The organism is Paenibacillus polymyxa, from assembly GCF_001719045.1.
Taxonomy (GTDB): Bacteria; Bacillota; Bacilli; order Paenibacillales; family Paenibacillaceae; genus Paenibacillus; species Paenibacillus polymyxa_B.
In genome coordinates, this window is sequence record NZ_CP015423.1 from 3,430,515 (window position 1) to 3,661,200 (window position 230,686).

206 protein-coding genes, 3 pseudogenes and 1 riboswitch (2 of these 210 only partly in view) are annotated in these 230,686 nt (G+C 45.8%); of the genes and pseudogenes, 142 read left to right on the plus strand and 67 right to left on the minus strand.

Translation table 11 applies throughout. The annotated features are described in order from the left end of the window. Together AOU00_RS15335 and AOU00_RS15340 are read right to left on the minus strand one after the other, a co-directional pair. Positions 1-401 carry the start of a response regulator transcription factor gene (locus AOU00_RS15335; protein ID WP_069290977.1) on the minus strand. The gene continues 1,234 nt to the left of window position 1, outside the view, so the window shows 401 of its 1,635 coding nt (coding positions 1-401); its start codon is at positions 399-401; the stop codon falls past the left edge of the window. A 7-nt stretch (positions 402-408) separates the two neighbouring features. Further along, on the minus strand, positions 409-2,223 hold the full coding sequence (locus tag AOU00_RS15340; RefSeq protein ID WP_069290978.1) for a sensor histidine kinase: 1,815 nt from the start codon (positions 2,221-2,223) through the stop codon (positions 409-411). A 208-nt stretch (positions 2,224-2,431) separates the two neighbouring features. Here AOU00_RS15340 and AOU00_RS15345 point away from each other — a divergent pair, with 208 nt between their 5' ends. The 3 genes from AOU00_RS15345 (at position 2,432) to AOU00_RS15355 (ending at position 5,532) form a co-directional block, all read left to right on the plus strand. Then, on the plus strand, positions 2,432-3,313 hold the full coding sequence (locus AOU00_RS15345) for a carbohydrate ABC transporter permease (protein WP_025721893.1): 882 nt from the start codon (positions 2,432-2,434) through the stop codon (positions 3,311-3,313). After that, entirely contained in the window at positions 3,314-4,150 is an 837-nt protein-coding gene (locus AOU00_RS15350; protein ID WP_025721894.1) for a carbohydrate ABC transporter permease, read from the plus strand. Between the two features lie 86 nt (positions 4,151-4,236). Then, positions 4,237-5,532 carry an ABC transporter substrate-binding protein gene (locus AOU00_RS15355; RefSeq protein WP_023986792.1) on the plus strand — a complete coding sequence of 432 codons (1,296 nt, stop codon included), beginning with the start codon at positions 4,237-4,239 and terminating at the stop codon, positions 5,530-5,532. A gap of 82 nt (positions 5,533-5,614) precedes the next feature. On the opposite strand, the gene AOU00_RS15360 is transcribed toward AOU00_RS15355, so the two are convergent. Next, entirely contained in the window at positions 5,615-6,154 is a 540-nt protein-coding gene (locus AOU00_RS15360) for a dihydrofolate reductase family protein (RefSeq protein WP_069290979.1), read from the minus strand. 107 nt (positions 6,155-6,261) lie between these two features. Here AOU00_RS15360 and AOU00_RS15365 point away from each other — a divergent pair, with 107 nt between their 5' ends. The 9 genes from AOU00_RS15365 (at position 6,262) to AOU00_RS15405 (ending at position 16,536) form a co-directional block, all read left to right on the plus strand. Then, on the plus strand, positions 6,262-7,194 hold the full coding sequence (locus AOU00_RS15365) for a helix-turn-helix transcriptional regulator (RefSeq protein ID WP_069290980.1): 933 nt from the start codon (positions 6,262-6,264) through the stop codon (positions 7,192-7,194). Between the two features lie 182 nt (positions 7,195-7,376). Then, entirely contained in the window at positions 7,377-10,502 is a 3,126-nt protein-coding gene (locus tag AOU00_RS15370) for a DEAD/DEAH box helicase (RefSeq protein ID WP_069290981.1), read from the plus strand. Between the two features lie 20 nt (positions 10,503-10,522). Then, positions 10,523-11,248 carry a phosphoribosylglycinamide synthetase gene (locus AOU00_RS15375; protein WP_069290982.1) on the plus strand — a complete coding sequence of 242 codons (726 nt, stop codon included), beginning with the start codon at positions 10,523-10,525 and terminating at the stop codon, positions 11,246-11,248. A 151-nt stretch (positions 11,249-11,399) separates the two neighbouring features. Next, the gene (locus AOU00_RS15380) at positions 11,400-12,305 is read left to right on the plus strand and encodes a M15 family metallopeptidase (protein WP_069290983.1); all 906 of its coding nucleotides are present in this window, start codon (positions 11,400-11,402) and stop codon (positions 12,303-12,305) included. Between the two features lie 354 nt (positions 12,306-12,659). Next, on the plus strand, positions 12,660-12,953 hold the full coding sequence (locus tag AOU00_RS15385; RefSeq protein WP_237166189.1) for a hypothetical protein: 294 nt from the start codon (positions 12,660-12,662) through the stop codon (positions 12,951-12,953). Beyond that, on the plus strand, positions 12,953-13,291 hold the full coding sequence (locus AOU00_RS15390; RefSeq protein ID WP_023986799.1) for a hypothetical protein: 339 nt from the start codon (positions 12,953-12,955) through the stop codon (positions 13,289-13,291). The genes AOU00_RS15385 and AOU00_RS15390 overlap by 1 nt, the downstream gene beginning before the upstream one ends. A 1-nt stretch (position 13,292) precedes the next feature. Continuing rightward, on the plus strand, positions 13,293-14,726 hold the full coding sequence (locus AOU00_RS15395; RefSeq protein ID WP_069290985.1) for a glutathionylspermidine synthase family protein: 1,434 nt from the start codon (positions 13,293-13,295) through the stop codon (positions 14,724-14,726). Between the two features lie 93 nt (positions 14,727-14,819). Then, positions 14,820-15,233 carry a DUF350 domain-containing protein gene (locus AOU00_RS15400; RefSeq protein WP_069290986.1) on the plus strand — a complete coding sequence of 138 codons (414 nt, stop codon included), beginning with the start codon at positions 14,820-14,822 and terminating at the stop codon, positions 15,231-15,233. Between the two features lie 226 nt (positions 15,234-15,459). Then, on the plus strand, positions 15,460-16,536 hold the full coding sequence (locus AOU00_RS15405; RefSeq protein ID WP_069290987.1) for a Gfo/Idh/MocA family protein: 1,077 nt from the start codon (positions 15,460-15,462) through the stop codon (positions 16,534-16,536). Positions 16,537-16,702: 166 nt separating this feature from the next. On the opposite strand, the gene AOU00_RS15410 is transcribed toward AOU00_RS15405, so the two are convergent. Both AOU00_RS15410 and AOU00_RS15415 read right to left on the minus strand, forming a co-directional pair. Beyond that, positions 16,703-17,203: an NAD(+) diphosphatase gene (locus AOU00_RS15410; RefSeq protein WP_069290988.1), complete on the minus strand. Its 501-nt coding sequence runs from the start codon at positions 17,201-17,203 to the stop codon at positions 16,703-16,705. Between the two features lie 135 nt (positions 17,204-17,338). Beyond that, on the minus strand, positions 17,339-18,808 hold the full coding sequence (locus AOU00_RS15415; protein ID WP_069290989.1) for an MFS transporter: 1,470 nt from the start codon (positions 18,806-18,808) through the stop codon (positions 17,339-17,341). Between the two features lie 164 nt (positions 18,809-18,972). On the opposite strand from AOU00_RS15415, the gene AOU00_RS15420 reads away from it, so the two are divergent. After that, complete coding sequence (locus AOU00_RS15420) at positions 18,973-19,395, plus strand: MarR family winged helix-turn-helix transcriptional regulator (RefSeq protein WP_069290990.1); 423 nt, start codon at positions 18,973-18,975, stop codon at positions 19,393-19,395. A 101-nt stretch (positions 19,396-19,496) separates the two neighbouring features. On the opposite strand, the gene AOU00_RS15425 is transcribed toward AOU00_RS15420, so the two are convergent. Beyond that, positions 19,497-20,075 (minus strand): TetR/AcrR family transcriptional regulator, encoded by a 579-nt coding sequence (locus AOU00_RS15425; RefSeq protein ID WP_061829987.1) that lies wholly within the window; start codon positions 20,073-20,075, stop codon positions 19,497-19,499. Between the two features lie 188 nt (positions 20,076-20,263). Between AOU00_RS15425 and AOU00_RS15430 the strand changes: the two genes are divergently transcribed. Next, entirely contained in the window at positions 20,264-21,487 is a 1,224-nt protein-coding gene (locus AOU00_RS15430; RefSeq protein WP_069290991.1) for an MFS transporter, read from the plus strand. 17 nt (positions 21,488-21,504) lie between these two features. Here the strand turns inward: AOU00_RS15430 and AOU00_RS25870 are convergent, their stop codons facing one another. After that, on the minus strand, positions 21,505-21,744 hold the full coding sequence (locus AOU00_RS25870; protein WP_237166391.1) for a DUF3995 domain-containing protein: 240 nt from the start codon (positions 21,742-21,744) through the stop codon (positions 21,505-21,507). A gap of 479 nt (positions 21,745-22,223) precedes the next feature. On the opposite strand from AOU00_RS25870, the gene thrS reads away from it, so the two are divergent. Further along, positions 22,224-24,137 carry a threonine--tRNA ligase gene (gene thrS, locus AOU00_RS15435; protein WP_013308583.1) on the plus strand — a complete coding sequence of 638 codons (1,914 nt, stop codon included), beginning with the start codon at positions 22,224-22,226 and terminating at the stop codon, positions 24,135-24,137. Positions 24,138-24,296: 159 nt separating this feature from the next. Here thrS and AOU00_RS15440 read toward each other — a convergent pair whose 3' ends face one another. Continuing rightward, the gene (locus AOU00_RS15440; RefSeq protein ID WP_061829985.1) at positions 24,297-25,097 is read right to left on the minus strand and encodes a GTP pyrophosphokinase; all 801 of its coding nucleotides are present in this window, start codon (positions 25,095-25,097) and stop codon (positions 24,297-24,299) included. Between the two features lie 276 nt (positions 25,098-25,373). On the opposite strand from AOU00_RS15440, the gene AOU00_RS15445 reads away from it, so the two are divergent. The 3 genes from AOU00_RS15445 to AOU00_RS15455 are packed head-to-tail and all read left to right on the plus strand — an operon-like array spanning position 25,374 to position 27,518. Further along, positions 25,374-25,835 (plus strand): S-ribosylhomocysteine lyase, encoded by a 462-nt coding sequence (locus AOU00_RS15445; protein ID WP_029515967.1) that lies wholly within the window; start codon positions 25,374-25,376, stop codon positions 25,833-25,835. 5 nt (positions 25,836-25,840) lie between these two features. Continuing rightward, positions 25,841-26,611 (plus strand): SDR family NAD(P)-dependent oxidoreductase, encoded by a 771-nt coding sequence (locus tag AOU00_RS15450; protein WP_069290992.1) that lies wholly within the window; start codon positions 25,841-25,843, stop codon positions 26,609-26,611. Between the two features lie 25 nt (positions 26,612-26,636). Next, a complete protein-coding gene (locus tag AOU00_RS15455) occupies positions 26,637-27,518 on the plus strand; it encodes a MetQ/NlpA family ABC transporter substrate-binding protein (RefSeq protein WP_069290993.1) in 882 nt (293 codons plus the stop codon). Between the two features lie 44 nt (positions 27,519-27,562). Here the strand turns inward: AOU00_RS15455 and AOU00_RS15460 are convergent, their stop codons facing one another. Then, positions 27,563-28,402, minus strand: coding sequence for an AraC family transcriptional regulator (locus AOU00_RS15460; protein WP_069290994.1), 840 nt, complete (start codon positions 28,400-28,402; stop codon positions 27,563-27,565). A gap of 238 nt (positions 28,403-28,640) precedes the next feature. On the opposite strand from AOU00_RS15460, the gene AOU00_RS15465 reads away from it, so the two are divergent. The 6 genes from AOU00_RS15465 to AOU00_RS15490 all read left to right on the plus strand — a co-directional run bounded on the left by AOU00_RS15465 (position 28,641) and on the right by AOU00_RS15490 (position 37,987). Further along, positions 28,641-30,824 (plus strand): alpha-galactosidase, encoded by a 2,184-nt coding sequence (locus tag AOU00_RS15465; RefSeq protein ID WP_069290995.1) that lies wholly within the window; start codon positions 28,641-28,643, stop codon positions 30,822-30,824. A 119-nt stretch (positions 30,825-30,943) separates the two neighbouring features. After that, positions 30,944-32,725, plus strand: a complete 1,782-nt coding sequence (locus AOU00_RS15470) for a cache domain-containing sensor histidine kinase (protein ID WP_069292055.1) — start codon at positions 30,944-30,946, stop codon at positions 32,723-32,725. Further along, positions 32,722-34,272, plus strand: coding sequence for a response regulator transcription factor (locus AOU00_RS15475; protein ID WP_069290996.1), 1,551 nt, complete (start codon positions 32,722-32,724; stop codon positions 34,270-34,272). Before AOU00_RS15470 ends, AOU00_RS15475 begins: the two co-directional genes overlap by 4 nt. An 87-nt stretch (positions 34,273-34,359) precedes the next feature. Then, positions 34,360-35,316: an ABC transporter permease gene (locus tag AOU00_RS15480; protein ID WP_069010822.1), complete on the plus strand. Its 957-nt coding sequence runs from the start codon at positions 34,360-34,362 to the stop codon at positions 35,314-35,316. 14 nt (positions 35,317-35,330) lie between these two features. Then, positions 35,331-36,269, plus strand: a complete 939-nt coding sequence (locus AOU00_RS15485) for a carbohydrate ABC transporter permease (protein WP_069290997.1) — start codon at positions 35,331-35,333, stop codon at positions 36,267-36,269. 38 nt (positions 36,270-36,307) lie between these two features. Beyond that, a complete protein-coding gene (locus tag AOU00_RS15490; RefSeq protein WP_061829977.1) occupies positions 36,308-37,987 on the plus strand; it encodes an ABC transporter substrate-binding protein in 1,680 nt (559 codons plus the stop codon). A gap of 317 nt (positions 37,988-38,304) precedes the next feature. Here AOU00_RS15490 and AOU00_RS15495 read toward each other — a convergent pair whose 3' ends face one another. Both AOU00_RS15495 and AOU00_RS15500 read right to left on the minus strand, forming a co-directional pair. Next, the gene (locus AOU00_RS15495; protein ID WP_069290998.1) at positions 38,305-40,275 is read right to left on the minus strand and encodes a glycosyl hydrolase; all 1,971 of its coding nucleotides are present in this window, start codon (positions 40,273-40,275) and stop codon (positions 38,305-38,307) included. Positions 40,276-40,601: 326 nt separating this feature from the next. Beyond that, positions 40,602-41,495 (minus strand): AraC family transcriptional regulator, encoded by an 894-nt coding sequence (locus AOU00_RS15500; RefSeq protein ID WP_069290999.1) that lies wholly within the window; start codon positions 41,493-41,495, stop codon positions 40,602-40,604. 157 nt (positions 41,496-41,652) lie between these two features. Here AOU00_RS15500 and AOU00_RS15505 point away from each other — a divergent pair, with 157 nt between their 5' ends. Both AOU00_RS15505 and csaA read left to right on the plus strand, forming a co-directional pair. After that, positions 41,653-42,558, plus strand: coding sequence for a DMT family transporter (locus tag AOU00_RS15505; protein ID WP_069291000.1), 906 nt, complete (start codon positions 41,653-41,655; stop codon positions 42,556-42,558). Between the two features lie 56 nt (positions 42,559-42,614). Next, complete coding sequence (gene csaA / locus AOU00_RS15510; protein ID WP_069291001.1) at positions 42,615-42,947, plus strand: chaperone CsaA; 333 nt, start codon at positions 42,615-42,617, stop codon at positions 42,945-42,947. Positions 42,948-43,218: 271 nt separating this feature from the next. Here the strand turns inward: csaA and AOU00_RS15515 are convergent, their stop codons facing one another. Then, positions 43,219-45,645 (minus strand): UvrD-helicase domain-containing protein, encoded by a 2,427-nt coding sequence (locus tag AOU00_RS15515; protein WP_069291002.1) that lies wholly within the window; start codon positions 45,643-45,645, stop codon positions 43,219-43,221. 312 nt (positions 45,646-45,957) lie between these two features. Here AOU00_RS15515 and AOU00_RS15520 point away from each other — a divergent pair, with 312 nt between their 5' ends. Then, the gene (locus AOU00_RS15520; protein ID WP_069291003.1) at positions 45,958-46,809 is read left to right on the plus strand and encodes a zinc ribbon domain-containing protein; all 852 of its coding nucleotides are present in this window, start codon (positions 45,958-45,960) and stop codon (positions 46,807-46,809) included. Positions 46,810-46,874: 65 nt separating this feature from the next. Beyond that, entirely contained in the window at positions 46,875-47,663 is a 789-nt protein-coding gene (locus tag AOU00_RS15525) for a TrmB family transcriptional regulator (protein WP_069292056.1), read from the plus strand. A 7-nt stretch (positions 47,664-47,670) separates the two neighbouring features. On the opposite strand, the gene AOU00_RS15530 is transcribed toward AOU00_RS15525, so the two are convergent. Further along, positions 47,671-48,303 carry an NUDIX hydrolase gene (locus tag AOU00_RS15530; RefSeq protein ID WP_069291004.1) on the minus strand — a complete coding sequence of 211 codons (633 nt, stop codon included), beginning with the start codon at positions 48,301-48,303 and terminating at the stop codon, positions 47,671-47,673. A gap of 172 nt (positions 48,304-48,475) precedes the next feature. On the opposite strand from AOU00_RS15530, the gene AOU00_RS15535 reads away from it, so the two are divergent. Together AOU00_RS15535 and AOU00_RS15540 are read left to right on the plus strand one after the other, a co-directional pair. Further along, positions 48,476-48,769, plus strand: coding sequence for a hypothetical protein (locus tag AOU00_RS15535; protein WP_069291005.1), 294 nt, complete (start codon positions 48,476-48,478; stop codon positions 48,767-48,769). A gap of 79 nt (positions 48,770-48,848) precedes the next feature. Next, positions 48,849-49,550 carry a histidine phosphatase family protein gene (locus AOU00_RS15540; RefSeq protein WP_069291006.1) on the plus strand — a complete coding sequence of 234 codons (702 nt, stop codon included), beginning with the start codon at positions 48,849-48,851 and terminating at the stop codon, positions 49,548-49,550. Between the two features lie 85 nt (positions 49,551-49,635). Here the strand turns inward: AOU00_RS15540 and mscL are convergent, their stop codons facing one another. After that, positions 49,636-50,130, minus strand: coding sequence for a large conductance mechanosensitive channel protein MscL (mscL, locus tag AOU00_RS15545; RefSeq protein WP_061831079.1), 495 nt, complete (start codon positions 50,128-50,130; stop codon positions 49,636-49,638). A gap of 151 nt (positions 50,131-50,281) precedes the next feature. On the opposite strand from mscL, the gene AOU00_RS15550 reads away from it, so the two are divergent. After that, complete coding sequence (locus AOU00_RS15550) at positions 50,282-50,725, plus strand: carboxymuconolactone decarboxylase family protein (RefSeq protein WP_069291007.1); 444 nt, start codon at positions 50,282-50,284, stop codon at positions 50,723-50,725. 18 nt (positions 50,726-50,743) lie between these two features. After that, positions 50,744-51,673: a sigma-70 family RNA polymerase sigma factor gene (locus AOU00_RS15555; RefSeq protein WP_061831081.1), complete on the plus strand. Its 930-nt coding sequence runs from the start codon at positions 50,744-50,746 to the stop codon at positions 51,671-51,673. 84 nt (positions 51,674-51,757) lie between these two features. On the opposite strand, the gene AOU00_RS15560 is transcribed toward AOU00_RS15555, so the two are convergent. The 6 genes and pseudogenes from AOU00_RS15560 to AOU00_RS15580 all read right to left on the minus strand — a co-directional run bounded on the left by AOU00_RS15560 (position 51,758) and on the right by AOU00_RS15580 (position 56,203). Beyond that, positions 51,758-52,096 (minus strand): DUF4870 domain-containing protein, encoded by a 339-nt coding sequence (locus AOU00_RS15560; protein WP_040102217.1) that lies wholly within the window; start codon positions 52,094-52,096, stop codon positions 51,758-51,760. A gap of 115 nt (positions 52,097-52,211) precedes the next feature. After that, a pseudogene (locus tag AOU00_RS27105) lies at positions 52,212-52,310 on the minus strand (YggS family pyridoxal phosphate enzyme); the annotation flags it as partial. 109 nt (positions 52,311-52,419) lie between these two features. Continuing rightward, on the minus strand, positions 52,420-53,103 hold the full coding sequence (locus AOU00_RS15565) for an MOSC domain-containing protein (RefSeq protein ID WP_069291008.1): 684 nt from the start codon (positions 53,101-53,103) through the stop codon (positions 52,420-52,422). A gap of 554 nt (positions 53,104-53,657) precedes the next feature. Then, complete coding sequence (locus tag AOU00_RS15570; RefSeq protein WP_061831084.1) at positions 53,658-53,939, minus strand: hypothetical protein; 282 nt, start codon at positions 53,937-53,939, stop codon at positions 53,658-53,660. 30 nt (positions 53,940-53,969) lie between these two features. Continuing rightward, complete coding sequence (locus AOU00_RS15575; RefSeq protein WP_061831085.1) at positions 53,970-55,121, minus strand: MGDG synthase family glycosyltransferase; 1,152 nt, start codon at positions 55,119-55,121, stop codon at positions 53,970-53,972. Positions 55,122-55,165: 44 nt separating this feature from the next. Continuing rightward, the gene (locus tag AOU00_RS15580; RefSeq protein WP_069291009.1) at positions 55,166-56,203 is read right to left on the minus strand and encodes a serine hydrolase domain-containing protein; all 1,038 of its coding nucleotides are present in this window, start codon (positions 56,201-56,203) and stop codon (positions 55,166-55,168) included. 364 nt (positions 56,204-56,567) lie between these two features. On the opposite strand from AOU00_RS15580, the gene AOU00_RS15585 reads away from it, so the two are divergent. Next, positions 56,568-56,756, plus strand: coding sequence for a hypothetical protein (locus tag AOU00_RS15585; RefSeq protein WP_007428354.1), 189 nt, complete (start codon positions 56,568-56,570; stop codon positions 56,754-56,756). A gap of 105 nt (positions 56,757-56,861) precedes the next feature. Then, positions 56,862-57,644 carry a type I methionyl aminopeptidase gene (gene map / locus AOU00_RS15590; RefSeq protein WP_081330718.1) on the plus strand — a complete coding sequence of 261 codons (783 nt, stop codon included), beginning with the start codon at positions 56,862-56,864 and terminating at the stop codon, positions 57,642-57,644. 65 nt (positions 57,645-57,709) lie between these two features. Here the strand turns inward: map and AOU00_RS27110 are convergent, their stop codons facing one another. Together AOU00_RS27110 and AOU00_RS27115 are read right to left on the minus strand one after the other, a co-directional pair. Next, positions 57,710-58,102, minus strand: coding sequence for a hypothetical protein (locus AOU00_RS27110; RefSeq protein ID WP_237166190.1), 393 nt, complete (start codon positions 58,100-58,102; stop codon positions 57,710-57,712). A 176-nt stretch (positions 58,103-58,278) separates the two neighbouring features. Continuing rightward, positions 58,279-58,929 carry a hypothetical protein gene (locus AOU00_RS27115; protein ID WP_231109477.1) on the minus strand — a complete coding sequence of 217 codons (651 nt, stop codon included), beginning with the start codon at positions 58,927-58,929 and terminating at the stop codon, positions 58,279-58,281. Between the two features lie 88 nt (positions 58,930-59,017). On the opposite strand from AOU00_RS27115, the gene AOU00_RS15600 reads away from it, so the two are divergent. Next, the gene (locus AOU00_RS15600) at positions 59,018-59,530 is read left to right on the plus strand and encodes a GNAT family N-acetyltransferase (RefSeq protein WP_069291010.1); all 513 of its coding nucleotides are present in this window, start codon (positions 59,018-59,020) and stop codon (positions 59,528-59,530) included. On the opposite strand, the gene AOU00_RS15605 is transcribed toward AOU00_RS15600, so the two are convergent. Both AOU00_RS15605 and AOU00_RS15610 read right to left on the minus strand, forming a co-directional pair. Next, positions 59,519-60,778: a DUF438 domain-containing protein gene (locus AOU00_RS15605; RefSeq protein WP_061831089.1), complete on the minus strand. Its 1,260-nt coding sequence runs from the start codon at positions 60,776-60,778 to the stop codon at positions 59,519-59,521. The genes AOU00_RS15600 and AOU00_RS15605 overlap by 12 nt on opposite strands. Positions 60,779-60,792: 14 nt before the next feature. After that, positions 60,793-61,020, minus strand: a complete 228-nt coding sequence (locus AOU00_RS15610; RefSeq protein ID WP_069291011.1) for a DUF1858 domain-containing protein — start codon at positions 61,018-61,020, stop codon at positions 60,793-60,795. Positions 61,021-61,255: 235 nt separating this feature from the next. Between AOU00_RS15610 and AOU00_RS15615 the strand changes: the two genes are divergently transcribed. From AOU00_RS15615 to AOU00_RS15675, 13 genes are all read left to right on the plus strand, one after another. Then, the gene (locus tag AOU00_RS15615; protein ID WP_069291012.1) at positions 61,256-61,975 is read left to right on the plus strand and encodes a hypothetical protein; all 720 of its coding nucleotides are present in this window, start codon (positions 61,256-61,258) and stop codon (positions 61,973-61,975) included. 41 nt (positions 61,976-62,016) lie between these two features. Then, positions 62,017-62,418, plus strand: a complete 402-nt coding sequence (locus AOU00_RS15620) for a GntR family transcriptional regulator (protein WP_013308618.1) — start codon at positions 62,017-62,019, stop codon at positions 62,416-62,418. Positions 62,419-62,459: 41 nt separating this feature from the next. Continuing rightward, a complete protein-coding gene (locus AOU00_RS15625) occupies positions 62,460-63,395 on the plus strand; it encodes an ABC transporter ATP-binding protein (RefSeq protein WP_069292058.1) in 936 nt (311 codons plus the stop codon). Between the two features lie 2 nt (positions 63,396-63,397). Then, the gene (locus AOU00_RS15630) at positions 63,398-64,300 is read left to right on the plus strand and encodes an ABC transporter ATP-binding protein (RefSeq protein WP_069291013.1); all 903 of its coding nucleotides are present in this window, start codon (positions 63,398-63,400) and stop codon (positions 64,298-64,300) included. Beyond that, complete coding sequence (locus tag AOU00_RS15635; RefSeq protein WP_061831093.1) at positions 64,293-65,612, plus strand: ABC transporter permease; 1,320 nt, start codon at positions 64,293-64,295, stop codon at positions 65,610-65,612. Before AOU00_RS15630 ends, AOU00_RS15635 begins: the two co-directional genes overlap by 8 nt. A 312-nt stretch (positions 65,613-65,924) precedes the next feature. Then, positions 65,925-67,073: a pentapeptide repeat-containing protein gene (locus AOU00_RS15640; RefSeq protein WP_069291014.1), complete on the plus strand. Its 1,149-nt coding sequence runs from the start codon at positions 65,925-65,927 to the stop codon at positions 67,071-67,073. Positions 67,074-67,079: 6 nt separating this feature from the next. Further along, positions 67,080-67,637, plus strand: a complete 558-nt coding sequence (locus AOU00_RS15645; protein ID WP_061831095.1) for a hypothetical protein — start codon at positions 67,080-67,082, stop codon at positions 67,635-67,637. Between the two features lie 20 nt (positions 67,638-67,657). Continuing rightward, the gene (locus AOU00_RS15650; RefSeq protein ID WP_069291015.1) at positions 67,658-68,317 is read left to right on the plus strand and encodes a hypothetical protein; all 660 of its coding nucleotides are present in this window, start codon (positions 67,658-67,660) and stop codon (positions 68,315-68,317) included. Beyond that, the gene (locus tag AOU00_RS15655) at positions 68,314-69,738 is read left to right on the plus strand and encodes a phage baseplate assembly protein V (RefSeq protein ID WP_061831097.1); all 1,425 of its coding nucleotides are present in this window, start codon (positions 68,314-68,316) and stop codon (positions 69,736-69,738) included. The genes AOU00_RS15650 and AOU00_RS15655 overlap by 4 nt, the downstream gene beginning before the upstream one ends. 27 nt (positions 69,739-69,765) lie before the next feature. After that, positions 69,766-70,200 (plus strand): DUF4280 domain-containing protein, encoded by a 435-nt coding sequence (locus AOU00_RS15660; protein WP_016818723.1) that lies wholly within the window; start codon positions 69,766-69,768, stop codon positions 70,198-70,200. Between the two features lie 11 nt (positions 70,201-70,211). Beyond that, on the plus strand, positions 70,212-73,295 hold the full coding sequence (locus AOU00_RS15665; RefSeq protein WP_061831098.1) for a phage baseplate assembly protein V: 3,084 nt from the start codon (positions 70,212-70,214) through the stop codon (positions 73,293-73,295). A 23-nt stretch (positions 73,296-73,318) separates the two neighbouring features. Further along, complete coding sequence (locus tag AOU00_RS15670; protein WP_146032465.1) at positions 73,319-73,774, plus strand: contact-dependent growth inhibition system immunity protein; 456 nt, start codon at positions 73,319-73,321, stop codon at positions 73,772-73,774. Positions 73,775-74,106: 332 nt separating this feature from the next. Further along, on the plus strand, positions 74,107-74,424 hold the full coding sequence (locus tag AOU00_RS15675) for a deaminase domain-containing protein (RefSeq protein WP_069291016.1): 318 nt from the start codon (positions 74,107-74,109) through the stop codon (positions 74,422-74,424). Between the two features lie 1,018 nt (positions 74,425-75,442). Here the strand turns inward: AOU00_RS15675 and AOU00_RS15685 are convergent. Further along, on the minus strand, positions 75,443-75,649 hold the full coding sequence (locus AOU00_RS15685; protein ID WP_061831102.1) for a helix-turn-helix domain-containing protein: 207 nt from the start codon (positions 75,647-75,649) through the stop codon (positions 75,443-75,445). A gap of 72 nt (positions 75,650-75,721) precedes the next feature. On the opposite strand from AOU00_RS15685, the gene AOU00_RS15690 reads away from it, so the two are divergent. The 3 genes from AOU00_RS15690 (at position 75,722) to AOU00_RS15700 (ending at position 77,764) form a co-directional block, all read left to right on the plus strand. Further along, positions 75,722-75,949, plus strand: a complete 228-nt coding sequence (locus AOU00_RS15690; RefSeq protein ID WP_061831103.1) for a hypothetical protein — start codon at positions 75,722-75,724, stop codon at positions 75,947-75,949. An 11-nt stretch (positions 75,950-75,960) separates the two neighbouring features. Continuing rightward, positions 75,961-76,566 carry a pentapeptide repeat-containing protein gene (locus AOU00_RS15695; RefSeq protein ID WP_061831104.1) on the plus strand — a complete coding sequence of 202 codons (606 nt, stop codon included), beginning with the start codon at positions 75,961-75,963 and terminating at the stop codon, positions 76,564-76,566. A gap of 793 nt (positions 76,567-77,359) precedes the next feature. Then, a complete protein-coding gene (locus AOU00_RS15700; protein WP_420488429.1) occupies positions 77,360-77,764 on the plus strand; it encodes a MarR family winged helix-turn-helix transcriptional regulator in 405 nt (134 codons plus the stop codon). A 265-nt stretch (positions 77,765-78,029) separates the two neighbouring features. Here AOU00_RS15700 and AOU00_RS15705 read toward each other — a convergent pair whose 3' ends face one another. Further along, positions 78,030-79,004 (minus strand): bile acid:sodium symporter family protein, encoded by a 975-nt coding sequence (locus AOU00_RS15705; RefSeq protein WP_069291017.1) that lies wholly within the window; start codon positions 79,002-79,004, stop codon positions 78,030-78,032. Positions 79,005-79,119: 115 nt separating this feature from the next. After that, positions 79,120-80,001 carry an AraC family transcriptional regulator gene (locus AOU00_RS15710; RefSeq protein WP_069291018.1) on the minus strand — a complete coding sequence of 294 codons (882 nt, stop codon included), beginning with the start codon at positions 79,999-80,001 and terminating at the stop codon, positions 79,120-79,122. Positions 80,002-80,137: 136 nt separating this feature from the next. On the opposite strand from AOU00_RS15710, the gene AOU00_RS15715 reads away from it, so the two are divergent. From AOU00_RS15715 to AOU00_RS15725, 3 genes are read left to right on the plus strand one after another with little or no spacing between them, the layout of a single operon-like run. Then, a complete protein-coding gene (locus tag AOU00_RS15715; RefSeq protein ID WP_069291019.1) occupies positions 80,138-83,494 on the plus strand; it encodes a DUF5107 domain-containing protein in 3,357 nt (1,118 codons plus the stop codon). After that, positions 83,487-84,773: a cellulase-like family protein gene (locus tag AOU00_RS15720; RefSeq protein WP_069291020.1), complete on the plus strand. Its 1,287-nt coding sequence runs from the start codon at positions 83,487-83,489 to the stop codon at positions 84,771-84,773. Before AOU00_RS15715 ends, AOU00_RS15720 begins: the two co-directional genes overlap by 8 nt. Before the next feature lie 21 nt (positions 84,774-84,794). Next, positions 84,795-87,152 (plus strand): beta-galactosidase, encoded by a 2,358-nt coding sequence (locus AOU00_RS15725; RefSeq protein WP_069291021.1) that lies wholly within the window; start codon positions 84,795-84,797, stop codon positions 87,150-87,152. 96 nt (positions 87,153-87,248) lie between these two features. Here AOU00_RS15725 and AOU00_RS15730 read toward each other — a convergent pair whose 3' ends face one another. Next, complete coding sequence (locus AOU00_RS15730) at positions 87,249-88,232, minus strand: glycoside hydrolase family 5 protein (RefSeq protein ID WP_069291022.1); 984 nt, start codon at positions 88,230-88,232, stop codon at positions 87,249-87,251. Positions 88,233-88,730: 498 nt separating this feature from the next. Here AOU00_RS15730 and AOU00_RS15735 point away from each other — a divergent pair, with 498 nt between their 5' ends. The 5 genes and pseudogenes from AOU00_RS15735 (at position 88,731) to AOU00_RS15755 (ending at position 94,680) form a co-directional block, all read left to right on the plus strand. After that, a complete protein-coding gene (locus AOU00_RS15735) occupies positions 88,731-89,297 on the plus strand; it encodes a 5' nucleotidase, NT5C type (RefSeq protein WP_069291023.1) in 567 nt (188 codons plus the stop codon). A gap of 121 nt (positions 89,298-89,418) precedes the next feature. Next, positions 89,419-90,213 carry a Nif3-like dinuclear metal center hexameric protein gene (locus AOU00_RS15740; protein ID WP_069291024.1) on the plus strand — a complete coding sequence of 265 codons (795 nt, stop codon included), beginning with the start codon at positions 89,419-89,421 and terminating at the stop codon, positions 90,211-90,213. Between the two features lie 79 nt (positions 90,214-90,292). Further along, entirely contained in the window at positions 90,293-92,647 is a 2,355-nt protein-coding gene (locus AOU00_RS15745; RefSeq protein ID WP_069291025.1) for a glycoside hydrolase family 2 TIM barrel-domain containing protein, read from the plus strand. A 253-nt stretch (positions 92,648-92,900) separates the two neighbouring features. Continuing rightward, a pseudogene (locus AOU00_RS15750) lies at positions 92,901-94,090 on the plus strand (MFS transporter). Between the two features lie 20 nt (positions 94,091-94,110). After that, positions 94,111-94,680: a sugar O-acetyltransferase gene (locus AOU00_RS15755; protein ID WP_069291026.1), complete on the plus strand. Its 570-nt coding sequence runs from the start codon at positions 94,111-94,113 to the stop codon at positions 94,678-94,680. 116 nt (positions 94,681-94,796) lie between these two features. On the opposite strand, the gene AOU00_RS15760 is transcribed toward AOU00_RS15755, so the two are convergent. Then, the gene (locus AOU00_RS15760; RefSeq protein ID WP_061831117.1) at positions 94,797-95,348 is read right to left on the minus strand and encodes a helix-turn-helix domain-containing protein; all 552 of its coding nucleotides are present in this window, start codon (positions 95,346-95,348) and stop codon (positions 94,797-94,799) included. 113 nt (positions 95,349-95,461) lie between these two features. Here AOU00_RS15760 and AOU00_RS15765 point away from each other — a divergent pair, with 113 nt between their 5' ends. The 7 genes from AOU00_RS15765 to AOU00_RS15795 all read left to right on the plus strand — a co-directional run bounded on the left by AOU00_RS15765 (position 95,462) and on the right by AOU00_RS15795 (position 105,350). Beyond that, complete coding sequence (locus AOU00_RS15765; protein WP_069291027.1) at positions 95,462-96,043, plus strand: LysE family transporter; 582 nt, start codon at positions 95,462-95,464, stop codon at positions 96,041-96,043. 272 nt (positions 96,044-96,315) lie between these two features. Continuing rightward, positions 96,316-98,055 carry an alpha,alpha-phosphotrehalase gene (gene treC, locus AOU00_RS15770; RefSeq protein ID WP_069291028.1) on the plus strand — a complete coding sequence of 580 codons (1,740 nt, stop codon included), beginning with the start codon at positions 96,316-96,318 and terminating at the stop codon, positions 98,053-98,055. 90 nt (positions 98,056-98,145) lie between these two features. After that, the gene (treP, locus tag AOU00_RS15775; RefSeq protein ID WP_069291029.1) at positions 98,146-100,104 is read left to right on the plus strand and encodes a PTS system trehalose-specific EIIBC component; all 1,959 of its coding nucleotides are present in this window, start codon (positions 98,146-98,148) and stop codon (positions 100,102-100,104) included. Positions 100,105-100,180: 76 nt separating this feature from the next. Further along, on the plus strand, positions 100,181-100,930 hold the full coding sequence (gene treR / locus AOU00_RS15780; protein WP_069291030.1) for a trehalose operon repressor: 750 nt from the start codon (positions 100,181-100,183) through the stop codon (positions 100,928-100,930). A gap of 210 nt (positions 100,931-101,140) precedes the next feature. Beyond that, positions 101,141-101,881 (plus strand): LytR/AlgR family response regulator transcription factor, encoded by a 741-nt coding sequence (locus AOU00_RS15785; RefSeq protein ID WP_069291031.1) that lies wholly within the window; start codon positions 101,141-101,143, stop codon positions 101,879-101,881. Between the two features lies 1 nt (position 101,882). Beyond that, a complete protein-coding gene (locus AOU00_RS15790; RefSeq protein ID WP_069291032.1) occupies positions 101,883-103,184 on the plus strand; it encodes an ATP-binding protein in 1,302 nt (433 codons plus the stop codon). 123 nt (positions 103,185-103,307) lie between these two features. Continuing rightward, positions 103,308-105,350: a serine hydrolase domain-containing protein gene (locus tag AOU00_RS15795; protein ID WP_069291033.1), complete on the plus strand. Its 2,043-nt coding sequence runs from the start codon at positions 103,308-103,310 to the stop codon at positions 105,348-105,350. Positions 105,351-105,463: 113 nt separating this feature from the next. Here AOU00_RS15795 and AOU00_RS15800 read toward each other — a convergent pair whose 3' ends face one another. From AOU00_RS15800 to AOU00_RS15810, 3 genes are read right to left on the minus strand one after another with little or no spacing between them, the layout of a single operon-like run. Then, positions 105,464-106,660: a Ger(x)C family spore germination protein gene (locus tag AOU00_RS15800; protein WP_069291034.1), complete on the minus strand. Its 1,197-nt coding sequence runs from the start codon at positions 106,658-106,660 to the stop codon at positions 105,464-105,466. Further along, a complete protein-coding gene (locus AOU00_RS15805) occupies positions 106,653-107,756 on the minus strand; it encodes a GerAB/ArcD/ProY family transporter (RefSeq protein ID WP_069292060.1) in 1,104 nt (367 codons plus the stop codon). Before AOU00_RS15805 ends, AOU00_RS15800 begins: the two co-directional genes overlap by 8 nt. 24 nt (positions 107,757-107,780) lie before the next feature. Further along, entirely contained in the window at positions 107,781-109,469 is a 1,689-nt protein-coding gene (locus AOU00_RS15810) for a spore germination protein (protein ID WP_069291035.1), read from the minus strand. A 344-nt stretch (positions 109,470-109,813) separates the two neighbouring features. Here AOU00_RS15810 and nirB point away from each other — a divergent pair, with 344 nt between their 5' ends. Beyond that, positions 109,814-112,243 (plus strand): nitrite reductase large subunit NirB, encoded by a 2,430-nt coding sequence (nirB, locus tag AOU00_RS15815; RefSeq protein ID WP_069291036.1) that lies wholly within the window; start codon positions 109,814-109,816, stop codon positions 112,241-112,243. A gap of 39 nt (positions 112,244-112,282) precedes the next feature. After that, positions 112,283-112,612: a nitrite reductase small subunit NirD gene (gene nirD / locus AOU00_RS15820; RefSeq protein ID WP_069291037.1), complete on the plus strand. Its 330-nt coding sequence runs from the start codon at positions 112,283-112,285 to the stop codon at positions 112,610-112,612. 72 nt (positions 112,613-112,684) lie between these two features. On the opposite strand, the gene AOU00_RS15825 is transcribed toward nirD, so the two are convergent. From AOU00_RS15825 to AOU00_RS15835, 3 genes are all read right to left on the minus strand, one after another. Beyond that, positions 112,685-114,142 carry an exosporium glycoprotein BclB-related protein gene (locus AOU00_RS15825; protein ID WP_069291038.1) on the minus strand — a complete coding sequence of 486 codons (1,458 nt, stop codon included), beginning with the start codon at positions 114,140-114,142 and terminating at the stop codon, positions 112,685-112,687. Positions 114,143-114,377: 235 nt separating this feature from the next. Continuing rightward, complete coding sequence (locus tag AOU00_RS15830) at positions 114,378-118,268, minus strand: immunoglobulin-like domain-containing protein (protein ID WP_069291039.1); 3,891 nt, start codon at positions 118,266-118,268, stop codon at positions 114,378-114,380. 45 nt (positions 118,269-118,313) lie between these two features. Then, entirely contained in the window at positions 118,314-118,655 is a 342-nt protein-coding gene (locus tag AOU00_RS15835) for a phage tail protein (RefSeq protein ID WP_061831253.1), read from the minus strand. Between the two features lie 238 nt (positions 118,656-118,893). On the opposite strand from AOU00_RS15835, the gene AOU00_RS15840 reads away from it, so the two are divergent. Genes AOU00_RS15840 through AOU00_RS15850 form a run of 3 tightly spaced genes read left to right on the plus strand, consistent with a single transcriptional unit; the run spans position 118,894 to position 122,907 of the window. After that, the gene (locus tag AOU00_RS15840; RefSeq protein WP_069291040.1) at positions 118,894-120,594 is read left to right on the plus strand and encodes a spore germination protein; all 1,701 of its coding nucleotides are present in this window, start codon (positions 118,894-118,896) and stop codon (positions 120,592-120,594) included. A 22-nt stretch (positions 120,595-120,616) separates the two neighbouring features. Then, entirely contained in the window at positions 120,617-121,711 is a 1,095-nt protein-coding gene (locus AOU00_RS15845) for a GerAB/ArcD/ProY family transporter (protein ID WP_069291041.1), read from the plus strand. Further along, positions 121,708-122,907, plus strand: coding sequence for a Ger(x)C family spore germination protein (locus AOU00_RS15850; protein WP_069291042.1), 1,200 nt, complete (start codon positions 121,708-121,710; stop codon positions 122,905-122,907). Before AOU00_RS15845 ends, AOU00_RS15850 begins: the two co-directional genes overlap by 4 nt. 64 nt (positions 122,908-122,971) lie before the next feature. Here the strand turns inward: AOU00_RS15850 and AOU00_RS15855 are convergent, their stop codons facing one another. Beyond that, positions 122,972-123,520, minus strand: a complete 549-nt coding sequence (locus AOU00_RS15855; RefSeq protein WP_069291043.1) for a PadR family transcriptional regulator — start codon at positions 123,518-123,520, stop codon at positions 122,972-122,974. Positions 123,521-123,687: 167 nt separating this feature from the next. Here AOU00_RS15855 and AOU00_RS15860 point away from each other — a divergent pair, with 167 nt between their 5' ends. Then, positions 123,688-124,179 carry a phenolic acid decarboxylase gene (locus AOU00_RS15860; protein WP_069291044.1) on the plus strand — a complete coding sequence of 164 codons (492 nt, stop codon included), beginning with the start codon at positions 123,688-123,690 and terminating at the stop codon, positions 124,177-124,179. 103 nt (positions 124,180-124,282) lie between these two features. Here AOU00_RS15860 and AOU00_RS15865 read toward each other — a convergent pair whose 3' ends face one another. The 3 genes from AOU00_RS15865 to AOU00_RS15875 form a co-directional block, all read right to left on the minus strand. After that, a complete protein-coding gene (locus tag AOU00_RS15865) occupies positions 124,283-124,729 on the minus strand; it encodes a hypothetical protein (protein WP_069291045.1) in 447 nt (148 codons plus the stop codon). Between the two features lie 271 nt (positions 124,730-125,000). Next, positions 125,001-125,390 carry a winged helix-turn-helix transcriptional regulator gene (locus AOU00_RS15870; RefSeq protein WP_069291046.1) on the minus strand — a complete coding sequence of 130 codons (390 nt, stop codon included), beginning with the start codon at positions 125,388-125,390 and terminating at the stop codon, positions 125,001-125,003. A gap of 161 nt (positions 125,391-125,551) precedes the next feature. Continuing rightward, positions 125,552-126,895, minus strand: coding sequence for a glycoside hydrolase family 30 protein (locus AOU00_RS15875; RefSeq protein ID WP_069291047.1), 1,344 nt, complete (start codon positions 126,893-126,895; stop codon positions 125,552-125,554). A gap of 211 nt (positions 126,896-127,106) precedes the next feature. Here AOU00_RS15875 and AOU00_RS15880 point away from each other — a divergent pair, with 211 nt between their 5' ends. From AOU00_RS15880 to AOU00_RS15910, 7 genes are all read left to right on the plus strand, one after another. Beyond that, a complete protein-coding gene (locus tag AOU00_RS15880) occupies positions 127,107-127,787 on the plus strand; it encodes a response regulator transcription factor (protein ID WP_061831262.1) in 681 nt (226 codons plus the stop codon). Further along, a complete protein-coding gene (locus AOU00_RS15885; protein ID WP_069291048.1) occupies positions 127,784-129,553 on the plus strand; it encodes a sensor histidine kinase in 1,770 nt (589 codons plus the stop codon). Before AOU00_RS15880 ends, AOU00_RS15885 begins: the two co-directional genes overlap by 4 nt. A 23-nt stretch (positions 129,554-129,576) precedes the next feature. Next, positions 129,577-130,086 carry a CDP-diacylglycerol--serine O-phosphatidyltransferase gene (pssA, locus tag AOU00_RS15890; RefSeq protein ID WP_025677988.1) on the plus strand — a complete coding sequence of 170 codons (510 nt, stop codon included), beginning with the start codon at positions 129,577-129,579 and terminating at the stop codon, positions 130,084-130,086. A 22-nt stretch (positions 130,087-130,108) separates the two neighbouring features. After that, positions 130,109-130,603, plus strand: coding sequence for a DedA family protein (locus tag AOU00_RS15895; protein WP_013308662.1), 495 nt, complete (start codon positions 130,109-130,111; stop codon positions 130,601-130,603). An 87-nt stretch (positions 130,604-130,690) separates the two neighbouring features. After that, entirely contained in the window at positions 130,691-131,107 is a 417-nt protein-coding gene (gene psiE, locus AOU00_RS15900) for a phosphate-starvation-inducible protein PsiE (RefSeq protein ID WP_081330719.1), read from the plus strand. A gap of 55 nt (positions 131,108-131,162) precedes the next feature. Next, positions 131,163-132,170: an AI-2E family transporter gene (locus AOU00_RS15905; RefSeq protein WP_069291049.1), complete on the plus strand. Its 1,008-nt coding sequence runs from the start codon at positions 131,163-131,165 to the stop codon at positions 132,168-132,170. A gap of 196 nt (positions 132,171-132,366) precedes the next feature. After that, positions 132,367-132,924 (plus strand): NADPH-dependent FMN reductase, encoded by a 558-nt coding sequence (locus AOU00_RS15910; protein ID WP_069291050.1) that lies wholly within the window; start codon positions 132,367-132,369, stop codon positions 132,922-132,924. Between the two features lie 101 nt (positions 132,925-133,025). Here the strand turns inward: AOU00_RS15910 and AOU00_RS15915 are convergent, their stop codons facing one another. Both AOU00_RS15915 and panB read right to left on the minus strand, forming a co-directional pair. Continuing rightward, positions 133,026-133,949 carry a ketopantoate reductase family protein gene (locus AOU00_RS15915; protein WP_069291051.1) on the minus strand — a complete coding sequence of 308 codons (924 nt, stop codon included), beginning with the start codon at positions 133,947-133,949 and terminating at the stop codon, positions 133,026-133,028. Continuing rightward, the gene (gene panB / locus AOU00_RS15920; RefSeq protein ID WP_069292062.1) at positions 133,949-134,821 is read right to left on the minus strand and encodes a 3-methyl-2-oxobutanoate hydroxymethyltransferase; all 873 of its coding nucleotides are present in this window, start codon (positions 134,819-134,821) and stop codon (positions 133,949-133,951) included. The genes AOU00_RS15915 and panB overlap by 1 nt, the downstream gene beginning before the upstream one ends. 464 nt (positions 134,822-135,285) lie before the next feature. Between panB and AOU00_RS15925 the strand changes: the two genes are divergently transcribed. The 3 genes from AOU00_RS15925 to AOU00_RS15935 all read left to right on the plus strand — a co-directional run bounded on the left by AOU00_RS15925 (position 135,286) and on the right by AOU00_RS15935 (position 137,430). Beyond that, complete coding sequence (locus tag AOU00_RS15925) at positions 135,286-135,657, plus strand: MmcQ/YjbR family DNA-binding protein (RefSeq protein ID WP_061831267.1); 372 nt, start codon at positions 135,286-135,288, stop codon at positions 135,655-135,657. A 141-nt stretch (positions 135,658-135,798) separates the two neighbouring features. Beyond that, positions 135,799-136,425 carry a nitroreductase family protein gene (locus AOU00_RS15930; protein ID WP_069291052.1) on the plus strand — a complete coding sequence of 209 codons (627 nt, stop codon included), beginning with the start codon at positions 135,799-135,801 and terminating at the stop codon, positions 136,423-136,425. A 54-nt stretch (positions 136,426-136,479) separates the two neighbouring features. Continuing rightward, the gene (locus AOU00_RS15935) at positions 136,480-137,430 is read left to right on the plus strand and encodes a ring-cleaving dioxygenase (RefSeq protein WP_069291053.1); all 951 of its coding nucleotides are present in this window, start codon (positions 136,480-136,482) and stop codon (positions 137,428-137,430) included. Positions 137,431-137,556: 126 nt separating this feature from the next. On the opposite strand, the gene AOU00_RS15940 is transcribed toward AOU00_RS15935, so the two are convergent. Beyond that, positions 137,557-140,916: a DEAD/DEAH box helicase gene (locus AOU00_RS15940; RefSeq protein ID WP_069291054.1), complete on the minus strand. Its 3,360-nt coding sequence runs from the start codon at positions 140,914-140,916 to the stop codon at positions 137,557-137,559. A 158-nt stretch (positions 140,917-141,074) separates the two neighbouring features. On the opposite strand from AOU00_RS15940, the gene AOU00_RS15945 reads away from it, so the two are divergent. Beyond that, the gene (locus tag AOU00_RS15945; protein WP_069291055.1) at positions 141,075-142,163 is read left to right on the plus strand and encodes a site-2 protease family protein; all 1,089 of its coding nucleotides are present in this window, start codon (positions 141,075-141,077) and stop codon (positions 142,161-142,163) included. A 152-nt stretch (positions 142,164-142,315) separates the two neighbouring features. On the opposite strand, the gene AOU00_RS15950 is transcribed toward AOU00_RS15945, so the two are convergent. Continuing rightward, positions 142,316-143,236, minus strand: coding sequence for an AraC family transcriptional regulator (locus tag AOU00_RS15950; protein WP_069291056.1), 921 nt, complete (start codon positions 143,234-143,236; stop codon positions 142,316-142,318). Positions 143,237-143,372: 136 nt separating this feature from the next. Between AOU00_RS15950 and AOU00_RS27485 the strand changes: the two genes are divergently transcribed. From AOU00_RS27485 to AOU00_RS15980, 7 genes are all read left to right on the plus strand, one after another. Further along, the gene (locus AOU00_RS27485; protein ID WP_257785385.1) at positions 143,373-143,543 is read left to right on the plus strand and encodes an MFS transporter; all 171 of its coding nucleotides are present in this window, start codon (positions 143,373-143,375) and stop codon (positions 143,541-143,543) included. A gap of 41 nt (positions 143,544-143,584) precedes the next feature. Next, complete coding sequence (locus AOU00_RS15955; protein WP_069291057.1) at positions 143,585-145,591, plus strand: beta-galactosidase; 2,007 nt, start codon at positions 143,585-143,587, stop codon at positions 145,589-145,591. Positions 145,592-145,724: 133 nt separating this feature from the next. Further along, the gene (locus AOU00_RS15960; RefSeq protein ID WP_069291058.1) at positions 145,725-147,524 is read left to right on the plus strand and encodes a sensor histidine kinase; all 1,800 of its coding nucleotides are present in this window, start codon (positions 145,725-145,727) and stop codon (positions 147,522-147,524) included. Continuing rightward, positions 147,521-148,588: a response regulator transcription factor gene (locus AOU00_RS15965; protein WP_069291059.1), complete on the plus strand. Its 1,068-nt coding sequence runs from the start codon at positions 147,521-147,523 to the stop codon at positions 148,586-148,588. Before AOU00_RS15960 ends, AOU00_RS15965 begins: the two co-directional genes overlap by 4 nt. 219 nt (positions 148,589-148,807) lie before the next feature. Continuing rightward, positions 148,808-150,088: an ABC transporter substrate-binding protein gene (locus tag AOU00_RS15970; RefSeq protein ID WP_069291060.1), complete on the plus strand. Its 1,281-nt coding sequence runs from the start codon at positions 148,808-148,810 to the stop codon at positions 150,086-150,088. A 37-nt stretch (positions 150,089-150,125) separates the two neighbouring features. Continuing rightward, complete coding sequence (locus AOU00_RS15975) at positions 150,126-151,010, plus strand: carbohydrate ABC transporter permease (RefSeq protein WP_061831276.1); 885 nt, start codon at positions 150,126-150,128, stop codon at positions 151,008-151,010. Further along, positions 151,007-151,834, plus strand: a complete 828-nt coding sequence (locus tag AOU00_RS15980) for a carbohydrate ABC transporter permease (RefSeq protein ID WP_061831277.1) — start codon at positions 151,007-151,009, stop codon at positions 151,832-151,834. The genes AOU00_RS15975 and AOU00_RS15980 overlap by 4 nt, the downstream gene beginning before the upstream one ends. A 471-nt stretch (positions 151,835-152,305) precedes the next feature. On the opposite strand, the gene AOU00_RS15985 is transcribed toward AOU00_RS15980, so the two are convergent. Beyond that, complete coding sequence (locus AOU00_RS15985) at positions 152,306-152,704, minus strand: hypothetical protein (RefSeq protein ID WP_061831278.1); 399 nt, start codon at positions 152,702-152,704, stop codon at positions 152,306-152,308. A gap of 173 nt (positions 152,705-152,877) precedes the next feature. Here AOU00_RS15985 and AOU00_RS15990 point away from each other — a divergent pair, with 173 nt between their 5' ends. Then, a complete protein-coding gene (locus tag AOU00_RS15990) occupies positions 152,878-153,924 on the plus strand; it encodes a hypothetical protein (RefSeq protein ID WP_061831279.1) in 1,047 nt (348 codons plus the stop codon). Positions 153,925-154,193: 269 nt separating this feature from the next. Here AOU00_RS15990 and AOU00_RS15995 read toward each other — a convergent pair whose 3' ends face one another. Then, on the minus strand, positions 154,194-157,493 hold the full coding sequence (locus tag AOU00_RS15995; RefSeq protein ID WP_061831280.1) for a DUF5695 domain-containing protein: 3,300 nt from the start codon (positions 157,491-157,493) through the stop codon (positions 154,194-154,196). A gap of 151 nt (positions 157,494-157,644) precedes the next feature. Between AOU00_RS15995 and AOU00_RS16000 the strand changes: the two genes are divergently transcribed. Next, complete coding sequence (locus AOU00_RS16000; protein ID WP_069291061.1) at positions 157,645-158,283, plus strand: pentapeptide repeat-containing protein; 639 nt, start codon at positions 157,645-157,647, stop codon at positions 158,281-158,283. A gap of 141 nt (positions 158,284-158,424) precedes the next feature. Here the strand turns inward: AOU00_RS16000 and AOU00_RS16005 are convergent, their stop codons facing one another. Together AOU00_RS16005 and AOU00_RS16010 are read right to left on the minus strand one after the other, a co-directional pair. Next, positions 158,425-158,853 (minus strand): DUF1259 domain-containing protein, encoded by a 429-nt coding sequence (locus AOU00_RS16005; protein ID WP_061831282.1) that lies wholly within the window; start codon positions 158,851-158,853, stop codon positions 158,425-158,427. Positions 158,854-158,975: 122 nt separating this feature from the next. Further along, positions 158,976-160,514, minus strand: coding sequence for a MocR-like pyridoxine biosynthesis transcription factor PdxR (locus AOU00_RS16010; RefSeq protein ID WP_069291062.1), 1,539 nt, complete (start codon positions 160,512-160,514; stop codon positions 158,976-158,978). A gap of 115 nt (positions 160,515-160,629) precedes the next feature. Between AOU00_RS16010 and AOU00_RS16015 the strand changes: the two genes are divergently transcribed. The 7 genes from AOU00_RS16015 (at position 160,630) to AOU00_RS16040 (ending at position 166,268) form a co-directional block, all read left to right on the plus strand. Then, on the plus strand, positions 160,630-161,241 hold the full coding sequence (locus tag AOU00_RS16015) for a pyridoxamine 5'-phosphate oxidase family protein (protein WP_061831284.1): 612 nt from the start codon (positions 160,630-160,632) through the stop codon (positions 161,239-161,241). 254 nt (positions 161,242-161,495) lie between these two features. Further along, on the plus strand, positions 161,496-162,080 hold the full coding sequence (locus AOU00_RS16020; protein ID WP_069291063.1) for a TetR/AcrR family transcriptional regulator: 585 nt from the start codon (positions 161,496-161,498) through the stop codon (positions 162,078-162,080). Positions 162,081-162,192: 112 nt separating this feature from the next. After that, positions 162,193-162,294, plus strand: coding sequence for a hypothetical protein (locus AOU00_RS26785; RefSeq protein WP_014599460.1), 102 nt, complete (start codon positions 162,193-162,195; stop codon positions 162,292-162,294). 350 nt (positions 162,295-162,644) lie between these two features. Beyond that, on the plus strand, positions 162,645-163,100 hold the full coding sequence (locus tag AOU00_RS16025) for a MerR family transcriptional regulator (protein WP_061831286.1): 456 nt from the start codon (positions 162,645-162,647) through the stop codon (positions 163,098-163,100). A gap of 40 nt (positions 163,101-163,140) precedes the next feature. Next, a complete protein-coding gene (locus tag AOU00_RS16030; protein ID WP_061831287.1) occupies positions 163,141-164,352 on the plus strand; it encodes an MFS transporter in 1,212 nt (403 codons plus the stop codon). Positions 164,353-164,379: 27 nt separating this feature from the next. Further along, on the plus strand, positions 164,380-164,808 hold the full coding sequence (locus AOU00_RS16035) for a universal stress protein (protein WP_061831288.1): 429 nt from the start codon (positions 164,380-164,382) through the stop codon (positions 164,806-164,808). Positions 164,809-164,849: 41 nt separating this feature from the next. Beyond that, the gene (locus AOU00_RS16040; protein WP_069291064.1) at positions 164,850-166,268 is read left to right on the plus strand and encodes an aldehyde dehydrogenase family protein; all 1,419 of its coding nucleotides are present in this window, start codon (positions 164,850-164,852) and stop codon (positions 166,266-166,268) included. 111 nt (positions 166,269-166,379) lie between these two features. On the opposite strand, the gene AOU00_RS16045 is transcribed toward AOU00_RS16040, so the two are convergent. From AOU00_RS16045 to AOU00_RS16060, 4 genes are all read right to left on the minus strand, one after another. Next, positions 166,380-167,174: an SDR family oxidoreductase gene (locus AOU00_RS16045; protein ID WP_061831290.1), complete on the minus strand. Its 795-nt coding sequence runs from the start codon at positions 167,172-167,174 to the stop codon at positions 166,380-166,382. Positions 167,175-167,258: 84 nt separating this feature from the next. Continuing rightward, positions 167,259-167,546, minus strand: coding sequence for a DUF1330 domain-containing protein (locus AOU00_RS16050; protein WP_061831291.1), 288 nt, complete (start codon positions 167,544-167,546; stop codon positions 167,259-167,261). Positions 167,547-167,579: 33 nt separating this feature from the next. After that, a complete protein-coding gene (locus tag AOU00_RS16055; protein WP_069291065.1) occupies positions 167,580-167,930 on the minus strand; it encodes a nuclear transport factor 2 family protein in 351 nt (116 codons plus the stop codon). A gap of 88 nt (positions 167,931-168,018) precedes the next feature. Further along, positions 168,019-168,930, minus strand: a complete 912-nt coding sequence (locus AOU00_RS16060; protein WP_069291066.1) for a helix-turn-helix transcriptional regulator — start codon at positions 168,928-168,930, stop codon at positions 168,019-168,021. A gap of 415 nt (positions 168,931-169,345) precedes the next feature. Here AOU00_RS16060 and AOU00_RS16065 point away from each other — a divergent pair. Next, a pseudogene (locus tag AOU00_RS16065) lies at positions 169,346-169,912 on the plus strand (NAD(P)H-dependent oxidoreductase). Positions 169,913-170,087: 175 nt separating this feature from the next. On the opposite strand, the gene AOU00_RS16070 reads toward AOU00_RS16065, so the two are convergent. The 3 genes from AOU00_RS16070 to AOU00_RS16080 form a co-directional block, all read right to left on the minus strand. Then, positions 170,088-170,696, minus strand: coding sequence for a hypothetical protein (locus AOU00_RS16070; protein ID WP_155765242.1), 609 nt, complete (start codon positions 170,694-170,696; stop codon positions 170,088-170,090). 111 nt (positions 170,697-170,807) lie between these two features. Beyond that, positions 170,808-171,329: a hypothetical protein gene (locus AOU00_RS16075; protein ID WP_237166193.1), complete on the minus strand. Its 522-nt coding sequence runs from the start codon at positions 171,327-171,329 to the stop codon at positions 170,808-170,810. 368 nt (positions 171,330-171,697) lie between these two features. Next, positions 171,698-172,162, minus strand: a complete 465-nt coding sequence (locus AOU00_RS16080; protein ID WP_069291068.1) for an AbrB/MazE/SpoVT family DNA-binding domain-containing protein — start codon at positions 172,160-172,162, stop codon at positions 171,698-171,700. Positions 172,163-172,402: 240 nt separating this feature from the next. Between AOU00_RS16080 and AOU00_RS16085 the strand changes: the two genes are divergently transcribed. The 3 genes from AOU00_RS16085 to AOU00_RS16095 all read left to right on the plus strand — a co-directional run bounded on the left by AOU00_RS16085 (position 172,403) and on the right by AOU00_RS16095 (position 174,092). Next, positions 172,403-172,648, plus strand: coding sequence for a hypothetical protein (locus AOU00_RS16085; protein ID WP_069291069.1), 246 nt, complete (start codon positions 172,403-172,405; stop codon positions 172,646-172,648). 44 nt (positions 172,649-172,692) lie between these two features. After that, a complete protein-coding gene (locus AOU00_RS16090) occupies positions 172,693-173,064 on the plus strand; it encodes a MerR family transcriptional regulator (protein ID WP_069291070.1) in 372 nt (123 codons plus the stop codon). Positions 173,065-173,327: 263 nt separating this feature from the next. After that, complete coding sequence (locus AOU00_RS16095; RefSeq protein WP_069291071.1) at positions 173,328-174,092, plus strand: MerR family transcriptional regulator; 765 nt, start codon at positions 173,328-173,330, stop codon at positions 174,090-174,092. A gap of 65 nt (positions 174,093-174,157) precedes the next feature. Here AOU00_RS16095 and AOU00_RS16100 read toward each other — a convergent pair whose 3' ends face one another. Then, positions 174,158-174,631, minus strand: a complete 474-nt coding sequence (locus AOU00_RS16100; RefSeq protein WP_069291072.1) for a hypothetical protein — start codon at positions 174,629-174,631, stop codon at positions 174,158-174,160. Positions 174,632-174,721: 90 nt separating this feature from the next. Further along, positions 174,722-175,201, minus strand: a complete 480-nt coding sequence (locus AOU00_RS16105; RefSeq protein ID WP_025719270.1) for a GAF domain-containing protein — start codon at positions 175,199-175,201, stop codon at positions 174,722-174,724. Positions 175,202-175,540: 339 nt separating this feature from the next. Here AOU00_RS16105 and AOU00_RS16110 point away from each other — a divergent pair, with 339 nt between their 5' ends. From AOU00_RS16110 to AOU00_RS16150, 8 genes are all read left to right on the plus strand, one after another. Next, positions 175,541-175,834, plus strand: a complete 294-nt coding sequence (locus tag AOU00_RS16110; protein WP_069291073.1) for a hypothetical protein — start codon at positions 175,541-175,543, stop codon at positions 175,832-175,834. Positions 175,835-176,000: 166 nt separating this feature from the next. Beyond that, positions 176,001-176,597, plus strand: a complete 597-nt coding sequence (locus AOU00_RS16115; RefSeq protein ID WP_069291074.1) for a GNAT family N-acetyltransferase — start codon at positions 176,001-176,003, stop codon at positions 176,595-176,597. Beyond that, positions 176,581-177,339, plus strand: a complete 759-nt coding sequence (locus AOU00_RS16120) for an energy-coupling factor transporter transmembrane component T family protein (protein WP_069291075.1) — start codon at positions 176,581-176,583, stop codon at positions 177,337-177,339. Before AOU00_RS16115 ends, AOU00_RS16120 begins: the two co-directional genes overlap by 17 nt. 157 nt (positions 177,340-177,496) lie before the next feature. Next, positions 177,497-178,084 (plus strand): ECF transporter S component, encoded by a 588-nt coding sequence (locus AOU00_RS16125; protein ID WP_069291076.1) that lies wholly within the window; start codon positions 177,497-177,499, stop codon positions 178,082-178,084. Between the two features lie 56 nt (positions 178,085-178,140). Further along, on the plus strand, positions 178,141-179,700 hold the full coding sequence (locus AOU00_RS16130; RefSeq protein ID WP_069291077.1) for an ABC transporter ATP-binding protein: 1,560 nt from the start codon (positions 178,141-178,143) through the stop codon (positions 179,698-179,700). 173 nt (positions 179,701-179,873) lie between these two features. Beyond that, positions 179,874-181,388, plus strand: coding sequence for an MDR family MFS transporter (locus AOU00_RS16135; RefSeq protein ID WP_069291078.1), 1,515 nt, complete (start codon positions 179,874-179,876; stop codon positions 181,386-181,388). Positions 181,389-181,995: 607 nt separating this feature from the next. Next, complete coding sequence (locus AOU00_RS16145) at positions 181,996-183,495, plus strand: glycoside hydrolase family 68 protein (protein ID WP_069291079.1); 1,500 nt, start codon at positions 181,996-181,998, stop codon at positions 183,493-183,495. Positions 183,496-183,601: 106 nt separating this feature from the next. After that, positions 183,602-185,194, plus strand: a complete 1,593-nt coding sequence (locus tag AOU00_RS16150; protein WP_069291080.1) for a glycoside hydrolase family 32 protein — start codon at positions 183,602-183,604, stop codon at positions 185,192-185,194. A gap of 176 nt (positions 185,195-185,370) precedes the next feature. Here the strand turns inward: AOU00_RS16150 and AOU00_RS16155 are convergent, their stop codons facing one another. Then, a complete protein-coding gene (locus tag AOU00_RS16155; protein WP_013369372.1) occupies positions 185,371-185,835 on the minus strand; it encodes a MarR family winged helix-turn-helix transcriptional regulator in 465 nt (154 codons plus the stop codon). A 290-nt stretch (positions 185,836-186,125) separates the two neighbouring features. On the opposite strand from AOU00_RS16155, the gene AOU00_RS16160 reads away from it, so the two are divergent. The 4 genes from AOU00_RS16160 to AOU00_RS16175 all read left to right on the plus strand — a co-directional run bounded on the left by AOU00_RS16160 (position 186,126) and on the right by AOU00_RS16175 (position 188,867). Next, the gene (locus AOU00_RS16160) at positions 186,126-186,560 is read left to right on the plus strand and encodes a hypothetical protein (protein WP_069291081.1); all 435 of its coding nucleotides are present in this window, start codon (positions 186,126-186,128) and stop codon (positions 186,558-186,560) included. Positions 186,561-186,777: 217 nt separating this feature from the next. Then, entirely contained in the window at positions 186,778-186,963 is a 186-nt protein-coding gene (locus AOU00_RS16165; protein WP_061831982.1) for a hypothetical protein, read from the plus strand. 17 nt (positions 186,964-186,980) lie between these two features. Then, entirely contained in the window at positions 186,981-187,280 is a 300-nt protein-coding gene (locus AOU00_RS16170; protein WP_061831981.1) for a spore coat protein, read from the plus strand. A 246-nt stretch (positions 187,281-187,526) separates the two neighbouring features. After that, positions 187,527-188,867 (plus strand): amino acid permease, encoded by a 1,341-nt coding sequence (locus tag AOU00_RS16175; RefSeq protein ID WP_069291083.1) that lies wholly within the window; start codon positions 187,527-187,529, stop codon positions 188,865-188,867. Positions 188,868-188,887: 20 nt separating this feature from the next. On the opposite strand, the gene AOU00_RS16180 is transcribed toward AOU00_RS16175, so the two are convergent. Then, positions 188,888-189,520 (minus strand): LysE family transporter, encoded by a 633-nt coding sequence (locus AOU00_RS16180; RefSeq protein ID WP_081112522.1) that lies wholly within the window; start codon positions 189,518-189,520, stop codon positions 188,888-188,890. Positions 189,521-189,840: 320 nt separating this feature from the next. On the opposite strand from AOU00_RS16180, the gene AOU00_RS16185 reads away from it, so the two are divergent. The 6 genes from AOU00_RS16185 (at position 189,841) to AOU00_RS16210 (ending at position 197,394) form a co-directional block, all read left to right on the plus strand. Beyond that, positions 189,841-190,809, plus strand: coding sequence for an SIS domain-containing protein (locus AOU00_RS16185; protein ID WP_069291084.1), 969 nt, complete (start codon positions 189,841-189,843; stop codon positions 190,807-190,809). 28 nt (positions 190,810-190,837) lie between these two features. Next, on the plus strand, positions 190,838-191,650 hold the full coding sequence (locus tag AOU00_RS16190; RefSeq protein ID WP_069291085.1) for a PfkB family carbohydrate kinase: 813 nt from the start codon (positions 190,838-190,840) through the stop codon (positions 191,648-191,650). Between the two features lie 96 nt (positions 191,651-191,746). Further along, positions 191,747-192,460, plus strand: coding sequence for a GntR family transcriptional regulator (locus AOU00_RS16195; RefSeq protein ID WP_069291086.1), 714 nt, complete (start codon positions 191,747-191,749; stop codon positions 192,458-192,460). Between the two features lie 135 nt (positions 192,461-192,595). Continuing rightward, entirely contained in the window at positions 192,596-194,179 is a 1,584-nt protein-coding gene (locus tag AOU00_RS16200) for an amidohydrolase (protein WP_069291087.1), read from the plus strand. A 2-nt stretch (positions 194,180-194,181) separates the two neighbouring features. Next, complete coding sequence (locus AOU00_RS16205) at positions 194,182-195,612, plus strand: YfcC family protein (RefSeq protein ID WP_061831975.1); 1,431 nt, start codon at positions 194,182-194,184, stop codon at positions 195,610-195,612. A 111-nt stretch (positions 195,613-195,723) separates the two neighbouring features. Next, positions 195,724-197,394: a ribonuclease J gene (locus AOU00_RS16210; RefSeq protein WP_069291088.1), complete on the plus strand. Its 1,671-nt coding sequence runs from the start codon at positions 195,724-195,726 to the stop codon at positions 197,392-197,394. A gap of 222 nt (positions 197,395-197,616) precedes the next feature. On the opposite strand, the gene AOU00_RS16215 is transcribed toward AOU00_RS16210, so the two are convergent. Further along, positions 197,617-198,882: a BaiN/RdsA family NAD(P)/FAD-dependent oxidoreductase gene (locus AOU00_RS16215; RefSeq protein ID WP_172828291.1), complete on the minus strand. Its 1,266-nt coding sequence runs from the start codon at positions 198,880-198,882 to the stop codon at positions 197,617-197,619. A gap of 291 nt (positions 198,883-199,173) precedes the next feature. On the opposite strand from AOU00_RS16215, the gene AOU00_RS16220 reads away from it, so the two are divergent. The 3 genes from AOU00_RS16220 to nadE all read left to right on the plus strand — a co-directional run bounded on the left by AOU00_RS16220 (position 199,174) and on the right by nadE (position 202,400). After that, positions 199,174-200,913, plus strand: coding sequence for a two-component system sensor histidine kinase NtrB (locus AOU00_RS16220; protein ID WP_069291090.1), 1,740 nt, complete (start codon positions 199,174-199,176; stop codon positions 200,911-200,913). A gap of 141 nt (positions 200,914-201,054) precedes the next feature. Next, complete coding sequence (locus AOU00_RS16225) at positions 201,055-201,489, plus strand: BrxA/BrxB family bacilliredoxin (protein ID WP_023986978.1); 435 nt, start codon at positions 201,055-201,057, stop codon at positions 201,487-201,489. A gap of 101 nt (positions 201,490-201,590) precedes the next feature. Further along, entirely contained in the window at positions 201,591-202,400 is an 810-nt protein-coding gene (nadE, locus tag AOU00_RS16230) for an ammonia-dependent NAD(+) synthetase (protein ID WP_025722646.1), read from the plus strand. A 91-nt stretch (positions 202,401-202,491) separates the two neighbouring features. Here the strand turns inward: nadE and AOU00_RS16235 are convergent, their stop codons facing one another. Next, complete coding sequence (locus AOU00_RS16235) at positions 202,492-203,319, minus strand: alpha/beta hydrolase family protein (protein WP_069291091.1); 828 nt, start codon at positions 203,317-203,319, stop codon at positions 202,492-202,494. Positions 203,320-203,503: 184 nt separating this feature from the next. On the opposite strand from AOU00_RS16235, the gene acpS reads away from it, so the two are divergent. Together acpS and mutY are read left to right on the plus strand one after the other, a co-directional pair. After that, positions 203,504-203,908: a holo-ACP synthase gene (gene acpS / locus AOU00_RS16240; RefSeq protein ID WP_069291092.1), complete on the plus strand. Its 405-nt coding sequence runs from the start codon at positions 203,504-203,506 to the stop codon at positions 203,906-203,908. A 4-nt stretch (positions 203,909-203,912) separates the two neighbouring features. After that, a complete protein-coding gene (mutY, locus tag AOU00_RS16245; protein ID WP_069291093.1) occupies positions 203,913-205,145 on the plus strand; it encodes an A/G-specific adenine glycosylase in 1,233 nt (410 codons plus the stop codon). 117 nt (positions 205,146-205,262) lie between these two features. Here the strand turns inward: mutY and AOU00_RS16250 are convergent, their stop codons facing one another. After that, positions 205,263-206,084, minus strand: a complete 822-nt coding sequence (locus AOU00_RS16250; protein ID WP_069291094.1) for an AraC family transcriptional regulator — start codon at positions 206,082-206,084, stop codon at positions 205,263-205,265. 174 nt (positions 206,085-206,258) lie between these two features. Here AOU00_RS16250 and AOU00_RS16255 point away from each other — a divergent pair, with 174 nt between their 5' ends. Both AOU00_RS16255 and AOU00_RS16260 read left to right on the plus strand, forming a co-directional pair. Then, a complete protein-coding gene (locus AOU00_RS16255; protein WP_069291095.1) occupies positions 206,259-208,451 on the plus strand; it encodes an alpha-galactosidase in 2,193 nt (730 codons plus the stop codon). A 24-nt stretch (positions 208,452-208,475) separates the two neighbouring features. Further along, on the plus strand, positions 208,476-209,909 hold the full coding sequence (locus AOU00_RS16260; protein ID WP_069291096.1) for a PTS transporter subunit EIIC: 1,434 nt from the start codon (positions 208,476-208,478) through the stop codon (positions 209,907-209,909). 194 nt (positions 209,910-210,103) lie between these two features. Here the strand turns inward: AOU00_RS16260 and AOU00_RS16265 are convergent, their stop codons facing one another. Together AOU00_RS16265 and AOU00_RS16270 are read right to left on the minus strand one after the other, a co-directional pair. Next, positions 210,104-210,595, minus strand: a complete 492-nt coding sequence (locus tag AOU00_RS16265; protein ID WP_069291097.1) for a DinB family protein — start codon at positions 210,593-210,595, stop codon at positions 210,104-210,106. Between the two features lie 134 nt (positions 210,596-210,729). Continuing rightward, positions 210,730-211,344: a superoxide dismutase gene (locus tag AOU00_RS16270; protein ID WP_023986992.1), complete on the minus strand. Its 615-nt coding sequence runs from the start codon at positions 211,342-211,344 to the stop codon at positions 210,730-210,732. 521 nt (positions 211,345-211,865) lie between these two features. On the opposite strand from AOU00_RS16270, the gene AOU00_RS16275 reads away from it, so the two are divergent. The 7 genes from AOU00_RS16275 to AOU00_RS16305 all read left to right on the plus strand — a co-directional run bounded on the left by AOU00_RS16275 (position 211,866) and on the right by AOU00_RS16305 (position 217,400). After that, positions 211,866-212,291 carry a GNAT family N-acetyltransferase gene (locus AOU00_RS16275; protein WP_069291098.1) on the plus strand — a complete coding sequence of 142 codons (426 nt, stop codon included), beginning with the start codon at positions 211,866-211,868 and terminating at the stop codon, positions 212,289-212,291. 131 nt (positions 212,292-212,422) lie between these two features. Continuing rightward, the gene (gene lepB, locus AOU00_RS16280) at positions 212,423-213,007 is read left to right on the plus strand and encodes a signal peptidase I (RefSeq protein ID WP_069291099.1); all 585 of its coding nucleotides are present in this window, start codon (positions 212,423-212,425) and stop codon (positions 213,005-213,007) included. 93 nt (positions 213,008-213,100) lie between these two features. Beyond that, complete coding sequence (gene rnhA / locus AOU00_RS16285; protein ID WP_023986996.1) at positions 213,101-213,538, plus strand: ribonuclease HI; 438 nt, start codon at positions 213,101-213,103, stop codon at positions 213,536-213,538. Positions 213,539-213,633: 95 nt separating this feature from the next. Next, the gene (gene queG / locus AOU00_RS16290; RefSeq protein ID WP_069291100.1) at positions 213,634-215,382 is read left to right on the plus strand and encodes a tRNA epoxyqueuosine(34) reductase QueG; all 1,749 of its coding nucleotides are present in this window, start codon (positions 213,634-213,636) and stop codon (positions 215,380-215,382) included. Positions 215,383-215,487: 105 nt separating this feature from the next. After that, a complete protein-coding gene (locus AOU00_RS16295; RefSeq protein ID WP_013308742.1) occupies positions 215,488-215,742 on the plus strand; it encodes a YneF family protein in 255 nt (84 codons plus the stop codon). A 54-nt stretch (positions 215,743-215,796) separates the two neighbouring features. Beyond that, positions 215,797-216,390, plus strand: coding sequence for a GTP cyclohydrolase I FolE (folE, locus tag AOU00_RS16300; RefSeq protein WP_013308743.1), 594 nt, complete (start codon positions 215,797-215,799; stop codon positions 216,388-216,390). Positions 216,391-216,554: 164 nt separating this feature from the next. Further along, complete coding sequence (locus AOU00_RS16305) at positions 216,555-217,400, plus strand: lipoate--protein ligase family protein (RefSeq protein WP_069291101.1); 846 nt, start codon at positions 216,555-216,557, stop codon at positions 217,398-217,400. A 20-nt stretch (positions 217,401-217,420) separates the two neighbouring features. On the opposite strand, the gene AOU00_RS16310 is transcribed toward AOU00_RS16305, so the two are convergent. Both AOU00_RS16310 and AOU00_RS16315 read right to left on the minus strand, forming a co-directional pair. Next, positions 217,421-218,800, minus strand: coding sequence for a Fe-Mn family superoxide dismutase (locus AOU00_RS16310; protein ID WP_061831533.1), 1,380 nt, complete (start codon positions 218,798-218,800; stop codon positions 217,421-217,423). Between the two features lie 258 nt (positions 218,801-219,058). After that, positions 219,059-220,096 carry an alpha/beta hydrolase gene (locus AOU00_RS16315; RefSeq protein ID WP_061831534.1) on the minus strand — a complete coding sequence of 346 codons (1,038 nt, stop codon included), beginning with the start codon at positions 220,094-220,096 and terminating at the stop codon, positions 219,059-219,061. 298 nt (positions 220,097-220,394) lie between these two features. Here AOU00_RS16315 and AOU00_RS16320 point away from each other — a divergent pair, with 298 nt between their 5' ends. Then, positions 220,395-221,138: an IclR family transcriptional regulator gene (locus AOU00_RS16320; RefSeq protein ID WP_061831535.1), complete on the plus strand. Its 744-nt coding sequence runs from the start codon at positions 220,395-220,397 to the stop codon at positions 221,136-221,138. A 155-nt stretch (positions 221,139-221,293) separates the two neighbouring features. Further along, positions 221,294-221,406: riboswitch (TPP riboswitch) on the plus strand. 186 nt (positions 221,407-221,592) lie between these two features. After that, complete coding sequence (gene thiC, locus AOU00_RS16325; protein ID WP_061831536.1) at positions 221,593-223,437, plus strand: phosphomethylpyrimidine synthase ThiC; 1,845 nt, start codon at positions 221,593-221,595, stop codon at positions 223,435-223,437. A 121-nt stretch (positions 223,438-223,558) separates the two neighbouring features. On the opposite strand, the gene AOU00_RS26630 is transcribed toward thiC, so the two are convergent. After that, a complete protein-coding gene (locus AOU00_RS26630) occupies positions 223,559-223,711 on the minus strand; it encodes a hypothetical protein (protein WP_010348453.1) in 153 nt (50 codons plus the stop codon). Positions 223,712-224,218: 507 nt separating this feature from the next. Between AOU00_RS26630 and AOU00_RS16330 the strand changes: the two genes are divergently transcribed. The 3 genes from AOU00_RS16330 (at position 224,219) to AOU00_RS16335 (ending at position 225,843) form a co-directional block, all read left to right on the plus strand. After that, complete coding sequence (locus AOU00_RS16330) at positions 224,219-225,055, plus strand: YitT family protein (RefSeq protein ID WP_023987004.1); 837 nt, start codon at positions 224,219-224,221, stop codon at positions 225,053-225,055. Positions 225,056-225,265: 210 nt separating this feature from the next. Continuing rightward, a complete protein-coding gene (locus tag AOU00_RS25875; protein ID WP_231109495.1) occupies positions 225,266-225,451 on the plus strand; it encodes an SdpI family protein in 186 nt (61 codons plus the stop codon). 44 nt (positions 225,452-225,495) lie between these two features. Then, positions 225,496-225,843 carry a DUF1648 domain-containing protein gene (locus AOU00_RS16335; protein WP_061831537.1) on the plus strand — a complete coding sequence of 116 codons (348 nt, stop codon included), beginning with the start codon at positions 225,496-225,498 and terminating at the stop codon, positions 225,841-225,843. Between the two features lie 73 nt (positions 225,844-225,916). Here the strand turns inward: AOU00_RS16335 and acnA are convergent, their stop codons facing one another. Continuing rightward, complete coding sequence (gene acnA / locus AOU00_RS16340) at positions 225,917-228,628, minus strand: aconitate hydratase AcnA (protein ID WP_061831538.1); 2,712 nt, start codon at positions 228,626-228,628, stop codon at positions 225,917-225,919. Positions 228,629-229,048: 420 nt separating this feature from the next. Between acnA and AOU00_RS16345 the strand changes: the two genes are divergently transcribed. Together AOU00_RS16345 and AOU00_RS16350 are read left to right on the plus strand one after the other, a co-directional pair. Next, positions 229,049-230,044, plus strand: coding sequence for an amidase domain-containing protein (locus AOU00_RS16345; RefSeq protein ID WP_061831539.1), 996 nt, complete (start codon positions 229,049-229,051; stop codon positions 230,042-230,044). 73 nt (positions 230,045-230,117) lie between these two features. Beyond that, a protein-coding gene (locus AOU00_RS16350) for a D-alanine--D-alanine ligase (RefSeq protein WP_061831540.1) crosses the window boundary here: on the plus strand, positions 230,118-230,686 show its 5' portion. Its footprint extends 520 nt past the window's final position; only the first 569 of its 1,089 coding nucleotides appear in the window; its start codon is at positions 230,118-230,120; the stop codon falls past the right edge of the window.

Genomic DNA, 230,686 nt, shown 5'->3' on the forward strand with positions numbered 1-230,686 from the left:
ATCGTCTGTCTGTTCCGGTCTTGCTCCGCTGTCCGCCAGGCTTGAGTGGCTTTATTTAAAGCCTCGTTAATCTCCACTGGATCTACGGGCTTAAGAATATAGTCCATGCCTCCCCGGCGGATGACCTGTCGAACCAAATCAAAATCATCATAACCACTGACCACCACAACTCGGGTTGCTGGGGAATTCACTTGAATCCACTCCATCAGTGCTACTCCATCCTTGCCGGGCATCCGCATATCCGTAAGTACAACGGGTGGGGAAAGGGCGGTAATGACCTCAATCGCCTGATCGCCCGACTCAGCTTCAAGTACCTCGCTCACACCGCACGCTTCCCAATGTACGAGCATCCGAATGGCATGGCGTACATGCTTCTCATCATCCACAATCAGGACTTTCATTGACAGATCACTCTCCCTTAATATGAATTTCTGCAGGGGCTTCAGTGCGAATTTCGAGTGTATAACGGACACCATGAGGCAGGATGTTGTCTACGCACAGGGTGTTGGAACCATCCTCCGAGTGAAGCTGAATACGCAATAGAACATTACGAAGGCCAATGGAATCCTGCTCGCTAGTGTCCGGCTCTTCGTAGGCTTTCAGCGGACGTTTTAACATATGCTGGAGCTGCTCCAATTCGGCCTGTGGAATGGAAGCTCCGTTGTTTTCCACGGTTATTTTCACAATGCCTTCCCGGATTCGGCTGCCTGTAATGCGAACTTCACCGGGCCCCAGCCGGGGATCGGCTCCGTGTTTAAAGTAGTTTTCCACCAACGGTTGGAGAATCATTTTAGGCACCCGATCATTCAGGACCTCATCTTCCCACTGGTAAGTGACCTCTAATTGCTCACCGAAGCGTTCCTTTTGTAAATCAAGATATTGTTTTACATGTTCGGCTTCTTCCTTGAGTGTAACGACCGTATGGTCCCGCATGTTATAGCGCAGCATTTTGGCAAGGGAAGAGAGCAGAGAATAAATCCGCGGCACCTCATGCTGTAGAGCCAGGGTTCCAATCGATTGTAGCGTATTATATAAAAAATGAGGATTAATCTGTGCTTGAAGCGCTTTCAACTGATGTGTCTTATTAGCCAGCTCCAGCTTGTATTCCCGCAAAATGAGGTTATTGATGGTATCCATCATCTGTCTGAAACGGCGCGAAAGTACTCCGATCTCATCGTTACTCATGGCCCGAATGTCTACATCCAGTTGACCGGACTGAATCTGGTTTATGTAGCGAGTCAGTCGCTTAATAGGTTCCGTGATTTTTATCGAAATCCATAACGTGGCCACAATGACAAGTAGCAACGCTGCGCCTGTAATGACCGCATTAATCTGAGTCAGGCGGGTAGCCCGTAAATACAGCGTACGATGTGGAATTTTCTTGACGAGCGTCCAGCCTGACAGGTTGGCATCCAGCTTGCCGTACACGTGCAGTGCCGTATCATCCTCAATCACTCCGTGCTCGCCTTCTTTAGAAATTCGATTGAGTAGGTCAGATTCCTTCCAGTGTGTTCCAATCGCTGTTTCTTTTCCGCTATATATGATTGTTCCGTTCCGATCGATCAAAAACAGCTCCTCTGTATCCGCATCATACAATTGACGGCAAATACTGCGCAGCGGCTCCAGATCAACATCTATAGCCAGTACCCCAAGCGTCTCTGAGGCAGGAATGTTCCGAATCGCCCGATGAAGTGTAAATACCTGCCGCTTTGTGCTGTGCTCCGCATAGGAAACCGCCGAAAAGCCGTACATATGCTTCATGTGCGAAGGCTGTATGAATAGTCCAGAAGGGCCGTAATGAATAGAACCAGTAAAGGGCTCCAGTCGGAATTCCCGTAGCGGGACTGTACTGGTAATCAACGTGGATTGCCCAGCCTCAAAAGAATGCAAATACACTTGGTCAATGCCTGACGAAGCATTCATCATCGTTTGCAGCGTGGTGTAAATTTCAGCGACGGCCCGGTAATCATCCGGAATTTTGGCCAGATTACGCAGAAAATGGGGGTCATTATAGACTCCGATGGACGCACGATTCAGTCCCTGTAAATAGTTATCCAGATTCGTAATTCCCTGAAAAATAAGCCGTTCATTTTCTTGTGTGGCCTGCTCCCGCAAGGATTGCTTGGTGAGAACGAAGGTCATAGTCATCGACAGCAGCAGCGGCAGAGTGACCGCAATGAGCAAAAACCAGATCAGGCGGGAACGAATACTGTGAAATTTCATGCAATGAGCTCCTTTCACAATTCAAGGCGAGCCAGAGGTCAATATTTTCCCCCCTAATGGTTCACGATCCTACGTGTTCTCCAGAGCGCTTATTCGACATAATGAACATGTGAATCGCATATCCGTACGGCCCAAGCATCATGCTGCTGAAAGAAAGCCGTAAGGGAGCGTTCCAGACACCAACAGACAACAAAAGGGGGGGATCGGATTGAATCGCGCCAAGTCGTCGCAATGGCTCCAGCAATGCATTTTTGTAGGGCCGTCGACGTTATTTTTCGTTATCATTATTGTAATCCCTTTTATGCTCGGAATGTACTATTCTTTTACAGAGTGGAATGGGGTAGCCAATGAGGCAAAGTGGGTCGGGCTGGATAATTTCAGTCACATTTTATGGAATGATGACAAATTTGGGACAGCGTTCTGGTTTACGGTCCGTTTTACGGTGGTAGGAGTGGTGGCTGCGAATATTTTTGGCTTTCTGCTGGCGTATTTTCTAACCAAACCGCTGAAAACAAAAAATGTACTCAGGACCATCTTTTTTATGCCTAATGTGATCGGAGGTCTGTTGCTGGGCTTTATCTGGCAGTTTATTTTCGTCAAGGGATTTGCAGCAATCGGAGAGAGCACGAACTTGTCCTTCTTCAACCTGTCCTGGTTGGGAGATGAGATCACGGCCTTCTGGGGCATTGTAATCGTGTTTATCTGGCAAACTGCCGGGTATTTGATGGTTATTTATATCTCTTCCCTGACCAATGTGCCCCGCGATATGCTGGAAGCAGCCGAAATTGACGGAGCAAGCCGGATGCAAATTTTGCGGTCGATTATACTTCCTTTGATCATGCCTGCCGTTACGGTATGTCTTTTCCTGGCGATATCATGGTCATTCAAAATGTTCGATCTCAATTTGTCACTGACCAAAGGCGGTCCCTTCGGGTCCACAGAGTCGGTTGCACTCAATATTTACAATGAAGCGTTTGTGAATAATCGTTATGGGCTGGGAACAGCTAAAGCACTCATTTTCTTTATCATTGTTGCTCTGGTTACGAGCCTTCAGGTACGACTGACGAAAAGTCGGGAGGTGGAAGCGTAAATGGAAACAAGCAAGCGCTACCGCTTTGGAACATGGGCGACCGAGATGGTGATGATCCTCGTCGCATTGTTATTCCTCGTCCCGTTTTACTTTTTATTCGTGAATTCGGTCAAAAGCTTTGGTGACCTGCTCACCGATTCTGCGGCCTGGCCACAAACCTTTGTATGGAGCAACTACGCTAGAGCGTGGAGCATCACGCGTTTTCCCGAAGCTTTATGGAATTCACTTGTAGTTACGGTAGTTAGTAATCTGCTGCTCGTACTGATCAGCTCAATGGCTGCTTACCGAATGGTCCGGCGTCCGACACGTTATAATCGAGTGTTGTTCAGCCTGTTCGTAGCTGCCATGGTTATTCCTTTTCAATCGGTGATGATTCCTTTGGTCAAGGTTGTAAGTACACTGGATTTAATGAACAGTATAAGTGGTCTGGTAATCTGTTATCTGGGATTCGGAGCCCCTATGTCAATCTTCCTCTTTCATGGATTCGTCAAAGGTGTGCCAGTCGAGGTGGAAGAAGCAGCTACGGTGGACGGCTGTACGCCTTACGGAGTGTTTTTCCGAATTGTGTATCCGTTGATGCTGCCGATGATGGTAACTGTTATTATTTTAAATACGCTCTGGATTTGGAATGATTATCTCCTGCCTTCTCTGGTACTGCAAAAGGCTGAACTGCGCACGATTCCGATTGCGACCTATGCCTTTTTTGGACAATACACGAAGCAGTGGGATTTGGCTTTGCCTGCTTTGGTGCTGGGCATCTTGCCAGTCATTGTATTCTTTCTGGCCATGCAAAAATATATTATACAAGGTATTATGGCTGGTTCGGTCAAAGGTTGAGTGTGGCGATGAGCTGAAAATGTACACGGTGTGCCACTCCGCAAACGGAGGACACTTTGAAATTTAGAATAGAAAGGAACATAAAAATGAAAACGCATACTTTTAAAAAGAAAGCTCAAGCACTGATCTTGCTTCTCGCGGCCTTTGCCCTGGTTTTGGCAGGTTGTAACAGCAGTGGCGGACAAAACGCAGGCAAAGAGGAAGTGAAGGAAAAAACAATTCACATTTTTCAGTTTAAGGTAGAGATTGCAGAAGCGCTGAATCGCATGAAAGCGGAATACGAAGCTTCTCATCCAGGGATCAAGCTCGATATTCAGACCGTGGGCGGGGGCAGTGACTATGGAGCGGCGTTAAAGGCGAAGTTCGCCTCCGGGGAGCAGCCGGATATTTTTAACGTAGGAGGTTACCGCGAGCTGGATACGTGGCTGGAATATTTGGAGGACCTGTCTGACCAGCCTTGGGTTGGCGATGTGGTCGATGTCGCCAAAGAACCGATGACCAAAGACGGCAAACTGTATGGCCAGCCGATGAATCTGGAGGGGTACGGCTTTATTTATAACAAGGATTTGTTCAAGAAGGCGGGGATTACGGAGACCCCTAAAACATTGTCCGAACTGGAGGGAGCTGCGCAAAAGCTCCAAGCCGCAGGGATAACTCCATTTTCTAATGGATATCAGGAGTTTTGGGTGCTGGGCAATCATTTGCTGAACGTGGCATTTGCCAATCAGCCGGACCCTTCGGCCTTCGTCAAAGGACTAAATGATGGAACAGCAAAGATTCCGGGCAACGCTGTATTCGCCGAGTGGGTTAAGCTGTTCGATCTGACAATGAAGTATGGCAATTCGAAGCCGCTCACGACCGATTACAACACGCAGGTAACGAACTTCGCTACTGGAAAGGCTGCCATGATGCAGCAAGGGAACTGGACTCAGGTCCAAATTGACGGAATTAATCCGAAGCTGAATCTGGGTATTTTACCTATGCCGATTGGTGAAGACGCAACAGCCGGAGATAAGCTGTTTGTCGGTGTCGCCAACAACTGGGTGGTTAATAAAAATTCGACTGTCAAACCCGAAGCAAAGGAGTTCTTAAACTGGATGGTGACATCCGAGCAGGGTAAAAAGTATATCACCAAGGAATTCAAGTTTATTCCAGCATTCAAGAGCATCGAAGGGGCAGAGGCTGATATGGGCCAACTGGGTGCGGAAGTGGTGAAATACAGTAAGGAAAACAAACTGTTGGGCTGGTTCTTTAGCCGCTATCCTGAAGGAGCACAGCAAGAATTCGGAAGTCAGATGCAAGCTTATGTGGCAGGTAAATCGGATGCCGGGAAGCTATTCGAGGATTTCCAGAGAACATGGGATAATTTGAAGACCAAATAAGGAACAAAAGCACGCGATAAAGCCTTCATATTTCAGGGAGATTGCATGATCCTGAAATATGAAGGCTTTTCTGTAAACAAAATTATAAATGGTAATGGAGCAGAGCTATATCCCCGCGGCGTTCTATTTCTTTGAGCTTAAATGTACTTGGTAGCGTTCCTTCTGGAAATAACGGTATTCCTTGTCCAAGCACCTTGGGAATGATCGCAATGATAGCCTTCTCCAGCAGTCCAGCTTGTAAGAAGGCCTGAACTAACTGGCCTCCACCGACTAGCCATACCGCACCTTCCGATTGTTCTTGTAGACGTGGAACCAGTTCAGTCAGAGCTTCGTCCGTAAATGTAATATGTGGCGCTTGCTGTTGTTCCGTTAATGCTCGTGTGAGCACATAGCATGGCTTGCCAGCATAAGGGAAATCATCTGAGAGCTTCAACACTTCCTCATACGTCAGCCTGCCCATCAGCACTGTACCTACGGTGTCGTAAAAGTCGGCATATCCATTGTCCCCGCCATCCCCTTTAACATCATACAGCCAGTCCACCGAACCGTCCGGCAAAGCTATATACCCGTCGAGACTCATGGCAATATACAGCACAACTGCGTTTGATTTCAAATCTTCCATAGTTCATTCACTCCTTTCTATTTCCTAATGTTACAATGTATTTATGACATAGTATGTCGTAGTTAAAACGGTCATTTAAAATTAATTTTTGATCCGAGGGGTACCTTATGAACGAACGAAGAATTGCTCTTATGAGGATACTGGATTCCCGAAAAAAATATACGGCGCGTGAGCTGGCTGAACGTTTTGGTGTCTCTGTCAGGACAATACAAAGAGATCTCGACTATTTGCAGCAGACCGGGTTACCCCTTTATACCGAAATGGGTCCTCATGGCGGGTATCGGGCACTCCCCAATCGGCTTCTTCCTCCCCTTCATCTTGCTCGCGACGAGGCTCTGGGTCTTTTCCTCATGCTGCAACTGTTGGAGAACATTCCAGATATCCCTTTTGGCTCGGTTCGTGGACATTTATCCGAGCACTATTATGCCGAGCTTCCACAGGATGTGCAGGACAGTATTGATCAATTAAAGGAGTACATTTCTTTTCGTATGCTACCCACTCACGCAGAATCACCCTACACCTCAATCATTTTGGAGGCTGCGTTGAATAAGCGCCGGGTGAACATGTTTTACCGCTCCGCTTCCGGTGAAAAGTGGACTGAAGTATATCCGATTGGACTGTATTTTGATCACGGATATTGGTACATGCCAGCGCATAGCAGAGACCGCATCATTCTGTACCGTTCAGATCGGGTGATTACAATAACGATGCTGGACGAAACCTTGGACAGCCTTCCCACACTTCAGGAATGGTTGGCTTCGGAGGATTCCCGTATAGGAATTCCGTCCAAAATAAAATTTACCGCATTGGGTGCCAGGCTGGCTGGATCAGATGCCCTCTTCCAAAATGTTTCCCATCAAGAAGGGCAGGATCAGGAATGGCAGGGATATATTCCGGTCGAAGAGTTTAGATATGTGTCCCGACTTTTGCTAAAATACGGGCCAGAGGCCGAGGTCATATATCCGAAAGAGCTGCGGATGAGGGTCAAGGAATTACTGCAAGACAGCCTGCATCCTTATCTGAAGGAGGATGACGAATAGGAGAGAGTATCCATAGCCATTTCCATGGCTTTTCGGACTCCCCCTTTTTATAGTTAATTACATGAATATTTAAGGTTATTAACTTATGACTTTCCATTTATTTTTGTGATAAAGTTTTGAAAAGAGCCCGTTTTCGTATATGATGAAGAGTAATAATTCAAAAGGCTGGACGGGAGACAGATATGAATCAACCGCTTTATGGAATATGGCTCGGAGATGTGTTTTTTTGCTTTTCTGGTGAGACGTCGGAACCACGTATCGATGCGTGGAGCAGTGTAATCCGCAGGCTGACGCTAAAGGGAGACCTTAGGCCGTTTCGGCAGGCTGCGTTGCGTCTTGCTGAGGTACGGATACCAAACACTGCTCGTGTGGAAACCGCGGGCAGAGGTGGCAAAAGACGTTCCATGTTGGGGCGTACATTGGAGGGTTTGGCGCTGGAACCGCGCGAGACGATGGCACTGCTGACCCGCATGGACGAGAAGGGCTGTGCGGCATCGGGCATTACGCTGGGCGAGGAAATGCAATATTGGCAAAAAGCCGCTTATTTTGCGCTAGAGCTGATGCAACGGGGCGAAATTGCGCCATCGCTTACAGAGGCGCGTCCATCGGGACCGCGTCGTCGTGGTCCGGAAGCGGCTGTCGGGGTGTGGATTCCTCGACTGTGTCAAGAGGAGGACATACGCCGCTTTCATGAGCTGGCTGCTGCGATGCCAGCTGTTTGTATGGCAGCTCCGGCCGTTTTTGCGGGTAAGGAGCCTGAAACACGCGAGGATGCAGCCGGAATCGTGCTGTACTCCTTCTTGTGTGCGGTCATCCATGCGGAAACGACCGCGGTGCTGGCAGCATCAGACCGTGAGCTGGGTCGATATCGCGCAGAGTATCGGCGCGGAGGATCGCCGCTGGCAGAGCTGTGGTGGAACAGTCTGCTGACAGGTTCCCGCCCGGTGGCGATTCAGGGAACGCCCGCGGAGATGGAGGAGCTGGTGCTTCAAGCGTCCTCTCTTGAGGGAAGCGCAATGCCTGTCACGGAACGAGAAGACAAGGAGCCGATAGAAGGGCAACTGCGGTTGTGCCTTCGTTTGGAGCCTTCCTTGGAAGAGAGTGTCAAGGATTGGCGCATTACCTTTTGGGCAGAAAGCGATGCTGAGCCGGGGTTGCGACTGCCTGCTCTGGCACTGTGGGCGCATCCTGAACGTGATCTGGTTCGAGGCGGAATTGTATATCGTCAAGTGCAGGCGCAACTGCTAATGAGGCTCGGACAGGCGGCTGAAGCAGCACCTATATTGCAAGAAGCGTTGAATCGTCCTTATCCCGAGGGGCTGACACTGGAGCCAGAGTTGTTCTTCCGTTTCCTGACGGAAGCCGTTCCTGCATTACAAAAGAACGGTATCACCGTGCAAATGCCTTCACGCTGGAGCCGGGAGGGCCGAAGACGTGCAGGCTTGCGGCTCAAAATGCGTTCGACAGAGCAGGGTGCCAAGCCAGATGGTGTGATTGCCGATACATCGTCTGTCGGCATTAACCGCATGATTTCGTTTGATGCCGAGGCTGTGCTGGGTGATACGATTTTGACGATGGAGGAACTGGAAAGCATCGTCGCGGCCAATTTGCCGTATGTACGTCTCGGAGGGGAATGGATCGAGGTCGATCCCAAGGAAATCCGTCAGGTGCTGCGCTTTATCAAGCGCGGGGAAAACGGTGAGATGAGCTTGTCCGAATGGATGCATCTGGCTGCTGAAAATGAAAGTGCAGGCGAGGCCTCATGGAAAGGCTTGTCCATCTTTGGCGCGGAATCCGCCGGATTGCTTGCGTCTTTGGCTGAGGGCGGCGTACTCCGTTCGGTAGAGCCGCGGCCTGTGCCGGAGACACTGCACGGCGCATTACGGCCCTATCAAGAGCGCGGCTTTCAATGGCTGGCTGCGATGCGTGGATTGGGCTTTGGCGTCTGTCTTGCGGACGACATGGGGCTTGGTAAAACGATTCAGGTCATCACCTGCCTGCTCGACGGTGGCATCGGCGCAGATGATCAACGTCCGGCGTTGATCGTCTGTCCGACGTCCTTGCTCGGCAACTGGCAGCGCGAGTTGAAGCGTTTTTCACCGGATTTGTCACTGTATATTCACCATGGCAACCAGCGACTCCATGGCGAGCTGTTTCAGGAAAGTGTACGTGAGTATGATATCGTCCTCACTACCTATCATTTGGCGGGCCGGGACGGCAGCGATTTATCTGCGGTATACTGGTCCTCCATCGTGTTGGATGAGGCGCAATATATAAAAAATGCACGAACAAAGCAAGCGCAAAGCGTCATGAAGCTGTCTGCTCCACACCGGATTGCCATGACAGGTACTCCGGTAGAAAATCGGCTGAGCGAGCTGTGGTCTATTTTTCAATTTCTGAATCCAGGTTACCTCGGTACGGCGTCTTCGTTCCGCCAGCGTTACAGTCTGGCGGGAGAAGAGCGGGGGTCCGCGTTGCGCGAGCTTCATCGGCTCGTCTCCCCGTTCATGCTGCGTCGACTCAAAAGCGACCCAGATATACGCAAGGATTTGCCAGAGAAGCTGGAGTTGAAATCCTACTGTGTACTGACACCAGAGCAGGCCGGATTGTATCGGGGCGTAGTGGATCAATTATTGGGAACACTGGATGGGCAGATCGGTATGGCTCGCAAAGGGCTTGTTCTGTCTTCACTGACCAAGTTGAAGCAGATTTGTGACCATCCGGGTCTGATCATTCCGGGCCGGGCTGATAGTGGTAAAACGGAAAACTCGGGCAAAATGGAGCGACTGCTGGAATTGGTGGAGACGATTCGCGAGAACGGCGAATCGGCGCTGATATTCACCCAATATGTGTCGATGGGAGAATTGCTGGTCTCTCGTTTGGCCAAAATCTTCGGGGAAGAGCCGTATTTTCTGCATGGAGGACTGGCGAAAACCAGACGAGATGAAATTGTTCACAACTTCCAGCAGGGAGAAGGCCCGAATATATTCGTACTTTCCCTGCGTGCAGGTGGCGTGGGTCTGAACCTGACACGTGCCAGCCATGTCATTCACTATGACCGCTGGTGGAATCCAGCAGTGGAAAATCAGGCGACGGACCGTGTATTCCGTATTGGTCAAAGCCGCAATGTACAAGTGCACAAGCTGATTTGCCAAGGTACACTGGAGGAGCGGATCGACGAGCTGATCGAGAGCAAAAAGGCACTTTCCGAGCAGGTTGTCGGCTCTGGTGAACATTGGCTCACCGAAATGTCTGATGATGAATTGCGTGGTCTGATTGCGTTGCAAAATGATGTATGGATTGAGTGAGCAGAGAAAGGATGAAGGCGATGACGAGGCCGCGAGTGAAGCTAAAAGTAACTGACGGTCAATGGATAGCGGAATTAGACAGAAATGGGTTGGAAGGCGAATCAACGGGGGTACCTTCCACACATGTTGTCCAATGGACTGGCCCAGCGCCTGTACTGAACCCCGAACAGCGAAAAGCATGGCTGGAGCAGCTAAAAGCAGATCCTTTGGACATCTACCGTTTTTTGCAAGGGGAAACCTGTCTATCGCTGGATGAGATCGTTCAGCTAGCAGCTGAGACAGCCACTTCTAGCACGGAGGATGGCGTGGGTGTAGTCGACGAGGTGAAGAAAGCTCTTCAAACCGGTCTGGAAAGCGAGCCGCAGACCTGTCTAGAACTGATCGGAATGACACGGGAAGAGCTGCTGGAGTACGTATTCAGTGCTTGGGCCGGGGAGTTATCCCATGTGCAGGGGACATCCCCTGCGCTTGAGTCTACCTCGCGGCCAGAGGGCGGACGCAGCGGATCGGCAGCGATTAGCGAATGGATTGCGGAGTCTGCCGCAGAAGGAGCATTGCATCGTCCCGGTGCGGGCTTTCATGCAATTGAGATTCGTCTGCCGCAGAAGCTTGCTCCTAAGAAGGAAGCGGATATTACAGATTTGCTGCCGGGTTTACCCCGTGCGGAAGAGGCATTGAAACTCATACGTGAACGGGTAGCCGAGCGGGCCCGAGCTGCAATCCCGCAAAAACGTCATACTCCGTAACAATTCGGGTATATACTTCCTTTTTCGAGTCTATTCGCCTTCATCGAACGGGATAATGGCTTCGAAGAGTGCCAAAAGTTCAGTTACAATGGGGAAACGGAAAAGTCACAGCAAGTCATGCATCAAATGCAATATTGGAGGAGATACCAGCATGAAACGACATATACAACAGACGCGAGCATCTAAGAGATGGACCAAAGCGCTCATTCCGGGGCTGATCCTGCCAGGGCTATTACTGGCAGCCTGCCAGCAGGGGGGATCAGGTGGACAGGAAAGCGAGCCGTTGAAGTCATCTACAGCGGTACAGGAGAATGTACAGCCTTCCGCCCAGCCGGATGCGGGCAATGGCAGCACTAGCGCTGGACAAGCCTCTGCGGGTACAGGAAGTGGACAGGCCGACCCTGTGATGGCGTTGCGAAGCCAGAGTGCGCTGCAAGCCACGGTTAAGGAAGAGGATGGAACTGCGATTGTCACCAATGCGACTTCTGATACAGTCGTTGTGAACAAAAAGCGCAGCTTGCCTGTAGGCTATGTCCCCGATGACCTGGTGGAGCCGCAAGTGCCTTTTTCCTTCGAGGGACCGCATGAAAAACGGCATTTGCGTAAGGAAGCGGCAGAGGCACTGGAGAAGCTGTTCGACGGTGCGGAAAAAGACGGTATTGAGCTGCGTGCGGTATCGGGATACCGTTCCTATAAGCGTCAGGTATCTATTTTCAACAACAATGTAAAGACAAAGGGGCAGGAATATGCCTCTAAAGTTAGCGCTGTACCGGGTACGAGTGAGCATCAGACAGGTTTGTCCATTGATGTATCCAGTCCAAGCGTGGGTAATGTGCTGGAGCAGTCCTTCGGAGCTTCCAAGGAAGGCGAATGGCTGGAAAAACATGCACCGGAGTACGGATTTATTATTCGTTATATGAAGGGTAAGGAAGATGTAACCGGCTATGTGTACGAGCCTTGGCATATCCGTTATGTGGGAATAGACATTGCGGAGGATGTAGCCAAGCAGGGGATGACGCTGGAGGAATATTTCGACGAGAACAATATCAAGCTGTAGCAGTGAAAACCAAGCCGTAATCCTAGAGATTGCGGCTTTTTGTCGTGTTTTTCTTCCAAATTGAACCTTTTCAAGGTAGAATCTCGTATAGTGAACGACGACATAAGCGCTTTGATTTGTTGCAAACCTCATGACAGAAGCGTATAGGAAGGGAAGGGAATCATCATTTATTATTCATTAACGTATTGCGAATGGTCGGAAGACACTCAAAAGGAACTGCGCAGCCTGACACGGGAATCCGTATCGGGAGATGAGCTGTTTCTACGCAAGCTTGTAGACGCTACGCGTCTCCATGACAAACTATGGTCGCATATATCGAATGAAAGTGAGGAACATACGGATCATTCCGTCTATGTGACTGAATTTACAGGGGAACGTGCAAAGCCTTACGGTGCGTCCATCACAGACCTCGTGCTTGCCAGTGAGGGAGGTTACACTTCCACATACAGTGCAATGTACTGGATATGGCATGACCCTGCATTCCGTAGTATGGATCAGCGGGAAGGTTCGGTATTTACTTTGGAGTTGGCCCAACGGCTATTAGATCACTATACAGTACTGGGTGGCAAAACATATGAATTTATATATTCGGTATTGGACCCTCAGCTGAAAAAGGTACATCTGTTTGTGAAGGAGGTCGATCTGTGATGGAGCATTCTTGGGAAAAGATGAAATCCAAGCCCGGCTCTCGTACACGGATGGCGGCCTTTGCTCTGATGTTGGCTGTCCCAGCTGCTCTGACGGGGTGCGGTGACGACGAGTATTATGACTGCGATGAGCTTCCTGTATCGGAACAAACAGCGTGTCGGGATTCAGGCAGCAGCGGGTATTACTATGGCGGATCGACTTATTATAGTGGAGGCTCCTCATACCATAGCAGTCGTTCATCTTCCAGCTCATACCGCAAAAGCTCATCCTCATCTTCCAGCTCACACAGCGGTTTTGGCAGCAGCGGCTCACGCAGCGGCTTTTTCTCTGGGGGTTAAGATGAGCATGCGTACGATTCGGCAATTGCCTTATGAACATGATGAGCTTTTTAAGGGTGAAATCAGCCGTATCATCCCGTATCACCGCATGTATGGCAAATCCTATTGCGTGCCAGCCTTAACGGTATATCGGGAAAGCGAGCTGGCAGAGCTTCAGGTTGCTTCTGAGGCGGTACATCGTATTTATCGCAAGGTTCAGCAATTCGTTCAGCGCTATATGCCGGATGAATACCTGGTGAAACGGTTGGGGATTCATCCGGGCTTGCTGCGTGCTGCACGTATGGAGGCCGAGCCGGATGGGATAACCCGCCAGGACTGGATTGTGGGGAAAGCGGGTATCAAGTGCATTGAGAATAACACCGATACCCCAACCGGGATTCCCGAGGTGGCTTATCTCGAAGGAAAGCTGCTGGAGGTGCTGAGTAGGGATGGAATGTCGGAGGATGACAATGCACTACATGGACCCTCAACTGGAATGGACGAGGCGATTCAGTCTGCCTTGACGGAGCTCATTCATTTTTATAGTCGCAAGGGATTAGGGACAAAGGTGTATTTTGCTTGCTATGACTGGCACATCGAGGATCAGACGAACACCAAATATATTATGCATTTATGTGAACAAGCCGGATTCGAAGTCGTTTATGCGCCTTTGGAAGAACTGGAGATTATCCCGAATGAAGGATTGTATCACCGGGGAGAGCAGATCCACATTCTCTATCGCCTGTATCCGCTGGAATATCTAATTGATGACCGGGAAGAGAATACGGGGCTTGAGGTGGGGCAGGCGCTAATGGATATGGTGGCAGACGGGAAAATAGGATTAATCAACCCGCCACAGCATATCATTACCCAGAGCAAAGGGTTCACCGCAACCGTGTGGTCACTGTATGAGCGCAATGAGCAAACACCAGAGTTCTGTGGCTTTCGTTTGTTTGACGATCGCGAGCTGGAGGTGATACGAACCTACCTGCTGCCTACGTATTTTGAGCCCTCGGTGTTTATGCAAAATAAAGAGCCTTATGTGGCTAAAGGTATATGGGGACGGGAGGGTAAAGGGACGCACTTGATTGAACATCCTCAATCCGAGGAGATGCTGAAAGGCGCCTTGGGAGAGGTTGAACCTGCGGAGATTGACAACCCTGATCTGCTTCACCAAGCTGACGCTCCACGAACGCCTGAGCAGGAGGAAGCCGCACATATTGCCGCTTATTACGAGGGACAGCCTAAGATTTATCAGCGGCTGTGGCCGATGCAGAGTGCAGAGGTACAGACCGACGAAGGATTATTTCATGGCTATGTGCTAACAGGTATATTCGTGATCGGGGGGCGTTTTGCGGGTGTCCTGCCGCGAATCGGTGAAAAGGTAACAGGTGATATGGCCTACTATTGCGCCGCCGCCGTTGCCACCGCACCTCCTAATCCGCACGTTATATAAGCTGAATTAAAAAATGTACAATATTCGAACGTATCTGTTCATTTACAAGTGAGGATTTGGCAAAATCCTGAAGTATCATAAGGAGGAAGAAAATTGGACTCTTATATCAGTTTGGGGAACGCATTGGGCAATGTAGGTGTCGGCCTGCTTATCCTATTTGCTATCTTAATCGTAGGTTATTTTGTGTTCAGTTTGCTGACACGTTATAACGATAATCAAGAAATCGCACGCGGCAATGAGGCGGCAGGCATCTATATGGGTGCAAAGCTGCTAGGTCTGTGTATCATCGTGGGGATGGTGTCGTACAGCAGTCATTCATGGCTCGAAATGCTGACATGGTCGGCCGTAGGCATTGTAGTACTGTGTTTGGTCTATGTGATTTTTGATCTGGTGACGCCGCGTACCAAGGTGTGCGAGGAAATTGCCAAAGGCAATGTGGCTCTGGCACAGCTGCTGCGCTCGATCATCGTCGGGGTGTCTTTTGTCGTAGGTACATTTTTGATGTAGTCGACATAGAGAAGGAATACAAGGATCTGCAATACCGGACAACGGAGCTGCAGATCCTTTTTTTGTGGAACATTGTATTCACTGCCCGGCATCAGAATGTTGAATTGAAGGTTGCAACGATCACTTCCTGTGGGGACTATTCTATAAAGCAACGGGTGATACTGCATAGCAAAAGGAATTTGCTACAGAGTTCAAACCAAATAGAAGAGAAGGGAATTCTAAACATATGAGTACCTCCACCTCCCCAACCAAACAAATTCGGATGGGTATCATTGGCCTGGGTCTTATCGCTGAATATCACATAAGATCACTGCACAGCATCTCGGGGGTATCTATTGTGGCCGTTAGTGATGTGAATCCCAATCGCCTTCAAGCCATCGGAGAACAATTGCAACTGCCTGCTTCCAAGCGGTACGCCCATTATGAAGCATTAATCCGTGACCCAGAGGTAGATGCGATTCTGTCGCTGACACCCAATGATGTGCATTTTGACATTATTCGTATTGCGCTGGAAGAACACAAAGCTGTACTGGCAGAAAAACCATTGACTCTCACATGGGAGGAAGCGGATCAGTTGAAAAAGCTATATACAGCGAATCCGGTGCCTTTGCTGGTTCACTATAAGCATCGTTACGGCGCGGCCTTCCAATATACCAAGCAACTGCTGGATGAGCAAAAGCTGGGCAAAATCTATAACATTCAATTTCGTTATCTGATGGATGCATTTGCGCCGTATCGTCAGCATCCGTATACATGGCGTCACAATTTGGCCAAGGCTGGTTCTGGAGTAGTGGGGGATACAGCCTCACATATCATTGATCTGGCCCGTTTTCTGGTGGGTGAATTTAAAAGTGTCGCAGCGCTGCTACATACCATTACACCCGAGCGGTTCGATCCGATCACGGGTCTGCCTGTAAAAGTGGATGTGGAAGATCTCGCTGCCTTTCATGGCATCGTAGGCGACAATACCGTGGGAACCTTTATCACTCATAAAAATGCCATCGGCATACGGCACGATATCGAAGTCGATATCTATGGAGAACTTGGTACGCTGCACGCCAGCCTCAATAACCCGGAAAGTATCCGCATTGTGCTGCGTGACCTGGAACACCCGGGTGCCGAATACGAGAGTTGGGCTGTCCCTGCAATCTATAATCACACGGCCTATGAAGATTTTGTTGAGCTGGCAAGGGGAAAGTCTGTGGATCGTGCTCCCTTATTCGAGGACGGCTACAAAAACCAGTGGGTACTTGAGAAAATACTGCAATCCTGGAAAGAGAATGGACGTTTAGTAGAAATGTAGGGATGTGAGGGGAGTCGCTGAAATTCCAGCACTGACAAAGAGTATAAACATGCTGTGACCCGCAAGAGGGTTCCTTGGAAAGAGCAGCCATCTTGCGGTTTAGCAATTCAATATATCTGTAAAGACATCTTTTTCATCATTTTCGTATCGCAACGCTTATATCACTTCAAATCAATCCTGCCTCAATCTTTTCAATAATGGTCAGCAAGAAGGATTCAGCTAAGCTGTTTTTCAAAATAGCTTGCTTGGCTTCCTCCAGTGTAAACCAACGTGCTTGATCTACCTCCGTACTAAGAACATCTAACTGATCGTCATTCACAATGGATACAAAATTCAGCATCAGTGTATTGCTTCGTTCAAAATACTCGCTGCGCATATATTGATACTCATCGACTTGTAATCCTACTTCTTCCTTAACTTCACGCACCAATGTCTGCTCGGCGGATTCCCCCTTGTTCACATAACCTGCCAATAAAATGAAGCCTTGAATATTGTACTGCTGTATGAGCAGCACCTTATCTCTCCGACTATTCAATACAGCGGTACTGATCGCAGTGCTGAATATCGGGAAACGAAAGACCTGGCATGTATGACAAAAGGGGATAGGGCCTTCGCCTTCACACTCCTTCACCATCAATTTTGTTCCGCATTCATAGCAATATTTCATGTAAGCTCCACCCTTGTATCCCATTTTTAAAATTGTAAATGTTGCTTTTAATGCCGTGTTTGTACTGCAATACTCATCATCTTAATTCTACGATCATTGTTCTGTCTACGGACGTTTTATTTCTTCTCTTGGTCTTTATCCCTTTTCTTGCTGCGTTCTTGCCCGTCTAGCCCCGATCAGCCGCCAGCCTGTTAACAATGCCGCCACAAGACAGATGGACGCGGACGTCATAAAGACTACATGCATGCCTGCCAGAAAAATTTCTGGATGACCCGGGACCAAGCCGGTGACCCGATAACCAGCCTCTTTACTCATAATATAAAAGAGGATCGATGTGGCCAAAGTGATCCCCACAACCATACCGACGTTGCGAACCAGCGAATTGACACTCCCGGCTGAGCCAAGCTGTGTGCGGGGTACCGTGGACATAATCAGCGAGTTGTTCGGTGATTGGAATAAACCACTGCCAATGCCCAGCATGGCAATCCACAGACCCACGAGCGGGATAGAGCTGCCTGCATGCAATTGGGCCAATCCAATTTGGGCAATAACCATAACGACCAGCCCGGCGAATGTAAGCAGTTCAGATCCGATTTTATCGGAAAGCGCACCGCTGAGAGGGGCCACAATAACCATCGAGATGGGAAGCAGCATCAGCAGGAACCCGGCATGAAAAGGCGACAAGTTCAGCATATTCTGCGCATAAAAGGGCGAAATGATGTTAAAGCAAAAGTTAGCGACGAACACCAGAAAAGCACACAAAATACTGAGCGAAAATAACGGATTTTTGAATAGCGCGAGCTGTAAGAGCGGCCCAGGACGACGAAGTTCCAACCTAATGAACATGGCAAAAGCAACTACAGCCACCACCAGCGAAGCAACGATACGTTTGTCGCCATACCCGACCTGCTGTCCCAGCAACAATCCGACGAACAAAGTGAGAATAAAAATAGCAAATACCAAGCTACCGGGAACGTCAATTTTATCTTTCACCTTGATCAAATCCTTCGGCAGAAGCTTCCAGCCAAGAAAGACAGCGACCAGCCCTACCGGTACATTGACCCAGAAAATGTACTGCCAGCCCAGCGACGAGACAATAATACCGCCCAAGCTTGGCCCGGCGATACTGCCCAGAGAAACGAAGGTTCCAATGAGGCCAAGTGCTTTGCCCCGTTCATTGGACGGGAAGATATCTGTCACGATCCCCTGGCTGTTCGCCATGGTCATGGACGCTCCAAATGCTTGAATAATACGGGAAATCAGCAGCATAGAAAGCGAAGAGCTAAGACCGCACATTAGGGAGCCAAGAATGAATACGATTGTGCCGATTTTGAATATTTTGATTTTACCGACGATATCTCCAAGCTTGCCAAAAAATAAGATAGCGGTACATATCGCCATTAAATAGGCGGTTGTCACCCATTCAATCTGTGCCACGGGTAAATGTAACGTGCGAGACAACACAGGAAGAGCGATATTGACGATGCTTCCATCCAACGTGGACATAAATGTAAACAGATTCAAAACAATTAAAATCAGCCAACGTTTCTTCTGGACTTCGATATTCTCTTGATAGGTTGTAGCCGTTGTAGCAGTTGAACTCATCATTACACCTCGTTATCGTTAACAATTTCTATTTAGTTGCACGCGCAACTAAATGAACGGTTCTAGTGTACAGCAAATTAGTTGCGTGCGCAACAATATTGTTGTAAACTTTGCTTTGGTCCCAACTGGGGATTTGTCATTTTCAAGCCAATGAGGTGTATTTGATGAGAAAAAAACCGATTGGAAAGCTAATTTCCCACTTGTACCGTCGAAATCAAAAAATACTGTCCAAAAAACTGGCCCCTTACGGAATCGGCAGTGGAGGACAACACAGCTTTTTAAAGCTCATTTTGCAGCGACCGGGCATTACACAAGAGCAGTTGACGAATGAACTTAAATTTGACAAGGCAACCACGGCACGCTCTGTGAAACAATTGGAGGAATCAGGCTATATTGAACGGAAAACGGACCCAAATGACCGCCGTTCCTATCTTGTATCTCCCACGGCCAAGGCGTTAGAGTTTGCCCCTGTCTTACAAGGAATATTGGACGAGCTCAATGTCAGCCTTGTCCATAAACTATCCGAAGAGGAAGAGGATCTTCTTATCGACTTACTGCAAAAGATTAGTATAGACCCTGACGAATAAACAAATAAACAAATAAGGAGTTAGCCAGAGGATCGTGGCAGGTAAAAGAAAAAGCAGCCCTCACAGAGGATACTCTGTGAGAACTGCTTGATACCACTTATTCAGTCCATGCCAATTCCTTTGAACGCATTCATGACTAATTGTCGCACATAGGAATCGTCTAATGGATAACCAGTTACCAGCAATCGATAAAAAACGGGCCCATAAATGAGATCGATACATAATTCAATATCGAGATTTTCCTTCAATTCTCCGCGCTCTATTCCGCGCTCAATAAGAAGCCTGGCCTCAAGTCGCCGAGGGTGGAAATATCGGGTCCGGTATGCCTCTGACAATCCTGAATCGAGTTGCCCTTCACCTATTAACTCCGTAATGATTTTACCCTCTCTGCTTATTAAGAACCGCACTAAATTCGTGGCATGAATGAGAATATCATCTAATACACAACCCGTGTCGGGCACGGGCAATCTTGCTATGGTGGCTGACAGGAAACCATCCATTACTACTGCAGCTTTGTTAGGCCACCATTTATAAATGGTGGCTTTGCTAACTTTTGCTCGCTCAGCAATTTTTTCTACCGTAACCGCCCCAAAGCCTTGCTCCAACAGTAGATCATAGGAAGCGTTAAGGATAGATTTTTGCGTCTCGACATTACGTGGACGTCCTCTTTTGCTCTGCACTGGAATGCTCACCTTCTTAACAGATATAAGTAAACGCGAAAAATAAACTATACGTTCAGTATATCAAATATCATGTGAAATAAAAAAGTTGATTTTGCCTATTTACAAAACGAAACGTTCAGTATATTATTTGATTATCGAATTAATGAACTATACGTTTAGTATTTAAATTAATGAGGAGGATTATTATGCAAAGAGAACAACAAGCCTTAAAAAGTAACCGTATCTCAAATTGGATGATGTTTTTGTTGGCAGCCGCATGCGGCCTTATTGTTGCCAACCTGTACTATGCTCAAACCCTTGTAGGACCTATTCACGTTGCTATGGGTCTTTCTTCTACAGCAGCGGGCTTCATTGTCACCTTAACTCAAATCGGTTATGTGGTGGGATTGTTATTTATCGTACCGCTCAGCGACATTATTGAAAATCGACGGCTTATGGTCATATCGCTAATCATCACAGTCTGTGCATTGGTTGTTGCCGCTTTTGCCACCAATGCCCCGTTGTTCCTGACTGCATCCTTATTCATTGGAATTGGATCTGTGGTAGCCCAAATACTGGTGCCGTACGCCACCTATTTAGCATCCGAAGAGCAGCGCGGCCGCGTTGTTGGGAATGTCATGAGCGGACTCTTGCTAGGCATTATGTTCGCACGGCCAGTAGCAAGCTTTATCACCAGCATCTGGGGATGGCAAGCCGTATTTATTTTGTCAGCCATTGTCTTGACGCTGTTGACGATTCTGCTCTCGCGAGCTCTTCCAGAGCGCAAGCCTGTGCCTACGGTATCTTACAGTAAATTAATTTTCTCGCTAGGCACTCTTTTAAAACAAACGCCTGCACTGCGCCGCCGTGCCCTGTATCAAGCCTGCCTATTTGGTGCATTCAGCCTATTTTGGACTGTTGTTCCTCTACGTTTGGCGGATGATTTCGGAATGTCTCAACAAGGGATTGCATTGTTTGCTTTAGTAGGCGTAGGCGGTGCAGTAGCTGCCCCGATTGCCGGGAGATTGGCTGATAAAGGCTGGAGCAAAGGTTTAACCGGGTTAGCTATGATCATTGCAGCCTTGTCTTTTTCGCTCATCTATCTTTTTCAAAGTCATTCGACGGTTGCGCTCGTACTTCTCTTTATTTCAGCGATTACACTGGATATGGCCGTATCGGGAAACCTTGTACTTGGACAGCGTGTGATTTACTCCTTGGGAAGTGAGGCGAGGGGGCGTCTGAACGGATTATTCATGTCTATTTTTTTCATAGGCGGAGCGATTGGATCATCATTAGGTGGTTGGTCGTATGCGTTAGGAGGTTGGAATTTTAGTTCTCTGATTGGAGTCGTCCTGCCTGTGCTGGCTTTGCTCTACTTTTTCACTGAGAAAGAAACGAGTGGAGACGTGCGAAAGAAACAAACCACCTGATAGAGGTCGGCTTTAAGCTATGCCGTACGCAAAAACATAATAATTAAAATGGCTGTTCCCAAGAGAAAACAAAGGGGCGAGTAGAGCACAGTGTCCCACTTTGCAAAAACAGTTCCTTTTTTTCTCTTGAAGAACCCTACCCATTTGAAATCTCCTATAGAACGTAAAATAAATACGCACGACAACAAGCCTACACCGTAGGAATGAAAGGTACTGAAAAACGGCTCAAAGAGCAAAGCCGTTCCTGTGCTTGGGATCGCTGCCTTTGCACCTTTTTGTCCGCCGAATACCCAATAGGAGGCATGAAATTACATAAACGCCCACTTGAAATACCTGCGAATTTGATCTATAATGCTGTAGAATATAGTGATATTCAAGGCATTGACCAAAGACATGATTTCCTTGAAGGGCCGTTCAGAGAGAAAAGACGAGGCTGAGAGCTTTTCCGGCAACCGCATGTGAAGTTACCCCTTTGTAGCCGTGACGTTGAACATGTAGCTGTGCAATCTGGCAGTAACATCAGTAAGCGCCTACCGCTTTATCCCCGTTAACGGATACCAATGGAGGGTCACGCATGTCGTGCATGAGCATGTTCCGATGAACATAAATGTACGCACAGGAGCGGGCCGAACTAGGGTGGAACCACGAGCTGAACGCACTCGTCCCTTGAGGGAGAGAGGCGTTTTTTTGCGTTCAATTTTGATATAGAACACAATTTGAAATGGAGGCTTTAATCGTGAGTATTCAAGTGAAATTGCCAGATGGAGCCGTACGCGAGTACGAGCAGGGCGTAACGATCGCCGACGTGGCGGGTTCGATCAGCTCCGGGCTGAAAAAGAACGCCGTAGCAGGTAAAGTGAACGGGAAGGCTGTAGATCTGAACACCGTTTTGGATCAGAACGTTGACCTTGAAATCATTACGCTGGACGGTGCAGACGGCCTGGAAATTTATCGTCACAGTACAGCGCATTTGCTCGCTCAGGCGCTCAAACGCATTTACGGTGAGAAAAACGTGAAACTGGGTATCGGTCCGGTCATCGACAGCGGCTTCTACTATGACATTGATATCGAAAACCCATTGTCCGTTGACGACTTGGCCAAGATCGAGAAGGAAATGACGAAGATCGCACAGGAAAATCTGCCGATTACACGTCGTGTAGTCAGCCGTGAGGAAGCCACTCGTATTTTTGGAGAGCTGGAAGATCCACTGAAGCTGGAACTGATTCGTGATTTGCCGGAAGAAGCGGAAATTACAATCTATGATCAAGGCGAATTTTTTGACCTGTGTCGTGGCCCGCATTTGCCATCAACTGGCCGCATCAAAGCTTTTAAACTGTTGAGTGTAGCGGGCGCATACTGGAGAGGCGATTCCAACAACAAGATGCTGCAACGTATCTACGGAACAGCATTCCCGAAAAAAGCACAACTGGATGAGCACCTGCATTTGCTGGAGGAAGCGAAAAAACGCGACCATCGCAAGCTGGGTAAAGAGCTGGAACTGTTCATGTTCTCCGAAGAAGCACCGGGCATGCCGTTCTACCTGCCTAAAGGTATGGTTGTCCGCACTGCATTGGAAGATTACTCCCGTGATATTCAACGTCTGCATGGCTATGAGGAAGTACGTACACCGCTGATGATGAACAATCGTCTGTGGGAACAATCGGGACACTACGAGCATTACAAGGAAAACATGTACTTCTCCGAAGTGGATGAAACTACATTTGCTCTGAAACCGATGAACTGCCCAGGGCATATGCTTGTGTTTAAAAATGAGCTTCACTCCTACCGCGATCTGCCAATTCGTATAGCCGAATTTGGACAAGTGCATCGCCATGAGCTGTCCGGCGCGTTGAACGGTATGATGCGTGTTCGTACATTCTGTCAGGATGATGCGCATATTTTCGTCACACCAGGTCAGATTGAACAAGAAATTACAGACGTAATTAAGCTGATTAACGAAATGTATAGTGTGTTTGGCTTTGACTTCACAGTGGAATTGTCCACACGTCCAGATGACTTTATGGGCGAGCCAGCACTGTGGGATCAAGCGGAACAAGCTCTGCAAAACGTGCTGGATCACCTGGGCATCAACTACCGTATTAATGCGGGAGATGGAGCATTTTACGGTCCGAAAATTGACTTCCACATTCTTGATGCGCTCAAACGCAGCTGGCAGTGCGGAACGATCCAATTGGACTTCCAAATGCCTGAAAAATTCGACCTCACTTATGTGGGCGAGGACAACCAGAAGCACCGTCCAGTCGTTATTCACCGTGCCATCTATGGTTCGATTGACCGCTTCATGGGCATCCTGACTGAGCATTTTACAGGTGCATTCCCATTGTGGTTGGCTCCTGTTCATGCGAAGCTGTTGCCAGTATCCGAGAACTATATCGAGACTGCTAATGAGATACAGGATGCGTTGCTGAAAGCAGGTCTACGCGTCGAAGTGGATACTCGCAATGAGAAGCTTGGTTATAAAATCCGCGAGGCGCAACTGGAGAAGGTTCCATATATGTTCGTTATCGGGGAAAATGAAAAAACAACCGGTACTGTAGCGGTTCGTAAACGCGGCGAAGGCGATCTGGGATCACTCAGTATTGCGGACATCGTAGAGAAAATCAGCACAGAGATTCGCGAGAAACAGTAATATTTGATCGAAAAAATGTGTAAAAGAGCCATCAAAACCATGATGAACGTGGTTTTGATGGCTCTTTTTTTGTACCCAATACATAAGAATCCAGCGTAAGACTGAACCATAGTTTTTGCAGCCTCAACTGAATTCTTAAATTATCTTGTACACAAATACTTAGCAGGTTTGTGGCCGTGAAGTGGCGTGATCTGCTGGGAGGGAGAGTGTCTTCAAGGACGTCTCTTCGGATTGTTTGGCCGGGGATTCTTCCGCATCCTGTTCCTCGCTAAGCGATAAAATTTCGCCGCGCAACTTCAGCATTTTCTGATCCAGCTCGTAGGTTGCACGTGCGGCTTCGGTCAATCCATTAACGACATGTTCAGGCACTTTCTTATCGAACTTATAGTACAAAATATGCTCCATACTGGCCCAGAAATCCATAGCCAATGTGCGCAATTGAATTTCAACCTTGATCCAGCGCGTGCCCTCAAACAGGATCAGCGGAATTTCCACAATGACATGTAGGCTCTGATAGCCGTTGGGCTTAGGATGGGCTATATAGTCCTTGACCTCCAGAATACGAATGTCTTCCCGTGTGTGAAGATGATCCATCAGACGATAAATATCTTTCACAAAAGCGCATACCACGCGCATTCCCGCGATATCATGAATTTCACGCAATATATTGTCCAAGGTGACTTCATGCCCTTTGCGCCGAACCTTTTCCACGATGCTGTGGGGCTCTTTGATCCGGGTTTTAATATGCTCAATCGGGCTAAAACCGTCTAACAGCTTCCATTCCGTCTGAATCAGCTTAATTTTATTCTTTAATTCCTCCAGAGCCAGCTGATAAAGGACGGGAATCTTTCTCCACTCCTCTAGTTGCTTGGCGTCGACACTGTTTTGATCCAGCTGTAGCTGAAATTCCTGCAAGGGTAATGGGACAGCATTCAGGTGCTTCCAATCCGGTTCATTCACAGAGCATTCTCCTAAATGAGGCTTATGATGTCCTCGATCTTTTTCGTAAAAATGCATTATCGTATACATTGTACACTATGTCAAAACCTACAGGCAAAGGAGAGACGATCAAAGAAAAAAGAAATACGACAAGAATTATAGTGGTAAAACCGAGTAATCCGATGTATAATTACAAAAATGCTGATTTAGAGCATTTAATTCTTTAAAAAAAATCACAAATGTAGAGTATCCATCATTAGATTAAAAATATAAATTACAGAAAAGAGGAAAAGAAAAATGGCAAAAGTAGAAAGTTTTCAATTAGATCACACGATTGTAAAGGCTCCTTATGTAAGAGCGGCGGGAGTAGAGCATGACGAAAAAGGAAGCACAGTACAAAAGTATGACTTGAGATTTTTGCAACCCAATGAAGATGCACTCCCTACAGCTGCTGTACATACGCTGGAGCACTTATTAGCAACGTACCTGAGAGATGAAATCAAAGGAATTATTGATATCTCTCCTATGGGATGCAGAACGGGGTTCTACTTGATTTTGTGGAATGAACACGAGCCTGAGGAAATTGCACTCGCTTTGGAAAAAACCTTGAAAAGAATTCTGGAAACGACAGAGGTTCCGGCTGTTACTGCTTTGGAATGCGGGAACTACAAGGACCACTCTCTTTTTTCCGCGCAGGAATATGTGAAGATTGTATTGGAAGCTGGTATTAGCCGCGATCCTTTCGAAAGAGTACTTTAAAATCTATGATTTCGATTGACCTATCTCATCGGACAGCGGTAGTGACAGGCGGCAAGTCAGGCATAGGCAAGGGAATTGTAGAGCTTTTCATTCAAAGCGGAGCTAAAGTGATTTCTGCTGATATTTCTTATGAAGGGCCGTATAGAGTGGTCAATCCACAGTTGGTTGAAACGCAATTGGACATATCGAAACCGGATGATATCGAAAGATGGTGCGATCTACTAATCAGCGAAACGGGAGCTCCTGATATATTGGTGAACTGCGCGGGTACTTCTACGATGGATTATGTCATTGATAGTGAGTTAGCTGATTGGGAGAAAGTATTTTCGATCAATTCAACTGGGCTGTATGTAGCGTCCAAACGTTTTGCCAAAGAAATGGTGGCCGCTCGTAAATCAGGACGAATTATTCAAATTGCTTCGCAGGCTGGAAAAAATGGATATCGGGCCATGGGCGGATATTGTGCATCCAAACATGCGGTTCTTGGCTTGACCAAGGTGATGGCCATTGAGCTTGCTCCGCATCAAATTTTGGTGAATGCGGTTTGTCCAGGTATCGTAGAAACGCCGATGAAACATCGTGAACGGATTGAAGGGGGCGTCATTCGCGGAATGACCGCTCAAGAAATATACGAAGAAGATTGCTCACAGGTACCTTTGGGGAGAACGGCCGAGGTGGAGGATGTCGCCAATGTGGTGCTGTTTCTGGCCAGTCCGCTCTCTGCATATATGACAGGACAAGCGATTAATGTTACAGGTGGAATGACGATGCACTAGCATACATGATCTGGGGGAAAACAACATGAAGAAATCGTTCGTTTTACTATTAGGGATTAGTTTATTATTGATTGCCGCAGGATGCGGTAATAAAAGTTCTGACAGCAATGGCTCCAGCGCCGCTTCCGGTTCGGAAACGCAAAAAGTAGTCATCGGCTCCATGGGCTCTGACGCCCAGATCTGGAAGCATATTGCCCAGTCCCAGGCCGCCAAGGATGCCAAGTTGGACATTGAAGTGAAAGAAATTAACGGCGGAATCGAAACGAACAATGCGACCAAAGAAGGCGAAGTAGACGTGAATGCATTCCAATCGTGGGCGTACCTGGTTAGCTATAACAAAGAGAGCAAAGCTGATTTGAAGGCTATAGCCACAACCTACCTGGAGCCCATGGGGATTTATTCGCAAAAATTCAAAAGCATCGATGAAGTGACCGACGGGGCTCTGGTAGCTTTGGCAGATAACCCAGCCAATACGGCAAGAGGTTTAAAGTTATTGGAAGCATCCGGTTTGATTAAGCTTAAGGCTGACTTTAATGATGCCTTGGGTACAGTCAATGATATTACTAGCAATCCTAAAAACCTGAAATTTGAACTAATTGATGACAAAACAGGACCACGAGTGATTCAAGATGTAGGCTTGGTGCTGATTGGGAATACAATTGCTTTAGAAGGGGGTCTGAATGTACTGAAAGATTCCTTATTCCATGAGGAGATCAGTCAGGCAACCAAAAATAATATTAACGTCCTGGTTACTTCATCTGATAAGGCGAATGACAAAGGGCTGCAAAAGTTAGCGGATCTCTATCATAACGAGGATACTCAAAAATACATTAAAGATGAATTTGGCGGCACCAAAGTAGAGGTTAAAGAGCCGGTTTCTTATTTGGAAGGACAAACTACAAAATAAACTTATGAGGTCAGCCAGTTTTTTGGGTTGACCTCTTTTGTTCGTTAGTAGTCGACTTGAGTTTGAGTATGGGTTTCGGTTCGATAATGTTTGGGGGAGAGTCCCTTTACCTTTTTGAAAATTTTCGAGAAGAGTAAAGGGTCGTTATAGCCGACTGAACGGGAAATATCACCGATCGAAAGTTCAGCGTTTCCCATCATTTCACATGCTCTATTGATCCTATAGCGAACCAAATAATCCTGAATACTTGTGTTCACTTGTTGTTTGAATAACGAACATAAATAGCTTCGATTGAGTCCGATAAAATTTGCAATGTGCTCAATGGTAATTTTCTGAGCATAATTCATTTCGATAAAATCCTTCACTTTTTCCACGTAAATTTCCGACCGGCTTTCCTTTTGTTCGGGAGGTGTTACCGGACCGAATTCTATAAGCTCCGATATCATTAAGCAAAGCAGACCGGTCAGTCTGGTTTCCCGAGCTTTATGGCATTCACTTGATTCGTTCATTCGCTGCAAATACTGATGAATCAAATGGTCTCCTTCAAAGTTGAGGATTGGACGCGTCATCGTTAGACCTGCTTGCTTGAGGAGTGTTTCTGCCAGTGCCCCGTCAAATCCAAACCAGCAATAAGACCAAGGATTCACTACATCGGCTTGATAATAAGTAATGACCTGGGGGCAGATTAGAAACCACTGTCCTTTCCGCAAGCGATAACTGAACCCACCGACCTCGAAGGTACCTTCTCCGTCCAAAATATAATGAAGCAGATAGTGATCTCTTATCGCAGGTCCAAAAAAGTGACTCGGTATGCATTCCTCTATGCCAAACTGAGTTAGATACAATTCAGAATGCTGTTTACTACGCGGCAAATATTCTATCACGCTAAATCTCCTTATGTAAATTATCAAGCATTATAACATAAATAGTGAGCACCATGCCATGTACTTCATATCTAAAATTAATATATGATTTCTGTAGAACCTACTGCTACATTGTTGAATCTTATCAAGCTTTACACCATATGAACATAGTTGATGGCTGTTACAAAATGCTTCTTCTGAGTGTCTTTTTGGTGTGGAACTCCGATGATTATTATCTAAGAGAGGGGTTATTTTCCCAATGGGTATCATTGTTCAAGAGCAAACAGGGCTGTTTCATTTGCAGTCGTCGGGCATGAGTTATATTATTCAGATTGTGGATGGATTTCCTGTGCATGTATACTGGGGAGACAGGTTGAAGCACCGCGAACCCATGGCTGACCTATTGCTTCACACTCCCGCGACGGCTGGATTGGATCGGCTACCGCAAGAATATCCGCAGTATGGGAGCGGGGACTTCCGTAACCCGGCGTACCAAGTAGAGCTTGAGGATGGAACTCGTATCACGGAGTTAAAGTATATTGGCTACCGGATCACTAAGGGAAAGCCATCATTAACCGGGCTTCCGGCCGTATATATCGAAAATGAAGACGAAGCGGATACGCTGGAACTGGAGTTACAAGATGACTTTTCAGGCCTTAAAGTTGTTCTTCTTTATACCGTCTTCGCGGATCGAAACGTAATCGCTCGTTCGGCTCGTTTGAGTAATGCGGGAGCCAAGAATCTTCGGCTTCTCCGTGCTCTAAGTGCCAGTGTCGATTTTTCAGGTAAAAGCGATTTAGAGTTCATGTATCTTTCGGGAGCATGGGCTCGGGAGGGGAATATTACCCGCAAACCGATTCTTCAAGGTGAAACCCGAATTGATAGTAAAAGGGGCATGAGCAGCCATCAACTCAACCCTTTTGCTGCATTGGTCACTCGGGGAACAACGGAAAGCTATGGTGAGGTATTCGGCTTTAGCCTCGTGTACAGCGGGGGCTTTGAGGCGGGAGCAGAAATAGATTCATTCGGCTCTACACGGTTTAGCATCGGCGTGAACTCCTTTGATTTTTCGTGGTTACTGAGCCCAGGTGAGAGTTTCCAAACGCCAGAAGCCGTTATGGTTTACTCCGGTCAAGGGCTGGGAGAAATGTCGCGTACATATCATCGCTTGTATCGGACTCGTCTTTGCCGAGGGAAATATCGGGATGAAGAACGCCCTATTCTGGTCAATAACTGGGAAGCTACCTATTTTGACTTCAATGCAGATAAGCTGGTATCGATAGCGAAGGAGGGGGCAGAGCTAGGCATCGAACTTTTTGTCTTAGATGACGGTTGGTTCGGAAAACGGGATTCCGACAATTCGTCTCTCGGCGATTGGTACGAGGATCGTCGGAAGCTGCCAGACGGACTCGCGGATGTCGCGAACCGTATCAATCGGCTGGGCCTTAAGTTCGGGCTCTGGTTTGAGCCAGAGATGATCTCTCCAGACAGCGAGTTGTACCGGGAGCATCCAGATTGGTGCCTTCACGTTCCAGGACGGCGACGCAGTGAAGCCAGATGGCAGTTGGTGCTGGACTATACTCGCAAGGAAGTACGCGATTACATCTACGATTCGCTGGCTGCCATTTTCTCCAGCGCCCCAGTTTCTTACGTGAAATGGGATATGAATCGCTGCCTGACGGAAATTGGTTCCGCAGCTCTGCCGCCGGAGCGCCAATCTGAGACTGCCCATCGCTATGTTCTTGGATTGTATGAGTTGCTGGAGCGTGTCACCACCGAATTTCCGCATATTCTTTTCGAGAGCTGTTCAAGTGGCGGAGGACGCTTTGATCCAGGCATGCTTTACTACATGCCTCAAGTCTGGACTAGTGATAATACCGATGCGGTGGAACGTCTGAAGATTCAATATGGAACTAGCCTTGTCTATCCTGTAAGCGCCATCGGAGCGCATGTGTCGGCAGTTCCGAACCATCAAGTTGGACGCATAACACCCCTTGATTTTCGAGGTGATGTCGCCATGTCCGGGAATTTTGGATATGAGCTTGATCTCACGAAATTCACCGATGAGGAAAAAGAGACGGTCAAACGCCAAATCGCAGTATACAAGCAGATACGTGGCTTAGTACAGAAAGGTGACTTGTATCGCTTAAAGAACCCGTTTGAAGCTAACGAATCGGCTTGGATGTTTGTTTCTGAAGACCAAGTGGATGCCATCGTCTACTATTTCCAAGTGATGGCTGTCCCGAACGCGCCTTGGCGAGCCCTGCGCCTTGACGGACTAAATCCAGAGCTCGAATATAAAGTTAAGTCAGGAAATAGCGGGCAAAAGTCTATCCATGGGGGGGATCGGCTTATGAAGTTGGGCCTCCCTCTTCTCTACAGACAGAAAGACTATGAAAGTGGATGGTTCAGGCTTCGGGCAATAAAGCCTGGTAAGGCTTAAGGATTAGTACAACAGTATAATTGCCGAAAGAGAGAAAACAATCGATGGAGTTATGCCCCTTTTTATATGAAAAGGGGCATTTTGCGCGCATCAGTGTACTGTTTGGGGAGGGGCAAGCCATGTTTTTTATACGAATGATGAATGACATGAAACTGAGAAAGAAGATGACGCTTACATTCATTTCGGTAGCTGTTCTTCCCTTACTGTTATGTGGCCTGTTTCTGACGGGGAAGCTTCGAGAGGCCGTCATTAAAGACGCCTTTATGCAAGTGTCCAACAATGTTGAGCGGGTCCGAAATCGTACAGAAGAATTGATCAAAGTGCCGCTGGACATCTCGTACCGGCTGACCAATGACAATCGGATGAAAATGGTAGCCAGCCAGAAGTATGACAGCTACATCGAAGTCATTCAGGCATACCGGGAGTATACAGGTATTCGTGACTACCTCCAGTTGTACAAAGAGATATCCGGCATCCGTGTCTATGTCTCTAATCCTGGAGCACTTAATAATTGGGAATTTATCCAACCGGATGATAGGATCACAACCGCAGATTGGTACAAGGAGGCCATCGCGCAGAAAGGATTGGCCGGCTGGAATTTAATTAAGGATGAGAGGGACGATGCCGATTATCTCAGCCTGATTCGATCATTTTCAGTGGATTCACCAGGACGAAAAGGGGTTCTGGTCATAAATGTTAACAAGCGCCAATTAAATTCAATCCTGAATCAGGAATCGTTCCCTACCTTGATCGTGGATAACCGGAATCAGATTGTCGCGTCCAATGAAGCAGAGTTGTTCGGGAAGAATCTTTCTGAAATTCATGCCGACGAAAATATACTTTTCCATCAGGAAGGAAGTTACAACATGCTCATCGATGGAAAAGCGTCGAAGGTGGTTATCGCCAATCTAACTCCACAGAATAGCTGGAATGGACTTCGCATTATTTCCATTTTTTCTGTTTCTGAGATTACCCGAGATGCTAATCAAGTGATATGGCTCGGCGGAATCGCGATCACAGCCAGCCTGATATTTGCAGCCTTGCTTATCTATGCTTCAGCTTCGCTATTATCCAGAAGGCTTCTTCGCTTGAGCAAGCATATGACCCAAGTAGGGGCGGGCTCATGGGAAACCTATCTCCATATCGATGGGAAAGATGAAGTGGGTCTATTATCGAGGGAATTTAACGCGCTCGTCAGCAGCGTAAACCATTTGGTCCAGGAGGTCCAAGAGACGAATCGCCAGAAAAGACTCGTGGAGCAAAGACAAAACGAGATCAAGTTCAAAATGCTGGCAAGCCAGATCAATCCGCATTTTCTCTTCAATTCTTTGGAGTCTATCAGAATGGAGGCCCACATTCGCGAACAGGACGATATCGCTAAAGCAGTCTGGCAGTTGAGCGCGTTGTTGCGCAGCAGTCTGGAGGCTGGTAACGACAAGATTCCAATGCGTAAAGAGCTTGAGCAAGTGTGCTGTTATCTTGATCTTCAAAAGTTTCGGTATGAAGACCGTTTGGAGTATCGCTTAACCGTTGATCCAAATTTGGAGGAAATGTTGGTTCCACCTCTGATTATCCAACCATTGGTGGAAAATTCTATTGTACACGGTCTGGATAATCAAGCAGAAGGAGCTGTCATTGAAGTGAAAGTTAAGGAAATCCCGGAGGGGGTTCGAGTTATGGTATGTGACAACGGTGCTGGTTTCACGGCCGATCGTCTCGCCCTAGTACAAGCAGAGCTTGCTGCATCCGTACATGAACAGGAGGTCCAGCGAATTGGACTACGAAACGTAAATGATCGTCTCGTCTTACTGTATGGGACCTCTAGTGCTTTACATATTCAGAGCGAGCCTAGGAAAGGCACTTGTATTCAGTTTTTCATACCTGGGGGTGAATCCAAATGATTAAGGTAGTCATCGTTGACGATGAGCCGAAGCTTCGTCAAGGGCTTCAAACGCTGATCCCATGGGAAAGCCTCGGATTTATCGTTACAGCTACGGCAGCCAATGGAAAGGAAGCACTGGGAGTCATCGAGGAAAAAGCTCCTGATGTCGTAATCGTAGATATCCGAATGCCGGTTATGGATGGCCTACAGTTGATTGAGCACTTGAGATCCAGCGGTCATCATTTGCACTTTATGATCCTCAGTGGATATGCCGACTTTGAGTATGCCAAACAAGCGATCAAATACGGGGTGTTCGGCTATCTCGTTAAACCGGTCGACATTGATGAAATGTCGTCCAGTTTAAAACGGATACGCGAGCGGATCGAAGAGGAGCGTCTTCAAGGGGAGTGGCGTAAGAGAGAGGTTATAAATCGGGATTTATACCTGCATAGCCTGCTCGTCCCTCAAGAGAGAACTGAAGATCCGGCCAAGTTGAGAAGTAAGGCAATAGAAGCGGATTTGTTGTGGAGCAACTACGAAGTCGTGGTCGTCTACCCGCGTGTTTCTGAAGTGGACCGTTCTGATGTCGCATACCAGCTTTCGAATGGATTGAAGGCAAAGATAGAGGGGCGGATGATGGGACTTGTCACAGTAATCCCCCCGTATACAGTCCTGTTGCTCAACGCGCCGCTGCGGGGAAGAGAACGGCGTGAAATTCTGCACAATGAGATTCGTAATGTTGCGGATAATGTCCGGTTCGCCGCTGCAACCGGAGGGATAGTATCTGCTCCTGAAGATATTTGTAAATCTTTTTTAAAGGCCCAGGAAGCGGTAAAACAATCCTTTTTCAGCGAGAAGAACCGACTGCTAGGTCCGTATCCTCTCTTTTCGCCTTCGCTGAATTCTCCCCGATTGTCTGCTGATAAAGCTGAGGAAACGATGGAGGAATTCATCTTCCGCCTGTATTACAGTCTGGAAGTAGGAAACCAAACCGCAATACTGCCATTATTGAACGAGGCGGCTGCATTTTTTCTCAAACAGGGGCAAGATGAGAAGTTGATCAAAGAGTCGTTCTTTTTTCTGTCCAATGCAATCATTCATAAGCTGACCGCGGGTTTCTGTATCGAGTTGAAAGAGACGGAGGAAGTTTCCCGTTTTTTAAATGGGATATACCAGCATGATCATCTATATGATCTTTTGGAAGAGACCCACCGTTTCCTGCTAACATTGGCGCAAGACTCTGAACACCGTGGAAAGGAGCTGGAATTCAAAAAAATGATCGACTTCATTCACAAGCATTATGCAGACAACTTAAGGCTGGAAGCGTTAGCCGGACTACTAAACTATAGTACTGCCTATTTAGGCCAGCTTTTCAAAAACAAGACGGGGGAGTACTTCAACACATATCTGGACCGAGTCCGCATCCAAAAAGCAAAGGAGCTGCTGGACCAGGGACTGAAAGTGTACGAAGTCGCTGAACGCGTGGGTTATACAAGCGTCAACTACTTTTACAGCAAATTTAAAAGGTACGAAGGACGTTCACCGTCGGAATATAAAAATCCATAATTTGTGGATGATTTTTTCCGAAATCCATTGTATGGGTTCTGACTCTCCTCTGTTTTATGATTGGTTTTAAGAGAGGGGATGAAAAAAATGAAAGCGGTAACAGCAAATTCGGAAAACGTATACAAAAAACCGAAGCGGAATGCTTGGAAGGTATTTAAAAGCCAGAGGTATCTTTATTATATGTCCATTCCGTTTGTAATCTGGGTCTTCATCTTTCAGTATTTGCCGCTATGGGGCTGGACAATGGCATTTCAGAAATACAGACCTGGTTTGAGTTTTTTTGAACAGAAGTGGGTGGGCTTGGAGCATTTTCGTACTTTGTTCCAAGATGATCATTTCTACCAAGTACTGCGGAACACGCTGGCTATGAGTCTTATGGGACTGGTCGCTGGTTTTATTGTACCCGTTGTCTTTGCTCTATTGCTCAACGAGGTCCGCATACAAGTGATAAAACGATTTGTTCAGACCGTATCTTATCTGCCGCACTTTGTTTCATGGGTGGTTGCTGCAGGCATTGTCACCAAAATGCTTTCAGCGGATGGCGGTGTCGTAAACGATATGCTCATGGGTCTAGGCATCATCGATCAGCCAGTCCAGTTTATGGCCCAAGGTAAATTATTTTGGTGGGTTGTAACTTTCGGAGACATCTGGAAGGAAACGGGGTGGAACGCCATTATTTATCTGGCTGCCATCGCCGGGATTGGTCCTGAATTATACGAGGCTGCGCGGGTGGACGGCGCTAGCCGATTACAGCAAATGTGGCATATCACGCTGCCGGGGATCCGGCCGACTATTATCATTCTCCTGATTATGTCTATTGGTCATCTGCTCGGTACAGGATTCGAGAAACAATTTCTGCTGGGCAATCACCTGGTCATTGATTACTCTGAAGTACTTGATTTGTATGCGCTTAATTATGGTCTGGCGATGGGACGTTACTCTTTCGGAACGGCCATTAATATTTTTAATTCGGTGATAAGCCTGATCCTATTGTTTGCGGCTAATGGAATCTTTAAGCGCTATACCAACGAGAGCATTATGTAAGGAGGAGAATGGACATGGAGGCTGTCAAAAGCACTACGCCGGTCGGCGGATTAAACAACAAGCTTCAGGCGAAATCACCACAAGACCGAATTCTGTGGATAGTTGTTTATGTTTTCATGATTGTGGTCACCGTTCTGACGATCTACCCGTTCTTAAATGTGCTAGCTATCTCTTTTAACGATTCGGTAGACACCATTAGAGGTGGGATCACCATCTGGCCAAGGCAATTCACGTTGAAGAATTACGACTTGATTTTCACCTATGAGGGGTTAATCACTGGATTTAAGATCTCCTTTCTGCGAACCGTCATTGGCACCGTAGCAGGCTTGGTCAGCGGCTCGATGCTTGCCTATACGCTTGCACGAAGTGATTTTCAAGCTAGAAGGTTCATCTCAATCTTTCTGGCCGTCACCATGTATGTTTCTGGAGGGTTGATTCCAGGTTTTATCCTGATGAAGGAATTGCATTTAATTGATACATTTGCCGTCTATATTTTACCAGGTCTTGTAAGTGCGTTTAATGTCTTCATTATTCGTTCCTTCATTGATGGTCTGCCTTATGCGTTACAGGAATCAGCCAAGCTGGATGGTGCCAACGATTTCACGATCTACTGGCGCGTTATTCTTCCTCTTTGCAAACCGGCATTAGCGACCGTAGCGCTTTTCTTGGCGGTAGGGCAATGGAACTCTTGGTTCGATACTTATCTGTTTAATGGGTCTAACGAATCGTTGACGACTCTGCAATATGAATTGATGAAAATTTTGCAAAGTACGACAACAAGCGCAACCAATTCCCAGGACGCTGCTAATATGGCCGAGCGTATGGCACAGGTTTCCCCGGAATCGGTCAAAATGGCAATCACCATCATTGTTACAGTGCCGATTCTTATCGTCTATCCTTTTCTACAAAAATATTTTGTTAAGGGTATGACGCTCGGAGCGGTAAAGAGCTAAACGAAGCAAACATTCATTATAATGGGAGGTTTCGCTCCATGAAGTCAAGAAAAAATAGAATGGTCGTGTCCTTCGTAATGTCACTGACTTTAGTCGCGACCCTTGCAGGGTGCAGCGGTAATAATCCGTCTGAGGCTACCAAGGCCGTAACAACAGGAGACATCACACTTACTTATTTTTCGGAAGACTCCAGCACAAATTGGAATAGCATGAAGGATCAAGTCGGTAAGGTCATCGCTGAAAAAACCGGAGTAACTCTAGATGCTGAATTCGCTGTCGGAGACCCGGTCCAAAAGATTTCGTTGATTGCAGCCACAGGAAACTATCCTGATTTAATCGCTGCTAAGGCGGATGTCGGCAAACTTGTCGATGCTGGTGCAATCATTGATCTGACGGATTTGATCGACAAGCACGCACCGAACATCAAAAAAATGCTGGGAGACAAGCTTGTTCGGACAAAGTACAGTTTGGACGACCCATCGATCTATGTGATTCCGACCTGGTCCGCTGTCGAGGAGAAAAAAATTAAACCCGACGTAGGGTTTAAACTCCAGCATCGTGTCGTCAAGGAAGCGGGATACCCGGACATTCGTACGGTACAGGATTTTGAAAAAGTCATTAAGGACTATATCACCAAGCATCCGACGGACGAAAATGGAAATAAAAATATCGGATTGTCCCTTAATGCCGACGATTGGCATATGTACCAGGTAACAAACTCAGGATTTCAAACGACCGGGGGACCAGACGACGGCGAATACTACATTGATCAAAAAACACACCAAGCGACTTATCATTTCCGCCGACCGGAAGAAAAGGAATATTTCCGCTGGTTGAATCACATGAACTCCATTGGATTGCTTGATCCGGAAAGCTTCGTGCAGAAGACCGATCAGTTTAAGGCGAAGGTGGCTTCAGGCCGCGTGCTTGGCCTTGCCGATCCAGAATGGGACTATGGCGACGGGCAAAATGCGCTAAAAGCGGAGGGCAAATTCGACCAAACATACGGTCATTATCCAGTCACCATGAGCAAGGAATATAAGGACACCAACTTTTGGCTTCCTGGCTTTGATGGGGGATATGGAATCTCGATCTCTAGCAAGTGCAAGGACCCGGTACGCGCTATCCAGTTCCTCGACTTTCTGGCATCGGAAGAGGGGCAAATCCTGAATAATTGGGGGATTGAAGGAAAGCATTACACGGTTAAAGACGGCAAACGGACGATTATTCCGGCTGTGCTGGAACGGATGAACAATGACAATGCAGCTTTCCAAAAAGAATCTGGAATCGGTCTATATTGGAACTTGTCGGTCCATTATGGTGATGGCATCAAGGACTCCACCGGCAACTACTTTACTCGTAGTTATCCGGAGATGCTGACAGCAACTTATAACAAGTCGGAGAAGGAAGTCCTAAAGGCCTATAAGATTGATCATTGGAAAGATCTATTCCCGAAGGAAGAAGAATTCCAACCGAGAGCATACGGAGCAGCCTACACGATGTCTCTCCCCAATGACGATCCGGCTGTTATTCTCGGAGCCAAGATGAAGGATATTACATGGAAACGAATTCCGGAAGCTGTCATGACCAAGCCGGAAAACTTCGATAAGGTTTGGGATGCCTATATGGCAGAGCTGGAGAAAGCCGGAGTACAAGAAATGGAACAATCCTTTACCAAACATATTCAAAACCGGATTAAGCTATGGTCCACCAATTAATTCGTTTTGCATAAAGAACGGGTCCGTTTCCACTTTCCAATTGGAGAGGAGACGGTCCTTTTTCATTAAGGTTTGCTATAGACTGCATTCATTCAAGTTACAAACCAACAGCGGCCGCCTCGGTTATTTTCTGAGGTGGCCGCTGTTCGTTAGGGGCAGGCTTCTGCGTTACTTCATGGTGCTGGGTGGGACGGTACAGTTATGGGCACGTTCAAAGTAATTACCAATTTGTCGACGTTGTTATCAGAATCCATCCACATACCCATCGTCCGAATATCTGCTACCTTCCGTGATATGGTGAGCCCCGTAAGAGCGCCTTACTCCGCTTCATTCTTGGAGGAAGTAAATAGGTCTTGAGGAAGCTCATCCCTCGTGATCACGTAATCGCTGTTGAACACTTTTATGAGATGATCCAGGGAGTTATATTGTCCGTTGCGGACGAAATCGCCCGTCCATGTGGTGAAAAAGAGCCAATGCGCTGAATATGCTTGAAGCAATTCGGGATCGCCAATTGGGCCGTTTTCGGACAGACCAACCAGCTTCTTGCCTTGCACGAGATTTACCAAGCTGTCGTACTTGCCGATACTTGGGTGATAATTAGCCGCCGGGTTGTAGATATCCACACTTACAATATCGACGACATCGTCCCCCGGATACCATTCGGGGCTCTCGGAGTTCCATACCCAGATCAGATTGTTCAGGTGATGGTAGTGTGTTAGACGGTCGTACATGATACGGTACAGCTGCTTGGCGGAGTCTGGCCCTTGGGCGCCCCACCAAAACCATCTGCCTTCCGCCTCGTGCAGTGGTCTCCACAGCACCGGAACGTGAGCGTCTTGGAGGCGTTTCAACTGAACGGCAATGGCATCAATGTCTCGCAGGATTAGCTGATATTCTTCCGACTCGGGATGATTAAGCGCATATTGAACGTCGAATGTAGTCGCCTCGGTGTAAAATCCACGCCACCATTCTTTGCCTGGAATGTCATGTAGACCCTTAGGGGCATTCCAGTGCCATACAAACGTGACAATTCCACCTTCTTTGGCCCATTGGATCGCCTTGTCCACCTCAGTTGAGGTGGCACCATGCTCGACGCGAGAGGGGGAGTAATCCATCATGTCCGTTGACAACATCGCAGGATACTTTCCAGTCTGGTCTTTAATCCACTGGGCATCCTCAAGAGTGTGCTGACCGGAAAGAATTTTGTCCCCGTAAACATCCACGAGATAACCCATGAGTGCCTTGGTTTCCGCAGTCGCATTCGGGTTTACCGGCTTTTTCTCAATCTGATGCAGTTTCGGGGGGAGCACTGCTGCCAGCTTGATGTAGTCGATATGATACTGGCCCAAGTCGACATTGAACTGTATTGTGTTGTTTCCCGAATTCAGCATGATTTTACCGCCGGATACCTCGGAATAGCTTGCTGTTGTCGGAAGGGATATTTCGCTTGTCTGACCGTTGACCACCATATGGGTCTTTTTGTAACTATTTGGATTGCTGTAACCGATTGCAATATTGTAAAAGCCACTTGAAGCTGCGTTATAGGCAAGGGTTAACGACCCTGTGCCTTTAAAGGCTGCGTAACCGGTACCAGAATAGCCCGTGCTGGCGGTTTCGGTGCTGACCTCACCCGTAATGACTCCGTCTTCGGCTTCAATTTTGCTGTTTGTAGCAGGCAAACTGGCGAATTCAACCTTCACGTATTCGATCCCGTAATATCCCCAGCCTCTTGAAAAAGTAACCTCGTTTGTACCGGCTTTCAACATGATTTTGCTTACCAACTTCTCGTTTACAACCGCACCTTCCGGAGGGGGAACCAGCGTTATGCTTTCAGCCATTGTACCATTGACCTCGAAGCTGGTATCCTTGGAGCCGGTGTTCGCCGGAATATAGTAACCGAGGCTCAGCTTATATAGACCTGCTGTCGGCACATTCACTTTAAACGTAGCCGTCCCGTCAGACTTGCCCGAATTTGGGTCATAATCATAAAAGAAGGATACATAGCCGTCGCCTTTATAAAGTGTATCGCCGGTATAGGGAGTATCCCGTTTTTCTACGCCGTAACCTTGAATAATTGCATCTTTGGAGCTGACAACTGTAGAAGGAGATTTGCCATTAGTGGATAAATCTTGACTTGCATCCATCGTCGTTTTGTCTTCAACATGGGTGACCAAGTTAGTTGATTCTGCTTTTGCTAAGCTTGGAATTAAATCGAGAGATACCAACAAAAAAGATAAGAGAACAAAACTAAGAATGCCGAAAAACCTTCTTTTCCATGGATCTGGCATATGACTCACTCCTTGAATTAGATGTTACCACCCTAATTGTCCTGCGGCGCAGATTGAAGAAACCGTTTTCAAAAATAAAAAAATTAAATAATAAACAACTGCTTTCATAATCCCATCTTCATTTGTATGCGTTTTCAATATTTTCTTTTAAGTTTTTTTAGTTCATCACCTCTCTTTAATTTCATCATAAATTAGAGGCGAGGCAGGAACCATACTATGAATTTCGGAAGAAATCATCCTTAAATTATGGATTTTTAACTCCGATGGTAAACAAACTTCATATCTTCTGAATTTGTCTGGGCGAAATTTGCTGAACGAATTCTTCCTTAATTGATGAATTCATTTCTAAATTTCCGGAATTCTTTAGGTGTTTTTTTATGATGTTTCTTAAAAGACTGAATGAAGTGATTTACATGATTGAACCCCACTCTGTGGGCTATTTCAGTTATTGTAGAATCTGTTGAAATTAATAACTCGCTGCTTTTCTTGATACGGTACTTAATTAAGTAGTCGTAAGGTGTCATATGAATAGTTCTCTTAAAACTACGAGTGCATTCCGAAATACTTAAATGTGCTATAGCAGCAATTTCTTGCAGTGTTATATTGTCTGAGTAGTTTTGATGGATAAAGCTGAGCATCAATTGAAGTCGCTCCTGTTGCAATTTCATGTATTTAGGTGCTTCCTCAGAAGACAGCGAAATATTAGATATTAAGACTAACCATAATTGTGCCGTTTTGATGGAAACCTCGTATTCCCAGCCCCACTTTTTTTTCATATCAAATTTCTGTTTCATATCCCAAAGCATTTGCAGTATTTGAATTTGCCATTCAACATCTCCTTTGATTACGAATGACAATAAGAGAGAGTTTGTATAAGGAAGTACATAATTTTTTTCCATCGCACTATCTGCATAAAAGGCCAACAGCTTCTCAGGGAAATTAAAACTGACATATTGACCGTTATGTGTAAGGTGTGTAGTAACGTGAAGAACACCTTTATTAATTAAAATGGCCTGACCTGTTTGTAATTCATGATCAATCCCGTTAACTTGTATCACTAGCTTTCCTTTGGTAACCAAAGTGATTTGTAGTTCCTCATGCCAATGTAAATCGTTGAATCCTCTACCTTCAGGATTACTTGCATGAATAGTATGGGTGTACATGATGTATGGAAATGAAACATCGGGATATAGAATGGTCTCATGCAATTGTTTTTCCATTTTAGCGAGGTCCTTTCTGATGACGATATTTCTATATAAATTAAAGATATAGTTACACAAATAAAATAAAAGTGGTGATATTATTATACCAGATCTTCGGCTTATCATTACAATCCTGTGCACAGGCGATTGGATAAGACATCTTGGAGGCGTACATGTGAAAATAAATCAATCGTCGTTACCGTTTCATCCGTATATCTTGCTTTTAATCAGCATATTGTCTGTTTCTATCTCATCCATCATGATAAAATCCTCCGATACTCCAACCTCTGTGGCTGGGATGTACAGATTGTATATGTCAGTACTCATAATGCTTCCTTTTGTACCTTGGAAAATGTTCCGTTCCTTAGAAATGAACAAAAAAGATTGGAGTACCGTTTTCATAGCGGGTCTTTTTCTCGGGTTATATTTCTTATTCTGGATGGAATCTTTAGTATATACCTCAGTTGCGAGCTCCATGGTCATTCTATCGTTACAGCCTTTATTTGTAATGATGGGTTCATACTTTATGTTCAGAGAACGAGCAAACATATTGACCCTTCTTTGTTTGATCGCCGCTCTTGTCGGTTCAATCATTATAGCTTGGGGAGACATTGGGATTTCGAGAGAGGCATTAATCGGAGATGGATTATCTTTAGTAGGAACAATTTTGGTTTCAGCATATATGTTGGCAGGACAGAAAGTAAGTCACAAAATAAATGCAAATGTATATAGTGTTATTGTTTTTTTTATTGGTGGCAGCGTCATGCTGGTCTACAATTTATTGAATCATTATGCCTTGATCAAATATGACTCGTCGGATTGGATGTATTTCTTGTTACTTGCAGTAATCCCAACTATTTTTGGACAATATATTTTTAATCTGTTGTTGAAATCAATGGGTGCAACTACGGTCTCAGTTGGTATTATTGGAGAGCCTGTTCTTGCCATAATTCTCGCCTACTTATTCTTGGGAGAAATAATCTCTGCATTTCAATTCATAGGTGGAATCATGACTTTATTCGGTATGGGGATGTATTTTTGGGCAAAATCTTTAAAGTATACTACAGTTGCAAAATATTAAATTTGAAACTGATTATCGCGAAATTGAAGAAAATAATCGATGAGGAGAATGTTTAGATGGCAACGATTGATGATTTTTTGAAACTAGATATTCGAGTTGGAACCATAATTAAAGCTGAATTTTTTGCAGAAGCAAAAGTACCTGCTATTAAACTTGAAATTGATTTTGGACAAGATATCGGAATAAAAGCTTCGAGTGCACAAATTACAAAAAGATATGTGGCTGAAGATATTATAGGGGAACAAATCATAGGTGTAGTCAACTTTCCACCTCGACGGATAGCAGGCTTTAAGTCAGAGGTATTGGTCCTTGGAGGAATACCCGAAAAGGGGGATGTGGTTCTATTGAAACCAGATACCAAACTACCTGACGGAACACCTATTGGGTGATGGAACGCTTGTTTAATCATTAAAATATATAACTTCACAACAGGCAAGGCATTGAACTAACGGGATACGATCGTTCGATAGCAAGTTAAAACAGATAGCGGCAGACGAGGATTTTATTTTCATATCCTAGTCTGCCGCCTTTTCTTTTATTGGTCTGTCTACAACTTAACTTTTTTGATTCATTAATAATCTGCAACAGGTAGGCTGGAAATCACGAGTGTCACCAGTCCAGTAAAAGAACAATTCTCCATACCAGCTATGCGCCTTCTGCCTATCTGGCTGGGATGCTGCGCGTTCCCTCCGTCATTGGGGAGGAGCAGAGCGGGCACACCGGCGGCGTGCCTGTGCTAGCCGCGCTTGTACAGCGTCCGCTTGTTGTGTCGCGACGCATCCACGCTTTGCAGGCACCGTCGGTGCATTTCCACACGGGCACGTTGATGCGTGGCTCCGCCGGAGACCCTGCCACCGACGAGGTCGTCCGTACCGTAGCGCTGCCTGATCCCGGCCTGCTGCTCACGCGGGTCGCTGTGCCAGACGCTGGCGATCCAGCACCAGCACGGTTGCTATACCCGGAAGCACCCTTCGGTTGGCCGAAGCTGCTGCGGCGTGTTTCCGGTTTGGAAGCCTCAGGGGTGACCCCATAGGCTTCCAGCAGGAAGCGTGACACGGCGGCAGGCTTGCCATGATTAGAGGCGGGAGAGGTGATGTACAACAACTCCTTCGCCCGGGTGACGGCCACGTAAGCGAGGCGGCGCTCTTCTTCAAGCGCTGCATCGTTATCCACAGCCGTAGTCGGGGCGGCGCCTGCCCGCCGATCCTCTGGAAGCTCGCTGTGCAGGGCCGAACTGTGGGGCAGGATGCCTTCGCTGGCCCCGATCCAATAGACACAAGGGAATTCCAGCCCCTTGGCGCGGTGAATCGTCATGAGCCGAACAGCATCGCTGTCTTCTTCTCTGCGCAGCGATTCCATTTGGCGGTGACGCTCGGAAAGCTCGTCCGCAAAGCTGACGAACGCCTCCACGGTGTCAAACCGCTTGGCTGCCGTTTCGAGCTCCTCCAGACTTTCTTGCATCGTTTCCTTATAATGAGTCCACGCGCCCGTATCTCCACTTTCCAAATATTTGTCATAAAAGACGCGCCGCATTTCTTGAATGGCATAGGCAGGTTTCATTGTAGTGAGACTGCGAATCAGACGAATACGCTCTTTCACCTGCTCACGCTGAAAATCACGTAGTCGATCCCAGCGGCTGAGATGAATCAGCGGGTATTTTTTAGCCTGCTGTTTCTCCTCGCGCATAATCCATTCCATCCCCGCCTCACGGGATACGTACAGCGGCCCGAGGGTGCTCGGAATGGATTCCATACGCCGGGGATTTAGCGACAAGCGCAGGTGATCCATTAAGGGACGAATCAGGGACTGATCATAAAATACAGCCCCTGCTCCGTACTGAATAAATGGGACATCCCGCATAATTAATTGCTCAAAAATAGAGCGGCTTCCGCTGGCTGTCCGGTGCAAAATAGCGATATCCCGGTAGCGCAGCCGACCTTCCTCTACCTGTCCGAGTAGATGGGTAACAATATGCCCCGCCTCTTCCTCGGGTCCGGATGGGGTGGCAAACTGCGGCGGCAAGCCTTCACGCCCGGCAGCCGAAAGACGTTTGGAGCGTCGATGGACATTTTTGGCGACAATGTTAGAGCCCAGCCCCAAAATCCGCGCATCGCTGCGATAATTAATATCCAGGGTAATGACCTTTGCATCCTTATAAACCTTGTCAAACTCCAGAATGGATTCCTGGCGTGCCCCATTAAAGGTATAGATCGTCTGATCATCATCTCCGACGACCATCAGATTGCGATGTCGGGCAGCCAATCGCTGCACCATCTCATATTGCAAGGCATTCGTATCCTGAAATTCATCGACCATGATATGTGAAAAACGTCGCTGAAGCGGCTGAAGCACATCCGGGTCACGCAGCAGTGCGGAGGCACGCAGCAGAATATCGTCAAAGTCCATTTTATTGCGTTCCTGTTTCCACGCTTCATAGGCGAGCATGGCACGCTTGGCATCCGATTCCTCGCGCCCGCTTTCCGGCAGCTCGTCCGCGCTGCGGCCTTCCGCTTTCCAGGCGGAGAGGGCAGACAGCAGGCTTTCCGGCTGGAAAGCCTCGCTGAGCCCAAGCTGACGCAGCATCATTTTCATGACGGTATGCTGGGCCTGCGTTTCACCGAACACTTCATCTTGCACGCCGCGATGACGCAGCATCGCCAAAGCGAATGAGTGAAACGTGCGGGCCTGAACTGCACGTGCAGCGGCAGGGCGCACACCGGGTAATCCCGCGATGCGCAGTTTCATTTCGGCAGCTGCCTTGCTGGTGAAGGTCACCAGCAGAATGGACGATGCAGGGACATCCCGCATCGCCATGAGGTAGCCTGCGCGGGCAGCCAGCACTGTGGTTTTGCCGCAGCCCGCCCCTGCAAGGGTCAGAAGGGGGCCTTTGCCGTGGCGGACGGCCTGGATCTGCGGGCGGTTCAGGTGAATGCCGGCGTTCTCTAAAGCACGAAAATAGGCCGAGTCTTGGTCGGTGTCAGGCACCAGCGTCATACTGGTATCCATGGAAGCACGACGTGCCTGAGGGCTCGACGTTGAGTAAGGAACCCCGATGGGTCGGGGGTAAAAAGAAGGATTCGGGTCCATAATCCTGAAACCCCTTTCGTTCTTAAAATCTTCCATTTTCACAAATGGGGGTAGTTTTTGGTATGATAGAGTTCTAGTCAGCTTTAGCTGACGATAAGAACAAGGCGATGGACTAAAAATAATGCTGAAATTCATGCGGATCTTGCCGGAGCGACAGAACGTTAATACGTTGACGCTAATGCCTATAGCCTTTAAACAGGCGATATGACCGCATTCCATTATACAGGAGTTCGAGGTTTGCCAACAGAAAAAAACTTTGGGATATACGGGACGGTACAGTGAAATCCGGCTGGATATGGGGAGGAAATAACGATGAAGCTGATTCAACGTATAAAGGAAGGCGCTAATCGCGCAACAGAAAAGGCGCAGCATGCTGTCGAGATTAGTAAGATCAATTCACAAATTACAACGATTCAGCAGGAAATGGATGTTCATTTCTTGCGAATGGGTCAGATCTTTTACGAAGGTTACCGCGCATCCGACATGTCGGTGGCAGAAACCGAGATGACACAGCTATCCACCGCATGTGATGAGCTTCAGGATGAAATTGACGAGCTACGCAGTAGAATTGCAGAATTAAAAAATGCTCATTTATGCACCTGTGGAGCAGTTGTGCCACTGGATGCCAACTTTTGCCCCAAATGCGGACGCAAGCTGAATGAAGGGCAGGCTGCCTCCAAGCAGGTGGCTGCTGTGCGTGAAGAGGTGCCAACGAACGCCTATTCTTTTGATCTGCGCAAGCCAGAGGAAGCGAAGGAGTCCGCTCCTGTTTACACGGAGTATGCAGAACATGAAGTAGTGGATCGGCATGGACTGGAGCAGGATGAACCATATGAAACGCACGAACCAGCGGAATTAGACCGCAATTACACAGTGGCTGATTTTACACCAGAAGAAAAAGCGGCATTCGACGAAGAGTGGGAGCGCCGCCGTCAGGAAGAGCTGGAGAAAGAACACCGTCGCCTTGAAGAGCTGGCACGCGAGCGGGAGCGTCAGGAGGAGCTGGACGAGCGGATTCGATATTGGAAGGCCAACAACTCCGGGGCCGAGAAGCCAGCAATGCCGTCTGCACAAGTACGTGAAAATGTAAAATGCCAAATCTGTACTGCAGAACTACCCAAAGGGTCCAAGTGGTGCCCGCGCTGCGGAGCTGAACAGATTTGACGCAGCCGAACAGGCTGCTGCAGGACACAGACATAACGCCGGGCAGCATAGGGGGAACAGAATATATGGAGCGTTTGCTGCATCATCTGCGGAATCTGGGTTTTACAGAAATGGAAGCCAAGGTTATGGTCGAGCTTTCGAGGCAAAATGCGGCTTCCGGCTATGAAGTGGCTAAGCGTCTGGGCGCATCGCGCTCCAACGTGTACGCGGCTTTACAGCGTTTGGCCGGGCAGGGATACCTCAGAACCAGTGCTGGAGAGCCTGTTCGTTACAGCATGCTGCCACCGGGTGAATTGACCCGGATGATCGAAGGACAAATGCAAGAGTCCCTGCGTGCGGTGGAGAAGGAAATGCCACGAACAGAACCAACCAAGCCGACCTTTTATAATGCGGAAGGCGATCGGAAGGTGCTGGAAAGTCTGACACGTGAATTGGAACGGGCAGAGCATGAGATTGTGTTGGATTTGTGGCGCGAGGAAGCCGAACTGCTGCGGACAGAGTTGGAGAAAGCCGAGAGTCGAGGTGTGCGTCTGCTCTGGTCCTGCGATAACGGAGAAAGCATGATGGGACCGTGGTTATCACTTAGGTCTGGTACAGACGGACAGGAACCAGCAGGGCGCAAGTTTTCTTTTGTTATTGATCGGCGTTGGTGCATGCTGGGTATGCGGGGAGAGAATTGCCCGACACAGGCGCTTATTACCGAGCATCCGGTAATGACAGGCCTGCTGCTTAATCATTTTGCTCAGGATCTTATTCTGTATGAGCTGGAGCATGATATGGGCAGAGAGCTGTCGACCCGGTATGGCTGGCGGTATGAAGGCATTATCGGCAAATATATGTCAGCTGGAGAATAGCTAAAGATTACTGGCTAGGAAGTTCCATCAGTGCCCGGCATATAGATGTAATATAGCCCGCCTTATGAGGCACGAATTGATCCGATGTAATCAGGCGGCGGGTTTTTTCTGGGTTCGGCCCTGACGTAATGCCTTGGGCTTCGATAAAGGGAATATGGCCTTCAAAAAGGGCCAGTGCTTGGTTAAGATCTGCTTCGTACAGTCCGGCTACTTCTTCTTGCTGGAGGTGATAAGCTTCCAATGGCTGGTTCGATAGCAGTCCAAACACCGAGCTAACCTCCCGGTCCCAAAAAGAGGTACCCTGTGCGGTACCTTTGCTTTCATACCGAACGGTCATCAGCGGTGTTAATGAGGCAAAGGGCACATGAATACCCAGTTCTTCCTCCAGCTCACGAGCCGCCTGAGACATATCTTCGCCTGCCGTCAAGTGACCGGCTGCTGTAATATCGTAGCATCCGGGGAAGGTGTCCTTCGTATCCTGACGCTGTTGGAACAGTAAGCGACGGCCTATCGAAGTGTCTCGTGCTAGCCAGCAGTGAAAGGTATGGTGCCAGTATCCCTTGGCATGTGCGTCTTGTCGGGAAGCTGTGCCAAGGGGGTTGTCTTCATCATCGTAGATATCCAGAAGCTCGCTAGTCATCGTGGTTCCTCCTATAGTAAGCAGAAATCAAAGGTCTACTTTACAGTATAACGTGTTTTCCTTCCTGACGATATGAAGGCGGATGTGGAATGTGGAGTGGCATTTGGGGTATGCTGGGAACATGAGGATTTGCAACATCACACAGATTTACGATTGAAAGGAGCGATTTTACATGGAATGTATAGTACATTTTCGAGTCATGCATCCGGAGGAACCCAAGGAACTTCGCGGGTTAATTATGTTGGAAAGTGGGGGCAAGCCGGGGATTGATCAAATCACGGATATGTTCAAAAATATGGGCTATGATGTCCGCCCAGACAATCCGGAGGAATTGATTTTTAAACCAGTCGATGTCAGAGCCAATTATACATATATCCGGGTTATTGAGCTGGATACGGGTGAGGAAGTCTACCAGGAAGACAGGGATTTGCGCGCGATTTTGGAAAATTTGCTGAATAAACATTAAACGTTAAAGATCAGGAGAACTAATCGATGGAATGAGATAAAGCGATCCTGTCGCCATTCATAGGAACGGAGAACCAATGATGAGATTGTATATTATCCGACACGCAGACCCCGATTACCCCAACAACACCATCACGCCGGAGGGGCATTTGGAAGCCCAGGCACTGGCCAAACGGCTTTCCAGTCACGGGCTGGATCGAATTTATGCCTCTCCTTTGGGGCGGGCTTTGGATACGATGCGCTACACTGCCGAGTCTTTGGGTATGACTCATGAAGTGGAACACTGGACGCAGGAGCTGGCCCTAAAGCTGGAGGAAACCCCATACGGCCGTCTTTCCCATTGGGATTTGCCTGGTGAAGTGATCCGTTCCGAGTTGCCCCTGCCGACTCATGACTCTTGGCAGGAGATTTCCTATTATCAGGGAACGCAGAGTCCCGAAATCTTCGAACAGCTGAAGCTTCATTCTGATGAATTCCTGAAACGGCAAGGCTTTGAGCGGGTGGAGGGCAGGTACCGGATTCTGAAGCACACCGAAGATCAGGTGGCCGTATTTTGTCATGGCGGCTTCGGGCTGACCTGGCTTGCTCATCTGTTGGAGCTGCCATTGGCTTTGGTCTGGTCCGGTTTTTGGATGCCGCCTAGCTCCGTAACCACGATCTTGTTTGATGAGCGCTCCCAGGAATGGGCAGTTCCCCGTTGCATCGGCTTCGGTGATGTTTCCCATCTGTACGCTGAGGGCTTGCCCGTCAGACCCCGTGGCATTATCACCAATTTCAACTAATCAGATATTCTACACCATAACAAAACGGCTTAAGACGGTATACCGTCTTAAGCCGTTTGTTATAGTCATATAGGTGTGGGTTGAGTCAGCGTGCTTCGACGTACCCTTCCAGCTTGGAGGTGCAATGTGCGCAACGGGTAGCGGCTACAGGAATTTCGGATAGGCAATGTGGACATTCCTTAATCGTTTTTTCCTGAGGAGGTTTTTCTTCCTCTTTGCGTTTCAGCATGTTAATTCCCTTGACCAGCATGAACACACAGAAGGCCACGATCAGGAAGTCCAGCAGGACGTTAATGAACTGCCCATAGGCGAGGACCGCAATCCCTGTTTCTTTGGCCTGTGCCAAAGTCATGCGTGTACCGTCAGCATTTACAGGATCGGCATTTTGTAAAGCTACATACAAGTCTGGAAAATTCATGCCGCCCAGAAGTTTACCAATCGGAGGCATGATAATATCGTTTACCACAGAAGTGACAATCTTGCCAAACGCTCCACCGATGATAACACCGACCGCGAGGTCAATCACGTTACCCCGTACAGCGAATTCTTTAAATTCTTTTATAATACCTTTTCCGCTCATGTGAGTGCTCACCTTCTTTGCATAAAATCATTTATCTATAATACATGCTATGTCAATTGAGGGCAATTCCAAATTGATGTATTGCATTTTGTCACAAAATCACATGTTCATTTGTCTTCTATATGTAAACCAATAATGGAGGCGATGTATCGTGAGTTTAAGATTCAATCACAGAGCAGTGAGTCCTAGCACGTTCAGGGCAATGATGGAGATGGAAAAATATATTTCCGGTCGTTTTACAGACAAAGTATTGTACGAACTATTGAAAATTAGAGTATCCCAAATCAATGGATGTTCCTATTGTCTGGATATGCATGCGAAGGATTTGCTCAAGCTGGGGGATTATGCTGACCACATTTTGCAGCTAGCCTTATGGCGGGAGGTTCCTTTGTTCACGGAAAAAGAACGTGTTATGCTTGAATTAGCTGAAGCGGTAACCCGTATCTCTGAACAAGGGGTACCTACGGATTTGTACAATCGAGTCAGAGAACATTTTACAGAGGAAGAATACGTAGATTTGATAACCGCGGTTAACGTGATTAACAGTTGGAACCGGATTGCAATTGCAACGGGGATGTATCCGGGCATTCTTTAATGAACAGGGGGCTATGCTTTGTCTGGCAAAGAACATAGAATTGAACAACAATCGGTGGATGTAAATCTGGAGGAGCTGTATCAGAAATATCGCAAATATTCTTTTGCCATTGCATATCGCATGCTTGGAACGGTTACAGATGCCGAGGATGTAGTTCAAGACTGCTTTGTCGAGCTGAAGAATAAGCCCCTGGATGATTTACACAATCCCAAAGCCTATGTAGCCAAAATGACGATGAATCGGTGTCTAAATCTGTTGAACTCTGCACGCAAGCAAAGAGAGACATATGTAGGACAGTGGCTGCCGGAGCCGTTGGGTGAAAGTGCAGATCTTCCTGCGGATTGGTTAGAGCGTAAAGACATGATATCTTACGCTTTTCTGGTTTTGCTGGAGCAGCTAAAGCCGATAGAGCGGGCTGTTTTTGTGCTGAGGGAAGCTTTTCAATATGATTACAAAGATATTGCGGAATTGCTTGGGAAGACTGAGAGCAACTGTCGTCAGTTGTTCAGTCGCTCCCGTCGTATTCTATCTTCGGGAGAATCTGCTCTTGAGGCTCAGTCCAGTCGCAATGTGAATAACTCTTCCCGAATAAAACTACTAGAACGTTTTACAACCGCCTTTCTTGCCTACGATGTGACTGCTATGCTGGAACTACTGGCTGAACAACCTGTATTCGTGTCAGATGGCGGAGGTAATGTGCATACGGTGATGAGACCGATGGTTGTACGCAAAGGTGTTCTCGCCCTGTTGACCTCTCGTCGGGTATTAACTGTTTTACGAGAAAGAGATGTGGTCCACACCGTCATTAATGGTGAGGTTCAGCTGGCATTTTTGAAAGACGGTGAAGTGAGAGAAACCTTATGCCTCATACTGACACCGGACGGGGAGCATATTCAGAATTTTTATTTAATGGTTAATCCAGATAAGCTGGGACACATCCATATATGACAGAAGAAGCTAGCGTAAAAAAATGAACTGCCCAAACGTAAAAAACCTTGATTCCTTGCTTAGGATCAAGGTTTTTTGCTGTTTTCATAACTGCCGGGCTTGATGAAGAGCCAGATCGCCTATCCAGGGAAGCTTGAGCCACTTTCCTTGTCCCGCACGAATTAACAAGATAATCCACAAGGCAAGGCTTGCCAGCGTTAGCAGGGAAGCGAGGAAAGGACCGAGTAGCGGAATGAATCCGACCAGCACATGTCCGATCATAAGGGCTACAAAAAGAAGTATGGATTGCAGTGCGTGAAATAATACGAATCGGCTTTTCTTTTCCAGCATGACAAAGGCCAGCGCGCCAATAAAGGCGAACAAATAGCACAGGACAGCTGCTATATTTTCATCCAATCCTGTGGAAGACTTATAGACTGACATGTCAGGCATATCCTCCTTTATAAAAGATTCAAGCTAAGTCTCCGTACTATACAAGCTATGAGGGCAGGATTGAAGGATATGCCCGATCTCGGTAAAAAAATTGGCTCTACACAAAGGATAAGCGGTCAAGCGAATGGATATACTCGAATTTGGCGATAACCTTTTTTACCTTATTGGTTTGCAAATGACCGATAAAGTGCCACCTTCCGTGGTTGAAAGGTCTCCCATTTGGACTGCGCTTCTGTCGCATCGCCCACAAGCTTCGCAGATTCGATGTTCGACTGCAGCCAGACGAGCTTGAAATTCATTGAACCACTTCCACCTTACGAATTGCCTGATATTCTTTCCCGAGAATCCGTTTCGGTTCCCGCCAAACGTTTTAGAAACGTATTTCTCCAGTTTAAGGACAATTCTTCCACTTCGAGAATTTGTTTAATACCCTCGATATGAGCCTTCTCTTGATGCATAATTCGATTGGCAAATGAAACCGTAATTGCTTTCGGATGGCGATGAAGGAGGGATAATCCCTCGGCTTTAGAGACAACTCCCTCTTCCAGAACGCGGAAGTAGAATCCCGTGTAGCCTGTTTGCTGTACCTTCAAGGGCATGTCCGGTACGCCGTACTTGATGGACAACTTGTAGCAAGGCTGTCTCGGCTGGCTAACTTGAACGATAGCTTTGCCAAGCTTAAAGACGTCTCCAATGCAAACGTCGGATTCTAGCAAACCCTTTATCGTTAAATTTTCCCCGAATGCGCCGTAATCGAGCGGTCTCCGCAATTCATTTTCCCAGAACGGATAGTGCTCGTAGGGATAGACGCATACAGCTTTCTCTTTACCCCCGTGATGAACTAGATCGCCCTGCCCATCCCCTTCGAAGTTTAGATAAGATAAATACAAATATTCATCTGTGGCCGACTTGAATATCCCCGTAGAAACGTCCTTCTGATTAAACTGGATCTGCTTGGGCATGCCGACATTAAGTGAAAGGATTTTAATAGATGCCATTCGGATCACCCCTACTCCAAATTTTGGTCAACGAGTTTTGCTAGATGCTTCTATATACCGCGTTCCTGCATATGTTCGCCCGCCTGAAGCGAGAATTTCTATGATGACTACGCCTTTTTACATTTCGGTAATTCCTCTTTTGACTCTGTTCGTCCCCGTTTCCATTTTACACTCCTCTATGCGCTATTTGCGAATTTTCGATTAGTCTTCGTTAATGGGATAGAGTCCTTTTTGGGCAACTCATCGTTCTGGGAGCGATGTTCTCGTTCGAACATACCCGATCTCGGTAAAAAAAGAATTAGAGAATGTGTATAAAAATACGAAAAAGGCTGAACGAAAAGGATTCGCTCAGCCATTCACACGGTTATGCACAGGTTTTGCACATCTTGTACGCACTTTATCCACCGCACATTACTATTTATCCACAAAAACAGCATGCTTTATGCACAATTTGTGCACAAACTGTAGACAATATAACGATATCTCACACTTTGCACACAGATTGTCCACAAACTATCAACATATTGGGAGTAACTGTGGATATACTTCCGTAATTATCGGTCGCCAGTTTTTAAATGGCGGCGCGGATGTGTGATTTTCCCCATTTTATTCTTGTCATCCTTTTTGGGGATAAGTCGTTCATCAGTACGTCCTTCATGATGATTATCAAAGGCGTATTCGGTCATTTTCCACTCGGAAGTACCCAAAACAACATCAGAGGGAAAATGCTGACCTCTGTGCAAATGCTGTTCATGTCCATCCTCATCAATATAAACACCATCCACTTCTACCTTTTCACCCGAAAGCGGGAGCAAATCCTTTCCTTCGCGTTCCATTGGTATCCCCTCCGTCTGGCTTATTCTTCGTTAATTTGTCCGTACGGAAGGTCTTTTATCCACAAGCTGATGCAAAATATCCTCGGCAATCTGGTCTGCGGGATGAGGCTTGCGAAGCAACTCAATCGCCTGCGTCATCTCTTCGGCAAGAGAGGGGATGGAAATCAGGTCGAGACAATGCTGAATCAGCTCCTCCGTAGTGCGCGCAATACGGGCAGCTCCTTTTTGCTGCAAATACAGAGCATTATTTAGCTCCTGACCGGGCACAGGCTTGAACACAAGAATAGGCAAACCGGATGCAATGCTTTCCGAGAGTGTAATGCCGCCGGGCTTTGTAATCACCAGATTGCTCGCACGCATAAGTGCTGGAACAAAGTCCACGAATCCATAGGTGTAAATGTCCGGGTGGTCTGCATACAGCGCATCCAATTCTGCTTTCAGTTGCTGGTTACGTCCGCAGACGATGAGTAGCCGCAACTGAGGAAGCTGGCTTAATTGCCGACAGATATCCAGTATGCCGGATAGCACACCATAGGCGCCAGCCATTATGAGTAGTGTAGTAGTCTCAGACTGTAGTGATGGAATTACCTGTTCCTGAACAGGAACTTCGTTAGCAGACATGTTATAAAAAGAAGCGTGAATCGGAATCCCCGTAGCGATAATGCGTTCGATAGGTATTCCCCGCTGGGCGGCTTCCTGCTGGATGTCCTCAGTGGCAACATAGTAGCGGTCAATATCGGGATGCAGCCAGCGCCCATGCAGATCGAAATCTGTAACCACGTTGACAATAGGCAAATTCATTCCCATTTTGCGGCGTAACGCCGGGAGCGCGAGCTGCGGGAACGTATGTATCACGAGATCCGGCAACTCCTTTTTCAGTGTGAGCGTAAGTTGACGCATTCCGAATGAATGCAATACATGGCCGAAGGCGGATTTTGCCTGCATACCGCGCGTAATATTATAGACCCAGCCGTAAAGCTGAGGAATGGTTTTGAAACTTTGCATATATACAAATTTGGTCAGACCGTTCAACCAGGGATGAGATTCAGCCATTAGATCGAGAAGTTGTACCTCGCAGCGTCCAAGTCTTCGCAAACTGTCCATAATCGCCCGAGCGGCCTGCACATGGCCTTCCCCGTAACTGGCGTATAATATTAGAATTTTTGGTGCTGAGACTTCCATGATTGTTTAGCCTCCTATATTCAATAAGCACATTAAAGCTCATTTCAGGAATGTTCCAAGTTGAGGGAGGATACGGCTGGCAAAACGTAGCGCTCCAGCAGTGTTCGCGGATTTTTCCAACGGCTCACCTTGCTATCTGCTGTAAATACTGCGACTGCGTTCGCTTCTGGCACAAGATAAATTTGCTGTCCTCCATGTCCGTGCGCACACGCGTAGTTGATGCCGTGGAGTCGTCCTGTCCACCATTGGAATCCGTAATCTCCGAATTCTGGATAACCTTCAACCTGTCGCTGTGTCGCCTGATGCAGCCAATCGGCCGGAATCAATTCTTTTCCGTTCCAGCTGCCTTGATGAAGGCAGCAATCGCCGAATTTAGCCATGTCACGCGATGTCAGATATAGCCCGATGTGTCCCATGGTGTAGCCCTCTGGATCTTGTGCCCAACCACTTCTCCCGAAACCTAAGGGTTCGAACAGGTGCTGGAGAGCGTACGCATAGGCGTCAATCCCACAACAATGGGTCAGCAGAACGGACAACAGGTGCGAATCAACACTACGATATTGGAATACACCGAGTTGATCCTCCTGTACAGGTAAGCGTAGAGCAAAGGATGGCCAGCTTTTGCTGCGATGAAAACGGTGGATAAAAGCTTCTCCGAGCTTTTTACCCGTTTGCCAATACAAGCCGGATGTCATGGTCAACAGATGGCGAATCGTAATCTGCTCTAGCAGTGTTTCCTTCCGCCTAGGTAAATACTCAGGCAACAGCTTATGCACAGCCGTCTCTGGCCCGGGCATATCACCGCGAGCCATAGCTATGCCGATGAGCGTGGAAGTGAAGCTTTTGGTCGCGGATCGCAAATCGTTCAGAGAGCTTACTTCATGCCCGTTATAATAGCGTTCCCAGATCAGTTTGCCGTGGCGTAGTAGCAGGAAGCTGTGCATTTTAGGAAACTTGGCTTGGATTTCACGGTCTGCCTGATCAAGTAGGGAGACATTGACGCCCTCCTCTTCACAAGTTCCTATGTTCAGGGCAGACATACGGGCAACAGGTGCAGTGAACAGCGGAGCAAAGCGGCTCATCCTTTTCCCTCCTTGTTATGTTTATTTATTTTACCCCAAACACATACACTCCAAAAACCGATAAATAAGGTATACCCCCTGTGCAACAGCTGATTGAGTACCCAAAATGACATGATGCGTAAAAGATAGGTAAAATCAATGTAAATTTACTGGAAAGCTGAAAGCTGTATCTGAATATGTTATAATGGGGTAGTGATTCAGCCAAAAGAAAATCGGTTAATAATAGTGTCAGGTACATGCCTTGTATAAGGTGTTCCCGACCTAAGCTGCAATTAGACATACTACTTCACTGCATAAGGCATCAATACTTTTCGGCATTCTCTTCAACGGAGCACTTATTTTCAACGTTTTGGGAGGGAGTTACATGGCAACGAAAGGTCACAATGAAGTTAAGGAAAGTCTGCGGGAAATGACTCGAATTTTCCGGCCTAAGGATCCCAAAAAATTTGTAAAGGAATATGTGCGAAAATACCGGATTACAGGAGGGTATGAGGAAGAGTTGACCATGGTGGTGGAAAACGAACTCGGTCGCATAAATTCTTCAGTATCTTAAAGGGTTCGATTACCCGAAAAACTAGAAATACGACTTTTATAAACCGTCTATCCACAGAGGAGACGGTTTTTTTGTGTCCGCCTTGCATACAATGGGATAGGTTTAGTGAATTTGTATGCTCAAAGGAGGCGGATTCCAATAGAGATAGCAATACGAACACCGGAGGAAATCGGCTACATGAGGGAGGCCGGACGTATTTTGGCAGATTGCCATCGTGCGCTGGAAAGTCGTATTCTTCCGGGAATCACAACGCTTGAAATCGATGCTTGGGTGGAGCAGTTTTTAAGCAAGCGCGGAGCTACGCCTGAACAAAAGGGCTATAAAGGTTTCCCTTATGCCACCTGCGCCTCGGTCAACGAGGTGGTATGTCACGGTTTTCCCTCGGAGCGAGTGCTTCATGATGGGGATATTGTGACTATCGACATTGTGGTTAACAAGGACGGTTGGCTGGCTGACCGAGGATGGACCTATGCGGTAGGTAACATTAGCCGCCCGGTAGCACGACTGTTGCGGCAGACCCATAAGGCACTGGTGCGCGGGATCGAGGTTGCCCGCCCGGGGAAGACGTTGGGGGATATCGGGCATGCTGTGGAAAAAGCGGCAGGCTGGCGGCGGTTCGGCAACGTCAAGCCTCTGATCGGGCATGGCATTGGCCGCCAAATGCATGAGCCGCCAGAGGTTCTGCACTATGGTCGTCCCAAAACGGGATTACCGCTGCGCGAAGGGATGGTGATAACCATTGAGCCGGTATTTACCCTCGGAACCGAGGGGGCCGTGCTCTGGGGGGACGATGGCTGGACCATCAGCACAGCAGACGGCAGTTGGGGAGCTCAATACGAGCACACGATTGCGATTACAAAGAACGGTCCTTATATTTTGACCTCGTAAAAGAGAGTTGTGCCATAGGGAGTCAATGTGCGGGTCGTTAGCATAAGGCTCTCTAGGTAAGTTTTTTAGGATGACACATTCATCGTGGTTGTAGAGATTTTTCGATAAAGCAACAGATAAATCCCCAGCTCGACAGGCGAGGAAACAGCCATCACAATTCCCGCCATTTTGCCGTCCAGTCCTGGAAAAAAGCAGATACACAGAATAAGCGCGAGAATCGCAAAGCTCACAGAAAACAGCCTACCGATAAAGATAGGTTTAGTATTACCGATTAATATCGACCGTCCTATAAAATATTCCACCCAAGGATAAAATGCAACATAGACAGCCAGTATGCGAAGCAGTCCTCTGGTTTCTAGCAACAGTTCTCCTTCCAATCCCAATACACTCCGTAACACAGGATCACCAGCAAATCCGAAGGAGAGTAACAGGAGTAGCATTGGCGACAGGATAGACAAAAAGCCTAAAAATATCAGCACTTCCCTGTGCTTGGTCGTATAAAATTGAATCACAATTTGATGCAAAGAGCTGCAAAACCAGACAAATAGATTTAGGATTTGCAGTGCTACAGAAAAGGATGCCACGGCCAACAGTGGATCAGTTGTATTGTTCAGCGCAGCTTGGATGGAAGGATTCAGGATAACCAGCACCAGGCCGAATATAGCAAAGGAAGGTAAAAAGGTAGGAGATGCTTCGCGTGATGGATGGTTTGCTCCCCGTTGTCAGGAGGCAGCTTTCTTTTGAGAACCCGGCCTTCTAAAAAAGTAACGACCAGCTCTATGAGAATACCTGCAATAAAAATGGCGGCACCGACTCGTCCGTCATTCGTCCAGCCGGCACGGATCAAAAACCAGGAAGCAATTAGCATCACGATAATACGTATGGACGAGCTGAATGTCATCCATGCCGTTCGGTGCTTGTTAATAATAAGTCCCTGATATATGTTACGGACAGCTACCAATATGTATAGTAAAGTAAGAACCTGAAATACGTTCTTGGTGGGTTCGATCAATACTGGGGACACACCAAATACATATTGAAAGACCAGATTGCCTACAGGCGTCAACCCGATGCACCAGCCGATGATCAATACAGCCACAGCCACGAACGTACATAAAATACCGATAGAATGAACGGACTTGCGATCATAACCAAATTTCGTGGTCATCTGCCGTACAGCGGTTAACGGAGTTTCCAACAGCAGGCACAGGCTGACGGCGACCGCATAGCTGCTTAATGTAAACGAAGGATGTTTCGAAAAACGGATTATCCTATCCAACTTCACTAAACAATGAATATCCTTATTATAGATCAAGATTTGGATCGTCGATATAATAGAGTGCATAATATTGGAAACCAGGAGTGGAACTTACATGAACATCAGGGAAGCAACGATATCAGATGCCGAGGGCATCGCCAAGGTGCACGTAGATTGCTGGAAGACGACGTACAAAGATATAATGCCTGCCCAGGTTCTGGAACAGCTTTCCTATGAGCAAAGAACAGAACTGTGGAATGCGAATCTATCCAGTGAAGACGGTCATCGGGTATATGTTGCTGAAAATGAGAAGGGGGAAATCATCGGATTTGTGAGTGGGGGTCCAGAAAAGTCAGGTGAATACCCCCCGTATGGGGGAGAAATAACGGCTATTTATGTTTTGAGTGAATACCATAGTTTAGGCTTGGGGAAGAGACTATTTTTACGTCTGCTTCAACATTTTAATAGTATGGATATTCACTCTGTAATCGTATGGGTGCTAGCAGATAATCTAGCATGTACTTTTTATGAAAGGATGGGGGCCAAACTTATAGTAGAACAACATATTATAAATATGGGTGGCAAAAATCTGAACATGGTGGCTTACGGTTGGATACTATTCGGATAGAATACGCTTTTGTCCTTCCAAAGCACGAATTGGTGCGATATTTTGCGTAAATTCCAACGTTCCCAGATAGCGGCCCTCTGCATCACGGATGGCAAAATAACGGATGTAGACAAATTTGTCCTTGATTGGAATCCAAAAATCTTCAACATCCTTGCGACCTGCCTTAAAATCTTCCAGCAGCTTCTCAACGACATGCACGCTTTGGGGTGGGTGGCAATTCTGTACGGTACGACCAATGACGGCTTTCGTGCGCGCGAAGATTCGTTCCTTACCATGGGAAAAATAGCGAACAACATCATTTTCATCAATAAAAGTCAGGTCAACGGGTAGATGATTCAACAGTAGTTCCAATTGTTGTACAGATATAATCCCCGTCTCGAATCGCACGAAGCCCTGCGGTGTTCCAGATGTGCCTTCCGTTTGCTCAAGGGCTTCTGCCGGTTCCTCTGCCCGTTCAGGTATCCATTCACGTTCGGGAGCGGTCAGGCAGAACCCGATTTCTTCGCTTTCCCGCGCTATTTTCAGCCACTCATCCTCTGTCAGCTTACTGAGTGCCATCGGCAGCAAAATATTCTCTTCCTTGAATATCATTTCATTCACTTCGCTCATGATATGGGCAAGTGCCTTCCCAATCTGTTCACGATCTCCGTTATATTCGGTGAGCAGACTCTTTGCCTCCTTAATAGCGGCACGAATGCTGTCGTCCACACCCCACATAACTTTGGTTGGGCCAAAAATTCCATAGCGTTCTAGATAAGGAAAGACCAGATTTTCTTTGCGGCTATAGTGCTTGTCGAGATCGAGCAGCAGACTTAAATCTTCCAGTAACTTGTAGATGATTTTGGGGCTGTCGTCCTTTTGAAATTGGTCCGCGTGCAATGACAACTTGAAGTTGACCAATCGTTCGATCTCCCGATTTTCCAGCTTGAAGGTATGAACGGGATGTCCCGGTTGTTCCTCTGGTCCTGAAGGACGGTGAATATCCTCAATGGAACCCTTGAATATCGATGTATGCACGGAACAAAGACGCTGCACTTCCGATACGGGAATCCCCTCCTCGGTCATCAATGCATGCTCCATAGCTGAAATTTCCGCTACGCTTACTCCGCCAACAGCCTCTGCGAAACGTGCTTTGACTTCCTCCACGCTTTTCCCGGCATGTAATTCTTTTATAATTTCCTTTAGCGTTTGTTGGCGTTCCGTTAATTCCTGTGCTGTATGTTCACGGTTGTTAATTAGCTCGCTCATGATTGTTAGCTCCTTTATTTTTGAATGGTAAAACCATGTTGCAAAAACGTGCTTTCCACGGTTTCCATAGCTACTTTTTTCATTGCAATACCTTTGGACAGTGTCATAAAACGACCTGCGGTCTGTAACATGCCAGGCTTGGCGATATCGTGAAAACCCAGCTCTACCATAATGTCCTTCACTTCGGGGTAACGGTTAACAAGGTTAAATATCGGCTCATCCCAGTGCAGTATCTTATCCATTTGGTCATCCCCTTGATTGAGAACGTTTATCATTTACAGAGTAGCATAGGTTCTGACGAGCTTTTGTGATTGTACGCACAATTTACATTCAGGTGTTGACAGTTGTAATTCATGGTTTATATACTGTGTATAAAGATATATACAGTAATAACACTGATTACTGTAATAATAACTTCGTATGAAGAGAGAACGAGGTCGTCATTACAGGCAGTGCAGAAGGGATCAGGATAAGAAAATGACAATCATCAAGCAGGCATGGAAGATTAACCGGCACGATTTTCGTAACAATCCATATGTCATGCTGTGGACATTGCTGTTTATTGCGTATTTGGGATTTACTATGAGTTTTGCTGTAAGTGTGCAATGGGGTGAACTTGGAAACTTGAGTCCAGTAGCCGATTTTATCATGCTGGTGTTGATTCCGTTTCTCGGATTCATTTATAACCGCCGTGCATTTAAATATCTTCAGGAAGATTCCTATACGCATATGCTAGCCTTTTTCCGCACCTTGCCTATACCGATGAATGCGGTGATTATGAGTCGAATTCAACAGGCGCTTTTGGCGTTTGTTGTGAACAGTGTAATATTTTTCACTCTATTGTTTACGTTGTCAGCTACGTTTCGGGTATATGCCAGTACAGGTTTCTTTGTATCGTTTGCACTTACCTGGATAGGCTACGGCATGCTGATTCAAGCCATTTATATTCATTTGGAATTTCTTAAAAGAGGAAAATCCTACTTTTGGCTATCCATTGTCATCATGCTCATTTGTGGGATAGTTACGATTATAGTTCGAGTATGTGGGGCCAATCTGGTATCGTTAACGGCATTTTATAGCAAGGAATGGAAGCTGTTGTCTCCGGTGATGTGGGGAGCGTTGCTGGCAGGAGTTCTGGGTATGTGGGTGTCCTATAAGGTGACACAGCGTAGGCTTATGAAACGGGACTTAACTTAGGGGTATGTGTACAAAGATAGATAAAAAGGGGGGAGAAGCAGGTGAATATACCAGTGCAAATTGATGAGAATAGCGCGGAACCGCTGTATGCACAAATTGAAAAGCAACTTCGTTCACTCATCGTAACCGGACAGATTGCAGCGGGAACGCTGCTTCCCTCCATTCGGGAGTTTGCAGGGACGCTCCGCTGCAGCGTCATCACCGTCCGGCGGGTCTATCAGGATTTGGAGAACGAGGGCTTGCTTCGTACCCGGCAGGGGACGGGCACCTTCGTAGCTCTGGTCGAGGACGATAAGCGCTCAGGTTACCGCCTTAAAGCAGTGACCGAGGCGTTGGAAACCGCGATTGACACAGGCATTGCTGTGCAGATGACAGAACAGGAATTGTTAGTGCTTTTCGCAGAAATGGTGAAGAGAAGGTATGAAGTCCAAGTGAAGGAGTGACGCCCGTGAAGAACGAAGTAAATCATCCTGTGGAAGTTCCTATGGGGATACAGATAAAAACACCCATTATTGAGATGAGCCAAGTCTATAAAACCCGAGGTAACCGGGAAATTGGACCGATTAATCTAACCATTGAACCGGGATATGTAGTCGCTTTGGCTGGACATAACGGATCGGGCAAAAGTACATTGATTCATCTGCTGACTCAGCTTATCCACCCGGATTCCGGTGAAATCCGTTGGTTCGGTCAAGCGTATCCAGACGGCATGCCGGCAGATACACGACAATGGGTTGGGTATATGTCAGAGCAGCCAAGCCGGGAGGAAGATCGAATCACGGCAGAAGAAGCAGCGGCTTTTCGAGCCTTGTGGTATCCCGGCTGGGATGAAACACGTTTTCAGCGTCTGATGGAACGATTTCAGGTCCCTCAGCATACGAAATTATCGCGCATGTCCAAGGGAGAGCGTCGTAAGTTTGAACTGGCTGCAGCCTTGGCACCTCACCCTCGTTTGTTGCTGCTGGATGAGCCTTCGTCGGGTTTAGACCCTTTTGCCTGGAAAATCATGCTGGAGGAACTGCGGGATTGTATGGAGAACGGCAAAACGACGGTCATTATTGCTACTCATATTATAGACGAGATCAAGCGTTTGGCGGATTATATTGTCCTGATGCATGATGGCAAGCTGCTCGGCAAGCTGGAAAAAGACCATTTGCTCGAAAATAGCAAAGAAATGTGGTTTGAAGGCACGCCAGAGGAGGCATCGGAGCTTCCGGGAGTGGTAGAGACGGAGAGCGAAGGCGGATTGCAGCGAATTGTAACGTTGGCAGCCGGAGAGACCAGCGCCATATTGGAACAAGCGGGCATTCGCCCTATCCGTGTGCGGCGTTTGGAGCTGGATGATATTTTAATACATTGGTCTGCTGGACAATTATCAGAAGATGCGGAGATATACACGCAGAAAAAAGGAGCGGAGTAATCATGAGCATGCTGCAATTGAAAGAGGTCGTGAAGCAATATGGGAACCACACGGCGGTGAACGGAATTTCGCTGAATGTGAACGGCGGGGAGATTTACGGACTACTGGGAGGCAATGGAGCAGGAAAAACGACAACGATGCGCATGGTGCTCGGTCTGATTTACCCTGATGGGGGAAGCATTCAATATGAGGGAAAGCCCTACAGCAAGGAGCTTCAGCGGACGATGGGCTATTTGCCTGAGGAGCGTGGACTATACCCCAAGGTGAAGGTGAGCGAGCAAATTAACTATTTGGGCAGGCTGCGCGGCATGTCGGCCAAGGAGGCGGACAAAAGTCTACGCTACTGGCTGGAACGCTTTGGAGTGCCGGAATACTACGACAAGCGGATTGAGGAGCTATCCAAGGGGAATCAGCAGAAAATGGGCTTTATTGCCGCTGTTGTGCATCGCCCAACGCTGCTTATCTTGGATGAGGCCTTCAGTGGGCTTGATCCAGTGAACGTTGAATTGCTTAAGGATACGGTGAAAGAGCTGCGGGACGATGGGGCTGCGATTTTATTCTCGACCCACCGCATGGAGCATGTGGAGGAACTGTGCCGCCATATTACGATCTTGCATCGCTCAAATACAGTTGTGCAGGGAAGTGTGCAGGAGATTAAGGGCCGTTACCCACGTGAAAAAGTTCGTCTCATTACTACAGGTGAAGTGAATGGACTGGAGCAGCTGCCCGGCGTGCGCCGTGCAGAGCCTATGGATCGCGGCTGGATGCTGCATATTGAGCAGCCGGATGCGGCGAAGCTGATTTTACAAACGGCGTTGGAGCAAACGGATGTAGAGCATTTTGAGATCAAGGAACCTACGCTGAACGAGATTTTCATAAGAGAGGTGGGGGATTCCCATGAATAGACTGGGTACGGTGATCGGTTTTACGTTTCGTCAGAAGGCGAGAACCAAATCTTTTATCATTACAACGCTGGTACTGGCCTTGCTCATTACGATTGGTATGAATCTGCCGTATTTGATTTCTTTGTTTAAAGGAGATGGGGCAGGAGGTTCGGGCACAACGGCAGCCGAGCATCATCGCTTGGGACTGATTGCTGGGAGCCGGATAGAAGTGGCAAATCAGCTGGAGCAATTCACCAAGGAGCAATCCAACCCGGCAGCCATCTGGGTGCGTTATGACAGCGTACAAACGCCGGCCATGCAGCAAGCCTTGAAAAACGGGGAGCTGCAAGGTTACGTGCAGTTCACGGAGCCTGCCGCCAAGGGAGACGCGTTTCCTAAAGTGGAGTACGTCTCTGTAGAAAAAGAGCCATCTCCTGCTGTAATTACATTGTTGCAGACGGGACTTCAGGAAGCTAAAGTCAAAGCCATTATGGGCGGCAATGCATTGACCAGCGATCAAATTCGTGAAATTAGCACACCTGTATTGGTGGATAGCAGGGAAGTAGACGGTCCGTCTGAGGCAGGGGGAGCCGTGGGGACAGAGAAAAAAGAGACCTCTATGATTAACTATGGTTTGGTCTATGTACTGATGATTTTATTCTTCACCTCCTCCATGATGACGGGGAATATGATTGCTGCAGAGGTGACATCGGAAAAAAGCTCACGTATCATGGAGATTCTCATCACAAGCGTCTCACCGTTGACCCAGATGTTCGGAAAAATTATCGGCATTTTCCTGGTCGGCCTGCTGCAAATTGCTGTCTTTGCAGCCGTTGTATGTGCCAACCTTATGCTGCCGCATAATAATGTCATCCTTAGCTCAGCCGGGCTGGATCTGTCGCAACTGAATATCGCGGTATTGGGCTATGGTCTGGTATTTTACATCCTCGGATACTTTCTGTACGCAGTATTGTTTGCTGCGGTGGGCTCTATCGTTAGCCGTACCGAGGAGTTGGGACAGGCGATCATGCCGATTACCGTGCTGTCACTGGCAGCCTTTTATATCGGTATCTTCAATATCGCCGCACCGGATACGATTTTCGTAAAGGTGGCCGGGTATATCCCATTTTTCTCGCCGACTGTCATGCTGTTGCGGATTGGTCTGGAGCGGGCGAGCCTGCTGGAAATTTGGCTGTCACTTGGTATACTGGTCGTCTCCATTTTGTTGTTCGGTTGGCTGGCCGCCAAGATCTACCGTACGGGCGTCTTAATGTATGGCAAACGTCCTTCATTCAAAGAGTTAAGAAAAGCTATGAAGGCTTACAAGATTTAAATTTTTTAATTGCGGTGTGAGTGTGTGGAGTTATGAATAGTTATACATTGTTATACATTAAATAATATTTATTTTCTCCGAATGGGTGGGTTCGATTGTGAACCTACCCATTTTCCATTGAACACAGTTATGGTTCTTTCTGTAAACAAAATCACTAATTTGTCCGATACATACATAAGGATGATTTACTGTTAAATATACCCTTGAAAATTATGATTTCACATATCATTAAAATTAGACTTCGGTTTAAGATAACCAACTACTTGATACGTGCAGCCTATGTAAATGTGACGACTAGAAAGGAGATAGAGCGTGAATCGTGAAGAGGTTTTTCGACATTTTAAAAATGAGATCTATGAACCCCTAAAACATCGAATGTTATTCGCATTGGAAGTCTATTTCCAAAATCATAAGCATGCCTTGGCTAAGGCATTTTGCAATTCACTGGAGCAGATATTTGAGAAAGTCAAGTTGATGCAGCAAGAAGGTAATAAACAGGCCTTGGGATATATATCTTATTCCATGCTTCGTACCGAATTAGCAAACGGAAGGGCGACCTATTTAGTGGAGGCGATGGATAAAAGATGGTTTATGGATCTCCATACTTGTCGAGATACCTATAATGCAGATTGGGCATTTCACTACTTGCACGAGTGGGAGACGGAATTAAGTAAGCACGCTAAGAAATACGGTGGAAGAATCGGATTAGATGATATTGAAAGGATGAAATTGCGCGCGGCAATACATATTCATCAATATATCATTGCTCTGGCGCGTTTTAGTATCACAGAAGCGTGGCTGGATGAAATCCAGTTTGCTCATGAAATTCAGTTAGAAGATGTGTTTGAGATGAGGGTCGGGGAATATTGGGACCAAAGTGAAGTCGTTTTTAAACGGGATGTGCGTGTCAAAGATTCCAATGTGATTAAAGACTGGCTAGAGGAAAAAAAGCCCTATGACTACATACATGAAGTTTTCCGCAAGATCGACGGGTCTCAAGGAAATTATGAGGGAATACGTCTACAATATACTGATTTGAGTGAAAGTTCCTTTATAAATAGTGATTTTACGGGGGGCAATTTGATTGGTTCCTGTTGGTATAAAGCATATTTACAAGAGGCTGATTTTAGCGATTGTTTGATTCAAGAAGCTCGTTTTGAAAAAGCCAACTTAAGAGAAGCTTCTTTTCGAGATGCAGTAGCTGTACCTGGAATATACCAGTCTGAACGATGGGAAAGACCTGGTTTTCAACCCGTAAGTTTTGCAGGAGCAGATCTTACAGGAGCCACATTTCAGGGGGCTTACTTACAGGATGCAGATTTCACCGGGGCTATATTGCAGGGGGCCGACTTCATTGGTGCAGCTATAGAGGGTGCCTGTTTCGAAGGGGCGGTGCTGGATGGAACCCGATTTAGTTTAGGCGTGCATCCAATTGCCCGGGATCTAACTTCATTTGGATGAAACCATGTGGGACAGACGCAATGTAAGGGACGTGGCATAGTGGAGTATTTTCTTTGTCAACACGATGATCGGATGTTGTATGCTGCTGTTCCCATATGGGACGAAGAGGCCAATGCAGAGATGGTAAATATTAATAATTGGACGGAATGGCCCTCTTCTTATGCTGCACAGTTTAAGGTCAAGGGTCACGATTACACGGTTTACCCTGATATTCTGATGGGTTCGAGGATGATGGTATCTGATTCTGTACATGAGTTGTTACAGGTCTATTCGCCGAGCCTCTTCAGTCGTATGGCTTTGTTTCGGGATATGGAACGTTCTCAGCAAAAGTTGTACTGGATGATTCAGCCCCCTTTAGTGAACTGTGTAGGTGAGCTAAGTACATTTCATCCCGGAGGAACATTGATGAAGTTGGTAGTAGATCGAGAGCGCACCGAGGGAAGGCCCTTATTGCAAGTTCAAGGTTTGCGTGAAACCTGTACATTAGTAAATTTGGCATTAGCAGAAAGTCTGTTGCGGAGGGGAACGAGTGGTATCTCCTTTCAGAAAGTCGATATGCAGTAACGAAATGGGAGGAGATATTTGTGGAACATTTGGATAAGAAAATTGTTTCTTTGCTACATACGGTAACATCAGAAAATGCCGAAAATAATCCATCCTTAACTGAGGATGAAGCTTTAAGTCACGCACACGAGAAGGAGCCGTTTGGGCAAACATTACAAACATTCATGCAGCTTGCAGGGGAAAGTTTGGTTTTTGCTCAGAGGTATTTAGTGGATGAACGTATCAGTATAACAATGCCAAAGAGCTTTCGGGATATGCCAATTGATGAGCAACTATTAAAATATCCTTCTCATCATCGCCCAGATTTTATTTTCACTAATGAGGCAGGCACGATTAACTTAACCTTCAAGCATACCGAAAGCCCGTTGCAAACAGAAGAGTTGGAGGACTTTACGGATGAGATGGCTCTGGTGGTAAAACAAACCCAGAAGTTGACCGAATGGTTTGGCCATGAAGTGTTGGAGGTAGGAGAGAAGCGAATAGGATACTGCGAATTCATGACGCCTGTATGGAATGCACGTATGTATAATTTATCTTTTTTTACAGTATTGGAAGGACGGGCGCTAATGTGCTCGTTTAACTGTACGGAAGAAGAAATGGTGACCTGGAAGCCCGTTGCCCGCAGTATGCTGCTAACGTTGAAAATCGAACCCGAGCGAAAGGAAAGTAAACCCTTATGACATTAACTAACATTACATATGATCGGTTGCAAATTACACCATTTGAATTGGTGAGTATCCAGGAATTGCGTATGACCAAGCGGTTGAATGAGCATACCCGGCTCTCTTTTACAGCTATTTTACCTGAAGAATTACAGGACAGTTATGTTCAATTGATCGAAGCCGATTCCCCGGTTTGTGTATCACAATTGGATGAGGCAGGAACGCCAACACCGCTATTTAACGGAACGATACTTCATATGGAAGTCAAAGCTGTCCGAGATGTGTATTACCTGGAGGTCGAGGCTATATCACACACGTATAAATTGGATATTCGCAAAAAAGACAGGTCTTTTCAGGATAAAAATATGAAGGTAGGGGAATTGCTGCGGGCTGTAGGTGGGGATTATCCCGGTTTTGACATTATTGATTCGGCTACAGGGGGAGCAGCTTTAGGTCGCATAGCGGTCCAATATCGTGAAACAGATTGGGAGTTCCTCAAGCGGATCGCTTCGCGTTATCATACTTCACTCACGCCTGCCTCGGTGTTTGATGTGCCTAAGTGTTATTTTGGTGTTGAGGAGATCCAGTCAGGACTTGATTTAACGAATTATCATTACACCGTCAGTAAACGAGTCGCGGATTATCGTTATTTTAACGGCAATGATACAGCACATGTAAACGAGCATGATTTTATTGATTATCTGGTTGAGGCCGAGCAAGTTTTGGAGTTAGGCAGCACCGTTACTTTTAAAGGTAAAAGCTTGTACGTGTACAAGGTAGATACTCACATGCAAAAGGGTGTGCTACAGCACGTGTATACCTTAACTTCTCACAAGGGGTTGAGGCACAAGGAAGTTTTTAACGAACAGCTTATTGGTCTGTCTTTACCAGGTAAAGTCATTCAGGTAGAGCGAGATCGTACCAAATTACATTTGAATATAGATGCCGTTCAAGACCCTACGAAAGCCCACTGGTTCACGTATGTTTCTCCTTATACTGCGGAAGGACATAGCGGATGGTACGTGATGCCTGAGTTGGGAGATACCGTGCTACTCTATTTCCCTGCCCATCGGGAAGAAGAAGGCATGGCAAGTACATCTTTGCGCCAAAAGAATCAGAGTGTAGAGCAGCATGCGCTTGCTAATCCCGACATCAAATTATTTCGTACCGCCCACGGTAAGGAAATCAAATTAACTCCCGATGAAATTGTAATCACCAGTAAGGAGGGAGCTGTGTATATACAGTTAAATGAAAAAAATGGTATTCATATTGTAAGCGACAAACAGATTCATTTCTCAGCAGGAGGAAATATCTCCATTCATTCCGGCAGTAAAGTGAAAATCACGGCAGGGGATGAAATTCAAATGACGAGCAAAGGCAGCACCGTATCGCTGGGCGGAATGACAAATGTTCTGGGCAGTGAAGTGAAGACGAACTAAGAAAGGAATGAAAGGGGGAATAGAAGAATGGCAAATAAGTCTCATTCCGATAAGGAACCTATTCAAGCTGGACGGGGAAGTAAACAAGGATATGTTGTTGCTGGGGCGATCTTAAGCTGTAGCTTTGGTACGCAACCGACACGTCTCAAACGTCCGTTCAGTCACGGAGTATATGTAAAAGAGAAAGCGCAAATGAACGTTGGAGATTACTTGCCAGGAACCCATATCAGCAATTTCGGTCGTTGCTCCTGTCCAGCTAATCCAGCGGTCAAAAGCAGTGACATGGTGGATATCTACGGGGTGAAAAAAGCGAACTGTGTTCCGGTCATCACCGGACCCTGGATCGGCGGCAAAAGTGATGTGCTTGTGGAGGGAGAACCAGCCTTGCTGGATCAATGCTCGAATGCGTGCCTATACGGGGGAATGATTCGGATTACAGACGATGGCCAGACGCTGGAGTAAGGAGGTACAAGTTGAATCACACACAAACGATGTTAACGTATACGGAGTTGGAATGTACAGGTCCATATCCTCTTCAAACGATAAGCGAACTGCGTATTGAACGAAAATTAAATGACCATGCCCGGTTAAAGATCAGTGGATGGTTAGATGAAGAGCAGAGAGATCATTACATAGAACAGGATCAGGATAACGAACCGGTCATTATCCGTACCAAAACAGAGAATGGTCAGCCTGAACGCATTTTGTTCCATGGTTTATTGGTCCATGCAGAAACACGGATGGTGCGTGGCATCTATTATGTGGAGCTTGAAGCCGTTTCTCATACGATTCAGTTGGATATCACACCTGCAACGCGGTCTTATCAGGATACCTTAATGCCCTACGGAAATTTGATCAAGCAAATCATTCAGAAGTACAATCAGGCCGATGTTATTGATAACATAACAGATAGTACTATCTTGCATGAATTTACTTTACAATATCGAGAGACGGATTGGGCCTTTCTCAAACGGATGGCTTCCCGGTTTGGAACGGTGTTGATCCCAGAGATCTCATTGAATGGACCTAAATTCTGGTTTGGTATGCCTGAGGGGCAGTACGTTGAGATGAAGCATCCGGTTTACCGTACTCGACGTAGTTTTGATCCGAAAAGGATAGCGGAATTCAGCTACATGATGGAGAGTGAAACGCTTGCCAGGCCCGGAGACCTCACGAATTGGAATGGTGAGCAATGGATGGTGGCAGAAGTCACTTCTGAATTGCGGAAAGGGTTGCTATTACACGAATATGAACTGGTTCACGAACAGGGAATTCAGCAAACAGAGATTTTGTGCCCCCACCTCACAGGAGCTTCACTCGAAGGACGTGTAATTGAAGCTGAATCAGGCCGAATCCGTGTTCATCTTACAGTGGATGAAAAACAAGATCGGGATAAGGCGTGGTGGTTTCCATATGCCAGCAGTTATACCGCCGAAGGACATAGCGGTTGGTACGTCATGCCGGAACGAGGAGATACAGTATCTGTCCGCTTCCCTACAGAGCAGGAGGCGGATGGATATGCGGCAAGTTCCATACGACAAGGGCGAAGCTCGTCCCTCAAGCTCACTGATCCAGCCACCAAGTATTGGGGGACTCCTCATGGCAAGGACATCAAGCTGAGTGCCAGTGAATTGAAGGTGACAGCTAAATCGGAACAGGTTCACATTTCAATGAATGGTTCAGGTATTCAGGTCGTCAGTGAACATGAATTGTCATTGTCGGCAGGCAAGACGCTCTCCTTGCATGCGGACGGGGAACTGAATATTCAAGCTACCGATGCTATTTATTTCAAAGCGGGCAGCAGCAGCTTGGTGTTGGATGGAGAAACGGATATACGGTCTGCTAAAGTACAGCTGGAAGGCACGGTTAAAAGACCGGTTTTTGTTGCTGATTTAGCACCGATTTGGGAGCCCCCATTAATGTCTGTGAAAGCTTATGCGGAGGCGCAAGCGGCGAAAAGTGCAGCAAACAGCAGTACAGGGGGAAGCTCCAATTCAAGCGTTACATCGAAAGATAAGGGAGCCGTTAAGTCAGCTGTAAACACTCCCAGCTCACCGAAGGCTAGTCTACTCGATGGCGTATTGGGATTAGCTCAGAAAGTATGTGATGTGGCTGCGTCTATTCCTGTATTGGGTGCCATACCGAAAGCAGCAAGTCAAAAAATAGCTTCGATTCGTTCCGAAGTGGCTTCCTCAGGACCGTCATCCATAGTTAAACATGCGGCAGCAGGATTGTCCATGATTGCCAGCGTACCTTCCCATGGTTGGGGAGTGGTGTTGGGGAAGACCGCCAAGGTTGCTGCCCAAACCTTACATGCGCACGCGGAGGAACAGAGGGCTCGTGAACGGCATGCGACGATGGATTTTCTTGGTAAGGTATGGACGAGTGCCAGAGGGTATGGAGAAGTACAATCCATACATGACTTCATCAACTATGTAAAGGGAGTCAATCAGGCTTCCGTCCAAGCCTATAGCGATATTCCCCCTGATATACGGGAACGATGGTATCAAAGAAATGTGGATCAACAGTTTGAAAAGGCGCTGGATGCTTATTATAATAATCAGGATCTCTCCATAGATATAGTCGCATTGATGGAACATCAACGGCAGACAGACAATCATTTTCGATATAGTGACAGAGCTTTGATGAGTTCCAAGTATCGGGATGATATGAAAGGGTACACGACAGAACAGAAGAAATATCTAATTGATTTTCTGAATTCAATTGACGAATATAGGAAAGAGTATGGGCCGTATAGGGAAAGCTCTTTTATGAAAGACCTGGATGAGACTGAGCGGATTGTGTTTAATGAAATCAAAAACTTTGCCTATGAGAGTGTAGAGGACATGGCAGAGAGGCTTCGGAATTTCCCTAATATAGATATTCTCCAAATGGTGATCGATAACATCGAAGGAAAACAAGACGTAGCAGATAAAATTGTTAAAGTCATAACGGATCCAGATGCTGCTTATGAAAAAACGATAAACAGCTCCAAACAAGAAAATGCCCGTCTGTTAGTAGAAGCAGCATTTTTATTTGCCGTTGGAAGGAAAGGAAAGAATCATTCTAAAGATGACGGTGCTTCACCAGGAGGATCGCATAATGATCATTCTTCTGAGGAGACGAATAATGGTGGTTCGGGCGGTAGTAGGACTAGAATAATTTCAAGTGCTGATGATTTATCAGACGGGGCAAGATCAAAAATAACGACTAGCCAACAAGCTACTTTAAATCTACACGACAGGGTCTATACTCATGTAACACCAGATGATTTATTAGGAGCTGAAAAGGAATTAAAGGGAATACCGCTCTTAAGAGAGGATGGTTCACTAGTATTGAGGGAAGATGGATTGCCATTTAACCATATGCAAGAAGTTTCAGACTCATATAGAGGATTGGAAAAGCTTAAAAAAAGCTATGAAGGAATTCTTAAAAATCCTAATTTAGATAGTGAATTGAGACAATTGTATACTAGTAAAATTAATGAGGTAAATGCTTCTATGAATAAAATAGAAGATATTTTTGCTCCATTTGGAGGAATATTACCTCCAAAATAATTATCAATAAGGCGGTGTTGAATGTGTTTGATAGAACTAAAAAACTTAGTTTGTTTATAACTAAAGAAGCATATGAAGAAGCAGTCCAAAATGCAATAGATAATCCTAATAGTCCTTTAGTCAAATGGTATCTAGATATTCTTGATAAAACGCTTGAAAACTTAGAAAATTTTGATCTTATACGATGTATAAGACAAAATATTTTTGTGGAAATGGTCGTTTTTGAAATTATTCAAAGGATTTTAAAGGATAATAACCCTTTTTTTGCAGAGATTGATACAGTAGAATTAACGGAAAAGTTATCATCTGTTGATCATAAAATCTTAGAAGCAAATAAAGAATCTTTAATTAAAATAATTAGTTTAATCATAGACAATGATCTAATTAATAAATCAGACATTTGGTTATACGAAGATGAGAAGGATGAGTATAGGACATATATAAATAAAATTAATAGAAAATTAAAAGTGGGCTATTGATAGTTTTTTGAACTGAATAATAGCTTCGGTAGGTATTGGCACAGACCGAATACAAGGCGGTGAGCCAAGCCTGGATTATAAAATGGGTGGTAACTGGTAAATAGTTGCCACCTTCTTTATGTCTATGTTTAAGATTACAACTTAGGGGACGGGTAATGTAGCTGATGAGGTAAGACCAATTGATCATAAAACTGGAGAAATAATTTATCATGACTGGATTCCTGCCAGACCTATTGATCTTGTAACTGAACAGTATCTCATTGACAAAGTTGTAGAAGCTAGATCAAGGTTATCTAATAAATATAAAGATAAAGATAAAGGGAATTTTGCATATGTTAAAGCGGAAATTGAGGGGCTTGATCAGTCGGAATTCTTTGCACATAGTAAAATTAGTGATCCGAACAAAAAAATTCCTGGAACTGAAAATTTTTTTTTTAGACCCAGAAAACCCTTCATTTCCTGCTACTAAGGCCTCTTTGGATGAGGGGAAAGGTGATATTATTCTCAGAGATATGGATACTGAATATAAGATCTTGAATGATATTGATAAGAAACTTGGGGATAATAGAGAAGCGAAGGGTACAATTACTATGTTAACGGAAAAAGATACATGTGGAAGTTGTAATTTGGTTATCAGCAATTACAAATAGTGTGTTGGGTCAGTTTGGACGAGATTGCGAGAATACTCTCAGTGAGAAAATGATTGTGTATACCACTTTAGGGGAGATACTCATACGCAAAATTACCTAATCCCAGATGAAATCGTTTCAGAAATAAAAAGTTTCGATGTTAACGATACAAAGGATCAACTTCTTCAAGTAGAAAAAGATCAGTTAATAAATCTTATTAATAAAGTATTGGAGAAATCAAACAATAGTTGAAAGTGGGTCTGTAAAATGATTAATGGCGAACCATTCCGTAATCCCACGTTTTCGTCCTCTGTCCAACATACCCCATGATACAAGTTCAAGCAGGACGTTGACTGCATTGCGGTCCAATAAGAAACAGCGGCGGATTTCCTGCGGAACTTCGGCGTAAACATGGTATTGACTTCATAGAGATGTGTCGCTTCTTCGTCATCCGATTGTTCAGCAACGCTATTTCTAAACAAGCTAGACTGTAGTTCTTCCCAGTTCGTTAGTTTCAAGTCCATAACTGCTTTTCCCTCGAATTAAGTCTGAGTGGACGGCTAGCCTTACCATGACCTACTCTTTATATCAACTGGTCGTCACTAGAGTTCTTACGCTATAACCATCGCGGCAAGTAGTCAAATTATTGCGGACAATTTGCAGATAAGTCCTGACAATATTAGTGGTCGGACTATCTTTAGTTGCATTTTCTTTGACACTATATCCATCGGGGTATCTAATCATAAAGTTGTGTTTGTTTTCAAAAATCCGCAAGAAAGCGAATATAACAAAAAACAGGTCACCGGGCGGAGCGCGGCGGTATTCGCTCCAAAGCGGTTTTTACGGGAGGAATACTTTACTCAGAATCAAAGATAGAGTTCCGCCGCCATTCCGCCTTGCCGCTTCAGGAGGCTCGTTAAATGGCTCTGAGACCGTACGGAATCGCCTTACAGGTGTTTCTGTGAGTTGGTCGAGAATTGATGTAGACACAATAGTGTGGCTCTACGAGCCGTATAGAAGGCTACGCGAGTGTTCGGTACTACTCATCTTCCATGACAAGTAACTCATGAAGGTTAATATCTAATGTTCGGCAGATATGCTCCAATGTATCGAAAAAAGCAGTAGTCACGTTGTCTTGGCAAAGTCGGTTAATTGTACTGGGTCGAACATTCATTAGCCGAGCCAGTTCCCGTTGTGACATATTTCTCTCGGCAAGAATCTCTTTGAGTCGAATCCTGATAGGCATATTGCATCTCTCCTTCAACAAGCAGAAAAGGGAGCAGAGTTTATTGATACCACTACAGGCTTAAAGTGGGAAGTGAAAAGTTTTGAATCATATCCAAGTGGTAGGAACGGAGTACCTATAACAAATCCCAAAAAGGGTGCTTTTTCTATTCAAAATGGTATGCAAAAAATACAAGAAGAATTTGCTAAAGGGAATGACGTAATTATTGACACAAAAAAAATGGTGCCTGAGCATATTAAACAACTGAAGAAAGCAATTGATGAAGCGGGAATAGCAAATAGAATATTGTGGTATCCTTAAGGAGTGAGGAAATGGAAGAAAGAAATATTCTTAGTATGTTTGATTTGCATAAAAAGTGGGTTGAGACAATTGGTAAAGAAGGTGAAATGTTAAAGCTAGATGAAGTGGATTTAAGAAATTTTGATTTATCCGATAAATTGGTTGAACAAGCATATTTAATAGAGTGTACTTTTGATGATCTCAAACTGGAGAATATCGATTTTCACACATCATTGTTATGCTCGTCAACTTTTAAAAATGCGTATTTAGATAAATCCGATTTTTATAAATCAGATCTTAGATATACAGATTTTTCTAACTGTGTCATTAAAAACTCTAGATTTAGTAAAGGTGATTGTTGGGAAGCGGTATTTAAAAATGCAATTTTAGTAAATTGTAATTTGATTAATGTACTTTTCTACCTCACTGATTTTAGTAACGCAAGACTAGAAAATGTAGATATAAGTGTAGCGACATTTGAAGAAACATTATTAAGCGGAGTGATATTGAAAAATATTAAAGGTATAGAAGAAGCTCATATTAAAAGTATTAATATTGGTACGTTGGAGAAACCTATTTTGTTGAAGTCAGAAGAAGCAAAGAAATGGATGTTAGAAAAATGTGAAGTAAGTGGTTAAGCAGATTGGCTACTAGTGCCGAAATAACACATCATTCAACCAATAACACATCTAACCCACGTAATACCCGTATAAAGATTTCTCCATTTCTGTTGTACGCACATCAAATGCTTTAATTTTATAACCTAAATATCACTATTCCGTTACATCAAACAGGTTGATTATGGTCAGATACCACCATAATTGACCTGGTTTTTGTTATATTCGCTTTCTCACAGTTTTTTGAAATCAATCGCAACTGTAAAATAAGCCACGGCGATAGGGAAGATGAGATATATCGCATTTTCTAGGATGGGTAGCACGACAATTAATAATAGGAGCGACTGTATTGAAAACATTTTTTGTTTTTCAGCAACAGCATGGCATGTTATTGCGATTGTTACTGTGAAGAAAAAATCTCTGGTGACGACCAGTTAAAATATAACAGGCAGGGAACGTATAAGGCTAGCCACCTGCCCTCTAATTAAGCCTGAAATTCATGAAAAAAATCGGGAGGGTACGACATATGAAAGGAGTAACGGTATCCATCGACCGTATTGTCATTGACTTTACAGACGTGTACTGGGACTTCTTCAATGAGTTCTATAAACGAATCTGTCACTACTACCGGGTCAATTAAACGAGAATCATTATGCTACATTTGCATACTGGTTCGGTGGTGACGGATTGTAATATCTAAAATATTGTATGGATTTTGACCATTCCATTTAAGCTTGTTACAATAGGTTAAACTAAGTGGAGATACTTCAATATAGAATGGTGTGGTCTAAACTTGCAACATGAAAACGAACTTTTGGATGTATGGTTGTCTTTGTCTCACATCCATTCCACTTTAAATGATAAGTTAGAACAAGCTCTACTACAAAATTATGATTTATCCTTGAAGGAGTTTTATGTTTTGGGTTTTATATCCCATTCCGAGGAAAAAAAATTACGACTGCAGCAACTTCAAGAATTGGTGGGATTAAGTCAAAGTGCGACATCGAGACTCGTAGTGAGAATGGAAGCCAAAAACTGCGGGGCTTTACAAAGACATACATGCGAGGATGATCGACGAGGTGTGTATACTCGGATTACGGAATTTGGTGAAAATAAATTCCAGCGTGCACTTCAAACCTTTAATCAGGTGTTACAATCAGAACTTCAGAAAGATGGAGTGAAGTCACAATTTCAAAATCTTACGCAAAAGCTGTTTTAGACTGTGCAACCTGTGTATATCGTTCTTAGTATCCCTAGGGTAATATGTGGCTTGAACGTTGTGCCACGAAAGGCTCTTTACAGGGGCTTAGTTTATTACCCTACCGATTCAATAGAGATGTTATGATTGGAAAGTGAACATTTACATGATTGCGCATGCATGTTTTCATCAGACTTCCAACCATGTACGTATAGAAACGCCCTTCCAAAACTCCTCCTTATAAGGAGGAGTTTTATCCTCTGGAACCAACGCTAGCCCTCTTTGCTTAAGAAACAGAGGCCGTATTGCGCTTTTCCTTGGCATTGCCGCGGTCGCGACGACTCAGCAGAAATCCGACCAGAGATGCCGTGGATTGCTGGAAAATCATCCCGAGTACAACAGGCAGTGCTACCGGGGCCGGGAAATAGGTGATGGCAAGCACGGCTCCTGCGCTAATATTGCGCATGCCGCCGTTAAAGACAAGCGCCGTACGGTCTGCATTATTCCACCGCATCAGCCCTGATATCAGATAGCCGATTGCATATCCAGTGGAAGCAAGGACGATTATGGATAGGCATACTCCGACAAGCTTGAGATTAAAATCGACCAGATAAGGCGCGATGACAGATCCGTTAATCATTACGACAAGAGCCATAGCCAGCTTGGAGAACGGGCCCAGCCGAGGTCCCCATACCTGCTTGATCTTCCCTTTAGTCCATTCGTTCAACACCATGCCGATTAGCGAAGGAACGACAATCATCCAGAATAGGCTCTGCATCATCGCCCAGGTATCGAGCTGCACATCCGCTCCGATCAGCAGGGACATGATGCCCGGAACGGCAAATGGGGCCAAAATCGTATCAATTAAAATGATCGCCAATGTCAGCGCCGTGTTGCCTTTATAGATGTTGACCCACACGAAGCTGGAAATGCCCGTAGGGATAGCCGCACCAAGAATAAGTCCAGTGATCGTATAAGGATCATTACTGAAAGCCAGATGCCCCAGCATCATGGCAAGAAGCGGCATAGCCAGGTGAAGAATAAACAGACAGGCGATCAGTGGACCAGGATGCTTTATCACATGGACAAAATCCTTAAACCCCATACTGATGCTGCCCGCGAAGGTCATGAATGCAAACAGCCAGGGAGAGAGTTCTGTATATTCTGACAACGGCGTACCGATTAGGACGCCAATTAGAATGCTGATTGGTGTAATTAGCGGCATAGCTGCATTTAGTCTACGATTCAACGTGAGGAGCATACAAAACTTCCTTTTTTAACCTTAAGTATAGACCTTGCACCCCCGATTCGTAAATGATCTGTGACCTTGCGGTAGCCCGATAGAAGCAAATTTGGACGCTCCTGATGAACATAGATCAACCCTTCAAATTATTTCGGTATTCCAAAGGAGAGCAGCCCATTATTTTTTTGAATAGTCTGGAGAAGTAGTAAGGGTCCCTAAAACCGAGTTGTATGCTAATTTCTTTAATAGAAGCATTCGTCAAATCCAAAAGCTGACTGGCTCTCTGTATCTTCATTCTTAAATAGTAATCGACAGGAGAGTAGCCGGTGGATTGCTTGAATATCAAGTTCAGATGCTGCTTGGATACCTGAACATGCCGACTAAGCTCCTCAAGCGAAACGGTGGATTCCAATTGTTCACTCATATAGCGTGTTGCTTTATCCACATGACTCTGGTACGTACTGTCTTCCTTGCGAAATGCAACGGATACAACAAAACTCAGCAGATAACGGACAGTTTGCGATACTTGAACTAAATGTATGATGGAGTATGATTTATTCAGTAAAAGGTCGTAACACTGATGAAATAGCTCCTGTAGTTTGACTTCATCACTGGCGGCCATGGAAATATACGTTTTAAAAGGCTCAAATAATGCCATAAAGTCATCAACTTGGTCTCCTTTAAGATGAAACCAGTAAATCGTCCAAGGATCTCCATCGTCAGCCCCATAAGCATGCGGCATGTCCCTGGGAATGTACGCAAAGCTTCGCTCCGTCATGTCAATCGTTAGGCCATCCTTTGTTCGTATCCAACCTTTTCCACTGGCACAGTAGATGAATATATGAGAGTCACATCCGTGCATTCTTTCACGAAAATGATGGCGGGCATGGCTGAAGCAGCCTATATCCGTAATATATAGATTTTTTGTAAGCGGATTCAAATTTAATTTATCCAGCATATTGGGTGGAAGGACATATAACTTTTCACCCTCAAATCCATCAGCTTTCTTATTCATGATCTATCCATCTCCTAGCCTTAGGCGGCTCTAATGATGAAATACGTATATAATCCATCATAAACAGTGGATTGTCAATTGTCTGTAATGTCGCTTACTTGTAAGCTCTGAATATAAGAGCGACTATGAGGGAGTGATGGAATTGAGCATTTTCGATGCTAAGGCACGCGTGTGGGAGGAAACTGTGCAGATCTCTACGTATGGAATTGGCAAACCTGACAAAAATCCAATGTTTCTGGAGAAACGTGTCTACCAGGGAAGCTCCGGTCGAGTGTATCCGCATCCGGTAATTGATAAAATTGAGGATGAGAAGAAACTTGAAAATTACCAAATGGTTTTTCTGGAAAATAAATATTTGCGCATTGAGATCATGCCAGAGCTGGGAGGCCGCATTTATCGTGCGGTCGACAAGACCAACGGTTACGATTTTGTATATTATAACAGGGTCATCAAACCAGCGCTTGTGGGCTTATTGGGGCCGTGGATATCTGGAGGGATTGAGTTTAACTGGCCACAGCATCACCGTCCCAACACTTATGGACCCGTTGAATACAAGTTGGAAGAACATGACGACGGAAGCGCAACGGTATGGGTGAGCGAAATTGATCGTATGTTCGGTACGAAAGTAACAGCTGGTTTTACACTACAACCGGATAAAGCATACCTTAAAGTTGAGGCCCAGCTATACAACCGGACTGACGAGCCTCAAACGTTTCTATGGTGGGCCAATCCAGCCGTAGCGGTACATGAGCACACACAATCTGTTTTTCCTCCAGACGTATCAGCCGTGTTCGACCATGGAAAGCGAGATGTATCCCGTTTCCCGATCGCTACAGGCACCTATTATAAAATGGATTATTCTGAAGGTGTAGATATCTCCCGATATAAAAATATTCCTGTCCCCACTTCATATATGGCCTATAAATCGGATTACAATTTCATAGGTGGTTACGACCATATGAAACAAGCGGGGCTTTTGCATGTGGCTAACCATCACATCTCTCCCGGAAAAAAGCAATGGACATGGGGAAATGGCGAATTCGGCCAAGCATGGGACCGGAATCTAACAGACGAAGATGGTCCCTACATCGAGTTGATGACGGGGGTATATACCGATAACCAACCAGATTTCACTTGGCTTCAGCCGTATGAAGAAAAATCGTTCTCGCAGTATTTTATGCCTTACAAACATATTGGTATGGTCAAAAACGCTTCAATTGACGTAGCCGTTAATCTGGAATTAAATTGCAGGGAAGGGACAGCACAGATTGGAGTCTATGTAACTTCCTCATTTCGTGAGGCTGTTGTGGAATTAAGTAGTCAGCGGAAAGTTTATATTAAAGAAACCTTAGATCTGACACCTAATAAGGCCTTTATACAGAAGACAGTTATTTTGGCTGAGGATGGGGATTATGAACTATGCTTAACCGTCAAAGACGCGACCGGAAGGGAGCTGATTAGCTACCAGCCGAAAAAAAAGGACGTTGAACAGATGCCGGCTGCCGCAGCCCCCCTGCCAGAACCGGAGGAATTAAGAACGAACGAAGAATTGTATTTAGCAGGACAACACTTGGAGCAATACCGTCATGCTACCTTTGAACCCGAGGCGTACTATCTTGAGGGCCTGAAAAGAGATAAAAATGACAGCCGCATAAATGTGGCATATGGTACGTTGCTTCTTCGTAGAGGGTTGTATTCAGAAAGTGAAGAGTGCTTTTGTAAAGCCATCTCGCGGGTAACCTGGCGTAACTCTAATCCCTATGACGGTGAGGCCTACTACCAGCTTGGTTTGTCGCTAAAACACCAAGAGCGGTTGGATGAGGCGTTCGCTGCATTTTATAAATCAGCATGGAGTGCGGCATGGCAAGACAGCGGATATTTCTCACTGGCACAGATTGCGACAGAACAAGGGAACTATGAAGAAGCATTGGAGCTCGTGGAGCGTTCAATCATCCGCAATGCTCACAATTACAAAGCACGCAACCTGAAGTCGGCTATTCTTCGTAAGCTCGGCAGCTACGAAGCGGCAATAGCCTTCTCCAAGGAAACGATGAAGCTCGATATCGCCGATTTTGGAGCTTACCGTGAGCAAGCATTATCATTAGAGGCTCTCGAGTTACGAGATGATGCTAAAACGGTCCTCGAAGAGCTGGAAAAATGGATGCGTGGAGATGTGCATAATTATATAGCGGTAGCATCGGACTACGCGGCGGCGGGACTCTATGAGGATGCAGCATGTGTGCTGGAAGAAGCTCCAGAGCAGGCACAAACATACCCTATGCTGTATTACGTTCAGGCCTTCTGCTATGCTAAAATCGGCAAGCATGAGCAGGTGAACAATGCTCTCGCCCAGGCCGCAGATGCAGTACCCGACTACTGCTTTCCTAACAGTCTGTTTGAATTGGATGTGTTACAATTTGCAATTCGAACGAGACCGGGGGATGGAAAGGCGCATTATTACTTAGGTAATTTACTCTATGATAAGAAACGGCATCTGGATGCCATTTCCAGCTGGGAAACGTCTCGTTCCATTGACGATACTTACCCCGTTGTTCACCGTAATCTTGCTCTTGGATATTTTAACAAACAAGGCCAAGTAGAGAAGGCTCGCCATTCGTTAGAGCAGGCCTTTACGTGCAATACTTCAGACGCGCGTGTTCTTTATGAGCTTGACCAGCTGTATAAGAAGCTGAACATCAAGCCCAACGACAGATTGAACCTAATGGAGAGTTATCCGGGAATCATAAAGCTTCGCGATGATCTGTTTTTGGAATATGTAACCGTTCACAATACGCTGAAGCAGCATAAGGTAGCGTTGTCCTTGCTGACAGGGAGAATATTTCATCCATGGGAAGGCGGAGAGGGGAAGGTAACTGGACAGTATAGGCTTGCCAAGGTAGAGCTTGCCAAGTCCGACCTGAGGTCTGGACGGATTGAACAGGCTGTAAAAGGGCTGCGGGAGGCTTTAGTGTATCCAGAGAATCTTGGCGAAGGTAAGCTAGAGGGTTCCCAAGATAACGATATTTACTATTATTTGGGCTGTGCGTATGAGCTATTGAAATTAACAGATGAGGCAAGGCAGGCCTTTTCCACGGCCTCTCAAGGACTGGGGGAACCCATTAACGCCATGTATTATAACGATCAGCAGCCGGATATGATATTTTACCAAGGATTGGCCTGGCAGAAACTTGGCTATGCGAAGGAAGGCATGCGTCGATTCAACAAGCTCATTGATTACGCCGAAAGACACTTATTTGAACCCGTGAAAATGGATTATTTCGCGGTCTCGTTACCCGACTTTCTCATCTTTGAAGATGACCTGAATATTCGTAATCAGGTTCATTGTACTTATATGAAAGCACTTGGTTTGCTTGGATTAGGGCGACAGGACGAAGCTATCTTGTATTTTGAATCGGTGCTTAAGCTGGAAGCTAACCATCAAGGAGCATTGAACCATATGGACTGGGACTGGGAGGGGAAATCAAATGAATAATCTCGTGAGAAAGTTACCGCGCAAATTGACGATCACCATGTGGGACTTCTCCTGGTATACAATGACACAGGAAGGTGAGCCCTACAGCGATCTTGAAGCCCGTTTTAAAGAAGCGGTCGAAAGAGGGTACAATACGATCCGAATATGTGCTATGCCATTCATGTTGTTTACAGCGGATGGCAAACGCCCCGGCCCCTTGGAGTTTGCTAACCTTGGGGAAGTAGGCCAGCGTACGCGTTGGTATAACTGTCGTGGCGGCGCAGTGCTGGACGGGCATGCTCATTTACTTGAACTGTTTAAACAAGCTAAGGCTCATAACTGTTACATTATGTTATCCTCTTGGGAATATCAGCAGAGTCCCAGCTTTCTGGCTCATGCTGGGCTTAGAGATGAATTAGCTGCAATTCCCCCTAAGGAGAGATTCATGGCCATTGCAAAATCAATGGATCAGTTGATCCGTTTCGTCACAGCAGAAGGTTATAGGAACCAGATTATCTATACAGAGCTGCATAACGAAGTGGAATTTGGGCAGTTAAACGCCGTCGGAACGTCTGAAGGCATAGCCGAAACAAATGTACCAGCGCTTATTGAAGCCATGCAGCCCTACGTAGAAGAAGCAGTTGGATATCTCCGCCAATGTCATCCCGATATCATGATGACCGCCAGTTATACGTTAAATGAAGCCTACCCTAAAGCTTACGTCGCGCGCAATATGCAGGTTGCCCATTTTCATCTTTATATTAAAGGAGTGCTCAATGAGCTTATGGAAGCGGCAGGGCTTTATGATGAGTTGGCGCCGTTCCCCAATCCATTCGTACAATCCCTATTAAGAGAAGACGCTCCTCCATTTGCAGAGTGGACCCTGCCTCTGGAGGAGAATTGGCGGATGGAAGGCAATCCAGTCGGGATGAGGCTTATTTATTTGCACGACTGGGTAGATCCCGATCAATGGGATTTATTTTTGTACGATCGGTATGGAGACCATAAAATTGCCATGTTGCAGAAGGCCGATTCCCGATTGGAAGAGATTCATGAATGGACACGTCATTCCGGCATTCCAATTGTCATAGGAGAAGGTTATGTAGGCTACACGCCGCTGTATGCCCAATTTGAAGAAGGCCCAGTCGGTAAATTTATCGCTGAATATGTGTTGCGAAAAGGAATGGCACTTGGGTTCTGGGGAATGACCCTCTGCTCTAACTGTGCTCCCCATCATCCATTCTGGAATGATATCGCTTGGCAGAGCAAGTGGAATCAATTTATCCTGAATTCAGATTAACGAGTGAGGGGTGTGAACTCCATGAGAACCTATCGGGTTACAGTCAAAGACGATCAAAAGCGAATTGTTAAGGGACATATCAAACTTGGCGGCACCAATCCAAAAGGAGAGGAAATCGGATTCACCAACTATTTTTTGGAGAAGGACGGAGAGCCCTTTTTCGGTATTTGTGGTGAATTCCATTATGCCCGTTATGATGAACGCTATTGGGAAGACGAAATCATTAAAATAAAAATGGGCGGCGTAAACATCATTGCCACTTATATTTTTTGGAACCTACATGAAGAAGTTGAAGGTATTTTTAATTGGAGTGGGAACAAGAATCTTCGTCGTTTCATCGAGTTGTGCGGCAAACATCACGTATACTCCATTATTCGGATCGGACCCTTCAATCATGGGGAAATTCGAAACGGTGGTATGCCGGATTGGTTATTTGGTCGACCATTTAAGGTTCGTTCTAATGATGAGGGGTATCTGTTCTATACGAGAAGATTGTATAACGAAATCGGTGCCCAGGTTAAAGGGCTGCTATATAAGGAAGGGGGGCCGATTATCGGCACCCAAATCGAAAACGAACATCATCATTCATCTGCCCAGTGGGCGTTGACTGTAGGAATTAATGATATGTGGTTAAACAGCGGAAGTGACGGTAACTCGCATATGTTTAAACTTAAAGAAATAGCTCTGGAAGCGGGGATTGATACTCCGATCTATACGTGCACAGGATGGGGAGGAGCCACAACTCCTGTCCCTGATATGCTGCCATTATGGGGCGGGTATGCCTATTGGCCATGGATCTACTACGAAGAGGGGCGTTTGGAAGGGATGAACGAGCATCCTGCGACACCGGAATACATTTTCCGAGACAAGCATAATAACAAGATTCCAAAGAGCTACAATTTTGAGCCTCAATATGCCCCTGAAGATTATCCGTACGCTTGCTGTGAAATGGGTGGCGGCATGGTTCAGTTTTATAAATATCGGTTCGCCTTTCCCTACCGTAGTGTTCCAGCGATGACTGTCATGAAGGTTGCAGAAGGCTGTAACCTGATCGGATACTACATGTATCATGGGGGTTCCAATCCTCGAGGTCAGGTTAACCCATATACAAATGATCTAGCTACACCCAAAATATCCTATGATTTCAACGCCATGATCGGCGAATTCGGTCAAGTAAGGGAGTCATACCAAAGAACAAAGCTGCAGCATTACTTTTTTTCAACGTTCCAAAAGCAATTCTCTCTAACAAAGACTATTCTGCCAGGGGATACGTCCCAGATGGACCCTTATGATGTGGAAACGTTACGATATGCAGTGCGATCCAGTGCCGGATCGGGGTACCTATTTCTAAATAATTTCCAAGACCATGTCGAAAATGACGACCTGTGCGATTTTAATGTGAGCATTGAGCTGCCTGAGGAAACGATTGTAATTCCTAGTCAAGGTGATCTGACGTTAGGACGTGATAGCTTCGCCATATTGCCATTTAACTTCAATTTAGATGGAATAATGCTTAAATATGCTACGGCACAGCTGATAACAAGGATAGAAGAAGATGGAGAAGTATATTATTTTTTCTTTGTACCAGAGGGCATGAAAGGAACGTATGCAATGGAGTCACAAGATATCATCAGTGCCACAATCGACAAAGGTTCGATAGAGCAATTCGATGGGAACACGATCATTAAGGTTGCTGAAGAGGAGGATAGTCTCATCCATCTGGTATCTGAAAGTGGCAAAAAAGTTGCCATCTACACGATGACTGATGAGCAAAGTCTTACATTTTGGAAGGTAAACATGCAAGGCCGAAATAGAGTCATTTTGACAAATGCCAATCTACTTGTATCTGAAGGCGATCTAAGGCTGGAATCAACGGGCCAAGAAATGGTAACCCTGAGTGTATTCCCGGATTTTGACGCCTCATTCACATCTATTTCCGGTGGAGAACTGCTTGAAATAACAGAAAGTGAATTATTCAAAACGTATCGTTTAAAGGCTCCTAAGAAAGAAATCCATTTCAATTTGAAAAGGGTAAATAAAGATAAATTTACTATTGATTTCGAAACAGATGCGTTTCATGGAATCAAGGAAGCTCTGCTGCGTATCGATTATACTGGAGATATCGGTTATGCTTTTATGGATGGTGAACTGATCAATGATAATTTCTGCAACCATACGACCTGGGAAATAGGTTTGAAAGCATTTGAACATCGGCTCATCGAGCAAGGGTTGTACGTGTATATTTCCCCCATTCGAAAGGGTAAGGTTCTCAACAGCAATACGACTATGGCGGGCTGGAACGAGGCGACAAAGGAACGTATCGTAGATATCGGTTCGGTTAACCTTGTGCCTGTATATGAAATCAGAATCACCATATAACCCAGAAGGTTATATGGTGATTCTTTTCCAGATTCATTTCACATAAAGTAAGGAGCCAGTGAATACATGAGTCTTTTTTATTTTCTTAATGTGTTTTTAGTAGATACCGGCTTTTTTTGATGTTTGTTTGATCCCGTTGCTTCCGTTAACTACAGTTTTTCCCCAATCCGTCAGATTGCCATTAGGTCCTGTTACAAGATCAAGGTAGGAAAGGTTGGAACTATTACCATACCAGGACCAGGCTAACCAGCCTATCCCTTTGGATTGTCCGTATCTCATGATTTCTGTCTCGTCGACATCTGCTCCTTGATGGTAACCGCCAAATTCACCAATAATCAGCGGAAGTCCTTGATTCAGAACGTTATCAATATGGGTTCGAACAGTTTGAGCATCTTTACCCGCGAACTCATACATATGGATGGAGAATACCGTATTTTTCAAAGAATCAGCTGCAAATACAGATTTACCAAAGTCATTGATAGACTGAGGATATTGTCCCCATCCGGCACAATCGACGATGAGCGTATTTTTGATACCTGCGTTTCTCAACTTGGGAATCGCTTGCTTGTATCCATCAGCCCAACCACTTCCATTCCAAGAACCATACCATTCGTTCGCAATGTTTACGATAACCCGATTTTCCTTGCCGATCAGAGCATCTTTTATGCTAATCCAGTAGTTCACAGCTGCATCCAAAGACGCGTAGTCGTCTTTGCCCGTAGCGTCATGAACTTCAAGCACAGCAATCATTTTGTAACTCGTGACGAGAGAGATCATATTTTTCACGGAATTAATGTCATCCTTGGTGTACTGGTTTCCGTTAGAAAGGACAATTCGGACGGTATTAGCACCTGTCTGGGCAATTGCTGGGATAGCTGTATAAAGATCGTTTTTGTACCAACTGTGAGCATGATTGACGCCTCTCATAACAAACGGCTTGCCTGTAGAATCATACAATTTGGTACCGCTTACATAAAATCCTGAAGCAGCTTGTGCCTTGGAGAAGAATCCCCCCAAACCAATCATGATAAGCACACCGACGAGTCCAGACAATAATGCTTTTCTTAACAATACCTTCATTTTTTTACCTCCCTAAATATATTATTCAACTTTCTGCTATATAGAGAAGAAGTAGGTATGTAAGTATGTACACAGCAGTAAGCTAAACACAATATAAAACGCTTTCATTTTTGGCGATAGTTATTTTTTTGTTATTCTATCATTTGTGTTTTTGTTATGCAATTGATTTTTTTAGCTATTTTTTTGCTTTTGAAATGCAGATACATAGTTTACTTATTTATGTGTGATTTTTCTATGATTTTATTGTGCTCGTTGCTTCTATTAAGGTGTATTCCTTCGATATTTATTTGTAATTTAGTTTTTTTTAAGATAAAAATAACCTAACTAGTTTTTCTTTATTGTGCCTAGATTATGTAGATAAACCTAACGTTCTGCTTGGCTGATTATCTTGAACAAAGGTGAGATCTATCGGAAGCAATACCTAAGCTTCACCACGATATTAAATTATAGTATGATATTCTTATGAAAAATTTTACCAGAGTGAATAGGGGCAAGCTGATGAGAAAACCAATCATTGCAGTCGATATGGACGATACCATCTGTCATCTCGTCAAACGAGCCATATACCATAACAATAGTGAATTTCCCACTCATCCGCTTCGGTATGAAGAAATGTTAGATTGGAACACCGATCATCTACGTCATCCAAAGAGCACGCTTGATGTATTTTATGGACGACCGGGTTTGTTTGAGGAACTTGAACTATTTGACGAGTATGTTGTAGAAGAAATGGAAAAGCTTTGCAATGCTTTTGATGTCATTATTGTGACAGCGGCAGAACCCAAGACCGTCGTAGAGAAATGGAACTGGCTTCAAAGACATATGCCATTCATTCCGATTGAGAACTTTTTCCCATGTAAACGAAAAAACCTGATTAACTATGATCTCCTGATTGATGATGGTCCTCATAATTTAGTGCCTGCGCTAGAGGCGGGGAAAAAGGTGCTTTGCATTCCTCATCCATGGAATCTGAGAGCAAGAGAGCAATATGAGTTCCCCGTCATGACATCCTGGCAAGGGGCAAAAGAACGAATCGACTCCATTTTAGGGGTTCTGTACAAATAATAGAACCATTCGTAAAACAGCTGGCTCCTTTGGAACTGGCTGTTTTGCTAGAAAGAACAGCACCTATGATTGAAATAAAATGGTACAATTGATATACCTTATCCATGAGGAGGGAACGTGTATGACCATGACTATGGGTCAGATTGTGAATCATCTGACCAAGGGAATAAGCATACCCAACACCACCGTAGATCTGCTGGAACCAGGATTTATAGATACTGAGGTACAGGGAATTGTAACCGCTTTCTCCGCTTCGCAGTATGTGATAGAACAAGCTATTTCTCTAGGTGCAAATTTTATCATTGCGCATGAAGGCATCTTTTATAGTCATCAGAGGATGCATGAATGTTTACTACATGATCCTGTTTTTTTGCAAAAATCTCGCATCATTGCCGATGCAGGTATAGGCATTTATCGGTTTCATGACGCCATACATCGTTATCAACCGGATGGAGTGATGGTTGGGCTTCTTCAGGCGCTTGGCTGGCACAACTACATTGTGAAGCAGCAGCCGACGGCCGCCATTTTGACTATTCCGGTTATGGAGGTTAAGGAGATCGCTGAATATATCAAAGCTAAACTACATATTCGTTATGTACGGGTGGCTGGTGAGGTTTCCATGCCATGTGAACGAGTGGGAATCTCAGTAGGATACAGGGGAGGTGGTGATCTAGCCATTCCATTATTTCTAAATGAAAATGTAGATTTAGTCATTGCCGGTGAAGGCCCAGAATGGGAAACACCAGAATATGTTAAAGATGCTGTCTATCAAGGTCAAAGTAAAGCACTTATCATGCTGGGACATGCTGAAAGTGAAGCACCTGGGATGAAGTATCTCGCAGATGTACTTTCCGCTCAATTTCCAATGCTCCCGGTACACTTTATTGAAGATCGCCCGGTGTTTCAAATATTGTAATGAGAACACGTCTTTTGTGATGGTCATCCAGCACTGCTGTTATATCCGTTCATCCACTTTATGAAATGGAGGCAAGATGATGGGAAGCAGAGTGATTATGCCGTTCAAAACGGACTGGAAGTTTATAGAGGGTAATTACGCAGGTGCTGAGAAAATGGACTACAACGATGAGCATTGGCGACTCCTTCAGGTCCCTCATGATTGGAGCATTGAGAAGTCCTTTGATCCACATATGCTGTATGGTGGCAATCAAGCTTATTTGCCGAGATGGTCTGTCGGATGGTACAGAAAGCACTTTAATGTGAAGCCCTCCTCTCCAAAACAGCGCGTATACATACAATTTGATGGCATTCACAGTAACAGTGAGGTTTGGATCAATGGACATTTTGTGGGCAAGCGGCCCTATGGATATGTTAGCTTTCAATATGATTTGACTCCATATATTCGGTGGGATGAGGAGAATGTGATTGCCGTCAAAGTGGACAATACGATTCTTTCACCTGACAGATGGTATTCGGGGGCCGGTATTTATCGTAATGTCTGGCTGATTTGTACGGATTATATTCATATAACCGAATGGGGGACTTACATTACCACACCTGAAATTTCGCCAGATGAAGCCAAGGTGACTACCAGAATCCAGGTCACTAATCATCACGCGCATGCCGTAGAGTGTACGATTATGACTGAAATGCTGGACCCACAGGGACAGATCAAAGGAAAAGTTGAAAACCGAGTCACTCTTTCGAGCTGTGAAACGGGGGAAATAGAGCAAAAAACGCGAGTTTTAGAACCAGAACTATGGTCACCGGACAACCCAGTGCTCTACGAAGCCCAAACGACAATTTATTGTGACAATACAGAGGTGGATCGTTATTGTACCCCTTTTGGCATAAGAGAAGTGAAGCTGGACACCCAAAAAGGTTTATTGCTGAATGGGCACAGCTTAAAGCTAAAGGGAGTGTGCATTCACCAGGATTTAGGCTGTCTGGGGGTTGCTTACCATGATACAGCTATGAAAAGAAGGCTTCAAAAGCTGAAGGAAATGGGCTGTAACTCGATCCGTTTTGCTCATAACCCGATGGCGCCCGAATTATTAGATTTATGTGATCAGATGGGGTTCTTGGTGGTTGATGAGGCTTTTGACAAATGGAAATCTCTTTTCTATGAGCATTTATATGAGGAGTGGTGGGAAAAAGATCTGGAAGCAATGTTGCTCAGAGACAGGAACCATCCCAGTGTTTTCATGTGGAGCGTTGGGAATGAAGTGGAAAACCAAGGTCAGCCATCCATGCTAAAAATGTTGGAGCAGCTCGTGGATTTCTGCCATGAAAAAGACCCAACCCGACCGGTTACATGTGCGCTTGAGCCGCATAATACACCGATCAGCTTGCGTGAGGGTTCGATTGAGGCCAAAGTGGAGCATACCAAACAGCTGGCACAACGAGTGGATGTTCTAGGGTTAAACTATCAGGAGCAGTGGTATGAGCACTATAGGGCGGCCATGCCGGATACGCTTATCCTTGGAACAGAAACATTCCCATACTATCGGGGTAAGGATAACCGGGTTAAAGGTTATTTGCCTATGAATCCCTGGTTTGATGTCGCTAATCATGATTATGTGATCGGTCAATTTGTTTGGAGTGGAATTGACTATTTGGGAGAAACGAGCTATCCCTCCAAAGGGTGGTCTTCGGGCCTGATTGATACTTGCGGATTCCGCAAACCAGTATCTTATCTCCAACAAAGTTTATGGTCTAATCAGCCTGTTGTGCACATAGCCGTATTTAACGAACATATGAAATCGGAATTTAATCCGACATGGACGATGCACTGGAGATCTCCGGCCATGGAAGATCACTGGACATTTCCTGAATACGCTGGAAAATTAATACGGTTGGTTACCTTCACCAATTGTGAGAGCGTGGAATTGATCGTGAATGATGAATCATACGGTGAGAGGAAGTTGGTGGATTATCCTAATCATTTGATCGTATGGGAGCTTCCCTATACACCGGGCGAAATCCGGGCTGTGGGTCGTAATGGAAACAATAAGGTTTGTGAGCATGAATTAACCACTGCCGGACTTCCTTATGCTCTAAAGTTGGAGGCTGATCGGGTAATCCTACCTGCTGATGGGCATGAGATATCTCATGTGGAAGTAACCGTCATAGACCAAAACGGGATCATTGTACCTAACCAGGATTTTGATGTAACCTTTAAACTACAGGGTGATGGTCGTATCCTTGGAATAGACAATGGTGATCTCACCAGCGATGAATCCTTCAAGGGGAATGAGAGACGAACACACAGAGGAAGGTGTCTCGTTGTTGTACAGTCCGGTTATGTGGCTGGTGAGTTGTTGCTTCAAGCGTCAGCAGATGGAGGGTTGCTGGGAGAAACCAGACTGAAAATAGAACAAGAACGCAAATGATAATTCAAGGTTGATTCAGTATAAAGCTCGTATAGTTTAATTAAAAGGTCTGAATAGGTGATGAGTGCTCATGCTTTACCTGCTCAGGCCTTTTTTATATGTTTACAACTGACGGTCAATAACGATCTATGACTATAATTCTCTTTTGACAAATAGTTTGGATACGAATAAAATGACTAATTATAATATAACTTATTAAAAGATTAATAAAAAGTGGTGATAAGGAGATAAGTAAATGCCAGTAGAACCATCCATGAATCCTCGGGTAATTCGTAATATTTTGTTTTTATTATTCGCTTTACCAGGTGTAGCTTTTGCTTCCTGGGTGTCTCGAACGCCCATTATACGGGATATTTTGCATGTCTCGACTGCCGAAATGGGAATCATTATTTTTGGATTAGCTGCAGGTTCTTTAGTGGGACTACTCAGTGCAGGCAATATGATTTCTCGTGTAGGTGGACGGGTGGTCATTCTGGGAAGTGCGATTTTGATTGTAAGCGGTTTTGTCATTGTAGGGTTGGGAACTGCATTTTCGCTCACGAGCATCGTGTTTGCTGGTTTAGTCATCTTTGGGGTGGTTATGGGACAGCAGAAGTAGCTCTGAATGTCGAAGGTTCTGCGGTAGAAAATCAATTGCAAAAAACGCTTTTGCCGGCTTTTCACGGTTCATTTAGTATGGGGACACTTGTAGGTGCAGTCATCGGTTCTGGAGCAGCGGCACTACACATACCTGTTGTGGTCCATTTTGGAGCGATGGCTGCCATGATTGCAGTGGTAACTTTCTATTTTTATCGTTTTCTGCCTCACGATACAGGTATAGAGAAAGAAGTTCCTACTCAAAAGGTTGGATATAATCTCAAGGCGCAGCTTGCTGTATGGAAAGAAAGACGAATTTTATTGATCGGTATCATCGTGTTAGGTATGGCGTTTGCAGAAGGGTCTGCGAATGACTGGCTACCGCTAACGATGGTAGATGGTTATGGCGTGGATTCTTTAACAGGTTCCTATATGTATGGACTATTTGTGGCAGCGATGACCATTGGACGTTTTACCGGAGGATTCATACTGGATAAATACGGCCGTGTCCCTGTATTGAAAGGAAGTGCTGTCCTGGCTGCTATCGGTATCATTCTAGTGATCTGGGGACAGCATTACCTCATAGCCGGAGTGGGCGTCGTATTATGGGGGCTTGGAGCCTCACTTGGTTTTCCTGTGGGCTTATCTGCTGCCGGAGATGACCCTCGTGGTGCAGCTATCCGGGTTGGAGCCGTAGCCACGATCGGTTACATTGCCTTTTTAGTAGGTCCCCCAGGATTAGGGTTTTTAGGTGAACATGTTGGACTTCTGCATGCCTTGATCGTAGTGCTCATTGGCGTTATTGTTGCTGGTTGGATATCCGGTGCAGCCCAACCTATTGGGGTGAAAGAAAAGAAATCAGATTAAAATATAAAGGGGATTGTCGCATGACTATGAAAACGGAAAAACAAAAGATGATGGATGGGGAACTGTATGTAGCTGCTGATCCTCAATTAACGCAGGAAAGAGAGTATGCGAGAAGATGTGTACGTCTCTTTAATCAGACGGCAGAGACGGATCGTGAGTACCGTGAAAAGTTACTTAAGGAGCTTTTCGGATCAACTGGTGAAAATATAGGTATGGAACCCAACATACGCTGTGACTACGGATACAATATCCATGTTGGGGAAAATTTCTACGCCAACTTTGACTGTACCATTTTGGATGTTTGCGAAGTGCGCATTGGAGATAATTGTTTCCTGGCTCCAGGAGTTCATATTTACACAGCGACTCATCCCATAGATCCGTTTGAACGAATCGCTGGCCCTGAGTATGGGAAACCTGTAACGATTGGCAACAATGTATGGATTGGCGGTAGAGCAGTTATTAATCCCGGTGTTACGATAGGTAATAATGTCGTCGTGGCATCAGGAGCAGTAGTAACCAAGGATGTTCCAGACAATACGGTTGTAGCTGGAAATCCAGCACGAGTGATTAAATCCATTGAAATCTCCTAAACAGCATACAGGCTAATCATTTAATATTTGTACCGATGATCCTATTAAAAGAGCTCCTAATTTTAATAGGATCATTTAATTTAAAGACTTGTACACTTATGGTCTTCAATATTGAATTATACAGAGTAATAAATAATCATATTCATCCGAACCAGTGTTTCTCCTAGATTATAGTAAATGTGTGGGCGGTCTGCTTTAAAGCGGATCGAATCTCCAGCTTTAACCGTGTACATTTCTTCGCTGATTTTTACCACCATCTCACCCTCAAATACCGTAATAAATTCTTCTGTACCTTCACGGTGCGGCGCTGAACTCAGTTCCCCGCCTGCTTCAATCTCTACGGTGTAAACCTCAAAATTTCTACTTCCTTCATAGGGGAAAAACGGATACAACCGATAGTGATTATTTTCTTCAAGCACTTGTACTTTGCTTTTAGGAACGACTACTGCATCTGCAGGTGGTTCATTAATCAGAGCAGTGAAAGAGATTTTTAAGCCGTTGGCAATTTTCCATACGGTTGTAATCGAGGGATTAGATTCTCCCCGCTCAATCTGACCGAGCATCGTTTTACTGATCCCCGTCAGATCAGCTAATTTATCTAGACTTAATTTTCTTTCATTTCTTAGATACTTCAAATTTTTACTTAAAATCAGATTAATATTCTCCATAATTCTTCGCTCCTATTGTGCTTTATAAAGAACATATTGTACAATCATAAAGTACAAATGTGCGCTTAAACGTACATTTTATTCAATTATAACATACGGGAGTTGATTGTTGCATGCCGTTTATTCCGTTCCTTTCTTATGTACTTGTTACCAGCTTTACGCCAGGTCCCAACAATATTATGTCTTTAGACAGTGCCAGACGGTTGGGTTTGAAAAAAGCATTCCCATTCTTGCTGGGAGTAACAGCAGGCTGTTTCGCTATTATGCTGTTAGCCTGCTATTTTAATCTTGCTTTGTATCATTTTTTGCCACGGGTTAAGATCTGGATGAATGTCCTCGGCAGTCTGTACATGCTCTATCTGGCGGTGAAAATTGCAAAGAGCAAATCCTCTACGGAGGGTAATGATCACAATGAGGGATATTCCTTCAAATCAGGACTGCTGCTGCAATTTATCAATTTAAAAATCATTTTGTATGGTATTACGGTCATTTCAACGTTTGTAATGCCTTATGATGTATCGTATATAGAGCTTATTACGATTTCATTACTCCTGACCTGTATTGGTTTTGTAGCTGTAGTATGCTGGGCGATTTTTGGCGCCGTGTTTCAACGTTTCTTGAATAAGCATGAGCGTTCCTTCAATATCATAATGTCCTTATTGCTCCTTTATAGTGCACTATCGATATGGATGTAAATGAGCACCTTATTCATCATAGAAAAGAAGGGTTCCTGGCTATAGGCAGGAGCCTTTTTTTCGTGTGAATTGAGCTTATTCTACGAGTCATAACATACAATCGAACAGAATGGATGAGTCTCCTGATCATTTAGCTGCAAAACGGGTATTACCTTAATAGATAAAGCTGTTGACAACTTGTATATACATGACTTAATCTTGTATATACAAGATGTTGAAAGCGTTATATTATTTTTACGCTACTTCATTTCGCAAGAAAGGAATGAGCATGAATGGAAGCAATGAACAAGACTTTAATTCCTCAAGATAAAGACTGGTGGCGTAAATCAGTAGTCTATCAGGTTTATCCCAAAAGTTTTAACGATACAACGGGCAAAGGAACCGGTGATATAAGAGGACTGACGCAAAAGCTGGATTATTTAAAAAAACTGGGTGTTGATATTGTCTGGTTGCAGCCTGTATATGTCTCACCACAACGTGATAACGGGTATGATGTAGCCGATTATTGCCAGATTAATCCGGATTATGGAACCATGCAGGATTTTGAAGAATTGAGCGAGGGAATCCGGGCACGTGGGATGTACTTAATGATCGACATCGTGGTTAACCATTCTTCCACAGAACATGCCTGGTTTCAGGAGGCACGGCTTTCTAAGGATAGTGAGTATAGGGACTACTATATCTGGCGTGATCCAGCACCCGATGGTGGACCACCAAACAATTGGGTTTCCAAATTTGGTGGACCTGCTTGGCAATATGACGAGGCAACAGGCCAATATTTCCTGACACTATTTGATAAGACTCAGGCGGATCTAAACTGGGAAAATCCCAAAGTCCGTCAGGAAGTTGTCAATCTGCTGGAATTTTGGGCTGAGAAGGGAGTCAGTGGTTTCCGGCTCGATGTCATTAACTTGATCTCCAAAGATCAACAATTCTCGAATGATGATGGGAGCACGGTTCCTGGCGACGGACGTAAATATTATACGGACGGTCCACATGTGCATGAATACATTCATGAGTTACATGAGAAAGTATTTGCCAAACAAAACAGCGTCACTGTGGGTGAGATGTCCTCTACCTCCCTAGAGCACTGCATCCGTTATTCCAATCCAGAGAGAAAAGAATTGTCCATGACCTTTAATTTTCATCATTTAAAGGTGGATTACCCAAATGGACAGAAGTGGGAACTCATGCCATATGATTTTGAAATGCTGAAAAAGCTATTCTCGGATTGGCAAACGGGCATGCAACAGGGTGGCGGCTGGAGTGCATTGTTTTTTAATAATCATGATCAGCCAAGGGCAATCTCTCGCTTTTTGGATGATGGCCAATACCATGCGGAAAGCGCCAAGCTGCTGGCAACCACGCTACATGGTCTTCAAGGTACACCTTATATATTTCAAGGTGAAGAAATTGGGATGGCCAACCCGCAGTGGGCAGACATTGAAGAGTTTCGGGATGTTGAATCTCTGAATATGTATCGTATTTTACAGGAGCAAGGCAAAAGTGCAGAAGAAGCATTGAATATCATTCGAGAGCGGTCTCGTGATAATTCGAGAACACCGATGCAGTGGGATGGCACTCGCAATGCGGGCTTCACTACAGGCACTCCTTGGATTAAAGTAGATGAACGATATCCACAGATTAATGTTCAGGCTCAGTTAGAGGACCCGAACTCTATCTATCACCATTATCGTAAGCTAATTCATCTGCGTAAGACGGTGCAAGTCATTACCGATGGGAATTATCAACGCTTGGACGAAGCTCATCCTCAGGTCTACGCCTATCAACGCAGCAATGAAGAGGAGACTTTGATCGTCATCTCTAATTTTAGCGGACAGGATGCGCAATTCCGTATACCGGATTCATTTTATTCACGATTAATAAATCAAGCGTTGGATGCGGCTGAGCTCTTAATTGGTAATACCCAGCACGCCCCAGAGCTAAAACAAGTGATCTCTTTAACCCCATATGCTTCATATATGTGGATTGTTCGTAGACTTAGTGAATAGTATGGAGACATCTGGTAGCACCCCGGGCACGTTATTTTGATAACCGGGGTTGCTACTTTAAAATGAGCAAACGTTAAGGGAGTGGGCTAAATGGCGATTGAAAGATCACAGGTAGAAGACATTATAAAAGCCGTTGGTGGCAAAGACAACATAGAGGCCTCTACGCATTGCGTAACTCGTCTGCGATTTGCCCTTTATGATGATAAGCTGGTTGATAAAGATGCACTTGAACAAAATGATCTGGTCAAAGGCCAATTTTCTTCACAAGGACAATATCAGGTCGTGATTGGCCCAGGTCTGGTGGATAAAGTATATGACGAAATGATCTCCATTACAGGAGGTAGTCGGGCTTCTAAAGACGATGTCAAAAATGCGGCAAGCAAAAAACAAAATCCAATTCAGCGTGCCATCAAGACGCTGGCAGATATTTTTATCCCCATCTTGCCCGCAATCGTGACTGCAGGCTTATTGCTTGGAATAAATAATATTTTGACTGGCAAGGGAATCTTCTTCGAAGGTATGGCTCTGGTTCAGGTCTATCCTCAATGGACCGACTTTGCTGCTATCATTAACACCATTGCCAGCACCGCATTTACATTTCTACCTGCCTTAATTGGATGGTCGGCTGTTGTCCGGTTTGGCGGCAGTCCTTTACTCGGGATCGTACTGGGTTTGATTCTGGTTCATCCGGATCTGCTAAGTGCATACGGTTATGCAGATGCTGTTACCAAAGGAACCGTCCCAGTTTGGAATTTGTTTGGGTGGGAAGTGAACAAGATTGGTTATCAAGGACAGGTTTTACCCGTTTTAGTATCCGCTTACGTGCTCGCGCACATTGAGAAATTCCTAAATAAGAAGATAGCGGATTCATTTAAACTGTTACTTGTAGCACCGATTACATTATTAATAACGGGATTTCTGGCTTTTACAGTGATCGGTCCGGTTACTTTTATGATTGGTAATGCTATTACGTCTGGTCTTGTATACGTTTTCGATTTGGCTCCTGCGTTGGGAGGCCTGATTTATGGAGGCTTGTACTCCTTGCTCGTGATTACGGGAATGCACCATACTTTCCTGGCGGTGGACGTGCAATTAATTGGTACGCAGGGTGGAACATTCCTTTGGCCGATGCTGGCGCTGTCCAATATCGCTCAGGGTGCCGGAGCACTGGCAATGATGCTGGTATTGAAGGAGCAAAAGGGAAAAGGATTGGCTCTTACCTCTTCAGTGTCTGCATTTCTGGGTGTAACCGAGCCTGCCATATTCGGGGTGAATATCCGATATAAATATCCGTTTGTATTCGCAATGATCGGTTCCGGTATTGCAGGTATACTGCTCACCGTAAATCATGTGATGGCTTCTTCCATTGGTGTGGGCGGGATTCCAGGCTTCTTGTCTATTTTCCCAAACAACTGGGGTGTATTCTTCATCGGGATGGCGATCGTGTTAATTGTGCCATTTGCTTTAACTTTAATGTATGGCAAGTTGTTAACTAAGCGCCGTCAGGCTGCACCAGCCAATGATTCCGTACAAAAAGACTCGCTTCCGCAAAATACCGCAATAGATGTGCTTGAAGTGAGGACTCCCGTACGAGGACGTGTTGTACCGTTGGAACAGGTCCCTGACCCGGCTTTTGCCGAACGGCAGATGGGGCAAGGTATTGCAGTGGAACCGAAGGATGGCAAGATTCTTGCCCCATTCAGGGGAAAAGTTATTCATATCATGATGAAAAGCAAGCATGCCTTGATTTTGGAGCATTCGACAGGTGTACAGATTCTGGTACATGTGGGGATCAATACGGTGTCACTGAAGGGTGAGGGATTCACTATGCATGTGGAGACCAATCAAACCGTGGAGCAAGGACAACTATTGATGGAATTTGACCGTGATCTGATTCAGAAATCCGGATATCCCGTCATTACACCAGTCATTGTCCCGGATGGTCAGAGTATGATTGAATCGGTTGAGGAACTGCCAGGTGAGGCAGACGATTTGCAGTATACCTTAATGAGAATTCATTTGAATTCTTCATCAGGTCATAGGAATTAATTCAGATTCAATTCGCACAGTCTATTATAGTGAACAGGGAAGTGAAAGAATGCTACAATGAACGTGGTGATGAAAATTGACAAAGAATATATTTTTGCAAATTTATCAGGATTATTCGGGACGAATCCAGACAGGCGAATTGGCTCCAGGCACGAAAATGCCATCTGAAAATGAACTGGCCCGAGAGTATAACACTTCTCGTGAAACCGTACGTAAAGCACTTCACTTGCTTGCACAAAATGGGTATATCCATAAAATAAAAGCTAAAGGATCTTTTGTTCTGGATATTGGACGGATGGATTTTCCTATAGGAGGACTGGTCAGTTTCAAGGAAATGTCTGAACGAATTGGGCGTACATCACGAACCATTGTACATGAAAATCAGCTAATTCCAGTTCCAGATGACATAGCCAATCATCTTGAGATTGACAAAGACAAGTATTTGGTCTGGAAAGTTATTCGTGCGCGTGAGATTGAAGGTGAATGCGTCATACTGGATAAAGATTACTTTCGATCAGACATTGTACCTGTGCTTACCGAGGAAATTAGTCGTGGGTCCATCTACGAATATTTGGAGGGAGAGCTCCATCTTCAAATTAGTTATGCCAAAAAAGTGGTTTCTGTAGAAAATGCAGACGAAGAAGATCATAGGCTGATGGACCTTCAGAACTACACTCATGTGGTCGTAGTACGTAACTATGTTTATCTGGAAGACACCACGTTGTTCCAGTATACCGAGTCAAGGCATCGGCTAGACAAATTCCAATTTATTGACTTTGCCAGACGTTCCCACGGTGAAGACAAGAGAGCAGATTTTTTAAAATAACGATCAATAAAATAGTTAAGAAACCCCGTCTTTTAAGACGAGGGTTTCTTTTTTACCTTGGATGCAACTGCTGAGCAGCTTGTATACTGGCATTTGAGGGATTTGAATTTGCGTTTTATCCAAAAGCTGTTTATTGAATATTAAAAGGTTATATACTGTTTAGAATACAATTCCATGATCAATGCAATGGGAACGAGGTGTATGTTATTTATGTATAGAGTGGCTATCTGCGATGATGAGCACAAGCAGAGAGAACTTGTTAAAAATATGCTGATTACTTTGTCGATAAAGACCAGTATAGAATTTAAAGTTGAATTATTCGACTCCGGAGAACAGCTGGTATCTCATTATCAAAACCATGAGTCTCCATTCCATATCTTAATATTGGATGTTGAAATGAATGGCATGAACGGAATTCAAACCGCCCAAAAAATAAGGAGTTTAAATCACCTGGATGAACAGATTGTTTTTTTAACGAGCTACCCTGAATATATGGTGGAAAGTTTTGACGTAGTCACATTTCAGTATTTAATAAAACCGATTGCTCCCCATATCTTTGAGGAAAAAATGATAAAGCTGTGTCAATATTTTCAATCTCTCGATAAAAAATTCGTTATCATCAAGTCAGCTTATGAGGAAGTGCTTTTAAAATATGATGATATCATTAGTATTGAAGTGGTCAAAAGCTTAACCATAAAAAACAAACTGCATTTTGTAACCTCTACTCAAACCTATGATAGCAAAGGGATTCTTTCGGACTATGCTTCAGCATTAAAAGAACATAATTTTCTACAAATTCATCGTTCGATTATTATAAACTTAATTCATGTGAAAAAATTTGCTGGCGGTGATGTTTTGATGTCAAATGATGTGAAGTTACCTATTGGGCGTTCTAAAATAAAAGAAGTTAAAGATTTATATACCAAATTTATGATCATGAAGATGCATTAATATGATGGAATATAACTCCCTGCTTCTTAATCTTTGCGTTGTCCTTGTTATGTGCTTCCAAGTGAATTTTTACTTTAACTCGGTTTTTGATAAGTCCAATCGAAAGCCGAACAGATTCGTGTACTTCATTATTTTTGGGTTGCTGAATTCCTTATATTTAAGTGTTTATTTGACTCCTGCGGTATCTTCGATTTTAGCATTACTTGTCATATTTAGTTTAGCGCAATCGTATACAGTGGAAATAAAGACAAAGATCATTTTTTCTATTCTTTATGCTGTATTGATAACCATCGTTAATTTTATATCTCTTTATATTTTATATGCTGTAGGCTCCGTTAAAATTAGCAACTTTAGCCATTTGAGTGGACAAGATCACTTGATATTCTCTAAGGTTATGTTACTCAGCTGCATTATCATGTTTGCTGTCATTCAGATTATACGGCTATTTGCCAAACGCAGAACCTTCCCTTTGCAGCATCGTTACTATATTTTATTTCTAATCGTTCCCATCATAAGTTTATACCAGGTCAATGTTTTATCTGTTTATAGTGAAAAGAATATGTATTATTTTGGTTCTATTATTGGCTTTATTTCCTTAAATGTTTTTATCATATATATTTTTGATAATGTCATTGAAAAATTTCAATTAATGCATGAAAATGCTCAATTACAACATCAGATGGACTACCAAGATGCTAACTACGAAAAAACGGTTCACAGCTTCAAAAATATAAAAAGAATCATTCATGATACACACCAACAGTTTTTGTATATTGAAGAATGTATCAAGAGAAATGAATTGGCAGAGGCAAGTGAACATATTAAGGTTACCTTAAATAAAATCGAAGGAGCATATCAAAGGGTTAATACCGGTAATCTGGTTATAGATGCCCTTGTCACGAATAGTCTTAATATTGGGCAAGCCAATGGCATAAAGATAGATACCCAACTTCACTTATATTCACAGAAAGTAAATATTGAGCGTTATGATTTATGTGTAGTTCTAGGGAATTTGCTGGATAATGCCATAGAAGCATCTAAAAAGGTCAAGATTGCCGATGACAGGTACATTCTTATTAAAATACATTCCAATGAGTCTGCGCTTTTCATTCACATCCTTAATCATGTGGAGAATGAAGTGGCTCATTTGCATAGTCAAAAATCAAATCCGGATTTTCATGGTATTGGCTTAACCAATATATCTAGAATATGTGACAAATATGGTGGGAATATGACCATTGAAACGAAAAATAAAGTATTCAATAATATGGTTTTATTGCCATTTTATAAGGACATTCCTTAGACATCATGTTGTTTAGGGATTGTTTTTTACATTTAAGGGTGTTTTTTTATATAGAATCCTCGTTCATTGTATGATCAGGTCAGTAATAAAGCCTGGTGAAGCTATAAGAGGAGGAAATATGGAATGAAGAAAATAATAGCTGTGTTCGTTTCTGCTATGCTTTTTGTACTGCCGATGACGAATACTTTTGCTCAAGGCACTGCTGAACCCATCAAGGAAAAGGCTCGCAGTCTAGCCTCGGAGCTGGTATCCAAATACGGTGCTAGCGGTGTACAGTATGCCATTATGGACCAAGGAAACATTGTATTATCGGATAGCGTGGGTGTAAAGAATAAAGCAACCAACGAGCCGATCACCAAAGATACGATGTTCGGTATAGGCTCTACAAGCAAAATGTATGTATCTGCTGCAACGATGATGCTGGTCGATGCCCATAAGGTAGATATTGATCAGCCGCTAACAACATACATTAAGGACTTTAAAATGTCTGATGAAAGATACAAACAAATTACACCCCGTATGCTGTTAAATCATTCGTCAGGTCTTTACGGTGCTCACTATAAAAATAGTATGTTATTTAATGACAATGATACAGAAAATCATGATGAGCTCTTGCTAAGGTTGCAATCAGAAACTTTAAAATCAAACCCTGGCGAATATTCCGTATATACCAATGATGGATTTCAATTGCTTGAAATATTGGTTGAGCGGGTGAGCGGTCTAAGTTACACCGATTTCCTGGCAAAGCATATTAGTACACCTTTAGGTTTGAAATCTACCAAAACACCTCTTGATCAATTTGATAGACAAAAGCTGTCCAAAACTTATTTTCCTGCGATTGAGGGAGCTTTACCGGTTGAAAATGCCAATGTCATCGGGACAGGGGGCTTATACTCCACCGCAGAAGAGGTGGCTATGTTTTCAGAAGTATTAACGGGGAACAGACCCGATATTCTGTCTGCACAATCGGCGAAGTCCATGAAAAGTCATGAATATCGAAATGGAATATGGGTACCTGAAGAGACAAACAGCTTTAATTATGGACTTGGTTGGGATGCGGTTCAGTTGGCACCGTTTAGTGATTACGGAATAACTGCGTTATCCAAGGGTGGGGATACTGTTTTGTATCACTCTACTTTGATCACCATACCAGAGCATCATATTTCTATGGCTGTGCTTTCATCTGGAGGGTCTTCCATCTTAGATAGTATTTTTGCTTCTAACATTTTATTGGAAGTTTTAAAAGATAAGGGCATCATTAAAGACATCATACCGGAGAAAACATTTGAGCCTCCTGTAAAAGTGGAAATGCCATCTGATTTACTTTCTTATTCGGGATTATACGGTTCTGTGGGTACAACCATCAATGTAGAGATTAAAAACGGTGAGTTTGATTTACCTGCTTTCTTGGATGGATTCGTCCCGGCGCAAAAATATGTGTATACAGGCAATGGACAATTCAAAAGCAGTGATGGCAGTGTAGCCATAAGCTTTGACAAACAAAAAAACGGGAAAACGTATATTAAGGCTAACCTATATTTAAACTTTTCGGGATTAGGTCAAATGGTTATGGTGACTTATGAATATCAAAAGCTAGATGCCAATCCTGTAAATCCCACAGTTAAAAAGGCATGGGAAAACAGAAACGGGAAAAATTATTATGCTTTGGATGAAAAGATATCCTCCATATTTTATCTGGCCCCCTCATTTATAACGAAAAAAATATCCTTTGATCATGATGGATACGCAAGTGGTACTAAAATTGTGGATGAGAATAAAGCAGTAAATGCCGTTGAGATTCCTGTTATGAGTGGAAGAGATGCATTTGATCTGAATTTTTATACCAAGGATGGTTCGGAGTATTTAACCATAGATGGACAATCCTATATCAGTGAAGATGCTGTTAAACCTATCTTGGGAGGAAAGTCAGTGTACACCATACCATCTAATGGCCAAGCCACATGGTATAAAATAGATAAAAACTCAGCCAATAAAACGATGACCGTTGATTTTCCAACAAGCGGAGGGTTCGCTGTCTATGATGAAAACGGAGCGGTTGTACAATTTTCAACTGCTAGCAATAACAATTCGGTTGTACTGCCCAAAGGTGGCTTGATTGTTTTGGGTGGCAATGCAGGGGATGTATTTAAAATCAATTTGAATTAAGCGTGTAGCCGCTTCTGGAAATTCAGGAACGACCGTTGCAGCGTTGGAAGGTTAAGTAGATAACCGCGAATCTTAAGTCGAATTGGCCTTTATATAAGGCCAATTCGACTTTTTCATTCAGCAGATGAGCCTAAATCCGTAATAGATAATTTTATATCGAAGGTTACGGGGATTTTGCTGAATTTGTAATCCCAATCATCCTTTACTTTTTTCCACACCTGAGGTTTCTCGATATGCAAATGATCACCAAAACCGGCAACATCGACTTTATATTCTGACTGTAATTTGTGCATAACAGACTTAACCCTGCGAGTCACTTGTTCTTCAAACTCTTTCTCAGCCTCTTTCATGTTTCGTGTCTCAGTCGGGTCCGCTTTATCATCCCAGTTTTCGATTAGACGTCCTTTAGATTCAATTTTTACATGGAACGAGATATCATTGCCCTCGGTCACCTTGGTTGTTATTTTGCTTTTTACCGATTTGATTTCGTAAGTGATGGCTTCATTCCGCTTGTCATACGTTTTGACAGCCCCACCTTTAACATCACCGGTAATCCATCCAATACTCTCCACGTCTTGTTGTCCCAAAGTACCTATCCAGTGACCGGTATCTCCTTTAATAATCCCGGCACCTGAAAATTCTAATTCTCCATCTGATTCAGTGATGTTCTGTAATATATAGCTTTTTTTGGAATGCATTAATCCATCCAATTCAGACAAATTGACTCCCCTCATTACCTTGCTGGTTCTGAAATGGTTACGAAGCATATACAAAATATGAATGGATGGGACCTCGTCTTCATATTTGGTAACTAAAGTGCTAGCTGCTCGATCCTTGCTTAAGAAGACCAAACAACTCGGGCGAATATCATTATCACGTAGCACAAAATCCATTAATTGCTGCATCGTCTGTTCTTTCGCCAAATCGGTGGCAACCACCATGACCTTTAGATGGTGACCAATAACCGGGCGATCCAAACGGAGAGAGAGTTGTCGAAAGATTTCAAGCAAAGAATCCCCGGTGGCTGCTATATTGACATAGTTTGGTCCTTGTCCGCCACCGCCTTGCTGCTCTGTGCTTCCAGATGATTTTTTGGGGACGATTTGTACGCTGGCGGTAATTTTATTTTTCTTGAAGTAACGACTACCTTTCTTTTCCAGATTCTGCTCTAATGGAGTAAGCTCCCCCTTATCCAGAGCCAGTCCTGTATATATGCTGAGCTCTTCTACTTCTTTGCTGCTCCAGCAACCGACTTGAGTTATAAGTAGAATGAAAGCAAGCAGCAAGGATAGCATAGGGCGTCTACACATTTTGCTTCATTCCCTTCTTCCTGATTATGAACACGATGGAGAGAAGTACCGGAACCAGAACAAATATAACGATTCCCATGTATCCGATCGCATCGCCTAGACTAAACACTTCCATCATACGAACAGGAGTCATTGTAGAGATAAAAATAATTGGGATTAAGCCAAAAATCGCATAACGATATTTAAGACCGAACACCTGTGAGACCCCTAGGGAAGCATTGAAGAAGAAACTGCAGAAATTACAAAACATTTGCATCATCCAGATCACTAGCAGAGGAAACTCAAGCCGCTCAAAAAGAAAACCGGGGATTTCAAAACTGCGCATCAAATTGATGGTAGGCCAAGTACTTGTCACAGTGGAGTCCATCGATAACCCGCCGATCACCATAACTACGGTCAAAAAGTACAAAATTAAGGGGATACTGATCCCGACTACCATGGCCTTTAATGCTTTCTCAGGGTATTGTAAAAAAGCGACCAGTGTCATGACGACTTCACATCCAGAGAAAACAAGAATAGTCGATTTCAGACCCTTGATGACAGGTAAAATCCCCTCACTCAGTACAGGACGAAGATGATCAATCTCAAAAATCCTTAAGCTAAAGACAAAACAGAGCAGCAGAAAAAAAAGACTAATCGGAAGTACAATCTGGTATAGCCGAGCGATGGGATTAATGCCGCCAAAAACCAAATAGCTTCCTACCCAGATGAATGGAATCACAATCGCCCAGATCGGAGTGCCTTCCAGCAGAAAAAACATGGTCACTTCAGCTAAAACCCGAATCTCAAAGCCGGCGATGATTAAAAAATATATAATCAATAACACACTTAAAAATCCACCCGGAATTGTGCCCACGATTCTTCTGGAATATTGATACACGGTGTTTTCAGGAAACTGTTGACTTAATTTCACCATAAGCCAGACGACCAATATGACAATACATCCACCGAGAAGGACAGAAAGCCATGCATCAGGAGTCTGTACCTTTTCAGTTACACCTCTCGGCAGTGTCAAAATCCCTGCGCCCAATACGGTATTGGTCAGGAACACAGCCGCCTGCTTGGTTGTGATCTTATCATCAGAGCGTCTAAACACCATAGCTCCTCCTTCGTCTTGGCATCATGGCCTACGTTTGGTTTGCTGAGTTTTCATCATAACGGGTCTTCTTTTCATCATAGATATAGGAACTCGAATATACATATCCTTCCAATCGCTTAAGCGCATAGGGGAAAAGGGCGTTACATACGGTACGCCAAAGCTTTTTAATTTCGTCAGATGGATACAAATTAACAGAAAGAACAATATGGTTCCTAACATGCCCAGGATGGCTGCAAAGAGCATGCCGACAAAACGCAAAAGACGCAAGGTAATACCCGCACTGTATGTCGGTATTGAAAACGAAGAAATGGCAGTAACCGCAACCACAATTACCAGGAAGGGGCTAACGATGCCTGCATTTACAGCAGCGTCGCCGATGACCAAGCCTCCCACAATGCCCATCGCAGGACCAATGGGTTTGGGCAAGCGAATGCCGGCTTCCCGTAGAATTTCGATAGAGATTTCTAAAATCATAACCTCAATGACGGATGGGAAAGGGACGCCTTGACGGGTTTCGATGATGCTAATGACCAGCTTGGTCGGAATCAAACCGGGATGAAACGATATAAAAGAGATGTACAAAGCAGGCCCCATAAGCGCTATAAAAGCCCCGCTAAAACGCAACAGCCGTAAAAGTGTTCCTGGAATCCAGCGCTCATAATAGTCTTCAGGTGATTGAAGCAGCATACTGAAGGTCACCGGAACAATAAGTGCAAAGGGAGTCCCATCCAGTAAAATGGCTATTCTTCCTTCCAACAAAGCATTAATGACACGGTCGGGGCGCTCTGTATTGTGAGCCTGCTGGAACGGACTTAAATAATTGTCTTCAATAAGTTGTTCCACATAACCGGATTCAGCCAAAAAATCCATGTCTATCTTTGAAATTCTGCGCGTTACTTCTTCGAGGAGATCTGGATTCACAATATCCTTTATATACGCGACAACCAGATCTTTTTTGATTCGGCTTCCCACTTGAAATTTCTTCATTTCCAGACTTTTGTTTAAGCCTTGGCGTCGAAGCATCGAAGTATTTTCACTTAATACCTCCGTAAAACCAATGCGGGGACCCCGAAGTAATGCTTCAGAGGTTGGTTCATTGACGGAGCGAATGGCGCCATTGGGCGAGCCCACCAGCAGTGCTCCCTTCATTCCTTCAATTAATAAGGCAGTATGGCCTAAAAGTATAGACTCCTGCAGGTCCTCCATATCAGCAACTTCACTAATTTGAGTAAGTGGCATCAAGTTTTCTTTTATAAAGGAGTTACTTATACTTTCCTGCTGTTCCTGTGGGCGCTGTGGGTCCTGCTGGCCCTCGAACATCAAGACCTCCAATACCTGCTTGCTCATAAGCTTTTCATCCTGCATACCTTCTATGAAGATTAACACGGACCGAGCATGATATTTCTTTACTACAAACTCACGAAAATGCACATCACTATTTTCGCCTATAGCCTCTCGAATCGACTTTAAGTCGGAATCATAATTCCCTGTAATTTTGGAGCTTGGTTCATGCTGTTGATCAGCGTGGCCTTCGTTATGTTCGTCGGAAAGCGGACGATCAGAAGAATGTTTGGATTTTGCCCCCTTGCTGCCAACTAACGAATAAATCGATGTGTTTATATAATAAATTCCTAAAGGAATAACCAACGCGAGGCCTGCTTGAAAGAGTGTACTCCAGCTTGGAATATAAGAAATAATTTTAGACCACATGATGATCACCTCCATACGATTCAATTCATGTTTCCTTAAGATACAAGTTGTTCCTAAAGTATTCCTTATAAAGGTTGTAATTACACATGAAATGGAAAGATTCGTTCGATGAATTGGGCAAGTGATGTATTTTAATATTATGAAATTTGATTTCAGCTTCTTACCTTTATCCCTTGAAATAGAATAGGGAAATCCCTAAATATTCTTAATTTGAACTATATTGTGACTGTAATCACATATAGCTCTGTCTGCTGTATTAGAATAGAAGCATAAGCAATATTCATAGGAACGTAGGAGATGTCGTCGGATAGGGAGTATCGTCGAATGAATGGAGGAACCGGTATATGATAAACAGTAAACAGAAACTTGTGGTTATAGGGAACGGGATGGCTGGTATCAATACGGTCGAACAAATTTTAAAATTAACAGATAAGTATGAAATTACGGTCCTGGGAAATGAGCCGCATCCGAACTATAACAGGATCATGCTCTCTTATGTGTTGGAAGGCAGTAAAACGATTGATGATATCATACTGAACGATTTGCAATGGTATGCGGATCAAGGGATTACTTTGTATACAGGAAAAATGGTGAAAAGCATCGACGGTGAGAACAAGAAGATTCACACCGAAGACGGACTGGAAATTGATTACGATGTAGCTTTGGTAGCTACTGGCTCACAATCATTTATTCTGCCTATTCCGGGTAAAGAATTACCGGGTGTCATCGGTTTCCGAGATATCGCCGATTGCTCGGCAATGCTTGAGGCAGCGAAGACCTTTAAAAAGGCAGCTGTAATTGGTGGAGGTCTGTTAGGGCTGGAAGCAGCTAAAGGCTTGGTCAACCTGGGAATGGATGTTACGGTCGTTCATTTAATGGAGGATTTGATGGAACGCCAGCTGGACCGGGAAGCCTCTGCGATGCTGAAAGCAGAACTAGAACGCCAGGGAATCAAGTTTGCTATGCAAATGCAAACTTCGGAAGTGTATGGTCAAGATCGGGTACAAGGACTGCGGTTTTCAGACGGAAGCGAGCTGGAAGCGGATTTGGTCGTTATGGCCGTCGGGATCAAGCCTAATATTCAGGTGGCTGTGCAATGTGGTATGGAAACGAACCGTGGTATCGTAGTCGATGATTTGATGAGAACCTCCGTACCGGATGTATACGCCGTAGGGGAATGTGTTGAACATCGCGGAATCTGTTATGGTCTGGTAGCTCCGCTGTTTGAGCAGGGAAGTGTCATTGCCAAACATTTGGCAGGCGCGGAAACTGAAGGTTATATGGGATCGGTGGTTTCTACCAAGCTCAAAATTTCAGGGGTGGATGTTTTCTCAGCTGGCGAATTCATAACCCAGCCTGAACATACGGTGATTGTTGCAAAGGATGAGTGGAAGCGCACATACAAAAAAGTGCTGCTTCGTGAAAATAAGATTGTTGGAACTGTACTGTTTGGTGATGTGAGCGAATCTGCTAGTCTTCAAAAATATGTGCGTCAGCAAACGCAGATGACAGATGAGATATATGGACAGATCATGGGTACTGGATGTAGCAATCACGGGGCGAAAACATTATCCGCTGAAACGATGGCGGATGATGAAATTGTCTGCGGCTGTAACGGTGTGACTAAAAAGGCGATTGTGGATGCAATTAATGATAATGGACTGACCACAGTCGATGAAATTAAGGCATGCACCGGAGCAACGCGTTCCTGTGGAGGATGTAAGCCTGTCGTTGAGCAAATTTTACAATATGTTCTTGGAGACAGCTTCAAGACGTCAGCCAAGCAAGGAATATGTGGTTGCACATCATTGAGTCGGGACGAGATTGTGGAAGCGATCAAAACCAAAGGGCTGACAACAACGCGTGAAGTTATGAATGTACTGGGTTGGCATAATGATGAAGGATGCTCCAAATGTCGCCCGGCGCTGAATTACTATTTGGGAATGATTAACCCGGATACCTATGAAAATGAGGGAGATTCCCGTTTTGTAAATGAGCGATTGCACGCAAACATTCAAAAGGATGGAACATTTACAGTTGTTCCTAGAATGTACGGCGGTGTAACGACCCCAGAAGATTTGAAGAAGATAGCAGATGTTTCTCTTAAATACAACGTTAAGGTCGTTAAAGTAACAGGAGGACAGCGGCTGGATTTGATCGGTGTCCGTAAAGAGGATCTGCCTAAAGTATGGGAAGAACTCGATATGCCGTCGGGATATGCCTACGCGAAGTCACTTCGTACGGTTAAAACCTGTGTTGGATCGCAATTTTGCCGGTTTGGCACACAGGACTCGATGGGAATGGGAGAAGTGTTGGAACGAAAATTCGAACGACTGGATTTCCCAGCAAAATTCAAATTAGCAGTTAATGGATGTCCACGCAACTGTGCGGAATCATGTACCAAAGATATCGGAATCGTAGGTAATGATGGGGGCTGGGAGATCTTTATCGGTGGTAATGGCGGTATTAAAGCGCGGTTGGCTGATTCACTCTGTAAAGTAAAAACCGACGCTGAACTGATTGATATTGTAGGAGCCGTGATGCAATTCTACCGGGAAACAGGACAATACCTGGAGCGCACGTCGGAGTGGGTGGAACGGATCGGTCTGGAAGAGATTCAGAAGGCTGTCGTTCAGGATACAGATCATCGACAAGCTTTAGTAGAACGCATCGAATTTGCACTACAACAGGTGGAAGACCCGTGGAAAAAGATCATCAATGATGAGGATACTCGCAAAAATCTATTTGAGGTTGTCACTCCGTCTATTGTGTAATTGTATCTAAAATGCCTGAGGAAGGGAGCGATCAAGCAAATGATCAAAAATGCCGAATGGCTTGTCGTCGGTCACAGTAAGGATTTTCCGATCAGAATAGGGCGTACCATCCATATCAAAGGTGCTGAAATTGCTGTTTTCCGCACTTCGGAGAATGAGCTTTATGCCGTTGAAAATATCAATCCTCATCCCAAAAGAGGGCCTCTTACAGAGGCGATAGTATCTGGTCATTATATCTATGACCCTTTATATGACTGGAAAATTGATCTGAAGACAGGCATCGTTCAAGAGCCTGATCATGGACAAGTTAAAACATTCGCCGTTTGTGAAGAGGGAGAAGAAGTAAAAGTATCACTCGAAACGGTTTAGTTCGTCTGATGGAATACAAATAAAAAAGGGCTTGACAGGAACAATCCTGTTGGGCCCTTTTTTCGTCTTGGATCAGGTAATGGTAACGCCTGCACTTGCATAACCTACGATAGTGTTTACGAGGGAAAGTCCCGTAGCTGTTGCAGAGAAGACAAGGAGCAGACGAGTCTGTGCGGTTACCGGTATAGCCAACCCGGTAGTAATACCGCTAGAGATCGTTCCCAAAGCAATAATGCCAGCCAGCGAAGGGGCCAATGTAACGATAGCTCCGGGAACTGCTGTGAAGGTATTATTAGGTGTTGGGGAACTAAACAATTGGGCAGTAATCGTCGCAGTTGAACCCACGAGAGTTAACGCCGCTGTTGTACTGAAGTAACCAGCAATAGATGTAATTACGCCATCCCGTGGTACGGAAAAAGCAAAGTTGATCAGAGGTCCTACAAGTGTACCTGTCAGGTCAATGGCCCCGCCTACAAGGCTAATCCCTGTTGCTGAGCTTCCAAAGCCGATCAAACTGGTGGTTCCTACCACTCCGCCAAGAACGGTTGTCAGGATAGCAGGTCCGCCCGAAGCAAACGGAATGATGGCTCCCGAACCGGTCGCTCCAGTAACACCAGCCGTGCCCGTGGCTCCGGTAGCACCAGCCGCACCCGGCAGCCCATCAGCTCCGGTCGGCCCTGTGACCCCGGCTGGCCCGACGGCGCCAACCGCGCCTGGTAGCCCATCAGCCCCGGTCGGTCCTGTGGCTCCAGCAGGCCCAATCAATCCATCCGCGCCCGTAGCGCCCGTGGCACCTGTTACCCCCCCGGCAGGTCCCGCAGCACCCGTAGCGCCGACAGGTCCGGCAGGGCCTTCCGGTCCAGCGGCCCCGATAGGCCCTGCGGCGCCAATAGGTCCAGCCGCTCCAACTGGTCCGGCAGGCCCCGCAGGCCCGGCAGGGCCGATTGGTCCAGCCGCTCCGATAGGTCCAGCGGCGCCGATAGGTCCGGGAGGCCCTTGTGGGCCAGGTCCACCTGCGGGTCCAGGCGCACCGCCGGGTCCCACAGGTCCAGGAGGTCCTTGTGCACCTGGCTCCCCTGACAAGTATGTTTCTCCTAATACGTTGCTAACCGTCGTTCCAGCGATTCTGATCGCGCTGATTAAGCTGTCTTTAAGAGCAGGATCGAGGGATTCTTGTAAAACGATGGACAATAGGGCATCCAGCAATTGTTGCAGTGCAGTACCTACACCGATCGGAGAGAAGGGTGTAGCTTCTAACGCAACAATAGCAAGCTCCAGCGCTGCCAGTAGGTCTGCCTTAACCCCGCCTCTAAGTCTTAAGCTTTTCGCCAGAGACAACAAACGTCTTAAAATCTGTTGCAAGGAAGATACATTAGCCGCAGAGGGGTTTGCGAATACGATGGGGATGATCGCGGTCAATTCATTAATCAGTCTGAGAAGATCTTCGATACTTCTATTTACTCTTGTTGGTTTACAGTCTTCGTCTTTTTTTGAAGCACCACTGAACCTGAACGGTTTTTTATGTTTCATGCTCAAATATCTCCTCCTCATCATTCTTACTACTGTAGAGGTGACAGGTGGTTTATCGCCCCGCTTCGCAGATATTCATAATATATTTACTGAAGCGAAAAGGGTGAATAAACAAGCAAAAATGATTGTTAAAGGCTTGTACATAAAATATACATAAAAAAAACCGGCCCCCAAAAAGCATGGAGGCCGTGTTGTATTTGCGTATACTCATCTGATCTATGAAGCTTAAAAATTCTTATTTAAGAATACGTACCAGCAGTTCAGCCATCTCACCTCTGCTGATAGCCGCTTTTGGCTTGAGTGTTCCATCTGGATAACCGCTGATCCAACCGGAGGATACTGCATTCTGGAATGCTGCGGAGGCCCATGCTGCAATCTCCTGCTCATCCTTGTAGGATTGCAGTGCGGCAGTGCTGGAAATGGATGTCTGATTCTGCATCGCGTGTGACAGGATCACCATCGCCTGTTCACGGGTAAGACTCTCATCAGGTCCGAAAGTTTGAGCGGTTAGCCCTTGAATCCATCCCTGGCGGTGAGCAAAATCCACGGCTGATCCAGCCCAGTGTCCCTGCATATCTGTAAATGAGGTAGAAGGGCTCTCATCTCCAGCAGTTCCCAATGCTCTGGTCAGTATGGCTACAAATTCTGCACGGCTTACAGCGCGATCAGGGCGTATGTTTCCGTCTTTATAGCCTTGTATCCAGCCTTTGTCTGCAAGAGATTGCAGGGACTTCGCTGCCCAATGGCCTTGTACATCCGGCCATACCTGAGCTAGCACTTGTGGATCTGACGAATTGCTTGGGTCATTTTGCACACTGGCATTATTGGTTTGAGTCTTGGCATCTGTGGCGACGGCAAAGGTACCTAACCCGGTCGTATTCAGACTCACACCCGACAACATCCCTTTTGAATCCATTACAGCAGTCCCTTTTAGAATCTCACGCTCACCATTCTCATGAATAACAAGAATGGAGAACTGGGGCTCTGCATTGTGTAACTCACCTAAGGATTCGTTATCCAGCGGTAGAATGATCGACGAGGTCCCAGTCACATTGGCTTTGATGTCTGTAACCGGACCCATCAGCGTCAGGCTGGATTGTTGCTCGGCCCAGTCACGGATCTGCTGTGCACGTTGTACATCTGCCTGCTGGAATGACAATGTAACGTCCTGCTGGCCTGAGGCCATGCTGGTTAAGGTGTCACTGGATATCAACAGTGTTCCATATCGGGATATTACCGATGCACCAATCTTATCCCATTTATTCAGTAAAGAATGAGTAAGGATAACACGACTCAGTTGCTTTTCCTGCTCCAAACGAATGTCTGCGTACGCTTTGCCTTCGCGAAGTGCTTGCTGTATCTGCTCATCCAGGAATGCCGGCGAAGGAACAAAGAGGGAGAACTCTTTCCCTTGTTCGGAAAATCCGATCTGTGGTACGAAAGCAGATACATCCTCATTGTTATCTTTGTTAGATTTGCCTGTGTTCGCAATTACCTTGGCAGGGACCGTGACTTCTATGGCTTGCGTCAAAGCATGAGAACCATCGCTTACCCTCATAACATCCAGCATGATAGTTACAACGGAAGGAGTATCTGCTTGAATAATAGTTCCGTCTGTACGCACGATGTCTGTCTGGCTACTGCTGCTGATGGTCACACGGAAACCATCAGGTACAACAGGCAACCTGAGCAGTGTATCACTTGTAGTAGGAGCTGCTATGCTTGTGATGGAATCTGCAACGCGCTGCGCGGTTAACCCTTGCGGATACACTAGCCCTGACGGAGCACTCTTCATGCCATTTACGTTCTGCAGCACATAGTAGCTGGCTCCTTCAGGAACAGGTGTAAATGTATACCTTCCCTCTCCCGAAGCAATTCCTTCCGCTATAAGCTCCTGCTGGGCATTGTACAACTCAAGCCTTGCGCTCGGCAACGCGCCTGTAACGATTACTGAGGCTATATCCTCATTGCCTGCTGAAGCTGTAACAGCACGAGGCAGCACGTTTATACGGCGTTCTGCCGGTTCTGCCGTCCAGCCCCCATTGTCGCTATAAGCATAGTTCAATACGTATACACCAGGTACATTTGTATCGACATTCCCGCTACCTGAAAGCTCAGGGATCAGGATATTGCCGTATACGCTGTCCAGTACGCTGGCTCCTGGATCAGCGAAGTTATCGCCGGTTTCCAGAACAATTGGATTACTGCCATTTAGTCGTACGTAAGGTGTATTCGGTAATGCCTTCAGTACTGTGATCGTGAATGTTCTTTGTACAGAAGCTGCACCTTTAGAAATAATGGCAATTAATTGTACATTCACATCACCATCTGTATATTTAGGCCGATTCACTTGACCGCTGTCGCTGAGGATATCTGGTTGTTCCGAGGACCAATCAATCTGGGTGTCGAATGCTCCTACACGAGGCAAGGCAATGGAATCCTTAATCCCTTGCGGGTAATCCAGATTCAGTGTATTTGCTGCCAAATTTACGGCTTCATCAGCGCTTACAGGCAGTGCGGGCACGAGCAGGCTAAATGTTTTTCGTAGCTCAACCGCGCCTCGTGATACAACTGCTTCCAGCGTGATAGTCTGATCGCCCTGTACATAGCTTGGGAAGGTTACATGCCCAGTATGATCCAAGAACTGGGGTTGATTCGATGACCATGACACCTGAACACCATTCAGAGCATCTTTTGGCAAATATACGTCTCCCGTTACTGTCGTTATCGGCAGTTCAAGTGCTTTGTATGCTGCGTCTACGGCTTCAGTGTCGCTCATCGGCAGACGGAGTACGTGTGCAGTAAAATCCTTTGTTTTCGTTAAGCCTGCAAGTTGCAGGGTAGCCGTTAGGGTAACATCCGTATCTCCACTGTTATAGGAGGGTCTGGTGAGTGTTCCATCTGCTGCAATGACAAGAGGTTTGGACGAGGACCATTCGATCTGCGCTCCACCATAACCGGATAAAGGAAGAGAAATATTTTCTGTTAGCGCAGACAAATCGCCAAGCGAGAGGGTGTCTGCTGCTTGATTCAATGTATCTTGAGCAGTGATCTTCGCTACGGTAACCTCAAAAGTTTGGGTATCTGAGGCGCTTCCCTTCGTAATCGTTGCTGTCAGTTTTACTTTTCGGTCACCCAGATCATACCGCGGGCGTGTGACAGCCCCCTCGTTCGTAATGATGTCAGGAGTATCCGAACTCCAGCTCACCGTCGTATCATTCAACCCAGCGAGTGGCAGCGTCAGCTTTTGGGATACCGAATCAGCTGTATCTCCAGGTGCGAAGCCTAATGCAAGAGCAGCTTTTGCCTGTGCAACTCTCTCGGCATCGGAAAGTATGTTCACTTTAACCTCTGAGGGAGTGCTCTCCCCCTTAGCATTCACGGCCTGAACCGTGTAAATTGCTTCACCTGGCGGCAATGCTGAAGTATCTATGAATTGAGTTAAGTTACCTGAATAAAGCGTTACACTATCTCGTATGACTTTGTATGAAGTTGCATAAGGAACAGCATCCCAGCTTAACTCCACTGTATTTCCATTTTTGGTTCCTGTAAAATGACCCGGAGCCTGTGGAACGGGCAACCGCTCGCCATAAGCTTCGAATTCCATGATGGAAGCCCATTGATTGTTTCTCGCATTTCCCTGATCAATATATAATCGCAAGTATCGTGTAGTTACAGGAGTAATACTCTTTTCAACATTAGAGCTCCCATTATTCTGGACGGTATCCACAGTCACCCAATTACTTCCGTTGCTGCTTGTTTGCAATCGGAAACTGTATGGATCACGTTGATCATGCCACCCATAATGGACACCCATACCTGTAACAACGTATCGATCTACGATATACCAGTCTCTCAGATCTACCTGAATCCATTTCTCACCGTTGCTGGCTTGATACCAGCGGCTTGTCGGTCCGATTGACCCATCCACAGCTCTGGAGGGATCATAGGGCTGGCTATAGCCACTGGATGTGGCTGGTTTGTTAAGTACCATATTTTCCCAACTGGCAGCGTGAATCTCATTCGTCCCTATCAGCAGGAACGCACCGCCGATGAATGGCAGCAATGGAACCAGCAAGCGATAGGGTTTAAAATTGTTGCGTGTGAAGTTATTGCCTTCGAGCACGCCATCACCTCTTCTTCATTAAGTAGCACACCATTGAGCATTTCATTATGGACGGGACGGGAATCCTCCTACGGTTGCAATGTAGTAATCTACATTCGGCATCGGAGAGGCTCCACGCAAATCAGGCAATGCAAATGTGGTTGTTCCATTCCCTCCGAAATTATTACCCAATAGACTGAACAGTGCTGTATTTTGCGAAATAGATAAGAGCTGACCTTCACACTTTAGCCATCCATTGGGAGCGAACGTGTAAGGATACATCGTAATTTCCCCAAGATAAGGTTCGGTCGATGCTTGAGCCTGTTTGGGACTGATCGCCGTTCCCCCTAACAAAATGACCGCTAACAAACTCAACACAGCGGCTTTCTTCCAAAAATGCTTCTTCATACCTACAACTCCTTTTTAGATTCGAATAATGGCCCACGAATTCAATAAATTTGTGACATTAGTCATAGAATGAGTAGATATTATCATGGAATTCCACTTTTGGCACTACAGTTCATCTATCAAATTCACCTTTTTATTCCTTTTGTGAGTAAAGAAATTTATTCCATTGTCCATGCATCTTTTTTCTAATCCAGGTAAATCTATATACAAATCATCTGGAAGTGAAGGAGGAAAGAGTGTGTGGCAGGTCATCGGAACTCATATGCCCAAATGGAACGTGTGGATGGAAGCCTTCTTTTTATCCATCATACCTTTGATTATTTTTCTGACGGTACGACAAATCAGAGCGATGGATGGTCGAGAGAGCAGACGTATGGAACGATTAAAGCTTTTAGAAGAAGAAGACCGTTCGCAGCATGCAGATCATAATCCGTCTGTAAGTGAGGCTGAGAAGGAAGAGGGAACCTTTACCGAAGATTACGAAGCCAATGTAGCAAAAATCAGACAAGCCGTCACGGATATGTCGGACGTGAACGAACGATCCATTTTTCTGGAAAAATTGAACGCTGTAGGTACACTTTTTTTTGTGGATGGATTAACAGACAAGGTTGGCATGGATCAGAACATTTTAAAGCCACTAATGGATTGGGGCAGCTCCGGAGAAGGCGGGGAGGATCTTCCGAGAGGAAAAGAGCTTCGGGATATGTTTATTCGTCAGGTCATGCTGGTATCGGAGACTCAGTATACGTTAGAGGTGAAGTTCTCCTTGCAAAAGGTGCTGTTCGGTTCAGTCATACTCATGATACAGGGCATACCGGGTGCTTTTGTGCTGGGCACACCCAAAGGGAGCACACGAGGGGTGGAAGACCCCATATCGGAATCGGTGCTGCGAGGACCGCGAGTTGGTTTTACCGAGACCCTTAGCGACAATACGGCAATGCTGCGCAGGCATGGAGAAAGTACAGAACTGGCCATGTCGTCCTTCAAAGTGGGCAAAAGAGTGGAAAAGCAGCTGATGGTGGTGTATTTCAGAGACATTGCCGACCCGGAGCTTGTGGACGAGGTGAAGCGGCGGGTCAAAACCATTGATATGGATGAGGTGTTGGAGTCGGGCTATGTGGAGCAGCTTATTGAGGATAATTTTCTTAGTCCCTTTCTGCAAATTCAAAATACGGAGAGACCGGATCGGGTCATGGCTGCATTGCTGGAGGGACGTGTGGCGATTCTGCTGGATGGTACACCTTTTGCGCTCCTTATGCCTGTGACGTACGGGATGATGCTCCAGTCTCCCGAAGATTACTATGAACGATGGATACCGGGGTCGCTTATTCGATTTCTTCGTTTTATGGCAACTACGATATCTCTGTTCGCCCCGGCGCTCTATATCTCCTTTATCTCGTTTCATCCCGGACTGATTCCAACCAAGCTAGTCATTTCCATTATCAGTGCGAGACAGGGGGTTCCGTTTTCGACGCTGATTGAGGCCCTGATTATGGAAATTTCCATCGAAATTTTACGCGAGGCAGGACTACGGCTGCCCAAACCCATCGGTCCAGCGATGGGCATCGTCGGCGGTCTGATCATTGGACAGGCCGCTGTTGACGCCGGGATTGTAAGTCCGATTCTCGTTATTGTGGTAGCAGTCACGGCAATTTCTTCCTTTGCCTCCCCTGTATACAGCGCTGGCATTTCCATGCGTGTTCTGCGCTTTGGAGCCATGTTCACGGCGTCCATCTTTGGCTTGTATGGCGTGATCATGTTTTTCCTGATGCTGAGTATTCATATGGTTAAATTACACAGCTTCGGCGTGCCGTACCTTAGTCTGACGGCCCCTCGTTCGTTCAAGGACTGGAAAGATTACTTCGTACGAGCACCGTTGCAATTTATGAAAAACAGGCCCATTCTATTGAAGCATAAAGACCCTAAACGACAAGGATGAGCTCAACACAGGAGGGAGCAAGATGGCCCGTAGGAAAAAAACGGATAAAATTACGACATTACAGACGACGGCAATTGTGGTTTGCTTTATGCTGGCTGCCGGGTTGCTTACTCTTCCCAGAGTAGCCGTTGAAGCTGCAAAAACACCGGATGCGTGGATATCTGTCATTATAGCAGGGGCGGCCACTTTCCTGTTCGGTTGGATTATAGTTAAACTAAGTTCGCGGTTTCCAGAAAGTACCTTTTACCAGTATGTGCAGCGGATAACAGGCAAAGCCTTTGGCAAAGTGATTGGCATGTTGTACGTTATCTATTTTGTGGGCATAGCCGCATACGAAATTCGGTCTGTCGAGGAAGTAACGTCGTTCTTTCTGCTTGAGGGAACTCCTGCGTGGGCAATTTCAGCACCTTTTATGTGGCTCTCTCTGTATCTATGCATGGGGGGAGTAGGTTCATTAGGTAAAATAGGTCAAATGATATTCCCGATTACGGCGTCTATCTTTTTGTTAATATGCATGCTGAGTTTAAATATTTTCGAACTAAATAACTTGCGTCCCGTCTTGTCGGAGGGGGTAATGCCAGTGCTTAGAACGCTCAAAACTACATTTCTGACATTAACGGGGACAGAGTGCTTGCTGATTATTCTTTGTCGGATGGAAAAACCGGAGAAAGCAACCAAGGCGATCGGGATGGCGATCGGGATCGCGGTCGCTTTTTATACAGCTACGTTGATCCTGTGCATTGGGGCTTTTTCAATGGAAGGAGTCTTGAGCAGAACCTGGCCTTTTTTAGATTTGGCCCGCAGTTTTGAAGTGGAGTATCTGTTATTGGAACGGTTCGAATCCTTATTGTTGACCATTTGGATCATGCAAATTTTTGTTACATTCAGCATAGCTTTTTATTGCGCTTCGCTCGGAGTTTCTCAAATTCTGAATAGATCTTATTCCAAGTTGCTGTTTATCTTGCTCCCGCTCATCTACGTCCTGTCCCAAATTCCTAAAAACCTGAATGAGTTATTTTCTTTTGGGACGATCATCGGGAATGTCGCTTTCGTTTTAATCGCTCTACTTCCACTGCCACTGTTGCTTATTTCTCGCTGGAGGGGTGTGGGGTCATGATGAAGTTCCGTTCAGGAATACTCGGAATAGCGGTTCTTCTAATATGCAGTACACTTTCAGGTTGCTGGAGCAGCTCTCCCGTGGAGGATCTAAATCTGGAGACAGGCATTGCTATGGATATAGCGACAGAATCTTCACAAGAAGAGCAAATTAATCAAAAAGGAGGAGATTATCCGAAAAAAGAGTTAATTACGGGAACCTTTCAATTTATCATCCCAGAGGAAAGCGGCGGTTCTAATAGCTCCTCACCGCAAGCTAAAAAATTTTTTAATATTACAGAAACAGGGGATTCCGTTTTTGAGATGTTAAGAGAAATTTCATTGCGAACCAACCGACCGCCCATTGGGCAACATTTGAAAACGGTTATTATCAGCTCCAGTCTGCTTCGCAAGATCCCGTTGTACGAGCTGCTGGACTTTTTCTTGGGGGATAATGACATTCGGCTCAGTGTCCAGCTACTGATTAGTACAGACAAGGCGAGCAATGCGCTTCAGGAAAAAACTCCTGGTCAAATTCCTGCCTATATCTTAAAGGATATTTTCCAAAATCGTAAACGGAACGCACGGTTGATAAAGCCCGTGGCTTTGGTTAAAGTGGTCGGGCCCATGAAGAGTAAGGGAAGTTTTATATTACCCAATGTCATTTCGACGGAGAATGAAATCAAGGTCGCAGGTGCGGGGATCATCAAAGGAAAGACGCAAACATACGGTGGTTTTCTGAATGAATCAGAGGTCGAGGGTCTTATGTGGATCAAGGGCCAATTGGTTGGAGGCGTGTTGAAAGGTAACGATCCTCAAACCGGTAAAAATATAGCCTATGAGATCAAAGCAGTGAAAAGCAGGATCAAGGCCATCGTTCAGGGGGACGACATTTCCTTCCAAGTAAAAATGACCTCAGAGGGGCGCGTTTCCGAGGTTTTTAACAAGAAAGAAAATTTGCGCAGCAACGCTGTGCTCGGACAAGAAGAAAGTATCTTTCAGGAGAAAGTGAATTCATTAGCTGAACAAACTGTAGCCAAAATGCAAAAGCTGCAGGCTGATGTCGGAGGTTTCGGAGAAGTCTTGAGGATTCAGCATCCTAAAGTTTGGCGTAAGGTCAAAGAGGATTGGGATACCATTTTTAGTACCATTCCCGTACGTTTTAGCACAGATATCCATATTGAAGATTACGGCTCTTCGATTACGACGGCAGACTAGTTTGTATGTATTTTAGAAAAACCTTCAATACCACGAATCTACGTGGCGTTGAAGGTTTTTTAGGCTATTCAAACAGGGATAGTGTATCTTCCAGCCACGCAATATAGCTTTCTTCCCGATTAATGGCACGGCTCAGCACCAGATAATGCCCGAATTGATTAGAACCGGGGGCTTGAAGTTTCTCGTCCAGCCGTTGGAGGGATTTCTTACTTTCGTACAGATACTCCAGCTTCTCTTTACGTTTGGCTATCTGGTCCTCGAACAATCGCTTGTTCTCTTCCTTGGGGATGGCTGCTGAGAAATACAGCATGAGCATAAACTCATCCTTTTCCGTTTCTGGTAACTCTTTGGGACTTAGAAGCCATTCGGTCAGTTCTTGGGTTCCTTTGGGGGTAATGCAGTACAGCTTCTTTTCCAGCTTGGCTCCTGTAATGGAGGTGCGATATTCAATAAGCTCCTCTTCGGTCAGCCTTTTTAACTCAGGATAAATCTGACTGTGTTTGGCGCTCCAAAATTGTCCGATTTCCTTCTTGAATTGACTCGTAATATCGTAGCCGCTCATTTCCTCTTTATGAACCAGGCCCAAAATGGCGTATTTTAATGTGCGTTTCAACGTAGCTCTCCTTGTCAAACGTTATTTGACACTAGTATACCATAGTGCTACAATTTATATGTATTTAAAAACATGTTTAATATTACATGTTTTGAATTGAATATTTATTATCTTTGGTCTCCTATTCAATTCATAAAAACTTATAATTTAGGAAAGAAGGATGCAAGATGGACAAGTTTATCGGCAGCCACATGATCTACACTTATGAGAATGGTTGGGAGTACGAAATATATATTAAAAATGAAGATACGATCGATTATCGCATTCATAGTGGTATGGTAGGCGGCCGCTGGGTACGTGATCAGAAGGTCAATCTGGTGAAGCTGGTGGAAAATGTGTATAAAGTATCGTGGACCGAACCGACAGGCACTGACGTTTCTCTGAACTTTATGCCTGAGGAAAAACGTATGCATGGCATTATTTTCTTCCCTAAATGGGTTCATGAGCATCCAGAAATCACTGTGCGCTATCAAAACGATTTTATTCCGCTGATGGAGGAATCGCGTGAAAAGTATGAAACGTATCCGAAGTATGTGGTTCCTGAATTTGCAGATATTACATTCATCGAAAATGCGGGTGTGAACAACGAACAATTAATTTCCCAAGCACCTTATACAGGAATGACAGACGACATTCGTGCAGGTAAACTGCAAGTGTAATCAACTCTGTGCTGAAAGTGTAAAAGCCTGGCCTGTGATAAACAGTCTCAGGCTTTTTTACGTGAACTGGAAAGTGGATTGACAATGGAGTTGTGGACGATATCTAGAATGAATAGTAGACCAGGCCATGCTCTATGAGATATGAACGACTAATCCGAGAGGGGAGGATGGTCGCTGTTGGGGAGAGAATGTGCAGGTTCGCATGGGCAGTCAGATCGGATAAGGCAGATAGAGCCAGCTCTGTTTTATCAGGTCCCCAGTGATCAGCGTGGTGCTGAATATATTGCTCAGCCTCGGTTAAGGACAGACCCTTGAGCGAGGTAAACACGGAAGCCCAGCGGACGAGGTCAAAAGCGCCTTTAATTTCAGGCAGCTCGTATTCCGCCAGACCTTGAGCGCCGTTACACGACATAGTAAGCAAGCCACAGCAATGGTGTTGATAAGGTTTTGAGTCAGGAAATTGACGATAGTCGTATTGAATCATTTCCATGGAACCAATGCGTAATTGGGTCACTTGGGACGTTGTGGGCTGGGCAAGCGTCATGCTCATGCTAGAACGGCCTCCTTCTTGGATTCACTGTAAATAGGGATGGAAGAATCATACGTCACAGAGGATGTAATGTAAATCACGGATACAAGTGTAAAATGGGGATATGTAGCGAAAAACGAGCTTTAATGCCAATGGAAACGGATACTTGCATCCATTTCTTTTGTTATCTTGGGGAACGTCTTTATATCATAAAAAAACAACCCCAGATCTCCCCAGGGTCGTCTCTACTAAAAATGTAGTTCAGCATTTCGCAAAATGCTTGTTTTGCTGATCACACGGGTGTGACGTCCTGAATCTCTTCTTCTTCTTTCCAGATCACGTTCTCGCGATAGTTTGATCCCCAATCGTACATTGCTCTCAGTACCGGAATCAGGCTTTCGCCATGCTCTGTCAGTGAATATTCCACATGCGGAGGGACGACAGGATAGACTTTACGCAGAATGAGTTTATCTTCCTCTAGTTCGCGCAATTGGTTGGTCAGCATTTTTTGCGTAATGTGGGGGATTAGCTTCTTCAATTCACCAAACCGCTTAGTGCCTTCCATACCGAGATGCCACAAAATAATCAGCTTCCATTTTCCACCGATGACCGCGAGAGTCAATTCCTTATCACAATTAATCAGCTTCAAATCTATCCGGTCTTTTATAGTAGTGATATTCATCGACCTCCTGTCCGTAGTTTCCAAGTATACTATTTATAGCTACTATACGCAAAAGGATATACATCCATTTTGGAAACTATGCATATGCTTGGGCACTTATAGACCGGACAGGGATACCTAATGATGTGTGCAAGACTGGAAGAGTCCAGAAATCTGCGGCGTTAAGAAGGAATCACAATAGTGTTAAAGGATTCCGGCTCCAGCTCCAAGCGCTGTGTTGTTTCACCGAGAGACAGATTCAGCACACGCGATTCCTTGAACGGATTGGCGATGACTACCACCCTTTGCCCGTCTGTATTTTGAAAAGCAACTGCATTTCCAGTCCATGAGCCACGAAGTCCGATGCGTCGGGCACCCGGTAATACAAAATGAGAAAAGTGCTTCATGACGTAATATTCTGGGTTCAGGACAGGTTTTCGATCCGCCGGATCAACGGTGATCATCGAATTTTGCTCCCAGCCCCATGTACTCTTGCCTTTCGGTTCCAAAACCATATTCCAGTAAATATAAGCATTTACGCCATTGGTGAAGTAGTGCTGGTACAGATTATATACATATTTGGCGTAGTCCCATGAGTTTTCTCCGTTCCCGCATTCATTTTCTGTTTGCATGTAACGAAGCTCAGGATAACTGGCAACGGTGCGCTGAATGGCATTTTTGCCTGCCCACTGGTAGCCTACGCCTTTAATATATTTGTAGGCCTCGGGGTCACTCAACACGGTATGGGCATACTCATCGAATCCGGTCGAAGTCTTCTTCATTAATTCCTCCCACGGATCGGGTGCGTTAATGGTGCCCAGCCAAATTTCCGTATCCAGTCCGTGTTCCTCAAAAGCAGGGCCCAAATAGTCGCGAATAAATTCACGCAGTTGCTCTCCGGTCCATACACAGGAAGGGAACTTCTGATCGGCAATGACTTCATTTTGAACATGAATCTGATGGATCGTAATACCTGCCTCGTGATAAGCCTGAACAAATTTGACAAAGTACAATGCATACGCTTTCAAAATATCCTTTTCCCAGCGCAGCGTGCCGTAATTGTAGGCTTTCGGTGATTTCATCCATGTCGGCGGACTCCAAGGTGAAGCGAACAACTTCAAGTCCGGATTGAGTTGTAACGCTTCCCGAATAAAAGGAATGAGATATTGCTGATCACGCTCAATAGAAAAGTGCTTCATCTCCACGTCACCGTCTGTTTCATTGTGGCTGTACCACTCCAGCGCGTAGTCACTCGCTCCAATAGGAAGTCGGCAAATCGCAAATTTGTGCTCGCCCGCTGGATGAAAGAGAGAATGAAGCACCCGATCTCGTTCGTCTTTTTCCAAATGGTTCAGGGCCACATAACCTAATTCATTAAAACAGCCACCAAATCCTTCGACAAGCTGATGTGTTTCTCCCGTAAAGACTAGATTGGCACTCTCTTGAGTATCGGTCAAATGATGAGCTTGGGATTGCCAAGCTTTAGCTTTGGAAGTGGAAAACCACTGAATGGTTTGATTACTCATGTATTACCCTCCTGTTCAAGCTTTTTGTATCTCTTCTTATTATAGGGTAGGATCATAGGAGATGAGATGGTCTGAGCCACGACAAATTTGCCCTAATCCAAGGTTGAATTTGCGGATGAGAACTTCTGCTGATAAGAAGTGTCAAGAACACATAAAGTACACATGTCTTTGATATGCTGGTGTCCTAGAATGACCGAAAGAGGGAAGTCGATTGAAGAAAAGAGTTCTTCTCGTGGAGGATGAAATACGTATTCGTGAAGTGATTGCTGACTATTTTAAACAGAATAATTGGGAAGTCTATGAAGCAGGCAATGGAAAAGATGCACTGATCTGGTTTGATTCGGTGCAGCCGGACCTGATTATACTCGATATTATGATGCCGGAACTGGATGGTTGGGAAGTGTGCCGCCAGGTGCGTAGCCGCTCAGGTGTGCCGATCATTTTGTTGACAGCCAAATCCGGTGATGATGATAAAATATTAGGCTTTGAACTGGGAGCCGATGATTACGTGACCAAACCCTTCAGCCCCAAGGTGCTGATCGCCCGCGCCAACGCGCTGATGAAACGGGTGGAGGGACATGTACAGCCGGAGTCGCATATTTTGCGGTTCGGTAGTGCCATTCTCAACACGATGGCTCATCGGCTTGAGGTGGATCAGGCGGAAGTCGAGCTGACGCCCAAGGAGTATGAGCTGCTGCGGCTGCTTATACATAATAAAGGCATAGTTATTTCACGGGATGCGATACTGAACCGGGTGTGGGGCATCGACTTTGAAGGAGATACACGAGTTGTCGATACGCATATCAAAAAGCTGAGAAGTAAGCTAGGCCGTGAATCACGCCATATCCGCACGGTTTTTGGTACTGGCTATAGGTTTGAGGAGGAAGAATGAACAAACGGGGAGTTACCTTTAAGTTGTTCATTATGACGGTTGTGTTTTTCCTGTGTTTTTACGGTATGGTGATTTTAAGTCAATTGCTGTTTTTTGAAAATTTTTATCAGGAACAGAAGATTGGTCGTGTGGAAAGCCGCTTGCAAAGCTTCGGTCAAAGTTATGTCCAGGAGGCTTGGGGATCGGGCAGGGTTTCCCGTGAGGCAGCTCGCTTTATGCTTCAGAATAAAAACCAGCTGGCGATTGTAACGCTGGACGGCAAAGTAAAGCTGGATGATGCGTTTCATATCAATCTAAGAAAAGCGGATGGTAAAATCGTTAAAATATCGCTGTCTCTGTTTATGAGCGAGTACGGAGATGAACTGAGAGCTGCTCGGATTCAGCCCGGTGATACGGTAACGGTTGAAGGTGAGGGATTGGGAACGGACGGCATCTCTACCGCCAATTTAATTTATCCAACCGGCATACAGAAGCTTGGTTTCAAAAATATAGGATCGACTTCGGAAGAGGCAAGCACAGATGGTAGTGTAAGATTTTCCGGTACGGTGACAGAGATTGTACTGCCGGATCTGAAAACATGGAGTCAGCGACAAGGCTTACTGTTTAGTGCGCTAGAGGAATGGTTCCCTTTATCACAGGCGCATCTGGAGAAACTTAAGAATTTCGAAGTGTTGGAAGAAGAGTGGACGGAACCTTGGACAGGGGTACGCAATGCAGTCATAGTCCATCCTGTTCGTCAGGACACAGGCGAGATCGACCTCCTGTTCACAGTGACATCGTTGCAGGAAATTAGTGAGACGAATGAAGCTCTGCGCTGGTTTTATCTGTACCTAGGGATCGGGGGATTTGCACTCATTCTGATTTTGTCCCTGTTCTATTCCCGGATGGTGACCCGTCCGCTCATTGCTTTGAATAATACTGCCAAGCGGATGGCTAAGCTCGATTTTACAGCCCATACACCAATCCGGCAGAATGATGAACTGGGCAGCCTGTCCTACAGCATGTATACCCTGTCCCAGAACCTGGACACAGCTTTGCGTGAGCTTCAGGAGGCCAATCAGCAATTGGTGGAGGATATGGAACAGAAGCAGAGGATGGAGGCTGTACAACAAGACTTTTTTGCCAACGCTTCTCATGAACTGAAAACCCCGCTGAGTATCATTAAAGGCTTCGCAGAAGGATTACAAGATGGGGTTAGCGCCGGGAAGCAGGATCATTATATGAAAGTCATTGTAGAGGAAGCGGACAAAATGGAGCGATTGGTCAAAGATATGCTGGACCTCGCCAAATTGGAATCGGGTACCCTCAAGCTTCGCAAGACGACCTTTATCTTGAGTGAGCTGGTGGAGGAGGTCGTGGACAAGTTATTCCATTTGTTGAAGGAGAAAAAGCTGGAAGTGGTCATTATCCCCGCCAATGAGATGCCGATCCATGCCGATGTAGGATGGCTGGAACAGGTGATTATCAACTTTGTTGTCAATGCCATACGACATGCTGAGGAAGGAAGCTCGATCACGATTCGTATCGAAGGTGCTGGGGAAATCAGTTTTTTTTCCATTGAAAATAAAGGTGAGACCATTCCTGACGATCAACTGGAGCAGATATGGGATCGCTTTTACCGGGCCGAGCTGTCCCGAAGCCGCCAGACAGGTGGGACAGGGCTCGGGCTGTCGATCGTCAAACGAATTTTGGATTTGCACGAATTCCGCTATAAGGTGGAGAATAAGAAGGACGGCGTACGTTTTGTTGTTATATTCGGAGGCTAAGCTATGGCAAAGGAGTTAAGAGTATGAAATGGAATTGGTTGCCCTCACTATGCACGATTGCAAACCTGGGGGCAGGGGTCTTATCCCTGTATTTCACGATTCATGAGCAATACATGACCGCTTTTATTCTCGTGGTAGTGGCTGCTTTATGGGATGTATTAGACGGTTTGCTGGCAAGGCTGCTGCATTGCTCCAGTGATTTTGGCAAACAGCTCGATTCGCTGGCGGATGTTGTCTCATTTGGGGTTGCCCCTGCTTTCTTGATCTTGTTATACAAGCTGGGAGATACCCATTGGATAGGACCGCTTGTGGCTGTTTTGTTTGTCATATGCGGTGCGGTAAGATTGGCAAGATTCAACCTAATGGCTTTTAGCAAAGGCTTTGTAGGTATGCCGATTACGGCGGCGGGTGTGATTTTGTCCTTTATGTTTTTATGGAGTGAGCATTTGAAGCCGGGGTTGTTGCTTGCATTAATGGTAGTGCTGTCGTTCCTGATGGTTAGCCGTATTCCCTTTCCGTCCTTCAAAAAATAATCGGTCAGGAGGTGGCTCCCCTATGGAATGGGTCATCAGCATGATTACACAATACGGATATATCGCTATTTTTGCTCTTCTTGCTCTTGGGATTATCGGCCTACCGGTTCCAGATGAAATTATTATGGTGTTTGTCGGCTATTTATCTTCTATTATGGTACTGAATTATTCGGTGTCTATATTAGTTAGCTTCATTGGTGCAATGACAGGGATGATGATCAGCTACACGCTAGGCAAAAAGCTGGGTCAGCCCTTGGTGGATAAGCACGGCAAGTGGGTTGGATTGACACCGAAGCGATTTGCAAGAGTTAAGGGGTGGTTTGCACGCTTTGGGTTGTGGACCATTTTGTTCGGTTATTTTATCCCAGGAGTCAGACATGCGACAAGCTATTTGTCGGGCATTAGTGCGATGCCTGTCCGAAAATATATGCTGGTGGCAAGCGCAGGTTCTCTGATATGGACGCTTATCTTTATCTCCATTGGTTATATTGCAGGGGCGAATATAAACTTTCATTAAGGTGACCCCAAAAGTAATGTAGCATTTTTCACGTATACCACCGATAATATAAATAAAGATACTGTACAACCAGTGAGGGGATCTGTATTGAATGTACTAATGAAGTATATTGAGAAGTTACCGAGTTTTCTGCAAATGATCTTGAATATCTCGCTGTTTCTGGTCGGGCTGATTTTAAGCTTCTTACTGCTAAAAGAAACATGGTCCATTTTTTCTTATGTTTTTTTGTACGCAGAGACCGACAAAAATTACTATGAATTCACGGAAGAGTTGCTTGTGTTTTTCTTGTACTTTGAATTCATAGCATTAATAGTTAAGTACTTTAAAACCAATTTTCATTTTCCATTACGTTATTTTATCTATATTGGGATCACGGCTGTCATCAGGCTCATTATTGTAGATCATGATGATGCTAAAAATACATTCTGGTGGTCTATTGCTATCCTAGTCATGGTAGGTTCTCTATTGATCGCTAACAGTAAATTGTTAAAAAGAGAAAGTTGATGCTCAGGAAGATTGCAAAGTTGACAGTCAAGTGGGAGAGAGGGAATAAAGACGAATGGTAAGAAACTGGATGAATCATGCGGGCGTCAGGCGGATAGCCGTCCTTGCGATAATCGTTTTGCTGTTGTTTATGTTAAGAAGCATGATGAATATTATGTTGTTAACACTGCTGCTTACGATCTTGATTGGCAGTATATATAACGGAGTGAATAAGCTGGTCAAGCGGTTCGTCAATGTGCCGTCAATGATCGTGCTACTACTGGTGTATGGTTTGCTAATTCTGATTATGGTGTGGGGCGTTTACCGAATGGTGCCGCTAATCGTTGTACAGGTCAAGCAGGTGTATCTCATGATTCAGCAAGCGTATATGTATCCTGATCGCAATCAATGGAACGAAACGATTATCGAATTTATGGACACGCTGAATGCTCAGCGGCTATTTGAGCCTGGCCTGAGTGCAGTGATGAAGGTCAGTCAATTGGGAACACAGCTTCTGGTGTCGATTATTTTGAGCTTGTTCTTCCTGATGGAAAAATCCTATATTACACGTTTTACAGCTACGTTTGTAGATAGCAAGCTGGGTTGGTTTTTCAAGGAAGTGGGTCATTTTGGCCGTATGTTTCTGGGTACGTTCGGGAAGGTATTGGAGGCTCAACTGCTGATTTCACTTATTAATTGTATATTGACCACGATTGCGCTCTGGATTATGGGCTTCCCTAATCTGCTCGGTCTTGCGCTCATCATTTTCGTACTGGGATTGGTTCCGGTGGCAGGTGTGTTTATCTCACTGGCACCGCTCGGCCTGATCGCTTTCAGTGTCGGCGGCATTCAATATGTGGTTTATCTGGTTATTCTGATCGTGGTGATTCATGCGATTGAGGCCTACTTCTTAAATCCGAAGCTGATGTCATCCAAAACGAATTTACCGATCTTCTTTACCTTTGTCGTACTTATTTTCTCTGAGCATCTGATTGGAATTTGGGGCTTGATTGTAGGTATTCCGTTGTTTGTTTTCTTCCTGGATCTGATTGGGATAAAACGCAAGCAAGAGAAGGATACTTGATTCAGCACTACAGATTCCACCCTAGTACAGTGACTATTGATTCATTACGAATGCCTGCGAAGCCGCAGGCATTTTTTTATTGCCCGTTTGTTCATAGGAAGAATCGCTGACGCTCATCCACTTTTTAATTCTCTTGTTAGCTATAGTACACTGAATATGCAAGATTAGATCAAGATAAAAGAAATGAGATGATCGGATGGAACAGAAAATTAAGGTATTGGCTATATCGGGTAGCCTTCGTCAAAAGTCCTCCAATACAGCGCTTATGAAGGCTACTATGGGGCTGGCTTCTGAAAATATGATGTTTACAGTCTATGATGGATTGGGGGATCTTCCGCATTTTAACCCTGACTTGGATGTAGATGAGGGGTCAGCTTCCGTAAGAGAGCTACGGGAACAATTGAAACAAGTGGATGGAGTGCTGATCTGTACACCGGAATATGGGAATGGTGTGCCGGGTGCTTTGAAAAATGCCTTGGATTGGCTCGTATCTTCAGGTGAATTTGTAAATAAACCTACAGCGGTCATCAGCGCGTCACCGTCTCCTATGGGCGGCCATCTGGCGCATGCCTCGCTGCTGCTCACATTGCAAATGATCAATGCAGAGATTGTGGAGAATGGAAAGGTCATTATTCCGCATATCACCTTGAAGCTAAACCAGGAAGGTGAAATTACAAACGCTGAAACTAGGCAGGAGCTAGAAGCATTACTTCAAGGGCTTGAGCAAGCTTGCTCAAGCACAGGAACTCTTTAGATTTTTGAAGTTTAATAAATGAAAATCAGCGGCAGTCTAAGATTTCATTATCACCTTCGAAGCTGCCGCTTCCTCTTTTAATTGATTTTAAAGTTTGAATTTTAGACGGTGTCCAATAAGTTCTCGTATACCTTTAATCGGGCATATACCGTTTCGAGTATGGGGTAAACAGTATTACTGGTTGAAGCCAATGCAAGAAGTGAACCATGTAGATGACTGGCTTCAATCGGAAGCTTTTTATGCATATCGCGTTGCATGGATGACATCATCTCTGGTCGTAAGGATTCCATCGTTTTCAGTGTATGAGCTTCCATCTCGGAATCAATCGGCATCCCTGCGTTGCGAGCAAGTGTAACAATCTCATGCAGCAGCTTTTCGTAAATAGCACGTGACTCTGCCGTGGCAAGTATAGTCCCAACCGAGGCATCCATCAGTGTTGTAATTGCACTCAAGCTGGCAACGAATATATATTTCTGCCAAACTTCACGCTGAATATCGTGACTTCGTGCCACTGTGAAGCCTGCATGATCAAGATGATTCAGCAGCAGTTGTGTACGCTCTGATTGCACTCCGTTCCATTCACCGAAGACGATACGGTGGAACGGACTTGTCTGAACAATAGAACCATCATGATCCAACGTAGTTTCAATATAACAAAGTCCGCCCAGCACTTTTTCAGAACCGAATTGTTTGCGCAAAAAGTCAAAATGTTCGTAACCATTAAGTAACGGAAGAATCATGGTATGATCACCGACATAAGGCTCAAGATCGAATTGCAATTGGGGAAGATGATACGCTTTGACCGAAATGATAATACAGTCGAACGGATCGGCAGCTTCACCATTTGTAATAGCACGGATTGGCGTCTGGAAATCTCCATGAACACTTCTAACAATCAGACCGTCTTTTGCCAACTGAGATTTTTTTGAAGGGCGTACGAAGAAGGTCACGTCTTCTCCTTTTTGAACAAGAAGTCCCCCGAAATAGCCTCCAATCGCCCCTGCACCTACAATCAGAAATCGCATTATAGGGTCCCTGCCTTTATTTTTGCATTCCCGTATAATCCTTCTACTACGTTCTCATCTGCCTTAAAAACATGCTCCTCGCCTGGAAAAGAACGATTCTTCACGTCTTCGACATATTGCCCGATGCTGTTACGAATCAAAGCACCTATATCCGAATAGGTTTTAACGAACTTTTTCTCCCGGTAAGGTGCTGAGTATTGTAACATGTCATGATACACCAAAACCTGACCATCACAGTATCTCCCCGCACCGATGCCAATGACTGGAATAGATATCTCCTGGGTGATGTTCTTCGCCACTTCCTCTGTCACCAGCTCCAGCACGATGGCAAAAGCTCCCGCTTGCTCCAGGGCCCGAGCATCATTTAGAAGGCGCTCAGCGGCCTGTGAGTTTTTACCTTGAATGAAGTATCCGCCGATTTGATGCACAGACTGTGGTGTAAGTCCGATATGTCCCAGCAGGGGAACGCCGGATTGAACAATTCGCTTCACGGTGTCGCAAATTTTCATGCCCCCTTCTAGTTTCACGGCATGGGCATGTCCCTCTTGCATGAGCCTGCGCACATTAGTAAGGGCTTCTTGACTACTCCCATGGTACGTCATAAATGGCATATCCGCGACAATAAAAGTATGTTCCGCACCGCGCACGACAGACCGTGTATGATAGACCATATCATCCATAGTGACGGGCAGTGTGGAGTTATAATTAGATAACACATTACCTACGGAATCACCGACAAGGATGATATCGATCCCGGCTTCCTCAGCCAAACGAGCATATGGATAGTCATACGCCGTAATCATACTTATAGGTGAACCTTCTTGTTTCATTTTCTTCAATTGCAAAATATGAAGTGCTTTCGAGGTTGCCATGGTTGCATTCAAATCCTTTCCTACCTTTATTTTAGATCACAAAAAAAACCTTTCAGCACATGACTGAAAAGGTCCGAAAGGCAAAAAAAGAGTCAATTTGCGACCGTTCTTTTGTCTCGGTCCTTGCGGATCAGAGCAAAATCCAACGAGTTCACCTCCATAGGCTCACACATCTACATATTGAATTACACTAACTAGAGTACCGTTCGAATGTATCGATACAGCCTCTCACGGAAGTATACCAAAATATAGGGCTGTTGCATAACATTCTCTACTATATGAACAAAACAGCCCTTCCAACTTCCTATTCGGAAGTGAAGGACGGTCGATAAATTCATATAGAAAGGATTGACCCTCCCGATAGAATTTTAATTGTAGCATGGGACTATTGTATGTGGAGAGCGTGATATAATAGGGCACAAATCGTTTCATAGATGATGACTCAAGCAAAGGAGTGAAGGCTGGTGTATGAACAAATTGTAGCGTATGGTCTGAGCCAAAAGGAGGCCGTTAAGGATTATCCATTTGGTGCTGATCCCCTGGTACTAAAAGTAGGGGGCAAGATGTTTGCACTTCTAACTGAAAAGGATGACATTTGCCACGTATCCTTGAAATGTGATCCAGTCATTGCAGTAAATCTGCGTGAACAAAACAAGGCGATTAAGCCAGGCTATCATTTGAATAAAAAGCATTGGAATACGATTGAGGTTGATGCTACCTTCCCATTGGAGGATTTGTACAGCATGATCGACCATTCGTATGAGCTGGTCTTCAAGAGCTTAACCAAAGCGCAACGCGAAGCGATTACGATGAGAATACGGGCAACGGATCTGTAAAGGGCTGGTATAAGCCCTTAGGTTGTATCCAAAAATACTTACTAACATTATTATAGTTTTACTTGACAGAAATCACGAATGGATATATTCTTAATTTAAAGATAATTCATTTGAAAATAATATCAAGGAGTGGAACTTAACATGAGCGAACTGGTGAATATTATTCAAGGGAGAAGATCAGCTTCTAAATTTATTCCTGATGTTACTATAGATGCAAAAGAACTAGAAGAAATATTTCAGCTGGTGAAGTTTGCTCCATCGGCTTTCAATTTACAGCATGCGCGTTATATCGTAGTGCAGGATGCTGATATCAAACAAAGACTGCATGATGAGGCAAGTAAGCAGTATAAAATATTAACGGCTTCGGCGACCATTGTAGTGCTGGGGGATACAGAAGCTTATACCAAGGTAGCTGACCTCAACGAAGGATTCCTGAATTTAGGTGTCCTGAGCAAGCAGGAATATGATAGTACAGTGGAATCGGTAACTCAGTTTTATCGCGAGCGGGGACCTGTCTTCCAGAGAGAAGAAGCGATCCGTAATGCCAGCCTGTCGGCTATGCAATTGATGTTGATTGCCAAGGACAAAGGCTGGGATACGTGCCCGATGATCGGTTTTGATCCGGCGAAGGTGCAGGAAGTACTGAATATTCCAGAGCAATTTGTACCGGTAATGATGATTACCTTGGGTAAAGAGGACGAATCGGGTCAGCGGGCACGGGGATACCGCAAGCCGGTTGGACAATTTGTCAGCTACAATGGATTTTGAAATTTGTAAATCATTTGTGTAATAAATCAACATGTTAATGAAGGAGTGATAAAGATGTCATTGAAAACCGCTGGAATTCACCATATCACGTCCTTTGCAGGCGATCCGCAGGGCAACGTTGATTTTTACGCAGGCGTACTTGGTCTGCGATTGATTAAAAAGACGATCAACTTTGATGCTCCAGAAGTATACCATTTGTACTTTGGTAATGAAGAGGGCAGCCCGGGCACGATCATTACTTTTTTTCCAGCTCCGGGTACACGCAAGGGTAAGATTGGAGGCGGACAGGTCGGGATTACGACGTATGTCGTGCCGTCCGGTGCTTTGGAATACTGGGAAAACCGTCTGCACAGCTTGAAAGTATCTTTCACGAAGGCCACTCGTTTTGGCGAGTCATTCATCCAGTTCCGAGACAACGAGGGCTTGCATCTGGAGTTGGTGGAGCGGGAAGATGGCCCGTTGAACACGTGGATAGCCGGGGGTGTGCCTACGGATAAAGCTATCAAGGGCTTTGGCGGGGCGGTACTGTACAGTGCGGATTCCAAGCATACGCAAGGGGTGTTGGAGAACGTCCTGGGGATGACTCTCATCGGAGAAGACGCAAATGCAGGCTACATCCGCTATCAGACGACAGGTGATTTGGGCAACCTGATCGACATTCCGGTCAAAGATGTCCCGTGGGGGAATGGCGGCGCCGGTACGGTTCACCATATTGCCTGGCGCGCGCAGGATGATACGGAGCATCAGGCGTGGAACGAATGGGTTCATCAGCATGGTTTTGGGACCAGTGGTATTGTAGATCGCCAATACTTCAATGCCGTATACTTCCGCGAGCGGGGCGGTATTTTATTCGAGATCGCAACCGATCCACCCGGATTTACCGTGGATGAGGAATTGAATGAGTTGGGACATAAGCTGATGCTGCCTGAATGGTATGAGCCTCAGCGTACCCAGATTGAGTCTAACCTGGTTCCCATTGAACCTAGAGTATTAAAACAGGATTAATCTGTTTGATCCAAACAATCATATTAGAACGAAAAAGGTCCAATGCGGGAAAATTTCTACCGTCAATTGGACCTTTTTTGCATGTGGAATTGTCATACTAACGTAAAAATAAGCGTGGAGAGTTGGCTAGATCATGAGCAGTTCACGGATCTCCAGCTCGGTCAGTGCCGAAAGGGTTTCTTGTCCCGGCTGAATGACCTGGTCGATCATGTTTTTCTTTTTTTGTTGCAGCTCATACATTTTGTCCTCTACCGTACCTTGGGCGACGAGACGAATAACCTGCACGACTTTTTTCTGGCCCATTCGGTGTGCTCGGTTGGTAGCCTGCTCCTCTACAGCGGGATTCCACCACAGGTCATACAAAATGACCGTATCTGCACCAGTGAGATTCAGGCCAGTGCCTCCTGCTTTTAGGGAAATCAGGAACAGCTCGCGTTCTCCTTCGTTGAAGCGACTGCACAACTCGACTCGTTCCAGAGCAGGAGTCTGCCCATCCAGGTAAAAGTAGGACACCCCTTCTCGAGTAAGCTCGCGTCCGATCATTTGAAGCATTGTGGTGAACTGTGAAAAAATGAGCATCCGTTTCCCGGAGCTGAGACATTCCGTAATGATCTCCAACAGCTGTTCAAATTTGGCAGAGCTTCCCGTATATCCTTCGATGAACAAGCCCGGATGACAACAGAGCTGACGAAGTCGAGTCAGACCGGCGAGAATTTTAATCCGATTTTTCTGAAATCCTTCCTCGTTGAGATGCTTCAACGTTTCATGCTGAAGCTTGGCCAGATAGGCGGTGTACAGCTTTTTTTGATCTGGCAGAAGCCGGGATACCTGCACGGATTCGATTTTCTCCGGCAGCTCCTTGAGGACATCACTCTTAAGACGGCGCAGCAGAAACGGACGAACCCGCTTGGCGATCACATTTCGAGGCAGGTTGTGAAACGCTCTTTTCCCGCCGGGAAATAGCGCGGGAAATACAACGTCAAAGATGGACCACAGCTCTTCCAACGTATTTTCTACGGGCGTTCCTGTCAGGGCAAAACGGTAACGAGCTTTTACATCCTTAACAGCCTGTGCCGTCTGGGTGGCATGGTTCTTGAAAGCCTGCGCCTCGTCCAGAATGAGCGTATGAAACGATGGCTTGCTGTACACATCTGCATCGCGCCGTAGCAGCGGATAGGACGTAATGACGACGTCATAACTGGCGGCATCCCGTATGATTCGGCCGCGTTCTTCCGGGCTGCCATCTGCGATAGTGACGCGGACGTGTGGAGCAAATTTCTCCAGCTCATTCCGCCAGTTGTACACCAGTGATGCAGGGGACACGATCATGGCTGGAAGCTGCTGGCTGCGAATCTCCGGCAATACTGAGACGAGAAAGGCGATACTTTGCAGCGTTTTACCCAGCCCCATATCATCTGCCAAAATGCCCCCAAAACGGTAATGCGCCAATGTCTTAAGCCATTGAAAGCCGTAAACCTGATAATCTCTCAAGATTGGGGCAAGCATGTCTGGAACTGGAAAGTCGAGATGGTCTGGGTTGCGTATATTTTCCAGTAGCTGGCGAAAGGTTTTACCCAAAGTCAGATTTTTTCCATGATCGTGAGGATCAATTAAGTACAGTCCTTGCGTGACGGGAACACGAATTTGTGCTGCATCCAGATCACTTTTGCGGATACCTGTTTCATTCATGAACCGAATCAATTCCTTGTACTCCTCTGTTTCGAGCGGCAGCAAGGCACCATTCGGCAGACGGTGATATTTCTGTTTTTCCTCTAACGATTTGAGCAGTTTGCGAATTTCCGGTTCCGGTATGCCCTCCATATCAAATTTAAATTCAAGCCAATCTGTACGTTCATCCCACTCCGCGCGTATCCTTGGGGTAGGCAGAGTATTGTTTATTTTTGCTTTGACTGCACCTGTGGCATAGACGTCCAGCAGCTTTTCCAGTTGCGGAACAGTATGATACAAAAAATCATACTCTGCATCTTCATCTTCCATAAAATATCCGCTATCTGTTCTAGCAAAGGAGCTATGCTCCATCAGCTCCAAAATCCGCTGCTCCTGTTCCCCATCACGTATCAGAATTCGGTCGATACCAGGCGTTCGTGCATCTGTTTCCAGCGGGTTGATGATGATATCCCCATATTGGAACTCCAGCCCTGCCAGCACCTTGTCTCTTACCCGGTCCAGATATAGCTTTGCCTTCAATGGCTGCTGTGTGACCCGATCTGAGACGGACCGAGTCATATGAACACGTCCGAGCTTCATTAACCCGGGTACAACCTTGTCCATAAAAGATTCCATCTGCTCTGGCGCAATCTGAACTTTTCGCCTGTGGTGTACTTCTACCATCCGTTTTAGCTCGGACAAACGCCGTAAGGGATCGGCTTTCTGTTTGACAAGCTTGCCATCGGCAATGACGACACCATAGTCTTCCATGATGGTCAAGTCATCCAATCCTTGAATGCTTAGCTGGTAGCCTTCGATTTCAGCCTCATCAAATTCAAATTGCAGCGGAAGCATCAGGTCGGACTGGGGAATACCCTCGCTCATGTTTCCGTGAATTTCAAAGTAGACGCCCTGTGCTGCTGTCAGCAAGGGGAGCAGCTTTTCCCAAGCCGCAGGCGGGATGAGGAGCATTCGCTCGCCGCTCATATGACTACTGGAAGATGAATACGTGCCTGAGGTTTCCCGAATCATACGCTCATGGTGGCACACCTGGGATAATTGCTGGAGAATAGCGTCATGTTCAGGACGGAAGCGGTACAACTCAGGCTCGTACGAGAAGCTTTTCGTGAACATGTAGCTATCCCCACGGTCAATACTATCCAGAAACGGACGAATTTTCTGCACGATATATAATCGTTTGGGCCCAGCCTTCATTTCCACACCAAACATATATTTTTGGTAACCGTAGGCAAAAGGCCGGATGATGAACTGAAAATCCAAGACCGCGCGAGTATCCAGCAGGGTTGGTGTGCTGCGAAGCGGTCGCTTGCGGTCAAATAGTTTTAACATACTGTCGGTCAGCTGGAGATCGCCTCGTGTGATGTCAGAGGATCGTGCCGTTCTAGCAGTGTGATCATATGGAGCATCTGTAGATGTGTACATCCCGTCTGAATCCATGCTTCCTGCTGTATCTGGGGCAGTACCGGGATGAAGCCTGGAGGCATAGGAGCGCACAGACAGACTTTTTCCACGGCGTATATCATGGGCGTTAAGGAGAACAGCTGCGATATGTTTACAATATCGTCCGGTGTTCTGAAATGTGCTACAGGTGCATTCTGCTCGGATACTTCCATTGGATCGGATCATCGCCGCAACAGCATAAAAGCTGCTTCCTTTGACCGTAGCTTCGTACACACCTTCATCATGATCTATTTGTGTAAAGGCCACTCTTTTGGCCCGGTAATAGGCATCCCCGTCGTCATAAGCAGCTTGACTGCATAGTTGTCTGATGGCTCGCCGGGTAAGTTCAAAACTCATGATTCGTAATCCTTTCTTGGGTTATTCCGTTTTCTTACATGATAACAGAACAGACAGGAGGATGGACACTTGGGTGCTTATCTGTGGGTTAGAGAAGTTTTTACAAGCTGCACATAGCAGGATACAATGGAAGTGTTAAAGAAAGGAGACGGATACCTTTGCAAAATGAAGAGAAAAAGACCGATTCCAAGTCCGGCTCATCCAAATGGTACCTTGGTAGTGCAGCAGCATTGCTTCTTCTGAAAGGCAAGTCGTTACTTGCCCTTTTAAAATTCAGTAAATTTGGCGGTGCGCTGATATCTATGGCGATAACGATTAGCACATATGCGATCATTTACCCGTGGGGATTTGCGGTCGGATTCGTGTTGCTGTTGTTTGTGCATGAGCTGGGACATGTATGGGCTGCCAAGCGCAAGGGGCTTCCCGTGTCAGCACCGTTATTTATTCCTTTTCTCGGTGCGCTGATCACAATGAAACGGCAACCTTTGGATGCGCAGACAGAGGCTTATGTAGCCATGGGCGGCCCGTTACTGGGGACGGTTGGGGCTATGGCGGTATACGCAGGAGCCTATGCAACAGACAGTCCCCTGTTGTATGCGCTCTCGTATGTCGGCTTTTTCCTGAACCTGATCAACCTGCTGCCGATTCATCCGCTCGACGGAGGACGGATTTCCACGGCAGTGACGCGTTGGCTGTGGCTGGTGGGCTTATTGGGTGGAATTGTAGTCGTAGTATATTTAAAATCCTTTTTATTTTTCTTCATATGGGCGTTCTTTGCCTACGATTTGTACAAAAAATATGTTAAACGCAATAAAGGAGAGGTCAAGATCCAATCCTTTTTGCAAAAGCCGCTGGTGAACGTACAGCATCTGTATGAGCAAGGATATCCACTGCCCGGACCGGAGCACACACGCAGATTATCCTTTAATACCTACTCGGATTTGGAGGGGCAGCAATATGTGACGGTGTATATGGAAAGTTTGGATGTGGGGCAGACACTTAAGCTGCCGCAGCAGTGTCTTGTCCAGCATGTATGGCTGAACGGTGTGGAACATATACCGACGCCGGATGCGTACCAGCTCAGATTGCTGTGTGGGATTGATTACATTCCGTTTGAAAATGATAAATATTACGAAGTGCCCGCATCATCGCGCTGGAAATTTGGCATCAGTTACTTAGCTTTGGCCGTATTCCTAATGGGGATGATGTATGTGGTGCACCAGCATATAGGGGATATTAGGCTGTGATCTGAATAATGAGTGCTTGGTCAAGATTTTAGATCATTAAGGCAACGGTACAGCTTATAGAAAATAGAGACAAAAGAGCGCGACAACCGCGATATTCGGTGTCACGCTCTTTTTTTGGTTGAATAACACGGTGGAGCTTTTGCTATCCGTCCTTATATCTTAATCCTTTGTTCATCAGTAATCGGTTTTAACGTCTGGCGGTATTTAAGTGGGCTGGTGCCTGTCCAGCGCTTGAACTGTCTGCTGAAATGAGCCAGACTGGAGTATCCGAGCAGGGAAGCTACCTTGTTGAGTGGCAGATTGGCCTGCTGGATCAGCACTTTAGCCTCATGCAGTTTGGTCTCCGATAGATAGTGACGTGGAGAATAACCGTATACCTTACGGAACACTTCTTGGGCATAGCCGGGACTGATCCCGAGGGAAGCCGCCACATCTTCAAGACGGAACGCTTGCTCGCCAGATTCATCTTCCCGATAAGGCTTAAACCTTGATTGAATGGCTTCCATGATGGCCTTGGCATATTGAACGGATGAAGGCGCAATTCTGGGCTCCAAACCGGTAGATATCATTTGCGAGAATATCCCGAATAGCTCAAATAAGGCAATTTGCATACGAAAACGGTCTGCTGTCGTATATTCTCCGCTTTCTTGCACCATGCCAATCCAGCTATGGACGACCTTTTGCAGCTTGGTATTCGTTTCAGTACCCACTGGAAAAAAGAGCTGATTGCTCTTAATCATTTCCTGACGGAACAATGGATCATCGACATTAAAATGAGAGCTAAAATAGTACATGCCGTTTGGGGAAACACATTGACTCACATGCTTGAAACCCGGCGGAATAATTAAAATATCACCTTCCCCAACCGAATATACGTTATTTTCCATAATCGTTTCCTGACGACCTTCTAAAATGAGTGCAATTTCAAAACCGATATGAGATTCCTCCGGCATGCACCAATCCGCTTGGACCCGGTGAATATGGGCGCCAAAAAATTTCACATTCCAGTCAATAATGGGCAGCCATTGGCAATCATGAAATAGAGCTGGATCAACATCAGGATTTAATATCATCAGATCACCTTCGATTAGGGCAAATTTTACACCGCTTAGACAATCTCATTGTATCTAACATTTAACTATAATAAAAGAGCGTTTACAAATGCTATAGTATAAGCTTTTATATATAAAAGAAAGCGCTTGCTCTGATATTTATACGGATTATGTTGGCATATCTGTTTCTATTATCGGTACTTTATTCGTACTAGCCCGTATATGGGATGCACTTAGCGCTCCGATCTTCAGCGTGATCATTGACCGGGCCAATCTAAAGGGCGGCTTGGTTCGTCTATATCTTGCACTTCGGAGCGACTGGAATTGAATTTTGCAAAATCCTGATGAACCTAATTGGAGGACGACTTGATGAAAAAGCTACTGTACGGTGTTGCCTATTATGATGAGTATATGCCTTATGACCGTTTGGACCAAGATATTCAAATGATGAAGGATGCGGGCATCAATGTGGTGCGGATTGCCGAATCTACTTGGAGTACGCATGAACCGCAAAATGGCGTGTTTGATTTTACCTCTGTGGATCGGGTGCTGGACGCCATGCATAAGGCGGGCATTGAAGTCATTGTGGGGACGCCCACCTATGCCGTACCCACATGGCTGGTGAAAGAGCATCCTGATGTATTGGCGACAACGCCTCAAGGTCCGGGCAAATATGGAGCTCGCCAGATTATGGACATTACGAACCCGGTGTACCTGTTTCATGCCGAGCGAATCATACGCAAGCTGATTGGGCGGGTGAGTCAGCATCCGGCGGTTATTGGCTTTCAGACGGATAACGAGACGAAGCATTACAACACGAGCGGGCCCAATGTGCAATTGCAATTTGTAAAGTATCTGCGGGAGCGGTTCGAATCGCTGGAGGAGCTTAACCGCAAATTTGGTCTGGATTACTGGAGTAATCGCATCAATAGCTGGGAGGACTTTCCTTCGGTGGTCGGAACGATTAATGGAAGTTTGGGCGCAGCCTTTTCCCAATTCCAGCGCAAGCTGGTGACGGACTTTCTGGCATGGCAGGTCGCGCTGGTGAAGGAATATAAGCGGGAGGACCAATTTGTTACGCAAAACTTTGATTTTGCGTGGAAAGGCTATTCCTTTGGCATTCAGCCGGATGTGGACCATTTTGCGGCATCGCATACCTTTGATGTGACTGGGGTGGATATTTACCATCCATCACAGGATGACCTGACTGGCATTGAAATTTCCTTCGGTGGCGATGTAGCGCGTTCGACGAAGAATAACAACTATCTAGTGCTGGAAACGGAAGCGCAGGCCTTTACCCACTGGGTTCCCTATCCGGGGCAATTGCGTCTGCAAGCGTTCAGCCATCTGGCTTCCGGGGCCAATATGGTGGCATACTGGCACTGGCATTCCATCCATAATTCCTTCGAAACCTACTGGAAGGGTCTGCTGAGCCATGATTTTGAGCCGAATCCAGTGTATGAGGAAGCACAGACCATAGGGAAGGATTTTGCAAGATTGTCTCCACATCTGGTCAACTTGAAAAAGAAAAATAAAACGGCGATTCTGGTCAGTAACGAAGCATTGACGTCGATTGACTGGTTTAAATTTAATATGAGTAGCCCGTTAAATTACAATGATATCGTACGTCGTTTGTATGACGAGTTGTATAAACTGAATATCGGGACGGATATCGTTCATCCAGGTACAGAATCGTTTGAAGACTATGATCTCTTGATCGTCCCGGTCCTCTATTCTGCCCCAGACGCACTACTGGAGAAGCTGAACCGATATGTGGAGAAAGGTGGTCATGTGGTATACACATTCCGAAGCGGATTTACCGACGAGCATGTGCAGGTAAGAACGTCCCGGCAGCCGGGCGTGATTAGCGAAGCCTGCGGCATTCATTACAGCTTGTTCGTGGAGCCCAAGAAGGTGACGCTTAAGAATAATCCTTTTGAGGTGGCACCGGAGGACAATCAGGTAGATACGTGGATGGAGCTGATTACCCCGACGACCGCCGAAGTGTTGGCCTATTACGATCACCCGCATTGGGGAAAATATGCCGCGATTACGCAAAACCGCTATGGTCAGGGAACAGCGACCTACATCGGCTGTGTCGTCAGTCCGGCGGTCATCCGTGAACTATTTAGCTCGGTAGCCAAAAAGGCAGGAGTATGGGGACTGGATCAGGAAGCGTCTTATCCGATCATTGTTAAATCCGGCACGAATGAGCTGGGACGGACAATCCGGTACTATTTTAACTATTCCGAACAAGCAGGCTCGGTGGTATATCCGCATGAGGACGGCAAGGAGCTGATTGGGGAGCATGCGGTTACCCAAGGACAAACGCTTACATTAGAGCCTTGGGGTGTTATAATTATCGAAGAAGCGTAAATGATGAACAATGAGCCGAAACCGACTCACGAATAATATCATATAGGTATTCTCCGGGAGTATCCGGTACATGAAGCGCCCCTGCGAATTGCGGGGCGTTTTCGCATATGGCTGAATAGAGGAGTGCATCGCTATGACAACCCGAGCAGTCCACTGGTTCCGGGCGCTGACGGCCCCGTATCGACGCAGCATTCAGCTCAAGCTGATCTTGACGATGATTGTTCTATCTGTGCTGCCGGTCATTGCTGTCACGGTGCTGGCTGCGGAAAAAAGTAGAGCTTCCATGGAAGCTGAAGTAGTAGAGACGAACATGTCCAATATGAAATGGACGGGGATCTATATCAGCGACCAGCTAGATCGTCTGAATCATCTGATTTACAGCATTCAGATCAGCCCTGATCTGAGCGATTATTTGAATGAGCGCGAGCCTGACAATCTTTTAAGCCAATTTAATGCCCAGCGAAAAATGCTGAATACGATGGCGAATGTGTATTATTCGGCCGGAAGTCATGTGATTGGCATCCAGCTTTATTTGAAGCAATCGCAAACCTTGTTTACCTTCAATAGTATGCAAAATGAAATTACGACAGTGAGCGGTATTCCCCCACAGTATGCCGAGATGTGGCAAGCGAATAAGGATTATTCGATTCGTCCAAGCTCTGCTGACCCGGAACGCTTTATTTTGACGCGCAGTATTCGGCGTTTTGAAGACCAGAAGCAGACGGGGGCTATTTCTTTGGATGTATTGTGGTCGCAATTCGATCAGACGCTGGGCCTGCTGGGACGAGGGGATCAGCATCAGGTGCTTATTACAGATGCAGATGGCAGGGTTATGTATCCAGCACAGGCTCGGCAGTCGCCTCCTCCTGCAGGTGTGCTGTCAGCTCTTCATGACGTTAAGCCGGGCCCCGGGATGATTCAAACTGCTGAACATTATGTGTTCTATAATGATCTGGATGTAGTTGGTCTGAAGCTGGTCAAAATCGTACCCACTTCCTCCATTAACCACAGCGCTTTTTCAACGATGCTGTATGGTATTATCGTCGGCGTGATTTCAATCCTGGTTTCCATCTGCATTGCCGTTTTCATCGCATGGCGGACTGCACGTCCGATTGTTCATTTGGCGCGTTCCGTACAGGAGTTGGATATGATCAAAGGACCGATTGGACAGCCAAGTACACGCCCGGATGAGATTGGGCTGCTGGAAAGAAGTCTGCATGGGATGGCAGGCCGAATTCGCGAGCATATTCTGGCGGAATACAGTATAAATTTGCAAAAAAAGACGGCTGAATTGAAAGCGCTCCAAGCGCAGATTCATCCACATTTTCTGCAAAATACGCTGCAAATGATCGGAAGTATGGTGTTTTCGCAAAAGCCGGAGGACACCTATGAAGTCATTCGGTCGCTGAGTGAGATGTTCCGTTACGTGGTACGGGAACCTCAGGATTTGGCCTCTTTACGCGCAGAGCTCGACCATGTGGGACACTATATGCGCATCCAACAGCGGCGATTTCCACAAAGATTGGTGTTTCAGGTGGAGACGGAAGAACAGGCGATGGATATTCGACTGCCTAAGCTATCGCTTCAGCCATTGTTGGAAAACGCGTTTCAGCACGGTCTTGATCGAAAGGCGGGGGCATGGAGAATGGGGATTCGGGTGGAGATTATGAAAGAAGATGTGTGTATTACGGTTTGCGATAATGGAAACGGCATGGCCCCGGACAAGCTGGAAAAAGTACGGGCAAAGCTGGAAAACGCGTCGGAGGAACCGATCTGGGCGCAGGGTAGTCATATCGGATTGAGCAATGTGTCTTCACGCATACGGATGAATTTTGGAGTGCGCTACGGAGTGACGATAGATAGTGAGCAGGGAGTCGGTACACGTGTCACTATCCGCATTCCATTTACCTCAGCAGAGGAGGGAAAAGTATGATCAGAGTATTAATTGTGGACGATGAGCCGTGGAACCGCGATATTCTAAAGACATTTGGCACATGGGAAAAACTTGGAATGTTGGTAGTGGGTGAGGCTGAAGACGGAGACGAGGCGTTCAGGCTGGTCGGGGAGTTAGCTCCCCATATTGTGATTACTGATATGCACATGCCGGGTGCGGACGGAGTGGAGCTGCTGCAAGCGCTAAATAACCATTGTCCTGATGTAAAAATCATTGTCGTGAGCGGATATGATGACTTTGCGTATGCCAAACATGCCATCCGTTACAAGGCCGTCGATTATTTGTTAAAGCCAGTCAATCCTACGGAGCTGAATGCAGTGTTGCTCAAATGCAAAAACGATCTGGAGGTCAAGGCTGCTGAACAGCAGCAAGAAGCGACGGAGCTGGATTATGGTTTTTTTCACAAGCTGACCCGGTATAAGCAACTGCTGCGTCTTTATTTTAATGAGTTGAACCGTGACGGGGTGAACATAACTTGTAGGCAGGTTATGCAGGAGCTGGAGAGTTATGGAGCACCAAGTCCACATATGCTGGGCAGGCTGGTGCAGGAGCTTCTTTCCCTGCTAAAAGAGCTCGCAGCGGATAACGGGCTGGGTACTTCTACGGCAAAGGCAGGATTCCCACTGTCGCAGGATGCCGTATCCTCTGTAGAACATGCGCTGGAATTCGTATCGTCGTGCTATGTTCAGGAACTGGATCAGCTCATTCGGCAGCGGAAATACAAAAACAAACTGAATTTAGAAGAGGTACGGCGATATATCGACAGTCACTTTGCTGGGCCGATTACACTGGAGCAGTTGGCAAAAAACTTTTTTGTGAGTAAAGAGTATATGAGCAAGGTATTTAAGCAGGAGTATGGTCAAAATGTAACGGACTACATCGTAGAGCGAAGAATGGAAAACGCGCGGGAATGGCTGGCCAATAAACAGATTTCAATTAAAGCAGTCGCGGAGATGGCAGGATATGAGGATGTGTCTTATTTCTATCGGGTATTTAAAAAGCATTTTGGCATGGCACCCGGTGAAATGAGGAAGGAAGTTTAAAAAAGTCCAATCCAATAAGCTAAGGGTGTCCAATGGCAGAAGTGACCTCTCATTCTATAATGAAAGCGTATACAAAACGAGCAGTACAAAGGAATTTGGCCTTTATGAAGTTCGCACAGAGCTGAATAGAGGTTGAAGACCGGCGGCATAGCTGCTTTGAATAACAACTGATTTGCCGATGGGCAACGGTTATTTTCAAAATAGGGGAGGTCATTTTTCATGAAAATGTGGAAATGTGTATTGAGCACGATGCTGGTTGGCACGTTATTGGCCGGGTGTGGAGCGAATTCTTCAGGCAGTGACAGCAGCGGTTCCGGTGGAGACGGTAAAACGGTGAATCTCAAAATGTTTATTGCTCAGCCCCGTTTGAAGGAGCACTACGATAAATACATTAATGCTTTCGTAGCGAAAGAGAAGAAAGATAAAAATATCGACGTTACGGTGCAACTGGAGATGCCGCCTGCTGACAACGCCGCACAAATTTTGAAGACAAGACTTGCATCCAACGATGCGCCGGACGTATTTGCATTGCACGCGGTGAATGAAATTCCTCCGTTTTATAAAGCGGGCTATTTGGAGGATTTGTCCGGTCAGCCTTTTGTTAACAAATTGATGGATAGTGTGAAGCCTTCGGTGACAACCAAAGACGGAAAGGTCGTAGCGGTTCCTTTGGAGACGATCTCATGGGGCTATTTGTACAATAAAAAGATATTTAAGGATTTGGATTTGCAGCCGCCGGGAACGTTGACCGAAATGAAGGCTGTGGTCGAGAAGCTGAAAGCGAATAATGTGAAACCGTTCCTGTTGTCTTACAAGGAATCCTGGATTCCACAGCTGTTCGTGCCTCTGACAGCAGGTGCGATGATGAACACACAGAATAAAGATTTTATCGAACGGATGAATCAGGACCAAGGCTCCTTTTCCGAAATGAAGAGCATGTTCGATATTATTGATCTGGTGAATAGCAACGGTACTGACAAGGCGCTGGAAATCGGCGGGGATGATGGATCGGCTGCGTTTGCCTCGGGTAAAGCGGCGATGTGGATTCAGGGACCGTGGTTTGCGGAAACGATTTTAAAATCTGATCCGAAGATGGATTTTGGGGTAGCAGCGCTGCCGATCAATGACGATCCCAATGCGACATTGATCAATTTGTCCACTTCGACTTCGCTGGCTGTATCCTCCACAAGCAAGAACAAGGAGGTTGCGCTCGATTTTGTTAACTACGTGCTGGATGACAAGGATTCTAGCGCGTTCTATGAAGCATTGAAATTTAACCCGATCTCCAAAGTGCATACGTTTAAAAGCTATCCTTGGGTTAATGACGCTACCGAATACGTAAAAGCAGGAAAGTCGTACCAAGATCCATCTATCCCGCAAGCGGTTAAGGATGAGGCAGGGAAATCGCTACAATCCTACTATGCAGGTCAGCTCTCGCAGGATGACGTCATTAAGGCACTGGATAAGGCATGGAAATCGTATAACAAAGTGAACAAGTAACGGTAACCTATAGATTACACCAGGAGGGAGAGACTCCATGCCTTTTAAAATCTATAAAAAATACGTCATGCTACTGGCGTTTACGGCCCCGGCGCTGATCTTTTATGCTATCTTCCTGCTCATTCCAACGATCAGCGGCATGTACTACAGCTTTACAGACTGGAACGGATTGAATCCCAATTACAGCTTTATCGGCTTGGGGAACTTTGTGGAATCGTTGAAGGAAGACCCCGATTTTCTCAATTCCCTTTGGTTTACTCTTAAATACGTATTAGTGATGATTGTGCTGCAAAATGTACTGGCACTGGCTCTGGCAGTGTTGATTGAGTCGCGTACACGTACCAAAGGATTTTTCCGGACGATATTTTTCATGCCCAATATGATCAGTACCATTATTAGCGCATTTATGTGGACCTTCGTTTTTTCTTCCGTGCTGCCACAGATCGCCGAAAAGACGACTATCGCCTTTTTGGGCCAATCGTGGCTGGGCGATCCGAAAGTATCTTTCTTCTCTATCATTATTGTGTCGCTCTGGAATGGTGTCGGCTATATGATGATCATCTACCTGGCTGCGCTTCAAGGTGTACCACAAAGCTTGAAGGAGGCTGCTATTATTGACGGGGCGAACGCATTTCAGACATTGCGAAGTGTGACGATGCCGATGATTACTCATGCGATTACGATCTGTTTCTTCCTGACGCTGAATGGTGCCTTCAAGGTGTATGAGGTCGTATACGGACTGACTGGCGGAGGGCCAGGGCGCAGTACACAGGTGATTACGATGAACATTTATGAGGAGGCGTTCTCCAACAACTTCCGTTATGGTTATGCGAGCGCCAAATCTGTTATTTTGTTCGCGATCGTTCTTATTTTCACCCTGATTCAGTTGCGCGTCATGAAGAAGAGGGAGGTGGAGGCATGAGGCTGAAGAAAGCCAATTCCTTGCTGATTACGCTGATTCTGTGCGTGGGCGCTGTCGTGTCCTTCTTCCCAATCTACATGGCGGTAATTAACTCGTTTAAAACACAGGGTGAGATGTTTGCATCCTTTACGACGCTGCCGACGAAGCTTCACTATGAAAATTACAGTCAGGCTTTTCATCAGACTCATTTGCTGAACAGCGCCCTTAATTCCACGATTATTTCTTTTATCGGCATTGGTGGCATTGTGATCTGTTCGGCACTGGCAGGCTACAAGCTGTCTCGTACACAGGGGAAACTGAGCGGTGCGATTTTCTTCCTGTTTGTCGCATCGATGCTGGTACCGTTTCACTCTATTATGATACCGCTTACGCGAATGGCAAAAGATTTGTCCGTTCAGGGCAGTACGTACGGCTTGGCCTTGATCTATATCGGCTTGGGTGTGAATATGGCGATCTTTTTGTATCATGGATTCGTCAAATCCATCCCGCGTGAGCTGGAAGAATCCGCACAAATGGACGGCTGTAATGAGTTTCAAACGTTCTTTCGGATTATATTTCCTTTGCTGCTGCCAATCACAGTTACCATCGCGATTTTGGATTTTCTGTGGATTTGGAATGACTTTTTGCTTCCATTGTTAATGCTGACGGATGTGAACCATTACACCCTGATTCTCTCGACCAATATGCTGTTTGGAGAGTACAACAAGGATTGGTCGCTTATTCTGGCCGCACTTGTGCTGACCTCCATCCCGGTTATCCTGATCTATGCATTCTTTCAGAAATTCATTATGGAGGGCATCGCAGAGGGAGCGGTTAAGGGATAACTGGAGACGGCGGGCAGTCAGATGGTACTTCCCATCGCCCTCATGACATAAATATCCCCAACGCTAACACGAAAACCTTCCTATGAATAAGGAAGGTTTTTTGTGATTCAGTTTTTTTCTCGCCAACGTTTCAATAAAAAGATGGGAAGGGTTACAAACAAAATTGCAAAGGCTACAATGATCCACCACTGAGGGTCAATGATATACAACACGACTCCGATCAGCAGAACTGTTGTTATTATGAAAATTCTCACTTTCAACATTGTTCTCTTACTCACCCTAGCTTCTAATTTTGGCAACGTTATGAGGGAGATTGCAGTTAACGCAGCAAAAAATATGGAGGTAAATGAATTATAGATAATATCATCTCCTTGATCTAATTACCCACCCAGGATTGTTCGGAATTAATGTGATAAAACAGAAACCCCCCGCTGAGGAAGGCTTTTGTTTTGGAACGACGCACATCCAACGTTACTTCGAGAAAATACTTATAATAAAAAATAAAAGCGAAATGATGATCAAAGTTAGATATATACTGGAAACCCGTTTTCCGATCGTAGCTCCAAACTCTTTAGGATTTTTATATCCAATGACTAAACTGGGAATAAAAAAAATACTGGATAGAAAAATGGTGTAGTGAAACCTAGTATTATCAACACTGTTAGACCAGGCGGACAATCCTAAAAAGGAAAGCAACTGGTCTCCCAATATGTAATTGCCAAATTCGAAAGAAACAGCCATACCAAGAAGAGATAAAAGCAGTGAAAGTGATCCCCAACCTATTTTTTTTCTGTTTTTTCTCAACCATTCAAAGATAATTAGTAAAATTACAATTGCTTGTATGCTGTAAGTCAACATGATTGAAAACATGAAGTACCTCCTTGAACATCAGAATTAAATGATAAGATGTCAATTTCGGGAATGAGTATACCATTTTATGGAATGTTTTCATATGCCTTTCAATACAGCGATCGTATGATCAAATGGAACGCGAAGCGTCTCTAGCCATACAATATTTCATCTGAATGTAAAAGGAGATGATTATGTTGGCTACCTTCTCGGCCGCGCTTCAAGTGAAAAAGCGGATGGCCAAGCGAGTCTTAAAAATGTCCGGTGTCCACGGCATTGGCGTAGGATACAGGGACCCTGCCCATCCCAAAAGGGGAGCCGCTGTCATTGTGTATACGGACCGTCTAGCGTCGGCCTCTACTGGACTCCTGTCGGCCACCGCCTTAGGAAAGAAAACGAACGTTCCAGTCCGAATTGTAAAAACTGGAAAGATCAGAGCCAATGCCACGGACTACAAAGTGCGCATACGCCCGGTCATCGCCGGCTACAGTGTCGGGACGATTGAAGGCTCCGGTTCAACCGGACTCATCGTTGCCCCAACTGGAGCGCCGGCGACGCGTTATCTTTTTAGCAATAACCATGTCCTCAATCCCTCCAATACAGACAATCGGGAGGCTACAATACAGCCAGGCGGAGCCGATGGGGGGACGGTTACTCAGGATCGTATGGGAAGGCTGTATCGTTACGTACGCTTGAATCCCACCGGTACAAACCTGATTGATGCGGCGCTTTCGCTTCCGACCCGTAACAACCTGCTCAATCCGCGTTACGCTACGGTAGGAGCGATTCCAGGTCATGTTACCGCATATCGCATAGGAGAAAGATTGAAGAAGGTTGGGCGTACGACCGGACGGGTCAATGGCACGGTAGAGTCCGTCTATACGGACCTGCAAATCAATTATGGCGGAGAGTTGGGCCTGCTGACCTTCGAAGATCAGACGGTTATTAGAGGTACGACTCCCGTATCACTACCTGGGGATTCTGGCTCTGTATGGCTCAGACAGTCAGATAATTATGCAGCTGCGGTCAACTATGCAGGCACGGCAGATGGTCGCTTATCCATAGCCTTTCCGGTGCAGTGGGCCATGCAGGTATTCAACACACGGGTAGCCCGCCCCAACGGGGCAGGCAGGGTGCTCAGGGTAGATACAGGTTCTTCCCCTCGCTCCTATACTAGGCAACTCACCAGTGAGGAACTGGTTCGCTTAAGACCAAGAACGACACGCATTAGACGAAGCTAAACGTCCTACAGATGGAAAAGCTGCCGCTGATCGTCCCAATAAAGCGGTCGCTTTAAAAGCTTTCCGAAGGACTGCTTGCTTCGGAAGCATCATCTCCCCGGATTTCTCCCCTGATTATAGACTTAACTTAAGTAATCCGGGGGTGGAGCTAATATAGGAAGAATCATTCACGATACCAATCATTTACGACGATAATGATTCACGACGCAAATCATTCACGGTACAAATCATTCATAATCTAAAACGTTAACGGCATGAATGAATACATTCTAATCTGCTCCTTCAGCATATGAATGGGCTCCCACATCATGGGCTGTAATGGTGGCGCTTGCCGAGGCCAAGCCCCGGATTTCCTGAGCGGTTAGGGCTCTGTTGTAAATAATCAGTTCATCCACTGCACCGTTCAGGTAGGGATCATCAAACTGGGATTTCCCAATATAGTTCCGGTCTGTCAGTCCAAGGCTGGAAGGCTTGAGCGTCATGTTCGTGTTACGCGTCGCCTCTACACCGTCCAGATACATCATTCCAGTATTGCCTGACAAAGTCACGGCGACATGCTTCCAAACCCCTGTTGCCAGCTCTGGCGCATTCAACTGTTGTTCCTCTCCGTTCCCCGAGACGGTGATAGCAAAGCGCATACCGGTTCCCTCGGCTTTGGGTGTCAAAAACATATACCGATTCGTGCCTGCTCCAAAATCAAACAGGCGTGCCCAGCCGTTATGCGTGTTCACCCGTACCCACGCGGCAATCGTAAAGTCATTTAGGCTGCTAACGATACCACCGGGCAGGCTAGCATAGGCGTCTGTACCGTTAAAGTGCAGGGCATTGCCTTTCCGTCCGGCGCCCCACGCCCCTCCATTTACACTGGCCTGCTGTCCATAACCTGACGAATCGGCTGCGGTAGATCCGGCCGTTTCGTCAAATTCATAACGGGCTACAATGTCTCCGGCGGGAGACGGGTTGTCTGTACTCGACTGGATACGGATATCATAGTTGGCTGCCGTACCGATATTCAGTCTGACCGTGGTCGTAGAGCTGTTAGCAGCCGTGACTGATCCGTTTTTTGTGCCGTCTACGAGCACGTCATACGTACCTGCCGCAAGTCCGGTCAAGCTCATAACGGTGGTGTGAGTCGTGCCTGGGGTCGTGTTTTTCAGCGTCAGGCGGATGCTGTTCTTGGACTTAGACACGATGGCCAAGCTATATTGGTCCCGATTCAGCTCCAAACTCAGCTTTTGGGTGATCAGATGCAGTCGCTGGAATACACCATCCTTTGGAGTGATCGTGTAGCTGTTACTGCTTTCTGTAACGTCACAGCCATAGCCGAACAAGCCGAATATTGGATCTACAGCAACATCCGAGCTTAGGATTTTAATGGCTCCAAATAGCCCCAGGTCGGCTTCCCCGGACATCCCGCGCCATCCGTTAAAGAGGGGGCCGCCGTCCAGACCGAGTGCGCCATAATTGCCCTTGCCCGCCTGATATGTCCACGATACCGCCCCGATATTGACAGGATCAGAGCTGATCTGTCCCGAGTTAATCGCCCCGATGTTCGCCAGCTTGGCGGCATAGGACAGACGCTGATCCACTTCGGGCTTGGACGAATGCCGACGTGTCCAGTCATCCATCGCATAGCCGGCCAGTGAAGTGGTGTACTGGAAGTTCCACCAATTCTCTCCGGTGATGGTGACCGGATCGGCGTAATAGTACCAGACAGGCATCTGACCGCGTGCAGCACGCGTTTTGGCGTTGATTTTGCTCATCATGGTCGTGTTGTTGTTCATTTTGGCGAGTGTATATACGGCTTCTTCATCTGTATTGTCATAGTTATACTCAGAGCCATAAGGATAGGTGGTGTTTTTGAAATTGTTATACTTGGTAGCCATTTTGGCAATCAGGTCGTTAGCCTCGGTGGTCAAGCCTTCTTCCTGAAGCGCTTTAATCATATCAGGTGTAGTTAGCTCACCCATGAGTCCCGTGTTCCAATTATAAGCAACAGGGCCTTCATACAACGCTTTAAAAATACGATAAGCACGTAGCAAATATGTGTTTTTGCTATTGCGATAGCTGATCAGGTTGGGATACAGCTTGGCAAGTTTATACATGCTAAAAAATGTATTATAAATGTGCGGATAGGCATAGCCCCGGTACGTTGGTGTCGTATTAGGCTGCGGCATCAGGAAATCAGGAACCAGATAATCGGTATGATGGCTTTCCATCAAATTCGTCCAGATGGCCACCTCCAAATAATCATCGACTGCCTTGATTTCAGATGCTACGGGCTTCTGAACGTTTTTCTCCGCCAGAAACTGGCCGTGAGTTAGTCCCCAATCATCACCCCAGCCCCAGTAGCCAGCAAAGCTGTTTCGTTTGGCCTTGTATTGCATCATCCAGTCATCAAAGACCTTGTCCCTCAGGTCGCCCGGCACGTTCCATTGGGTGCTGTTGACCATGAAGGTAGAGTGACGCTGAAGTGCAGCTTCGACTGGCTCGATGGCATAGAACTGGAGAACGGTTTTTTCGCCGTTACCATAGTTTACAGTAATATTGTTATGTCCCAGTCGTCCCAGTGTAAGTTCATATATTTTATGGTTTGTAGGGGCTGTTTCCAGATAGCTGATGGTCGTTTCGGACGGATATTGCGCTGTGACAGAGGTAATGGATTTGCTGGTATGCAGATCGAATTTGGCCTTGAGATTGGTCGGGAAAATCATACCCGGAACCACGGTCACATCCACATGTCCCTCACTGTACAGCCTGTCCTTTACAGCCTGCTCGTCCGCTACTTTATAAAATTTAAAGGCATACGTTTTGCTTTCACCAGGAGCCAGCGACAGACTGGTGCTTCCGAGATAACCACGGTTGGTGCTCTTGATGACATAGGAGTGGATATAGAACACATTCAGTCCTTCGGACCAGCCGCCTTGCTCCATAGCCCAAGTGCTGCCGGGATGCTCCTCAGTTCTCCAATGGTCCTGATATTCGAGACCAGCACCCGTTGAGGCATCAGGGATTAGCAGTACATACGGTCCGATGCCGCTAGGTCGTCCAGCGGTAATAAAGGAGCTATTATGGCCTACAAAGGAGTGTGAGAGTACTCTGGTTTCATAAATTTGTTCATTATTGCCACCGGACCAGTACTCGTTAAACGGAAGCGGCAGTCCCCAATCTCCGATCTCCAGCGTTTGATTAGAGGTGTTTGTTACTTTCATTTGCCAATGCAAATAATCGTTAACCAACGAATAAGTTTCATGTAAAATGAAATTACGTATTCCCTGATTGTTTGATGAATTCTGATAGGCTACCTGGACACTGTTTCCAGAAGAGGTGATCTGGCGCGCATCAGCAGAATTACTTGTCCATGCCCGAGTCCACGCTCCGTTGCCGAGACGATAGGTGAACATGAGTTCACCCAGCCACTGATGATCCGACGTATTCTGTTTAGGTGCGTTGGAGCTATTCATGACATAGTTGGTATTAAAAGTGTCCCCTACCAGCTGTAAGGAAGAGAGATCGCCGTAATCTCCGACAGAGATGGAGAACACTTGATTAGATAGTTGTACTGCCATGCTATCAACCTCCTAACAAAGGTTCGTGAGCGTGCTCACTACGTTAATATATGTGTGAGAAATACTTTTGCTACCCTATGTATGAGAATTGATAGAAAATAGATTCATATAAATGTCCTAGAGGGCGCTCAATCGTGGAGGTAGAGGTATTATGAAAATTAAAATGGAGTTGCCGAAGATTCCTGTCGACTTGCCCATATTAAATGAAGAAATGTATTCCTTACGATCCAAAGGTGAATATCGTATGGGGTCTGTAGAGGATATGATTTTGGATAATGTGGAAGCGGTTAAGGTTTCATTAGAGAAGATGGCTTTTAAAAATGTAACGATCATGGAATCGTCATTGCCGGAAAGTGAATGGACAGACGTCATTTTTGATAAATGCGATCTGTCTAATGTTCATTTTTCCGGTTCCTTTATCCATCGGGTAGAGTTCAGGAACTGCAAACTGCTTGGAACAGACTTTTCCAGAAGCAGGCTCCAAAACGTTCGTTTTTCGGATTGCTTAGGGGATTATTCAATGTTCCGTTTTGCTAATTTTAAGCAAGTTGGTTTTGAAGATTGTTCTTTGATAAGTGCCGATCTGTATCATTTAACACTACAAAAAACCTTTTTTAACCGTTGCAATCTGGATCAAGCGATGCTATCCGGGTCCAAGCTCAACGGGATTGATCTGAGCGATTGCGAATTTGATGGGTTACAGGTGGATATAGAAGATTTGAATGGCTGCATCATTTCACCGCATCAGGCTTCATCATTTGTGGGCCTTTTGGGGCTAGTGATTAAATAAGGGATTCCTCACTGATTTTTATTACGCTCCCATGCCTGGCGTAGATGTTTAATATGATGTTTGCTTATCCGTAAGGGGTCTATGTTCCGCCCATAACAAAAAAAGATCCGCCTAAGCGGATCTCTTGCATTTATTGATAGCTTATTTTTTTTTAATAACTGGCCGTACAGGCTTCGTTGTCAAGACATTAAGCGCGTCACGCACTTCAGTGGCGAAAACAAGCGGCTTTTCTACTTTTTCGAAGTGGATGTACCAGAGATTGGGGTTATCGAATAGCCAGTGATTGTGCAGTGCCGTTACTTTGACACCATGTTTACGAAGTCGAGAAATAAATGGATTAATTTCTGCGGTCAAAATCACGGTTTCACCAAGACATAATCCTTTTCCGTTACGTCCAATACTTTCGAAAGAAAAAGCTTGGGGTATTGCAAGAAAGGATCTGGTCTTTTTCCCTAAAATGATCGGCTTGATGTTATTTCTGACTGTAGATGCAGTACAAACTCCGTTAATGATTTGAGGTGTTGCTTTTAATATAGCTGCAAACTGTCTACAAAGCGGACTAATTGCCATTTCTCTCACTCCAATTCTTTTGAATTACTAGCATCATATGAAAAAGTAAGGGAATGGGAAGGGTAAGTCTTCTTTATCATTAGTCTAATTTGCTATATACAAAGTGCGAATGGAGCACCCTTTTAAAGCCTCAGCTTTGCTCCGTGATACTCATGTTTGATACTGTCCCATGCCTGGCGCAGACGATTAAACCCTTCAATAATTTGTTGCTCCGTTAAATGGGCAAAGATAAAGCAGGCTGATGGAGGTCCCGGTGTCAGTTGGTAATCGGCGGCATCACGCCATGTGACTCCGTAAAATTGTGCTGTCTGCATCAAATGATGATACTGGGCAGACTCATGCTTCCAGATGGCATAGGCATGTAGTCCGCAATCGTTCTGATGCCAGTGAAACAGTTCACTTAACTGCTGTATTTCACGCTGAAACACGTCGTAGCGTGATCTGTATATTCGAGTCATCCGACGCACATGGCGTACATAGTCGCCGCGCATCATAAAACGTGCTAGTGCGCGCTGTTCCAAGCGGGCAGGCGGCAGGGGATCATATAGTCGTTTGGCAGCTGTCAGCGCTTGGGCCAATTCAACGGGCAGAATCGCAAATCCGAGTCGAAGGCTGCTGAACATGCTTTTGGAAAAGGAACCGACATAGATCACACATTCCGCGCGATCCAGTGCTTTTAACGGCTCAATGGGTCGTCCTGCCCAGCGGAATTCACTGTCATAATCGTCCTCAATGATCCACGCACCTTTGGATACTGACCATTGCAAAATATGTTGACGGCGTGCTAATGGCAACACAGCACCCGTTGGAAACTGACGTCCCGGCGTAACAAACAACAATTTGGAATCCCAATCCTGTGGGACAATTCCTTGTTGATCCATTTCAGCAGCATGTATCTGTCCGCCTGAGGCAGTAACTGCACGATAGATGCCGGAATAACAGGGATTCTCCAATACAATTCGATCTTGTTCATGAATAAGCAACTGACTTAATAACGTGATCACTTCCATGGAACCACTGCATAATACGACTTGATCCGGGGTAGCCGTTATTCCGCGTGTTCTGCCAACATGATGGCAAATCGCTTCGCGCAGCCATTCATCACCGTTCACTGGTGCAGTCGTCGTATCAGCCGAGGGCCTTTGCAGATCTTTTCCAGCGGCAGTCATTGCGCTTTTCCATGCGATCTGTGAATTGCCCTCCAATACAACTTCTCCTGCCTGGAAAGAAATCAAAGGCGGTTGCGCACTGTCTCTATCTGTAGCAGAAGCAGGAGGCGCCTGTAAGTTTCGTTCCCTTTCGATCTGCATGATTCGTTGTCCCCATGCTGATAGAGCAGGGGCTTTTTGTTTTGCGACAGGTGAATTTTGGTTCTGCTGGTTGATTAGAAATTTGTCGGGCAGCGTCGCTGTCTGTTGCATAACAAAGGTTCCTCTGCCTACTGCCGAGTCTACATATCCTTCTGCCAACAGCATATCGTATGCTTCTTTAACGCTACCTCGCGAAATTCCATACATCACAGCTAGATCACGAGTGGAAGGCAGACGCGTACCACTGGCAAGGGAACCATTGAGGATTCCCTCACGAAGAGCATGATACAATGCCAAATATTTTAAATGATACTTTTGAAGCGCACGCTGATAAGCAATCGTAATATCCATACTCTTCTCCTTCGATTGGACCACTCATTTTCGTTCATATTGGATCTTTTTATGAATCCATTTTCAACATAATCTGAAATGTATCATTGGTCAATAGATGGAAGGAGAGTTCCCTGTGAGAAGAAAAGAATTTACGGTGGCAGAACAAGAGGAAATAGAGCAGTTTCTGAGCGAGGTCAGTTTCGGATTTTTAGGCATGAACAGCGAGGATGGTTTTCCGCGTGTGGTTCCCTTGAATTTCGCTTATGGAAACGGCGTTTTTTATATTCATGGCAGCCGTGCTGGAGAAAAGATGGAACGGATGAAAGAGGATAATCGGGTTACTTTTTCAGCAGCCAAAGAATATGCGCTCATTCCGTCTTATTTTACGGATGAACATATGGCATGTCCTGCGACATCATTTTTTAAAAGTATTACCGTGCGTGGTCATGCGGAGCATGTAGTGGATTTGGAAGAAAAAGCATCGGCCTTTTCCATTTTTATGAGTAAGCTGCAACCGGAAGGCGGGTATGACACGATTGATGCCAGCGATTCTCGGTATGCTTCACGCTTGAAAGGGGTCGCTCTGATCAAAATTGTACCAGAGGAATGGACTGCCAAGTTTAAATTCGGTCAAAATGTCAAAGATCAGGAACGTCAGCAAATTATCGACGGCTTGCAACAACGGGGGCTGGATGATGATCTGACAACGATTGAGATGATGCGCAAATATTGTCCTCATCACTGATATATATCGAAAGTCAGGATTTTGCAAAATCCTCAATTATAAATATTTGAATTCAGCGTAATAATTCCTGCTCGCTCACCATCCAATTGGTTAATTATACCTTGTAGGCAGATGCCCTTGATTTTCCAAAACTTTCAGTCCTTCTGTATTAGGACTTTTGAAGGACAGGTATATATCATCCTCAAGCCCATTGTTCTTACTGCAAAGGAACTTTATAATACGATAGATTTGTGGCGTAAGGGGGCAAGACCGTGATGAGAGCAGGAGTCAGAAGTCGGGAAAGTCGAAGGTTGTTACTGGAAGCGGGGGCTGAAGAGTTCGCTCAGACGGGGTTTTATCAGACTAAGGTAAGTTCGATCGCGGCACGTGCAGGATTGACGCAGCCGGATTTTTATATTCATTTTGAAAGCAAGGAACAAATGTATGAGGAGCTTGTGGAGAGCTTTCGTACTTTGGTGAATGATACGGTACAAAGCATGAAGATTGGCCCAGACCTAAGCGAGGCTGAAATTTTGAGACGGGGACAAGTGTTTCTGGAAGCTATTTTTCGCGTGTTGTCTAACAATCCGGCGATCACTCGTATCGGATTTTACCAGGCGGCAGACTCGGTGCGCATTAAGGCGGAAATGGCCGAGCATATTAAAAAGCATCTGCTGGCGGCGCAACGATGGGGCTCCTGCCGTGAGGAACTGGACCCTGAACTGACAGCAGAATGCGTGATCGGCTTGATTGAACGTCTGACGTTAACTAAATTGCTACCTGGACGTGAAAGTCCGTCTGTGCTTGCCAAGCAAGCACGAAATCTCCTGTATCACGGAATGCTCGGGTCCGAAGAATAACAGACTATACAATCTCAACCTAGATTTAGGCGGAAGGCGCGGCATTTGTCCCTATCATGAATGATGGCATAAGCATAAGATGCTCTTGTAAACCATGAAGGGAGGAATCACCATGTCTGGAGTAGGCGCTGGTTATGGAGCTTTTACATCTACAGGAGCGATTCTGGTACTTTTCATTCTGCTCGTTATTATTTCCAAAGCATTCGTCATCTAATTCGTAGCTCATGAATCTGATTTCGGGCGATTTGTTGTAATCGACAGAGGGAGGAGGAACTTAAGATGGGCGAAGTAGAAAGAGGTTGCGGTGGTGGTGGCTACAACATGTTTACTTCCACTGGTGTTATTCTGGTACTCTTCATTTTGCTGGTTATCATCACACGTACCATTTTCATCTAAAGCGATATTCATGGGCTTGAGCACCGATGCTCGGGTCTATGACCGTGCAAGCCAAACTAGGAACCGTCTCCAATAGAGGCGGTTTCTTTTTTATATAAAAGTTTACGTTGACGTTAACGTTATAGAGGCGTAGTATTTATATATAATCTTTTTCATAAGGTGGGTGTCATGGTTACGTACAAAATTGATGAGGTCGCCAAGCAAAGTGGTCTGACGAAGCGAACCATTCGTTATTATGAGGAAATCGGCTTATTGCCCTCTCCGCAGCGCAGTGAAGGGAATATGCGCCTGTATACGCAGGAGGATGTGGATTTACTAAAAAAAATAGTGAGTGCCAAGGAAGTACTTGGATTCTCCTTGCAAGAGCTTCAGCGTTACATGTCCGCAGCGGAAATGCTTAAGGGTCAGCGGGAGGAATATCGCGAGCGAACAGAGCATTTGCAACCGAACGAGCGACGGGCCATGTTGGAGGATATGGAAGGTACACTGAACGAACAGTTGGAATTAATGGAGGGGAAAATCAACAGCATCCGTATGCTCCAGACTGAGCTGGAGGAGTTACGGGTTAGGGTGCGTGAACGCAAGGTTCTTCTGGATGAGGAACTTAATCACGACCCGTCATAACAAGAACATTTACATTCAGATGTGGAGGTAACATCATAATATGAGTTCACAACATGCATTACCTGAAGAGTTAAAAGAACGCTCAGGCTTGCTGTCTCAACCGAAAGCGGTATGGGCGGTCGCCTTTGCTTGTGTTATTTCATTTATGGGTCTGGGATTGGTCGATCCGATTCTTCCGGCCATTGCTGATCAGCTTCATGCTACGAAAAGCCAAGTGTCATTGCTGTTCACCAGCTACAATCTGGTAACAGGCGTTGCGATGCTGATTACGGGCGTTGTATCTAGTCGATTGGGTGTCAAATGGACACTACTAACCGGGATTTTGTTTATTATTGTGTTTGCCGGACTGGGCGGCACAGCCAATACAGTTGGCGGAATTGTGGGCTACCGGGCAGGCTGGGGTTTGGGGAACGCTTTGTTTATCGCAACAGCGTTGTCTGCGATTGTAGGTCTGTCCACTTCTGGAACAGCTAAAGCAATTATTTTGTATGAAGCGGCATTGGGCCTTGGGATTTCAGTGGGTCCGTTGCTGGGCGGTGAGTTAGGTTCCATTTCCTGGCGTGGTCCGTTTTTCGGTGTAGCCGGACTGATGGTAGTGGGATTTTTATTCATTACGTTTATGCTGCCTTCGATTCCAAAGCCCAAAAAACGCGGTTCCATTGCCGATCCGTTCAAAGCACTCAGTTATCCGGCGTTGCTCACGCTCGGTATTGTAGCGTTGTTATATAACTTTGGATTTTTTACGTTGATGGCGTATTCTCCATATGTAATGAATCTGGACGAGCATGGTTTAGGTTATGTGTTTTTTGGCTGGGGAATTATGCTGGCCTTTACCTCGGTGTTTGTAGCACCGAAGATTCAAGCACGCTTGAGCGTGGTATCTTCCATTAGTATCATGCTGACGCTGTTTGCCATTGATTTAGGTGTTATGGCGATTGGGACGATAGCTGGTTCGCCAACGACTGTCATTGTCGCCGTCATTGTAGCTGGTATTTTTCTGGGAATTAACAATACATTGATTACAACTGCTGTTATGCAGGCTGCTCCAGTGGAGCGCTCGACAGCATCTGCGGCCTACAGCTTCATGCGGTTTTTGGGCGGGGCAATTTCGCCGTGGCTTGCAGGGAAGCTGTCAGAGTGGTACTCAGCAGAAACCCCGTTTTATTTTGGAGCATTGATGGTACTGATTGGTGTAGCTGTGCTGATCGTACGTCGTCGACATATGCAGGATATTCAAGTGGATGCACACTAAAATTGGACTTCTGAGGAGGAAAAGAGTATGAGCGAGTACAAACATATTCTAGTCGCGATTGACGGTTCGGAACACGCGATGAAGGCGTTGGAGACAGCCAAAACGTTGTCTAAGCAGCTTCAGGGGAATCCGCATCTGACTGTATTGCATGTAAACCCGGCTTTATCCATGAATGAGCCGCCGGTTGGGGTTGATGTGGATGAGCGGATCGAAGAGGAAGGTCGTCATATCTTAGAACCTGCATCCGACTATTTGAAGGACGAGGGTATTTCTTACCGTATGCTGGCGGGTCACGGTGATCCGGCCAGTGTCATTTGCGAAAGTGCAAAGCAGGAAAAGACGGATTTGATCATTATGGGGACGCGGGGCAAAGGACTTGTTTCCGAAATGATACTGGGTAGCGTGAGCCATCAGGTGATTCAGCATGCACCTTGTCCGGTGTTGACGGTAAAATAGATGGTAAAAGAACGTTGATATCAAGAGAAGGAGGGAAAAGCATGCAGCAGCATTTATTTATTGGTGGAGAATGGAAAGCTGCTTCATCGTACACGACGTTGAAATCACCGTATTCCGGGGAAATCATTGCTGAGGTGGCAGAGGCCACGTCAGAGGATGCCAAGGCTGCTATTCAAGCGGCCTCTGATGCACGCTCGGAGATGCGGGCCATGCCAGCGCACCAGCGGTCAGCCATTTTGGAGAAGCTGGCTGACCTGCTGGAAGAGCGGCGTGAGGATGCAGCGCGCATCATTGCACGTGAAGCCTCAAAACCATGGAAGGCTGCGCTGGTGGAGGTTGACCGGACGGTGCAAACCTACAAGTTCGCAGCTGAAGAAGCCAAACGGATTCACGGGGAAACCATTCCGCTGGATGCCGCACCGGGCGGCGAGGGTCGTATGGCCTACACGCTCAAAGAACCAGTAGGGGTAGTCGGAGCTATTACACCATTTAACTTCCCGATGAATCTGGTCGCCCATAAAGTGGGTCCCGCGCTGGCAGCAGGCAATACGGTCGTATTAAAGCCTGCGGAGCAGACGCCGTTGTCGGCTTACTTGATTGCGGAGCTGCTGGAGCAGGCTGGATTGCCTGCGGGCGCTCTTAACGTGATCAGCGGCGATGGTAAAACCATTGGCGACGTACTTGTCACTGATCCACGCGTCAGCTATATCACCTTTACCGGTAGCCCGGCGGTCGGTACAGAAATTCGCTCCAAGGCCGGCTTGAAGCGGGTCACGCTGGAGCTGGGTTCCAACGCGGCCGTTATTATCGACCGTGATACGGATGTGGACGCGGTCATCGACCGCTGTGTGAGTGGAGCTTTTGCCAATCAGGGACAGGTGTGCATATCGGTTCAGCGTATTTACGTTGTTGATGAACTGTATGATACCTTTGTATCCCGATTTATAGAAGCGACTCAACGTTTAAAAATTGGAGATCCGCTAGAGCCGGACACGGATGTATCCGCGCTTATTTCAGCCAAGGATGTCGAACGTGTCCGTGAGTGGCTGGAAGAAGCGGTTCAAGCAGGTGCGAGGATCGCTCTGGGTGGCCAAGCCAAGGGAGGTATTTTGGAGCCGACGGTTTTGCTTAATGTGGACCCGACTTCCAAGGTGTCCTGTCGTGAAGTGTTTGCCCCGCTTGTGCTGATTCATTCTGTTAGCTCTATAGATGAAGCCGTAAACCATGTGAATAATTCGATTTATGGCCTGCAGGCGGGAATTTACACGCGTGATATCACGACTGCGCTGGATGCAGCGGACAAGCTTGAGGTGGGCGGCGTGATGATCAATGACATTCCAAGCTTCCGTGTTGACCATATGCCGTATGGTGGTGTGAAGCAAAGCGGCACTGGACGAGAAGGCGTAAAGTATGCCATGGAAGAAATGCTGGAAACAAAGCTGGTCGTTATTAAACGGTAGTAGTTATATAAAAGCCTATCTGATGGACATAGATATACGTTTTGCGTATGTCTGCTCATTAGATGGGCTTTTTTTTCACCTTTTGCGCGATTGTCAGATGAAAATAAAGTGTTAGACCGTTGGAACTGTTCCACCGTCAATATTATATTCACTTCCTGTAATTGAAGCGGCCCGGTCGGATACCAGAAAAGCAACAAGCTCAGCGACTTCTTCTGGTAGTCCTGGACGACCAATTGGAATTCCTCCCAACGAGTCCATCAGTTGCTTTAATGCACTTTCTCGGTCACCTGTCGTTTCAGCAATCCGATCAATCAAACTTTGTGCTGCCTTCGTTTCGATAAAGCCTGGCGCAACTGTATTAATACGAATGCCTTGAGGCGAAAACTGCTTGGATAACCCTTTGCTGTAAGTAGTTAAAGCTGCTTTGGCTGCAGCATAAGCCAATGTTGCATCATATAGCGGCAAGCGACGTTGAATAGATGAAATATGAATAATAACACCGGAACCCTTTTCCACCATAGCCGGCAGCAGTCCACGGTCTAAACGGACGGCAGCAAACAGATTGGCGTTAAAAGTTTGCTGCCAATGCTCGTCTGTCAAGATAAGAGCTCCCCCAGATGGGGCTGACGAGCCTCCAACATTGTTGACAAGAATATCTACACCGCCTAGGCGCTCAAGAACACTGTGTACTACTTTATCTACACCTTCAGGCGTACTAATATCGGCTGGAATAAACAGGTCTGGATTTTCTAAATTAGCTGGAGTAGTTCGAGCCGTAGTTATTACGGTAGCACCTGCAGCTGTAAGTCTCTTAGCAATAGCCTCTCCCATTCCTTTGGTACCGCCTGTGACCAAGGCCCTTTTGCCTTTAAACTCACTTAAAATGCTTTCTAATTGAAAACTCATGCGAATAATTCCTCCTAAATTTTACAATGTGGTTGAGAAATACCTCTAGGTATCTCCACTCCGAGTTCACTTGTCTTGCGAACCTTACATACTATCGACAATGACACCCCGGTACCGCCCTCCGCGCAGTCGATGCTTTAGGGCTTTTTGATAGGCTGGACTAAAGTACCAAGCTTGTGCTTCCTCAAAAGTGGGGAATTCCAAGATGGCCAGCCCTTCAATAGCGGGTCCTTCGAGGACTTGGTATGCGCCATACATTGCTAGGGGGTTGACGGAATGTCCCGCCAAACCTGCCGGTGCCAACTCAGAATAGAGTTGGAGTTCAGTTTGATCGGTACTCTGTTCACGTATAAAAACAACATAAGCGGGCATATTCGTTGTCCCTTTCTTATTTTTTTAATTCCTTTATGGAAGTGTAATAATCAGTTCTTTAATTTTATTGTTGTTTACTAGAAATTGATGTTTAAGTAGGAGTGGATCGGGAAGATTTGATTTATCAAAGTCTCCGTCTACTTTCGCAATTACGACGATGGTATTGTTACTGTCATCCATATCCACGATCTCAAAAGTGACATTCGGCCTCAATATTTCTGCTTCACACCATGATTTTATGGCTTCCATACCTTTGATTTCGCGATGATTATCCAAGATCAACGCATCTTTATCGAAAGCGGAAGTAAGTACTTCAAGCTGGGATTTGTTCGCTGATGTAAAATAAGTTTCTACTGCCGGTGGCAGGGTTCTATGTGGATTCATTGATCCTTCAACCTCCTATGGTGAGTATGTTGTGAGCGATAACTTCAAACTCATCATAGCAGTAATAATATGACTACATGGTGTCATATTATAGAGGATCATTTAAATTTCTTTTCATCGTTTCTAAATGAGACAATATTCTTGTACGTACTTGTTCGGGGCTAACCTCTATAAGGAGGGGACCAAAGGACAGCAGATAACTGTCCAGCCAATTGCCTACAGGAAATTGTGCTGTGACGGTATAAGAGCCGTCTTCCTTCTGAGTAATTGTTTTCTCGGCAAATTCATCGTATACGCGGTAAGCTCCTTGAGCAGAAATGTGAAGAGTTACTTCAATGGTATGAAGCAAGTCGTTCATCTTTGTATCTGTAGATGCTACGACTGTTCTTGGCTCATAACTAGTTTCGGTAACTGCAATCTCTTTCATTCGGCTAATCTTAAATACACGATGACTTTCGGTATTTAAACAGTAACCTTCCACATACCAGGATTTATCTTTAAACAAGAGCTTGGCAGGTTCGACGCTACGATAACTCTGTTCCCCGGCGACGTTATAATAGCGGAACTTTATAACACGGTTTGTGATTATTGCGTTGCGTATAAGAGTGAATAGCTGTCTCTGGCTGTTTTGGCTTCCCCATGGCGAAAAATCTACTTCGATCCAGTTTCCCATGTCTTTTTTAAAAAGCCTACTCAACTTGTTTAGCACTTCTTCTACCTGTGGGATGGTAGCTGTAGCCACACTCTGAAGGGCCATTAAGATATCATCTTGTTCCTGCTCGGACAGTAAAGAGGTGTTAAAGACATAACCCTCCATCAATGATATTCCGCCCCCCTTGCCTCTACTGCTGTAGATGGGAATCCCAGCTGCGCTTAAGGTATCTATGTCCCGATAAATCGTTCGTGTGGAAACCTCAAAATGCTCTGCCAATTCATCAGCAGTCACTTTTTTCTTATGGAGTAACATATAAACGATTTCAAAATGTCTGCTTAACGGCATACGCTTCACCTCTCTCGGTAGCATACACCTTATAACATGACATTATAAAGTCATATTAAGTGATTGCTCTACATCACACCCTAATGGGCATCAACTGGGGGACTTTATTTTCTTTGAACAGCGATAATAACACTGCCTTTGGATCAGATCTTTTTACAATCTTTTATATAAAGTTGAACAAAAAGCACTTGCAAAGTAAAAAGGAATAAACTATACTGAGGCCAATCATTAGTAATTGATCAATCACTAACTGAATTAACAAGCAACGGAGGTGATATTCATGAGCAGGATACCGCTCAAGTTTACTGAACGTATCTTTATCGGAACTATGGATTGAGCATATTCAGTTAATTGAAGGAGTACGAAGTTAAGTAATTGATCAATCACTTATTTTAAAGTAAATGGAGGAGAGAACATGAAGCATCTTATTATTTACGCACATCCATCCTAGGGAAGCTTTAATCATGCAATTTTGACCACAGCAGTCGAGGGGCTGAAGCAAAAAGGACATGATGTGGTTGTTCGTGATCTATATGCAATCAACTTTCAACCTGTGATTAGCAGCAGCGAGGTCATTGAAGGAATCGGAGAAGATGTTGTACGGGAACAGGAATTTTTGCAATGGGCAGAGGTAATCACCCTTATTTATCCGATTTGGTGGACGGGGATGCCAGCCATTATGAAAGGGTATATAGACCGCGTATTCTCTTACGGATTTGCTTATAAATATGTAAATGGAGTGCAGATGGGATTACTCAAGGGTAAGAAAGCCATTATCCTCAATACACAAGGAAAATCACATGCGGAATATGCCAGCAATGGTATGGATCAAGCCCTTCGCTTGACGTCTGACAAAGGCATATTTGAATATTGCGGACTTGATATCATGTATCATCTATTTTTCGAGTCGGTACCCCAATCTGATGAAAATACGCGTAAGAAGTGGCTTCGCCAGATTGCAGACATGGCCAGCAAAGCCTAATATTTATGTTCAGAGCCAGAGGATTAAGCATTAGGGGAATCGAAGTTGCCAGTGGCTAACCAAAAGGCATCGCGTGCATCTACAGGCGATGCCTTTTGGGTTGGTCCAATATTGAATGTGTTCCAATCGACACTCGCTCATGGCAAGCGGCAATTGCTACAATAAGGGGTGGATATTAGTTTTTCCGATTTTTCCGATTGGCGCTACGAGATCCACCAGAAGGCCACTGTGCCCCACCACCTTGATTATGAGGAGGCCACCACTGTGAGCCACTACCCTGATGACCACCGCCTTGATTATGAGGAGGCCAATGCGATCCGCCGCCCTGACCATGTTGAGGCCACCACTGCGACCCACCGCCCTGACTGCCACCTTGACCATGTTGAGGCCACCACTGCGACCCACCGCCTTGACCGCCGCCCTGACCATGAGGAGGCCACTGCGATCCACCGCCTTGACCGCCGCCTTGACCATGAGGAGGCCACTGCGATCCACCGCCTTGGCTCCCGCCCTGACCACCGCTTTGTCCTGGAATAGAAGGCATACTTGGATAAGGGCCTTGTGCCTGACTGATTTGAGTAACATCAATATAAGACTGTGTCCCATTAGGATATAGCACTAACATTGATTTATTAGTGGGATCTACGCTTTTTACGAAAGCAACGATCTGTTGACCATTCACAGTAAATATTCCCCATAGATTAACAAAATTACTCACTTCAGTAGTGGTTGCAAAATGTGGTTGTAACGACCCCATCGAACGATGAGAAGAATGTTTAGACAAGGTATATATCTCTCCTTTAGATTGAATTTTGTGACATCATATGTGCAAACGCACTGATTGGAATGGGCAATGTTGCTATAAATCGAGATAAATGCATCTTAGAGAATTTAATTAATCAATTGAAACAATTTGCCATGCGCCATCTTTATCTTTTTCAAAATAGAAGATATATCGTATATCGGGTGAATATCCTTCTTCATTATTCAGTCGTTCCCCTACAACAGGTATCAATATCCGATTATTTTCTTTTACAGCTTCGCCAATACCAGTAAACTTCACCGGATGATCGAAGAGATAATCATGACCTGTTCCAACGTCTGCACCTAGCACAGCATGGAATTGATCCAAATCTTTTGACACGAAGGCAGCTACTGCTACTTTGAGTTTTGTTATCATGGCATCCTCAATAAGAGGGTCTTTAACATCATTCCATTTGATCTCGTCTAAGCTTTGCAGGTCGGCTGATTGATCTATTCCTTCTTTTACTACCGTTTCTGAGGTTGTTGGTACTGTTTCATTGGTAGATGTATCCGTTGTTTCCTGCTTTCCACAACCAGCAAACGCACTTACACTTACGGAAAGTAGAAGTATTGAAATAATTTGAGCAGGTTTGTTCATATTAGATTCACGCATCCTTTCTCTTCCTATAACGAATACTATTTTTTATGAGGAGGAGATGTAATGAAATTACGAAAAGCTGACGAAATGGAAAAGTATGGGGTGGTCTACCGTAGAAAAATGAATAAATAAATGAAATGACCTTCTCAGATTAAAGAAGGTCATTTTTTAATTCAGGAATCATTATTAAATGTAGCACAGCCTTCTGCTTATAGGCGTTATCGCTTGCAAGTCATGCAGTGGTTCTTTATACCTAGTGTGGAATTTTCGCATGGACGTTCATGCGTTTTGTCGGTTAGCTATGATGCTGCGTATCACGGTTCAAAAGTAGCTACACATGATGAAATCTCTGGTGTATATCTATGTAGGGTATCAAGCTGTAGTTAGAGCATTTTTTTGAGCTGGGATATACGGGCTTGGGAAACCTCAAGTATTTTGGCATATTCGTGCTGTGCTGCATTGGGGTGTTTTTGCATTAATTCTTTTAGACTTTCGATCATTTGTTGTGTCGATCGCCGCAGACGTTTGGACTCTTTATTAGATCGTTGTGAGTTGGATAAAGCTGATTTGGATGGTCTTAGGATAGGGCTAAAATTTATCCCCTTCTTTAAACTTTCAATACATTCCCCGCAAATAAAGCTGTCTCTAAAATAAGTTAACTGTTCTGTTGAACCACACATTTTACACGTCACCCCAGTGTACTTTCGAAAGGCGAGAATACCAGTTTCCTCATCTGCAAAAATCTCAACAGGATCACCCACATTATAATCCATGGAAATTCGCATTTCTTTGGGAATAACGATGCGGCCTAACGCATCTAGGGGACGTGTCATACCTGTACTTTTCAAATGATAACCTCCTTTTTTTATATCCTTATAATACTAAATAGTTATGATAAAAAAGAATAGGCTTAGAGAAGCAATCGCATATATTTAGTAAACTGTTGAAAAGTATACAAGTAATTTCCAAAATATGTTTTGTTATTGAGAGAAACGTGTTGAGGAGATTATAAAGAATTTCCGATATATATTCATAAAGATTATTCTAGTTGGCAATCGATTCCCATGCTGTATGAGGTGGCGTTTGGTGTGTACGATTGGACGCAGTATAAGGCGGTGCGGGTATTAACTCGATTAGCACGTGAAGGTCTCCAGACCGACCAGATTGTGGACGATATTATCAGTCATGTCGACGATTTTCGTTATGAGGCACAAATGCTCACGTTCTATTTTCTATCCGGACTAACGAGCAATAAGAAGGTTGCCTCGCTGCTGCCAGGTAGTAGGAATCTTAATTTTGCACTCTTTACTATGAAAACTTATACTTATCGTTAAAGCTGACTTGAAGAGAAAATAAAAGAACGAGGAGGGGAATAACTATGTACTCCATTAAAGAAGTTCAAATGAAGAGCGGATTGCCCGCATCTACTCTTCGTTACTATGAAAAAGAAGGCATATTACCTGATGTGGGTCGGGATGAAGGTGGAAGAAGGGTATATACCGAAAAACAAATCGATTGGATTAGGTTCCTTATGGCTATGAAAGATACAGGGATGACCATTGAAGAAATTAAGGCATACCTTGAGCTAAATGTAAAAGGAGAAGCCACAATCCAAGAGAGAAGAGACTTCCTTGTAGCCCACAAAAAGAAAGTAGAGGAACATGTGGCACAAACGCAGCACAATTTGGAGAAAATTATTCAAAAGATAGCTTTTTATGATCATGTGGTTATGGGGAAAAGCCTCTCTTAGGTATCGTATGATCTGTAAATAGTGGTAAAGTCAAATCGAATATATGGAGCCCCCGGCATATTTGAGAATACGTGCTGGAGGGCTTTTTTGCATAGATTTCTAAAGATGCAGATTCTAGGTCGTAAGTATGGAAAATGGTTGGCAAATGGGCGGTTCACAACGCGCTTACAGGGTAAAAGTGTAGTACCAAGGTGGGCAATTGGGGGCGTTGACTCTCACGCCACGTGAGACTGTAGACTGTCAAGCAAGGGAGGTGAAGCGGAATGGCTTATACGGTGAAGGAAGTATCTAATCTGTCGGGAATCAGCGTACGAACATTGCATTATTATGATGAAATCGGATTGCTGAAACCGCATCATATTGGAAATAATGGATATCGCTATTACGAACAGGAACAACTGTTGAGGCTTCAGCAAATCATGATGTACAGGGAACTGGATTTGCCTTTATCTGAAATTGGAAATGTGCTGGAGCAAACCAAGGAACAAAAGGCCGAGGTTTTGCAGGAGCATCGAGCCAAGGTCGAGGCCAAAGTCTTCCGCTTGCATACTCTCCTACAGACCATCGACGAAACGGTGGCTCATTTGAAAGGGGAACAAGCAATGAAACCAGAACACATGTACCAAGGATTTAATCCGGAAAAGCAGGAAATGTATGAACGTGATTTGACAGACCGTTATGGTCAAAAGGCTCAGGAAACAATTCAGGAGAGCAAGACGGCGACGAAGAACTGGAGCAAAGAGGATTATTTGGATTCGCAGGCAGAGGCTGACCAGATTCATCGGCGGCTGGCAGAAGCCATGAATAAAGGATTGAAGCATAACAGTGAAGAAGTACAGGCGCTAATCCGCCGTCATCTTCAATGGGTAAGCCGATTCTATACCCCTACAGCAGAAATTTATAGCGGGCTGGGAGACTTGTATGTAGAGCATGAGGATTTCAATAAAATGTATGAAGGCTATCGCCCCGGACTGGCTGAGTATTTGCGAGACGGGATGAAGGTTTTAGCCGAACGGGAATTAAATTAACAAAGGGGTGAACAACAAGCCGATTCCGATGGCCTGCTGTTCACCCTTTTTGTGTGTAAAGCAGCTTACATGCTGCTTTGTGCTGTTCTCATGCCTTGCTGACTGCTGTTTCCGTAATGTTGCATGCCACTGCTTGCGAAATGTTGTCCAGTCGTTCCCATATGTTGCGGAAAGCTGTTATTCATGTGGCTACCTGTATTAAAGGAGGTTGGTTGCATACTGCGGGAAGCAAAGCTATCGCCAAATCCAGGCTGAGTCATTTGGTTGCTGGAACGGATGGAGTTTTCCAACTGACTACACAGTTGAATCACTTGCTGGTATTGCTGCATAGCCTGTTGGTGATGCTGAATTGCAGTTTGGATCATTTGAGCTGCGCTTCGTTCACGTTGCACCAGGCTTTCAAGACTGGATGCATTTTGTTGTTCCTGTTGCAGCAACTGCTGATACATGGCAGTTCCTTGCTGTGTTTGTTGTACCAATTGCTGCATGATTTGTTCACATTGATGAAGTTGTTGTTGTGGAGCCATATTGTTGTACATGAATCATCAATCTCCTTCGCCGGATAGTTTTGGGTTTCAGACCCTCCTATATTGTGGCGAAGGAAGACGATATATATGCGCTATTTTTGGTTATAGGCTGGCTACCAGAATAGCCGTAAATTCCTCTAGGAATACGCGATCTTCGTGATCAAAGCGGCCTTTTAGTGGGCTGTCAATGTCCAGCACTCCAATCAGTTCCCCATTCTTGACAAGGGGAATAACGATTTCACTATTGGAAGCAGCGTCACAGGCAATATGTCCTGGAAACGCATGTACATCATCTATAACAAGCGTCCGTTGTTCTGCGGCTGCGGTACCGCATACGCCACGTCCTAATGGAATCCGTATACATGCAGGTAAGCCCTGGAAAGGACCAAGTACAAGCTCAGTGCCATCATAAAGATAGAAACCGCTCCAATTAATATCAGGAAGGAAATGACCAAGTAATGCTGAAGCATTTGCCAGATTGGCAATGGTATTGGATTCATCATGAATAAGTGCCCGGAGTTGTCCGAGAACCGATTCGAATTGTTCATGACGTGTGCCTTCGTAAGGAATAGCTTGAAACATGTAGGGTTCACGCTCCTAACATTAAATTTTTACATTAAGTGTTGTATATGTCGTAAAAAATAGGTAATTATCCAATTCGCTTTTACCATTGGTTAATTAATTCAAGATATAACGATTGTATATATTCAGTCAAGTGGAAAATCACTCTGTAACCTTTTCGTACACTCCGTACTCTAACCTCTGTACAGAATCATTTTGGAAAGGGAAAGCTATACGTTTTAGCGGGGCAAACAATATAGAAAGCAATTCAGCGAGGGTTGTCCTCATCTGTTTCCAGGTTATCCTCTATGGGTAAAAACAGTGTAACATGGTGGCCTAGGCCAGGGAGGAGTTACAATTATGCATGCAGATGTTCAGAACTTGTTTATCCGTATACAAATGCTTTCTTATGCACATCAGAACGATCTCACGGTAAGAGATATTCAACCTGTGTTGGAAGAGCGCGGTTACCGTGTAGGAGAACGTGAGGTCAAGCAGGAGCTTGAAAACCTGACGCAGGAAAACTTTCTGACACCGCATGATGATATGTTCAGCATTACCGGCGCAGGGATCGATGAATTACAGGAAATTCAGTCGATGCTGGGCGTACTGTACAAGGATGTTGTGAAAGAACCGACGCGCACCACAGTTTAATCTCTTATAATATAGAAGATGCCCTTCTAATTCCTAATCCTAGGAACAGGAGGGCTATTTATATATATAAGCTTCGTAGCTTTAAATAAGGTTGTGTTTGTTGAAGGTGTATGCTTAAATGTAGCGTATATTTATTGTTATTTTAATGCTGGAAGGATGATTGAACATGTGTGCATATGCATGTAAGGGGCATATACCACTGCTGGAAAGTGCGCGTCTTCGGCTGCGAAGGATGGAAAGCGGGGATGCGGCTACAATGTTCGCTTGCTGGTCTGACCCGGAGGTTCACCGTTATATGAACCTTTCTGGTATGTCAGGACGTGAGGACGCAGAGGATATGATTGAGCTGTTGAATGAGCTGGCGAAGACGGAGGATGCGCTGCGCTGGGGAATAGAGCTGAAGGAGAACGGGAAATTGATTGGAAGCTGTGGTTTTAATTATTGGCAGACGGAGGGAGCTTGTAAAGCCGAGATTGGTTATGAAATAGCCAAGCCTTATTGGCGACAGGGTTACATGACCGAGGCGCTACGCTTGGTGCTGTCATTCGGGTATAACACGATTCGGTTGAATCGGATCGAAGCGCTGGTGGATCCGCGCAATACAGGCTCGCAAGCCCTGTTGTCCTCGATGGGCTGGACACAGGAAGGACTGTTGCGGCAGGTACAGCATACATCCACAGGTTTTAAGGATATGCTGATGTATTCTTTACTGCATGAAGAATGGCTCAGACTGGAGGCACAACGAAATGCTGTTTCAGTATAACGGCGGTTCGTCGCCGCTGCACAGGTTAGGGCCGTTAAGTAAGCTAATATGGGTGGGATGCTTTAGCCTCCTGTCGATGGCTTGGGATTCGACGCTGCGGGAAGCAGCACTCTTGGCTGTACTGATTGCTGTGGCTGGCTTGGGCGCACGTTTGCCATTAGCACGCCAACTTCGGGCTATGTCGTTCCTGATTGGTTTAGGTATTCCGTATTTTATATTGTCTATCCTAGCGATTCGAGAAGGACATACCGTGGCTGCATGGGGACCCATTGTCATTACAGCAGAGGGGCTGGACATCGCAGGGGCGTTAACGTTGCGGATTTTTGTGTTGTTTTTGGCATCTTATATCTATCTCTCGACGACCGATCCCCGAGATTTTGTGCAGGCATTGAATCTGCGCTTGCGTGTTCCTTATCGGTTTGCGTTCGGTATTTCGGTGGCACTGACGTTTCTCCCCTTATTGGAAGAAGAAGGGAGAACAATTATGGCAGCACGGCGTGTTCGTGGACAGGAACCACCACGAGGGTGGAGCAATCGGTTATCATGGTGGAGCGGGTATGCGGCTGCCGTGTTGGTGAATGCTGTAAGACGGGTTCAGCAGACGGCGCTGGCTATGGAGGGCAAAGGTTTCGGTGCTTATGCAGAACGGACATATCTTCGTACACTGAACAATGGGCGTTTAGGCAACTTATGTGCGGTGACTGCTGTATTAACTACGGCTGTTTTATGGTGGAGCTTATAAAGTGAAGCCTCTTATTTTTGGCCTTATTGTCAACCTGTTAAATATAATTAGGTTGACAATAAGGCCGCAGATGAATACATTTATACAGTAACAGCTTGTACAAGGATCAGAGCTGTAATCTTATAGATTAGATAGGGAGAGGAGTCAAGAAATACATATGAAGGAATCTCGTATGTTTGCAAAGTTTACAACGCTGGATATCGTACTCATGGCGATGCTGGCCACGTTGAACGGTGTCATGACCGTGTATTTGTCGCTCATTAACAAAACATTAAACAGTCTGGGAGGGCCTATCGCTACTTCCTCTATTGTCGGGCTGTACATGATATACGGTTTGTTGGCTTATTATATTATTCGTAAGCCGGGTACGGCGGTTATTGCTTATGCATTTGGCGCGGTGGTGCAATCCTTTATGGGCTCTGCCTATGGAATTGCTTCTATTATCGCGGCGGCTGTCTGCTATATGATTGCGGCTGAGTTGGTATTTGCCTTGTTGCGGTATCGACGCTGGAACGCAGTTTCGCTGATGCTAGTGGGTGGGGCTATGGTTCCGCTGTGGTTTATTGTCGCAGCCAATATGTTTGGCTATATGCATTGGGGCTGGAAGGTGCTGACGATTGCACTGGTCGTTCGTATCCTGAGCGGCATTGTCCTATGCGGTCTGCTGACGAAAGTGTTGGGTGATGCTTTAAATCGTACGGGACTGTTAAAACGTTTTGAACTGGGACGCGCTTCACATGTATAGCCGTGGCTATACATGTGGTTATATCTTCAACAATGGGGATCGAGGATATTTCAGTTATGAATGAACATAGCGATTATAACTCTAGCAGTAAAATAGCCGTATCCTTGAAGAATTTTGGCTATCGGTATGATGACCAGGTGGAGCCAGCTTTACATGGTCTGACACTGGACATTGCGGTGGGCGAGCATGTAGCCATTGTCGGAGCCAGTGGAAGTGGAAAGTCTACGCTATGTCAGCTACTTCATGGCGGGTTGTCCCGTTCCGGTGAAGGCGAACGGACGGGGGAGCTGACCGTGTATGGGATGGACCCCGATACCGCCGATTTGGCTACTGTCGCCACCACTGTCGGCGTCGTGCTTCAGGACCCGGATGCCCAGCTGGTGCAGGGAATCGTCGAAGACGAGATTGCTTTTGGGCCGGAGAACCTGCGCGTGCCTCCGGCAGAAATAGCGCAGCGCATTGCTGCTGCGCTGGAGGCCGTCGGCCTAGCTCCCGAGCGCGTCTCCTTCGTGCGGCGCCTCTCGGGAGGCCAGCGCCAACGCACCGCGATTGCAGCGGTACTGGCGTTGGAAGCGCCGCTGGTCGTGTTCGACGACGCAGCTGCGCAGTTGGACCCGCCGGCTGTACGCGACTTCGCCCTGCTATGTCGGCGGCTCCATGCCGAAGGCCGGACGGTAGTTACCGCGTCCGGCCGCATAGACGATGGCGCGCGGGCAGCACAGCGCGTCATCGTCTTGAAGGGCGGGACCGTGCAGCTGCAGGGTCCGCCCGAAACGCTGCTGCGCGAACATGGTGCGCAGCTGGCCGCCTTGGGGCTGCTCCCCTCTTCCGCAGGGAGGGGAGACATGCGGCGTGAGCCGGGGGTGAATCCCGGCTCAGCAGCGGACCGCGCTGGGCAGCCGTTGTTGGAGGTGAAGGGATTGACCTTCACCTATCCTGGCAGCCAGCGGGCAGCGCTAAAGGGTGTGAGCCTAGCTCTTGCGCCCGGTGAACGAGCCGTGCTGCTGGGTGAGAACGGCTCGGGTAAAACCACGCTCGGCAAGCTGCTCATGGGTCTACTCCCAGCACCGAAGGGGTGCATGCGGTGGGAGGGGCAGGATATGGCGAAGCTGCCAATTCACCAGCTGGCTGCCGGAATCGGCTATGTGTTCCAGCAGCCAGAGCATCAGTTTGCAGCTGCAACGGTGTGGGAGGAGTGCTTGTACAGCGTGCGCGCCAAGCTTGGTTTACGGACCGGGGAGCCGGTTCCCGCCGCATATGTGGAACGGGCGCAGCGCTTACTGGCTTCCGCCAGGCTGGAGCACAGACTGGATGCCTCCCCGTACCTGCTAAGTGGAGGCGAAAAAAGGCTCTTGAGCGTTGCGGCACAGTTCATCTTGCCCAAAAAGCTATACATTTTGGATGAGCCTACCGCAGGAACGGATTACGAAGGAGCGAATATTCTGCTCCGTATGTGCACAGAGCAGTCTGCCGAAGGTGCGGCTTTTCTGGTCATCACCCACGATATGCAGGTAGCTGAAAGCTTTGCCAGCGATGTTCTGTGCATGGAAGAGGGTCATCTCTATAAAATGGAAAATAGTGAGATTTATCATACGATTATAGTTGACAAAAATTAACGATATGTAGACAATAATATATATACATCGTACAAAACAGGCGGCCTATATAGGCCGCCTGTTTACGATTATGCGGTGCGGGTAATAATCCATTCTGGAAAGGCAAACCGCACAGATACAACACAGTTTTTATAAGGGAAGGATTTGTGATTTGCTTGGGAAACGATAAACCCATGAAGCGCGGACTCGTGCTGACAGGTGTTCTATTGGCCACTTTTCTGGCCGCAATTGAAGGAACGGTTATCGGTCCAGCGGGACCGACGATTGTTAGCGAGCTGGGCAGCGTGAATTTGCTCAGTTGGATTTTTACGGCATATTTGCTGACGATGGCTGTGACCACACCCATTTTCGGCAAGCTTAGCGATTTGTTTGGCCGAAAACCCATTTTTTTAATCGGCTGTTCGTTGTTTGTACTTGGCTCGTTGCTTTGTATGATGGCAGGTAGTATGGAGCAGCTTATTATCTACCGGGCTATACAAGGGATTGGTGCGGGTGGTGTCATTCCCGTTACCTTTACCATCATCGGTGATATATACAAAATGGAGGAACGCGGCAAAGTCCAAGGCATGATCAGCTCCGTATGGGGAATTTCTTCCCTGATCGGGCCTCTCTTGGGCGGTTATGTGGTTACCTATTTTGGCTGGGAGTGGATTTTCGGCTTTAACGTCCCCTTTGGATTGCTGGCTATGTTCTTCATCGCCCGTTACTTGCGTGAACAGGTAAGCAAGCGTACCGCACGTATTGACGTGCCGGGAGCGGTTACCTTTACCATCGGGATGACGGCCCTCTTGCTCGTATTGGCACTGGGTGGGCAGTATATCGGCTGGGCTTCTCCTGAATTGCTGGCCTTGGCTGCCGTAGCCATTTTGTTCCTGATTCTGTTTTTGGTTATTGAAAAACGCGCTCAGGAACCGATGGTGCCACTAAAGCTATTTCGGATACGGGATATTGCTTTTTCCTGTGCCGCAGCACTGTTAGTCAGCACTCTATTGATCGGACTGACTAGCTATCTTCCACTATGGATTCAAGGTGTACACGGTGGAGATGCCGCTTCATCTGGTCTCGCCTTGGCTCCAATGTCCGTAGGCTGGCTTTTTGGCTCCATGATCGGAGGACGCATTTTGCTGACCCTGGGCTCGCGTCGAACCTCTTTGATCGGGCTGACTCTGATTGTATTGGGGGCTTTCGTCATGACCTTGATGGGCCAAACGGCTCCGATCTGGCTGCTGTTCCTGTCTACATTGTTGTATGGACTGGGATTCGGCTTCTCGATAACTGTGTTTACGATTATTGCCCAGTCCTCGGTCGGGTTCCAGTTGCGTGGCGCGTCTACAGCTTTGAATACATTCCTGCGCACGTTGGGGCAAACGATTGGGGTTGCAGCCTTCGGTTCATGGCTGAACTATCGCATCGTTGCCCAGACAGCCGATGGACAGCTAACTCAGCAAGGGGTTACGCAGGAGGATATTAATGGTCTGCTGGCCCCGCATGCTTCACAGAGTCTAAGTGACAAGGTTGCCGGATTACTTCGTTCTGTACTGGAAAACAGTCTGCATTCCCTGTTCGTTATCATGGTCGTTATTGCAGTTATTAGCTGGTTTGTCGTCCTCGGACTGCGGAACCGTCCGCCGGGTACGGAAGAAGAGGCAGATCAGCGCGTAAAGACACCACAAAGAGAACACGCATAAAAAATAATATAAATCTTTCATGATAAAGAGACAGTCCGGTACACCAAATAAGGGTCCGGGCTGTCTCTTTATGCAATGGTCTCTCCTCCTACTGATCAGCAAAATAGCCACCTCGTATAGGACCGATAAATTCCCCGGTATACAAAAAGGAGATAAAAACCCCCTAGAGTTGCTATATATTCATAGGTATAGGTTACAAAATGGTAAAAAAGTCTTAAGGAATTGTAACAAAAAATATGTTTCTGAATTGAGCTGTAGGGTACTAAGGAACCATTTTTTTGAACCCGCTTACAAATGAGGCTTTGTATGATTATTTTAGAACGATTTTGCATGTAAATGAAGCAACCAACCTAGCAAAATGGGACACGGAAAAAAATCAAGTAGCAAATATTTCTGAATGTAATAGGAATGAAAAAAAGAGGGATTTTCAGAAAATTACTAGGAAAATATGAGGATGAAATTCATAGAGGAACCTGTTTTCTTACCTCACATAATAGGGCTTTTCAGTCTATATCAATCGTTTGACATACCATATAAAATGGCCCTACCAACCAAAAAGTTGGGTTTCAAATCTAGAAGCATAATTAGATTAAGGGAGATGGAGTACTTGAAGTTTAACAAATGGTTCAGTAAAGCAGCCACTGCAACAGTAGCAACTACCTTGCTGTTAGGAGGCGGCGTTCAGGCTTTTGCCGAGGAAAATGATGCATCTGATCTCAAAACAGACAATGCATTTACGCAAATTACGCGTAATGACATGCTGAATATTTTCAAACAGCAAGGCAAAGAGAAATATGAGGTTCCGTCCTTCGATGCGTCTACAATTAAGAATATTCCTTCTGCTATGGGTCGCGACAGCTCAGGCAAGCTGATTGATTTCGATGTCTGGGACTCTTGGCCGTTACAAAATGCCGATGGCACAGTAGCCAATTACAAGGGGTACAATATCGTTTTTGGACTGGCAGGCGATCCTAAAAGAGGCGAGGATACATTCATATACCTGTTCTATCAAAAAGCGGGCAATACTTCACTGAGCGGCTGGAAAAACGCTGGCAGAGTATTTAAAGACAATGATAAACTGCTTGCCAACGATCCGATTCTAAAAAATCAGTCAGAAGAATGGTCAGGTTCAGCTACCTTAACCTCTGATGGACAAGTACGTTTATTCTATACCAGCAGACAGCCGTATGATCCGAATAACAAATTATACGGCAAGCAAACCTTGAGCACGGCTCAAATTAATGTCTCTCAGCCTGATGATAAGACACTGAAAGTAGATGGAGTCGAGGATTTGAAATCGATCTATGACGGTGGAGATGGGAAAATCTATCAAAATGTACAGCAAAGCGTTGGCGTGGATATGGATAATCATACCTTTAGAGACCCTCACTATGTCGAGGATCAAGGCCACAAATATATTATATTTGAAGCCAACACAGGGACAGAAACAGGCTATCAGGGCGAAGATTCGATTCAAAACCCAGCTTATTATGGCGGCAATAAGAAATTCTTCACGGAAGAGCAACAAAACCTGCTGCAAAGTCCTAAGAAAAAGGGAGCTGAGCTGGCGAACGGCGCACTGGGTATCGTTGAATTGAATGATGATTATACGTTGAAAAATGTAATGCCTCCTTTGATTGCATCCAATCTGGTAACAGATGAAATTGAACGGGCGAATGTGTTCAAAATGAACGGTTTGTGGTATTTATTTACGAGTACAAGAGGTTCTAAGGTGACTGTAGATGCGATCGGTGACGATGATATTTACATGCTGGGTTATGTTTCTACTTCCTTGACAGGGCCTTATAAACCGTTGAATGGAACCGGTCTCGTTCTTCATCAGGATCTGGATCGTGATGATATTACCTGGACGTATGCCCATTTTGCTATCCCGCAAGGCAAAGGCAATAACGTAGTTGTGTCGAGTTATATGACCAATCGTGGGCTTTTCCCGGATCACAAATCTACTTTCGCGCCAAGCTTCCTGCTGAATATTAAAGGTTCGAAAACCTCTGTTGTGAAAAACGGTATACTGGAACAAGGGCAAATCACGATTGATCCAGAAAAGGACAAAAAAGAACCCCAAAATGAGTATGGCAAGAAATAAGTAGGTATAAGCAGTATGTCCGAAGGCGGCAGCTTGGTAGCAACCCGATCTGTCGTCCATCGGACGATACATAACGATGCAATGAGAGGTAAGGAGGATCGTCATAATGAGAAAAAAAGCTCCCAAGAATATTTGGATACGATCCGTTGTAATCATCACAGGCTTAACTATATTTATAGCTATGGGTTGGAGTATGTACCAACAGGATGCAGGCAAACCCCAAAAATCTGCTGCAACTCCAAAAAATCAAGCGAATCAAAGTAAGCAAACAACACCGACCTACCGGTCAGCCTATCATTTTACCGTTCCGGATAAGTGGAAGAATGATCCGCAACGGCCTATTTATATGGATGGAAAATATCATTATTACTATTTATATAATCGGGATTATCCCAAAAAGAACGGTACAGAATGGCGACATGCCACATCCACCGATCTGGTTCATTGGAAAGATGAAGGGGTGGCGATTCCAAAATATACGAACCCGAATGGAGATCCTTGGTCCGGTTCGGTCGTGATCGATGATAATAATACCGCAGGTTTTGGAAAAGGCACGCTGGTAGCCATTGTGACACAGCCCTCCGCAGATGGCGGAAAGCAGGAACAATTTTTGTGGTACAGTAAGGACAAAGGCAAGACGTTTACTTCTTACCGCAACAAGCCTGTGATGTCCAACCCCGGTACAAAGGACTTCAGAGATCCCAAAATCATCCGAGATCCTCAACGTAATCAATGGGTGATGGTCATGGCAGAGGGAACGAAGATTGGCTTTTATGAGTCTGATAATTTAAAGAATTGGCGGTATACGAGCGGCTTTCAAACGGAAAATATTGGGCTTGTGGAATGTCCTGACCTTTACCGGATGCGTGCGGATAATGGAACCTATCAATGGATTCTGGGTGTGAGCGCCAATAGCAAATCAACAGGCGGACCCAACACGTATGCCTATTGGACGGGAGATTTTAATGGAGAAGCATTTCTCCCTAATCACAGTGAACCTGAGTGGCTGGATTATGGGTTTGACTGGTATGGTGCAGTTACGTTCGAGGAAGGAAAAGATAAAGATAAATATAGCCACCGTTATGCTCTGGCCTGGATGAATAATTGGGATTATGCCAATAACACGCCTACCCTAAAGGAAGGCTTTAATGGAATGGATTCGATTGTTCGCCAAATTCGACTAAAAGTTACGGCAGATGCTGGATATCGTTTGGTTTCACAGCCGGTACCCCATTTGGAGCGATTCCAAACATCCAAAAAATCATTAGGAACGATTAAAGTAGAGGGTGCTCACCGTCTTCCGGTAGCAGGCGATGCCTATCAGTTAGAGGCGGATGTATCTTGGTCCACGATTAAAAATGTAGGATTGAGGCTTCGAGAGTCGACGGATGGCAAGCGTCATGTCGATGTGGGTGTCTCAGTGGACGGTCAATACTCCTACGTAAATAGAGCCAACACCGGGCAGCCGGATCAGAGTGGAAAATATGTAGAGAGCAAGGCGCCTTTTGATGCTAATAAGAAAAAGGTCCACCTGAACATTCTCGTCGATAAAACCAGCATTGAAGTGTTTGTAGATGGTGGAGAAGTAGCTTATTCCTCCTTAATATTCCCACGATTAGAGGATCAGAAAATTACTCTTTTTTCCGATGGCGGTCCGGCAGTGTTTAACAATGTAGTGGTCAAATATTTTAGCCGATAGCAGGTACTTATGCTATTCGTAAGCTTAGGCATATTTCGCTCTATTCTGGTATATAAAAAGTCCACCCATGAATATAAGGGTGGACTTTTCTGTGTAAATCTAAATTTTCGTTTTAGCACAGCTATAAGATTGTTCGTTTATTCACAAACGATTAGTTGCTAAAATTACTATTCATTCTATTTGTGATAAGGTGACAAGTTATCAGCGCTACGGCCCAATTTTTTGAGCAAGCCGATGAGTTGATCTCTTTCGGTTTCACTGATTCCGCTAAAGGCACGTTCAATCTGACGTGTATAATCAGGATAAATTTCGTCCATGACACGTTGTCCTTCGTCCGTCAATTCTGCATATATAATCCGACGATCTTGGTCGCACGGGTGACGGTGCAAATAACCGCGGCTTTCCAGTTTGTCGATAACATAAGTGACATTTCCGCTTTGAAGAAGCAACTTTGCTCCAATTTGTTGGATTGGCTGTGCGCCCTTGTGATATAAAACTTCCATCACGGCGAAGGCCGTTGGGTTGAAGCCCACCGTTTTGATGCCAGCAACCGCATGTTCGTTTACACTTTTGAATGACTTGGCAAACACGCTATACAAATGCATGGATTGCTGTGTCACCAATGTTCGGTAATCTATCATCTTCATTCCGCCTTTATGTATGGATTTGGGCATCCTTTGACCGCTCGGCTCGGATGACCGGGCAACCATACCCTTGTTACTAGCATAAAGGGATTTACGTAGCGAAAACATGCGATTTGTCACAGTAGCTGCTTTTTTAACTATTTAATTTCAAAGCTTTAAAGTAAATTTTTGAAAAATAAAGGTTTTGAATGTAAAAATACTGTTCCGGTTGGTTATATTAAAAATAACATACCTAGCTTGATGAACCCCAATTAACCAAATAAGCTACTTCAGAGGAGATGAAACACATGGATACAGGTTCTTTCCGTTTTCAATTTCGTGATCCGCAGCAAGCCGTCCAAGCCTGTGAAACATTAAAGGAAATTGGATACTCTGCCAGCACAAATGGTGACACAGGTCTCAGTGTTCATATTGAGAACCAGGATGTGCTGTCTGCATTGGAAATTTGCCAAGCCTATGAAGGAAGCATGATTGAGGTAGGGACTCTTTTCTCTAAACCGGATCAATATCCCGGTTTGCAAGGAAATACAGGTGTACATAATCCAGGTTATAGCCCGGAAGATTGGATTATCCCGGCACACACGATCAACGAAGACTGGAGCGAAGCTTATAAAAATGGCTCCTCTCAAACGTACACTAATACGATGGAGGAGCACAACGTCAGCTCTGATCAACAACCTGAAGACGAAGTGGATGGATTTTCTGGAAGCATCCATATCTGATTTTGTCCTAAAAGTCATGATTAGAATTTGAGTCTTCACTGTTCAGCTCATATTAGGATAAAGCTCCTATAAGACCATTAATTATTGTGGCTTTGAAGGAGCTTTTTTTGTGTGGGAAAAACTCAGTTAGAGCTTTCACCAGAATTGAAATTCTGTAGGATATGCATAAATAGCAACGACAGCAGGGAATAACAATTTCAGAAAGGAGGTCTTGACCTTGCAAAAATTAGGAGTTCACGAAAAATTGGAATTGCATGAGCTACTTACGTTTAAAACAACTTGCCTAACAAAAGCCCAAACCATGATTCCTTTAGTATCAGACACAAATTTAAAAAACATTTTGCAGCAGGATGTTAACGGTGGCACACAAGATATTCAACAGCTTAAAAATCTGCTCGTGTAATTTAAAGGAGGATTAACGTGAATTCTATTGTTCAGAACATGACTGGAATGGGCGGAATGACGGATCAGGTGATCGCTTCAGACCTGTTGATTTCGGCTAAAAGTGGAATTAAAAGCTATGCAATTGCCCTGACAGAGTCAACTAGTTCGGAAGTTCGCAATGTTCTTTGTGACCAATTGAGCAAAGCTGTTAATCTTCATGAACAAATTTTTAATTATATGAAGAACAATGGCTACTATAATGCTTATGATCCAGAGCAGCAAATTCAAATGGATATCCAAAATGCGGACAAGGCACTTTCTATGTCTAAATTTTGATAATTAATCATTAACGCAACAAAAGATCTATTTAGTCCCAAATGAAGTCTCTGGTTTTATGTAGAAAAAGCATCAGCAAACCTTAAACGAGTTTGCTGGTGCTTTTTTATTACATAAATAGTCACACTTCTAATCCAGAAATCACAAATAACGAAATGAATTGCTGTCCACATGAAATATGGTGAAGAAGGCAATCATAATATCGGAGAACTAGGTCTCAATATCAGGAATAGGGTGATTTTCATTATGGGCAAGTCTTCAGCTGTTAAGCAAAAAGATCAAAAACTAAAATGGTGGCAACTTAGTTTATTAGGCGTTGCAGGTACCATTGGTACAGGATATTTCCTCGGGTCTGGCTTAGCGATCTCCATAGGTGGTCCAGCCGTGCTGATTGCATACTTTTTTGCAGCAGTGGGAACATATGTGGTGTTTGATGCCCTTTCGCGCATGACGGCAGATCATCCTGAACAGGGTTCTTTCCGTTCCTATGCCCAAAAAGCATTTGGAAGTTGGGCAGGATTCGGCAGTGGATGGGTGTATTGGTTCTCAGAATTGCTTATCAATGGGAGCCAACTAACCGCGCTATCTATATTCTCACGCTTTTGGTTTCCTCAGGTACCGATGTGGATATTTGCAGCAGGCTTCGGGATTTTAGGGCTTGTGATTGTTTTTTTTGGCAATAAGGGTTTTGATCGAGTTGAAAATGTACTGGCCATCATTAAGATGGCAGCTATTGTTATGTTTCTGGTTTTGGCCGTTGCTCTTTTGGCAGGCTGGATCGGAGGAGGAAAATATAATCCGAAGTTCCCCATCAGTTACAAAGAATTTTTTCCGACTGGGGGCATAGGATTGTGGTCATCTTTTATTTTTGCCTTTTATGCATACGGAGGTATTGAAGTGCTCGGAATTATGTCTAATCGGCTTCAAAAACCGGAGGATGCACCTAAAGCAGGCAAGGTAATGCTGATTACACTGGTTGCAGTGTATGTGCTTTCAATTGGTCTGGCTGTGTCTATGGTGCCATTAAGTGCCTTTAACCCGAAAGAAAGTCCTTTTGTGCTTGCGCTTAGCAGTGATCACCTGGTTTTTGTGCCTCATTTATTTAATGGAGTGCTTATTATTGCAGGGTTCTCCACAATGACAGCATCCCTATACGCAGAGACATCTATGATGCTTACGCTTGCACAGGAAGGAGATGCGCCCAAATTATTTTCACGGAAGTGGAAGGGCAAATATCCCCTTTATGCACTTAGTTTGATCTCCGTTGGATTAATATCAGCCATCGTAATGTCGTTGCTGCTACCGGGAAAAGTATATGAATATATCACTACAGCAGCGGGTTTAATGCTGTTGTATAATTGGTGCTTTATTTTGCTGTCTTCAGGTAAGCTACTGGAATCGAGCAGATCAAACAATATTAAACGTTGGATTGGATTATTGTTGATAGCTATGGCTGTGGTCGGATCATTTTTTCATAAACTTAGCCGCCCGGGAGTGTACATCAGCTTACTGCTTGTCTTGTTAATTGCAATATGTGACCTCATTGTACAATGGGTTCGCCGAAAGCACGCAAAGGAATCTCGTTAACGTTGTCAGTGAGTTAAGCGTTAGCGTAAAAAAAGTAATTGAAATGCTTGTACGCCAAAATAAAAGCCAAAACCGATAAGAGATAATCCGGACATCCAAGAGATGGTTTTAAGCAATCCGGTTTTTAAGAACCGCCGGAAAATACTTGAAGCGGCTGCCATGGTCACATCCCAGAGTAACACGCCTAATACAATCGCTCCGCTATAGATCATTAGCTGTTGTACTGGATATGTATTAGCGACGTTTGCGAGTATGGATCCGTAAATGCCAAGCCAAAAAAGGATGGAGAGAGGATTAAATAATGACATTAGAAAACCGGACATAAATGAGTTACTTAATGTATTACCATTTCCCCTTAATTCGGATTCTGAAATCACACCTGCATTTTTGATGCTTTCAATACCTGTATACACAAGTACGAAAAAACCAAACAGCCATAAAAAAGCTTTGACAAACGGAGCATTAAGAAGGTGAATCATTCCCAAATAAACAAGCAGCATATAGATAATGTCTGCGGTTATTGCACCAAGCCCAATAAACCAGGCGTGCCAAAAACCATTCTTGATACCCCGATCCAACTGTGCGGCATTAATCGGTCCAATAGGGGCCGAAAGTGACAGACCAAGAAAAATATAACTGATAAAAGTATTAATGGTGACTCCCTCCTTGTTTTTTATTGGATGTTATGTATTTTGTCTATTTAAGTTTATTCGGACAAACCCATTTATAAGACCATATTTTTTGTGCGTATATTGTAGGAGTAGCCTCGTTATTGCCAACCAACCTATCAATGAATTAAATCTAAAAAAGGAGCTCTAATTCCGTTCACACAAGGATTAGAGCTTTTTTAATGACAGGTTATAAAAAAAGTTTATTTGATCGAATAATTGGGGTTGACACTTTTATTGAAAGCGCTTATATTTATCTCGTAAACAATACGTTATATAACGTTATATAAAAAGGAGAGATAAAAATGAATGTACAACAGACGGTTCAGACGATTTATGAACAAGCAAGCGGAGAGATTTCTGAGGTGTATTTAGTAGCCTGCGGGGGCTCATTAGTCGATATGTATCCCTCAAAATATTTTCTGGATAGTGAAGCAAAGAAGCTGGTAGCAGGGATGTATACGGCGAATGAGTTTGTGCACGCACTGCCAAAACGATTAGGTAAAAACGCTGTAGTCATCGTGTGTTCCCATGGAGGAAACACGCCGGAATCGGTTGCAGCTGCTAAATCAGCCAAAGAGAAAGGCGCTTACACCATCGGCTTAACCCACAATAGTGAAGCGACACTGCTCAATTATTCTGATTATTCATTCCTCTACGAGTGGGGAGATGAGAGCGATGTCAAAAATAACCCGATGGCTATTATTTTGGAGCTTACTGTTGAGCTGCTTCAAATCGCTGAAGGCTATGTGCATTATCAAGCTTTCCAGAACGGCTTGGGAGCAATCAATGGAATTATTAACCGGGCAAAAATACAAGTTGAACCGCGTGCCAGTGTATTCGCTGACAAATATCGCAATGAAGACCTCTTCTATATCCTGACCAGCGGAGCTTCTTATGGACATGCGTACGGATTTGCTATCTGCTCTCTAATGGAAATGCAATGGCTTCATGCGGCTTCAATCCATTCGGGTGAATTTTTCCACGGACCGTTTGAAGTAACGGATAAAGAAACTCCATTTATTCTGATGATCAACGAAGGACGCACACGGGCATTGGATGAGCGGGCACAGACTTTCTTGAATCAATATGCCGAGAAAGTGGAAGTGATCGATGCAAAGGAGCTTGGAATTGGAACTATTGCCGACGAGGTCGTCGAGTTTTTTAACCCGGTTTTATTTTACAGCATTGTATGTGTTTATCGTGAAGCACTCGCAAATGTACGCAATCACCCACTGGAAACTCGCCGTTATATGGGCAAAGTAGCTTACTAAGCGCACTTACCAACAGGAGGAAACCATCATGAAAGTTCTAGGCATTGGCGATAATGTGGTAGATAAATATGTTCATCTGCGCATGATGTATCCTGGCGGCAATGCGCTTAATTTCAGTGTGTTTGCCAAAAAAGCGGGAGTAGATGCAGCCTTTATCGGAGTATTCGGAGATGATAACGAAGCACAGCATGTAGAACACATTCTCCGTGAGCTGGAAATCGACATTTCACGGTGCAGATATCACAGCGGTGAGAACGGCTGCGCACGTGTAACCCTGGAAGACGGAGACAGAGTATTTCTGGGCAGCAATGAGGGAGGAGTTACACGTCTCCATCCGCTGAAGCTGAGTGAAGATGACAAGGCCTATGTTGGCGGGTTCGACCTTATTCACACCGGCTTGTACAGTCATACAGGGCACTTGCTGCCTGAATTGAAGATGCTGGGAATCCCTCTTTCTTTTGACTTTTCGGATGATTTCATAGATGCACAGGTGGAGAAATATATTGCGTACGCCGATTTCGCTTTCTTCTCTTGCAGCCATATGACGGATGAAGAGACGCAGAACTATATCCGCTCCAATCGAAAAAAAGAGGGGCAAATTCTGGTAGCCACACGCGGCGGAGATAGATCTATCGCCTATGATGGTACGAAGTTCTATTTTCAAATGCCTGATTCCGTGGACGCTGTGGATACGATGGGGGCAGGAGACTCTTATATAACCGCCTTTTTACTGAGCTTTTTGAAAAATGGCAACATTCAGGACGCTATGGCAGAAGGCACGAGGGTTGCCGCCCAGAGCTGTCTGGTAGAAGGTTCTTTCGGATACGGCGTCCGCTACTAAAAAATTATGTTCAAATATCTTCACTTGTAAGAATATGTAACATTTGATACTCTAAGTGGGAGTAATATAACGTTATATGACAAGTGAGGGCACATTATGTTGAATTCGGACCAAGCAGAGCCATTATATATTCAATTACAAAAAGCGGTCAAAACGGCTATTCATAATGGAACATTTACGCAGGGAAGCCGTATACCGACCGAAACCGAGCTAAGCGAGACCTACAATGTAAGTCGAATTACCGTAAGAAAAGCCATTGCCGAATTGGTTCATGAAGGTTATCTGACCAAACGTCAAGGAAAAGGTACCTTTGTCAATGTACCCAAAATTGGGCGGAAGATTGAACATGTCATCAGCTTTACGGCTGCCTGCAAATCCAACGGCCTATCTTCACACAGTGTGGTCACAGAACGTGAAATCATAGAAGCAGATGAGGAAATTGCACATCAGTTGCAGCTGCCACAAGGAGAAAAAGTGTTATATATTCAGCGCAAAAGATACGCCGGTGATCGACCACTAATGCTGGAGAATAATTTGTATCCTTATGACCGATTTTCTTTTCTAATGGAAGAACAGTTGGAGGGCTCTGTATACGAACTGTTGCGTCATAAATACAGCATTGATCCTAACCAACCAGGAGAGACGATATTACAAATCGCTTTGGCGGATGAATACCAGGCAAAGCTGCTGGAGACGGCCATCGGACAGGCGTTGTTCTACATGCATACGATTATTTATGATCAGCATGGAGGCCCCGTTCATGTAGGTAAACAGTACATCATTGGAGATCGTTATCAATTCTCAATATAAATCCGTTGCCTGTTATGTAAATGTATTCAGGTACGGCGCAGCTTCTGCTTCCACTCTATAAGAGAAGCAGAAGCTATATTATAACGTTATATTACGTTATGTAGTGGGACGGATGAATAATGAGGGGGTGAAATTGTGCAAGGGAAGAATGACACTTTAGCGGACAAAGTTTTACTGTCAAATGCTATTTTTAATGGCTTAGAAAATGAATCCTCGCCGGGGTTTATTGCACTGCGAGGAGAATGTATTGCAGCAGTGGGGCGTCCCGAGGAGGCACAAGCTTGGATAGGAGCGGGAACGGTTGTCTGTGATTTGGGCGATGCTTTTATCATGCCAGGAGTTCATGACAACCATGTATTTTTTACCGGATATATGTCGATGCATCGGGGCGTGGATTTGACTCATGCAGCCTCTATTGAAGAAGCAATGGAATCCATGCTACAAGCGGCAAACAACCTTCCGCCAGGGAAAGATGTAACCGCTTACGGCTGGAGCGAGGAAGGTTGGGGCAAGCTGCCTGAGCAAAGCTTGTTGGACGAGCTGTTCCCTGATCGGGCGGTAATTGCCATTAACCTAAATAAAAGCTACTGCTGGATGAACCGACTGGCTCAGGAGAAATATCAATTTTTGCCGGATCAATGCAGTGCTGAGGCACGCGCTTTGCTGCTCCAAGCTATGATGAAGGATCACAGCCTTGTCAAACAAGAGTTTATGGAGTTTTGCCGCATACTAGCTGCACGAGGAGTTACCTCCATAAAAGATATTGGCTTTGACCGGCATAGCGAGCTGCTGCCGATTCTAGAAGAATTGAAAGAAACAGGAGAACTGCCGCTCCGATTTCATTTCTCACTTGAACCCGTTGTTGAACCGTTGGATATTGCCACCGGTATGAAGTATAAAGCACTTTATAATGGGGACCTTATTCGTTTCCAAGGATACAAGCTGATGCTTGACGGCGTCGTAGCAGATCATACGGGGGACATGCTGGAACCGTACGCAGATATGCCTGAAGTCACGAATTTGAGGACGGTTGATTACGAAAAAATTGAAGCCTCTGTGCTGGAAGCGGACAGCCAAGGTATCAAATGCTGCCTAACTGCAGAAGGTGATGCTGCGATTCGCCAAGCGGTATCCATGATTGAAAAATGCCGCGAACAACAAGGTAATAACCTTATCAGACATTCTATCAGTGATCTAGAGTATCCTCATCCAGATGATTTGATCAGAATGGGCAAAAACGAAATTTTTGCCGAAGTCTACGCCCAAATCCTGCTACTGAATCCAACCTATGAAGAGGCCTATATGCCTGTTGTGGTAGGCAAAGGTAATGAAAACCGATTTTATAATTATAAATCTATGCTGGAGGCTAACGTGCCAATAACCATTGGGACTGATCTGCCTTTATTTATCACAAGTGTTCCTGATTCACTGTACTCAGCTTCTCATCGGTTATTTCCGGACGGATCACCTGCTGGAGGCTGGTATCCCGATCGTGGGATGCCGCCATCCGAAGTTTTAAAAGCATGGACCATTAATGGAGCCAGACATTGTTATATGGAAGAGGTCACAGGCACGCTGGAGGCTGGAAAATATGCTGACATCGCCGTTTTTGACCGCAACCTTCTTAATGCATCCGCTGGTGATATCAGGGATGCCCAAGTGATACTGACCATTATGGGAGGGAAGGTTACTTATAACCATTCTTGGAATGAGGGATAAACATGAACATCGAGAAAAAGAAATGGAAATTATCCTTGCCCCATAGCTATACCTTAATATTTTTGATTATTATTACAGTCGCCGCATTGACATGGATTGTACCCAGCGGACAATTTGACCGGCATGAAGTTACAGTGAACGGTGTGACCAAAACCGCGATCGTTTCGGGAACCTATCACACTGTGCCCAAAACGGGTGAGAACGGTGATTTAAGACAAGGACTCCCCCAAATCCTAAGCGCTCCTATTGAGGGGATTATCAATGCCGCCGATGTCGTCTCTTTTGTCCTTATTGTGGGCGGCTCCTTCGGGATTATACTGCAGACGGGAGCCATTGACCGTGCCCTGACAGCTCTTGCCAGACGGCTGAAAAATAAGGGGATTCTGCTTATTCCAATTGCCATGGTTATATTCAGTCTCGGAGGCTCTACCTTTGGGATGAGCGAAGAAATTATTCCGCTTTATGCGATTTTTATTCCATTAATGTTTGCCCTAGGCTTCGATTCTATGACTGCTATTCTCATTCTATTTCTGGGAACGCAAATTGGCTATGTTGGTTCGACTGTTAATCCTTTTTCAGTATTGATTGCCCAGGGGATCGCAGGGGTGGAGGGGAATCCTCAGCTCTGGCTGAGATTTATTGAATGGCTTGTATTTACTATGATTTCTATTGCCTTTACAATGTGGTATGCGCACCGGGTTAAGAGAAATCCGGAGAAATCCATTGTTTTTCAGAGTGATATTATAAATCGCGAGCAGTTTATAAAAGAAAATACAGGTGAGGACGTCGTCTTCACGTTTCGGGACAAATTAATTATAGGTGGATTTATTGTAACGCTTGGAGCCATTGTCTGGGGAATTTTGGCCAAAGGCTGGTATATGACTGAAATCGGCGCCCTTTTCTTCGCACTCGGTCTTTTTGTCGGGGTAGTTACTAAAATGAGCCAGAAGGAAATAGCTGAGAATTTTGTAAAAGGGTGTGGAGAATTCATCTACGCTGCAGTGATCATAGGTCTCGCCCGCGGAATTCTGATTATCGCCGAGCAGGGTATGATCATCGATACCGTATTGAATGCACTCGCAAGCATTCTGGAAGGATTGCCAAGTTACTTGTTCACTACCATTATGTTGGTTGCACACAATATTATTACTTTCCTGGTCCCATCTTCTTCGGGGGAAGCAGCACTAACAATGCCTGTACTTGCACCGCTTGGCGATCTTGTAGGTATCAATCGTGAAGCAGTAGTCACAGCGTACCAATTCGGTAACGGGTTAACCAATCTCATTTCACCGACAGGCGGAGTACTGCTGGCGGGATTGGCCATTGCCCGGATCAGCTTTGGACAGTGGCTGAAGGTAATCTTCAAGCTATTCCCCATCCTGTGGTTAGTTGCTGCTATTTTTGCTGCAATTTCGGCTGCGGTGGGTATCTAATAAATCAAGTGAGAGCCCCTGTCTTTTAGAGACAAGGGTTCTTTTTGTGCATAAGTTTACGTGAAAAATGAATAATATGGATAGCATTTTCCTAAGGAGGAAATAAAATTGATGCATGCTGATAATAGATTACTCGTTGCTGCTCTAGGCGGTGTTAATGAAATCGGGAAAAACATGTATTTCATCCAATACGATCAGGATATTGTCGTTATCGATTGTGGCTCCAAGTTTCCTGATGAGAACTTGCCTGGTATTGACCTTATTGTGCCCGATGTCACCTATCTGCTGGAAAATCAGGATAAAGTCAGAGCGCTCATTGTGACTCATGGGCATGAGGATCACATCGGAGGTATTCCCTATCTGCTGAAACAGATTAATATGCCCGTTTTTGGCACAAAGCTCACCATCGAATTAATTAAGATTAAGTTAAGGGAGCACAATCTTTTACGTGATGCTGAGCTTCATCTTATAGATGCAGATTCAACCGTTCAAGCGGGAACGATTCAGGCCTCTTTTTTCACCACGGTCCACAGTATCCCGGATTGCCTGGGTGTCTTTTTTCAGACACCGGAAGGCAATGTGGTCCATACCGGGGATTTCAAATTCGATATGTCTCCCGTAAGCGGACCTTTTCCCGATCTTCATCGAATGGCTGAAATAGGAAAGAAGGGGGTAAAAGTGCTGCTCTCCGAAAGTACAAATGCGGAAAGACCGGGATTTACCCCTTCAGAACGTTTGGTTGGCGGGCATATTCTAGATGCATTTGCCAGAGCCAAGCAGCAGGTATTTATCTCCACGTTCGCTTCTAATGTGAACCGTGTTCAACAAGTCATTGACGCGGCTGTGGAAACAGGTCGCAAACTGGTTTTACTCGGACGCAGTATGGTAAATGTGGTTTCGGTGGCGAAGGAGCTGGGCTTCTTGCATATGCCTGAGGATTTGTTGATTGAGCCGGGGGAAACAGAGCGGTTCCCCGCAGAAGAAATTGCAGTTTTATGTACCGGAAGTCAGGGAGAGCCGATGGCCGCATTGTCACGTTTAGCCAATTCCCTGCATCCCAAAATCGAAATTTTGCCTGGTGATACGGTCATCATTGCTGCGGGAGCCATACCGGGGAATGAGCGAAACCTTTCCCAGGTCATTGATAATTTGTATGTGCTGGGTGCCCAGGTTATTTATGGATCAGGCAGCTCCACGGGAATGCACGTATCCGGTCATGGCAGCCAGGAAGAATTAAAATTAATGATGACCCTGATGAAACCTGAGTATTTGATTCCCATACACGGTGAATTCAGGATGTTGTATCAGCATCGTCAGCTAGCGGAGTCTGTGGGGATTCCGATGGAGAATGTATTTATCGTCCATAACGGTGACACTGTTCAAATCGAAGAGGGAAGAGCATCCCTGGGGCCCAAAGTATCAGCCGGCAATAGCTTGGTAGACGGGTTGGTAACAGGGGACGTAGGTAATATTGTACTACGAGACCGTAAAAAGCTTTCTTCAGACGGAATGCTGATTATTGTGATGACGTTGAGCAAAAATGAGAAACAAATGCTCGCAACGCCAGAGGTCATTTCAAGAGGCTTTGTATATGTTAAGGATTCCGAAGAGCTCATGAGTCAGATCCACGACACGATTATGTCCACAGTGAACGAGTTAACAGAAATTGAAATGAGTCAGTGGGGACTGATTAAGCAGATGTTAAAAGATGATGTTGGCCGGTTTATTTACAGTCAGACGAAGAGAAGACCCATGATTTTACCTATCATTATTGAGGTATAGAATAGCGGCAAATGTCAAAACAAGATAGAGCTTGTTCAATACGCGATTACTCAAAAAAAGACTTAAATCAGCAATATGACTGATTTAAGTCTTTTTGATTTCCTTCCTACTTTTCCTATAAGAATGCGGATGTAATGGCGGTTTGCAGCGCAGCGGAGGATTTGAATCTGGAGAAGCAACAGCGATCGTAAGATCAAAGCCTACGCGTAGTGCCTCCCACTCCTACAGCATCTCGTTATTAGCCGCTTGGGTTCCTGCTGTATGCCCTGTCGTAAACGCCGCTGTAATATTATAACCACCTGTGTAACCGTGAATATCGAGAATCTCACCGCAGAAGAACAATCCAGGCATCAGCTTGGACTCCATCGTTTTCGGATTAATTTCCTTCAAATTCACACCGCCCCCGGTAACAAATGCTTCCTTTAGAGAGAGCGTACCGTTCACACGGATTGGAAACGCCTTAATGTGATGAGCAAGTTCTTGCCATTGCTGCTTGGGAATATGATCATAGGTCAAATCCTCACGCAGTTCGGCTTGCTGGAGCAACAATGGAATCAAGCGTTCCGGTAAATAAGGCTTAAGCACATTTTTGATCGCTTTTTTAGCATCGACCGATGCCAATTCCAGCGTCTCACGGTAGACTTCATCGGCATGTTTGTGAGGCTGTAAATCCAGAGTCAACAACACCGTGTTTACCTTATCCTTTTTCATTCCCTTGACGACAAACTGACTGCACCGCAAAGCAGTTGGGCCAGATAGACCGAAATGTGTAAAAATCATATCTCCTTCATGGACGACAACTTTCTTTTGCTTCGCATTCCATACGGTCAGACTGATATCGCGTAAGGATAGTCCCTGAAGCTCTTTCGTCTGGATGAACGTCTCGCCTGAGGTCAACGGCACCTCTGTTGGGTACAGTTCCGTAATCGTATGCCCTGCTTGTTCTGCCCATGCATAGCCGTCACCTTCCGAGCCTGTATGCGGGACGGATTTGCCGCCAACGGCTACAATGACATTACGGCTATGTAGGATTTCACCGGAACGCAGCCGCACCCCAGCCGTATGGCCTTCATTGTAAATAACCTCTTGAACAGGACAGCTTGTCCGAATCTCGACTCCTTGAGAGCGTACCTTGTTGATCAAAGCATCGACAACTGTTTTGGCTTTGTCCGTCACTGGAAACATACGCCCATTGTCTTCTTCCTTTAAGGCTATACCCAGCTGTTCAAAAAAGGCGATGATATCCCGATTGCCGAAAGCCGCCAGTGCACTGTGCAGAAAACGGCCATTGCCGGGAATGTGCCGAATGAGTTCGTCCAGCTCTTTGGCATTCGTGACATTGCAACGGCCTCCACCAGAGATCCCCAGCTTTCGCCCGAGCTTATTTCCTTTTTCAAGCAAAAGCACCTTGGCGCCCTCACCGCTGGCAGCGGCAGCAGCCATTAATCCGGCTGAGCCGCCTCCGATCACAATAACGTCGTAAGTCATAAACCTCTTCCTTTTCGTCGACAAATTTTCAAAAAATTCAGAATGGTGTAACCGATTTTTCATCATATCGTAATACCGTCGCTTCGGATAGCCTTAGAGCACAGTAAACACGTATATATTTCAATTTGCAGGAATTTAAAACGCGTAAAAACGTTCCTGTTATATACATCTAGTATTTAGCAGATTTTGTCGTTCTACACCGGGATTTTAACACATATATTGTAATATATTGTAGCCTGTGCTTTAATTCAACTAACGGCGTCAAGGAAAGATGATGAGGGGGAGAAGTCCTTGTTAATTGCGTTGAAGGAAAGTGTGCTCCAAGTTCTCCTTGCCGTTATATCGGCGGGTTTTTTCTCTATATTAACGGATTATGGGGATAAGAAAAAGGTTTGGGGCGGCAATCTGCTTCCTGGACCCAATCAAGGAATACTGTATCTGTGTTGCTTGCCAGCCATATTGCTATGTACACTCTTTCAATATCAGTCTCCGTATGGTCTACCTTCCAATCTCGGTATTATTCCCCTTGCTGTTGGCATCATGTACGGTAGACGTCGCACTGCCTTCGTGCTCGCCGCTTCCGCACTGATGGGTGTCCTGATTATAGCCCAGTCGACAGAAATGTCCCCGATGTATGTGGGTACGGGTTTTATTCTTTTTCCTTTTATGCTGCTGCATGTCAAGTTTTTTCAAAGAGGAACCTTGGTGGACAAAAAACTCCTAATCTCCGCATATGTTGTGGCTGATATGCTGTTTAAGGCGATATTTCCGCTACTGTGGGGCAAACAGGATATTTCGGTATACATTCCTGACTTACTTACAACGTTCTGGAATATTGGTGCAGGTGTGCTGGCAAGTTTTACGGTCGTGAGTCTGATGCATAATGCCTTTGAGAAGCTGGCGCTGCGGCGTGATGTGACTGAATTTACGAGCAAATACTTAATTGAAGTGGATAAGCTGCGTCAAGTTATGGATTTGATGCCGTTATCTCTTGTTACTCTGGACAGCGAAGAACGAGTTATACATATGAACAAAACGATGCTGGAACTCTACCAGGACTTCGATCCCTACATTACACTGCCTGAGGTGGTAGGCCGTCCATTGACCTCGTTATATGGTTTTAGCGCTTTGCCTGTGGTTAACGAACGAGTTGCAAAAGCGTTGCAAGGAGAGGCGGGTGCTGATTTTATAAATGTTACTCCCAAAGTATTCTTCTCAAGTTTCCTTCCTATTCGGGATAAACACGTAAACCAAACGACAGGCGTCATTATCGCCTTGCAAGATATTACAGAGCTGGAGACGCTGCGCAGTGAGCTAGGCAATTTCGAGAGGCTCAGTCTGGTCGGACAGATGGCAGCGGGCATTACTCATGAAATACGTAATCCGATGGCGGTTGTGCGTGGTTTTTTACAGCTTATGCGTGAGAAAAGTCCAGAATCTCTCAACCATTACTACCGTATTGTGATGGAGGAACTTGACCGGGCGAACGGAATTATTAACGATTTCCTTTCACTGGCCCAGAATCGGATTGTCGAGAAGGAGCAATGTCATCTGCATGATATTATTCGCGAACTGACGCCTTTATTGTGGGCAGATGCGAATCTGAGGGGGCAGACGATTGAGCTAAAGCTGGAGGAGCATGTGACGATGCTGCATTTGAACCCTAAGGAAATGAAGCAGTTGCTGCTTAATTTATCACGTAATGCGATGGAAGCTATGGGAGAAAAGGGGGTGTTGACCATTTCGACTCATGAGGAAGGGGATTTCGTGGAACTCGAAGTAAAGGACACAGGTCCGGGAATTCCGCAAAAACAGCTTGAAAAGCTGTTCCAACCTTTTTACACCACCAAAACGAAAGGTACAGGTTTGGGGCTGGCCTTATGTCAAAGTATAGTGGAGCGTCATCACGGTACGATTGCCGTAGACTCGGTGGAGGGAATGGGCACGCAGTTTAAAGTCCGATTGCGCAGAACCGTCCCGACTTACCGGGATCACGCTGAACCTTCTGTCATAAATTCGATACAGAAATAATCGTGCAAATATATAGCCGGATTTTTGCAAATTACGTGAAAAAGATTGTATAATGAAGTTTAGATGTCCATGCCTTTACTACGGCAAAGGATGAAATTAAAAACGTAGTATACATGATTTTTGGAAAAGGAGTGAAAGAATATGTCTATGTCTTTCGATCAATATATGAGAGATTCAGTTCAGCCAATGCGCGATGAACTGACGAATCTTGGGATTCAGGAACTGCGTACTTCTGAAGATGTGGAGGCCAAGCTTCCTAATGCTAAAGGGACAGTGTTGGTTGTTGTGAACTCGGTATGTGGTTGTGCCGCAGGCCAATGCCGCCCGGGTGTGGCTGAAGCGCTGAAGCATGATCTTACGCCAGATCATCTGTATTCGGTTTTTGCCGGACAGGACAAGGAAGCAACGGCAAAGGCTCGCGAATTTTTCGCACCTTACCCACCGTCATCCCCTTCTATCGCGCTGTTGAAAGACGGCGAACTGGTTCACTTCATCGAGCGTCATCAGGTGGAGGATCGTTCGGCAGATCAGATCGCTGCTGATTTGACCAGTGCATTTGATCGTTTTTGCCGGTAAGACTGCTCAAGCTATGCCCCGCATTTTTCGCCTGCGAAACTTGCCGGGGCTTTTGCATGTTGGCTTGTGAAGGAAATTCCTAAAAAAGAGGTGCTTATCTGATGAGTTTGCAGGAACAGATTATTGCTGAATTGGGAGTACAGCCTACGATTAACGTAGAGGCGGAGGTCCGTAAGCGTGTGGATTTCCTCAAGTCGTATGTTACGAAAACGGGAAGCAAAGGGCTGTTGATCGCCATCAGTGGCGGGATTGATAGTGCCGTAGCAGCCGCTTTGTGCAAGCGGGCTACAGATGAATTGACGCAGGAACAAGGGGACGAATACAAAACACTGGGTGTATTCCAGCCATACGGCCAACAGGAAGATATCGAGCATAGCTACGCGGTAGCCAAAGCGTTCGACCTGAAATATGCTGGGGAAACGAACATTAAGGAAGCCGTGGATAAGGTTGCCGTGGAAGTAGAGCATACGTTAAAGGATATCGGTCTAGAGCGTTCTATTACTCCGCAAGTGAGAGGGAATGTAAAGGCAAGAACACGTATGGTGGTTCAGTACGCACTCGCGAATGAGCTGAATCTGCTCGTCGTTGGCACAGATCACGCTTCAGAAGCTATCACAGGCTTTTATACCAAATGGGGCGATGGTGCGGTTGATATTACGCCACTTAGCACGCTCAACAAACGTCAGGTGCGCTTGCTCGCTAGCTATCTTGGAGTCCCGCAGGCCATTTTGGACAAAGCGCCTACAGCAGGATTGTGGGAAGGCCAGACGGATGAAAAAGAACTGGGGATCTCCTACGAAGCAAACAGCGACTACCTGGAAGGCAAGGAAATTGACCCGGCGGCACGCGAAAAGCTGGAAAGCTTCTTTACACGTACAGCGCATAAGCGGACAAGCATCCCAGGAGTGTAAGCATTAATCATTATGGAATTGTAAAATCCTGAAGTAAATAAATGCGGCGATCCGCCCGGCGGATCGCCGTTTGTATTGAAGGGGCAATAATTTAATTGGTGATCCACTCAATGAAGCGGCGGGTTTCAGTAATCGCTTGATCCAGTGGAAGGCTACCTCCCTGGAATGGATGAACGGTATTAAAGGTATGATTGCCGCCTTGAATTTGTACCCATTCGATGTCGGGACGAACGGATGTGAGCAGGGCAGAGCCTTCCCGTAGACGTTTGGAATCTTCGGTTCCCTGGATCAGTACAGCTGGGAGCTGGCTGTTGGCAAGTCTGTCTACAATGGCAAAACGCTGGCGATTTTGTTCCAAGTCTTCCAGAATGACAGCATCCAGCGGAAGCTGTTGTGCTGTTCTAGCGTTCTCCACATAGCTGCGCCCCTTGGCGCGCATTTCTTCTTTTTGCGGTAAAGTAAACAAATCAAGATCTGTCACGCCATTCCATGAAATGACGCCAGCAATCTCGCCGGGATGATCTAGAGCATATACAAAGCAGCTTCCCGCGCCTCGGCTATGTCCTAACAGAAACAACGGCAATTCTCTGAACTCATGACGTGCTCTCAGATTGGACAGCAATAGTTCCAAATCCTCTTGTTCGCGGCTATAGGTGTTGCGTGCGAACTTTTCCAGCTCGGTAAAATTCTCTAGATCCTCACCTATGCCATTATGTGAAAAGTTGAAGGTCACAACATGGTTATCCATACTCAATGCTTCTGCTATATAGGGGAACATGCCCCAATCCTTAAATCCTTTGTAGCCGTGAGCGATGATGAGCAGGCTTTTGGCTGTATTTTTAGCGGGAAACCAGGAAGCCCGGATCACCGCATCTGTTCCTGCTTCGGTACCTGCTTCAACAATAATGGTTTCTGACATCCTATCCTTCCTTTCAACGGAAATTTTTTAAAATGGGCATATGAGCTGAATTTCAAAACATTCACCTATAGCCTTTCTTATTTTAACATATTTTGGTGTCGCTTTTACGCCTTTGTGACTCGCCAGGGTGTGGAAGCACTGTTACAATAGATCCAGTAAAGTAAAAAGGACGGGGAATACCCAAATGATCTACGGAATTGGACATGATGTGCTGGAAATAAGCCGTATGGCTCATATTTTGGCAGGTAAATATGCAGATGCGTTTTTGAATCGGGTGCTGACCCCAGCAGAACGTGAGCTTGCTGTGGAACGCAAGGGTAGACTAACGGAGTTCGTAGCAGGGCGCTTTGCCGCCAAGGAAGCGATAACGAAAGCCTTCGGTTGCGGAATTGGGCAAATTATCGGGTTCGGCGATATGGATATTTTACCGGAACCTGGGGGGAAGCCAGCCGTTTATTTGTCTTCATCCGCATGGGATAGACTGAGATTGCCGTCTACAGGTGACTCGAATTACAGCATTCACTTGAGTATTACACATCAGCCTAACATTGCCTCTGCTTTTGTGATTGTCGAATATAAGGAGATGTGATGTGATGACTACAAATACATTGGAACAAAAGCGTTATTTCAGCTTTGAACTGTTGAATTGGTATACACGTAACAAACGCGATTTGCCGTGGCGCCGCCATCGGAATCCTTTTTATATCTGGATCTCGGAAATTATGCTTCAGCAGACGCGTGTGGATACGGTCATTCCGTATTTTAATCGCTTTATTGCACGTTTTCCTACAATTGAAGCGTTGGCGGAAGCACCCGAGGAGGATGTGCTTAAGCTGTGGGAAGGGCTGGGTTATTATTCGCGGGCTCGGAATTTGCAAACGGCGGCAAAACAAGTAGTTGAGCTTCACGGCGGGCAGGTGCCGGATGATACACAGGCTGTCGCTGCACTGAAAGGAGTAGGCCCGTATACGACGGGGGCGATTATGAGTATCGCCTTCAATCGACCAGAGCCTGCTGTGGACGGGAATGTGATGCGTGTGCTGTCGCGTTATTTTCTCATTGAAGAGGATATTATGAAGGGCAGCACGCGGGCGCATATGGAAAGTCTGGTACGGGAGCTGATCCCCGAAGGAAGGGCTTCTGATTTTAATCAGGCTCTGATGGAGCTGGGGGCGCTGGTCTGCACGCCGAAGTCGCCTCATTGTCTGACCTGCCCGGTCATGGAGCATTGCTCGGGCAGGTTGGCAGGTCGCGAGGAGACGCTGCCAGTCAAGACCAAGGCGAAGCCGCCGCGGCTGGAGCCGCGTTCCGTAGCCCTCATCGAGGGCAGCGGAGCGAACGCAGGCCGCCTGCTCGTACGGCAGCGCCCGGCCAAGGGCCTGTTGGCCCGCATGTGGGAGCTGCCGCATGAGCTTGCCAGGCCGGAGGGCTACAACGGCCCGGTGCCGGATGAGCCCGCCATGGACCATTTGGCGGCTCATTTGCTGGCAGAGGGCGTGCTTGCGCGCCCGGTGCGGTTTGTACGTGAGGCGGAGCACACGTTCAGCCACATTCACTGGAACCTGCGTGTGTTCCAGTGTGAAGAGGTCGCCGTCCCTGCCGGGGAGGCGGGAGGACATCCGCTGGCTGCCGAACAGCGGGCCAGCTACAGCACCGAAGCGAAGCCGGGTGCGTTGATTGCGCTGGCTGAGCAGGCGGAGCACGCGCATAATGCGCTGCCAGCGGGGTACCGCTGGATCAGCGAAGCGGATATGGCCACCTTGGCGTTTCCCAAGGTGTTCCTCGATCTGATCACCGAGTATTATGCGAAGCAAAAAGAGAACTAATTAAGAGAACATGCAGTTAATAAAATAGCGGCAGTATGGACATGAGGTTGATCCATGCTGCCGCTATTTTTCTGTTTTTGGAATGAATATGCCTAATTTAGTTGCGAACGAAGTGTGTTATTTTTGGGGGTTTTTTCGGTATTCGGATGGAGTCACCTTGTTGACCGTTTTGAACATTTTGGAGAATAGGAGTACATCTTTATACCCTACAGACCGAGCGATATCCCCGATTTTAAGGGAAGTATTTCTTAATAGGGAGCACGATTTTTCAATCCTCAAATGCAATAAAAATTCCTGTGGTGACTTATTTAGTTGCTGTTTAAATAAACGATGCAAATACGAACGGTCAATTGAAATGTACTTGGCAATGTCGCTTACGGTAATGAAGTGTGAATAGTTTTGTTGAATGAAGAGAAGCGCTTCTTTAATATACCGCTGCTGTCTTACCTCAGGGTTGACTTCCTGATTAGGGTAATGTTCAAACATCAGATACAGAAATTCATACAGCTTGGATGCAAGCAGCAGGTCTTTGTTGGATTTCAGTGTAGAAGAAACGACGATACTCTCCATACAGCGGGCAAGGCTGCCCTCTGCTTCAAACCGGAAAATGGGATTGTCCCTATTGATACAGGTCCGGCTTAGATATTCTTTTGCTTGCATCCCATTAAAACCAATCCAGGCATATTCCCATGGGTCGACTTCATCCGCTTCGTAGTAAATTAAAACCTTCGGCTCAATAAAGAAAGCATCGTTTTTCTCCAAATGATAGATTTTATCGTTGACTTTAAAGATCCCTTTTCCTTTTAAAATATAATGCACCATATACCCGCTTCGAATGGCTGGCCCATAAGAGTGCTTGCTGGTACAGCTTTCTTTGCCACATGTGTATAAATTGAGGTCCAGGTTGTTATAGGAATGATTGGAAAAGTGTGAACTCATTTGTTTTCACCCCTTAATTCATCTCTGCATATTATCACACCGTTTCATATAGAGTCTACATTATTCCATATAATTATTGAAACTATTCAATTATTATTAGGATGTAAACAATGAGTAAACAACATAATTTATACTTTTTGGAAATCGTATTATTGGCTCTATAAGGGGGTTGCTATGGCTATACACATCGATAAAGAGAAGCTTTTATTCCATTTACAAGGCAGCAATACGAGTTATGTCATGCAGGTTATACGAGATGGTTATTTAGCCCATCTGTATTGGGGAAAGAAAATTCAGAACTATCGGGGAAGCAATAAAATCATCTTTATGGATAGAGGATTTTCACCCAATCCCGATGGCTCGGATCGAGCCTTTTCACTGGATACTATCCCGCAAGAATATCCGTCATTTGGAAATAGTGATTTCAGGATTCCTGCGTATCAGCTTCAATTGGAGAATGGTTCTACAGTGACAGACTTTCGCTATAAAGAACATCGGGTTTACCAAGGCAAACCAAAATTGAAAGGGCTTCCTTCTACTTATGCAGAGGATGATGGCGAAGTAGAAACTCTGGAAATCGTCCTTGAAGACCCATTAATTAATGTAAAGGTTGTACTATCCTATAGCCTATATCAAAAGCGGGATGTCATTACCCGTTCAGTCCGTTTCGATAATGAAGGTCGGCAGCAGCTAAAACTGCTTAAAGCGTTAAGTGCTAGTGTGGATTTTCGTGATGATGAATATGAACTAATTACCTTGTACGGTGCGCATAATAATGAAAAAAATATAGCAAGGCGAAAAATTTTACCTGGAATTCAAATGGTAGACAGCTGCCGTGGAGCCAGCAGCCCTCAACAGGCACCCTTTATGGCACTTGTAAGAGAAGGAACAGATGAAGAACAGGGTGAAGTGTACGCCTTTAATCTGGTGTACAGTGGGAACTTTACGGCCCAGGCTCAGGTAGATTCCTATCGGAACACAAGAGTCACGATGGGGATTAATCCTTTTGATTTTACATGGCTGCTTGAACCTGAGGAATCGTTCCAAACGCCTGAAGTGGTCATGGTATACACCGAAAATGGCTTGGGCGGCATGTCGAGAATTTATCATGAATTATACAGGAACAGATTATGTCGTGGGCCTTTTCGTGACAAAGAGCGGCCGATCCTGATTAATAACTGGGAAGCCACTTACTTTAACTTTGATGCCGACAAGATTGAGCAGTTGGCGAAGGAAGCTCAAAGTGTAGGAGTGGAACTGTTTGTATTGGATGATGGGTGGTTTGGAAAACGGGATGATGACAATACTTCATTAGGCGATTGGGTGGTGGATCGTCGCAAACTTCCAGATGGATTGCTGGATCTTGCAAACCGCATACGAAATCTGGGTATGGAGTTTGGTTTGTGGTTTGAACCTGAAATGGTATCCATAGACAGCGATTTATACAGAAAGCATCCCGATTGGTGTATCCATGTCCCTGATCGTCCGTATACGTTGGGAAGAAATCAACTGATGTTGGATTTATCGAGGAAGGAAGTGTGTGAGTACATTATTAAGTCGGTTTCCGATATTTTATCGGACGTTCCAATTACTTATGTAAAATGGGACATGAATCGTCACATGACGGATGTGGGTTCGGCAGCCGTGCCACCTGAGAGACAGAGGGAGACTGCGCATCGTTATATCTTGGGACTCTATCGTGTTATGGAAGAGCTTACATCAAGATTTCCCCATGTCTTATTCGAGAGCTGTTCTAGTGGAGGAGGCCGTTTTGATGCCGGCATGCTCTATTACATGCCTCAGACCTGGACGAGTGACAATACGGATGCCATTTGCCGACTGAAGATTCAATGGGGAACAAGTCTTGTCTACCCTCCGATTACTATGGGGGCACACGTCTCTACGGTACCCAACCATCAAGTGGGTAGAATAACTCCCTTGGAGACAAGAGGTTATGTCGCCATGGCCGGGAATTTTGGATATGAGCTGGATCTGACGACATTAACCGTTGAGGAAAAAGAAATAGTAAAAAAACAGATAGCTCTATATAAAGAAATTAGATCGCTCATTCAATTTGGGAAGTTTTACAGAATAATTAATCCGTTTGATGAAAATGAAGCCGCATGGAACTTTGTGTCGGAAGATCAAACGGAAATGGCGGCCAGCTATTTCAAGGTTTTATCCCAACCCGCAGCCGCGATTAAAACGTTAAAATTCAAAGGTTTGAATCCAGACTACGTTTATAGAAATGTAGAAACCGGTGAGCTGTTCGGCGGTGATGAATTAATGCATGTCGGCATAACGCTTGCCAGGGTAAAGCAGGACTTTTTAGGCATGTTCTGGAGATTTGTTAAAGAAGACATCTGATTCAGCTAGAGGGGGTTTTACTAGATGGAAGCAAAAGAAAAGCAGTATAAGCAAATTTCTCAAGAAATTTTAAAATATATCGGTGGTGAAGACAACATTATCGGTGTGGCCCATTGTGCCACCAGATTAAGAATTGTACTTGAGGACAATGAAAAAGCGGAATTAAAAAAGATTGAAGATATTGATCTGGTTAAAGGCGTTTTCATAGCGGGGGATCAACTACAGATCATTTTTGGAGCAGGGTTGGTCAATAATATCTATGCCGTATTTTCCAAACTGACCGGAACGGAAGATATGTCATTAAGTGATGTCAAAACGAAGTCCGCACAAAGGCAAAATCCTTTTCAAAAAGCCATTAAATCGCTGTCAGATGTCTTCATTGAGATCATGCCGGGAATTCTTGCCGCCGCATTGTTAATGGGGATAACCGGGCTATTAGGTCAGAAGGGGTTATTCGGTCCTAAATCGATTGTGGAGATGTATCCAATTTTTCAAGGGATCAATCGCTTCGTTCAAATCGTTTCTACGGGTATTTTCACCATCCTGCCGCTGCTTGTTGTTTATTCTGCAACCAAGAGATACGGCGGTCGTCCGATTCTGGGGCTTGTGCTGGGTGCGATTATGCTTCATCCGGCACTAGCGGATGCCTTTGAGGTAGCTAAAGGAAGTCAAAATCCGGAATCGATCAGTCTTTTCGGCCTTCCCGTACAGTTGGTTGGATTTCAGGGTGGTATTATTATTGCTCTAATGATGGGATATGTGGTAGCCAAGTTGGATCAGTTTTTTAACAAAAAGGTTCCAGACATGATTAAACTATTTTTGGCTCCGTTGTTGACGGTCTTTGTTTCTTCCCTGCTATTGTTTACCATTATCGGCCCTCTTGGGCGAGAGTTAGCTAGTCTGGTGACTGTTTCGCTGCTTTGGATGACGCAAAACCTAGGAATATTCGGTTTTATGTTTTTTGCAGGCATTCAGCAGATCATTGTTATTACAGGCTTACATCATGTTATGGGTGCGGTAGAAGCGCAGTTGTTAACCGATACAGGCAGAAATTTTATCAACCCGTTGGCATCAGTAGCTTTGATGGCTCAAGGGGGCGCCGTTTTGGGGTATATTCTTTTGAATCGCAAAGACACCAAGGTTAAAGAAATGGGTTACTCTGCATTCGGGTCTGTACTTTTTGGAATCTCGGAACCAGCGATCTTTGGGGTCACTTTAAAGTATAAGTTCCCCTTGGTTGCTGGATGCCTCGGAGGAATGATTGCGGGAGCATATGTATATTTAAGCAAGCTGACAGCCATAGGATTCGGAACCACGGCTCTTCCCGGCTTTGCAATTGCCGCGTCAGAGAACCATGGTCATATGAATTATCTTATCGCTCATCTTATTGCCCTGTTATGTGGAGCATTATTTACATTGGCTTACGGTGCTTTCAAGAGTAAGAGGTCAACAGTCTGAACCAAGAGAATATTGATAGGTTGAAAAAACTTAATCAGTTATAATCAAGCTTTTATGAAAACGGTTAAAAGAAGAGAATATTCGTGGAATAGACCAGAGAGTATAGATGAAAAAGTAAAAGAGCCGTCCTCAGTCGTTAAAAACGACCGGGGACGGCTCTGAGTCACATGAATATATTTGTATGTTCGTTAAAGCTAATCGATTCCACTATCGCTTTCAATCAGCCCTTTGCCGATTACATTGGCCGAAACCGGAGGCTTGCCTAGCTCCCGAGACCATATGGACAACTGCCCAATATGGTGGATTTGGTGGGCAATGACATGCCGCATCACCTCGCCCCACGCATCAATTACAATCCTGCCGTCCGGGAGGTGATCTTCGAATCTTTTCCGTTCCAGACCATCATGCCAGGCGAGCACGAACGGCTCGACATCGAGTCGAAACTTTGCATCCAGCTCACGGACTTTGTTGAGCGTATCATAGAGAGAGAAGTCCTCTTGAAAGTCGGGTTTGCCCTGAATCGTTTGAATCCAGCTCCACTCTACATCAACGATATGAAAGAGTGTCTTTAGAATGCCGCCGACTCCGCCGACGCGTTGTTTCAGTAATTCCTCCTGCGACACCTCTTCACACCAGCGGTACCATTGTTCCCGAATCATCCAGTTGTAACGAAAAAAAGTCTGCATCCATCAACCTCCAGAGCTGTATTTGAGAATCATCTCCACCAGTTTACCATGGAATGCCAAAAGGGCTGTCTCATTCGTAGAAAATCTACTTTTGAGACAGCCCTTTATTATAGGATAGAGATGTTGTTACTGGCTTATTTCTTTGCAGCCGCGTAACGTTTGTTTACTTCATCCCAGTTGATTACATTGTAGAATGCTGCAATGTAGTCTGGGCGTTTGTTTTGATATTTCAGGTAGTAAGCATGCTCCCAAACGTCCAGTCCAAGTACCGGAGTCAGACCTTCAGACAGCGGGCTATCCTGGTTTGGAGTGCTAGTGATCGCCAGTTTGCCGTCTTTGCCGACAACCAACCAAGCCCAGCCGCTACCAAAACGTGTTGTAGCTGCTTTAGTGAAGTCTTCTTTAAATTTGTCGTAGCCGCCCAGCTCGTTGCTGATTGCTTCAGCAATAGCACCTGTCGGTTGTCCGCCGCCGTTAGGACCGATAACTTCCCAGAACAGGCTGTGGTTGTGGTGTCCACCACCGTTGTTGCGAACCGCAGTGCGGATGCTTTCAGGAACGCTGTCCAGATTGGAGATCAGATCCTCCAGGCTTTTGCTTTGCAGTTCAGGAGCGCTCTCTAGAGCTGCGTTTAAGTTCGTTACATATGTGTTATGGTGACGATCATGGTGAATTTCTACTGTCAGTGCATCAATGTGCGGTTCCAGTGCGTCTTTTGCGTAAGGAAGTTCTGGTAATTGAAATGCCATAGTAAAATCCCTCCTGGTTATATGGTTGGGTAAGTGTTCCTATGTAATAATACCCTCGATAGTTATATTAAACCGCATTCAGCCTATTTTATCAACATTTTTGTTTGTAAAATAGCAAACTGGGCAATACGGCCTGGTAGCTAGCATGTCCAAAAACCCGATTGGAATACACAATACATAGGTAATAAGAGGTAAATTGTGAACTTTAAAATGTAAACGCTTTATATACAGCGCTTACATGAGAAAAAGGGATGTATTCCGTCAAAAAGTATGGTTTAATGGTCAAGGAAGCAGAAATTTCGGCTTTTTTGTCGTCTGCTATAATCTGTCATGTCTATGACATGACGAACTTGAGGGCATATACCCTTTTCCTGTTCTTCATTTCATATATAGCAGATCGTATGCATTTTTATCATAATGCCTTGTGATTAACACCATGATAAGAAATTTAAGGATTTATGTAAAAATGACGGTGCTGTCTCAATTTTTTTATTATGCTTACGAAAAGGGAGATATTACTTATGCACGTTCGTTCCTTTCAATTAAGTGATGTGAACTCAGTAACGGAACTCATGCAAATTGCCTTGTCAGAGGAGTGCTACAAAGAGACGGTGAGTGCGTTTGCCCGTCAGCTTTCGTGGGATTCCGGTTTGATCATCGTTGCAGAAGAAGAGGGAGAGATCGTTGGTGCTTTGATCGGCACGATGGATCAGAATGATGGTTGTTACTATCGTATCGCTATTCACCCGGATCGTCGTCGGATGGGAATCGGCAAATCGCTTGTGGAGTCCATGGAGCAGCGTTTTCAGCAACGTAAGGTTAGCCGTATTTGGGTAGCAGGGGACAAGCATAACAGTGCGGCCATGCCTTTGTACGAAGCGATGGGCTATGGAGCAAGCCAGATTTTACAGGCTTTTCAGAAGCTGAGTATTTTGGCGCCTCATTAATCGGGAATCGAAATAAAGAGAATTGAATAATATTAAGTATAATATTTACATTTAGAGCATATCTGAGTAACCGTTGCAATCGGGTACGGGATATGCTTTTCTATTTATAACAGGGTTGAGGAGGTTTAATTATGGACGCTTTGGCTCCTTCGTCAGGCCCGCTTCCCTCACCGGAAACGTCCAAACAAGCAGGCCGCTCTGGTTACATACGCGATTGGTTAGTCACTCTGCTGATCGCCATGGTCGTCTTGCTGCTTCTGAACCTGTTCGTATTTAACTTGTCCACGGTCAGAGGACACTCGATGCAGCCGACGCTAATGGAAAGCCAGCATTTGTTCGTTAACAAGCTGGTTTATAATTTTCATGATCCGGGCAGGGGGGACATTGTGATTTTAAAAGATCCCGATTCCAAGCTGTCGAGCCCAAGATTTTTAGTGAAAAGAGTCATAGGTATTCCCGGAGATGTAATCCGAGTTGAACATAATCAATTGTATGTGAACGGTGAGCTGCTAAATGAACCTTACACCAACTCTAACGTGGAGGATGGTGATTATGGTCCCTTTACGGTGGAGCCGGAGCACTTTTTTGTCATGGGGGATAATCGCCATATTGCAGCAAGCAAGGATAGCCGCTATTTTGGCAGCATTAAATCTCAAGATTTACTGGGACGTGCAGAATTTATATTTTGGCCGATATCTGAGTGGAAATGGCTATAGAGCAACTATAGTCTGAAATCAATGCGGAACACGTCCAAACCGATCAGGACCATGACGGATCAGGAGGTTACCGATGAGGAAAGGAAGAGGATGATGAAAGAAGTGATGGTATATACCGACGGTGCTTGTTCTGGAAATCCGGGCCCTGGGGGCTGGGGGATCGTTTTGCTGTATGGGGAGCATCGTAAGGAGCTGTCAGGTGCCGAGAAAATGACGACAAACAACCGTATGGAGATCAAGTCTGTGATTGAAGCACTGAAGCTGCTCAAGGAGCCTTGCCATGTGAAAGTACACAGTGACTCTGCCTATGTCGTCAATTGCTTTAAACAGGGCTGGATTAAGAATTGGCTTCGTAATGGCTGGCGCAACAGTAAAAATCAGCCAGTGGAGAACAAGGAACTATGGGAAGAACTGTGGGAACTGATGGGTAAGCATGAGGTTGAATATGTGAAGGTTAAGGGGCACAGTGACAACGAACTGAATAATCGCTGTGATTTTCTGGCGACCAGTGCTGTTAAAAATTTACGGTAGCATCTGCTGCTGTTTTCTGTTGAAATTTGAGATATGGGATTTTTGCAAATCCTCATATCTGTAATGATAAAAAGTAGAAGAGAGGTGAGTATCGGATGCAACGCGGATTGACTCAGACGGCTGCCGGAACCGCTTCGACTTGGGCTGCGCTCAAGCAGGAAATTATTGAGGCAGCTCCAGGGCTGGGTATCGACTCCATCGGGTTCGCATCCGCCGACCCCTTTCTGTCTCTGAAAGCTATATTGGAAGAGCATCGTGCGAAAGGCTATGAATCCGGCTTTGAGGAGCCAGATATTGATAAGCGGATCTACCCGGAGCTGTATGGCTCACAGCCTGCATCTCTGATTGCTATTGCGGTGGCGTACCCTTCTAAAATGAAGGACCCGCCGAAGTCGGACAAGGGGAAGTACCGTGGTATTTTGGCGCGTTCAGCCTGGGGGAAAGATTATCATCTGGTACTACGCGAAGCGATGGAAAAGCTTGAGGCTTTTATAAGTGAGCGGGTGCCTGATGCCATATTGAAAAACATGGTGGATACCGGAGAACTGTCGGATCGAGCCGTTGCGGAACGCGCAGGGATTGGTTTTAGCGGCAAAAATACGATGATGATTTCACCGACGCTGGGATCATGGATTTATCTAGGTGAGCTGTTGACGAACATTCCTTTCCAGCCAGATGAACCGGTAACGGATGGTTGCGGCGAGTGTACCAAATGTTTGGATGCCTGTCCTACGGGCGCGCTTGTGGGTCCTGGGCAGCTGAATGCCCAGCGGTGTGTGTCCTTTTTGACGCAAACGAAGGGCTTTCTGGATGAGGAGTTTATGCGGAAGATAGGGAATCGGCTGTACGGATGTGATACCTGCCAAATGGTATGCCCCAAAAATCGGGGTCTCAACTGGGATCACCATCCCGAGCTTACACCCGATCCTGAAATTGTGAAGCCGTTGCTGCTGCCGTTATTGGATTTGAGCAACCGTGAATTTAAAGACCGATTCGGTCAAAGTGCAGCGGCTTGGCGGGGGAAGAAGCCCATTCAACGCAATGCGGTCATTGGACTGGGCAATTTCAAGGATATCAGCGCGGTGCCCAAATTAACGGAGGTTTTATTGGATGATCCGCGTCCCGAGCTGCGAGGCACGGCGGCGTGGGCTTTGAGTCGAATAGGAGGAGAAAACGCTATGACAGCGATCAAGCAAGCATCAGAGAAGGAACAACATGAGCAAGTACGCGAAATGATCGCGCAAGCGCATTCCAAACTAGAGGAACAAGAGCAGGCAGAACAGCAAAAGGCGTCTGAATCATCAAAATCAGAAGTAACGGCCGAGGACTCGCAGGGTCCAACTACGATTTATTATGATGAAATGGAGACACCTGTGGGCACGTTGACGCTGTGCGCTACAGATCGGGGGCTGTGCCGAATAGACTATGGCGTTTTTCATGCGAGGGAAGCACTGCTTCAGCAATGGGCCCGGACATGGATTGGGGAATATGTCTATGTGCAGGAACCTGACAAACTGCGCGAAGCCGCAGATCAACTGCGTGAATATTTTGCGGGAGAACGACGGGAATTTAGTATAGCCTATGATTTGAGAGGGACTCCTTTTCAAGAACAGGTATGGCGTGCACTGCAAAATATTCCGTACGGGCAAAGTGTGTCCTACAAAGATATTGCGGAATCGATCGGCCGAGCCAAGGCGGTACGTGCTGTTGGGGAAGCAAATAATAAAAATCCGTTACCCATCCTGTTTCCATGTCATCGGGTATCGGGTGAAAACGGAAGTTTGGTCGGTTATGCTGGAGGCTTGCCAGTCAAGACGAAGCTGCTGGATTTGGAGAAACAATAAGGACATATGTTTGCAAAAAGTGATTTGCTAGCTGTCCCATGTTTTGCTATGATAGGTTCGTGCAATTCAAGATGTTTCATATAAATATACAGAGGTGACGACTTCGTGGTGTGGAATATTGTCATTCCGATTATTACCCTGATTGCTGGTTTGGTTGGGGGATTTTTCATCGGTGCTTATTATCTTCGTAAACAGCTTGAAAAGATGCAAAACGACCCTGAAACGCTGCAAAAAATGGCCAAACAGATGGGTTATAACCTGAATGGGAAACAAATGCAAAAAGCCCAGCAGATGATGAAGAACCAACAGTTCTCCAAAAATCAGCCTGGTCCGCGTAAAAATCAGGGCCGTCGGAAATAATGAGCAACGTGAGCACGGATGCCGCATGAGGTTGCTGCATAGAGGAGGATTACTGTGGCTGGCGTAAAAGATTATATTAACCGCAAAGCTGCGGATAACCGGGATAAAATCGAGTACCATGTGGAGCAGATTTTACAACTGATCGGTGAGGACCCCAAGCGTGAAGGGTTATTGGAAACACCGGCACGCGTTGCGCGCATGTATGAGGAAATATTTGCGGGTTATGAGGTTGATCCCCGGGATGCGTTGGGTGTGACATTTGACGAGAATCACGAGGAGCTTGTGATCGTGAAGGACATCGTTTATTACAGCCAGTGTGAACACCATATGGCTCCTTTCTTCGGAAAAGTGCATATCGGCTATGTACCCAGCGGCAAAATTGTAGGACTGAGCAAGCTTGCACGTCTGGTAGAGGCAGTGACCCGCCGATTGCAGGTACAGGAGCGTATTACTTCACAGATCGCTGATATTTTAAATGAAGCAGTCTCCGCTCACGGGGTTATGGTGGTCGTGGAAGGCGAGCACCTGTGCATGTGTGCAAGAGGTGTCAAAAAGCCTGGTAGCAAAACGGTAACGTCTGCGGTACGTGGTACGTTTCGTGATGATGCAGCACAGCGCGCAGAATTTCTGTCGCTGCTCAAGGATTGATCGAACATCGCAAGACGTTTATGTGATGAACAAAAAAACTGGTGGTTTACGCATAGGCGTAGCCACCTTTTTTTGTTAACATCAGAAATAGAGACGACGGGATAGCCGCCTTAAAATTACGATTAGCCTGGATAACAGTTATTTTTATAGATAGGGGATAACGTATGGAGAATGTACATAGATCAACAGAAAAAACAACAGCTTTGCCTGAGTTGCAGTGGTTTGAAGCGCCACTCGCGGCCACTCAGGAGGACGTTTTGTCTCCGCTGGCTTGGGAGGAGCTGGCCTGTCGGCAAGTAGGGAAAGGAGCTGCACCCATTTTGCATCTTTGGCGGCATCCGTCAGCGCTTGTGATCGGTCACCGGGACCGCAGGCTTCCCTACGCCCCGCAGGCGATGGAGCGAGTGCGCAGCGCGGGAACCTCGGTATGCGTACGCCCCTCGGGTGGAGCAGCCGTCATGCTGGACAGGGGGGTGCTGAACCTGTCCTTGATCCTGCCGAATCCACAGCGGGCCATCAGCCTGCATGAGGATTTCCGGCTCATGGCAGCGCTAATTGCCGATGCGCTGGTTCCGTGGTCTGGCGAGGCGCAGACCGGAGAAATCCCCGGGTCCTTCTGTCCCGGGGATTACGATGTCAGCGTCCGAGGCCGCAAGTTTTGCGGCATTGCACAGCGGCGCCAAGCCAAGGCGTATATCATCACAGCTTTCGTGATGATTGAGGGCAGTGGTGTAGAGCGTGCACAGGCGGTACAGGAGTTCTACACAGAGGCATCCGGAGACACGTCGGCAGGCGTGCAGCAGCAGGATTACCCCCGGGTGAATCCAGCAACGATGGGTAGCCTGGCAGAGCTGGCTGGAGTGCCGTCTGTTGAGGCGTACACGGCATCTCTGCGCCGTGTCGTTGAGAGCCGGACAACCATTGTACCTGCCGATGGCTGGCTGGTACAACCGGAAGGATTGACCGAACAAATGGCAGCACTCAGAGAGCGATACGATTTGCAGGTGTAGTTTTTCTTTAGCTTAGAAGCTTAGAAGGGTTGCCATCTCAGTTTGGAGGCTTGGGTATAGCGCTCTGCAACCTCTGGCCAGTTAACGACATGCCACCAATCTTCAATGTATTTGTTGCGTTCGGCCTGATGCTTTAAGTAATATGCATGTTCCCATACATCTAGCGCCAGCAGCGGAATGGACTCCCATTGAGTCAGATTCTGGTGCTTTTCGGCCTGCAAAATTTCAAGTCGTCCCGCGCGTGGACTCCATACCAGGATAGCCCAGCCGCCACCCTCGACCTTTTCGGCTGCCGAACTGAATTGCTTTTTGAATGCCTCGTAGCTGCCAAAATCCTTTTTAATCTGTTCAGCCAGCGGGCCGCTTGGGTTTCCACCACCTTGAGGACTCATGATCGTCCAAAAAAGAGTATGCAGATAATGGCCTGCGCCGTTGAATGCCAGTTCTCGTTCCCAATGCTTTACGAGGTCAAAATCACCTGTTTTTCGGGCTTCTTCCAGTTTCTTTTCCGCTTTATTCAGGTCATTCACATAGCTCAAATGATGCTTGTTATGGTGAATACGCATTGTTTTCTCATCAATATACGGTTCAAGCGCATTATAGGGGTAGGGGAGCGGCGGTAGCCGATGTCCCCCAATAGGAACCGACCGGCCGATTGAGTTTTTTTCCTCTGCCGAAGGTTGCGCCTGGCTGGACTTGACGCCTTTAGTCGTCCATGCGCCTTCTCCCCTTATGCCTGCCTGCCGTTCTCGAAACGCTTCCTCTGGGTAATTCTCACCCTCTGTAGCTACATGATACAACCTAGCAGCCCTTGCGATGGAGCCAGGTTCCTGAAAGGGGGTTGTTGAGATCAGGAAATATTGGCTTTCATGTGCCGCGTGTAATACAACTCCGGCGGATTTTGGTTGCTGACGCAATGCGTGACTGTGCTCGCTTAGCAGCCCGAGCTGCCGTACATACTCCTGTGACTGACGGTTTGCGGTTTGCAGCAAATCGTCTAATCGACGATTTAATTCTTGTGAGTCAAGCTGAGAGTTTGAGGCTGACTCTGATAATGGCATCTTTACAGATGATGATGCGTCTAATCCTCTTGACTGTTTTGAATGTTCAGTGAATTCGTGTGTATGTGCTTGTGGAGCAGCCGACATCTGTTTCCACTCCTGATGCCACGCCTGATCTGCCGGATCGAGTGCGCTCCGTTGCTCTTCAAGCAGCTCTATGGCGGTGCGTTCCGTCTGTTCGAATACAGTCCGCCAATCATCAAGCAGCTGCACATATGCAGGCTCCAGTCCCTCGGTAGCGGATTTAATCACTTCCACATGCCAACTTTCCTGCTGCTTCCAATGCCGAATTTCCTCCAGCACACGTAAGGGCAGGAAAGACCCATAAGTACTCAGCATCGTTTTTTACCTCCCGTATCCCACTATGGCTATCCGGCCGATCTGATAGATCTGCCCTGGATGCATACGTACCCAGTATATTCGCTGTCTCATCAGGAATATGTCTACGAACTCCCTTAATCCGGTCACATCTGTTAGGTAAAACAATGAATACCCATGGAACACGAAAAAGAAGCCCAGCTACGGCACGGGTTAAGTGTCCATAGACAGGCTTCTTCAAGGGGAAGAATAGAATATAGTTCTTCGAAAAATAATTTTTTACTTCGTATTCGTTTGTTTGTGGGCATCAGCGGTGGTTTTCTTGTCCTCCAGCTCCTGTACATTGCTTAGAAACGTCGATACCCGTCGCAAATATTCACGAGGGTGCTCTCTAAAAATAAGCTCATGTATCCCGTTTTTAACAATCCATACACTGGAAAGCGGGTTGGTTTGATTGGCAGCGAGCTTTTCCGCAATAGGATAAGGAGCTTTTTCATCCTGTGTACCATGCACAAACATGATCGGGAACGGGTAGTTTTCCTTTTTAACCTCCTGATATGGAATCTGATGCAAGCTGGTACCGTTCAAAACTGGAAACAGCAACTCCAGAATTTCCAAAGACGGATGCCTTGGCAGATTAATTTGATTGTGAATGTTATGGTACAGCGTATCTGGTTCCAGCAGGAAGGTGCTGTCCAAAATCATTGCGTCCACATCCTTGGTTTGCAAGCCCGCCTGAAGAGCGGTTCCTGCCCCCATGGAGAAGCCCCATACGATAATCTCCGATGAGCCGCGTTGCTTCGCAAGCTGAATTGCTCCGAGGAGCTGTTGGGATTCTGCTTTGCCTCCGGTTGCGACTGCTTTGCTGTTTTGTGACGCAAATCCATAATCGAACATGACCACATTAAAGTTCAAACTGTGGGCATAATGCGCCAGATCATACATGGGAATCCAGCTTTCTTCGCGGTTAGCCCCATAACCATGGCTGAAAATAATCGTTTTCCGCGATTGATCCGCCGGGATATACCAGCCTTGTACCATGCGGCTACCATCCTTGGCAGGGAAGCTGACTTCCTCATAAGGCATGCTTTTGGCCTGCATCGGATTAGAGTACAGTGGTGCAACGGTGGGATTCGTAAGAACCCATGCGATGTAAGCATGCAAGGCAATAAAACAAAACAACAGAAAAAAGACGACCGACAGCAGCAGAGCAATCACAACGTGCTTGAACCGCAGCAGACGGGGATTAAAGAGTGGGGTGGACGGCTCCTGAACAGCGGTCTGTAGCTGAGCGTTGCGCTGGGATGTCGAAATCATGTAAGAGCCTCCTTATATAAAATTGATCTTCGTTTCATAGAATTTAGGTATAATTCCACTTGAAAATAGTAGTGTAGATCCGTATAGATACCTATTATCGTATGATGGGGATTATCCAAAGTCAACGCCTGAACCGGAAAAGTAAAAATGATGCAAAGAATTGTCGATGTTTGTTCTCGTTCTGTAATATGGTTGTCACAAAAACATCGGTTTACAGTAGCCGCAACTATTCTATATAATTTATGTAACCATGTTTCATAGTGTGAAACGAATATGGATACAAGAGGAGCGGTTCACGATGGAAGACCGTAAATTAACCGTTCGCGCTGTAGAGCGTGCACTTGATATACTGCTGTGTTTTACTGCAAATTCGGATCTTGGCCTGACGGAGATTGCCTCCAAAATTGGTCTACATAAAAGCACGGTTCATCGGCTGCTGACTACGTTGGAGGATCGGGGCTTTGTCGTTCGGAATGCCGAAACGGAAAAATATCGACTTGGCTTCCGCATTTGGGAGCTATCCACGCATTTGTCCCAAAGTGACGAGCCGGCGGTGCTGTTACAACCTGCAATGGAAGGACTACGTGACCGTCTGGGGGAGACGGTCAGCTTGTACTTACGGGACGGCAGCATGCGTATTCGCATACAAGCCGTGCAGAGCAATCAGGCGATCCGCAGGGTCGCGCCTGTAGGTGCGCGTATGCCGCTGGCTGTAGGGGCCTCCAGCAAGGTGCTGGCGGCCTTTATGCCGCCGCAGGAGCTGGAAGCCCTGCTAAGCGGGGATGAATGGCCGCCCTCAGTAGACCCGGAGGTCTATAAAGCCCAGCTGCAGGACATTCGCGAGAAGGGCTATGCGACCAGCTATGAAGAACGGGAGCCAGGGGCTGCTGCTGTGGCAGCGCCAATTGTGAACCGGAAGGGACAGGTCACTGCGGCTTTATCTGTATCCGGCCCGGTCAGCCGACTTGCACCCGAGACGCTACATGACTTTGCTCCGATTTTGATCGAAGCGGCGAAGGAAATGGGGCTTATGCTTCCGTAACAAGAATGAACACAGTTGAAGCAAGCAGAGTGATTTGATAGGGAGTGTCTTCTTGGTAAAAGGGTACCTAGAAGGGTTGCCAAAGCCATAAATTTGAAGTAGTCTGGTAAGGAAGGCGGATGTCTGTTATATCCGCCTCGTGTGAATAGAAGTATCACAGTTACTGGGGGAGCCTGTAATGCCGGGCTGAGATGGAATCGTGCAAGATTCCGGACCCTTTGCACCTGATCTGGATCATACCAGCGTAGGGAAGTAATCGGCCATTGAAATGTATACGCGGCTGCTGTCTACAGTGGCGCATTGGAATGGATTATTCCATATGCGCATTGTCTGGATAGCTGTCTCGTTAGATTAGCCGGTTCCCTGGGGAACCGGCTTTTTTGCATAGATCAGCGCCACCCTGGGAATGGTTCCGGATCGGTGTGTTATTTCATCGAAACGGGAGGAATGGACAATGAAGCCGACAGAAGCAGAAGGAACAAAAGGAACAGAATTGAAATCAGCAGAAGTAAGATTGGTAGGAACAAAAGAAGTTGAGGTAGAGAAGACAAACGGGGAGCAAGCCAGTGGGGTAACGCCCTTTCCAGGAAGCCGTAAGGTATATATTCAAGGCTCGCGGCCGGACATTGCCGTGCCAGAGCGCGAAATTGCTCTTCATCCTACACATACGCCGCAGGGCACGGAGCATCATGAGCCATTGCGTGTATATGATACAAGCGGTCCCATGACCGACGAAGCCTATCAGGTCGATATCCGTCAGGGCCTGCCTCCATTACGGCGAGCTTGGGCACTGGAACGGGGCGATGTGGAGGCTTACGAGGGACGCGCCGTCCAGCCGGAGGATAATGGACTGAAACCTGGCTCCAAACGGGAGACAGTGGAATTTCCCGGCGTGACCAATCGTCCGCTTCGTGCTTCGCAAGGGCGTACAGTGACGCAAATGCATTATGCGCGGCAAGGGATCATTACGCCCGAAATGGAATTTGCGGCGATCCGCGAAGGGGTGGAGCCTGAGTTTGTACGGCAGGAGTTGGCGGCTGGACGAGCCATTTTGCCTTCGAATATCAATCACCCGGAAAGCGAGCCAATGGTCATTGGGCGTCATTTTCACGTGAAGATCAATGCGAACATTGGTAATTCTGCGGTTACCTCCTCCATCGAGGAGGAAGTGGAGAAAATGACTTGGGCTGTGCGTTGGGGCTCGGATACGGTTATGGACCTGTCTACAGGCCGTAATATCCATACAACACGTGAATGGATCATTCGGAATTCTCCTGTACCGATTGGGACTGTGCCGCTGTATCAGGCACTCGAAAAGGTGAACGGTGAAGCAGAAGCGCTGACGTGGGAGTTGTATCGCGATACGCTGATTGAGCAGGCGGAGCAGGGAGTGGACTATTTTACAATTCATGCGGGTGTATTGCTGCGGTATATTCCGATGACGGCGAATAGAATGACGGGAATTGTATCCCGGGGCGGATCAATCATGGCAGCCTGGTGCCTTGCGCACCATCAGGAGAATTTTTTGTATACACATTTTGAAGAAATTTGCGAAATTATGAAAGCCTATGATGTAGCCTTTTCTCTCGGGGATGGTCTACGTCCGGGTAGTATCTATGATGCGAATGATGAAGCACAGTTTGCAGAGCTGGAAACGTTGGGCGAGCTAACGCAAATCGCATGGAAGCATGATGTTCAGGTCATGATTGAAGGGCCGGGACATGTCCCTATGCATAAAATCAAAGAGAATGTGGATTTACAAATGGAGATTTGTAAGGAAGCTCCTTTCTATACCTTGGGACCGCTCACGACGGATATTGCCCCCGGATATGATCATATTACCTCAGCCATTGGGGCGGCGATGATTGGTTGGTTCGGGACGTCCATGCTGTGCTATGTTACGCCTAAGGAGCATTTGGGTCTGCCCAATAAGGATGATGTCCGTGAGGGTGTCATTACCTACAAAATTGCGGCACATGCTGCCGATCTGGCGAAAGGGCATCCACGGGCGCAGCAGCGGGATGATGCTTTGTCCAAGGCACGCTTTGAGTTCCGCTGGCGGGATCAGTTCAATCTGTCGCTTGATCCCGAGCGTGCCTTATCCTACCATGATGAAACGCTACCGGCAGAGGGCGCCAAGGAAGCACATTTTTGCTCGATGTGTGGCCCTAAATTTTGTAGTATGCGTATCACTCAGGACATTCGCGCCTATGCAGCGGATAAGGGGCTGGACACTCAAGAAGCAGTAGCTGCGGGGATGCGTGAGAAGGCAGAGCAGTATCGGGATGGAGGTCAGTAAAACGAACGTGTGAGTTTAGGGACAAATGAATTAAAAAAGCCGTGGTTCTCTACAGTCGATGTAGGAAACTACGGCTTTTTAGCTTATGTAAAGCAGATCATGCAACCGGATAAACGGCGCCTTATTTTTTACCCATTTTTTCATTCAAAATGTCCTGAAAGCTGAGCTTCTTCTCCGAGCTATCTTCTTTCTTCTGCATACTCACCGCGTTGGCACGTTGGTATTGGTGGTGAAAGGGCATCAGGGTGTGGACGGTTAAGTTCATTGTATTCATGTAGGCATTCCTCCAATTCCATATTGTCAAATTCAGATTGAGTTGCTTAGGACGTCTGTATAGGACTATTTGTATGTACTTGATGTCGTAATGCTATGTAGGTTGCTTGGTAATGTTTCAATCATTATACCCACATTTTTTCAAAGTAAAACGCTTTTGACATAAAACAGGAAGATGGTCATATGTGTCCAAAATTTGGATTGGGAGGATGGTCATTTTAGGGGAAAATGTGCCTAGGTCTAAAACAAGGGCTAGAGGCCCGTTTTCTTAGTTTAGTAGTCGGGATTGTGATTTTTTGTCGAATAACCTTGTAAAAGGAGGATTTTGCGGAATCCTCAAGTCAGGATTGAGGCAGTCTGGTGGCGAATTAAAGTGTCAAAGTTGTATTGACTTTATGTTTGGTAGTAGATACCATGAACTGGTTGTCAGCGTATTTTGACAACAAGAGTCAGCCAATCCATCTGGCGATTCATCCTTTGAAATGTTAGAGAAAGGATTAGAGTATATATGAAAAAAAGTATTGCAGACATTGCATTTATTATTCTGGGTGCGTTTTTTTTCGCGCTAGCTGTTAATCTGTTTGTGATCCCGAATGAGTTTGGTGAGGGGGGCGTTACAGGGGTCACGATCATCCTGTACTACCTGTTTCAGTGGTCTCCCTCGATCGTCAATCTGGTGATTAATGGCTTGCTGCTGATTGTCGGATATAAATTTTTGGACAAGAGAACGACCCTGTACACTATAATTGCGGTCGCTTTTAACTCGCTGTTTTTACATTTAACGGTCAACTGGCGGATTGATTCGCATGAGCCGACGATTAATGCTGTATTTGCCGGAGTTTTGGTGGGGGTCGGCATTGGCTTAATTGTACGGGTAGGTGGCACTACGGCGGGAACGGTCATTTTAGCCCGGATTGCCAACAAGTATCTGGATTGGAATATCAGCTATGGCTTGCTGTTTTTTGATTTGATTGTCGCATTCTCTTCCTATTTTATTATTGGTCCGGAAAAATTGATGCTAACTATCGTTATTTTGTACGTTGGTACGAAGGTGATGGACTTCATGATCGAAGGACTGAACCCGAAAAAAGCAGTCATGATCATTTCGGAGCACCAAGATAAAATTGCCGAGATGGTCATTACGAAAATGGATCGTGGAGTTACCGTGCTGTCAGGCCATGGCTATTACACTAAAAATCCAAAAGAAGTGCTGTATATCGTCATTAGTAAACAAGAGGTATCGGCGCTTAAAAAGATAGTGAAAGCCATCGATACAGCAGCGTTTATTACCATTCATGACGTGCGGGACGTGTTCGGAGAGGGTTTTCTGGATATTTCGAAGTAGCTCGCGTGCGAAAGTAAGGTTATAAGAGAACATAGTTGGAAGTCGGTCCTGAGGGATCGGCTTTTTGTTTTTGTGATGTTTCTTCCATTTTTGGTATTGGAAAATATGCATAATAAAGAGGAGTCACTCAATTCCTGTTATATGGAGGGTTTGGCGGGATGGAGAATAAGGGTAATTATGACGTAAGTTTCCTTGGCTACTTCGAATGAAATGGCATGGAAGAAGACGCATCGTATCTCTGCTTCTATTTGGATAGCCTTTGGCTTAATCGGGATCGCTATAGGATTAGGACAAGAAGTTAATGTGTATATGGTGCTCGCATCTTGTTTACCGACGATGATTAGTTTTATTACTTCTCTCTTTCTAAGTCATAGGTATAAAAATATAGACTGCTGATATCTGTATAATGCAGATCGATTTAGCATATTAGGGGGATTTCCATGAGAAGTAAGTTAAATTTTTCTAATGTATTGTCTTTTCTTATTTCTGTTTTGCCTTTCATTATCTACCTTTTCATGTATCCGAGAATGCCTAGGAATGTAGCAATTCACTACAATTTCAATGATGTGGCTGACCGTTTTGTTGACAAATCCTCCCCTGAGGTATGGTTGTTGTGTGGAATTAGCCTCATATCTTTTATAATTATGCTAACGCTTCAACCCTATCTCAGTCGTCAGTTCAAGAGCGAAGAAGGCTCTGTAATCATGGAAAGCCTGCCTGGTCTCTTCACACTCCTTATAACCCTAGTGTTCTCAGTTCTCGGCATATGTTTCCTTTTAAAAGCTTAAAGCATATAAAAAATCCCCTCTCAATTCGCAGTTTCCACTGCATTTGGAGGGGATTTCGTTATTTATACGCTCTTTACTCTTGAATCATCTGACGCAATACGGTTTGCAGAATACCACCGTTGTGGTAGTAGTCGATATCGACGGTGCTGTCTAGACGGGCAATTACCGGGAATTCGAACTTTGTGCCATCCTCGCGTTTAGCCACCACTGTAAGCTCTTGACCAGGCTTCACGTCATTGTCGATGCCAAGAATGTCAAACGTTTCACGACCGTTCAGACCCAGGCTGGACCAGCCATAGCCCTCCTGGAATTGCAGAGGCAGTACACCCATGCCGACCAGGTTACTGCGGTGAATCCGCTCGAAGCTTTCGGCAATGACAGCCTTAACGCCCAGCAGAAGCGTACCTTTGGCCGCCCAGTCACGAGAGCTGCCTGTGCCGTATTCCTTACCAGCAATGACGATCAGGTTCTGATCGGCTGCCTGATATTTCATGGATGCATCATAGATGGACATTTCCTCATCCGTTGGCAAGTATTTGGTCACGCCGCCCTCGGTGCCTGGAGCCACATTGTTGCGGATACGGATGTTGGCGAATGTACCGCGCATCATGACCTCGTGGTTACCGCGACGGGAGCCGTAGGAGTTGAAGTCCTTGCGTTCCACGCCATGCTCCTTCAAATACAGTCCTGCCGGGCTGGAAGGGGCAATGTTGCCTGCTGGTGAGATATGGTCCGTCGTGACCGAATCATTCAACAGGGCAAGCACACGGGCATTACGGATTTCCTTGATATCTTGTACGCCATCTTGAAGTCCTTCAAAGAACGGCGGGTTTTGAATATAAGTTGAGTTTTCATCCCATTCATACAGTTCGCCTTCAGGAACCGGAATGGAGTTCCATTTTTCGTTGGCAGTAAATACATTTTCATATTTGCGACGGAACATATCCGGGCTGAGAGACAGGCTGATGGCTTCTTTGATTTCCTCGGAAGTGGGCCAGATATCTTTCAGGTAGACTGGCTGATTGTCCTGATCGTAACCAAGAGGATCATTCACCAAATCAATGTTCACTGTGCCTGCCAGCGCATAAGCGACAACCAGTGGCGGTGAGCCGAGATAGTTGGCTTTGACCTGCGCATGCACACGGCCTTCAAAGTTCCGGTTGCCGGAAATAACTGCGCCAACCGTCAAATCATGGTCTGTGATGGCTTGACTCACTTCGTCAGGAAGTGGGCCGGAGTTACCGATACAGGTTGCGCAGCCGTAGCCTGCTACATGGAAGCCGAGGGCTTCGAGCGGTCCGATTAATCCGGCTTTTTGCAGGTATTCCGTCACGACGAGGGAGCCTGGTGTCAAGCTTGTTTTAACATAGCCTGGCTTTTTGAGCCCGCGCTGTACTGCTTTTTTGGCCAGCAAGCCCGCACCGAGCATAACGCTTGGATTGGAGGTATTCGTGCAGCTTGTGATCGCCGCAATAACGACTGCTCCTGTACCCAACTCGCTGGTGGAGCCGTCCGGATGGGTCAGCGGAATCTTCTGTGCGATTTTTTCATCGCTCAGTCCATAGCCGCCCTTGTCTACCGGGGTACGGATAATGCCTTCAAACGTTTCTTTCATGCGGCTAAGCTCAACACGGTCCTGCGGACGTTTGGGTCCGGCGAGACTCGGTACTACCGAAGCCAGATCCAGCTCAATCGTATCGCTGAACACAGGGTCCGGTGTATCGGATGTGCGGAACATGCCTTGGGCTTTGTAATATTCCTCTACGAGGCTTACTTGCTCATCAGAACGTCCGGTGCTGCGCAAGTAGGCCAGCGTTTCTGCATCGACCGGGAAGAAGCCAATCGTTGCGCCGTATTCCGGTGCCATGTTGGCAACTGTCGCACGGTCAGCCAAGCTGATGTTTGCCAGACCAGGCCCGTAAAATTCTACGAATTTGCCGACTACGCCTTTTTTACGCAGCATTTGCGTAACAGTGAGCGCCAGATCGGTGGCAGTAGAGCCTTCCGACAGGCTGCCTGTCAGTTTGAAGCCGATCACATCGGGAGTGACAAAATACAGCGGCTGCCCCAGCATACCCGCCTCTGCTTCAATCCCGCCAACACCCCAGCCTACAACACCCAGCCCGTTAATCATCGTGGTATGGGAGTCTGTTCCTACGAGGGAATCTGGAAAGACGACCGTTTCACCGTCAATGGTTTTGGTAGCGGCAACGGAGGCGAGATACTCCAGATTGACCTGATGGACGATACCGGTGGATGGCGGAACGGCCCGGAAGTTGTTGAACGCCGTTTGCGCCCAACGCAGAAAACGGTACCGCTCCTCGTTGCGTTCAAACTCTACATTAATATTGTAATCCAGCGCATCACGGGTACCAAAAGCATCGACCATGACCGAGTGATCGATAACGAGATCGACGGGAACGAGCGGATTGATTTGCTTCGGGTCCCCGCCTGCTTTTTTCACTGTATCACGCATAGCTGCTAAATCGACAACCACCGGGACACCGGTAAAATCCTGTAGCACGATGCGTGCAGGAATGAACGGAATCTCCTTGTTGGTATCCCGATCCTCAGCCCAGCCTGTCAGCTGTTGCACATGTTCTTCCGTAATGGCGCGACCGTCAAACTGTCGAACCGCGGCTTCCAGCAATACTTTAATGGAGAAAGGCAGCTTGGCGATACCGCTTTTTCCTTGTTCCTCCAGTGCCTTAAGGCTGTAGTAGCGATAAGGCTTCCCGTTAACTTCCAGACTACGGGCAATGGAGAATTGATCTTTTCCTGACATAAGTATTACCTCCTTGAAGTGGATGCTTGGGGGAAAATAGGGATGTCGTTTTTTCGACGTCTTGCACACTTGGTTTAAATTGGTTGCGTTCTCAATTTCATCTTCAGTAGTTTATTGCGTGTTAGAGGTTAAGATGAATGTAATTCGTTTCATTAGATGAAACATGATTTCAAAATGATTGCTTTTGGATTAAGTATACCGTTTTCAGACGGTTCCGTAAAGTTTTTTTGGCCTAAATGATGCGTTGCAGATTGGAAAATAAAACGTTCCGCTCCCTCGCGTTTCGATGTTCATACCAAGCTTTAGAGATTCATACTTATAGATAGAGAGCATTTCAGACCAGAGAGGCAAGAAAGGAAGTTATTCATCATTCCGGTTATCCCCGGAAAAGGATAGCGGGACGAATATGGAGGGATTGGGATGGGGGAGCGGGAATGGAAACAGGCCCTTTTTTCTTACGTGAATCAATACAATCGCAGTGAAGTGAATGGTGTACCGCAGCCGGATGAGTATCTGGAGGTGGGTCAGCGGATGGAACGAGCAGCACGTGCGGCCAGATTGGAGCAGTGGTACAACGAACGGGATGCTGTTCCCCTACGCAGCGAGACACGCGCCAAGCCGCTACGAATGGTGCAGGATACCCCGGATGAGGCTGTGGTAGATGTACAACTGCATGTCCGACTCTTTTATGAGAAGGGTGGGATGACTCACCGGGAGGATCGGATCGAACGGGAGCGTCTGACGTTCACACGCGAGGGTGAAGCCTGGCAGGTAGCGAGAATTGAGCGCGATCCGGCAGAAAGGAAGCCAGCGGGGGGAGAGGTTCCTTTTGAACAGGCTTCGTTTAATCAAGGAGGAAATCTGCCGCTGCTGAATCGCGGTGTGCTGGGCTTCGGCTCATCAGCACGTCCCAGCCGATATCGCCGCGAAGAAGCAGCGGCCTATGCAGATCAGTGGTGGGATAGCTTTAATCCGGAGTTTGAAGGTTTTGATGTGGATTGCACCAATTATATCTCGCAATGCCTCTTTGCAGGGGGAGCACCGATCCACTATACTGGTAAAAGAGAATCGGGCTGGTGGTATAAAGGACGGGTCGCCGGAAATGAGCTGTGGAGCTACAGTTGGGCAGTTTCCAACAGTCTGGAGCGGTATTTGGGCTCCAGCTCATGGGGGTTGACCGCTGAGCAGGTGAGTCGCCCAGAGCAGCTCATGTTGGGGGACGTCATTTTTTACGATTGGGATGGTGACGGAACCTTCCAGCACAGCACGGTGGTCACGGCCTTTGATGCGGGCGGCATGCCGCTAGTCAATGCACATACGGTAAGCTCCAGACATCGTTATTGGGACTATAAAAATTCGTATGCGTGGACGGACAACACGGTATATCGCTTTTATCACATCGCCGACTATTTTTAAATGAGATGGTGGATAACAGGTACAGTGATGCAAATCAGTCACAATGACGAAAGCAGGAAAGCGGAGGATAGGCATGGCAAATCAAAAATTGACCGTAGGGCTAGTGTACGGTGGCAAATCGGGCGAACATGAGGTTTCGCTGCAAACGGCGTATGCGGTAATGAACGCTTTTAACTATGAGAAATACGAGATTATTCCTTTTTATATTACGAAGGCTGGCGATTGGCGTAGAGGGGCGCTATTAAGCGCTCCTCTGGCTTCTGTAGAGCAATTGAAGCTGGAACGCGCAGAGGGCGGCACCAAGGCGGCATTAGATACATTGTTCGGCAAGCTGTACGGAGAGCAGACGCTGGATGTACTGTTTCCGTTGCTGCACGGTACCTTTGGCGAGGACGGAACGATTCAGGGTCTGTTCGAAATGGCGGATATGCCTTATGTCGGTGCAGGAGTGCTGGCTTCGGCAGCAGGTATGGATAAAGGCGTCATGAAGAAGCTGTTTGAGCATGCAGGATTGCCGCAAGTGAAATACTGTTATTTTAATAGTACACAGTGGGTCCAAACCAGTCATGATCTGGTACGTAACATGGAAACCGAGCTAGGTTATCCTTGCTTTGTCAAACCGGCCAATCTGGGATCCAGTGT

What these genes read in the sequence shown, in the direction of transcription:
- AOU00_RS16125 (WP_069291076.1), top strand. Translation starts at nt 177,497, where the DNA reads ATGAAGGAATCTCGTATGTTTGCAAAGTTTACAACGCTGGATATCGTA.
- AOU00_RS15525 (WP_069292056.1), top strand. Translation starts at nt 46,875, where the DNA reads ATGGAGCGTTTGCTGCATCATCTGCGGAATCTGGGTTTTACAGAAATG.
- AOU00_RS15835 (WP_061831253.1), bottom strand. Translation starts at nt 118,655, where the DNA reads ATGAAGAAGCATTTTTGGAAGAAAGCCGCTGTGTTGAGTTTGTTAGCG.
- AOU00_RS15845 (WP_069291041.1), top strand. Translation starts at nt 120,617, where the DNA reads ATGGCCCGTAGGAAAAAAACGGATAAAATTACGACATTACAGACGACG.
- AOU00_RS15720 (WP_069291020.1), top strand. Translation starts at nt 83,487, where the DNA reads ATGAATAATCTCGTGAGAAAGTTACCGCGCAAATTGACGATCACCATG.
- AOU00_RS16000 (WP_069291061.1), top strand. Translation starts at nt 157,645, where the DNA reads ATGAAAATTAAAATGGAGTTGCCGAAGATTCCTGTCGACTTGCCCATA.
- AOU00_RS16045 (WP_061831290.1), bottom strand. Translation starts at nt 167,174, where the DNA reads ATGAGTTTTCAATTAGAAAGCATTTTAAGTGAGTTTAAAGGCAAAAGG.
- AOU00_RS16310 (WP_061831533.1), bottom strand. Translation starts at nt 218,800, where the DNA reads ATGCTGAGTACTTATGGGTCTTTCCTGCCCTTACGTGTGCTGGAGGAA.
- AOU00_RS16190 (WP_069291085.1), top strand. Translation starts at nt 190,838, where the DNA reads ATGAAAGTTCTAGGCATTGGCGATAATGTGGTAGATAAATATGTTCAT.
- AOU00_RS15760 (WP_061831117.1), bottom strand. Translation starts at nt 95,348, where the DNA reads ATGGAGAATATTAATCTGATTTTAAGTAAAAATTTGAAGTATCTAAGA.
- nirB (WP_069291036.1), top strand. Translation starts at nt 109,814, where the DNA reads ATGATAAACAGTAAACAGAAACTTGTGGTTATAGGGAACGGGATGGCT.
- AOU00_RS16005 (WP_061831282.1), bottom strand. Translation starts at nt 158,853, where the DNA reads ATGGCAATTAGTCCGCTTTGTAGACAGTTTGCAGCTATATTAAAAGCA.
- AOU00_RS15570 (WP_061831084.1), bottom strand. Translation starts at nt 53,939, where the DNA reads ATGGAACGCGAAGGAAAGGATTTGCTCCCGCTTTCGGGTGAAAAGGTA.
- AOU00_RS16075 (WP_237166193.1), bottom strand. Translation starts at nt 171,329, where the DNA reads ATGCGTGAATCTAATATGAACAAACCTGCTCAAATTATTTCAATACTT.
- AOU00_RS15715 (WP_069291019.1), top strand. Translation starts at nt 80,138, where the DNA reads ATGGAATTGAGCATTTTCGATGCTAAGGCACGCGTGTGGGAGGAAACT.
- AOU00_RS15765 (WP_069291027.1), top strand. Translation starts at nt 95,462, where the DNA reads ATGCCGTTTATTCCGTTCCTTTCTTATGTACTTGTTACCAGCTTTACG.
- nirD (WP_069291037.1), top strand. Translation starts at nt 112,283, where the DNA reads ATGATCAAAAATGCCGAATGGCTTGTCGTCGGTCACAGTAAGGATTTT.
- AOU00_RS16120 (WP_069291075.1), top strand. Translation starts at nt 176,581, where the DNA reads ATGCTGTTTCAGTATAACGGCGGTTCGTCGCCGCTGCACAGGTTAGGG.
- AOU00_RS15360 (WP_069290979.1), bottom strand. Translation starts at nt 6,154, where the DNA reads ATGGAAGATTTGAAATCAAACGCAGTTGTGCTGTATATTGCCATGAGT.
- panB (WP_069292062.1), bottom strand. Translation starts at nt 134,821, where the DNA reads ATGGCAACCTCGAAAGCACTTCATATTTTGCAATTGAAGAAAATGAAA.
- AOU00_RS16010 (WP_069291062.1), bottom strand. Translation starts at nt 160,514, where the DNA reads ATGGATATTACGATTGCTTATCAGCGTGCGCTTCAAAAGTATCATTTA.
- AOU00_RS15480 (WP_069010822.1), top strand. Translation starts at nt 34,360, where the DNA reads ATGAAAGCGGTAACAGCAAATTCGGAAAACGTATACAAAAAACCGAAG.
- treC (WP_069291028.1), top strand. Translation starts at nt 96,316, where the DNA reads ATGGAAGCAATGAACAAGACTTTAATTCCTCAAGATAAAGACTGGTGG.
- nadE (WP_025722646.1), top strand. Translation starts at nt 201,591, where the DNA reads ATGAGTTTGCAGGAACAGATTATTGCTGAATTGGGAGTACAGCCTACG.
- mutY (WP_069291093.1), top strand. Translation starts at nt 203,913, where the DNA reads ATGACTACAAATACATTGGAACAAAAGCGTTATTTCAGCTTTGAACTG.
- AOU00_RS15850 (WP_069291042.1), top strand. Translation starts at nt 121,708, where the DNA reads ATGATGAAGTTCCGTTCAGGAATACTCGGAATAGCGGTTCTTCTAATA.
- AOU00_RS16030 (WP_061831287.1), top strand. Translation starts at nt 163,141, where the DNA reads ATGAGTTCACAACATGCATTACCTGAAGAGTTAAAAGAACGCTCAGGC.
- AOU00_RS15885 (WP_069291048.1), top strand. Translation starts at nt 127,784, where the DNA reads ATGAACAAACGGGGAGTTACCTTTAAGTTGTTCATTATGACGGTTGTG.
- AOU00_RS15725 (WP_069291021.1), top strand. Translation starts at nt 84,795, where the DNA reads ATGAGAACCTATCGGGTTACAGTCAAAGACGATCAAAAGCGAATTGTT.
- AOU00_RS15540 (WP_069291006.1), top strand. Translation starts at nt 48,849, where the DNA reads ATGAGATTGTATATTATCCGACACGCAGACCCCGATTACCCCAACAAC.
- AOU00_RS15910 (WP_069291050.1), top strand. Translation starts at nt 132,367, where the DNA reads ATGGAACAGAAAATTAAGGTATTGGCTATATCGGGTAGCCTTCGTCAA.
- AOU00_RS15950 (WP_069291056.1), bottom strand. Translation starts at nt 143,236, where the DNA reads ATGATATTAAATCCTGATGTTGATCCAGCTCTATTTCATGATTGCCAA.
- AOU00_RS15875 (WP_069291047.1), bottom strand. Translation starts at nt 126,895, where the DNA reads ATGAGTAATCAAACCATTCAGTGGTTTTCCACTTCCAAAGCTAAAGCT.
- AOU00_RS15430 (WP_069290991.1), top strand. Translation starts at nt 20,264, where the DNA reads ATGCAAAGAGAACAACAAGCCTTAAAAAGTAACCGTATCTCAAATTGG.
- AOU00_RS16225 (WP_023986978.1), top strand. Translation starts at nt 201,055, where the DNA reads ATGTCTATGTCTTTCGATCAATATATGAGAGATTCAGTTCAGCCAATG.
- AOU00_RS15475 (WP_069290996.1), top strand. Translation starts at nt 32,722, where the DNA reads ATGATTAAGGTAGTCATCGTTGACGATGAGCCGAAGCTTCGTCAAGGG.
- AOU00_RS15625 (WP_069292058.1), top strand. Translation starts at nt 62,460, where the DNA reads ATGGGGATACAGATAAAAACACCCATTATTGAGATGAGCCAAGTCTAT.
- AOU00_RS16090 (WP_069291070.1), top strand. Translation starts at nt 172,693, where the DNA reads ATGTACTCCATTAAAGAAGTTCAAATGAAGAGCGGATTGCCCGCATCT.
- AOU00_RS16095 (WP_069291071.1), top strand. Translation starts at nt 173,328, where the DNA reads ATGGCTTATACGGTGAAGGAAGTATCTAATCTGTCGGGAATCAGCGTA.
- AOU00_RS16025 (WP_061831286.1), top strand. Translation starts at nt 162,645, where the DNA reads ATGGTTACGTACAAAATTGATGAGGTCGCCAAGCAAAGTGGTCTGACG.
- AOU00_RS16155 (WP_013369372.1), bottom strand. Translation starts at nt 185,835, where the DNA reads ATGATAGATTACCGAACATTGGTGACACAGCAATCCATGCATTTGTAT.
- AOU00_RS15915 (WP_069291051.1), bottom strand. Translation starts at nt 133,949, where the DNA reads ATGCGATTTCTGATTGTAGGTGCAGGGGCGATTGGAGGCTATTTCGGG.
- AOU00_RS15535 (WP_069291005.1), top strand. Translation starts at nt 48,476, where the DNA reads ATGGAATGTATAGTACATTTTCGAGTCATGCATCCGGAGGAACCCAAG.
- AOU00_RS15705 (WP_069291017.1), bottom strand. Translation starts at nt 79,004, where the DNA reads ATGCTCCTCACGTTGAATCGTAGACTAAATGCAGCTATGCCGCTAATT.
- AOU00_RS15340 (WP_069290978.1), bottom strand. Translation starts at nt 2,223, where the DNA reads ATGAAATTTCACAGTATTCGTTCCCGCCTGATCTGGTTTTTGCTCATT.
- AOU00_RS15380 (WP_069290983.1), top strand. Translation starts at nt 11,400, where the DNA reads ATGAAACGACATATACAACAGACGCGAGCATCTAAGAGATGGACCAAA.
- AOU00_RS15730 (WP_069291022.1), bottom strand. Translation starts at nt 88,232, where the DNA reads ATGAAGGTATTGTTAAGAAAAGCATTATTGTCTGGACTCGTCGGTGTG.
- AOU00_RS15935 (WP_069291053.1), top strand. Translation starts at nt 136,480, where the DNA reads ATGTCATTGAAAACCGCTGGAATTCACCATATCACGTCCTTTGCAGGC.
- queG (WP_069291100.1), top strand. Translation starts at nt 213,634, where the DNA reads ATGCAACGCGGATTGACTCAGACGGCTGCCGGAACCGCTTCGACTTGG.
- AOU00_RS15520 (WP_069291003.1), top strand. Translation starts at nt 45,958, where the DNA reads ATGAAGCTGATTCAACGTATAAAGGAAGGCGCTAATCGCGCAACAGAA.
- AOU00_RS15455 (WP_069290993.1), top strand. Translation starts at nt 26,637, where the DNA reads ATGAAGAAATCGTTCGTTTTACTATTAGGGATTAGTTTATTATTGATT.
- mscL (WP_061831079.1), bottom strand. Translation starts at nt 50,130, where the DNA reads ATGAGCGGAAAAGGTATTATAAAAGAATTTAAAGAATTCGCTGTACGG.
- AOU00_RS15490 (WP_061829977.1), top strand. Translation starts at nt 36,308, where the DNA reads ATGAAGTCAAGAAAAAATAGAATGGTCGTGTCCTTCGTAATGTCACTG.
- AOU00_RS16115 (WP_069291074.1), top strand. Translation starts at nt 176,001, where the DNA reads ATGTGTGCATATGCATGTAAGGGGCATATACCACTGCTGGAAAGTGCG.
- AOU00_RS15630 (WP_069291013.1), top strand. Translation starts at nt 63,398, where the DNA reads ATGAGCATGCTGCAATTGAAAGAGGTCGTGAAGCAATATGGGAACCAC.
- AOU00_RS15395 (WP_069290985.1), top strand. Translation starts at nt 13,293, where the DNA reads ATGAGCATGCGTACGATTCGGCAATTGCCTTATGAACATGATGAGCTT.
- rnhA (WP_023986996.1), top strand. Translation starts at nt 213,101, where the DNA reads ATGAAAGAAGTGATGGTATATACCGACGGTGCTTGTTCTGGAAATCCG.
- AOU00_RS15410 (WP_069290988.1), bottom strand. Translation starts at nt 17,203, where the DNA reads ATGAAATATTGCTATGAATGCGGAACAAAATTGATGGTGAAGGAGTGT.
- AOU00_RS15825 (WP_069291038.1), bottom strand. Translation starts at nt 114,142, where the DNA reads ATGAAACATAAAAAACCGTTCAGGTTCAGTGGTGCTTCAAAAAAAGAC.
- AOU00_RS15740 (WP_069291024.1), top strand. Translation starts at nt 89,419, where the DNA reads ATGACCATGACTATGGGTCAGATTGTGAATCATCTGACCAAGGGAATA.
- AOU00_RS16275 (WP_069291098.1), top strand. Translation starts at nt 211,866, where the DNA reads ATGCACGTTCGTTCCTTTCAATTAAGTGATGTGAACTCAGTAACGGAA.
- AOU00_RS15485 (WP_069290997.1), top strand. Translation starts at nt 35,331, where the DNA reads ATGGAGGCTGTCAAAAGCACTACGCCGGTCGGCGGATTAAACAACAAG.
- treP (WP_069291029.1), top strand. Translation starts at nt 98,146, where the DNA reads ATGGCGATTGAAAGATCACAGGTAGAAGACATTATAAAAGCCGTTGGT.
- AOU00_RS16335 (WP_061831537.1), top strand. Translation starts at nt 225,496, where the DNA reads ATGAGAAGTAAGTTAAATTTTTCTAATGTATTGTCTTTTCTTATTTCT.
- AOU00_RS15940 (WP_069291054.1), bottom strand. Translation starts at nt 140,916, where the DNA reads ATGAGTTTTGAACTTACCCGGCGAGCCATCAGACAACTATGCAGTCAA.
- AOU00_RS15365 (WP_069290980.1), top strand. Translation starts at nt 6,262, where the DNA reads ATGAACGAACGAAGAATTGCTCTTATGAGGATACTGGATTCCCGAAAA.
- AOU00_RS16035 (WP_061831288.1), top strand. Translation starts at nt 164,380, where the DNA reads ATGAGCGAGTACAAACATATTCTAGTCGCGATTGACGGTTCGGAACAC.
- AOU00_RS15515 (WP_069291002.1), bottom strand. Translation starts at nt 45,645, where the DNA reads ATGGACCCGAATCCTTCTTTTTACCCCCGACCCATCGGGGTTCCTTAC.
- acnA (WP_061831538.1), bottom strand. Translation starts at nt 228,628, where the DNA reads ATGTCAGGAAAAGATCAATTCTCCATTGCCCGTAGTCTGGAAGTTAAC.
- AOU00_RS15980 (WP_061831277.1), top strand. Translation starts at nt 151,007, where the DNA reads ATGAGGCTGAAGAAAGCCAATTCCTTGCTGATTACGCTGATTCTGTGC.
- AOU00_RS15445 (WP_029515967.1), top strand. Translation starts at nt 25,374, where the DNA reads ATGGCAAAAGTAGAAAGTTTTCAATTAGATCACACGATTGTAAAGGCT.
- AOU00_RS15450 (WP_069290992.1), top strand. Translation starts at nt 25,841, where the DNA reads ATGATTTCGATTGACCTATCTCATCGGACAGCGGTAGTGACAGGCGGC.
- AOU00_RS15985 (WP_061831278.1), bottom strand. Translation starts at nt 152,704, where the DNA reads ATGTTTTCAATCATGTTGACTTACAGCATACAAGCAATTGTAATTTTA.
- AOU00_RS16105 (WP_025719270.1), bottom strand. Translation starts at nt 175,201, where the DNA reads ATGTTTCAAGCTATTCCTTACGAAGGCACACGTCATGAACAATTCGAA.
- AOU00_RS15580 (WP_069291009.1), bottom strand. Translation starts at nt 56,203, where the DNA reads ATGAGCCGCTTTGCTCCGCTGTTCACTGCACCTGTTGCCCGTATGTCT.
- AOU00_RS15605 (WP_061831089.1), bottom strand. Translation starts at nt 60,778, where the DNA reads ATGAGCGAGCTAATTAACAACCGTGAACATACAGCACAGGAATTAACG.
- AOU00_RS15870 (WP_069291046.1), bottom strand. Translation starts at nt 125,390, where the DNA reads ATGAATATCACTACTATAAAAGACCGGATAGATTTGAAGCTGATTAAT.
- AOU00_RS15375 (WP_069290982.1), top strand. Translation starts at nt 10,523, where the DNA reads ATGACGAGGCCGCGAGTGAAGCTAAAAGTAACTGACGGTCAATGGATA.
- AOU00_RS15995 (WP_061831280.1), bottom strand. Translation starts at nt 157,493, where the DNA reads ATGGCAGTACAACTATCTAATCAAGTGTTCTCCATCTCTGTCGGAGAT.
- AOU00_RS15585 (WP_007428354.1), top strand. Translation starts at nt 56,568, where the DNA reads ATGGCAACGAAAGGTCACAATGAAGTTAAGGAAAGTCTGCGGGAAATG.
- AOU00_RS15600 (WP_069291010.1), top strand. Translation starts at nt 59,018, where the DNA reads ATGAACATCAGGGAAGCAACGATATCAGATGCCGAGGGCATCGCCAAG.
- AOU00_RS16260 (WP_069291096.1), top strand. Translation starts at nt 208,476, where the DNA reads ATGGAAGCAAAAGAAAAGCAGTATAAGCAAATTTCTCAAGAAATTTTA.
- AOU00_RS16315 (WP_061831534.1), bottom strand. Translation starts at nt 220,096, where the DNA reads ATGATTTCGACATCCCAGCGCAACGCTCAGCTACAGACCGCTGTTCAG.
- AOU00_RS15350 (WP_025721894.1), top strand. Translation starts at nt 3,314, where the DNA reads ATGGAAACAAGCAAGCGCTACCGCTTTGGAACATGGGCGACCGAGATG.
- AOU00_RS15420 (WP_069290990.1), top strand. Translation starts at nt 18,973, where the DNA reads ATGAGAAAAAAACCGATTGGAAAGCTAATTTCCCACTTGTACCGTCGA.
- AOU00_RS15810 (WP_069291035.1), bottom strand. Translation starts at nt 109,469, where the DNA reads ATGTGGTCTAAAATTATTTCTTATATTCCAAGCTGGAGTACACTCTTT.
- AOU00_RS15970 (WP_069291060.1), top strand. Translation starts at nt 148,808, where the DNA reads ATGAAAATGTGGAAATGTGTATTGAGCACGATGCTGGTTGGCACGTTA.
- AOU00_RS16320 (WP_061831535.1), top strand. Translation starts at nt 220,395, where the DNA reads ATGGAAGACCGTAAATTAACCGTTCGCGCTGTAGAGCGTGCACTTGAT.
- AOU00_RS15710 (WP_069291018.1), bottom strand. Translation starts at nt 80,001, where the DNA reads ATGAATAAGAAAGCTGATGGATTTGAGGGTGAAAAGTTATATGTCCTT.
- AOU00_RS15675 (WP_069291016.1), top strand. Translation starts at nt 74,107, where the DNA reads ATGTTAAAGCGGAAATTGAGGGGCTTGATCAGTCGGAATTCTTTGCAC.
- AOU00_RS16060 (WP_069291066.1), bottom strand. Translation starts at nt 168,930, where the DNA reads ATGCCGTTAAGCAGACATTTTGAAATCGTTTATATGTTACTCCATAAG.
- AOU00_RS15390 (WP_023986799.1), top strand. Translation starts at nt 12,953, where the DNA reads ATGGAGCATTCTTGGGAAAAGATGAAATCCAAGCCCGGCTCTCGTACA.
- csaA (WP_069291001.1), top strand. Translation starts at nt 42,615, where the DNA reads ATGGCAACGATTGATGATTTTTTGAAACTAGATATTCGAGTTGGAACC.
- AOU00_RS15965 (WP_069291059.1), top strand. Translation starts at nt 147,521, where the DNA reads ATGATCAGAGTATTAATTGTGGACGATGAGCCGTGGAACCGCGATATT.
- AOU00_RS15795 (WP_069291033.1), top strand. Translation starts at nt 103,308, where the DNA reads ATGAAGAAAATAATAGCTGTGTTCGTTTCTGCTATGCTTTTTGTACTG.
- AOU00_RS15635 (WP_061831093.1), top strand. Translation starts at nt 64,293, where the DNA reads ATGAATAGACTGGGTACGGTGATCGGTTTTACGTTTCGTCAGAAGGCG.
- AOU00_RS15470 (WP_069292055.1), top strand. Translation starts at nt 30,944, where the DNA reads ATGTTTTTTATACGAATGATGAATGACATGAAACTGAGAAAGAAGATG.
- AOU00_RS16265 (WP_069291097.1), bottom strand. Translation starts at nt 210,595, where the DNA reads ATGCAGACTTTTTTTCGTTACAACTGGATGATTCGGGAACAATGGTAC.
- pssA (WP_025677988.1), top strand. Translation starts at nt 129,577, where the DNA reads ATGAAATGGAATTGGTTGCCCTCACTATGCACGATTGCAAACCTGGGG.
- AOU00_RS15790 (WP_069291032.1), top strand. Translation starts at nt 101,883, where the DNA reads ATGATGGAATATAACTCCCTGCTTCTTAATCTTTGCGTTGTCCTTGTT.
- AOU00_RS15465 (WP_069290995.1), top strand. Translation starts at nt 28,641, where the DNA reads ATGGGTATCATTGTTCAAGAGCAAACAGGGCTGTTTCATTTGCAGTCG.
- AOU00_RS26630 (WP_010348453.1), bottom strand. Translation starts at nt 223,711, where the DNA reads ATGAATACAATGAACTTAACCGTCCACACCCTGATGCCCTTTCACCAC.
- AOU00_RS15575 (WP_061831085.1), bottom strand. Translation starts at nt 55,121, where the DNA reads ATGGAAGTCTCAGCACCAAAAATTCTAATATTATACGCCAGTTACGGG.
- AOU00_RS15560 (WP_040102217.1), bottom strand. Translation starts at nt 52,096, where the DNA reads ATGTCAGTCTATAAGTCTTCCACAGGATTGGATGAAAATATAGCAGCT.
- AOU00_RS16330 (WP_023987004.1), top strand. Translation starts at nt 224,219, where the DNA reads ATGAAAAAAAGTATTGCAGACATTGCATTTATTATTCTGGGTGCGTTT.
- AOU00_RS15895 (WP_013308662.1), top strand. Translation starts at nt 130,109, where the DNA reads ATGGAATGGGTCATCAGCATGATTACACAATACGGATATATCGCTATT.
- AOU00_RS16130 (WP_069291077.1), top strand. Translation starts at nt 178,141, where the DNA reads ATGAATGAACATAGCGATTATAACTCTAGCAGTAAAATAGCCGTATCC.
- AOU00_RS16150 (WP_069291080.1), top strand. Translation starts at nt 183,602, where the DNA reads ATGAGAAAAAAAGCTCCCAAGAATATTTGGATACGATCCGTTGTAATC.
- AOU00_RS15370 (WP_069290981.1), top strand. Translation starts at nt 7,377, where the DNA reads ATGAATCAACCGCTTTATGGAATATGGCTCGGAGATGTGTTTTTTTGC.
- AOU00_RS16270 (WP_023986992.1), bottom strand. Translation starts at nt 211,344, where the DNA reads ATGGCATTTCAATTACCAGAACTTCCTTACGCAAAAGACGCACTGGAA.
- AOU00_RS15975 (WP_061831276.1), top strand. Translation starts at nt 150,126, where the DNA reads ATGCCTTTTAAAATCTATAAAAAATACGTCATGCTACTGGCGTTTACG.
- AOU00_RS16215 (WP_172828291.1), bottom strand. Translation starts at nt 198,882, where the DNA reads ATGACTTACGACGTTATTGTGATCGGAGGCGGCTCAGCCGGATTAATG.
- AOU00_RS15865 (WP_069291045.1), bottom strand. Translation starts at nt 124,729, where the DNA reads ATGAGCATGACGCTTGCCCAGCCCACAACGTCCCAAGTGACCCAATTA.
- AOU00_RS15495 (WP_069290998.1), bottom strand. Translation starts at nt 40,275, where the DNA reads ATGCCAGATCCATGGAAAAGAAGGTTTTTCGGCATTCTTAGTTTTGTT.
- acpS (WP_069291092.1), top strand. Translation starts at nt 203,504, where the DNA reads ATGATCTACGGAATTGGACATGATGTGCTGGAAATAAGCCGTATGGCT.
- AOU00_RS16135 (WP_069291078.1), top strand. Translation starts at nt 179,874, where the DNA reads ATGAAGCGCGGACTCGTGCTGACAGGTGTTCTATTGGCCACTTTTCTG.
- lepB (WP_069291099.1), top strand. Translation starts at nt 212,423, where the DNA reads ATGGACGCTTTGGCTCCTTCGTCAGGCCCGCTTCCCTCACCGGAAACG.
- AOU00_RS16055 (WP_069291065.1), bottom strand. Translation starts at nt 167,930, where the DNA reads ATGAATCCACATAGAACCCTGCCACCGGCAGTAGAAACTTATTTTACA.
- AOU00_RS15860 (WP_069291044.1), top strand. Translation starts at nt 123,688, where the DNA reads ATGGACAAGTTTATCGGCAGCCACATGATCTACACTTATGAGAATGGT.
- AOU00_RS16195 (WP_069291086.1), top strand. Translation starts at nt 191,747, where the DNA reads ATGTTGAATTCGGACCAAGCAGAGCCATTATATATTCAATTACAAAAA.
- AOU00_RS15355 (WP_023986792.1), top strand. Translation starts at nt 4,237, where the DNA reads ATGAAAACGCATACTTTTAAAAAGAAAGCTCAAGCACTGATCTTGCTT.
- AOU00_RS16255 (WP_069291095.1), top strand. Translation starts at nt 206,259, where the DNA reads ATGGCTATACACATCGATAAAGAGAAGCTTTTATTCCATTTACAAGGC.
- AOU00_RS16175 (WP_069291083.1), top strand. Translation starts at nt 187,527, where the DNA reads ATGGGCAAGTCTTCAGCTGTTAAGCAAAAAGATCAAAAACTAAAATGG.
- AOU00_RS15565 (WP_069291008.1), bottom strand. Translation starts at nt 53,103, where the DNA reads ATGGCATCTATTAAAATCCTTTCACTTAATGTCGGCATGCCCAAGCAG.
- AOU00_RS15660 (WP_016818723.1), top strand. Translation starts at nt 69,766, where the DNA reads ATGGCAAATAAGTCTCATTCCGATAAGGAACCTATTCAAGCTGGACGG.
- AOU00_RS15415 (WP_069290989.1), bottom strand. Translation starts at nt 18,808, where the DNA reads ATGAGTTCAACTGCTACAACGGCTACAACCTATCAAGAGAATATCGAA.
- AOU00_RS15500 (WP_069290999.1), bottom strand. Translation starts at nt 41,495, where the DNA reads ATGGAAAAACAATTGCATGAGACCATTCTATATCCCGATGTTTCATTT.
- AOU00_RS15610 (WP_069291011.1), bottom strand. Translation starts at nt 61,020, where the DNA reads ATGGATAAGATACTGCACTGGGATGAGCCGATATTTAACCTTGTTAAC.
- AOU00_RS15695 (WP_061831104.1), top strand. Translation starts at nt 75,961, where the DNA reads ATGGAAGAAAGAAATATTCTTAGTATGTTTGATTTGCATAAAAAGTGG.
- AOU00_RS16160 (WP_069291081.1), top strand. Translation starts at nt 186,126, where the DNA reads ATGGATACAGGTTCTTTCCGTTTTCAATTTCGTGATCCGCAGCAAGCC.
- AOU00_RS15785 (WP_069291031.1), top strand. Translation starts at nt 101,141, where the DNA reads ATGTATAGAGTGGCTATCTGCGATGATGAGCACAAGCAGAGAGAACTT.
- AOU00_RS16110 (WP_069291073.1), top strand. Translation starts at nt 175,541, where the DNA reads ATGCATGCAGATGTTCAGAACTTGTTTATCCGTATACAAATGCTTTCT.
- AOU00_RS15405 (WP_069290987.1), top strand. Translation starts at nt 15,460, where the DNA reads ATGAGTACCTCCACCTCCCCAACCAAACAAATTCGGATGGGTATCATT.
- AOU00_RS16235 (WP_069291091.1), bottom strand. Translation starts at nt 203,319, where the DNA reads ATGTCAGAAACCATTATTGTTGAAGCAGGTACCGAAGCAGGAACAGAT.
- AOU00_RS15530 (WP_069291004.1), bottom strand. Translation starts at nt 48,303, where the DNA reads ATGACTAGCGAGCTTCTGGATATCTACGATGATGAAGACAACCCCCTT.
- AOU00_RS16305 (WP_069291101.1), top strand. Translation starts at nt 216,555, where the DNA reads ATGGAGAATGTACATAGATCAACAGAAAAAACAACAGCTTTGCCTGAG.
- AOU00_RS15655 (WP_061831097.1), top strand. Translation starts at nt 68,314, where the DNA reads ATGACATTAACTAACATTACATATGATCGGTTGCAAATTACACCATTT.
- AOU00_RS16050 (WP_061831291.1), bottom strand. Translation starts at nt 167,546, where the DNA reads ATGCCCGCTTATGTTGTTTTTATACGTGAACAGAGTACCGATCAAACT.
- AOU00_RS16345 (WP_061831539.1), top strand. Translation starts at nt 229,049, where the DNA reads ATGGGGGAGCGGGAATGGAAACAGGCCCTTTTTTCTTACGTGAATCAA.
- AOU00_RS16210 (WP_069291088.1), top strand. Translation starts at nt 195,724, where the DNA reads ATGCATGCTGATAATAGATTACTCGTTGCTGCTCTAGGCGGTGTTAAT.
- AOU00_RS15800 (WP_069291034.1), bottom strand. Translation starts at nt 106,660, where the DNA reads ATGTGTAGACGCCCTATGCTATCCTTGCTGCTTGCTTTCATTCTACTT.
- AOU00_RS15960 (WP_069291058.1), top strand. Translation starts at nt 145,725, where the DNA reads ATGACAACCCGAGCAGTCCACTGGTTCCGGGCGCTGACGGCCCCGTAT.
- AOU00_RS15905 (WP_069291049.1), top strand. Translation starts at nt 131,163, where the DNA reads ATGGTAAGAAACTGGATGAATCATGCGGGCGTCAGGCGGATAGCCGTC.
- AOU00_RS16205 (WP_061831975.1), top strand. Translation starts at nt 194,182, where the DNA reads ATGAACATCGAGAAAAAGAAATGGAAATTATCCTTGCCCCATAGCTAT.
- AOU00_RS15755 (WP_069291026.1), top strand. Translation starts at nt 94,111, where the DNA reads ATGACTATGAAAACGGAAAAACAAAAGATGATGGATGGGGAACTGTAT.
- AOU00_RS16185 (WP_069291084.1), top strand. Translation starts at nt 189,841, where the DNA reads ATGAATGTACAACAGACGGTTCAGACGATTTATGAACAAGCAAGCGGA.
- AOU00_RS16250 (WP_069291094.1), bottom strand. Translation starts at nt 206,084, where the DNA reads ATGAGTTCACACTTTTCCAATCATTCCTATAACAACCTGGACCTCAAT.
- AOU00_RS15735 (WP_069291023.1), top strand. Translation starts at nt 88,731, where the DNA reads ATGAGAAAACCAATCATTGCAGTCGATATGGACGATACCATCTGTCAT.
- AOU00_RS15930 (WP_069291052.1), top strand. Translation starts at nt 135,799, where the DNA reads ATGAGCGAACTGGTGAATATTATTCAAGGGAGAAGATCAGCTTCTAAA.
- AOU00_RS15615 (WP_069291012.1), top strand. Translation starts at nt 61,256, where the DNA reads ATGACAATCATCAAGCAGGCATGGAAGATTAACCGGCACGATTTTCGT.
- AOU00_RS16020 (WP_069291063.1), top strand. Translation starts at nt 161,496, where the DNA reads ATGAGAGCAGGAGTCAGAAGTCGGGAAAGTCGAAGGTTGTTACTGGAA.
- AOU00_RS16040 (WP_069291064.1), top strand. Translation starts at nt 164,850, where the DNA reads ATGCAGCAGCATTTATTTATTGGTGGAGAATGGAAAGCTGCTTCATCG.
- AOU00_RS25875 (WP_231109495.1), top strand. Translation starts at nt 225,266, where the DNA reads ATGGCATGGAAGAAGACGCATCGTATCTCTGCTTCTATTTGGATAGCC.
- AOU00_RS15745 (WP_069291025.1), top strand. Translation starts at nt 90,293, where the DNA reads ATGGGAAGCAGAGTGATTATGCCGTTCAAAACGGACTGGAAGTTTATA.
- AOU00_RS26785 (WP_014599460.1), top strand. Translation starts at nt 162,193, where the DNA reads ATGTCTGGAGTAGGCGCTGGTTATGGAGCTTTTACATCTACAGGAGCG.
- AOU00_RS15685 (WP_061831102.1), bottom strand. Translation starts at nt 75,649, where the DNA reads ATGCCTATCAGGATTCGACTCAAAGAGATTCTTGCCGAGAGAAATATG.
- thiC (WP_061831536.1), top strand. Translation starts at nt 221,593, where the DNA reads ATGAAGCCGACAGAAGCAGAAGGAACAAAAGGAACAGAATTGAAATCA.
- AOU00_RS15990 (WP_061831279.1), top strand. Translation starts at nt 152,878, where the DNA reads ATGTTGGCTACCTTCTCGGCCGCGCTTCAAGTGAAAAAGCGGATGGCC.
- AOU00_RS15955 (WP_069291057.1), top strand. Translation starts at nt 143,585, where the DNA reads ATGAAAAAGCTACTGTACGGTGTTGCCTATTATGATGAGTATATGCCT.
- AOU00_RS16100 (WP_069291072.1), bottom strand. Translation starts at nt 174,631, where the DNA reads ATGTACAACAATATGGCTCCACAACAACAACTTCATCAATGTGAACAA.